This is a genomic window from Mesorhizobium australicum WSM2073, assembly GCF_000230995.2.
GTDB classification, from domain to species: domain Bacteria; phylum Pseudomonadota; class Alphaproteobacteria; order Rhizobiales; family Rhizobiaceae; genus Mesorhizobium; species Mesorhizobium australicum.
On the sequence record NC_019973.1, the window covers coordinates 3667306 to 3894333 of the forward strand.

The 227028-nt window shown below is 63.0% G+C and carries 216 protein-coding genes and 7 tRNA genes (2 of these 223 cut by a window edge); 130 read left to right on the top strand and 93 right to left on the bottom strand.

The annotated features are described in order from the left end of the window. Positions 1-801, bottom strand: partial view of a GcvT family protein gene (locus MESAU_RS17595; protein ID WP_015317392.1) — the beginning only. Its footprint begins 1653 nt before the window's first position; only the first 801 of its 2454 coding nucleotides appear in the window; it begins with the start codon at positions 799-801; its stop codon lies off the left edge, out of view. Between the two features lie 70 nt (positions 802-871). Then, a complete protein-coding gene (locus tag MESAU_RS17600; protein WP_015317393.1) occupies positions 872-1468 on the bottom strand; it encodes a helix-turn-helix domain-containing protein in 597 nt (198 codons plus the stop codon). Positions 1469-1639: 171 nt separating this feature from the next. Between MESAU_RS17600 and MESAU_RS17605 the strand changes: the two genes are divergently transcribed. Next, the gene (locus tag MESAU_RS17605) at positions 1640-2344 is read left to right on the top strand and encodes a nitroreductase (RefSeq protein WP_041163815.1); all 705 of its coding nucleotides are present in this window, start codon (positions 1640-1642) and stop codon (positions 2342-2344) included. A gap of 21 nt (positions 2345-2365) precedes the next feature. Here the strand turns inward: MESAU_RS17605 and MESAU_RS17610 are convergent, their stop codons facing one another. From MESAU_RS17610 to MESAU_RS17630, 5 genes are all read right to left on the bottom strand, one after another. Next, positions 2366-3808, bottom strand: a complete 1443-nt coding sequence (locus tag MESAU_RS17610; RefSeq protein WP_015317395.1) for an MFS transporter — start codon at positions 3806-3808, stop codon at positions 2366-2368. Positions 3809-3968: 160 nt separating this feature from the next. Further along, positions 3969-4556: a sarcosine oxidase subunit gamma family protein gene (gene soxG, locus MESAU_RS17615; protein ID WP_015317396.1), complete on the bottom strand. Its 588-nt coding sequence runs from the start codon at positions 4554-4556 to the stop codon at positions 3969-3971. Further along, positions 4549-7542 carry a sarcosine oxidase subunit alpha gene (locus tag MESAU_RS17620; protein ID WP_015317397.1) on the bottom strand — a complete coding sequence of 998 codons (2994 nt, stop codon included), beginning with the start codon at positions 7540-7542 and terminating at the stop codon, positions 4549-4551. Before MESAU_RS17620 ends, soxG begins: the two co-directional genes overlap by 8 nt. Further along, a complete protein-coding gene (locus MESAU_RS17625; protein WP_015317398.1) occupies positions 7539-7835 on the bottom strand; it encodes a sarcosine oxidase subunit delta in 297 nt (98 codons plus the stop codon). The genes MESAU_RS17620 and MESAU_RS17625 overlap by 4 nt, the downstream gene beginning before the upstream one ends. 24 nt (positions 7836-7859) lie before the next feature. Beyond that, a complete protein-coding gene (locus MESAU_RS17630) occupies positions 7860-9119 on the bottom strand; it encodes a sarcosine oxidase subunit beta (protein ID WP_015317399.1) in 1260 nt (419 codons plus the stop codon). A gap of 199 nt (positions 9120-9318) precedes the next feature. On the opposite strand from MESAU_RS17630, the gene MESAU_RS17635 reads away from it, so the two are divergent. The 14 genes from MESAU_RS17635 to MESAU_RS17700 all read left to right on the top strand — a co-directional run bounded on the left by MESAU_RS17635 (position 9319) and on the right by MESAU_RS17700 (position 26690). Then, a complete protein-coding gene (locus MESAU_RS17635; protein ID WP_041163428.1) occupies positions 9319-11808 on the top strand; it encodes a mechanosensitive ion channel family protein in 2490 nt (829 codons plus the stop codon). A gap of 146 nt (positions 11809-11954) precedes the next feature. Next, a complete protein-coding gene (locus MESAU_RS17640) occupies positions 11955-12218 on the top strand; it encodes a hypothetical protein (RefSeq protein WP_015317401.1) in 264 nt (87 codons plus the stop codon). Between the two features lie 224 nt (positions 12219-12442). Then, on the top strand, positions 12443-13876 hold the full coding sequence (locus MESAU_RS17645) for a UbiA family prenyltransferase (RefSeq protein WP_015317402.1): 1434 nt from the start codon (positions 12443-12445) through the stop codon (positions 13874-13876). A 2-nt stretch (positions 13877-13878) separates the two neighbouring features. Beyond that, positions 13879-15228 carry an FAD-binding oxidoreductase gene (locus tag MESAU_RS17650; protein WP_015317403.1) on the top strand — a complete coding sequence of 450 codons (1350 nt, stop codon included), beginning with the start codon at positions 13879-13881 and terminating at the stop codon, positions 15226-15228. Between the two features lie 123 nt (positions 15229-15351). Then, entirely contained in the window at positions 15352-15786 is a 435-nt protein-coding gene (locus MESAU_RS17655) for an EamA family transporter (RefSeq protein WP_015317404.1), read from the top strand. After that, positions 15783-16790: an NAD-dependent epimerase/dehydratase family protein gene (locus MESAU_RS17660; RefSeq protein ID WP_015317405.1), complete on the top strand. Its 1008-nt coding sequence runs from the start codon at positions 15783-15785 to the stop codon at positions 16788-16790. Before MESAU_RS17655 ends, MESAU_RS17660 begins: the two co-directional genes overlap by 4 nt. 60 nt (positions 16791-16850) lie before the next feature. Further along, positions 16851-18323, top strand: a complete 1473-nt coding sequence (locus MESAU_RS17665) for an aspartate aminotransferase family protein (protein WP_015317406.1) — start codon at positions 16851-16853, stop codon at positions 18321-18323. Between the two features lie 22 nt (positions 18324-18345). Continuing rightward, positions 18346-19575 carry a hypothetical protein gene (locus MESAU_RS17670; RefSeq protein WP_015317407.1) on the top strand — a complete coding sequence of 410 codons (1230 nt, stop codon included), beginning with the start codon at positions 18346-18348 and terminating at the stop codon, positions 19573-19575. Further along, entirely contained in the window at positions 19572-20330 is a 759-nt protein-coding gene (locus MESAU_RS17675; RefSeq protein WP_015317408.1) for an FkbM family methyltransferase, read from the top strand. Before MESAU_RS17670 ends, MESAU_RS17675 begins: the two co-directional genes overlap by 4 nt. Before the next feature lie 152 nt (positions 20331-20482). After that, positions 20483-23044, top strand: a complete 2562-nt coding sequence (locus tag MESAU_RS17680; RefSeq protein ID WP_015317409.1) for a GcvT family protein — start codon at positions 20483-20485, stop codon at positions 23042-23044. A gap of 95 nt (positions 23045-23139) precedes the next feature. Beyond that, a complete protein-coding gene (locus MESAU_RS17685; RefSeq protein ID WP_015317410.1) occupies positions 23140-23988 on the top strand; it encodes a DUF1194 domain-containing protein in 849 nt (282 codons plus the stop codon). A 115-nt stretch (positions 23989-24103) separates the two neighbouring features. Continuing rightward, positions 24104-25054: an ABC transporter substrate-binding protein gene (locus tag MESAU_RS17690; RefSeq protein ID WP_015317411.1), complete on the top strand. Its 951-nt coding sequence runs from the start codon at positions 24104-24106 to the stop codon at positions 25052-25054. A 68-nt stretch (positions 25055-25122) separates the two neighbouring features. Continuing rightward, entirely contained in the window at positions 25123-25896 is a 774-nt protein-coding gene (locus tag MESAU_RS17695; RefSeq protein WP_015317412.1) for an ABC transporter permease, read from the top strand. Then, positions 25893-26690: an ABC transporter ATP-binding protein gene (locus MESAU_RS17700; RefSeq protein WP_015317413.1), complete on the top strand. Its 798-nt coding sequence runs from the start codon at positions 25893-25895 to the stop codon at positions 26688-26690. The genes MESAU_RS17695 and MESAU_RS17700 overlap by 4 nt, the downstream gene beginning before the upstream one ends. Before the next feature lie 6 nt (positions 26691-26696). Here MESAU_RS17700 and MESAU_RS17705 read toward each other — a convergent pair whose 3' ends face one another. The 3 genes from MESAU_RS17705 to MESAU_RS17710 all read right to left on the bottom strand — a co-directional run bounded on the left by MESAU_RS17705 (position 26697) and on the right by MESAU_RS17710 (position 28810). Further along, a complete protein-coding gene (locus tag MESAU_RS17705) occupies positions 26697-27635 on the bottom strand; it encodes a GlxA family transcriptional regulator (RefSeq protein ID WP_263485819.1) in 939 nt (312 codons plus the stop codon). A 403-nt stretch (positions 27636-28038) separates the two neighbouring features. After that, entirely contained in the window at positions 28039-28173 is a 135-nt protein-coding gene (locus MESAU_RS32250) for a hypothetical protein (protein WP_013894968.1), read from the bottom strand. 451 nt (positions 28174-28624) lie between these two features. Next, positions 28625-28810 carry a hypothetical protein gene (locus MESAU_RS17710; RefSeq protein WP_015317415.1) on the bottom strand — a complete coding sequence of 62 codons (186 nt, stop codon included), beginning with the start codon at positions 28808-28810 and terminating at the stop codon, positions 28625-28627. 218 nt (positions 28811-29028) lie between these two features. Between MESAU_RS17710 and MESAU_RS17715 the strand changes: the two genes are divergently transcribed. Beyond that, positions 29029-29928, top strand: coding sequence for a LysR substrate-binding domain-containing protein (locus tag MESAU_RS17715; protein ID WP_015317416.1), 900 nt, complete (start codon positions 29029-29031; stop codon positions 29926-29928). A gap of 21 nt (positions 29929-29949) precedes the next feature. Here MESAU_RS17715 and MESAU_RS17720 read toward each other — a convergent pair whose 3' ends face one another. From MESAU_RS17720 to MESAU_RS17760, 9 genes are all read right to left on the bottom strand, one after another. Continuing rightward, the gene (locus tag MESAU_RS17720) at positions 29950-30960 is read right to left on the bottom strand and encodes an alpha/beta hydrolase (protein ID WP_015317417.1); all 1011 of its coding nucleotides are present in this window, start codon (positions 30958-30960) and stop codon (positions 29950-29952) included. Positions 30961-31189: 229 nt separating this feature from the next. Beyond that, the gene (locus MESAU_RS31945) at positions 31190-31375 is read right to left on the bottom strand and encodes a hypothetical protein (RefSeq protein ID WP_015317418.1); all 186 of its coding nucleotides are present in this window, start codon (positions 31373-31375) and stop codon (positions 31190-31192) included. A gap of 177 nt (positions 31376-31552) precedes the next feature. Continuing rightward, positions 31553-33682, bottom strand: a complete 2130-nt coding sequence (locus tag MESAU_RS17730) for an ASKHA domain-containing protein (protein ID WP_015317419.1) — start codon at positions 33680-33682, stop codon at positions 31553-31555. Then, on the bottom strand, positions 33633-34607 hold the full coding sequence (locus MESAU_RS17735; RefSeq protein ID WP_015317420.1) for a methyltetrahydrofolate cobalamin methyltransferase: 975 nt from the start codon (positions 34605-34607) through the stop codon (positions 33633-33635). Before MESAU_RS17735 ends, MESAU_RS17730 begins: the two co-directional genes overlap by 50 nt. 81 nt (positions 34608-34688) lie before the next feature. Next, positions 34689-35780, bottom strand: coding sequence for a methylenetetrahydrofolate reductase (locus tag MESAU_RS17740; RefSeq protein ID WP_015317421.1), 1092 nt, complete (start codon positions 35778-35780; stop codon positions 34689-34691). Continuing rightward, positions 35777-36391: a methylenetetrahydrofolate reductase C-terminal domain-containing protein gene (locus MESAU_RS17745; RefSeq protein WP_015317422.1), complete on the bottom strand. Its 615-nt coding sequence runs from the start codon at positions 36389-36391 to the stop codon at positions 35777-35779. Before MESAU_RS17745 ends, MESAU_RS17740 begins: the two co-directional genes overlap by 4 nt. Beyond that, complete coding sequence (locus tag MESAU_RS17750; RefSeq protein ID WP_015317423.1) at positions 36384-36686, bottom strand: virulence factor; 303 nt, start codon at positions 36684-36686, stop codon at positions 36384-36386. The genes MESAU_RS17745 and MESAU_RS17750 overlap by 8 nt, the downstream gene beginning before the upstream one ends. A 202-nt stretch (positions 36687-36888) precedes the next feature. Continuing rightward, positions 36889-37671 carry a formyl transferase gene (locus MESAU_RS17755; RefSeq protein ID WP_015317424.1) on the bottom strand — a complete coding sequence of 261 codons (783 nt, stop codon included), beginning with the start codon at positions 37669-37671 and terminating at the stop codon, positions 36889-36891. 123 nt (positions 37672-37794) lie between these two features. Further along, entirely contained in the window at positions 37795-38370 is a 576-nt protein-coding gene (locus MESAU_RS17760; RefSeq protein WP_015317425.1) for a DUF4893 domain-containing protein, read from the bottom strand. Positions 38371-38490: 120 nt separating this feature from the next. Here MESAU_RS17760 and MESAU_RS17765 point away from each other — a divergent pair, with 120 nt between their 5' ends. Then, positions 38491-39411, top strand: a complete 921-nt coding sequence (locus tag MESAU_RS17765; RefSeq protein ID WP_015317426.1) for an NAD-dependent epimerase/dehydratase family protein — start codon at positions 38491-38493, stop codon at positions 39409-39411. 5 nt (positions 39412-39416) lie between these two features. Here the strand turns inward: MESAU_RS17765 and MESAU_RS17770 are convergent, their stop codons facing one another. After that, positions 39417-40046 carry a DUF1638 domain-containing protein gene (locus tag MESAU_RS17770; RefSeq protein WP_015317427.1) on the bottom strand — a complete coding sequence of 210 codons (630 nt, stop codon included), beginning with the start codon at positions 40044-40046 and terminating at the stop codon, positions 39417-39419. A gap of 55 nt (positions 40047-40101) precedes the next feature. On the opposite strand from MESAU_RS17770, the gene MESAU_RS17775 reads away from it, so the two are divergent. Continuing rightward, the gene (locus tag MESAU_RS17775; RefSeq protein ID WP_015317428.1) at positions 40102-40239 is read left to right on the top strand and encodes an entericidin A/B family lipoprotein; all 138 of its coding nucleotides are present in this window, start codon (positions 40102-40104) and stop codon (positions 40237-40239) included. 80 nt (positions 40240-40319) lie between these two features. Here the strand turns inward: MESAU_RS17775 and MESAU_RS17780 are convergent, their stop codons facing one another. Beyond that, on the bottom strand, positions 40320-41018 hold the full coding sequence (locus MESAU_RS17780) for a corrinoid protein (RefSeq protein WP_015317429.1): 699 nt from the start codon (positions 41016-41018) through the stop codon (positions 40320-40322). Between the two features lie 288 nt (positions 41019-41306). On the opposite strand from MESAU_RS17780, the gene MESAU_RS17785 reads away from it, so the two are divergent. The 7 genes from MESAU_RS17785 to MESAU_RS31515 all read left to right on the top strand — a co-directional run bounded on the left by MESAU_RS17785 (position 41307) and on the right by MESAU_RS31515 (position 49272). Further along, on the top strand, positions 41307-42884 hold the full coding sequence (locus MESAU_RS17785; RefSeq protein WP_015317430.1) for a trimethylamine methyltransferase family protein: 1578 nt from the start codon (positions 41307-41309) through the stop codon (positions 42882-42884). A 97-nt stretch (positions 42885-42981) separates the two neighbouring features. After that, positions 42982-43662: a 4Fe-4S dicluster domain-containing protein gene (locus MESAU_RS17790; protein ID WP_015317431.1), complete on the top strand. Its 681-nt coding sequence runs from the start codon at positions 42982-42984 to the stop codon at positions 43660-43662. A 106-nt stretch (positions 43663-43768) separates the two neighbouring features. Then, positions 43769-44506 carry a dienelactone hydrolase family protein gene (locus MESAU_RS17795; RefSeq protein WP_083883026.1) on the top strand — a complete coding sequence of 246 codons (738 nt, stop codon included), beginning with the start codon at positions 43769-43771 and terminating at the stop codon, positions 44504-44506. A gap of 98 nt (positions 44507-44604) precedes the next feature. Further along, positions 44605-45783 (top strand): BaiN/RdsA family NAD(P)/FAD-dependent oxidoreductase, encoded by a 1179-nt coding sequence (locus MESAU_RS17800; RefSeq protein ID WP_041163817.1) that lies wholly within the window; start codon positions 44605-44607, stop codon positions 45781-45783. A 120-nt stretch (positions 45784-45903) separates the two neighbouring features. Next, positions 45904-46464 carry an RNA polymerase sigma factor gene (locus tag MESAU_RS17805; RefSeq protein WP_015317434.1) on the top strand — a complete coding sequence of 187 codons (561 nt, stop codon included), beginning with the start codon at positions 45904-45906 and terminating at the stop codon, positions 46462-46464. A 2-nt stretch (positions 46465-46466) separates the two neighbouring features. Continuing rightward, positions 46467-48653, top strand: coding sequence for a VWA domain-containing protein (locus MESAU_RS17810; protein WP_015317435.1), 2187 nt, complete (start codon positions 46467-46469; stop codon positions 48651-48653). 349 nt (positions 48654-49002) lie between these two features. Further along, the gene (locus MESAU_RS31515; protein ID WP_015317436.1) at positions 49003-49272 is read left to right on the top strand and encodes a hypothetical protein; all 270 of its coding nucleotides are present in this window, start codon (positions 49003-49005) and stop codon (positions 49270-49272) included. Between the two features lie 18 nt (positions 49273-49290). Here the strand turns inward: MESAU_RS31515 and bmt are convergent, their stop codons facing one another. Both bmt and MESAU_RS17825 read right to left on the bottom strand, forming a co-directional pair. Beyond that, positions 49291-50313, bottom strand: coding sequence for a betaine--homocysteine S-methyltransferase (bmt, locus tag MESAU_RS17820; protein ID WP_015317437.1), 1023 nt, complete (start codon positions 50311-50313; stop codon positions 49291-49293). Positions 50314-50452: 139 nt separating this feature from the next. Further along, positions 50453-51310, bottom strand: a complete 858-nt coding sequence (locus tag MESAU_RS17825) for a helix-turn-helix domain-containing protein (RefSeq protein WP_015317438.1) — start codon at positions 51308-51310, stop codon at positions 50453-50455. Between the two features lie 228 nt (positions 51311-51538). Between MESAU_RS17825 and MESAU_RS17830 the strand changes: the two genes are divergently transcribed. After that, on the top strand, positions 51539-52549 hold the full coding sequence (locus tag MESAU_RS17830; RefSeq protein WP_041163429.1) for a fatty acid desaturase: 1011 nt from the start codon (positions 51539-51541) through the stop codon (positions 52547-52549). Positions 52550-52643: 94 nt separating this feature from the next. Further along, a complete protein-coding gene (locus MESAU_RS17835) occupies positions 52644-53471 on the top strand; it encodes a phosphate/phosphite/phosphonate ABC transporter substrate-binding protein (RefSeq protein WP_015317440.1) in 828 nt (275 codons plus the stop codon). Here MESAU_RS17835 and MESAU_RS17840 read toward each other — a convergent pair. From MESAU_RS17840 to MESAU_RS17855, 4 genes are all read right to left on the bottom strand, one after another. Next, complete coding sequence (locus tag MESAU_RS17840) at positions 53436-54791, bottom strand: M24 family metallopeptidase (protein ID WP_015317441.1); 1356 nt, start codon at positions 54789-54791, stop codon at positions 53436-53438. The genes MESAU_RS17835 and MESAU_RS17840 overlap by 36 nt on opposite strands. A 7-nt stretch (positions 54792-54798) precedes the next feature. Further along, entirely contained in the window at positions 54799-57369 is a 2571-nt protein-coding gene (locus tag MESAU_RS17845; RefSeq protein ID WP_015317442.1) for a GcvT family protein, read from the bottom strand. Further along, positions 57366-57851 carry an endonuclease domain-containing protein gene (locus MESAU_RS30295; RefSeq protein ID WP_015317443.1) on the bottom strand — a complete coding sequence of 162 codons (486 nt, stop codon included), beginning with the start codon at positions 57849-57851 and terminating at the stop codon, positions 57366-57368. Before MESAU_RS30295 ends, MESAU_RS17845 begins: the two co-directional genes overlap by 4 nt. 167 nt (positions 57852-58018) lie before the next feature. Beyond that, positions 58019-59596: a trimethylamine methyltransferase family protein gene (locus tag MESAU_RS17855; protein ID WP_015317444.1), complete on the bottom strand. Its 1578-nt coding sequence runs from the start codon at positions 59594-59596 to the stop codon at positions 58019-58021. Positions 59597-59856: 260 nt separating this feature from the next. On the opposite strand from MESAU_RS17855, the gene MESAU_RS17860 reads away from it, so the two are divergent. The 7 genes from MESAU_RS17860 to MESAU_RS17890 all read left to right on the top strand — a co-directional run bounded on the left by MESAU_RS17860 (position 59857) and on the right by MESAU_RS17890 (position 69379). Further along, positions 59857-61764: a phospholipase D-like domain-containing protein gene (locus MESAU_RS17860; protein ID WP_015317445.1), complete on the top strand. Its 1908-nt coding sequence runs from the start codon at positions 59857-59859 to the stop codon at positions 61762-61764. Between the two features lie 164 nt (positions 61765-61928). Next, positions 61929-63104 carry an MFS transporter gene (locus tag MESAU_RS17865; RefSeq protein WP_015317446.1) on the top strand — a complete coding sequence of 392 codons (1176 nt, stop codon included), beginning with the start codon at positions 61929-61931 and terminating at the stop codon, positions 63102-63104. A gap of 96 nt (positions 63105-63200) precedes the next feature. After that, positions 63201-64361 carry an MFS transporter gene (locus MESAU_RS17870; protein ID WP_015317447.1) on the top strand — a complete coding sequence of 387 codons (1161 nt, stop codon included), beginning with the start codon at positions 63201-63203 and terminating at the stop codon, positions 64359-64361. Between the two features lie 98 nt (positions 64362-64459). Beyond that, on the top strand, positions 64460-66529 hold the full coding sequence (locus MESAU_RS17875; RefSeq protein WP_015317448.1) for a prolyl oligopeptidase family serine peptidase: 2070 nt from the start codon (positions 64460-64462) through the stop codon (positions 66527-66529). A gap of 244 nt (positions 66530-66773) precedes the next feature. Continuing rightward, the gene (locus MESAU_RS17880; protein WP_015317449.1) at positions 66774-68153 is read left to right on the top strand and encodes an aspartate aminotransferase family protein; all 1380 of its coding nucleotides are present in this window, start codon (positions 66774-66776) and stop codon (positions 68151-68153) included. A 134-nt stretch (positions 68154-68287) separates the two neighbouring features. After that, positions 68288-68653, top strand: a complete 366-nt coding sequence (locus MESAU_RS17885; RefSeq protein WP_015317450.1) for a hypothetical protein — start codon at positions 68288-68290, stop codon at positions 68651-68653. 81 nt (positions 68654-68734) lie between these two features. Beyond that, positions 68735-69379, top strand: a complete 645-nt coding sequence (locus MESAU_RS17890; RefSeq protein ID WP_015317451.1) for a cytochrome c oxidase assembly factor Coa1 family protein — start codon at positions 68735-68737, stop codon at positions 69377-69379. A 282-nt stretch (positions 69380-69661) separates the two neighbouring features. Here the strand turns inward: MESAU_RS17890 and mmsB are convergent, their stop codons facing one another. Together mmsB and MESAU_RS17900 are read right to left on the bottom strand one after the other, a co-directional pair. Further along, a complete protein-coding gene (gene mmsB / locus MESAU_RS17895; protein WP_015317452.1) occupies positions 69662-70546 on the bottom strand; it encodes a 3-hydroxyisobutyrate dehydrogenase in 885 nt (294 codons plus the stop codon). A 26-nt stretch (positions 70547-70572) separates the two neighbouring features. Further along, positions 70573-71739: an isobutyryl-CoA dehydrogenase gene (locus MESAU_RS17900; RefSeq protein ID WP_015317453.1), complete on the bottom strand. Its 1167-nt coding sequence runs from the start codon at positions 71737-71739 to the stop codon at positions 70573-70575. Positions 71740-71875: 136 nt separating this feature from the next. On the opposite strand from MESAU_RS17900, the gene MESAU_RS17905 reads away from it, so the two are divergent. Both MESAU_RS17905 and MESAU_RS17910 read left to right on the top strand, forming a co-directional pair. Next, on the top strand, positions 71876-72490 hold the full coding sequence (locus MESAU_RS17905; RefSeq protein ID WP_015317454.1) for a dimethylsulfonioproprionate lyase family protein: 615 nt from the start codon (positions 71876-71878) through the stop codon (positions 72488-72490). After that, positions 72490-73965 carry a cobyric acid synthase gene (locus MESAU_RS17910; RefSeq protein ID WP_015317455.1) on the top strand — a complete coding sequence of 492 codons (1476 nt, stop codon included), beginning with the start codon at positions 72490-72492 and terminating at the stop codon, positions 73963-73965. The genes MESAU_RS17905 and MESAU_RS17910 overlap by 1 nt, the downstream gene beginning before the upstream one ends. A 167-nt stretch (positions 73966-74132) precedes the next feature. Here MESAU_RS17910 and MESAU_RS30305 read toward each other — a convergent pair whose 3' ends face one another. Further along, the gene (locus MESAU_RS30305; RefSeq protein ID WP_015317456.1) at positions 74133-74303 is read right to left on the bottom strand and encodes a hypothetical protein; all 171 of its coding nucleotides are present in this window, start codon (positions 74301-74303) and stop codon (positions 74133-74135) included. A 51-nt stretch (positions 74304-74354) separates the two neighbouring features. Beyond that, entirely contained in the window at positions 74355-75140 is a 786-nt protein-coding gene (locus tag MESAU_RS17915) for a TSUP family transporter (protein WP_015317457.1), read from the bottom strand. 114 nt (positions 75141-75254) lie between these two features. On the opposite strand from MESAU_RS17915, the gene MESAU_RS17920 reads away from it, so the two are divergent. After that, complete coding sequence (locus tag MESAU_RS17920) at positions 75255-75686, top strand: TerB family tellurite resistance protein (RefSeq protein WP_015317458.1); 432 nt, start codon at positions 75255-75257, stop codon at positions 75684-75686. 14 nt (positions 75687-75700) lie between these two features. Here the strand turns inward: MESAU_RS17920 and MESAU_RS17925 are convergent, their stop codons facing one another. From MESAU_RS17925 to MESAU_RS17945, 5 genes are all read right to left on the bottom strand, one after another. Then, positions 75701-77323 carry an ABC transporter ATP-binding protein gene (locus MESAU_RS17925; RefSeq protein ID WP_015317459.1) on the bottom strand — a complete coding sequence of 541 codons (1623 nt, stop codon included), beginning with the start codon at positions 77321-77323 and terminating at the stop codon, positions 75701-75703. After that, entirely contained in the window at positions 77320-78189 is an 870-nt protein-coding gene (locus MESAU_RS17930) for an ABC transporter permease (protein WP_015317460.1), read from the bottom strand. The genes MESAU_RS17925 and MESAU_RS17930 overlap by 4 nt, the downstream gene beginning before the upstream one ends. Next, the gene (locus tag MESAU_RS17935; protein WP_015317461.1) at positions 78186-79133 is read right to left on the bottom strand and encodes an ABC transporter permease; all 948 of its coding nucleotides are present in this window, start codon (positions 79131-79133) and stop codon (positions 78186-78188) included. The genes MESAU_RS17930 and MESAU_RS17935 overlap by 4 nt, the downstream gene beginning before the upstream one ends. A gap of 34 nt (positions 79134-79167) precedes the next feature. Continuing rightward, a complete protein-coding gene (locus MESAU_RS17940; protein WP_015317462.1) occupies positions 79168-80646 on the bottom strand; it encodes an ABC transporter substrate-binding protein in 1479 nt (492 codons plus the stop codon). A gap of 162 nt (positions 80647-80808) precedes the next feature. Then, positions 80809-82089, bottom strand: a complete 1281-nt coding sequence (locus MESAU_RS17945; protein WP_015317463.1) for an acetylornithine deacetylase/succinyl-diaminopimelate desuccinylase family protein — start codon at positions 82087-82089, stop codon at positions 80809-80811. Positions 82090-82305: 216 nt separating this feature from the next. Between MESAU_RS17945 and MESAU_RS17950 the strand changes: the two genes are divergently transcribed. Continuing rightward, positions 82306-82734, top strand: a complete 429-nt coding sequence (locus MESAU_RS17950; protein ID WP_015317464.1) for a L,D-transpeptidase — start codon at positions 82306-82308, stop codon at positions 82732-82734. Positions 82735-82804: 70 nt separating this feature from the next. Here the strand turns inward: MESAU_RS17950 and MESAU_RS17955 are convergent, their stop codons facing one another. From MESAU_RS17955 to MESAU_RS17995, 9 genes are all read right to left on the bottom strand, one after another. Further along, positions 82805-83788, bottom strand: coding sequence for a lipid A biosynthesis lauroyl acyltransferase (locus MESAU_RS17955; protein WP_015317465.1), 984 nt, complete (start codon positions 83786-83788; stop codon positions 82805-82807). A 126-nt stretch (positions 83789-83914) separates the two neighbouring features. Continuing rightward, positions 83915-84943, bottom strand: coding sequence for a zinc-binding dehydrogenase (locus MESAU_RS17960; protein ID WP_015317466.1), 1029 nt, complete (start codon positions 84941-84943; stop codon positions 83915-83917). Positions 84944-84979: 36 nt separating this feature from the next. After that, positions 84980-86251 (bottom strand): beta-ketoacyl-ACP synthase, encoded by a 1272-nt coding sequence (locus tag MESAU_RS17965; RefSeq protein ID WP_015317467.1) that lies wholly within the window; start codon positions 86249-86251, stop codon positions 84980-84982. Between the two features lie 44 nt (positions 86252-86295). Then, entirely contained in the window at positions 86296-87486 is a 1191-nt protein-coding gene (locus tag MESAU_RS17970; RefSeq protein WP_015317468.1) for a beta-ketoacyl-ACP synthase, read from the bottom strand. A gap of 55 nt (positions 87487-87541) precedes the next feature. Further along, complete coding sequence (locus MESAU_RS17975) at positions 87542-87823, bottom strand: acyl carrier protein (protein WP_010909964.1); 282 nt, start codon at positions 87821-87823, stop codon at positions 87542-87544. 175 nt (positions 87824-87998) lie between these two features. Then, positions 87999-89141, bottom strand: a complete 1143-nt coding sequence (locus MESAU_RS17980; protein WP_015317469.1) for a slipin family protein — start codon at positions 89139-89141, stop codon at positions 87999-88001. Positions 89142-89498: 357 nt separating this feature from the next. Next, positions 89499-89563: transfer RNA gene (locus MESAU_RS17985), tRNA-Met, on the bottom strand. A 1-nt stretch (position 89564) separates the two neighbouring features. After that, a tRNA-Tyr gene (locus MESAU_RS17990) sits at positions 89565-89638 on the bottom strand. Positions 89639-89867: 229 nt separating this feature from the next. After that, on the bottom strand, positions 89868-90416 hold the full coding sequence (locus MESAU_RS17995) for a histidine phosphatase family protein (RefSeq protein ID WP_015317470.1): 549 nt from the start codon (positions 90414-90416) through the stop codon (positions 89868-89870). 463 nt (positions 90417-90879) lie between these two features. Here MESAU_RS17995 and MESAU_RS18000 point away from each other — a divergent pair, with 463 nt between their 5' ends. From MESAU_RS18000 to MESAU_RS18010, 3 genes are all read left to right on the top strand, one after another. Continuing rightward, positions 90880-91830 (top strand): AEC family transporter, encoded by a 951-nt coding sequence (locus MESAU_RS18000; protein WP_015317471.1) that lies wholly within the window; start codon positions 90880-90882, stop codon positions 91828-91830. Between the two features lie 183 nt (positions 91831-92013). After that, the gene (locus tag MESAU_RS18005) at positions 92014-93471 is read left to right on the top strand and encodes an NAD-dependent succinate-semialdehyde dehydrogenase (protein ID WP_015317472.1); all 1458 of its coding nucleotides are present in this window, start codon (positions 92014-92016) and stop codon (positions 93469-93471) included. Between the two features lie 86 nt (positions 93472-93557). Next, a complete protein-coding gene (locus MESAU_RS18010) occupies positions 93558-94580 on the top strand; it encodes an aldose epimerase family protein (RefSeq protein WP_015317473.1) in 1023 nt (340 codons plus the stop codon). Positions 94581-94585: 5 nt separating this feature from the next. Here MESAU_RS18010 and MESAU_RS18015 read toward each other — a convergent pair whose 3' ends face one another. Continuing rightward, positions 94586-95509 carry a sugar kinase gene (locus tag MESAU_RS18015; protein ID WP_015317474.1) on the bottom strand — a complete coding sequence of 308 codons (924 nt, stop codon included), beginning with the start codon at positions 95507-95509 and terminating at the stop codon, positions 94586-94588. Positions 95510-95660: 151 nt separating this feature from the next. Between MESAU_RS18015 and MESAU_RS18020 the strand changes: the two genes are divergently transcribed. Both MESAU_RS18020 and MESAU_RS18025 read left to right on the top strand, forming a co-directional pair. After that, positions 95661-96110: a FixH family protein gene (locus MESAU_RS18020; protein ID WP_041163818.1), complete on the top strand. Its 450-nt coding sequence runs from the start codon at positions 95661-95663 to the stop codon at positions 96108-96110. Between the two features lie 7 nt (positions 96111-96117). Then, positions 96118-97317 (top strand): cytochrome-c peroxidase, encoded by a 1200-nt coding sequence (locus MESAU_RS18025; RefSeq protein ID WP_015317476.1) that lies wholly within the window; start codon positions 96118-96120, stop codon positions 97315-97317. Between the two features lies 1 nt (position 97318). Here the strand turns inward: MESAU_RS18025 and MESAU_RS18030 are convergent, their stop codons facing one another. After that, positions 97319-97771, bottom strand: a complete 453-nt coding sequence (locus MESAU_RS18030; protein ID WP_015317477.1) for an Lrp/AsnC family transcriptional regulator — start codon at positions 97769-97771, stop codon at positions 97319-97321. Positions 97772-97933: 162 nt separating this feature from the next. On the opposite strand from MESAU_RS18030, the gene putA reads away from it, so the two are divergent. Next, a complete protein-coding gene (gene putA, locus MESAU_RS18035) occupies positions 97934-101542 on the top strand; it encodes a bifunctional proline dehydrogenase/L-glutamate gamma-semialdehyde dehydrogenase PutA (protein ID WP_015317478.1) in 3609 nt (1202 codons plus the stop codon). Positions 101543-101550: 8 nt separating this feature from the next. Here the strand turns inward: putA and hmuQ are convergent, their stop codons facing one another. The 4 genes from hmuQ to MESAU_RS18055 form a co-directional block, all read right to left on the bottom strand. Continuing rightward, on the bottom strand, positions 101551-101865 hold the full coding sequence (gene hmuQ / locus MESAU_RS18040; protein ID WP_015317479.1) for a heme-degrading protein HmuQ: 315 nt from the start codon (positions 101863-101865) through the stop codon (positions 101551-101553). Positions 101866-101922: 57 nt separating this feature from the next. Next, on the bottom strand, positions 101923-102975 hold the full coding sequence (locus MESAU_RS18045) for an energy transducer TonB (RefSeq protein ID WP_224595117.1): 1053 nt from the start codon (positions 102973-102975) through the stop codon (positions 101923-101925). 81 nt (positions 102976-103056) lie between these two features. Next, positions 103057-103494, bottom strand: a complete 438-nt coding sequence (locus MESAU_RS18050; protein WP_015317481.1) for a hypothetical protein — start codon at positions 103492-103494, stop codon at positions 103057-103059. A gap of 2 nt (positions 103495-103496) precedes the next feature. Then, the gene (locus MESAU_RS18055) at positions 103497-105686 is read right to left on the bottom strand and encodes a TonB-dependent hemoglobin/transferrin/lactoferrin family receptor (protein WP_015317482.1); all 2190 of its coding nucleotides are present in this window, start codon (positions 105684-105686) and stop codon (positions 103497-103499) included. A 197-nt stretch (positions 105687-105883) separates the two neighbouring features. Between MESAU_RS18055 and hemP the strand changes: the two genes are divergently transcribed. Genes hemP through MESAU_RS18080 form a run of 5 tightly spaced genes read left to right on the top strand, consistent with a single transcriptional unit; the run spans position 105884 to position 109999 of the window. Further along, a complete protein-coding gene (gene hemP / locus MESAU_RS18060; RefSeq protein ID WP_015317483.1) occupies positions 105884-106090 on the top strand; it encodes a hemin uptake protein HemP in 207 nt (68 codons plus the stop codon). Positions 106091-106113: 23 nt separating this feature from the next. Next, the gene (locus MESAU_RS18065; protein WP_015317484.1) at positions 106114-107175 is read left to right on the top strand and encodes a hemin-degrading factor; all 1062 of its coding nucleotides are present in this window, start codon (positions 106114-106116) and stop codon (positions 107173-107175) included. A 10-nt stretch (positions 107176-107185) separates the two neighbouring features. After that, positions 107186-108094 (top strand): heme/hemin ABC transporter substrate-binding protein, encoded by a 909-nt coding sequence (locus MESAU_RS18070; protein WP_015317485.1) that lies wholly within the window; start codon positions 107186-107188, stop codon positions 108092-108094. A 5-nt stretch (positions 108095-108099) separates the two neighbouring features. Beyond that, a complete protein-coding gene (locus MESAU_RS18075; protein WP_015317486.1) occupies positions 108100-109200 on the top strand; it encodes a FecCD family ABC transporter permease in 1101 nt (366 codons plus the stop codon). 7 nt (positions 109201-109207) lie between these two features. Beyond that, positions 109208-109999, top strand: coding sequence for a heme ABC transporter ATP-binding protein (locus tag MESAU_RS18080; RefSeq protein WP_015317487.1), 792 nt, complete (start codon positions 109208-109210; stop codon positions 109997-109999). Between the two features lie 32 nt (positions 110000-110031). On the opposite strand, the gene rirA is transcribed toward MESAU_RS18080, so the two are convergent. Beyond that, complete coding sequence (gene rirA, locus MESAU_RS18085; RefSeq protein ID WP_015317488.1) at positions 110032-110496, bottom strand: iron-responsive transcriptional regulator RirA; 465 nt, start codon at positions 110494-110496, stop codon at positions 110032-110034. Positions 110497-110764: 268 nt separating this feature from the next. On the opposite strand from rirA, the gene MESAU_RS18090 reads away from it, so the two are divergent. The 3 genes from MESAU_RS18090 (at position 110765) to MESAU_RS18100 (ending at position 113352) form a co-directional block, all read left to right on the top strand. Next, positions 110765-112060: a DUF445 domain-containing protein gene (locus MESAU_RS18090; RefSeq protein WP_015317489.1), complete on the top strand. Its 1296-nt coding sequence runs from the start codon at positions 110765-110767 to the stop codon at positions 112058-112060. Between the two features lie 106 nt (positions 112061-112166). Further along, complete coding sequence (locus MESAU_RS18095) at positions 112167-112595, top strand: phasin family protein (RefSeq protein WP_041163820.1); 429 nt, start codon at positions 112167-112169, stop codon at positions 112593-112595. 259 nt (positions 112596-112854) lie between these two features. Further along, the gene (locus tag MESAU_RS18100) at positions 112855-113352 is read left to right on the top strand and encodes a MaoC family dehydratase (protein ID WP_015317491.1); all 498 of its coding nucleotides are present in this window, start codon (positions 112855-112857) and stop codon (positions 113350-113352) included. 232 nt (positions 113353-113584) lie between these two features. Here the strand turns inward: MESAU_RS18100 and MESAU_RS18105 are convergent, their stop codons facing one another. After that, entirely contained in the window at positions 113585-114985 is a 1401-nt protein-coding gene (locus tag MESAU_RS18105) for an aminotransferase-like domain-containing protein (RefSeq protein ID WP_015317492.1), read from the bottom strand. 107 nt (positions 114986-115092) lie between these two features. On the opposite strand from MESAU_RS18105, the gene MESAU_RS18110 reads away from it, so the two are divergent. Next, positions 115093-115983 carry a DMT family transporter gene (locus MESAU_RS18110; RefSeq protein ID WP_015317493.1) on the top strand — a complete coding sequence of 297 codons (891 nt, stop codon included), beginning with the start codon at positions 115093-115095 and terminating at the stop codon, positions 115981-115983. Positions 115984-115995: 12 nt separating this feature from the next. Here the strand turns inward: MESAU_RS18110 and MESAU_RS18115 are convergent, their stop codons facing one another. Both MESAU_RS18115 and MESAU_RS18120 read right to left on the bottom strand, forming a co-directional pair. Continuing rightward, positions 115996-117039, bottom strand: coding sequence for a zinc-dependent alcohol dehydrogenase family protein (locus MESAU_RS18115; RefSeq protein WP_015317494.1), 1044 nt, complete (start codon positions 117037-117039; stop codon positions 115996-115998). 110 nt (positions 117040-117149) lie between these two features. After that, positions 117150-117611 carry a winged helix-turn-helix transcriptional regulator gene (locus MESAU_RS18120; protein ID WP_015317495.1) on the bottom strand — a complete coding sequence of 154 codons (462 nt, stop codon included), beginning with the start codon at positions 117609-117611 and terminating at the stop codon, positions 117150-117152. Positions 117612-117710: 99 nt separating this feature from the next. Here MESAU_RS18120 and MESAU_RS18125 point away from each other — a divergent pair, with 99 nt between their 5' ends. Then, on the top strand, positions 117711-118943 hold the full coding sequence (locus MESAU_RS18125; RefSeq protein WP_015317496.1) for an MFS transporter: 1233 nt from the start codon (positions 117711-117713) through the stop codon (positions 118941-118943). A gap of 4 nt (positions 118944-118947) precedes the next feature. On the opposite strand, the gene maiA is transcribed toward MESAU_RS18125, so the two are convergent. Together maiA and MESAU_RS18135 are read right to left on the bottom strand one after the other, a co-directional pair. Next, the gene (maiA, locus tag MESAU_RS18130) at positions 118948-119598 is read right to left on the bottom strand and encodes a maleylacetoacetate isomerase (protein WP_015317497.1); all 651 of its coding nucleotides are present in this window, start codon (positions 119596-119598) and stop codon (positions 118948-118950) included. A gap of 3 nt (positions 119599-119601) precedes the next feature. After that, positions 119602-120297: a fumarylacetoacetate hydrolase family protein gene (locus MESAU_RS18135; protein WP_015317498.1), complete on the bottom strand. Its 696-nt coding sequence runs from the start codon at positions 120295-120297 to the stop codon at positions 119602-119604. Between the two features lie 230 nt (positions 120298-120527). Here MESAU_RS18135 and MESAU_RS18140 point away from each other — a divergent pair, with 230 nt between their 5' ends. Further along, on the top strand, positions 120528-121211 hold the full coding sequence (locus tag MESAU_RS18140) for a response regulator (RefSeq protein WP_015317499.1): 684 nt from the start codon (positions 120528-120530) through the stop codon (positions 121209-121211). A gap of 13 nt (positions 121212-121224) precedes the next feature. On the opposite strand, the gene MESAU_RS18145 is transcribed toward MESAU_RS18140, so the two are convergent. Continuing rightward, on the bottom strand, positions 121225-122565 hold the full coding sequence (locus MESAU_RS18145) for a hybrid sensor histidine kinase/response regulator (RefSeq protein WP_015317500.1): 1341 nt from the start codon (positions 122563-122565) through the stop codon (positions 121225-121227). A 14-nt stretch (positions 122566-122579) separates the two neighbouring features. Beyond that, a complete protein-coding gene (locus MESAU_RS18150) occupies positions 122580-123716 on the bottom strand; it encodes an FIST signal transduction protein (RefSeq protein WP_041163431.1) in 1137 nt (378 codons plus the stop codon). 312 nt (positions 123717-124028) lie between these two features. Between MESAU_RS18150 and MESAU_RS18155 the strand changes: the two genes are divergently transcribed. The 4 genes from MESAU_RS18155 (at position 124029) to MESAU_RS18170 (ending at position 129176) form a co-directional block, all read left to right on the top strand. Further along, positions 124029-124529 carry a (2Fe-2S)-binding protein gene (locus MESAU_RS18155; protein ID WP_015317502.1) on the top strand — a complete coding sequence of 167 codons (501 nt, stop codon included), beginning with the start codon at positions 124029-124031 and terminating at the stop codon, positions 124527-124529. 111 nt (positions 124530-124640) lie between these two features. Further along, positions 124641-126986, top strand: coding sequence for a xanthine dehydrogenase family protein molybdopterin-binding subunit (locus MESAU_RS18160; protein WP_015317503.1), 2346 nt, complete (start codon positions 124641-124643; stop codon positions 126984-126986). 114 nt (positions 126987-127100) lie between these two features. Next, the gene (locus tag MESAU_RS18165; protein ID WP_015317504.1) at positions 127101-127898 is read left to right on the top strand and encodes an FAD binding domain-containing protein; all 798 of its coding nucleotides are present in this window, start codon (positions 127101-127103) and stop codon (positions 127896-127898) included. Positions 127899-128153: 255 nt separating this feature from the next. Next, positions 128154-129176 carry an acyltransferase family protein gene (locus tag MESAU_RS18170; RefSeq protein ID WP_015317505.1) on the top strand — a complete coding sequence of 341 codons (1023 nt, stop codon included), beginning with the start codon at positions 128154-128156 and terminating at the stop codon, positions 129174-129176. Between the two features lie 127 nt (positions 129177-129303). Here MESAU_RS18170 and MESAU_RS18175 read toward each other — a convergent pair whose 3' ends face one another. Together MESAU_RS18175 and MESAU_RS18180 are read right to left on the bottom strand one after the other, a co-directional pair. Next, complete coding sequence (locus MESAU_RS18175) at positions 129304-129792, bottom strand: GNAT family N-acetyltransferase (RefSeq protein WP_015317506.1); 489 nt, start codon at positions 129790-129792, stop codon at positions 129304-129306. Beyond that, positions 129789-130547: a copper homeostasis protein CutC gene (locus MESAU_RS18180; protein ID WP_015317507.1), complete on the bottom strand. Its 759-nt coding sequence runs from the start codon at positions 130545-130547 to the stop codon at positions 129789-129791. Before MESAU_RS18180 ends, MESAU_RS18175 begins: the two co-directional genes overlap by 4 nt. A 200-nt stretch (positions 130548-130747) precedes the next feature. Here MESAU_RS18180 and MESAU_RS18185 point away from each other — a divergent pair, with 200 nt between their 5' ends. Then, complete coding sequence (locus MESAU_RS18185; protein ID WP_015317508.1) at positions 130748-131176, top strand: SRPBCC family protein; 429 nt, start codon at positions 130748-130750, stop codon at positions 131174-131176. A gap of 102 nt (positions 131177-131278) precedes the next feature. Beyond that, on the top strand, positions 131279-131734 hold the full coding sequence (locus tag MESAU_RS18190) for a carboxymuconolactone decarboxylase family protein (RefSeq protein ID WP_015317509.1): 456 nt from the start codon (positions 131279-131281) through the stop codon (positions 131732-131734). A 95-nt stretch (positions 131735-131829) separates the two neighbouring features. On the opposite strand, the gene MESAU_RS18195 is transcribed toward MESAU_RS18190, so the two are convergent. After that, on the bottom strand, positions 131830-132261 hold the full coding sequence (locus tag MESAU_RS18195) for a cupin domain-containing protein (RefSeq protein WP_015317510.1): 432 nt from the start codon (positions 132259-132261) through the stop codon (positions 131830-131832). Positions 132262-132600: 339 nt separating this feature from the next. Between MESAU_RS18195 and MESAU_RS18200 the strand changes: the two genes are divergently transcribed. The 3 genes from MESAU_RS18200 to MESAU_RS18210 all read left to right on the top strand — a co-directional run bounded on the left by MESAU_RS18200 (position 132601) and on the right by MESAU_RS18210 (position 133953). Continuing rightward, complete coding sequence (locus MESAU_RS18200; protein ID WP_015317511.1) at positions 132601-133089, top strand: Hsp20 family protein; 489 nt, start codon at positions 132601-132603, stop codon at positions 133087-133089. Positions 133090-133157: 68 nt separating this feature from the next. Further along, on the top strand, positions 133158-133610 hold the full coding sequence (locus tag MESAU_RS18205) for a hypothetical protein (protein ID WP_015317512.1): 453 nt from the start codon (positions 133158-133160) through the stop codon (positions 133608-133610). A gap of 43 nt (positions 133611-133653) precedes the next feature. Next, positions 133654-133953, top strand: a complete 300-nt coding sequence (locus MESAU_RS18210; RefSeq protein ID WP_023791605.1) for a DUF982 domain-containing protein — start codon at positions 133654-133656, stop codon at positions 133951-133953. A gap of 131 nt (positions 133954-134084) precedes the next feature. Here the strand turns inward: MESAU_RS18210 and MESAU_RS18215 are convergent. Next, positions 134085-134159 (bottom strand) — tRNA-Asn (locus MESAU_RS18215). Between the two features lie 222 nt (positions 134160-134381). Between MESAU_RS18215 and MESAU_RS18220 the strand changes: the two genes are divergently transcribed. Continuing rightward, on the top strand, positions 134382-134642 hold the full coding sequence (locus MESAU_RS18220; RefSeq protein WP_015317514.1) for a hypothetical protein: 261 nt from the start codon (positions 134382-134384) through the stop codon (positions 134640-134642). 44 nt (positions 134643-134686) lie between these two features. Here MESAU_RS18220 and MESAU_RS18225 read toward each other — a convergent pair whose 3' ends face one another. Further along, positions 134687-134938 (bottom strand): hypothetical protein, encoded by a 252-nt coding sequence (locus MESAU_RS18225; RefSeq protein ID WP_015317515.1) that lies wholly within the window; start codon positions 134936-134938, stop codon positions 134687-134689. Positions 134939-135156: 218 nt separating this feature from the next. Here MESAU_RS18225 and MESAU_RS18230 point away from each other — a divergent pair. From MESAU_RS18230 to MESAU_RS18265, 8 genes are all read left to right on the top strand, one after another. Then, positions 135157-135230 (top strand) — tRNA-Cys (locus MESAU_RS18230). Positions 135231-135320: 90 nt separating this feature from the next. Then, entirely contained in the window at positions 135321-135989 is a 669-nt protein-coding gene (locus tag MESAU_RS18235) for a protein-L-isoaspartate O-methyltransferase family protein (RefSeq protein ID WP_015317516.1), read from the top strand. 180 nt (positions 135990-136169) lie between these two features. Further along, positions 136170-137555: a TolC family outer membrane protein gene (locus MESAU_RS18240; RefSeq protein WP_015317517.1), complete on the top strand. Its 1386-nt coding sequence runs from the start codon at positions 136170-136172 to the stop codon at positions 137553-137555. 253 nt (positions 137556-137808) lie between these two features. Next, positions 137809-138633 (top strand): PopZ family protein, encoded by an 825-nt coding sequence (locus MESAU_RS18245; protein ID WP_015317518.1) that lies wholly within the window; start codon positions 137809-137811, stop codon positions 138631-138633. A 315-nt stretch (positions 138634-138948) separates the two neighbouring features. Further along, positions 138949-141732 (top strand): valine--tRNA ligase, encoded by a 2784-nt coding sequence (locus MESAU_RS18250; RefSeq protein ID WP_015317519.1) that lies wholly within the window; start codon positions 138949-138951, stop codon positions 141730-141732. A gap of 359 nt (positions 141733-142091) precedes the next feature. Next, positions 142092-143315 (top strand): OmpP1/FadL family transporter, encoded by a 1224-nt coding sequence (locus MESAU_RS18255; protein WP_015317520.1) that lies wholly within the window; start codon positions 142092-142094, stop codon positions 143313-143315. Positions 143316-143604: 289 nt separating this feature from the next. After that, complete coding sequence (ilvD, locus tag MESAU_RS18260) at positions 143605-145329, top strand: dihydroxy-acid dehydratase (protein WP_015317521.1); 1725 nt, start codon at positions 143605-143607, stop codon at positions 145327-145329. Beyond that, entirely contained in the window at positions 145316-146164 is an 849-nt protein-coding gene (locus MESAU_RS18265; protein ID WP_041163432.1) for a tetratricopeptide repeat protein, read from the top strand. Before ilvD ends, MESAU_RS18265 begins: the two co-directional genes overlap by 14 nt. A gap of 23 nt (positions 146165-146187) precedes the next feature. On the opposite strand, the gene MESAU_RS18270 is transcribed toward MESAU_RS18265, so the two are convergent. From MESAU_RS18270 to erpA, 4 genes are read right to left on the bottom strand one after another with little or no spacing between them, the layout of a single operon-like run. Continuing rightward, positions 146188-146505 (bottom strand): hypothetical protein, encoded by a 318-nt coding sequence (locus MESAU_RS18270; protein WP_015317523.1) that lies wholly within the window; start codon positions 146503-146505, stop codon positions 146188-146190. A gap of 50 nt (positions 146506-146555) precedes the next feature. Next, positions 146556-147353, bottom strand: a complete 798-nt coding sequence (gene xth, locus MESAU_RS18275; RefSeq protein ID WP_015317524.1) for an exodeoxyribonuclease III — start codon at positions 147351-147353, stop codon at positions 146556-146558. A gap of 7 nt (positions 147354-147360) precedes the next feature. Further along, positions 147361-147753 carry a VOC family protein gene (locus MESAU_RS18280; RefSeq protein WP_015317525.1) on the bottom strand — a complete coding sequence of 131 codons (393 nt, stop codon included), beginning with the start codon at positions 147751-147753 and terminating at the stop codon, positions 147361-147363. Between the two features lie 7 nt (positions 147754-147760). Continuing rightward, the gene (erpA, locus tag MESAU_RS18285) at positions 147761-148108 is read right to left on the bottom strand and encodes an iron-sulfur cluster insertion protein ErpA (RefSeq protein WP_015317526.1); all 348 of its coding nucleotides are present in this window, start codon (positions 148106-148108) and stop codon (positions 147761-147763) included. Positions 148109-148184: 76 nt separating this feature from the next. Here erpA and MESAU_RS18290 point away from each other — a divergent pair, with 76 nt between their 5' ends. The 13 genes from MESAU_RS18290 to MESAU_RS18350 all read left to right on the top strand — a co-directional run bounded on the left by MESAU_RS18290 (position 148185) and on the right by MESAU_RS18350 (position 164211). After that, positions 148185-149399 carry a deoxyguanosinetriphosphate triphosphohydrolase gene (locus tag MESAU_RS18290; protein ID WP_015317527.1) on the top strand — a complete coding sequence of 405 codons (1215 nt, stop codon included), beginning with the start codon at positions 148185-148187 and terminating at the stop codon, positions 149397-149399. A gap of 60 nt (positions 149400-149459) precedes the next feature. Beyond that, the gene (gene argS, locus MESAU_RS18295; protein ID WP_015317528.1) at positions 149460-151217 is read left to right on the top strand and encodes an arginine--tRNA ligase; all 1758 of its coding nucleotides are present in this window, start codon (positions 149460-149462) and stop codon (positions 151215-151217) included. 103 nt (positions 151218-151320) lie between these two features. Further along, positions 151321-154734, top strand: coding sequence for an SPOR domain-containing protein (locus MESAU_RS18300; RefSeq protein WP_015317529.1), 3414 nt, complete (start codon positions 151321-151323; stop codon positions 154732-154734). A 242-nt stretch (positions 154735-154976) separates the two neighbouring features. Further along, entirely contained in the window at positions 154977-155996 is a 1020-nt protein-coding gene (gene nagZ / locus MESAU_RS18305) for a beta-N-acetylhexosaminidase (protein WP_015317530.1), read from the top strand. A gap of 62 nt (positions 155997-156058) precedes the next feature. After that, positions 156059-156859, top strand: a complete 801-nt coding sequence (locus tag MESAU_RS18310; RefSeq protein ID WP_015317531.1) for a segregation and condensation protein A — start codon at positions 156059-156061, stop codon at positions 156857-156859. Then, positions 156856-157620: an SMC-Scp complex subunit ScpB gene (gene scpB, locus MESAU_RS18315; RefSeq protein ID WP_015317532.1), complete on the top strand. Its 765-nt coding sequence runs from the start codon at positions 156856-156858 to the stop codon at positions 157618-157620. The genes MESAU_RS18310 and scpB overlap by 4 nt, the downstream gene beginning before the upstream one ends. 180 nt (positions 157621-157800) lie before the next feature. Then, complete coding sequence (locus MESAU_RS18320; RefSeq protein ID WP_015317533.1) at positions 157801-158022, top strand: twin-arginine translocase TatA/TatE family subunit; 222 nt, start codon at positions 157801-157803, stop codon at positions 158020-158022. Positions 158023-158051: 29 nt separating this feature from the next. Next, positions 158052-158822: a Sec-independent protein translocase protein TatB gene (tatB, locus tag MESAU_RS18325; RefSeq protein WP_015317534.1), complete on the top strand. Its 771-nt coding sequence runs from the start codon at positions 158052-158054 to the stop codon at positions 158820-158822. Then, positions 158819-159694 (top strand): twin-arginine translocase subunit TatC, encoded by an 876-nt coding sequence (tatC, locus tag MESAU_RS18330; RefSeq protein WP_015317535.1) that lies wholly within the window; start codon positions 158819-158821, stop codon positions 159692-159694. The genes tatB and tatC overlap by 4 nt, the downstream gene beginning before the upstream one ends. Positions 159695-159795: 101 nt before the next feature. Further along, complete coding sequence (serS, locus tag MESAU_RS18335) at positions 159796-161100, top strand: serine--tRNA ligase (RefSeq protein WP_015317536.1); 1305 nt, start codon at positions 159796-159798, stop codon at positions 161098-161100. Then, the gene (gene surE / locus MESAU_RS18340; RefSeq protein ID WP_015317537.1) at positions 161100-161858 is read left to right on the top strand and encodes a 5'/3'-nucleotidase SurE; all 759 of its coding nucleotides are present in this window, start codon (positions 161100-161102) and stop codon (positions 161856-161858) included. The genes serS and surE overlap by 1 nt, the downstream gene beginning before the upstream one ends. Next, positions 161855-162514, top strand: coding sequence for a protein-L-isoaspartate(D-aspartate) O-methyltransferase (locus MESAU_RS18345; protein ID WP_015317538.1), 660 nt, complete (start codon positions 161855-161857; stop codon positions 162512-162514). Before surE ends, MESAU_RS18345 begins: the two co-directional genes overlap by 4 nt. A 164-nt stretch (positions 162515-162678) precedes the next feature. Further along, complete coding sequence (locus MESAU_RS18350) at positions 162679-164211, top strand: peptidoglycan DD-metalloendopeptidase family protein (protein ID WP_015317539.1); 1533 nt, start codon at positions 162679-162681, stop codon at positions 164209-164211. 103 nt (positions 164212-164314) lie between these two features. Here MESAU_RS18350 and MESAU_RS18355 read toward each other — a convergent pair whose 3' ends face one another. After that, positions 164315-165211 carry an NAD-dependent epimerase/dehydratase family protein gene (locus tag MESAU_RS18355; protein ID WP_015317540.1) on the bottom strand — a complete coding sequence of 299 codons (897 nt, stop codon included), beginning with the start codon at positions 165209-165211 and terminating at the stop codon, positions 164315-164317. Between the two features lie 115 nt (positions 165212-165326). Between MESAU_RS18355 and MESAU_RS18360 the strand changes: the two genes are divergently transcribed. Beyond that, positions 165327-166145 (top strand): AraC family transcriptional regulator, encoded by an 819-nt coding sequence (locus MESAU_RS18360; RefSeq protein ID WP_015317541.1) that lies wholly within the window; start codon positions 165327-165329, stop codon positions 166143-166145. Positions 166146-166184: 39 nt separating this feature from the next. Here the strand turns inward: MESAU_RS18360 and MESAU_RS18365 are convergent, their stop codons facing one another. Next, positions 166185-167060, bottom strand: a complete 876-nt coding sequence (locus tag MESAU_RS18365) for an ATP-binding protein (protein WP_015317542.1) — start codon at positions 167058-167060, stop codon at positions 166185-166187. A gap of 291 nt (positions 167061-167351) precedes the next feature. On the opposite strand from MESAU_RS18365, the gene yajC reads away from it, so the two are divergent. The 6 genes from yajC (at position 167352) to MESAU_RS18395 (ending at position 173033) form a co-directional block, all read left to right on the top strand. After that, a complete protein-coding gene (gene yajC / locus MESAU_RS18370) occupies positions 167352-167693 on the top strand; it encodes a preprotein translocase subunit YajC (protein ID WP_010909882.1) in 342 nt (113 codons plus the stop codon). A 51-nt stretch (positions 167694-167744) separates the two neighbouring features. Then, positions 167745-170294 (top strand): protein translocase subunit SecDF, encoded by a 2550-nt coding sequence (gene secDF, locus MESAU_RS18375; RefSeq protein ID WP_015317543.1) that lies wholly within the window; start codon positions 167745-167747, stop codon positions 170292-170294. Positions 170295-170321: 27 nt separating this feature from the next. Continuing rightward, complete coding sequence (locus MESAU_RS18380; RefSeq protein ID WP_015317544.1) at positions 170322-170714, top strand: Mth938-like domain-containing protein; 393 nt, start codon at positions 170322-170324, stop codon at positions 170712-170714. 1 nt (position 170715) lies between these two features. Further along, positions 170716-171564 (top strand): phytoene/squalene synthase family protein, encoded by an 849-nt coding sequence (locus MESAU_RS18385; protein ID WP_015317545.1) that lies wholly within the window; start codon positions 170716-170718, stop codon positions 171562-171564. Positions 171565-171660: 96 nt separating this feature from the next. Beyond that, positions 171661-172083, top strand: coding sequence for a hypothetical protein (locus MESAU_RS18390; protein ID WP_224528052.1), 423 nt, complete (start codon positions 171661-171663; stop codon positions 172081-172083). Further along, on the top strand, positions 172083-173033 hold the full coding sequence (locus MESAU_RS18395) for a sterol desaturase family protein (protein ID WP_015317547.1): 951 nt from the start codon (positions 172083-172085) through the stop codon (positions 173031-173033). Before MESAU_RS18390 ends, MESAU_RS18395 begins: the two co-directional genes overlap by 1 nt. A gap of 8 nt (positions 173034-173041) precedes the next feature. On the opposite strand, the gene MESAU_RS18400 is transcribed toward MESAU_RS18395, so the two are convergent. From MESAU_RS18400 to trmFO, 3 genes are all read right to left on the bottom strand, one after another. Further along, positions 173042-173368 carry a type II toxin-antitoxin system RelE/ParE family toxin gene (locus tag MESAU_RS18400; protein ID WP_015317548.1) on the bottom strand — a complete coding sequence of 109 codons (327 nt, stop codon included), beginning with the start codon at positions 173366-173368 and terminating at the stop codon, positions 173042-173044. Beyond that, positions 173340-173642 (bottom strand): type II toxin-antitoxin system ParD family antitoxin, encoded by a 303-nt coding sequence (locus MESAU_RS18405; protein WP_015317549.1) that lies wholly within the window; start codon positions 173640-173642, stop codon positions 173340-173342. The genes MESAU_RS18400 and MESAU_RS18405 overlap by 29 nt, the downstream gene beginning before the upstream one ends. Before the next feature lie 71 nt (positions 173643-173713). Next, positions 173714-175126, bottom strand: coding sequence for a methylenetetrahydrofolate--tRNA-(uracil(54)-C(5))-methyltransferase (FADH(2)-oxidizing) TrmFO (gene trmFO, locus MESAU_RS18410; RefSeq protein ID WP_041163435.1), 1413 nt, complete (start codon positions 175124-175126; stop codon positions 173714-173716). A gap of 341 nt (positions 175127-175467) precedes the next feature. Here trmFO and MESAU_RS31260 point away from each other — a divergent pair, with 341 nt between their 5' ends. Further along, positions 175468-175617, top strand: a complete 150-nt coding sequence (locus MESAU_RS31260; RefSeq protein WP_157163657.1) for a hypothetical protein — start codon at positions 175468-175470, stop codon at positions 175615-175617. A gap of 82 nt (positions 175618-175699) precedes the next feature. Here MESAU_RS31260 and MESAU_RS30320 read toward each other — a convergent pair whose 3' ends face one another. Continuing rightward, entirely contained in the window at positions 175700-175840 is a 141-nt protein-coding gene (locus MESAU_RS30320; RefSeq protein ID WP_015317551.1) for a DUF1127 domain-containing protein, read from the bottom strand. A gap of 48 nt (positions 175841-175888) precedes the next feature. Then, a complete protein-coding gene (locus tag MESAU_RS30325; protein ID WP_013531315.1) occupies positions 175889-176029 on the bottom strand; it encodes a DUF1127 domain-containing protein in 141 nt (46 codons plus the stop codon). Positions 176030-176263: 234 nt separating this feature from the next. Between MESAU_RS30325 and MESAU_RS18415 the strand changes: the two genes are divergently transcribed. Together MESAU_RS18415 and MESAU_RS18420 are read left to right on the top strand one after the other, a co-directional pair. Beyond that, positions 176264-177382 carry a DUF2157 domain-containing protein gene (locus tag MESAU_RS18415; RefSeq protein ID WP_015317552.1) on the top strand — a complete coding sequence of 373 codons (1119 nt, stop codon included), beginning with the start codon at positions 176264-176266 and terminating at the stop codon, positions 177380-177382. Beyond that, positions 177379-177963 carry a GDYXXLXY domain-containing protein gene (locus MESAU_RS18420; RefSeq protein ID WP_015317553.1) on the top strand — a complete coding sequence of 195 codons (585 nt, stop codon included), beginning with the start codon at positions 177379-177381 and terminating at the stop codon, positions 177961-177963. Before MESAU_RS18415 ends, MESAU_RS18420 begins: the two co-directional genes overlap by 4 nt. Positions 177964-178075: 112 nt before the next feature. On the opposite strand, the gene MESAU_RS18425 is transcribed toward MESAU_RS18420, so the two are convergent. Further along, positions 178076-178158: transfer RNA gene (locus tag MESAU_RS18425), tRNA-Leu, on the bottom strand. 360 nt (positions 178159-178518) lie between these two features. On the opposite strand from MESAU_RS18425, the gene tig reads away from it, so the two are divergent. Then, on the top strand, positions 178519-180003 hold the full coding sequence (gene tig / locus MESAU_RS18430) for a trigger factor (RefSeq protein ID WP_015317554.1): 1485 nt from the start codon (positions 178519-178521) through the stop codon (positions 180001-180003). A gap of 176 nt (positions 180004-180179) precedes the next feature. Then, complete coding sequence (locus MESAU_RS18435) at positions 180180-180680, top strand: hypothetical protein (protein ID WP_224682526.1); 501 nt, start codon at positions 180180-180182, stop codon at positions 180678-180680. Positions 180681-180835: 155 nt separating this feature from the next. Here MESAU_RS18435 and radC read toward each other — a convergent pair whose 3' ends face one another. Beyond that, positions 180836-181597 carry a RadC family protein gene (gene radC, locus MESAU_RS18440; RefSeq protein WP_015317556.1) on the bottom strand — a complete coding sequence of 254 codons (762 nt, stop codon included), beginning with the start codon at positions 181595-181597 and terminating at the stop codon, positions 180836-180838. A 188-nt stretch (positions 181598-181785) separates the two neighbouring features. On the opposite strand from radC, the gene MESAU_RS18445 reads away from it, so the two are divergent. Then, positions 181786-182022: a hypothetical protein gene (locus MESAU_RS18445; protein WP_015317557.1), complete on the top strand. Its 237-nt coding sequence runs from the start codon at positions 181786-181788 to the stop codon at positions 182020-182022. Positions 182023-182106: 84 nt separating this feature from the next. Here the strand turns inward: MESAU_RS18445 and map are convergent, their stop codons facing one another. Next, entirely contained in the window at positions 182107-182934 is an 828-nt protein-coding gene (gene map / locus MESAU_RS18450) for a type I methionyl aminopeptidase (RefSeq protein ID WP_015317558.1), read from the bottom strand. A gap of 327 nt (positions 182935-183261) precedes the next feature. Between map and MESAU_RS18455 the strand changes: the two genes are divergently transcribed. From MESAU_RS18455 to MESAU_RS18480, 6 genes are all read left to right on the top strand, one after another. Beyond that, positions 183262-183558, top strand: coding sequence for a DUF982 domain-containing protein (locus MESAU_RS18455; RefSeq protein WP_015317559.1), 297 nt, complete (start codon positions 183262-183264; stop codon positions 183556-183558). A gap of 158 nt (positions 183559-183716) precedes the next feature. Continuing rightward, on the top strand, positions 183717-183980 hold the full coding sequence (locus tag MESAU_RS18460; RefSeq protein ID WP_015317560.1) for a DUF6074 family protein: 264 nt from the start codon (positions 183717-183719) through the stop codon (positions 183978-183980). 113 nt (positions 183981-184093) lie between these two features. After that, positions 184094-185335: a pilus assembly protein TadG-related protein gene (locus MESAU_RS18465; protein ID WP_015317561.1), complete on the top strand. Its 1242-nt coding sequence runs from the start codon at positions 184094-184096 to the stop codon at positions 185333-185335. A 6-nt stretch (positions 185336-185341) separates the two neighbouring features. Continuing rightward, positions 185342-185782 carry a TadE/TadG family type IV pilus assembly protein gene (locus MESAU_RS18470; protein WP_041163437.1) on the top strand — a complete coding sequence of 147 codons (441 nt, stop codon included), beginning with the start codon at positions 185342-185344 and terminating at the stop codon, positions 185780-185782. Continuing rightward, positions 185772-186176 carry a TadE/TadG family type IV pilus assembly protein gene (locus MESAU_RS18475; protein WP_015317563.1) on the top strand — a complete coding sequence of 135 codons (405 nt, stop codon included), beginning with the start codon at positions 185772-185774 and terminating at the stop codon, positions 186174-186176. The genes MESAU_RS18470 and MESAU_RS18475 overlap by 11 nt, the downstream gene beginning before the upstream one ends. 150 nt (positions 186177-186326) lie before the next feature. Beyond that, positions 186327-186402: transfer RNA gene (locus MESAU_RS18480), tRNA-Cys, on the top strand. Positions 186403-186502: 100 nt separating this feature from the next. Here MESAU_RS18480 and MESAU_RS18485 read toward each other — a convergent pair. From MESAU_RS18485 to phaC, 4 genes are all read right to left on the bottom strand, one after another. Continuing rightward, the gene (locus tag MESAU_RS18485; RefSeq protein WP_015317564.1) at positions 186503-187642 is read right to left on the bottom strand and encodes a hypothetical protein; all 1140 of its coding nucleotides are present in this window, start codon (positions 187640-187642) and stop codon (positions 186503-186505) included. A 202-nt stretch (positions 187643-187844) separates the two neighbouring features. Continuing rightward, positions 187845-187919: transfer RNA gene (locus MESAU_RS18490), tRNA-Glu, on the bottom strand. A 245-nt stretch (positions 187920-188164) separates the two neighbouring features. Further along, positions 188165-189412 carry a YcbK family protein gene (locus MESAU_RS18495; protein ID WP_015317565.1) on the bottom strand — a complete coding sequence of 416 codons (1248 nt, stop codon included), beginning with the start codon at positions 189410-189412 and terminating at the stop codon, positions 188165-188167. Positions 189413-189627: 215 nt separating this feature from the next. Next, positions 189628-191463, bottom strand: coding sequence for a class I poly(R)-hydroxyalkanoic acid synthase (phaC, locus tag MESAU_RS18500; RefSeq protein ID WP_015317566.1), 1836 nt, complete (start codon positions 191461-191463; stop codon positions 189628-189630). A gap of 98 nt (positions 191464-191561) precedes the next feature. Here phaC and MESAU_RS18505 point away from each other — a divergent pair, with 98 nt between their 5' ends. From MESAU_RS18505 to recJ, 7 genes are all read left to right on the top strand, one after another. Beyond that, positions 191562-191954 (top strand): hypothetical protein, encoded by a 393-nt coding sequence (locus tag MESAU_RS18505; protein WP_015317567.1) that lies wholly within the window; start codon positions 191562-191564, stop codon positions 191952-191954. Positions 191955-191998: 44 nt separating this feature from the next. Continuing rightward, positions 191999-193216, top strand: a complete 1218-nt coding sequence (locus MESAU_RS18510; RefSeq protein ID WP_015317568.1) for an LL-diaminopimelate aminotransferase — start codon at positions 191999-192001, stop codon at positions 193214-193216. A 37-nt stretch (positions 193217-193253) separates the two neighbouring features. After that, positions 193254-194567: a homoserine dehydrogenase gene (locus MESAU_RS18515; protein ID WP_015317569.1), complete on the top strand. Its 1314-nt coding sequence runs from the start codon at positions 193254-193256 to the stop codon at positions 194565-194567. A 128-nt stretch (positions 194568-194695) separates the two neighbouring features. Continuing rightward, complete coding sequence (locus tag MESAU_RS18520) at positions 194696-195052, top strand: hypothetical protein (RefSeq protein WP_015317570.1); 357 nt, start codon at positions 194696-194698, stop codon at positions 195050-195052. Positions 195053-195121: 69 nt separating this feature from the next. Then, positions 195122-195289, top strand: a complete 168-nt coding sequence (locus MESAU_RS30330; protein ID WP_015317571.1) for a Thivi_2564 family membrane protein — start codon at positions 195122-195124, stop codon at positions 195287-195289. 201 nt (positions 195290-195490) lie between these two features. After that, a complete protein-coding gene (glpX, locus tag MESAU_RS18525) occupies positions 195491-196474 on the top strand; it encodes a class II fructose-bisphosphatase (RefSeq protein WP_015317572.1) in 984 nt (327 codons plus the stop codon). Between the two features lie 219 nt (positions 196475-196693). Continuing rightward, positions 196694-198475 carry a single-stranded-DNA-specific exonuclease RecJ gene (gene recJ, locus MESAU_RS18530; protein ID WP_015317573.1) on the top strand — a complete coding sequence of 594 codons (1782 nt, stop codon included), beginning with the start codon at positions 196694-196696 and terminating at the stop codon, positions 198473-198475. 23 nt (positions 198476-198498) lie between these two features. Here recJ and MESAU_RS18535 read toward each other — a convergent pair whose 3' ends face one another. From MESAU_RS18535 to folE, 4 genes are all read right to left on the bottom strand, one after another. Beyond that, a complete protein-coding gene (locus tag MESAU_RS18535; protein ID WP_015317574.1) occupies positions 198499-199056 on the bottom strand; it encodes a dihydrofolate reductase family protein in 558 nt (185 codons plus the stop codon). Between the two features lie 90 nt (positions 199057-199146). After that, complete coding sequence (locus MESAU_RS18540; RefSeq protein ID WP_411908811.1) at positions 199147-200121, bottom strand: patatin family protein; 975 nt, start codon at positions 200119-200121, stop codon at positions 199147-199149. 80 nt (positions 200122-200201) lie between these two features. After that, complete coding sequence (hisI, locus tag MESAU_RS18545) at positions 200202-200663, bottom strand: phosphoribosyl-AMP cyclohydrolase (RefSeq protein ID WP_015317576.1); 462 nt, start codon at positions 200661-200663, stop codon at positions 200202-200204. Positions 200664-200705: 42 nt separating this feature from the next. Then, positions 200706-201341 carry a GTP cyclohydrolase I FolE gene (folE, locus tag MESAU_RS18550; protein WP_015317577.1) on the bottom strand — a complete coding sequence of 212 codons (636 nt, stop codon included), beginning with the start codon at positions 201339-201341 and terminating at the stop codon, positions 200706-200708. A 240-nt stretch (positions 201342-201581) separates the two neighbouring features. Here folE and MESAU_RS18555 point away from each other — a divergent pair, with 240 nt between their 5' ends. Both MESAU_RS18555 and MESAU_RS18560 read left to right on the top strand, forming a co-directional pair. Continuing rightward, complete coding sequence (locus MESAU_RS18555; RefSeq protein ID WP_015317578.1) at positions 201582-202028, top strand: iron-sulfur cluster assembly scaffold protein; 447 nt, start codon at positions 201582-201584, stop codon at positions 202026-202028. 20 nt (positions 202029-202048) lie between these two features. Next, the gene (locus MESAU_RS18560) at positions 202049-202516 is read left to right on the top strand and encodes a cell envelope integrity TolA family protein (RefSeq protein WP_157163658.1); all 468 of its coding nucleotides are present in this window, start codon (positions 202049-202051) and stop codon (positions 202514-202516) included. 22 nt (positions 202517-202538) lie between these two features. Here the strand turns inward: MESAU_RS18560 and MESAU_RS18565 are convergent, their stop codons facing one another. After that, positions 202539-203456: a LysR substrate-binding domain-containing protein gene (locus MESAU_RS18565; protein WP_015317579.1), complete on the bottom strand. Its 918-nt coding sequence runs from the start codon at positions 203454-203456 to the stop codon at positions 202539-202541. 322 nt (positions 203457-203778) lie between these two features. Between MESAU_RS18565 and yidD the strand changes: the two genes are divergently transcribed. The 4 genes from yidD (at position 203779) to MESAU_RS18585 (ending at position 208256) form a co-directional block, all read left to right on the top strand. Continuing rightward, positions 203779-204153: a membrane protein insertion efficiency factor YidD gene (gene yidD, locus MESAU_RS18570; protein ID WP_041163824.1), complete on the top strand. Its 375-nt coding sequence runs from the start codon at positions 203779-203781 to the stop codon at positions 204151-204153. Positions 204154-204291: 138 nt separating this feature from the next. After that, positions 204292-205110, top strand: a complete 819-nt coding sequence (gene blaOXA / locus MESAU_RS18575) for a class D beta-lactamase (RefSeq protein ID WP_015317581.1) — start codon at positions 204292-204294, stop codon at positions 205108-205110. 144 nt (positions 205111-205254) lie between these two features. Continuing rightward, positions 205255-207231 (top strand): threonine--tRNA ligase, encoded by a 1977-nt coding sequence (thrS, locus tag MESAU_RS18580; RefSeq protein WP_015317582.1) that lies wholly within the window; start codon positions 205255-205257, stop codon positions 207229-207231. Between the two features lie 86 nt (positions 207232-207317). Next, entirely contained in the window at positions 207318-208256 is a 939-nt protein-coding gene (locus MESAU_RS18585) for a lysophospholipid acyltransferase family protein (RefSeq protein WP_015317583.1), read from the top strand. 3 nt (positions 208257-208259) lie between these two features. Here MESAU_RS18585 and MESAU_RS18590 read toward each other — a convergent pair whose 3' ends face one another. Beyond that, on the bottom strand, positions 208260-209222 hold the full coding sequence (locus MESAU_RS18590) for a hypothetical protein (protein ID WP_015317584.1): 963 nt from the start codon (positions 209220-209222) through the stop codon (positions 208260-208262). Between the two features lie 155 nt (positions 209223-209377). Between MESAU_RS18590 and MESAU_RS18595 the strand changes: the two genes are divergently transcribed. Together MESAU_RS18595 and MESAU_RS18600 are read left to right on the top strand one after the other, a co-directional pair. Further along, positions 209378-209962, top strand: a complete 585-nt coding sequence (locus tag MESAU_RS18595) for a nitroreductase family protein (protein WP_015317585.1) — start codon at positions 209378-209380, stop codon at positions 209960-209962. Further along, positions 209963-210571, top strand: coding sequence for a flavin reductase family protein (locus MESAU_RS18600; protein WP_015317586.1), 609 nt, complete (start codon positions 209963-209965; stop codon positions 210569-210571). A 3-nt stretch (positions 210572-210574) separates the two neighbouring features. Here the strand turns inward: MESAU_RS18600 and MESAU_RS18605 are convergent, their stop codons facing one another. Continuing rightward, entirely contained in the window at positions 210575-211456 is an 882-nt protein-coding gene (locus MESAU_RS18605; protein ID WP_015317587.1) for an HpcH/HpaI aldolase/citrate lyase family protein, read from the bottom strand. Continuing rightward, the gene (locus tag MESAU_RS18610) at positions 211456-211953 is read right to left on the bottom strand and encodes a MaoC family dehydratase (protein WP_483414063.1); all 498 of its coding nucleotides are present in this window, start codon (positions 211951-211953) and stop codon (positions 211456-211458) included. Before MESAU_RS18610 ends, MESAU_RS18605 begins: the two co-directional genes overlap by 1 nt. A 107-nt stretch (positions 211954-212060) precedes the next feature. Between MESAU_RS18610 and MESAU_RS18615 the strand changes: the two genes are divergently transcribed. Then, positions 212061-213185: a DUF2336 domain-containing protein gene (locus MESAU_RS18615; RefSeq protein ID WP_041163439.1), complete on the top strand. Its 1125-nt coding sequence runs from the start codon at positions 212061-212063 to the stop codon at positions 213183-213185. Here the strand turns inward: MESAU_RS18615 and MESAU_RS18620 are convergent. Further along, positions 213182-215251, bottom strand: a complete 2070-nt coding sequence (locus tag MESAU_RS18620; RefSeq protein WP_015317590.1) for an FUSC family protein — start codon at positions 215249-215251, stop codon at positions 213182-213184. The genes MESAU_RS18615 and MESAU_RS18620 overlap by 4 nt on opposite strands. 44 nt (positions 215252-215295) lie before the next feature. Then, positions 215296-217353 carry a DNA topoisomerase IV subunit B gene (parE, locus tag MESAU_RS18625; RefSeq protein ID WP_015317591.1) on the bottom strand — a complete coding sequence of 686 codons (2058 nt, stop codon included), beginning with the start codon at positions 217351-217353 and terminating at the stop codon, positions 215296-215298. A gap of 237 nt (positions 217354-217590) precedes the next feature. On the opposite strand from parE, the gene cpaB reads away from it, so the two are divergent. The 9 genes from cpaB to MESAU_RS18670 all read left to right on the top strand — a co-directional run bounded on the left by cpaB (position 217591) and on the right by MESAU_RS18670 (position 226831). Beyond that, a complete protein-coding gene (cpaB, locus tag MESAU_RS18630) occupies positions 217591-218517 on the top strand; it encodes a Flp pilus assembly protein CpaB (RefSeq protein WP_245262879.1) in 927 nt (308 codons plus the stop codon). 30 nt (positions 218518-218547) lie between these two features. Then, positions 218548-219993: a type II and III secretion system protein family protein gene (locus MESAU_RS18635; RefSeq protein ID WP_015317593.1), complete on the top strand. Its 1446-nt coding sequence runs from the start codon at positions 218548-218550 to the stop codon at positions 219991-219993. Positions 219994-219996: 3 nt separating this feature from the next. Continuing rightward, positions 219997-220266, top strand: coding sequence for a hypothetical protein (locus tag MESAU_RS18640; RefSeq protein WP_015317594.1), 270 nt, complete (start codon positions 219997-219999; stop codon positions 220264-220266). A gap of 33 nt (positions 220267-220299) precedes the next feature. Continuing rightward, positions 220300-221508, top strand: a complete 1209-nt coding sequence (locus MESAU_RS18645) for a CpaE/TadZ family protein (protein WP_015317595.1) — start codon at positions 220300-220302, stop codon at positions 221506-221508. Further along, on the top strand, positions 221505-222923 hold the full coding sequence (locus MESAU_RS18650) for a TadA family conjugal transfer-associated ATPase (RefSeq protein WP_015317596.1): 1419 nt from the start codon (positions 221505-221507) through the stop codon (positions 222921-222923). The genes MESAU_RS18645 and MESAU_RS18650 overlap by 4 nt, the downstream gene beginning before the upstream one ends. 5 nt (positions 222924-222928) lie before the next feature. After that, positions 222929-223894, top strand: a complete 966-nt coding sequence (locus MESAU_RS18655) for a type II secretion system F family protein (protein ID WP_015317597.1) — start codon at positions 222929-222931, stop codon at positions 223892-223894. Position 223895: 1 nt separating this feature from the next. Further along, the gene (locus tag MESAU_RS18660; RefSeq protein WP_015317598.1) at positions 223896-224858 is read left to right on the top strand and encodes a type II secretion system F family protein; all 963 of its coding nucleotides are present in this window, start codon (positions 223896-223898) and stop codon (positions 224856-224858) included. A gap of 150 nt (positions 224859-225008) precedes the next feature. Next, complete coding sequence (locus MESAU_RS18665) at positions 225009-225482, top strand: tetratricopeptide repeat protein (RefSeq protein ID WP_015317599.1); 474 nt, start codon at positions 225009-225011, stop codon at positions 225480-225482. A 173-nt stretch (positions 225483-225655) separates the two neighbouring features. Continuing rightward, complete coding sequence (locus MESAU_RS18670; RefSeq protein WP_015317600.1) at positions 225656-226831, top strand: GGDEF domain-containing protein; 1176 nt, start codon at positions 225656-225658, stop codon at positions 226829-226831. Here MESAU_RS18670 and gcvP read toward each other — a convergent pair whose 3' ends face one another. Further along, positions 226832-227028, bottom strand: partial view of an aminomethyl-transferring glycine dehydrogenase gene (gene gcvP / locus MESAU_RS18675; protein ID WP_015317601.1) — the final stretch only. 2614 nt of this gene lie beyond the right edge of the window; only the last 197 of its 2811 coding nucleotides appear in the window; the start codon falls outside the window, past its right edge; the stop codon is at positions 226832-226834.

A 227028-nucleotide genomic window follows, 5' to 3' on the forward strand; every position in this document is an offset into this window, starting at 1 on the left:
GCCCGCCTTTTCCTGGCGCAGATAATAGGAAGTATCGACGTCGCGCAGCAGCGGCAGCTTCTTGCCCTGTTCCTTCGACCAGGCGGCGAGTTCGGGGATTTCCTCGAACAAAATGTACTGGTGGCTCATCACCATCATCGGCACTTCGCGGCCGAACATCCTGCCGACTTCGGCGGCACGGTAGCCGGCTGCATTGACGACGATCTCGCAGCGGATCTCGCCTTGCGGTGTCTCGACCACCCACTCGTCCTTTTCGCGGCGCACGCCTGTCACGGGGCAGAACCGGATGATTTTCGCACCCATGTCGCGCGCGCCCTTGGCCAGCGCCTGCGTCAGCTGTGCCGGGTCGATGTCGCCGTCGCTCGGATCGTACAGCGCGCCCTTCAACTCATGCGTTTCGAGGAAGGGGTAGCGGCGCTTGATCTCGTCGAGCCCGATCACGTCTATGTCCATGCCTTGGTAACGGCCCATGCCCTTGGCGCGCTGGAATTCCTGGATGCGTTCCTTTGTGTGGGCGAGCCTGAGCGAGCCGGTGACATGGTAGTTCATGGGATAGTCGACGGCGTCGGCCAAGCCGCGATAGAGCTCGGTCGAATAGCGCTGCATGTTCATCAGCGACCAGGAGGAGGAGAAGGTGGGCACATTGCCGGCCGCATGCCAGGTCGAGCCGGAGGTCAGCTCGTTCTTTTCCAGGAGCACGCAGTCGGTCCAGCCGGCCTTGGCCAGGTGATAGAGCGACGAGGTGCCGACAACGCCACCTCCGATGATCACCACGCGCGCCGTGCTCGGCAAACCCGCCATGTTCTTCTCCCAATCTTCAAGCGCGCCGCGCTTCTTTTGCTTTATGGATGCATGTCGTCGGCGACATGCATCAATAGACCGGTGGCGACACCACCCAGATGACAACCGCCGGTTCGCTGCCTGGATTGCGCCAGCGGTAAGGCTTGCCTTCGAAGCGGAAGGAGTCGCCTTCGCCAAGCCGGTGCCAGACGCCCGCAATCTCGATGTCGAACTGCCCGGACGCGATGTATCCGGCCTCCTCGGTCGGCCGGCGGGCCTCGTTCTTCAACTCCGCGCCCGGCGCGAAGACAGACCGCACCATTTCGAAGGTACCACCGAGGTCCGGTGACAGAAGCTCCTCCACGAGGCCGGATTCGCTGGTGCCAAGCGTGCGGCGCTTGCCGGCGCGTACCACGACGCCGCGCTCGCTTTCCACGGGCACGTCATGGCTGAAGAAGAGGCTGATCGGCACGCCGAACAACTCGGCGAAGGCCCTGAGATCGCTGAGCGACGGCGTCGACAGACCGCGCTCGACCTGGCTGACCCAGCCGACCGAACGGCCCAGCTTCAGCGCGATCTCGGCCAGCGTAAGCCCGCGCACCCGGCGCAACGCCCTGATGTCGCCGGCCAGCACTCGTTCGCCAGGTCCCTGCAATGTTCGTGCGGTAGGGGAGGCCAAATCGCTCACTTCATGAAAATTTTCAGGCGAATTTCATGAGAAATGAAGCTCATGAAAAAATCAAGTAGATTTTCACCAATGCTCAAGATTTGCTTGCAGGATTTTGACGGTTCATGCAAAGCCTCCGCCGCGAGCGGCGAGTGGGGACGTCCGATCGAGAACACGGCTAAGGGACGGCCCATGCTGGAAAAGAAGGCTCGAATCGCGGTTGACGCCGAAATCGTCGACGATGCGATCATGTCGCGCCGTTCGGTGCGCGCATTTCTGCCCGACATGATCGACGACGAGACGATCCGTGACATACTGACTGTTGCGGCGCGCGCTCCTTCCGGCACCAACATGCAGCCGTGGCGCGTCTACGTTACCAAGGGCGGGAGCAAGCAGCGGATCACGGATGCCATCATGAATTCCGGCATCCGCGCGGAAAAAGCCGACTGGGACGAATATCGCTATTATCCCACCCAGTTCTTCGAGCCTTATCTCACCCGCCGCCGGGCCAACGGGTTCGGCCTCTATGGCGCGCTCGGCATAGGCCGTAGGGAAGTCGACAAGATGCGCGCCCAGCACGACCGCAACTTCGTTTTTTTCGACGCTCCGGTCGGCATGATCTTCACCATCGACCGCCGGCTCAACCAGGGTTCGTGGATCGATTACGGCATGTTCCTGCAAAACATCATGGTCGCGGCGCGGGGCAGGGGTCTGCATACCTGTCCGCAAGCGGCCTTCGCGCCCTATCACCGGCAGATCCGGCCGGTGCTCGGCATTCCCGACGAGGAGATCGTCGTCTGCGGCATGGCGCTCGGCTATGAAGACACTTCCAAGCCCGAGAACGCCTTCCGCACAGAACGTGAGCCGCTCGAGGAATGGGTGACGTTCAGCGAATAGGCTCCCGTCCGGCGCTGGCCGCTATTCCGTATTCATGTGCGCGCCGTGGCCACTGACATGGGCGCCGTCCTGCGGCGTCAGCTTGAGATAGGCGGATAGCGCGCAGAGCGTGATGACGCCTTCGATCACGAACAGGATCCGGAAGTCGCTGGCAACGGCCGGCCCGCCGCCGGCGAGAAACGACAGCATCGCAGCCGCCAGCCCGACGCTGATGGCGACCGCCAGTTGCCACAGGATATAATAGAGCGCGCTGAAGCGGGCTAGCTGTTCGGGCGCGATGTCGGAATAGGCGAGGTTGCCGGTTGAGGCCCATTGCACCGAGCGGAAGACGCCGAAGACGAAGATATAGGTGAGCGTGATCCAGACCGGGGTCGTTGCCTGCACCAAGGCGAAGCCCGCGACCATGGCTGCAACGACGGGCGTGTTGAAGACCAGCACGCGGCGAAAACCGAAACGGTTGAGGAGGCGTGGCATGAAGATACGCATACCCACCGAACCGACCGCCGCCACGAAGGTCAGCGATCCCGCCTGCACCGCGCTCATGCCGAAGCCGAGCTGGAACATCAGCGGCAGCAGGAAGACGACGGAGCTGAGACCGATCGTGTCAAGGCCGCCGCCGGTAAGAAACGAGATGCGGAAGGTGCGGATGCGCAGGAGCTTGAGATCGAGCAGCGGATTGCGCACGCGAAGGCAGTAGAAGGAGGCGGTCGTCAGGATGATGAGCGCCAGCGCAAGCTCGACCGCGATCATGCCGCCGGCGGCGTCCTTCGCCGCCAGCGAGTCCATGCCAAAGACCAGCAGGACCATGCCGCTGCCGACCAGCAAAAAGCCTGGAAAATCGAACCGCGTGCGCACCGGCTTGGTCATTGTCGGGAACAGAGAGGCGGCAAGGATTGCGGCCGCGAGCGCGAACGGCACGTTGATGAAGAAGATCCAGCGCCAGGAGATGTAGGTGGTCAGCGCGCCGCCGACGAGCGGACCGACCAGCGGTCCGGACTGGCCGGCCAGCGAGATGTACATGTTGATCTTCAAGGTCCGGCTGCGCGGGAAGGTCGACAGGATGACGACCTGGCCGAGCGTTCCCATCAGCGCGCCGCCGAAGCCCTGCAGCGCGCGGGCGCTAACCAGCATCCAGAGGTCGTTCGAGAGCCCGCACATGGCCGAAGAAGCGGCAAACACCAGCAAGGCAAAGCAATAGACGTTGCGCAGGCCGAAACGGTCGGCCGCCCAGCCGCCGAGCGGCATCGAGATGATCAGGCTGGCGACGTAGACGGTGATCAGCAGGCCGAGCTGGCTTGGCGGACGGCCAAGGCTTTCGCTGATGCCCGGCAGCGCCGTCACCACGACATTCTGGTCGAGGCTGGTCATGAACACGCCGCAGGCGACCGTCAGCGGCAGCAGGAGCACGGCTCTGGCCGGCACATCGGCGCGATCGGTAGCGCCGGTGGATAGTTCAGCGGTCATGGGGATGTTCGAACCAAATATGCCGACTCTAAACCGGGATTTTCACCCCTCGGGCCGGTTGGACGACCACGTTTTCCACCTTGGGCGCCTTCGGCAGGATTCTCTAGCGGCAGAACCAGCCGGCATTGAGGCCAGAGGCCGCGGCTCTAAGACCGCATGCCTACTGCACCTCGTAACCGACTTCCTCGCTGGCGTGGCAGAGCGCCTTCCAGAACGAGCGCGCGAAGGAGCGAAAGACATAGATGTCGAACTGGTCGGTGCCGGTGCGCTGGATCTGGGCGAAGACATCGTGATGCGTTGTCGAGCGGCCGGCGCCGACCGGAAAGGCAAGCAGGCCGAAGTCGATGGCGAAGAATTTCGACAGCACCCATTCGGCTTTCGGCCCGGCAATGCGGATCGCGGTGCGGCCATGCGACAGGTCCGTCACCGTGCCGATGGCCGGCGTCACCGCCTTGGTCAATGCCAGGGCCAGTCCTTCGGCTTCATCGGTCACCGTGAATTTTCCCGGCGCGAAGCCGAATACCGCTTTCACGCCGTCGCTCGAGCCGCCGCCTGCGCCATCGGGCAGAGCAAGCCCGGTGACGGTGCGGATGGCCTCCATCAGTTTCTTCTCCTCGCCTGGCCATGCCGCGAGTTGCACGATCGAGCCCGGCCTGGTTTCGGTGAGCAGGATCTCGACGCCATGTTCGAAATTGCCGTGCGAGCCGACATGGAACTCCGGCTCGAGGGGCGATTGACGCTCAGCCATGCATGCGGGTCCCTTCCGGATCGTAGAAGTGGTTGGAGACGATCTCCACGGGCCCGAAGCGGTTGCGCAAGGGATCGGAGACATGCGCACGCGTGCCGTGCCTGGCCTTGCCGCCCTTGACCAGCGCCAGCGCGATATGCTTGCCGAGCGCCGGCGAATAGCAGCAGGCGGTGATGTGCCCGATCGAGCCGTGCGGATTGGCTTCGTCGACGTCCTCGACAATGTGCGCGCCGCCATTGAGCGGCCGGTTGTCGAGCGCGATCAGGCCGACCAGTTCCAGCCGCTCGGACGCGACGAGACCTTCCCGATCCATCATCGCGGAGCCGATGAACGGCTTCTTCTTCGACAGCATCCAGTCGAGATGCAGGTCGCGCGCCGTGGTGCGGCCATCAATCTCGGCGCCGGTGACATGGCCTTTCTCGATGCGCATCGTGCCCAGCGCCTCGAGGCCGTAGGTAACCAGCCCGAACGGCTTACCGGCCTCGACCAGTGCTTCCCAGACATGGGTGCCATGGCCGGCGCCGGAATAGACTTCGAAGGCCATTTCGCCGGAGAAGGAAAGCCGGCAAATCATCACCGGAACGCCTGCGATCTCTCCGTGCACGATGCCCATGAAGGGCAAGGTGGCGTTGTCCACGGCAGTGCCGGTGACGCAGGCTGCCAAAATCTGCCGCGCTTTCGGGCCGCCGATGGCGGCTCCCGCCCATTCGTCGGTCACCGAGGTGACGTGGACCTTGAGTTCCGGCCAGATCACGTCGAGGAAATATTCCAGATGCTGCATCACCTTGCCAGCATTGGCCGTGGTGGTGGTCATCAGGAAATCCTGTTCGCCCAGGCGCCATGTGGTGCCGTCGTCGAAGGCAAAGCCGTCCTCGCGCAGCATCAGCCCGTAGCGCGCCTTGCCGACGGCGAGCGTCGAAAACATGTTGGTGTAGACACGGTCGAGGAATGCCGCGGCGTCGGGACCCTGTACCGCGATCTTGCCCAGCGTCGAGACATCGACGATGCCCGCGCTTTCGCGCGTCGCCTTGGCTTCGCGCACATAGGCCTGTTCGACGGTTTCGCCCGAAAGCCCGTAGATCATCGGCCGGTACCAGAGGCCGGCGGAGTACATGGTCGCGCCATTGTCGACATGCCAGTCATGCATCGGGGTCAGCCGCTCGGGCTTGAGATCGCCGAAGCGCTCCGCTGCCAGCGAGCCGATCGACACCGGCGCGAAAGGTGGCCGGAAACGGGTGGTGCCGACTTCCGGGATCGGTTTGCCGAGCGCTTCCGCCATGATGGCGAGGCCGGGAACGTTGGAGCTCTTGCCCTGGTCGGTGGCCATGCCGAGTGTGGTGTAGCGCTTCAGGTGCTCGACAGAGACGAAGCCTTCGCGATGCGCCAGGCGGACATCTTCCGCCGTGACGTCGTGCTGGAAGTCGACGAAGCTCTTGCCGCTGCCCTTGATTTCGAACACAGGCGCGGGATCTGGATCTCCGGGAGCTGCCTCGACAGTGGGCAGCGCCGCCGGCGTGGCGGTGCCGCCACTCGCGGCAAGGCCTGCGGCGCGCCCCTCGGCGATTGCCTCTCCCGTCGAAAAGCTGCCGGTGAACGCGCCGGCGCCGATCCAGCCTTGCGTCGGCTTGGGCGGCAGGAAGGCCTGCCGGGCCGCGTTCCATTCAGCCTTGGCGCCGGCCTGGCTGGCCAGATGGATGGTCGGCGACCAGCCGCCGGACATCAGCAGGCAATCGGCATGGATGCTGCGCGCATCACCGCTCAGCGTACCCGCGACCATGTCGAAGCGCTGAACCTTGAGGCCGGACAAGGCTTTGCCGCCTTCCGTGGCGACCACCGCATGGCCGGAAAGCAGTTCCGCCTCGGCTTCGCCGGCCAGGGCGCTCACCTCGGCGGATGGTTGCGGGCGCACGTCGATGATGGCAACGACCGCCGCACCGGCCTGCTTCAGCGCCAGCGCCGAGCGGTAGGCGCTGTCATTGTTGGTGAACAGCACGACCCGTTGGCCCGGCAGCACGCCGAATTCGTTGGCGTAGCGCTCCGCCGCATGCGCCAACATCACGCCGGGCCGGTCATTGCCGGGAAACACCAGCGGCCTTTCGAAGGCGCCGGTGGCCAGCACGACGGATCCGGCGCGGATCGCCCAGTAGCGATGGCGCGGCTCCCCCTTGGCGGGCTGCGCCTTGTGGTCGCTGACCCGCTCGAGCGCGGCAAGCGTATTGTTGTCGTAGTAGCCCCAGACAGTGGTGCGCGGCAGAAGCCGGACATTGTCTCGCGCCTCAAGCTGGGCCACGGTGCGCCGCACCCAATCAGCGGCGGGTGCGCCATCGATGGTTTCACCGGACCAGTTGGCCGATCCGCCGAAACGCGGCTCGAGATCGGCCAGGATGACGCGGGCGCCCTGGTCGGCGGCTGCCTTGGCGGCCATCAGGCCGGCCGGTCCGGAGCCGACCACAAGCACGTCGCAAAAAGCGTTCATGCGCTCGTAGCGGGCCGGGTCCTTTGCCGATCCGGCGCTGCCGAGGCCGGCGGCGCGGCGGATGAAATGCTCGCAGAACATCCAGAAGCGCGTGCCTTTCAGCGGGCCGACAACCGGTCCCATGAAGGTCTTGTAGTAAAACCCGGCCGACAGCAGTTTTCCGCCGAGCTGGTTGACGGCATGGATGTCGAAGGCAAGCGAGGGGAAACGGTTCTGGCTGACGGCGACCAGCCCGTCATGGATCTCGACCATGGTTGCCGGAATGTTGGGTTCGCGCACTTCGCCCTTCAGCACCGTGACCAGCGCGTTGGGCTCCTCGACGCCCGCGCTCAGCAGGCCGCGCGGCCGATGGTATTTGAAAGAACGCCCGAACAAGGTGACGCCATTGGCCAGCAGCGCGGACGCCAGCGTGTCGCCGCCATGCCCGGCATAGGCAACGCCGTCGAAGGTGAAGCGGATCGTCTTCAGCCGGTCTATGCGGCCGCCGGTGTCGGTGCGGCGCGGGCTCATGGCTTGTCCTCCGCCTTGCGGCGCGCGGCCGAGCTGTGATCGCCGCGCGCGAAGGCGACACTGGAAATCTCATGCGTCAGCGTGTTGCGCACCACCCTCAGGTGAGCCCGGCAGCCGCCGGAATGCTGCCAGATCTCGTTGTGGTCGCCGGCCGGGTTCAGCCGGTCGTAGACATAGGCATTCCAGGCCTCGAAATTCTGCGAGGCGGGGTCGGGACGTTCGCGGTTGCCGTCACCCTGATAGGTGAACTCAATGACATCGCGCGGGCCGCAATAGGGGCAAGTGATCAGCACGGAATGTTCCTAATGAAGCCTTGTCTAGTGGAGCCTCGGGTTTGCACCCTGGCCCTTGTCGTCGATCACCAGCCCGCGATGAAAGCGGTCCAGCGTGAAGGGGGCGTTGAAATCGTGAGGCTGATCCTTGGCGATGGTCCAGGCAAAGCACCAGCCGGAAGCGGGCGTCGCCTTGAAGCCGCCATAGCACCAGCCGCAATTGAGATACATGCCGGGCAGGGGGCCCATGGTGATGATCGGCGAGCCGTCCATCGACATGTCGCAGACGCCGCCCCAGGAGCGCAGCATGCGCACACGTGCAAGGCCCGGGAAAAGGGCCAGCATCTCGCTCATCACCTCGTCGACGATGGGCAGGTTGCCGCGCTGGGCGTAGCTGTTGTAGCCGTCGATGTCGCCGCCATAGACAAGGCCGCCCTTGTCGGACTGCGACATGTAGAAATGGCCCATGCCGAAGGTCACGACCGTGTCGATGAAGGGTTTCAGCGATTCGGTCACGAAGGCCTGCAGCACATGGCTTTCGATTGGCATCGTCTCGACGCCGGCCAGTTGCATGACCCGTCCGGTGCTGCCAGCCACCGCGACCGCGACCTTCTTGGCCCTGATATCGCCGCGCGAGGTGGCAACGCCGGTAACCCGGTCGCCGTCGCGCAGGAAGCCGGTGACCTCGCAATTCTCGATGATGTCGACGCCGCGCCGGTCGGCGCCGCGCGCATAGCCCCACGCGACGGCGTCGTGCCGGGCGGTGCCGGCCCGCCGCTGCATCAGGCCGCCGACCACGGGAAAGCGTGCACCGTCGGAGATGTCGAGCGCCGGGATCAAGCGCTTGATCTCGGCAGGTGTCATCAATTCCGCATCGACGCCGAGATGGCGCATCGCGTTGCCGCGTCTAGAGTAGTCGTCGAACTGAGCCGGCGTGTGCGCCAGGTTCAGGCAGCCGCGCTGCGAGAACATGACGTTGTAATTGAGCTCGTGCGACAGGTTTTCCCACAGCTTCATCGAATGTTCGTAGAAGCGGGTGTTGGCGGGCAGCAGGTAATTCGAACGAACGGCCGTGGTGTTGCGGCCGACATTGCCGGAGCCCAGCCAGCCTTTCTCCAGCACCGCGACATTGGTGATGCCGTGTTCCTTGGCTAGATAGTAGGCGGTCGCCAGTCCATGCCCGCCGCCGCCGATGATGATGACGTCGTAGGATGCCTTCGGATCCGGCTTGCGCCAGGCCGGCTTCCAGTCCTTGTTTCCCTTGAGCGCGTTCGCGAGCAGCGAAAGGGCCGAGTACTCTGCCATGTGTATGATGTCCGTTGCGGGTGATGCGGCAGACTATAGACGCAGGAGGCTGATACAAAGCCAATATTGCGCCATCGCCTTTCGACTGGCCGACGCTTGATGAGCGCGACCGTCGCGGTGACTTGCCCCATGATATGGCCGTCTTTATCAAGGACAGGCTTTTTGAATGCCTTTGCCGTCCGCGAGTCGCCAATCCATCATGTTTTTTCGATTGCTTCGCCTCATCCTGGTCCTGGCGCTTGTCGTTTCGGCGCCGCTGTCGTTCGAGGCGGCGGCGCAAGGCGTTAGCCAGGCGCCCGCCGGACTGGTCGCCGACCAGCAGAAGATCATCCAGGGCCTGACGACCAAGGCCGACAATTTCGAGAAGCAGATACAGCAGGATGGCGAGGACGACAGCAACCTCGTCGACATCCGCCTGCAACTCGAGGAATTGTCACGGCAATCGCTGACCAGCGCGCTGGCGTTTCGCACACGCCTGGGCGAAATCAACAGCAGGCTCGAACAGCTCGGGCCGCCGCCCGCCGCCGGCCAACCGGCTGAGCCCGACATCGTCAGCGCCGAACGCGAGGGGCTGACGTCCGAAAAGGCCGAGATCAACGCGGTCATCGCGCAAGCTCAATCCTTGTCGATCCGCATCAGCGGGCTGATCGACAAGATCGGCAACATGCGCAGCGCGCTGTTCCGCAATCTCCTCACCAAGCGCTACGTGCTCTCGGACGCGTTGAGCCCGCAGGTGTTTTCCGATGCGCGCGACGAGTTCGGCAATTTCTACAAGGCGGTGTCGTCCTGGCTGAGCTTCGCCATCAAGTTCAAGTTCCAGGCTATCCTGGCGGCGACCTTCGTGGCGCTCGGCCTGGCGCTGGTGCTGCTGGTCGGCGGGAGGCGCCTGTTCGGACGGGTGTTCGAGGCCGATCCGACCAATGAGGACCCATCCTATCTCAGCCGCCTGTCGGTGGCCTTCTGGTCGACCTTGCTGCCGACGCTGGCGGTCGCCGCCTTTCTCGGCTCGACGATCTTCTTTTTCAATTATTACAACGTGTTGCGCGGCGATATCGGCCTCTTCCTCAATGCGTTGGCCACCGTCATCGGCGTGGTGTTCTGTGTCAATCGGCTGACCAACGCGGCACTCGAGCCGCGTTTGCCCAACTGGCGGCTCATCCCCGTCGAAACCGGGCCGGCGCGCTGGCTGGTCCGCCTGACCACCGCCATGGCCGTGGTCATCAGCTTCAACACCTTCCTGTCGGTCGTCAACGACAAGATGGGGTCGCCGCTGTCGCTGACCATCGCGCGCAGTTTCGTGGCCACCATCATCGTCGGCGTCATCCTGATCCTGATGGCGATGCTGAGGCCGTTCAGGGCGCGTGACGGAAGCTGGCGCCCGTGGCCGGCCTGGCTGCGCTACACCTCGCTCGGGCTGGGGCTTTTCACCATCATAGCGGCGCTGCTCGGTTATATCGGCCTTGCCCTGTTCGTCTCGCTGCAGGTTGTGGTCACCGGCACCGCGCTGATAACGGCCTATATCGGCTTCCTGTCGGCGCAGGCGATCGGCGAGGAGGGCGCTTTCGCCAACACCTCGGTCGGGCGTTGGCTGTCGGCCAATTCCAGCTATGAAGATACCGCACTCGACCAGCTCGGCCTTGTCGTCAGCATCGCCATCAACGTGATGATCGTGCTGGTGTTTCTGCCGTTGATCCTTTTGATGTGGGGCTTCCAGCTCGGCGATATCGAGGCGTGGGCGTACAAGCTCGCAACCGGAATCAATATCGGTTCGGTGACCATTTCGGTCACCGGCATCCTGTCGGGCATCGTCGTCTTCGTCATCGGCTATTTCCTGACGCGCTGGTTCCAGGGCTGGCTCGACGGCTCGGTCATGGCGCGCGGCAAGGTCGACACCGGTGTGCGCAACTCGATCCGGCTGGCGGTCGGCTATGCCGGCGTTGCGCTCGCCGCGCTGGTCGGCATCTCTGCGGCCGGCATCGATCTTTCCAGCCTGGCGCTGGTCGCGGGTGCGCTTTCCCTCGGTATCGGCTTTGGCCTGCAGAATGTGGTGTCGAATTTCGTCTCCGGCCTGATCCTTCTGGCCGAGCGGCCGTTCAAGGTCGGCGACTGGATCGTGGCCGGCGAGGTCAGCGGCACGGTCAAGAAGATCAGCGTGCGTGCCACGGAGATCGAGACGTTCCAGCGGCAGTCGGTGATCCTGCCCAATTCGAACCTGATCAACAACGCCGTCGGCAACTGGACGCACCGCAACAAGCTCGGCCGCATCGACATCAAGGTGGGCGTCGCCTATGGCAGCGACGTCAAGCAGGTCCACGCGGTACTGCTGGATATCGCGCGCAGCCATCCGCTGGTGCTGAAGAACCCCGAGCCTTTCGTCTTGTTTTCCAATTTTGGACCCGCCGCGCTCGAATTCGAGATCCGCGTGTTCCTGGCCGATGTGATGAACGGCAACATCGTGCAGAACGACGTCCGCTTCACCGTGCTGGAAAGATTCGACGACCAGCACATCGAAATCCCGTCCACGCCGCGCGCGGTTGTCGAGGCCAAGAAGCACGTGGCATGGCCGACCGACGACGACAAGATCGAGGCCGATTTCGCCGAACGGGAAGAGGCCAAGGCGCAAGCCGAGGCAGACGCAAAGCGTCAGGCCAAATCAAGCCGCAAGACACGCAAGCCAGATCCGGATTAGATTGGAGATTGCATGTCGGCATGCCAATTGCGGCATGAATGCGGCATTCAGTTGCGGTTCAGCTTCCATCTCATATAAGCTCCCATGCAAAGGCGAGAATGCCTTGTGGAAATGCAACAGAGGCGGTGGGAACACCGATATTGCAAATGTGGAAGTCTCTCGTCGCTGCCGTGGCCTTGCTCGCCGTGAGCGGCTCGGCCCATGCCGCCAGCGCGGTCAACAAGGACGCCGAGACGCGCACGCTGGTCGTGACCGAGGGCGGCAGCAAGACCGAGCTTGCGCTGGCCGGCGGTGAAACCGTCGAGTTCTGCCAGAGCGGCTGTTTTGTCACCTTGCCTAATGGCGACCTTGAAGCCCTGACCGGTTCGGAAACCGTCGAGATTTCAGGCGGCGTCGCCCGCATCAAGTAATCTCGGTGTGATGATTGGAAAGGCCGGGCGTTTGCTCGGCCTTTTATTGTTTCCGGTAGCTGTTGTTTAACAATGACGATGGAAATACCGCGGCGGCAGCCCTTTGCAACCGTACGTTTTAATGTTCGCTAGGCGATCCCCCGCTATACCAGCATCAAGACGCCGAAACACGGCGCTCAACGGGTTCCGGTTTCCGGATCAGACGCTGGCAGGGCAGGACGGGCATGGACGCGCGGTCGGACAGGAACGCAATACCGCTTGCGGTCGATCTCGACGGCACGCTGATCGCGACGGACCTTTTGTGGGAAGGATTGTTCATCCTCCTCAAGAAGAACCCGTTCTATGTCTTCCTGGTGCCTTTCTGGGCGGCCGGCGGACCGGCGCGGCTGAAGCAGGCGATCGCCCAACGCATCGACATCGACCCCGCCACGCTGCCCTATCGGGCGCCCCTGCTCGACCGGCTCCGCACCGAGCACGCCGAAGGCCGCAAACTCGTGCTGGCCACCGGCACGCCGCGCAAGTTCGCCGACGCCATTGCTGTCCATCTCGGCATTTTCGACCGGGTACTGGCCACCGAGGGTCTCGACAATCTCACTTCGGGAAAGAAGCGAGCCTCCCTCCTTGCGGCCTATGGCGATGCCGGTTTCGACTATGCCGGCAACAGCCGCCATGACCTCCAGGTGTTCGACGCGGCACGCAGCGCGATCGTAGTGGCCCCGGACCGTCATGCCGCGCGCTGGCAGGCGGCGCATGGCGCCGAAACGATGCCGGCGCCCAAGCCGACGGTGCGGACCATCGTCAAGATGCTGCGCGTCCATCAGTGGCTGAAGAATTCGCTGATCGCCGTGCCGATGATGCTGTCGCACGAATATTTCAATTCCAACATGATCTGGGAATGCCTGCTGGCGTTCATCTCGTTCAGCGCGGTGGCGTCGGCGATCTATATCCTCAATGATTTCTTCGACCTTGCGCTCGATCGCAAGCATCTGACCAAGCGCAACAGGCCGTTCGCCAGCGGTGCGCTGTCTATTCCGTTCGGCCTTGGCGCAATCGCGGTGCTGCTGGCGATCGGCATCGGCACCGGGCTGTTCCTGTCGCTTGAATTCCTGGCTGTGCTCGGCGGCTACATGGTCGTTACCACGGCCTATTCGCTGTCGTTCAAGCGCATGCTTCTGGTCGACGTGCTGACGCTTGCCGGCCTCTACACCATTCGTGTGCTGGCCGGCGCGGCCGCCACGGGCGTCGACGTCTCGTTCTGGCTGCTCGCCTTCTCGATCTTCTTCTTCCTGTCGCTGGCACTGGTGAAGCGCTTTGTCGAATTGCGCACCACAGCCATTCCGCCCGGCGAACGCATTGCCGGCCGCGGCTATCGCACCGAAGACCAGGAGATTGTCGCCCAGGCCGGCATGGCTTCGGCGTTCTCCTCGGCGCTGGTGCTGGCGCTCTACATGGACAGCGTCGCGGTGCGCGAACTCTATCCGCATCCCTGGCTGATCTGGCCGCTGGCGCCGATCGTGCTTTATCTCACCATGCGTGTCTGGATCCTGGCGCGCCGCGACGAAATGCACGATGACCCGGTCGTCTTCATCATTCGCGACTGGCGCAGCCAGATCGTGGTGGCGATCGGCGCGGTGCTGCTGGTCATCGGGGGCTGGTAGGCATGGCGGAACGCTTCCAGAGCTTTGGCCTTGCCACGCCGCCAGCGGCAAGGGCGATGCTCGCCGATGACGCCATTGCGCTGCTGAAGGGCGGCCAGGCCAGGCAAGCGTCGCTGCTTGCCTATGGCAACGGCCGATCCTACGGCGATTCCTGCCAGAACCAGCTCGGCACCGTCATCGACATGCGGCCCCTGAACCGCATTCGCGGCTTCAACGCCGAGAGCGGTCTGCTCGAAGCGGATGCCGGGGTGCTGCTCGCGGATGTCATTGCACATGCCGCGCCTCACGGCTTCTTCCCGGCGGTGGTGCCCGGCACACAATTCGTCACGCTCGGCGGCGCCATTGCCAACGATGTCCATGGCAAGAACCATCACCGGCGCGGTACGTTCGGTTGCCATGTGGAAAGTTTCACGCTCCTTCGGTCGGATGGACACAGCTATCGCTGCTCTGCGACCGACAATCCGCGCCTGTTTCGGGCGACCATCGGTGGCATGGGGCTCACCGGCCTGATCCTGTCGGCTTCGATCCGGCTGATGCGGATTCCGTCGCTCGATATCGTGGAAGAGACGACGCGGTTTCGCGACCTCCGCGAATATTTCGACCTTGCCGAAGCGGCGGACCAGGCCAATGAATATGCCGTCGCCTGGATCGACCAGCTCGCCGGTGGCCGCAACAGCGGACGGGGGCTGCTGTTTACCGGCAACCACGCCGAGCACGGTTCGCACGCGGCCGCGCCTGCGAGCGCGAAATTCTCCGTTCCGCTCCAGCCGCCTTTCAACGTGCTCAGCCGGCCGTTCCTGACTGCTTTCAACGCCGCCTACAGGTGGAAAAAGGGGCAGGCCAAGGCGCCGCGCAAGGTCGAATACCAGGGCTTCTTCTTCCCGCTCGACGGTGTGCGCGACTGGAACAGGCTCTATGGACCGAAGGGGCTGTTCCAGCATCAGAGCGTGGTCCCGGAAGAGGCCGCGCGCACAATCGTGCCGGCACTGCTCACGGCGGCCAGGCAGGCAGGGCAGGGGTCGTTCCTCACCGTCTTGAAGCGCTTCGGTTCGATCCGCTCGCCGGCGCTGCTGTCGTTCCCTCGTACGGGTTACACGCTGACGCTGGACTTCCCCAACAGGGGAGCGGCGACGCTTGCCCTGCTCGGCGAACTCGACCGCATGACGATCGCGGCCGGGGGGGCGGTCAATCCTTACAAGGATGCGCGCATGAGTGCTGCAACCTTCGTCGCTTCGTTTCCGGAGTGGCCGAGGCTGGAGGCGCTGCGCGATCCCGCCTTCATGTCCGACTTCTGGGCGCGCACGGCCGGGATTGTCGACCCGCGGCGGCGCGATGCAGAGGCAGCCGAATAGGTAAACTTTGAATGAATCGTGGTTTACGAACGTTTAACATCCAGATTTACCCAAAAATGTCTTGTGGGTTCACGAAATCTTTTCAGATTTGTATTACCTAATATCAAAGGGTTGCGGGGCTACATGAAATATATCGTCTTCATCTTGTTTACGGTCATGACAAATGCTGCTGCGCAGCTGATGCTTAAGCAAGGCATGATGTCGCTCGGACCGATTTCATTCGAGGGCACCAATCCGCTGATCAAGCTGTTGCAGATCGTCTTCAGCCCCTGGGTCTTCCTTGGCCTGTGCACCTTCGTCATTTCGATGGCCTCGCACCTTTACGTGCTTTCCAAGGTCGAGCTTTCCTTCGCCTATCCGTTTCTGAGCCTGGCTTATGTCGCGGTCGCGATCTTCGCCTATTTCGTCTTCCGAGAAGACCTGAATGGCTGGCGCATCGCCGGCATTGCCTGCATCTGCGTCGGTACGGTGCTGATCGCGCAAAGTGGGCGAGGGCATGAAGACCAGAGCGCTTCCATCACGCCCGACAAGATACAAGCAAACGAGATCGTTCGATGAGACATGTGATTTTCGGGGGTGACGGCTTTGTTGGCCGTCACCTGGCGCCGAAGCTTGTGGCCGACGGTGAAGAGGTTGTCGTCGCCGACATCGTCAGGAGCGACCTTGCGCATTACCGCACCGTCCGCTTCATCAAGTGCGACGTTACCGACCAAGGCTCGGTTGCCGCGGTCGGGCTGAAGGCCGACGACATGGTCTACAATTTGTCGGCCAAGATGCTGTCACCGATCCAGGTGCGGGCGAAGCGGCACGACTTCTTCTTTCCGGTCAATTTCCACGGCACCGAGCACATCCTGCAGGCCATGGACAAGGCTGGTGTCCGCAGGCTCGTCCACTATACGACCGACATGATCTATGGTCACACCGTCACCCAGCCGATGACCGAGGAGCACCCGGTCGCGCCGCTCGGCGAATATGGCTGGTCGAAGCAGAAGACCGAGGAACTGGCCGGCGAATGGCGCAAGCGCGGCATGTCGATTTCGCTGTTTCGCCCGCGCCTGATCATCGGCCCCGGTCGGCTCGGCATCCTCGAAAAGCTGTTCAAGCTGATCGACTGGAACTTTCCCGTGCCGATGATCGGTTCGGGCCGCAACCCTTATCAGTTCATCTCGGTGTTCGACTGCGCGGAGGCGGCGCGCGCCGCGTGGAAGGCCGGTGTGCCCAACGAGGCCTATAATCTCGGGTCGCTCAATCCGCCGCCGGTGAAGAAATTGCTTGGCGACCTGATCCGGCATGCCGGCTCGAAGTCGATCCTGCTGCCTACCCCGGGCTGGGCGGTCAAGCGGACGCTCGACCTGCTCGACCTCTTCAACCTGCCGATCATGGATCCGGAGCAATATCTGATCGCCGACGAGGACTGTGTGCTCGACGTGTCCAAGGCCGAGCGGCAGCTCGGCTGGGTGCCGCAATACCGCGACGAGGACATGCTGATCGCCGCCTACAGCGAATACCGCGCCAAGAAGGCCGGGCCCGCCGTCGCCACCAAACATGTCCCCGCCGAATAGGGGCGCGCCGAACAGTTTATTGCGCTCGACGCCAGCCGCGGGCGCGAACAGGAGATTGAAATGACCGTCATGGCCAAGCCGGAACAGACGAATACGCGCACCCTGGTCAGCGCGCCGACACTGTCGCCCGCCACCACCGCCAAGCCCGACCTGATCAGCGTCGAGCAGGCCAAGGCGATGGATGTCGCGGGGATGACCGACCTGTTCAAGGCGCATCTCAACCCCGGCCAGCTGCATTTCATGAAGCTGCTCGGCTTCCACAAGATCAAGATCGAACGTGCAGAGGGCATGTTCTACATCGACCAGAACGGCCGCAAGATCCTCGATTTCTTCGGCGGCTTCGGGTCGCTGGCCTTTGGCCACAATCATCCGCGCATTCTGGAAGTGCGCAAGAAATTCCAGGAGGAGAAGCGGCAGGAAATCGCCATCGCGTTCATGTCGCAATATGCCGCCGCGTTGGCGCACAACATCGCCAAATGTTCGCCTGGCGATCTCGACATGGTGTTTTTGGGCTCGTCGGGCTCGGAAGCGATGGAGGCGGCGGTGAAGCTTGCCGAGCGTGCCGCCGGCTCTAAGCGGTCGAAAATCGTCTATGCCGAGAATTCATTCCACGGCAAGACCAAGGGTGTGCTGGGCATCACCGACGGCCAGCTCTACCGCGCCGACTTCAGGATGGCCGACAATACCGTCCGCATTCCCTTTTCCGATATCAAGGCCGTCGAGCGCCTGTTCCGCTCCGATCCGGAGATCGGCGTCATCGTGCTGGAAACCATCCAGGGCGGCGGTGGCATCATCCAGGCGCCGACTGAATACTGGCAGAAGCTGCGGGCGCTGTGCGACCAGTATGGCGTGCTGTGGGTCGCCGACGAGGTGCAGTGCGGCTATGGCCGCTCGGGCCGCTTCTATGCCTTCGAGCATCATGGCGTCGTGCCCGATGTGACGGCACTGGCCAAATCGCTGGGTGCCGGCAAGGCCGCTGTCGGCGCGATGATTGCGCGCCGCGAAATCTACATGAAGGCCTACGGCACGCCGAAGACGGCGATGATCCATGCAATGGCCACTTTCGGCGGCATGGGCGAGGCGTGTGCCACGGCGATCGAGGGCATCAACGTGCTTTACGACGAGGGGCTGATCGACAACGCCGCCGTCACCGGCGAGTACCTGCTGCAGCGGCTGCAGGCACTCAGGGAAAAATACCCGAAGATCATCAAGGACGTGCGCGGCAAGGGTTTCATGGTCGGGCTGGAGTTTCACGACTTCTCGCAGACCTTGCCGATGGTGCTGCGCCCCATCGTCAGCGTGCTCGACGAGAAGCTGAAGGGTTCGCTGTCCGGTTTCGTCGGCGCGCTGCTGCTGCGCGACTACGATGTGCTCGTCGCCTTCACCGAATACAACCGCAACGTCATCCGGCTCGAGCCGCCGCTGATCTGCCAGCGCGAGCATGTCGATCGCTTCGTCGATGCCTTCGACAGTCTCTTGTCGCGCGGCATCGTGGCGATCGTGAAGGATTTCGTCAAAAGCCAAGTCCGTTGAAACGAACGTTCGCCGAGAAGACATGCTGACCAAGTCGCCCGCTCCGCAAAGTCCACTCGACCGGCTCGCCGAGGCCGGTCTGGCGTGGGGCGAGGGGACCTACGCGTGGCTGGCGGCTCCGATCGGTGCGGCTGCCTTCGCCCTCTATATGCTTTTGACGGCGTTCACGGCCTGGGTGATGCCCGACGCCAACTGGGACATGCTGCCCTATCTCGCCATGTCGGAGGAGAGCACCTACCCCGATGCGCAGGCACTGCATGACTATGCCTACAGCACCGTCAAATCGAGTGTCTCGGCGGCCGACTACAAGGCGCTGACCGACGATGGCGGCGGCTTCCGCAGCCACATGGCGCAGAACGCCGCCGATTTCCATTCGTTGCTCGGCATGTACCGGATCAAGTTCCTCTATGCCGAAATCCTGTCGACGCTGAGTTCCGTCATGTCGCCAGTCGAAGCGATGCGGCTGGTGCAGGTGTTTTCGGTCCTGCTGTTCGGCGCGATCACGCTGCTCTGGCTGCGCGCGGAAAAGGCACTGGCGTTGGCACCGGTGGTCGGCGCGGTGCTGATCATGGCCGATTTCGGCGACGCCGCGCGCGCTTCGACACCGGACCTGCTTACCTCGGCGCTGTTGCTAGGCGGTCTCTTCGCTTATGTCCGAGGCCGCGAGGTGGCGACGGCGATCCTGCTCTTCCTCGCCTTCATGGTGCGGCCGGACAACATAGTTTTCCTTGCCGTTTTCGCTGTGCTGCTGGTCCTGTACCGGCAGAAGGCCTGGGGCGTGCTGGTCGGTTTTGCTGCTTCGCTCGCCGCGTATTTCGCCATTTCGCACTGGGCCCATCATCCCGGCTGGTGGCCGCATCTGTGGTTTTCCAGCATCGGGCAGCACTACAATATGGACGGGTTCGAGCCGGCTTTTTCCGTCATCGCCTATCTCCGGGCGTTTGCCGCCTCGCTGCTGCGCGCCATCAACCTGAACAGCTGGGTCGGGGTCTCGGTTCTGGCGCTGGCCGGGTGGTTTGCGGCCGACCGCGCCGGCTTCAGGCTCGGCCGCCGCGCGGGCATTCTGTTTGCTGCGCTGGTGCTCGGTGCGCTGGCCAAATTCAGCGTCTTCCCGATCCACGACACGCGCATCTATTTCCCGCATCTGATCCCGCCATTCCTGCTGCTGGCACCGCCCTTCATGGCGTTGTGGGCGGCGGTCACCGGCCAGCACCGCGCCGCCCTGCACGTCATACCAGGAGACAAATCATGAGTTCAGTTTCCAACCTGGCGCGCATTGCCCTGTCGCTCGGCCTTCCCGCCGGCCTGCTCGATCGCGGGCCGTCGCTGCGCGGCACCAAGTTCCTCGCCAAGGCGGCGCTGAAGGCACGCTTCAGTGATAGCGGCCGGCCATTCCAGATGGTCAATGTCGGCGCCTGCGATGGCGCGCTGTTCGATGACGTGACGCCTTGGCTGCACCGCATTCCAAAGGCCCGCGCCATGCTGGTCGAGCCGATCCCGTACAACCAGAAACGGCTGCGCGCCAATTACCCTGACACGGACCGCTTCGTCATAGAACCCGTCGCGGTGACGAGAACTAAAGGCACGATCACGGTCCACACCTTTGACGCTGCCGCACTCGAAGCCGGCACGCTGCCGATCGAGTTCATCGGCTGCTCGTCGGTGACCGACACCAACCTGATGTCGGGCAAGAATGCCTGGGGCGAGGCCGACGCCAATTTCAACAAGTTCGCACCGCATCTGAAAGACATCGAGGTGCCGTCGGAGACCTTGCAGACATTGCTCGACCGCAACGGCATCACCCATATCGACGCCTTCCTCGTCGATTGTGAAGGCGCCGACTGGATCGTGTTCGAGCAGCTCGACCTCAAGCGCTATCGTCCCGGCATGATCAAGGTCGAGGTTGGTGCGCTGCCCGCGCCGGAGATCGGACAGGTCGTGGTCAAGCTGAAGACGGCGGGCTATCAGGTCGGCTTCCAGGCCGAGGACGTCTGGGCTTTCGCCTGACGGGTAGATGTTTTTCCTGATTTGGGGAGGGGTCGCGCGGCATCCGAGGCGTGTCGCAAACAGGCGGTAGCGCCGTCCCCGTCGCCTGCATATTGTGCGCCGATCAGACGGGCGCCGACGCCGCCCGCAACAGCATTCTGGAGTCGCGGGCAATGGCAGAGTTTCCGAAAAAGGCGAAGGTCGTCATCATTGGCCTCGGCGGCATTGTCGGCGCATCGATCGCCCATCATCTGATCGAGCGCGGCTGGGACGACATTGTCGGCATCGACAAGTCGGGCATCCCGACCGATATCGGCTCGACCGCGCACGCTTCCGACTTTTGCTACACCACCAGCCACGATTTCCTGTCGTGCTGGACGACGCTCTATTCCATCGATTTCTACGAGAAGATGGGCCATTACGCGCGCGTCGGCGGCCTCGAGGTCGCCCGTATCGGCGACAACGGACGCATGGACGAGATCAAACGCAAGATCGCCTCGGCCAAGGCGTTCGGCACACGCGCCCGTTTGATCGATCCCGCCGAGATCAAGGAAAAATTCCCGCTCATCGAACAGGATCTGGTGCAGGGCGGCCTATGGGATCCGGATGCCGGCCTCGTTATTCCGCGCTCGCAGACCGTTGCCGGCAAGCTGGTCGACCAGGCGGAAGCGTCAGGCAAGCTCAAATCCTTCGCCAACACGCCGGCGAAGTCGCTCGTCGTCAAGGACGGCCGCATCAGTGCCGTGGTGACCGACCGCGGCACGATCGAGGCCGACTATGTCATCGTCTGCGCCGGCATCTGGGGCCGGCTGATCGCCGAGATGGTCGGCGAGGACCTGCCGGTCATGCCGATCGACCATCCGCTGACCTTCTTCGGCCCTTATACCGAGTTCGCCGGCACCGGCAAGGAGATCGGTTGGCCTCTGCTGCGCGACCAGGGCAACTCGGCTTATATGCGCGACACCGGCGACCCCAAGACCGCCGAGGGCGGCCAGATCGAATGGGGTTACTACGAAGAGACCAATCCGCGCCTCTGCCATCCGCGCGACCTGCTGGAGAAGGACCAGGCACGACTGTCGCCGTCGCAGCGCGATCTCGACATGGAGCAGATCCTGGCGCCGCTCGAGCGCGCCATGGAACTGACGCCGATCCTGGGCGAGCTCGGCTATAACGAAAGCCATTCCTTCAACGGCCTGCTGCAGGTGACGGCCGATGGCGGCCCGTCCATGGGCGAGAGCCAGAAGGTGAGGGGCCTGTGGTACGCCGTCGCCATCTGGGTCAAGGACGGCCCCGGCATGGGCAAGCTGATCGCCGACTGGATGACGGATGGCCGCACCGCGATCGACCACCACGCCATCGACTATGCGCGCTTCTATCCGCACCAGACCAAGGAACAATTCATCTGGGATCGCTGCACCGAGACGGCGATGAAGGTCTACAATCCGGCGGTGCATCCGCGCGAACCCTTCTCCAAGGCCCGCAACATCAGGCGCTCGCCGTTCTGGGAGCGTGAAAAGGAACTCGGCGGTTATTTCATGGAGCTGGGCGGCTGGGAGCGTGCGCACGGCTATGCCGCCAACGAGCATCTGCTTGAGAAGTATGGAAACCGCGTGCCGGTGCGCGAGAACGAATGGGACAACCGCCATTTCTGGCGCGTCTCGAACGCCGAGCATCTGGCGATGAGCGAGGATTGCGGCATCGTCAACCTCTCGCATTTCTCGATGTATGACATCGAAGGACCCGACCATGTCGCGCTGCTGGAATGGCTGTGCGCGGCCAAGATCGGCGGCGACAACAACATCGGCAAGGGCATCTACACCCACTTCCTCGATGAGCAAGGCATGGTGCGCGCCGACTTCACGGTGATCCGCATGGCCGACCGCTGCCGGCTGATCGATGGCGCCGACGCTGGGCCGCGCGACTACCAATACATGCGCCGCACGGCCCAGGACAAAGGGTTCGACGTCACCATCACCGACGTGACCGAGAAGTACGTCACCATCGGCATCTGGGGGCCGAATGCCCGCACGACGTTGCAAAAGGTGGTCGAGAACCCGGATGGGCTTTCGTCGGAGAATTTTCCGTTCGCGGCGATCAAGCCGGTCCGGATCGGCGGCAAGGACGTTACGGCGTTCCGTATTTCCTATGTCGGCGAGCAGGGCTGGGAACTGCATATGCGCTACGAGGATGGTCTCGCCGTCTGGGACGCGCTGCGCTCGACCGGTGTCATGCCATTCGGCGTCGAGACCTACGCCAATACGCGCCGCATGGAGAAGAGCCTGCGGCTGCAGAACGCCGACCTCTTGACCGAGTATAATCTGCTGGAAGCCGATCTCGCCCGCCCGAAGGTCAAGGAGAACGATTTCTGCGGCAAGGCCAAGCACTTGGAGTATCGTGAGCGCGCGCACCAGCCGGCGATGCTATGCACGCTGGTGATGACCGAGAACAAGGATTCCAGAGGTGTCGCCCGTTATCCGGTCGGCATCATGCCGGTGATGGACCCCGAGAGCGGGGAAACACTGGTCGACGAACTCGGCCGCCGCTCCTTCACGACATCGGTCGCCTATGGCCCGACGATCGGCAAGAACATCGCGCTCGCCTATCTGCCCTGGGCCTATGCCCAGGAAGGCCGCAAGCTCAAGGTCGAGTATTTCGGCGAGACCTATCCGGTCGAGGTCGCCAGCGTCGGCTACAAGCCGCTTTACGACGCGGAGAATCTCAAGCCGCGGAGCTGAGCCTTCGCCAAGAATCTCGCGCGTGTTTTGGATGAGCCCGGCCCAGGTCGGGCTTTTCTCTTTTTCAGCTGTCGATTCTGGCTTACCCTCGCGGCATGTCTGGTTTTGGCACTGCAAGACATCTGCTTTCGAGCGTCGTCGCGCTGGCGCTGACGCTCTGGCCGACGACAATGTCTCGCGCAGACGAGCCGGTCGATGTCGAACTGGTGCTGGCGGTGGACGTGTCGCTGTCGATGTCGGCCGACGAGCTCGAGATCCAGCGTCATGGCTACGCGGCGGCGCTGACGCACGACAATGTGCTGCAGGCGATTACCGATGGCGCCTATGGCAAGATCGCCGTCACCTACGTCGAATGGGCCGGCACCAACTGGCAAAGCGTCATCGTGCCGTGGACAGCGATCGCGACCCGGGCCGATGCGGAGCGGGTGGTGGCGCAATTGTCGGCTCAGCCGCCCAACAGCGCGCGGCGCACCTCGATCTCCGGCGCGCTGGAGTTCGGCAGCGACCTTTTCGCCGAAAGCGGCTACCAGGGAACCAAGCGCGTCATCGACATTTCGGGCGACGGGCCAAACAACCAGGGCGCGCCGGTCAATCTCGCCCGCGACGGGGTGGTCAGGCAAGGCATAGTCATCAACGGCCTGCCGCTGATGACCCGAGGCGGCTTTTCCGGCGTCTATGACGTCAACGATCTCGATCGCTACTACAGCGACTGCGTCATCGGCGGTCCCGGCGCCTTCATGATTCCGGTTAACGACTGGACGCAATTTCCCGAAGCCATCCGCCGCAAGCTGGTGCTGGAGCTTGCCGGCCCGGCGTCACTGCAATGGGCGGCGGAGGAGGCGGATCACCCGCCAGTGGTGCTGGCGCAGGACAAGCCCATCGCCGACTGCCAGGTCGGCGAGAAAATGTGGCGCAACCGCAACTGGATGCCCGACGCCAGATAGCGCAATTCCAAAACCGGATTGCCGGCTGCTTTGCGCGCAAACACGGTCCTGTTGATTGACAAGCCCATCGGCCTCTGTGAACAATTTCCCGCAGAAAAACAAAAGGGGAACCGATATGAACAGAATAACCGTCCTTGCCGCGACATTGACACTTGCCACAGGCTTGTCCGCGCCGGCGATGGCCGCCACATCGCTCACCATCGGCATCAGCGGATGGACCGGATTCGCGCCGCTGACACTCGCCAAGCAGGCAGGGCTGTTCGAGAAGCATGGGCTCGATGTGACCTTGAAGAAGGTGCCGCAGGCCAGCCGTCCGCTCGCCATCGCCAGCGGCGACCTGCAATGCGCCGCCACCACGGTCGAGACGTGGCTGGTCTGGAACGCCAGCGGGGTGACCACCAAGCAGATTTTCCAGCTCGACAAATCCTATGGCGCCGACGGCATTGTGGTGCGCAACGACATCAAGACGGTCGCCGATCTCAAGGGCAAGACCGTCGCTTCCTCGGCGCCTGGAACGTCGCCCTACTTCCTGCTGGCCTGGGTGCTGAACAAGAACGGCATGTCGACCAAGGATGTCACGGTCGTCAATCTCGAACCCGACGCGGCGGCGCAAGCCTTCCTCGCCGGCCAGAACGATGCGGCCGTCACCTACGAGCCCTTCATCTCGGCCGTGCGCGACAAGGCCGACCAGGGGCATATCCTGGCGACCACGCTCGACTATCCGATGGTTCTCGACACGGTCGGCTGCACGCCCGAATTCCTCAAGGCCAATCCCGACGCCGCCAAGGCGCTTGCCGACAGCTATTTCGACGCCCTCGACATGATCAAGAAGGAGCCGCAGAAATCCTATGAGATCATGGGCGCTGACGTGAAACAGTCGGCCAATGAATTCGAGGATTCGGCAAAGTACCTGAAATGGGCCGACAAGGCCGAGAACAAGCAGTTCTTCACCAAGGAATTCCAGGACTTTTCCAAGACCGCCGGCGATCTGCTGCTGCAAATGGGGCTGATCAAGGAGGCACCCGACGTCGCCACTCTGGCCGACACCAGCGCCGTGGCGAATTGACGGTTCAACCCTTGGGCACCGTGCGGTGGCGCAGAGCGCCGCCGCCTTGCCGCTGACAAAGGACGAAGATGCGCCCCTTGCATCCTGTCTCTCCGAGCCTGCGAACAGTGCTCGGTATCTCCTTCTTCGTGCTGTTCGTGGCCTTCTGGGCCTGGATCACGCTTGGCGGCCACGTCAACCGCATCTTCCTCGCCGATCCGCTGTCGATGCTGCGGGATGGCTGGCGGCTGCTGGTCGAGGATCGTTTCTGGCTCGACATACTGATCACCATCTGGCGGGTCTTCGGCGGCTTTGTACTGGCCTCGGTCGTCGCGGTGCCGCTCGGCATCGCCATGGGCGCCTGGAAGCCGGTGGAAGCGTTTCTGGAGCCCTTCGTCTCCTTCGCCCGCTATCTGCCGGCGTCGGCCTTCATTCCGCTGCTCATCCTTTGGGCCGGCATTGGCGAGCTGGAAAAACTGCTCGTCATCTTCGTCGGCTCGGTGTTCCAGATCATCCTGATCATTGCCGTCAAGGTTGGGGCCACGCGGCGCGACCTGGTCGAGGCCGCTTATACGCTGGGCTCGACCAACAATGGCATCGTCAGGCGGGTCATCATGCCGGCCAATGCGCCCGAGATCGCCGAGACGCTACGGCTGGTGCTCGGCTGGGCATGGACCTATGTCATCGTGGCCGAATTGATCGGCTCATCGTCGGGCATCGGTTACATGATCATCAACAGCCAGTCGCGGCTGGCGACCGGGCAGATCATCTTCGGCATCATCGTCATCGGCCTGATCGGGCTGTTGTCCGATTTTGCGTTCAAGGCGTTCAACCGCTGGCTCTTTCCATGGAGCCTGGCGTGAGCAAGCTTCTTATCGAGGGTGTCTCGCGAACCTTTGCCGGCGTGCGGGGTGGAGAACCCGTCAAGGCGCTGATGCCAATCGACCTGGCGGTGGCGGCCAACGACTTCATCACCGTTTTGGGACCGTCAGGTTGCGGAAAGTCGACACTGTTGAGGATCGTCGCCGGGTTGGAGGCGCCAAGCGAAGGCCGCGTTCGGCTAGACGGCAAGACGGTGACGCGGCCCGGGCCGGACCGCGGTATGGTCTTCCAGTCCTACACGCTGTTTCCATGGCTGACGGTCGCCGAAAACATCGGCTTCGGCCTGCGCGAACGGGGGATGGCCGAAAAGGAGCGGGACGACATTGTCGCCTCCTATGTCGATCTCGTCGGGCTGAAGGGGTTCGAGAACCATTGGCCGAAACAGCTTTCAGGGGGCATGCAGCAGCGCACGGCGATTGCCCGGGCGCTAGCCAACGATCCCGAAATCCTGTTGCTGGACGAGCCGTTCGGGGCGCTGGACAACCAGACACGCGGGCTGATGCAGGAATTGCTGCTCGGCATATGGGAACAGCGCAAGAAAACGGTGCTGTTCGTCACCCACGACATTGAGGAGGCGATCTTCATGGCCTCGCGCGTGATCGTGATGACGGCGCGGCCCGGCCGCATCAAGTCGGATGTCTCCATCGACCTGCCGCATCCCAGGCACTATACGCTGAAGACCAGTGCCGAATTCTCGGCGTTGAAGGCGCGGCTGACCGAGGACATCCGCGTCGAGGCGATGCGGACGGCGCAAGTGCGGTCGGCCGAGACCTGATCGGGATCAGGCCGCCAGCAATTGCTTGCGGTCGACGCGTTCCTGCTGCGGCGAGCGGGCGTAGAGCTCGCGGTAACATTTCGAGAAATGCGAGGCCGAGACGAAGCCGCAGGCGACCGCCACCTCGACCACCGGCAGCGACGATTGGATCAAGAGATGCCGGGCGCGGTCGAGGCGGATTTCGAGGTAGTAACGGGCAGGCGACCGTCCCATCTCGGTGCGGAACAGGCGCTCGATCTGGCGGCGCGACAGGTCGACATGGTCGGCGATCTCGATCAGCGACAGCGGCTCGGACAGATTGGCCTCCATCAGCTCGATGATGGTCAGCACTTTCGAGTTCTGCACGCCGAGGCGGGCGCGCAGCGGCAGGCGCTGGCGGTCGGTCGGACTGCGCACACGATCGGTCAGCACCTGCTCGCACACGCGGTTGACGAGGTTCTCGTCGAAATCGTCGCCGATCAGCTTCAGCATCATGTCGAGCGCGGCGGTGCCGCCGGCGCAGGTGTAGATGTTCTGGTCGATCTCGAACAGGTCGGCAAAGACATTGGCCTTCGGGAACGCTTCGGAAAAACCGGGCAGGTTTTCCCAATGGATGGCACAGCGCTTGTTGGACAGGAGCCCGGCGGCGGCGAGGATATGCGCACCGGTGCACAGGCCGCCGACGGCGACGCCGCGATTGTATTCCTCGCGCAGCCAGGCAAAGGCGGACTTGTTCTGGTAGCGCTCGACATTGGTGCCGCTGCAGACGATGGCCATATTGGGGCGATCCGGCCCCGCCATCTTCTTGCGTTCCTCCTCCAGCGAGGTGTTGACCGCACACTCGACGCCGTTCGAGGCGCGCACCGGCTTGCCGTCGATGCTGGCGAGGCGCCAGCGATAGGCCTCGTAGCCGAGCATCCGATTGGCCGAGCGCAGCGGGTCGAGCGCTGTCGCAAAAGCGATCATGGTGAAATCGGGGATAAGGAAGAACACAAACGATCGCTTGATCGGATGCTTGACGGCGTTCACGGGGAACCTCATCTGGCCATGACGCGAACAGGATGTCGCGAATAGCATAGCGTCATCAGGAAAAACCATTCCTGTCAATCGTCTAGACGGCTTTGGGAAGATTAAATTTGCGACATGGGTCGCAAATGGGCAATCGCCACGCGGTGCTGCTCGAACCAGGCCACCGTCAGGTTGTGAAGGGCGATGGAAGCGCAACAAAATAAACGCCGCCTCGGCGGACCGAGGCGGCGGCAGTCAACCCTGAAGCCGCGGCAGGGGCGCGGCTCTGGAGGTGTCTTGTATTTTCGATTTCTACGCAGTTCCGGCCGGGAAAATACGGTTTTCCTGGAACCGCGCTCGTTCAGGCGACGAAGCCGAGACGTGCCGCGGCCATGGCGCCGGTCTGGCCGGGCATGGTGTTGGCAAGACGCTGACGCTCGAGAGCGGTGGTCAGGTTCATTTCGCGGCGGGCGAAGAGGCGGGCAAAAAGCTTCATGATCATCTCCAATCGGTTGCTCGCGCGTCGGCCCGAAAATCGAATTGATTTTCGGAAAGCACGATGCGCAGACTCAAAGTGTTAGAGCGTACTTTGTGCGTCCAATAGGACGCACGTCGCTCTAAACGGGTCGCCTTCGCTTGATGGAGTGGGGCAGCTCGTTTGCTGACGGTGATATAGGCTTGTGTGAGCAGGAACTAAATCGCAAAAGCGAAGCGCTTGATATGAAAAGCGACACCAGATGCGACAAATTTTGGCAAGCTACGAGCAAGATGCCTAGGATTCATGAATATTTACAGCGGGTTAATCTAAAAATCGAGCTGCTATGCGGCTTGCTCATATGCGCCATGCGGCGGCGGCATGGCTCGTGAATTCGTTTGAATACAAATTAAATAGAGAAGGCCTGCCGGGCGGGCTGCGCGGCAGGCCTTCAGCACGGGGTACACACGATTTACTTTGCTCCAGCCCAGGATCCGACGCCGTTGCGAATGCCGGTCTTGGCGTCGGAAGCTTCCGGCCAGCCGATATCCTTCTGCAGCTCGATCGGCAGTGAACGGATGGCGCGTTCGGTCTGGTAGCGGGTGCGGGCCGCGTTGAATTCGGTCGCGATGCGGCCGAGGGACGATAGGATAGACATTTCGATCTCCTTTGCTACGGCACGGCAAGCGCCGGCAATGCGTTACGTCAGGTCTGTTTCAGCTTCATTTCACGTCGATGCAGGTCTGCGCCGTGGTCGTTTCGTGGCCGCTTTTGGCAGCATGCTGCTTCGATGGAGTTGACTATGCTCCCGGTCTGATGTTCAATCAAACGAAATGGAATGATGTTTTGTATCAGAAAAATTGAAGGTCGATCGTCATGAACGCCCCACTCAATCACCCGCTGCCGCTGCTCGACCTCGACGTTTTGCGCACCTTCGTGGCGATTGCCGAGACCGGCAGCTTCACCACCGCGGCCAATGCGGTGTTTCGGACGCCGTCGGCCGTCTCCATGCAGATCAAGAAGCTGGAGGATATTCTCGGCCGCTCGGTGTTCGCGCGCGACGCGCGTTCGGTGACGCTGACCACGGACGGCGAAATGCTGCTCGGCTATGCCCGGCGGCTTTTGTCGATCAACCGCGAGGTGGTATCGAAGTTCATCATCCCCGATATTGTCGGGGTGGTGCGGCTCGGCTCACCTGACGACTATGGCGAGCGCGTGCTGCCGCATGTGTTGAAGCGTTTCGCGCAGTCGCATCCCTCGATCGCCGTCGACGTCACCATCGACCAGAGCAGCAATCTGCGCCGGCGCATGGATGACCGGGCGCTCGACATCACGCTGTTGACCAATTCGTACAAGACCAGCGCGCTCGGTGCCGAGGTGCTGTTGACCGAGCCGATCGTGTGGGCCGGCGCCAAGGGCGGCTGCGCGCATCTGCGCGAACCGCTGCCGGTTTCGCTTTGGGAAGAGGGCTGTGCCTGGCGGGCCGGCGCGCTCGAGGCATTGGGCCGCGAGGGCCGCAACTATCGCGTCGCTTATATGAGTGCCCATACCGCAGGCCAGCGCGCCGCGATCATGGCCGACCTCGCGGTCGCGCCGCTGCCGAGATCGTTCCTGGGCAACGACATGGTCGAACTCTGCCCTAAGGACGGAATGCCCGATATCGGCACTTACAATCTTGCCATGGTGGTGGCGCCGGACGCCAGCGCGCCGGTCAAGGCCGTCGCCGACCACATCCGCGCGACCTTCGAAGTGTTCAGGGAAACCGGCAAGTTCTGATCGATGTCGTGGGGCCGAGTTTCAGTGCTCGGCGATCTCGTCACGTTCGCCGAGCCGATTGATCGTCTGGCCGAAATGGTTGGTGTGCTGGGATGAAGCTTTGGTCGACGACTTGACCGTTTCCCTTTCAGCCCGAGTGTAGGCGTCGTCGGTGAGAAACGCGACGATGTGCTGACGCGCGCGCCGCGCTTCCGGCATGTCAATCAGCGGCCAGACGTGGAACATGCCTTCCTCGTAGATCAGCTCCACCTCGACACCGGCGGCGCTGGCTTTTTGTGCAAAGATGAGATTGTCGGGCGTGAGAAGATCGCGGGAGCCCGTCAGGAGCAGTGTCTTCGGCAATACCGACAGATCGCCATAGACCGGGCTGATACGCCAGTCTGTCGGATCCAATCCGGCACTATAGAGCCGGATTGCCTCACGCCCGCCGGCGATGCCCAACCATGGATCATTCCGCTCCGCCTCAAACACTTCGGGGTTCGCGAGCGAGACGTCGAGGCCGGGTGAAATCAGCACATGGCGCGACGGCACCGGCAAACCCTCGTCCGCCGCCATCATGGTCAGCACCACGGCCATGTTGCCGCCGGCGGAATCGCCCATGAAGACGATATCTTCCGCCTCTGTCTCATCGAGCATCTGGCGGTAGACAGCGCCGACCATGCCGAACATGGCGTGGAAATCGTGTTCCGGGGCGATAGGGTAGATCGGCACGGTGATGCCGTAGCCCAGCCGGTCGGCCATGTCGGCGATCAGATACCAGTGATAGGGCGTGATTTCAAAGACATAAGCGCCGCCATGCAGGTAGAGTATCCGCTTGTGCTCTCCGGCCTTGGGGGCGATTTCGTAGACCGGAAAACCGTCCACGCTGCGCGTCTGGATTTCGAAACGCTGATGCAGCGCGGCCGGCGGATGGTGATCCTCTGTCTTGCGCGCGGCGGCGATCCAGCGCTGCAGGTTTTCCGGGCTGGAAAAGGCTTGCTTGCGGCTGTGCCTGAGCACGAAGGACACAACGTGGCTTTTCAAACTTGGCATGCGAATACACGAACTTCGGCTGCAGCCGACTAAGAGAACTCCCCCTTGCAACGAAGATCGTGCCTTGGCCGAGAATGTCAAGATTTACGGCGTGCCCACACGCTGGTGTGATCCGCGCGTCGTCGGCGCCGCGGCAAAAGTGCCGTGCGCAATCGGTTGCTGGTGGCCATCGGGGATGTGTGGGATCCCCGGTGGACGCCGAGCAATTTGTATTTGTCGGCGAACGTCGTCACCGCGTAGAGCCTAGCAGCAGCGAGGCGAGTGTGGCCTGCGGATCGTTCGGCGGCGATGCCGGCCAGCCGATGTCCTTCTGGACATGCGCCGGCAAGCTGTTCAGCGCGCGGATCGATTTGTTCCTGGCGTGGGCTTGCCTGATGGCCACACCCAAGCGGCCGAAATTTTCGAACATCGTCATTGTCATCTCCCCTGAAGAACGGCGATGGCCAAGGACTGTCCTCAGCCGCCGTTCGATGTGCGGGTAAATGCGCTGTGCATGTATCTGCTGGATTTCGCGAAAACAGCGTTTCGGTTTCCGGATCGGACGATCCGGAAACATTTGCATACAAATAAATCGAGGGAGTGGCCGGCGCGTCTATTCGCGGCTGCGCCGAGCAGCATGGCCTTCGCGGGAGCGCCGGCGCGGTGCTGCATCTCCGGCGATGCCATCCTCGCTCACCGTCTTGCGCGGCGGCAGCTTCACCGCCGCCGCCAGTTTCGGGAACGGGTCGACCTTGTTGGGCAGCGCCATGGCGTAGACGAAGTGCTCCTGGAATTTCGGCTCGAGCGCCGTCTCGATCTTTTCGATCTGGCTCACCGTCTCCTCGATCTCGCGGCGATAGCCGCGATTGAGCAGCGCCATGCGAGCACCCGCGCCGGCGGCGTTGCCCACGGCCGAGACCTTGTCGAGGTCGCAATCGGGGATGAGACCTAGCACCATGGCGTATTTCGGATCGATGAAGGAGCCGAAGGCACCGGCGAAGTGGATGCGGTCGACATGCTCGGTGTTCTGTTTTTCCATCAACAGCTTGGTGCCGGCATAGAGCGCCGCCTTGGCCAACTGAATGGCACGCACGTCTGTCTGGGTGATGGTGATCTTGGGTTCGCCTTCCTTCAGCACGTAGGAGAAGGTGCGGCCGTTGGCAACGACGCGCGGCGAGCGCGCGGCAAGCGATCCGTCGACGACGCCATCCTCGGAGATGACGCCGGCGAGATACATTTCGGCGACGATCTCGATGATGCCGGAGCCGCAAATGCCGGTGACGCCGGTCGCCTGCACGCTGTCGAGGAAGCCGGGCTCGTCGGACCACAGTTCCGAGCCGATGACGCGGTATTTCGGCTCCAGCGTGTCTGGATCGATGCGCACGCGCTCGATGGCGCCGGGCGCAGCCCGCTGGCCACCGGAGATTTCGGCGCCTTCGAAAGCCGGACCGGTAGGCGAGGAAGCAGCGACTACCCGTGTACGGTTTCCGAGTACGATCTCGGCATTGGTGCCGACGTCCACGATCAGCATCATCTCGTCCTGGCGGTGCGGGCCTTCGGACAGGGTCACGGCCGCCGCGTCGGCGCCGACATGACCGGCGATGCAAGGCAACATATAGAGCCGTGCGCCCTGGTTGAGCTTCAGCCCGATGTCGGAGGCCTTGATGCGAACGGCGCCCGAGACGGCAAGCGCGAAGGGCGCGCCACCGAGTTCGGTCGGATCGATGCCGAGGAACAGGTGATGCATGATCGGATTGCCGACGAAGACGGAATCCAGGATGTCGTTGCGCTGGACATTGCCTTCCGCGCAAACCTTATCGACGAGGCCGGAGATTGCCTCGCGGACAGCAACCGTCATGCCTTCGCGGCCATCCGGGTTCATCATCACATAGGAGACGCGGCTCATCAGATCCTCGCCGAAGCGGATCTGCGGGTTCGACGTTCCGGACGAGGCGGCGACGCGGCCCGACAGCAGCGACACCAGATGCATGGCGATGGTGGTCGAGCCGATGTCGCAGGCCAGGCCATAGGCCTCGTTCTTGAGGCCCGGCCACAGCGCGATGACGCGCGCTGTCTCGGTGTCCGTATCCTTGTAGATGGCGGCGGTCGCCGTCCAGTTGCCCTTGCGCAAAATACCTTGCACTTGCGGCAGCAGATAAAAATCGAAGTCCAGGCTTTTGAGGTTCCAGTCCTTCATCAGGGCGATCTTCAGGCGGTCGAGATCGCCAAGCGGCTTGTGCATGTCTGGTTCTTCGATCTCGACGTAGCACATGCGGATCGCGGAATCGCGGGCGATGACCCTGGTGTCGGCATCCTTGCGGATGGTCTGGGCGTTGATGACCGTGTCCTGCGGCACGTCAATGACGAGATCGCCGAGAATCTGGGCGGAGCAGGAGAGGCGGCGCCGTTCGGGCAGGCCGCGCACACGTTCATAGCGCTCTTCCTTAGGGCCTTTGGGTGATATGTGGTCGTTTGAGGAGGTGATCTTGTGCTTGGCGAAATTGCCTTCCTGCACCTCGATCTGGCAGCGTCCGCAAGTGGCGCGTCCGCCGCACACGCTCTCGACATAGACGCCGAGCTGGCGCGCGGCGTCGAGCACGGGCGTGCCGACAGGGAACCGCCCGCGCTTGCCTGACGGCATGAACAGCACGAGCGGATCGGTTATGTTTGCAGGCGAGTTCACGATTGCGCGCTTATCCCCGGCCCATGCGGGCTTCACGGCCACCGCGTCGGCGGCCGCCATTGCCGCCGCCTTCGCCCGGCGCGTTGACCGCTGTCGGCGCTGCCACCGCCTGGCCGCCTTCGGCCGGCTTGTAATCCTTGTAGGTCTTGATCCATTTGGTGCAGTTCTCGTCGGTGCCGTTCAGCACGTTGGCGCCGCGCACCGCTTCCATTTCCTGCTGGCGCACCGGGTTCATGATCGCCGAGGTCATGCCAGCGCCGATCACCATCGGGATGAAGGCGGCGTTGATGCCGTGGCGGTGCGGCAGGCCGAAGGAGATGTTGGACAGGCCGCAGGTGGTGTTGACCTTGAGCTCTTCGCGGAGCCGACGCAGCAGGGCGAACACCTGACGGCCGGCATCGCCCAGCGCGCCGATCGGCATCACCAGCGGATCGACGACGACGTCATGCGCCGGGATGCCGAAATCGGCGCAGCGCTGCACGATCTTCTTGGCGACGGCAAAGCGCACGTCCGGATCCATCGAAATGCCGGTCTCGTCGTTGGAGATGGCGACGACCGGCACATTGTATTTCTTGATCAGCGGCAGGATGGCCTCGAGCTTTTCCTCCTCGCCGGTGACGGAATTGACCAACGGGCGGCCCTTGGCGACTTTCAGCGCGGCTTCGATCGCGGCGGTGACGGAACTGTCGATCGACAGCGGCAGATCGACCAGGCCCTGGACGATCTCCAGCGTCTGCACCAGAAGGCCAGGTTCGGTTTCGTTCGGGTTGACCGAGGTGACGCCGGCATTGACGTCGAGCATGGTGGCGCCGCAGGCGGCCTGCTCCAGCGCGTCCTTGATGACGGTCTCGAAATTGCCAACCACCATTTCGGCGGCGAGCTTCTTGCGGCCGGTCGGGTTGATGCGTTCGCCAATCACGCAGAAAGGCTGGTCGAAGCCGATGATGATTTCTCGTGTCGCCGAGGCGACGATGGTCCGGGTCATGAAATCTCTCCGTCGTGATATAAAGAGTTCTTTATATCGTTATCTCTTGTCGATCAAGCGAATGGTCGCTCTCCGCGCAAGTCAATGCGCGGTCTTCACCATGTCCACCTGGGTTTCGGTAATGTCGTCGTGCAGGATGCGGTCCAGCCGGTCGGCGACCATCTGGTCGTCGCGGCGGATCTCGCGCTTCCACGGCTGGCGGCCCTTCAGCACGCCCGATTCATCGACGATCTCGGCGACATATTCCTCCTGGCGATAGGCCATCACATGGATGCCGGAGACACCGGGAATTTCCTTCACCTCGTTGATGATGTCGGTGCAGAGCTGCTTGCCTTCCTTCTTCTGGTCCTGGGCGCCTTCCAGCCGCTTGATGATAGCGTCAGGGATATGGATGCCCGGCACGTTGGAGCGGATCCATTTTGCCGTCTTGGCGGAAGCGAGAGGGCCGACGCCACACAGGATGAACACTTTCTCGGTGTGGCCGAGATCACGTGCCTTCTGCATGAAGGTCTTGAACATCGGCACGTCGAAGCAATACTGCGTCTGCACGAACTGCGCGCCGGCGGCGATCTTCTTGCCGAGATGGATCGGGCGAAAGTCGAAAGGCGGCGCGAACGGATTGACGGCAGCGCCCAGGAACAGCTGCGGCGGCGTCGTCAGCTTGCGGCCGGACAGAAACTTGCCGTTGTCTCGCATGATGCGGCAGGTCTCCAACAGCGACATGGAATCGAGGTCGAACACCGGCTTGGCGCCCGGCTGGTCCCCGGCCTGCACGCCGTCGCCGGTCAGGCACAGCATGTTGGCGACGCCCATCGCGGCGCCGCCCAGCACGTCGCCCTGGATGGCGATGCGGTTCTTGTCGCGGCAGGCGATCTGCATGATCGGGGCGTAGCCCATGCGGGTCAGAAGTGCACAGATGCCGACCGACGACATATGGCAATTGGCGCCGGACGCATCGACGGCGTTGATGGCGTCGACCCAGCCGTCGAAGATCTTCGCACGGTTGTAGACATCCTCCGGATCGGCGCTGTCGGGCGGGTTCAGTTCGGTCGTCACCGCAAACTCGCCGCGCCTGAGCACGCGCTCCAGCCGGCCGCGCGAGGTGTGGCCGGGCAGGGGATCGAGCGGCAAATGGATGCCGGCCGGATTTTCGTCGAGCTGGCGGCCGGTCACGCGGAGGCTCCGGTCTTCGCGGCAGCGGCGGCTTCACGGGCTGCCGCAGCCTGCGCGGTCACCCGCAGCCAGGCAGAGGTTTCGCGCAACGACTGGTCGACCGGCTTCTGCACGGTGAGGATCCTGTCGGAGTTGACCATGTTCTGCGAACCTTCCCAGGCCTTGACCCAGACGCAGGGCATATCGGGTTCGACCTCGCAATTGCCGTTGGCGCGCACGCCGCCGCAAGGGCCGTTGCGCAACTGCTTGGGGCAGTTCATCGGGCAAGACATGCCGGTCGAGGACAGGATGCACTGACCGCACATGCGGCAGTCGAACATGAAGCCTTTTACGCGCTTTTCGACGAACTTGATTGGAGCCTCGACGCGGCCATAGCCGATACCCTTCCACAACGGGTGCAGCAGCAAGAAGGTGTCGGCGAAGCGGGCGTAAAACCATTCGAGCAAGCGCGAATGCCTGATCGACCACAGCCGTATCGCGAAGGAGCGCTGTACGCGCCGCTGCGGCGAGACATCGGCCGGCTTGTAGTCGGACTTCGGCGCCGCCTTCTTGACCTGAGTGGCCTGCGTAATGGCCACGCCTTCCTTGCTGACGGGAGTGGTTTCAGACATTTTCTTTGCCGCCGGCCTTGACCAGAGCGACCAGCCGCTCGCGGTCATATTTCGCGTCGATCTCGTTGAAGGCCTTTTCGACCTCGGCTTCGAGATCGTCACCGACCGGAACTGGATCAGCCTTGCGCCATTCGGCCAGATAGTCGTCCGTGCCGCCGGCGCCGGTGCGCATGGCGCACATGTCGATCGCCTCGGTGAAGCGCAACGGCAGTTCGCGCTTGGCGTTCTGCCGGCCCTTCTTGACGATGACCTGGGCAGGAATGTCGCGCCAGTAGACGACGATAAGATCGGCCATGAATTCTCGCTCCTCGATCCCCGAGCATTGCCGCAAGCGCAGTGGGCCCGCTTGTTATGGGACGACGCGCGCGCATTCAAAAGCGACGCATTTGGATGTCGTAAAATGAAAGGTGCGTTTATTCGTTTGCGACCCATGCCGCGACGGGGTCACTGCAGCGGTAATGGCGACGGAATTTGCGCTGTTCCGGACACTGGATGCGTTACCAAATGCCGGTTCTCAGCCCTGTCCAGACGTAGAACCAGATCGTCGGGTGGTACCACAGCTTCGACGGCAGCCCTGGATCGAACGTTGCGAGTTTACCGGCCAGCGCGTCGCTGACCGCCTCGACGCAGATGTCGCGCGAAAACGCCGCCTGGCGCAGCGCATAGCTTGAGATGGTGTCACCTTGTTTCGGCTCGCCGCGCACCTGCTTCAGCACGCCACCAGTGTCGACGCCCGCATCGACCAGATGGACGGTGGTGCCGAAATTCTGCGGATCGCCTGACGTCAACGCCCAATAGCCGCCATTCATGCCGCGATATTTCGGGGTGATGCCGGCATGATAGTTGAGCACCGGACACGGCATTTTGGCCAGCATCTCCCTGGAAATCAGCCGGCAGCCGTTCAGCAGCACGACGCCGGGCTTGATCGTCTCGATTGCCTGCAGACATTCCGGCCCGTTGGCGGATGCCACATGGATGATGACCTGGCCTTGCCGCGGTTCCGTTTCAAGCTTCTCCTCGGCAATCAACCGGGCGGCGTGTTTGACATTAAGCCGTTTGCCGAGCCTGCTCAGCACCATAGTGCCGAGCTGGCCGATGGCAGAGATCCAGCCCTGGCGTCGGGCGCGGCCGCGCAGCAATTGCTTTTTAGATTCAGGGATTTCGAGGACGACGCTGACAGGGCCGACGCGGTCGGCGAGGTCGTTGATCATGGCCCAGACATGCGCGCCGCCACCGGTGACGACCACAATAGGTCGCGGATTTGGTTGCGACGCTGCCATTGATCTTTCCGTGCTCCAAGGACCGGCTGATATGGCCGGACCTTAGGGCGGGCGGGTTAATCCTTGGTATGCCGGAAGCCTTACCAACCCATGAAGCCCCCCGGTCAGCGCATGAAGACTTGGTCAGCGCTTGAACTCCATGATGTCGAGCTTCGATTCATAGTAGGGCGCGGGGAACTCGATGCGCCATTCCTTGGCGCTGTTTCGGAAGGCGTAACCAACCTGGTCGGTCTGCGGGCCGCTGCCATAGGGCTTTGCCCGATCGTCGTTGACGGAGCCGGAGCCAAGATAGATCGAGCGCTTGTCGCCGTCGTCGAAGAAGCGGCCCTGGGTGCGCTGAGAACCGCTGATCTTTTCCAGCCGCCAGCCGGAGCCATCATCGGTGACCCTGCATTTGAACCAGCCATAGACAACGAGCGGGCTCAGTCCGCCGACCTTGATCGTGCGGCACCGCCAGTTGCCGGTGAGATCCTTGTCGGAGAAGGCGACCAGCGGCTTGGCCAACAGCGTGTCGAGCTGCTTGAGCTCGGCGGGGTTGGCCGCCTTTGCTTCGGCGAGCGCCGCCTTGCGGGTGTCGCCATATTTGTCGAGCCGCGCCTTATCGGCAGGCGTGATCAGTTTTTGCACTTGTCCGTCGGCAAGGGCGGGCAAAGTACAGCAGAGGAGACCAAGGGCGGCGATCAATGAGCGAAGGATCATCAAAGAATTCCCTGTTTTGTCTGGAACGGCGCTGCCGCCGCCTGGCGCATAACTTACCGGGTCGCTGGCGCCTGTCATCCGTGCTTAACAGCGTCTCGGTCAAAACTCATGGTGTGACGCATGCGAATCTTGCTTACGGGATCGTCGGGTTGGCTGGGCAGCGCGCTGGCGCCACTCCTGCGTGAGCTTGGACATGACGTGACCGGCCTCGATCCCGTTCCATCGGTCGAAACGCGGATCGTCGGTTCGATTGCCGACCGTGACCTCGTCATGCGTGCCGTCGGAGAAAACCGGATAGAGGCCATTATTCACAGAGGCGCGCTGCACAAGCCCAACATAGACAGCCACGCCAACAGCGATTTCATCGCGGCCAACGTGCAAGGCACGCTAAACCTGCTCGACGCGGCGGTGGCGGCCAATGTGCAACGCTTCGTCTTCACGTCAACGACCTCGCTGATGATCTCGCAGGCGATACGCGACGGCTTCAAGGGCGGTGCGCGCAAGGCGGCGTGGCTGACGGAAGCGATGTCGCCCGAGCCGCGCAACATCTATGGCGTCACCAAGCTATCCGCCGAGCATCTCTGCCGTCTCTACCACCTCCAGCACGGCCTGCCGGTGGTGGTGCTGCGCACGGCACGTTTCTTCCCCGAGGCCGACGACATGGCGCATGCCATCGAGCAGTCGGACGCCAACACCAAGGCGAACGAACTGCTGTTTCGGCGGCTGATGGTGGAGGACGCGGCGCAGGCGCATGTCGCCGCCTTGGAGAAGGCACCGGAGCTCGGCTTCGACACCTTCATCATCTGTGCGCCGACGCCGTTCCAACCCGAAGATTGCGAGGCGTTGATCAAGGACGCGCCGTCCGTGGTGGCGCGGTATTTTCCTGAATTTCCCGCTCTCTACGCGAGGAAGGGCTGGACGATGTTTTCCTCGATCGACCGGATCTATGACGCGTCGCGGGCGAGGGACAGGCTGGGTTTTGCCTGCAGGACGAGCTTTGCCGACGTGCTGGCGGCGCTGGCAGCCGAAGACCCGGCCTGAAGCCGTCAGGCGTTCGCGGCCGCCCGCGCCAGGCCTGGCGTCAGGTCGCCAAAATCGGTGGAGCGGCGCTCATAGGCGAGGCCGAGCAGGGCGGCGGCCTTTTCCGCGACCTTGTCGAGCTCCGGATCATCGGTCTGCGCCAGATAGATCAGCTTCTCGTAATTGCCGAAATAGTCCTTGATCAGCTCCGGGTGCTTATCCAGCCCGAGCGGCTTCATGAAGAAGGCATCGAACTGGCGGCACAGGAAGTCCGTCATGTAGAAGGACATCATGTCGTCGTCGGCGACCTTCGCATAGGCGTCCATGCCTTGATAGAACGCGAAGCAATGCGGGCCGGCCATGCGTTCGACGCCATGCTTCTCCAACACGCGGTCAAGCAGGCCGCCAGTGCCGCAATCGGCATAGCCGACGAAGATATGTTCATAGCCTTCCGCCCTGGCCTTTTCGATCGCCTTGTCCATGGCCGGCGCGATGCGGTCGGGATGGAAATGAAACTCCGCCGGCAAACACGTCAATTCGAGGTGATCCAGCCCGAGCTGTTCCTTGACGGCCAACACCTCGCGCGCAATCATCCCGCAGGCGATGACGAGCAGCCTGTCTGTCTGATTCGGTTTTGTTTTTTTCGTCTTGACCAAGTCGAGCCGGCTTTTCGCTGCGGGGCTAATTTATCTGTCGAGGGAGACACCGTCCATGAAACTGCTACGCATAGCGCCGATGGCTATCCTTGCCTGCGCTCTTGCACTTACGGCCTGCGCCAACACCGTTCGGGGTGTCGGCAAGGATGTCAAATCGACGGCGAGGGCGGTCAAAGACACCGTCGCCAATTGATCGGCGGCCGTCTCTCATCTGGGGACAAAAAAGCCGCGCTGCAAGGCGCGGCTTCTTTTTCGTCGCCCTGATGCCTTGGGTCAGGCCGAAGCACGCACGTTGTGCTTGCGCTTCATGAAATCCTTGGCGGTCTCGACCGCTACCGCCGCGTCGCGGCAATAAGCGTCGGCGCCGACGGCCTTGCCGAATTCCTCGTTGAGCGGCGCGCCGCCAACCAGCACGACGTAGTCGTCGCGAATGCCCTTTTCCTTCATCGTGTCGATGACGACCTTCATGTAGGGCATGGTGGTGGTGAGCAGTGCCGACATGCCGATGATGTCGGGCTGGTGCTTTTCGATCGCGTCGAGATACTTCTCGACCGCGTTGTTGATGCCGAGATCGATGACGTCGAAGCCAGCACCCTCCATCATCATGCCGACGAGGTTCTTGCCGATGTCGTGGATATCGCCCTTGACGGTGCCGATCACCATCTTGCCCTGTTTCGGCGCGCCGGTGGCGGCGAGCAGCGGACGCAGGATGAACATGCCGGCCTTCATGGCGTTGGCGGACAAAAGCACTTCCGGCACGAACAGGATGCCGTCGCGAAAATCCTCGCCGACGATACGCATGCCTTCGACCAGCGCCTCGGTAAGCACCTTGTAGGGCGCCCAGCCGCGCTCGAGGAGGATGTTGGTGCCTTCCTCGATCTCTTCCTTCAGCCCGTCATAGAGATCGTCGTGCATCTGCTGCACCAGCTCGTCGTCGGAAAGCTCGGAAAGGATGATCTCGTCGTCGGACATTTTTATCCAGCTCCTCACGGCATCGCGACTGTGTCGCAAGGCACAAAATAATGGTGTTCATACCTAACCCGCAACGGGCGGGTATCCATAGCTGATTTGCGACTTCCCGCAAAAGGAAAGCGACTGGAAAATCTATCGGTTTTCTTGTCGATTTTGCGACAGGCGTTGGCGCGGACGGGCCGTTTCGAATAGGGTGCATGGCTACGATCCGGGCAAAGCCGCGTCATGCGGCCGCAACGGTTACCGACCAGCCATAGTCAGGCGGGCCATATTCAGGGAAGAGCGATCATGAGCGAACACGCGGCAGTCGACCAGGAAGCGTCAAACGCGCGGCGTGGGCGTGGCGCCAGTGGCGGAGGAGCGGCGGCCAGGCGTGCGGCGCGCTCAGGCGGCGGCCCCGGCACCCAGCTCACCTATATCAAGCGCAAGATCAACGTCTACGAGGTGCTGAACGAGGAAGGCCTGGCGCTGATCGAGAAGAACACCGACACGGTGCTGGAAGAGATCGGCATCATTTTTCGCGATGACGCCGAAGCACTGCAGCTCTGGAAAGAGGCCGGCGCCGACGTCAAGGGCGAGCGCGTGCATTTTCCCAAGGGGCTCTGCCGTTCGCTCTTGAAGACCGCGCCGCCCATCTACACCCAGCATGCCCGCAATTCAGAACGCTCGGTGCAGATCGGCGGCAATGCGACGGTGTTCGCGCCGGTCTATGGTCCGCCCTTCGTGCGCGATCTCGACGGCGTCAGGCGCTACGCGACGATCGAGGATTTCCAGAATTTCGTGAAGCTTGCCTATATGGCGCCGTCGATCCACCATTCGGGCGGCACGGTGTGCGAGCCGGTCGACGTGCCGGTCAACAAGCGCCATCTCGACATGGTCTACGCGCACATCAAATACTCCGACAAGCCGTTCATGGGTTCGGTGACCGCACCGGAGCGCGCCGAGGACACGGTGGCGATGGCCAAGCTGGTGTTCGGCGACGACTTCGTCGAGAACAACACGGTGCTGACCAGCCTGATCAACGCCAACTCGCCGATGGTGTTCGACGAGACCATGCTTGGCGCCCTGAAGGTCTATTCGCGTCATAACCAGGCCTGCATCGTCACGCCGTTCATCCTGGCCGGCGCGATGAGCCCGGTGACGGTCGCCGGCACGCTGACGCAGGTCCTGGCCGAAGTGCTGGCCGGCGCCTCGTTCACGCAGCTGATCCGTCCGGGCGCGCCGGTGCTGTTCGGCACCTTCGCCTCGTCGATCTCGATGCAGTCGGGCGCGCCGACCTTCGGCACGCCGGAGCCGTCGCTGGTCTCCTATGGCGCTGCACAACTGGCCCGCCGGCTCGGCCTGCCGTTCCGTACCGGCGGCTCGCTTTGCGCTTCGAAAGTTCCGGACGCACAGGCAGCCTATGAGAGCGCCAACACGCTGAACTCGACCATTCTCGCCGGCACCAATTTCGTCCTGCATTCGGCAGGCTGGCTCGAAGGCGGGCTGGCCTCCTGCTACGAAAAATTCATGATGGATATCGACCAGCTCGGCATGACCCAGAAATTCTCCGAGGGCGTCGACCTGTCGGAGAACGGCCAGGCGATGGACGCCATCCGCCAGGTCGGCCCAGGCAGCCACTATCTCGGCTGCGACCATACCCAGGCCAATTTCCAGACCGCCTTCTACCGCTCGTCGATCGCCGACAACAACTCCTACGAGCAGTGGCTGGCCGAGGGCCAGAAGACCGCACCGCAGCGCGCCAACGATCTGGCGCGGCGCTGGCTGGAGGCTTACGAAGCGCCGCACCTTGATGAAGGCATTGATGAAGCCCTGAAGGATTTCATCGCCAAGAAGAAGGGGTCGATGCCCGACGCCTTCACCTGAAAGGAGCCCGAGTCAGGCGGGGCTAAAGTCGCCAACATCATCCACAAGGAAGTCTGGCGGAGTGCCTTCTCCGATCCGGACAAGAAGGGATGATTGCGTGCGCGGCATGATCGACGAGATCACGGCCGCGCTTGGCGCCAACGGCCTCATCCTGCGTGGCGGCTTTCTCTTTCCCGATGACGAGGGTGGCCCTGATGGCGCCTCGGGTGAGCCGGCAAAGTCTGTCCTGCTGGTAGGGCAGGCGGGCGCCGCGCCTTGGCCGCATTTCCTGCGCTGGCGGGGCCAGCAGCCACAGGCGATCGCCGATCCGCTCGACACCTGGTCGCGGGAGGTCATCGGCGAGGTGGCGCAAGAGTTTGGTGCCCGCGTCGTTTCGCCGTCGGACAAGCCTTACCTGCCGTTCCAGCAATGGGCTGTTCGGGCGGAAGGGCTGAGGCCGTCGCCGCTCGGGATCCTCATGCATCCGCAATACGGGCTTTGGCATGCTTATCGCGGCGCGCTGCTGTTCGAGGACGAGATAACGCTTCCGGAATTTCGGGAGACGATCCATCTTTGCGACACCTGCGTCGACAAACCTTGTCTGAAATCCTGTCCGGTCGCCGCTTATTCGACGGATGGTTTCGCCTACCAGGCCTGCCTCGCGCATGTGCGGGGGGCGAATGGCGAGCCGTGCCGGGCCGGTGGTTGTCTTGACCGCAATGCCTGCCCCTATGGCGCGCAGTATCGCTATCCGCCGGAGGTCCAGGCCTTCCACATGGCTGCGTTCGCTGGTCCTTAGCGCATCACGCGATCCCGCACGAAATGTTGACCGCCGGGCTCAGGGAACGCCTTGCCGTGGCGGCTTGCGCGGATATGTATCGCGCATCTGGCAAACGGAGCACGCAATGATGAAGCAGGACCTTCACATCAAGACCCGTGACGGTGTGGCGAAGGCAGGCCTGTTCCGCTCGGCCAAGGTTTCTTCAGCCAAGGCTGGCGTCATTCTCTACCAGGACGCCTTCGGTCCGCGCCCGGCGCTTGACCTGATGGCGGAACGGCTGGCGGGCGAGGGCTATGCGGTGCTGGTGCCCGATCTCTTCTATCGCAATGCTCCTTATGGGCCGTTCGACCCCAAGACCGCTTTTGTCGAAGAAAGGACCAGGGCGCCGCTGATGGCGCTGGTCACCGGCACGACGCAGGAAATGACCATCAGCGACAGCGCCGCCTTTGTCGACGCGCTCGCCGGCGAAGGCGTCACGGGACCGATCGGCACTGTCGGCTATTGCATGGGCGGGGCGCGGGCGCTCAACGCCGCTGCAACCTACCCCGACAGGGTCAAGGCCGCCGCCAGTTTCCATGGCGGCAACCTCGCCAGCGATGCCGCCGACAGCCCGCACCGCAAGGCGGCCTCCATCAAGGCGCGTGTGTATGTCGGCATGGCGGGCGTCGACCGGAGTTTCCCACCGGAGCAGTCGACCAAGCTGGCCGAGGCGCTGAGAACGGCGGAAGTCGACCATCTGCTGGAGAACTATGTCGGCATGGCGCATGGCTGGTGCGTGCCCGACCACAGTGTCTACGACGAAGCTGGAGCCGAGCGTCACTGGAAACGGCTGACGGCGCTGTTTGCCGAGACACTGACCTGAGTCTCGCGGCTATTCCCGCCTGTTGGCTGCCCGATCCGTTCGCGGTATCAGGGCGGTCTCGCTGAATGAGCGGGAGCCGCGCGGGAACGATCAACCTGATGCAATCCTATGATGTCGTGATCATCGGCGCCGGCGCCGCCGGAATGATGTGCGCCGTGGAGACCGCCAAGCGCGGCCGTTCGGTGCTGATCCTCGATCACGCGGCGGCGCCTGGCGAAAAGATCCGCATCTCCGGCGGCGGCCGGTGCAATTTCACCAACATCCATGCGAGCCCGAAGAATTTCATCTCGAGGAATCCGCATTTCTGCATCTCGGCGCTCAGCCGCTATACGCAGCGCGACTTCATTGCGCTGGTCGAACGCCACGGCATTGCCTATCACGAGAAGACATTGGGGCAGCTGTTTTGCGACGGCTCGGCGCGCCAGATCATCGATATGCTGGTCTCGGAAATGCGGGGCAGGGGCGCCGAGCTGGTATTGTCGACCCGCGTCGAGGCTATCGGCAGAACCGAGGAAGGGTTTGAACTCGCCCTCTCCACGGGCTCGGTTTCCTGCCAGTCCCTGGTCGTGGCCTGTGGCGGCAAGTCGATCCCCAAGATGGGCGCGACGGGCTTCGGCTACGAGCTTGCCGAACGGTTTGGCCTTGCCGTCGTCGAAACACGGCCTGCCCTGGTGCCGCTGACCTTCGACGCAAAAACGCTTGAGCGGCTTTCGCCCCTGGCCGGAAACGCGGTCGACGCCGAGATTGCCTGCGGCAAGACGCGGTTTTCCGAGGCGATGCTGTTCACGCATCGCGGCGTCAGCGGGCCATCCATCCTGCAGATCTCCTCCTATTGGCGCGAGGGCGATGAGATCCGCATCGCCATGCTGCCGGGCACGGATGTGGCTGAGCTCATCCGCGCCGCCAGGCGTGGCAATGGCCGGCAAGGGGTGCAGACCGTGCTGGCAAATCATTTGCCGAAACGGCTGGCACAAGCGATAGCCGAGCGAACCGGGCTGGACGGCAACCTCGCCGATCTTTCCGAGGCCCAGATCAAAGCCGTCGAGGCCGCGGTCAACGACTGGCGCATCAAGCCAGCCGGTTCGGAGGGCTACCGGACGGCCGAAGTGACGCTCGGCGGGGTAGACACCAACGGCCTCGACCAGAAGACGATGCAGGCGAAGCTGGTGCCGGGCCTGTTCTTCATCGGCGAGGTCGTCGACGTCACCGGCTGGCTCGGCGGCTATAATTTCCAATGGGCGTGGTCGTCGGGCTGGGCGGCGGGCCAGGCGTGTTGACGTTCAGGTGAGACCGGCCTGACCTCACTCGCCACGCCCTACACGCGAACGTCCAAATTCGAGAAAAATCTTTCCATCACCCCAAGGATTAGCCATTAGCCTTCGTCCAACAGGCAAATGATGGCGATGATGCTGGATGAGAGCGAAGCCTCCGACGCCGAACTGATCGGGCGGGCGAAGGGCGGAGACAGGGGGGCCTTCGGCAAATTGCTGGAGCGTCACTATGACTTCGTCTATCGCGTCGCCTATCGCTGGTGCGGCAGGAAGGCCGATGCCGAAGACATCGCCCAGGAAGTCTGTGTCAGGCTGGGCAAGGCGATCCGCGATTATCGCGGCAGCGGCGCGTTCACGACATGGCTCTACACCATGACGATGAACGCCGCGCGCGACACGATGCGCAAGACCCAGCGCGAGACGGTCAAGACCGAGGCCTATGGCGTCCATGCGCTGATTTCGGGCGAAGGCCCGGCCGAGGGTGAAGACCCGACCGAGGCGTTGTGGGCGGCGGTGCGGCAATTGCCGGACAAGCAGCGCGATGCCGTGATGCTTGTCCATGGCGAAGGCTTGAGCCACGCGGCCGCCGCCGAAGCGATGGCGATCTCGGAGACGACGGTTTCCTGGCACATCCATGAAGCGAAGAAACGGCTGAAGACGTTGATGCGTTCAGCCGGGGAAGTGTGACCATGGTCGACGACAACGAACTCAGAAAGCTGCGCAATGCAGCGGTACCGGCGCCGGGCGAGAGTGCGAAGGCACGCGCCTTCGAAGCTGCCCTGCGCGCCTACGATCAGGAAAATATTTCCGCCGTCACCCAAGGATCGGTCGGCGGCCTTCGTCTCACGGAGCGAGCACAAAAGCTCTGGAGCGAGATCATGCAAAAGAAACTCATTGCCATGCCGGCCCTTGCCGGGCTCGTCGCCCTGCCGATCGCCGGATACGCCACCTTCCATATGCTGAGGGAACAGCCGTCGCCGTTCGGCGGCGACGAGAAGATCACCGAGACGCTGGCCGACAAGCCGGCGACGCTGAAGCCAACCGCCGCCGAGCCGAAACAGGCTCCGACGGCGCTGGAGAAGGACAAGAAAGCAGACTTGGACGTGGAAAGCCGTGATGCCAGCGATGCGCTTGCGCCGGCCGCGCCGCCGAACTCCGAATCGGATGCCGCCGGTGGCGCAGCACAATCGAGCGCGCCGGTGAGCCCCACTGTATCGTCGAGGTTTGACCTAAAGACCTACAGCGGCAAGGAGGTGGAGTATGGGACTTTGCCGACCTCCAGGCCGGCCCCCGCACCCAGCGGTGAGGTTTCACGGGAGAGTGCCGGCCTCACGCCAAACGCGCCTAATGCCGCGCGGGACAGTCGCGTCCAGGGAGCCGAGCCCAAGCTTGTGGCCCCGCAGCAGCCGGCGGCCATCCCGGCCGACCAGATCGCGCCGCAGGAGGAAAACCGCGATCGCGTCCAGGATTTCAAGACCAATCCCGTGCATGCGGCACTGCAAGACCCGGTCTCGACCTTCTCGATCGATGTCGACACCGCGTCCTATTCCTTCGTGCGCGGCTCGCTGAAGCAGGGCTACCTGCCGCAAGCCGACGCGGTCCGCGTCGAGGAGATGATCAATTACTTCCCTTATGACTGGAAGGGGCCGGAATCGGCCTCAACGCCGTTCAACTCGACCGTCAGCGTCATGCCGACGCCGTGGAACGCGCACACCAAGCTGATGCACGTCGCCATCAAGGGTTTCGACATCAAGCCGACCGAGCAGCCGAAGGCCAATCTGGTCTTCCTGATCGACGTGTCGGGCTCGATGGACGAACCGGACAAGCTGCCGCTGCTCAAGTCGGCGTTCCGGCTGCTGGTCAGCAAGCTGAAGGCCGACGACACCATCTCGATCGTCACCTATGCGGGCGATGCCGGCACCGTGCTGATGCCGACAAAGGTTGCCGAGAAGGACAAGATCCTCAATGCCATCGACAATCTGCAGCCCGGTGGCTCGACGGCAGGCGAGGCCGGCATCAGGGAAGCCTACAAGCTTGCCCAGCAGTCCTTCATCAAGGATGGCGTCAACCGAGTGATGCTTGCCACTGACGGCGACTTCAATGTCGGCCAGACCGATGATGACGACCTGAAGCGGCTGATCGAGAGCGAACGCAAGACCGGCGTGTTCCTGTCGGTGTTCGGCTTCGGCCGCGGCAATCTGAACGATGAAATGATGCAGACCATTGCCCAGAACGGCAACGGCACCGCCGCCTATATCGACACGCTGGCCGAGGCCGAGAAGGTGCTGGTCGAAGATGCCTCCTCGACGCTGTTCACCATCGCCAAGGACGTCAAGATCCAGGTCGAGTTCAACCCGGACAAGGTGTCGGAATACCGGCTGATCGGCTACGAGACCCGGGCGCTCAACCGCGAGGATTTCAACAATGACCGCGTCGATGCCGGCGATATCGGCTCGGGCCATTCGGTCACCGCGATCTACGAGGTCACGCCCAAAGGCGGTGGCGGCGAGCAGATCGATCCGCTGCGCTACGGCCAGGCGACAGTCAACAATGGCGGCGTCGCCAATGCGGACGAATATGCCTTCGTCAAGATCCGCTACAAGCTGCCCAACGAGGACGTCTCGAAGCTGATCACCACGCCGGTGACCTCGGCCAACGAGATCGGGTCCTTCGATCAGGCGAGTACCGACCAGCGTTTCTCCGTCGCCGTCGCGGCCTTCGGCCAGAAGCTGCGCGACGAGGATGCGACCGCGAAGTTCGGCTACGACAAGATCGTGGAGATTGCCACTGCCGCCCGAGGAGCCGACCCGTTTGGGTACAGGTCCGAGTTCCTTTCGCTTGTGCGCCTTGCCTCGGCGCTGGGCGGCAACCGGTAGGGCGATGACGGCCGGTTTCTTTCAGATGATGGGATCGTTCTGATAACCGGCCGACGGGCGGTGAGGCAGGCCGGCGAGGGATCTTTGCCCTTGCCGGCCTTTTTTCGGATCTGTCGATATTCAGGTGAGACCGGCCTGCAAACAGTGGCTCCCTGCGCTTCCGGTGCTCACGTACTTAAGTACGCTCCGCTCCGGTTCTCGGAAGTCACTGTTTTCGGCTCGGCCTGACCTGAATCTCAACCGATCCAGGAGCAGCGCGCAGGATCGTTAAATTGCTCGGCATTTCCGGTACCGGATCGCAATTTCCTCTCGCTACACCGGTCATGTCTAAGGCTTGAGGGAGCCGGAATTGAAAATCACAACCATCGCCAACCCGACTCCGCCGGCCCGTGATGCTTCGGCGGGTTTATCAGCCCCGTCAGCCGAATCCAGACGCATCAGCGACGATGTCGCGCAGGCGCGCCACACCGCCATGTCGGCGCTGACCAATGACCGCTTCCGCGCCATGCTGGAGCAGATTTCTGATCCGATCGCTTCCGGTGCGCTGGCAACAATGCGCGGCGACAACGTGGTCGATTTCCAGTCGGCGCAGTCAAGCTACGCCGACAACAGCGAATAACCGCAAAAAGAAATCGCCTCAGGCGCGGCTGCGCCGCCGCTCGCGGCGGGCTTCGCTGGTCTCGGCGGTGTTTGCCGTCGCCACCTTGTTGCGCATCGGGCCAATGCGCTCGACGATTTTTTCGACGGTCGGGCGATCCGCCCTGGTGTGGGCGTCGAGCGCCTTGCGCATCGCGGCCAGATGCTGGAACGAGGTGCCGCAGCAGCCACCGATGATCTTGGCTCCGCCATCCACGGCGAGCCGGACATAATCGGCCATCAGTTCCGGCGTGCCGGAATAGTGGATCTCGGTGCCACGGAATTCGGGAATGCCGCAATTGCCCTTGACGATGACAGTCGCCTCCGGCTTGGCCTCGGTCATGTCGAGCAGCGAGGCCAGGATGTCGGAAGCGCCGACGCCGCAATTGGCGCCAACCCCGAGCGGCGCTTGCGACAGGCCGTCGGCGACGCCGTGGATGTCTTTCGGCAGCAGGCCCATCATGGTGCGGCCGGCGGTGTCGAACGAGCCGGTATAGGTGTAGGGCAGGCCGACGCGGATGGCGGCTTCGGCCGCCGCGCGGATCTCGTCGGGCGCCGACATCGTCTCGATCCAGGCGACTTCGGCGCCACCTTCCTTGAGACCTTCGATCTGCTCGGCAAAGGCGTCGACCGCTTCGTCATAGGTCATGGCACCAAGCGGCACCAGCAGTTCCCCTGTCGGACCGACCGAGCCGGCGACGATCACCTTGCGGCCGGCCTTGTCGGCGACAGCGCGGGCGATCTCGGCCGCGCGCTTGTTCAGCGCATGCACGCGGTCCTGCGCATGGTGCAGTTTCAGCCGGTGGCGGGTGCCGCCGAACGAGTTGGTCAGGATGATGTCGGCGCCGGCGTCGACGAAATTCTGGTGCAGGCTGGTGATGGTGTCGGGCGCGGTTTCGTTCAGCAGTTCCGGCGCCTCGCCGGCCTCCAGACCCATGGCGAACAAATTGGTGCCCGTGGCGCCATCGGCCAGCAGCACACCCTTTTCAGCCAGCAGCGCATCGATCGGATTGCTCGTCGTCATCGGATTGGCTTTCGTGTCCTGGAATTCGAACCGTGTCTTGGAATTCGAACATGTCTGGGAATTCGAACATGTCTGGGAATTCGAATAAGGATATAAAGAAGTCTTTATGTCCAGTCAATGAAAATGCGGTGCTGAGCGCTCAGGCAGAGCCTGATGCGAACGACATGCCGGCCAGGTTGCGCGCGAAGGCGGCCGCTTCGTGCGGATTGATGTCGGCGGCGCGGATCAGATTGTCGAAATGTTGGGTCAGGGCCTGGACCGGCTGGGTGGCGTTCAGCACCACATACATGTCGCCGACATAGATCGCCGCGCGATAGGGGCCGAATATGGTCAGCGGGATTGAATAGCGCATGCGGCCATCATAAAGGAACAGGCGGAAGGTCGGGTAGAGGTCGTCGAGCAGCGTCGCCATATGGGCAAGCTGCTGCTGGCGGTCGGCCGCCGGGAAACGGTCCCACACACCGAGGCCGCGGGCGAAGATCTCCAGCGTGTGGCGCGGCATGCAGACTTCCATGTCGGTTTCCGGCCGCCGGTTGTACTCGATGCGGTATTGCGTTTCGCTGGCCTGCGCCAGTCGGCTCCTGTTGGTGATGTTGGCTTCGTAGTCGACGAGCGCGTGGGTGCGCAGGAGATCGGGAATGCCGGCCGGCACATAGCGGATCTTGGTGCCCGCCGCTTCCGCGAACCATTTTGCGAGCAGCGTGCGGTCGAAACCGTCGGGCGCTTCCTCGATCTCCAGGCTCTCGCGGATTTCGCCGGTCACGCCCTCGTCCTGGCTAAGACCAAGCAGCCAGTCTAGCGACACTTTGAATTCGGCGGCGATGTTGAGCAAGGTTTCGGCGCGCGGCAGGCGGGTCGAGGCACTCGACAGCAGTTGCGACAGCGCCGACCTGTCGATGCCGACTGCTGACGCGAAAGCCGATTGGTTGAGGTCGGAGCGCGTCAGGAGGAGCTTCAGACGCTCCCGGAAGATTGCCGACAGGTCGCGCTTGTCCATCATCTCACTCCTTGGATCGGGAGGAAAATTTTTCGCCGAAGCGGCCGAAGAAGCGCTTCAGACGTAAACGAATCCCTAATACTGTTTACAATGTATAACATATGCAGCCAAGAATGCGCAGACGCAACATTTTGTGCACTTTGTCGCGTTGAGTGGAATCATATCTCCTGACACAATTCTGTCAGGAACCGGTTGGGGTTCCGGCGACTGAGGACAGTGGTCGATAGCATGACTGGCAAGAGCATCCGTCGAAGCAGCAGACCGGCCATCGAATGGCCGACCGTGGTTCTCGCTTTCTTCTGCTACGGCACATGGTTGGCCGCCGGCTTCTTCCTCTGGCCATCGTATCCCATAGCAGCGCTGATCGTCATGGCCGTCACGCTGGCTCTGCAGTCCTCAATCATGCATGAAGTGCTGCATGGTCACCCGACCCGCAACGGCCTCGTCAACGAAGCCTTCGTCTTCCTGCCGGTCGGCCTCGCCTGGCCGTTCCGCCGTTTCAAGACCATTCACCTGCGCCACCACGCGGACGAGCGGCTGACCGATCCGCTCGACGATCCCGAGAGCTATTACCAGGCGCTCTGGATGCACGAAGAAATGCCGCCGCTGATGAAATTCGTGCTGAAGGTCAACAATACCATGGCCGGTCGCCTCGTCCTGGGGCCATGGCTGTCCTGCATCGGCTTCTTCATCGATGACGCCAAGCACATGATTGCCGGGGACAAGGCGATCCGCAAGGCCTGGCTGCTGCACGCCATCGGCCTTGCCGTCGTGCTGCCGGTCGTGCAGTTCGGCTTCGGCATGCCGGTTTGGCTCTATGTGCTGGTGCCGGTCTGGCTCGGCCAGTCGCTGATCTCGATCCGCACCTATGCCGAGCACCAGTGGTCGGAGCATCCGGAAGGCCGCACGGTGATTGTCGAGCGCTCGCCGCTATCGTTCCTGTTCCTCAACAACAATCTGCACTTCGTCCATCACAAGAGCCCGACCATCGCCTGGTACCGGCTGCCGAAGCTGTTTCGTGACCGGCGTGAGGAATGGCTGCGGATGAACAATGGCTATGTCTATCCGAACTATTTCGCGCTGCTCAGATCCTATGCCTTCAAGGCCAAGGAGCCGATCGTGCATCCGGTTCTGCGGCGCGCGCCCGAGCCGGGCAGGGCGTTCAAGCCGCGCGTCAGGGCGCGCAGCATCAGTGGGCTTGGCAGCGCGCCGGTTCCCGCCGAGCCGCCCAAGGAATAGTATCCGCGTGTAGAGTGGATAGCGTGTCGGCCAATTCTGATTGGGCGCCGCGTTTTTGCGATCCTTTATCCCGGCATGGTGGTTTGATATCGGTATGAGCGAATTGATTGCGGCGTTGCCGATGTATGACTGGCCGGAGGCGCGCGACGAGGTCGACGCCCAATGGGCGTCGTTGCGCGATTCATTCCGGCGAAGGGGTATCGATGCGCCGCAATCCATCGTGCGCCGCAATGGCGACCTGCCGCCGGTGCCGGGCGGCATTCGGGACGGTGAAGGTAAACTCGTCGCGCCCGATCCGGCGACGCTGCCGCCGGACGAACTCGATTTCCACAAGCTCTGGATGCATCCGGCGCTGCTGTTCGCGCAGACCTGCTGGGGGCCGATGGAACTCGGTCTGTCCCGGCATGTGCAGGTGGTCGGTCAGCCAAGCTATGAAGCCTATGAAGGCGGGCAGGGCGAACTTTATTCGAGCGCGCTGGTGATGCGTTCGGGCGAGGGGCCGGAGGTTCGGTCGCCCGCCGATGGCAGGGCCTTGCTGCCGCTCGATCTCATCCGGGGCAGGCGCTTCACCTTCAACAGCCTCGATTCCATGTCGGGCATCATCGCGCTGACGCGTGACCTGAAAGCGGCCGGCGAAAACCTGGACATATTTTCATCGCGCAGCGAAAGCGGCGGCCATCGCGACTCGATCGTGGCGGTCGCGGAAGGCAAAGCGGATGTTGCCGCGATCGATTGCGAAAGCTGGGCGCTGGCACAGCGTTTCGAGCCGGCGGCGCGCAAGATCGTGATCGTCGGCTGGACGGGAAGGCGCAAAGGCTTGCCGTTCATCACCGCGATGACGACGCCGGAAAAGACCGTGCGGGCGATGCGTGAAGCCCTTGCCGGGCTAGCCGAGCAGCCTCGAATCCAACGGGTAGGTTGAAAGCTTTTCGTTGCCGGTGTCGGTGATCAGGATCTGTTCCTCGATCTTGACACCCTCGCGACCGCCAAGCCGGCCGATATAGCTCTCCACACACAGCACCATGCCCGGTTCCAGCACGCCGTCGGGTGTATCGGATGTCCAGTCGCTGGCATGCGGCAAGGTCGGATATTCGTCGGCCAGTCCGACGCCGTGGTAGAGCACGCCGTAGCGGGTTGGGAAGCAGTCTCCAGGCGGTACAGCCGAGCGTTCGACCAGTTCGCGAAACGAGACGCCGGGCTGCATCAAAGCGGTGTTGTACTCGATCTGGTCGGCGGCGATGCGGAACAGGTCGCGCTGTTCGTTGGTCGGCTTTGTATCGCCACAGAGCCAGGTGCGCGAGAGATCGGCGCAGAAGCCGTAGGGGCCGATCAAATCGGTATCGAAGGCGACGAGATCGCCGGCCTCTATGATCCGCGACGAGCATTCCTGGAACCACGGATTGGTGCGCGGCCCCGACGTCAGCAGCCGCGTCTCGATCCATTCGCCGCCGCGCGCGATGTTGCCGCGATGGAGTTGCGCCCACAATTCGTTTTCGGAGATACCAGGCTTGAGCGCCTGTTCCATCTCGCCCATCGCCGCCTCGCAAGCGATGATGGCGCGGCGCATGGCAAGGATTTCATCCGGCGACTTGATCAGCCGCGCGTTTTCCATCACCGCCTCGCCATTGCCGATGGAAATGCCGAGGCGGTGGAGTTCTTCAACGCCTTCCGGGTTGATGTGATCGACCGCGATGCGGTTGTTGCCGCCGCCATGCTCCCTGATCAAATCGGCGATACCGGCGGCCCAACGGCGGACTTTCTGCTCGGTCAGCTCGCCGCCATAAAGATACATCCACGACACGGCCGGCCGAACTTCGTCGACGATGCCGGAATGATCGGACAGGTGCTCGCAGGAAAAGTAGTCGAACAGCACCACCGGACCCTCGGTGGCGACGAAGCAATGCCGCGTCGGATTGTGCGCGACCCAGAGCTGCATGTTGGTCGAGTCGGTCGCATAGCGGATGTTGACGGGATCATAGAGCAAGGCGCCGGCGTAGCCGCGGCGCTTCAGCTCGGCGCGGATGCGCTCGAGCCGGTATTTTCGCATTGTCGGCAGGTCGGGCGCGCTAACACCCGCCGCCGCCCATTCCGCTTCGGCTTGCGCGCCATAGCCCAGCACATGCTGGTTGAGCGAAGCCGCCTTCTCGCGGGAGGCGTCGCGCAGCGCCTCGATCGAGCCTGATACAAACGGCATGATCTTGCGGTGTCGGCCGAAGCTTCCCTTTGGCGCCCCGCTGTCCATCCCGTCCTCAGGTCCGCATCTTCTCGCCGCTTGGGTCGAAGGGTGCCTCGACATTGATGCGGGCCGGACGCCGAGACCCAAGAATCTCGATCTCGAACAGCCCCGCGCTTTCATCCTCGGCAAGGGCGGCCGGCACATAGCCTTGCGCCATCGACTTTTGCACGTAGTGCGCATAGCCGCCCGATGTCACCCAGCCGACCACGCGCCAGTCGCCGTCGACGATGCCGCGCACGGCCGACGCGCCTTCGGCGGCCTTCGAGCCACGTATTTCCTTGCCCGACGTGTCGAAGCGCGGCGCGCCGTAGCCATGCGGCTTTTCAACCGTGCCGTGATCCTTGCCGACCTTGGCCCAGATCGGCTCGTCCCCCATCACGTCGGCATCGGCGGCATCGACGATGAAGGAGACGCGGCGCAGTTTCGGCCCTTGCGCCTGTTCCTTGGCGGCGGCTTCACGGCCGATGAAGTCGTTCTTCTCGAGCTTGATGAAGCGGTCCATGGAGCCTTCGAACGGCCCGTAGATCGGCCGCAACTCACGGAACCAGGTCGGGAAATTCTTTTCCAGGCGCATCGACAGCAAGGCGCGCATGCCGAAATCGACGATTCCGAATTCCTCGCCGGCGTCCTTGATCGCCTTGTAGACAAGGCGCTCATAGGCTGGCGCCATCCAGATCTCGTAGCCGAGGTCGCCGGTATAGGTGATGCGGTTGACCAGGCAGGGCGCGCCGCCGACCGCCATCTCGCGGAAATCCATGAAGCGGAAAGCCTTGGTCGAGATGTCGACATCGACCAGCTTCTGCAGGAGGTCGCGCGATTTCGGGCCGGCGATCGACAGGCCGACCAGTGTCTGGTCGAAACGGTGGATGCGGACCGATCCATCCTTGGGCAGGTGCTTTTCGAACCAGCGCATATGGTATTTCTGCGCTGCCGACGAGCCCCAGATCATGAAGCGGTCTTCACCGGCCTTGGCGATGGTGAAGTCGCCGATCAGCTTGCCGAACTCGTTGATCATCGGTGTCAGCACGATGCGGCCGGTCTTCGGCATGCGGTTGGTCATCAGCCGGTTGAGGAACTCTTCCGCGCCCGCCCCCGACACTTCGTACTTGGCGAAGTTGGCGATCTCGGTGACGCCGACACGCTCGCGCGTGGCGCGCACTTCCTCGCCGATCGGTCCAAAGTCGTTGGAGCGGTGGAAGGAGACGACGTCTTTCGGCTCGCTGCCCTTCGGCGCGAACCAGAGCGGGGTTTCGAGACCCCAGGAGTCGCCCATCACGGCATTGTTGGCGAGCATGGTGTCGTAGAGCGGCGTCGTCTGCGCCGGGCGGGCGGCCGGCAGTTCCTCGTTGGGGAAGCGGATCGAGAAGCGGCGCGAATAGTTTTCGCGCACCTTGGCGTTGGTGTAGCGCAGCCCAGCCCATTCGCCGAAGCGGGCGACATCCATGCCCCAGACGTCGAAGCCCGGATCGCCATGCACCATCCAGTTGGACAACGCCAGGCCGACGCCGCCGCCCTGGCTGAAGCCGGCCATGACGGCGCAGGCGCACCAGAAATTGGTCAGGCCCTGCACCGGGCCGACCAGCGGATTGCCGTCGAGCGCGAAGGTGAAGGGGCCGTTGATGATCTGCTTGATGCCGGCCTTTTCGATGCCGGGGAAATGCTTGAAGCCGATTTCCAGCGACGGCGCGATGCGGTCGAGATCGGGCGGCAGCAGTTCATGGCCGAAGTCCCACGGCGTGTTGACCGGCGACCACGGCTTGCAGGCCTTTTCATAGGTGCCGAGCAGGATGCCGTTGCGCTCCTGGCGGGTGTAGATCTCGCCCTTGAAGTCGAGCACACCGATCATTTCGCGGCCGGTCGACTTGTTGAACTCCTCGACCTCCGGCATCGGCTCGGTCAAGAGATACATGTGCTCCATGGCCAGCACCGGCAGCTCGACGCCGACCATGCGGCCGATCTCGCGCGCCCACAGGCCGCCGCAGTTGACGACATGTTCGGCGTGAACCGTGCCTTGTTCGGTGACGACGTTCCAGGTGCCGTCCGGCTGCTGTGTCAGGTCGACGACGCGGTTGCGCAGCACGATTTCGGCGCCGAGTTTTTTGGCCGCCTTGGAATAGGCAATGGTGGTGCCGGAGGGGTCGAGATGGCCTTCGACCGGATCCCACATGGCGCCGACGAAATTGGTCTCGTCCATCAGCGGGAACATCGCCTTGGCCTCGGACGGCGTGATCAGTTCGGTGTCCATGCCGAGATAGCGGCCCTTGGCGTGGGCAAGGCGCAGGAAGTCCATGCGCTCGGGCGTATCGGCCAACATCACGCCGCCGGTCAGGTGCAGCGAGCAGGACTGGCCCGAAATCTCCTCGATCTCCTTATAAAGCTGGACCGTATAGGCCTGCAGCTTGGCGACGTTCGGATCGCCGTTCAGCGTATGGAAGCCGCCGGCCGCATGCCAGGACGAGCCGGAGGTGAGCTCCGAGCGCTCGATCAGCATGATGTCGGTCCAGCCGGCTTTGGCCAGGTGGTAGAGCACCGAGCAGCCGACGACACCGCCGCCAATGACAACCGCTTTTGCATGGGATTTCATGAGGATAGTTCCGTTTTTGAAGAGATTGAATCGGAGGAATGGGACACGAAGACAAAGCGGAGGTCGGATACAGCGATGTTTTCGATCAGCTTGCCGTCAAGCGCGGCAAGGATGGTTTCACAGACGGAAGTGCGATGTTTCACGACGTCATGGCTCCAAAGGCGCAGGATCGAATAGCCCTGAGCGCGCATGAAGTCGTCGCGGCGGCGGTCATAGGGACTGTCCGCATGCTGGTGTCCGTCGACTTCGACAACAAGCCATTTTTCGCGGCAGGCGAAGTCAGCGTAGTAGGGTTCGATAGAGAACTGTCGCGTGAACTTGTAGCCGCCAAGCTTGCGGGCTTTTAGTTCGAGCCAAAGCAGTGCTTCCGCTTGATTGTCGCCTTGCCTGAGTTTTCTGGCTCTCTGGGTTGTGCCTGTTTTTCGGCGACTGCGCGTTTGAGGAGCGCCTTCCCCCACTCCGTCGCTGCTTCGCAGCGCCACCTCTCCCCCCTCCGGAGGGAGAGGAAGGGAGCCAACTGGGCTAGGCTCGCGCTTTTCCTCTCCCCCGTCGATCGGGGGAGAGGTGTCGAGCGAAGCTCGACGGAGTGGGGGTCGACTATTCATCGAATCCATACGAATGATCGGCTCATCAAAACGAACACTGCCGCTCAAAAATCGGTCGGCGCGCCGCCTTCGGCTGTGCGCTTCGCAACAAAGGCGTTGAGCTCCTCGCGGATGGCGGGATCCATGTAGGGCTCGTCATAGGAGGCCAGCCGCTCCTTCCACACCTTGTTGGCCTTTTCCATTGCCGTTGGCGAGCCGGCTTCCGCCCAGGTCTCGAAATTGCGCCAGTCCGAAAGGATGGGCGAATAAAACGCGGTCTTGTAGCGGTCCTGCGTGTGCTGGGTGCCGAAGAAGTGGCCGCCGGGGCCGACCGACTGGATGGCGTCGAAGCCGAGCGCTTCATCGGAAAGGTCAAGCGGGGTCAGGAATTCGGCCACCATCTGCAACAGGTCGATATCCAGAATAGTCTTCTCGTAGGAGCAGCGCAGGCCGCCTTCCAGCCAGCCGGCCGCATGCATCATCAGGTTGCCGCCGCCCTGCACCGCGCCCCACAGAGAGAACACGCTTTCATAGGCTGCCTGCGCATCGACGGTGTTGGCGGCGCAGGTGTTGGAGGTGCGGTAGGGGATGTTGTAGCGGCGGGCGAGCTGGCCCCCGACGAGCTGTGCCTTCATGTATTCGGGCGTGCCGAAGGCCGGCGAACCGGACTTCATGTCGACATTGGAGGTGAAGCCGCCATAGCCGACCGGCGCCCCCTTCCTGACCATCTGGGCGAAGGCAATGCCGGACAGCGCCTCGGCATTCTGCTGCACCAGCGCGCCGGCGATGGTGACGGGCGCCATGGCGCCCGAGAGGGTGAAGGGCGTGACGATAACGACCTGGCCCTTGCTCGACATCTGGATGATGCCTTCCATCATCGGCACGTCGAGCTTGAGCGGCGAATTGGTGTTGATGATGGTGAAGACGGACGGTTCCGCGAGCAATTGCTCATGGCTAATGCCGCGCGCGATGCGGGTGATCTCGATGCCGTCGACATTGCGCTCCTTGCCGAGCGAATAGATGTGGAACACCTTGTCGGTCAGCGTGGCGAGGTCGCGGATGCATTCGAGATGGCGCACCGACGGGTGGATGTCAGTCGGCTCGACCGGATAGCCGCCCGTGCAATTCAGGATGTTGTGCATCTGCGCCAGCCGCAGGAAATTGCGATAATCCTGCTGGTTGCCGGGCCGGCGGCCACGATCGATGTCGGAGCAATTGGGCGCCGAGGCCATCATCGAGATGATCAGATTGTCACCGCCAAAGCGGACATTGTGCTCGGGGTTGCGGGCATGGATGGTGAATTCGGACGGGCAGTTCGACACCAGCTCCAGGATCATGTCGCTGTCGAAGCGCACGCGCTCCGAACCCTCGCGTACGTCGGCGCCGTGAGCCTTCATGATGCTGCGGGCTTCGTCATGCAGGACGTCTACGCCAATCTCGCGCAACACCCGCAAGGAGGCGAGGTGGATCGATTCCAGCTCGTCCTCGGACACCAGCTTGGTCGGCGTCAGCGGATTTTTCAGTTGGCGGAAAGCCGGCTGCTCGAACGCGGCCGAGCCACCGGCGCGCTTGCCGGCGCGACCGCCGCGGCGGGCACGGTCGGGCGCCAATGCCGGTTCTGAGGGTTGTAGGGCGGCGGTCATGATGGTCCTCGTAGGATGCGATAACGGGCGGCATAATGGACCGGCGCCCCTCCGGCCATTGCGGAGGCGGCGACCACTAGAGCGAGGGAAGCGACATGCCGGAACGGCAGCCAGGTGGGCGCGACATCCGCCCTGGCCACGCCGGCGCGCCGGCAGGCGTCTGAGTGAGGCCGTCGGATGGTGCAGATTTAAAGAGGCGTTACAGTACCGTCTTTTACTTCTGACATACTTGCGCGTTGAACTGTTTTTGGAGGGACGCCATGCCTGACGTCGTCAAAGTGCGTGCCGCGACAAACAACGAAGTCGCGTTCCTTTCCTGGGATCTTGACGGGATGATCCCAGGCTGCCTCGGTTTCGAGATCGTGCGCCTCTATCCCGATACAGGCGAGGAGCGTTGCCTTGCGTCCTGGGTGCCCTTCAAGGGTCAGCGCAATCCCCGATGGATTCCTCAGGATACCGGTGTCTGGCCGGTGCAGAAGACATTCTGGCGCGATCTGACTGTCAGGCGCCGCCGCGACAGCATAGACGTCAGGCCGGACGGCGAGATGATCGCCTACCGCGTGCGTCCCGTTGGCGACATGAAGCCGGGTCTCGATCCCGTGCCGGTGCGCCCCGATCAGGTCGTCGACGGCAAACCCGCCTATACCGGACCGGCGCGACCCCTTGGCTATCTTGGGCAGGGCGCGGTCAGTTCGCCAATCTTCCTGGGCCAAATGTTCGGCAAGGCACGCGTTGCCTTCACCAACGGCGTGCTTTCGACGCAATGGATGTCGCATGCGCTGGCGGAAGCCGGTATCAAAGTCGGCCAGCGCGACAAGATCAGGGCGGTGCTGCATGACCCGACCAGCAAGATCCGGGCCTATCTGCATGGCGACGTGCCTGACGTGCTGACCAGCCTGTTGAAAAGGGCCAAGGCCGAAGGCGGCACCGTCAGGCTTGCGCTCTATGAGCTCGGCGACGACGAATTGTGCGATGCCATCATCGCAGCCAGGGATGTAGTCGAAGTCATCCTCTCCAATTCGGGCAGGGATGACCAGACCAAGGCCTGGGATACCGGCAGCGCACCCTACAGGAAGCGTTTGCACGATGCGGGCGTCGTGGTGACGGACCGCCTGTTCAACAACAACCATATCGGCCACAACAAGTTCGCCGTCTACCGCGACACCCAGGGCAATCCGCAAGCGGTTATGGCCGGCAGTACCAACTGGACGTCGACCGGCATATGCGGCCAGTCCAACAACGCTTTTGTCCGCGACGATCCGGCGATGGCGAAGGTGTTCGACGCCTATTGGGAACGCATGAAAGCCGATGTGTTTCCGCCACCGGCTTCGGAAAGTGCTGCCGGCCACGTCGCGCAGACGCAGGGCGTGCCGTTCCGCAAGGAGAACCACATGCCAAACCCGCTCAACGGCGCCTCGGCGGTGTTGGACGGCATGACGGTGTGGTTTTCGCCCAACGACCCGAACCGCAACAAGAAGGACATTTCGGTACGTCCGGTCGACCTCCAGGACGTCTTTGCCCGCATCAAAGCGGCGAAGCGGGCCGTACTGTTCCTGGTGTTCAACCCTTCGCTGCTCGGCGAAAATTCGATCGTAGACCAAGCGGTTGCGGCGGCGAAAGCCGATCCGAACCTCATCGTGCAGGGCGCGATCAGCGACGAAACGGCCATGCCCAACTATGTCGCTCCCACCAAGGATCCGGTCACCCACAAGTCGAACAAGGACGGCAAGTCGCCCTTTGTTTATCCGGAGAAGGTCTGGGAGGCCCCGAATGTCTCCATTGTACGGGCGGCGAACCTGACCGGGACCACGATCGCGACGGATTTCCAGGCCGAAGTGCTCACCGTCGGCCACGCGATCGTGCACGACAAGATTGTTATCATCGATCCGATGGAGGACAACGCCACCGTCATTACCGGCAGCCATAACCTCGGTTACAAGGCGTCCTACGAAAACGACGAGAATTTGGTCATCGTGGAAGGCGACAAGACCTTTGCCGCGGCCTATGCCGTGCACATGCTCGACGTCTTCGACCACTACAAGTTCCGGGCCTGGCGCAGGACGATCGGCAAGGGGCCTTCCGACGCTGACGGGATTGCCATCGACGACAAGTGGCTGAAGCCCTATGCGGACGGCAAGAAAGGCGCAATCGCCCGCTACTTCCCGTAGCCGTCGCGTTCTGCATCCAAGTTCATTCGGGACCGATTGGCGTCGGCCGGTCGGTCGATTTCCTTGGTGCAAGCGGATCTTCGGTTCGGCTCTTCCTTTCCTCTGGTCGAACCAGTAGCTAGTCGTGCTTGCTGGCCGATGGCCGCATTGACATGGATGACGGCATGGTCGCGACCGGCTCGAGCGAAGGCGAAGCGGGAACGCAATGGGCGGCGCTCGCGGGCGTCACCGCCGCATTAGCCATGTTCGGAGCGGCGCAAGGGTTGAGCTCGCCGCTGTTCACGCTCCTGATGCAGAAGCAAGGCATGTCGCCCGCCCTGATCGGCTTGTCGGCGGCGATGATGCCGGTTGGCCTGATTCTTTCGGCCTCTTTCGTGCCGGCTGCCGTGCGGCTGGTCGGGGCGCGAAACCTGGCGGTTGGCTGCTCGCTGATTGGGGCGATGTGCTTCCTGGCCATCTTCTGTCTGCAAGACTGGGTTGCCTGGTACGTCATCCGATTCATCATCGGCATCGTCATCAACCCGCTCTATGTGCTGGGCGAAGTCTGGGCGCTGTCGCTGGCGCCGCCGTCTCGGCGCGGGCGAGTGATGGGCGTGTTCAACACACTGATGGGCGCCGGCTATGCCGCCGGCCCCTTTACGCTCACTCTGGTCGGTATCGAGGGCTGGGCACCTTTCAGTGTCGGCATTGGCGGGTTTGTGCTTTGCGCCGTCATTTTGCGCCTTGTCTCCTCGAAGCTCGCCGGTTTCGAAGATGACGGCCAGCCTGCCGGCAGCTTTGTCGGTTTTGCCCGGTTGGCGCCGGCGCTGCTGCTGGCGGTGCTGGTCTCGGCCGCCGTCCAGCAAAGCACCTATGCCCTGGTTCCTGTGTTTGGGGCCGGCTATGGCTTGCCGGAGGCGGTGCTCGCCGCGCTGGTGATGTCGCTGTCGCTGGGCAACATCCTTCTGCAGATCCCGCTCGGCCTGCTCGCCGAACGCTTCGGTGGCCGACCGATGATCCTGGCCTGCGCGGTGGCGACGACCGTTTGCGCTGTTCTGCTCCCGCTGCTGATTACCACACCGCTGATCTGGGGCGTGCTTCTGGTGATGGGCGCGGTGGGCTACGGTGTCTATACGATGGCGCTGGTCGAACTCGGCAGCCGCTTCAGGGGTTCGCTGCTGGTCACCGGCAATGCGGCGTTCGCCTTGCTATGGGGTGTCGGCGGTATCGTTGGTCCGCCGGGCGCGGGCCTGCTGATGCAGGCGATCGGGCCGGTGGGTTTGCCAACCGTGATCATTGGCCTCGACGCTTTGCTGGTCGCGTTCGCGCTTTATAGATCGGCCAACCGCGGAGGGTCCTGACAGGGTCTGGCTGGAGCCGGGCATCCGTCCGGGCCGCGGGGCTTACCGCCGCCGGGCCGAACCGCTAAGTCTGCAACCGCGACAGCGTTATGGATCATGGACCTGGTGGATACGAGAAGCGACGAGACGATGCAATGGGCAGCGATCACCGGTGTGATCGCGACCGTGTCCGTTTTCGCCATCGCGCAGGGCCTGTCCTATCCGCTGCTGAGCTTCATCCTGCAGCGCCAGGGTGTCTCGCCCGCGATGATCGGCCTGTCGGCGGCGATGACGCCGATCGGGTTCATCGTCTCGTCGCCAATTATTCCAGCGCTGGCGAGGCGGTTCGGAGCAGGGCGCACGGCTCTGACTTGCGCGGCGCTTTCGGCTGTCGTGCTGGCGCTGATCGGCTGGACGCAGAACGTCTATCTCTGGTTTCCGCTGCGCTTGCTGATCGGCGTCGTGACCAACCCGCTCTATGTGCTCAGCGAAATCTGGGTAATCGCGCTGGCGCCGCCGGCCCGGCGCGGCCGCATCATGGGCCTCTATTCGACGATCATTTCCGCCGGCTTCGCGACCGGTCCGCTTTGTCTGCTCGCCGTTGGCACAGAAGGCTGGCCGCCGTTCCTTGTCGGCATTGGCGCCTTCGTGCTCTGCGGCATCTGCCTGGCGTCGGTTCTGCCACGGCTGCCCAGAGTAGACGAGGCCGGGCATCAGGTTTCGGTGATGGGTTTCATGCCGCTCGCCTGGCTGCTTCTGTCGGCGGTGGTCGTAGCCGCGGGCTTCGAGCAGGCGGTGCTGGCGCTGCTGCCCGTCTACGGCACGCATTATGGCATCGCGGAGGCTCGCATGTCGGCGCTGCTATCGGTCATGATCGCCGGCAACATCGCCATGCAGGTTCCGCTTGGCCTGCTGGCCGAGCGGCTGACGGCCCGTTTCGTGCGCTTCATCTGCGTCCTGCTGACGCTGTTTGGCTGCGTGCTTTTGCCGATGCTGATCGAAACGCCGCTGATCTGGCCTTGCGTCTTCGTCTGGGGAGCTGTGTCCTACGGCATCTACACGATGTCCATCATCGAACTTGGCGAGCGCTTCACCGGTTCGGCGCTGGTTGCCGGCAACGCGGCATTCTCCCTGATGTGGGGTGTCGGCGGCATTGTCGTCCCGCCGCTAGCGGGCGGCATAATGGATGTGACCGGTGCGAGCGGCCTGCCGCTGACGCTCGGCGCGATCTGCGCCGCGCTTGCGTTGGCGACGATTATCCGTCGGCGGGTGCGGTGAAGCAACGCCGCAAGGGCCGCGAAAGGCCGTATCGCACCTTGAATGTCAGCGCCGCCAACGCAATGTAGGCGAAGCCGTTCAAAATCCCGGAGACCTGCATGACCGCTTCGACAACCAGAGCCCAGCCCTTTCAGAAGACCGGCGATCCGTTCCTCTGGCTGGAGGACAGGACAAGCAAGGAATCGCTCGACTGGGTGCATCGCCAGAACGAGGTCACGGTGGCGGAATTGCAGGGCGATCCATCCTACCAGGCGTCGTTCCAGACGGCGCTCGACCTGATGACGGCCGAGGACAATATCGCGGTTGGCGCGGCGATCGCCGGTCATGTCTACAATTTCTGGCAGGACAAGACCAATGCGCTCGGCCTGTGGCGCCGCACGACAGTCGCTTCCTACAAGACCGACAAGCCCGACTGGGAGACAATCATCGACTTCGACCAGCTGGCTGCGAGGGAGGGGATAAAATGGGTGTTCGGCGGCGCCGTCAGGCTCTACCCCGATTTCAACCGCTGCCTGGTCTCGATGTCGCCCGATGGCGGTGACGCCAGCGCGATGCGCGAGTTCGACATCGCGGCCAAGTCCTTCGTGGAAGGCGGTTTTCAGGCGCCGGCGTCGAAATCGGGCTTCGGCTGGCTGGACGAGGATACGGTCATCATCTCGGCCGCTTTCGAAGAGGCCGACAAGACAGAATCCGGCTATCCGCGCGTGGTCAAGCTCTGGAAGCGCGGCACCAGGCTGGAAGAGGCGACCCCGATCTTCGAGGCAGAGATCGAGGATCTTGCCGTTGGCGCCGGTGTCGAGTTCGACGGCGAGAAGCGTCACCTGTTTCTGGCGCGGACACTCAACTTCTTCGCATCGCACAGTTTCCTGCGCCTGCCTTCGGGCGAGAACCGCCGCATCCCGCTGCCCGACGACGTCACCGACACCTCGCTCTTTAGGGATCAACTGGTGTTCGGGGTGCGCACGCCATGGACGGCGCCGGACGGCACCGCATGCCAGCCGGACGGGCTTTACTCCTTCGACTTCGCGCATTGGATCGAAACCGGCGGTTTTGGCGCCATCGAAACCTTGTTGGCGCCGGCGCATCGGGTTTCCATTGCCGGGCTCGCAAGAACGCAGGACCGCCTGTTCATCAGCTTGATGGACAATGTGCGCGGCAAGGTTCTCGTCTGCGAGCGCGAGCGCGGCGCCTGGTCGCTGAAACCCATCGCGCTGCCTGAAAACGGCACTGTCGGCATCAGCCATGCCGAGCATTTCGGCTCCACCGTCTCCTTTTCCTTCACCGATTTCCTGACGCCAAGCTCGATCATCTGGTCCGATGACAATGGCGAGACGCTGGCGACCGTGAAATCGCAGCCGGCCCGCTTCGATGCCTCGCCGCTGATCTCGGAGCAGTTCGAGGCGCGCTCGAAGGACGGCACGATGATCCCTTATTTCGTCGTCAGGCGGCGCGACCAGAACGGTCCGGTGCCGACGCTACTCTACGGCTATGGCGGTTTCGAAGTGCCGCTGTTGCCCGGCTATGCCGGCGTGCGCGGCAAGCTATGGCTGGAGAAAGGCAATGCCTATGTGCAGGCCTGCATTCGCGGCGGCGGCGAGTTCGGACCGGCCTGGCACCAGGCGGCGCTGAAAGGCAAACGCCAGAACGGGTTTGATGATTTCGCGGCAGTGGCGCAGGACGTCGTCAGGCGCGGTATCGCCACGGCTCAATCGCTCGGCATCCAGGGCGGCTCCAATGGCGGCCTGCTGACCGGCGCTTCCCTGACGCAGCATCCCGAGCTTTTCGGCGCCGTCATCATCGAGGTGCCACTGCTCGACATGCTGCGCTACACCGAATTGCCGCCGGGCGCTTCGTGGATGGCCGAATATGGCGATCCGTCGAAGCCGGAAGACGCCAAGTGGCTTTCCGCCTATTCGCCCTATCAACATGTCAAGGCCGATGCCGCCTATCCGCCGGTGCTCTTGACGACCTCGACCGCCGACGACCGGGTCCATCCCGGCCATGCGCGCAAGATGGCGGCCCGCCTGCAGGAGGCAGGACACGGCAAGACGCTGTTCTTCGAGGAGACCGAAGGCGGACATGGCGGGCGCGGCGACCGCCGGCCGCAGGCGGCGCAGACGGCGATGAAGTATGTCTTCCTGCAGCGCGCACTGGGCGGAAAAGCCTGACCTCATTCCATGGCACCCCTGAGCAAAGGGTGGTTCACCTCGACCGCCCTTTGCTCTAAGGTACCTTCATGGCTCTCGCTACACTATCAGCTCGCGCATTCCGGGTCGCGGTGACACCGTCGTCACGCACGCTGCGCGCCGAGCTTTTGCGGCTGTGCGCCCGCATCGGCTATTCGCCGCCTGCCGTCCTCTGACGAATTCGCCCCGGCACCGCCGGAATGATTTCAGAGGAAAGACCAGATCAATGACCTATCAGAATTATTCGCTGAAGCAGCTTCAGCAGATCGACGCCGCGCATCACCTGCATCCCTTCACCGACCATAAGGAGCTGCGTGAGGCAGGCGCCCGCGTCATCACCCGCGCCAATGGCCCGTTCATCTACGATTCCGAAGGGACGGAACTGCTGGACGGCATGGCCGGCCTGTGGTGCGTCAATATCGGCTATGGCCGCGACGAGCTGGCCGAGGCCGCCTATGCACAGATGAAGGAACTGCCTTACTACAATTCCTTCTTCAAATGCTCGACGCCGACGCCGGTGCTGTTGTCGAAGAAGCTGGCCGAGATCGCACCACGCAACGTGAATCAGGTGTTTTACGGCTCGTCCGGATCGGAGGCCAACGACACCGCCTTGCGCCTGGTGCGCCATTACTGGGTGCTTGAGGGTAAGCCGGAGAAGAACCGCGTCATTTCGCGCAAGATGGCCTATCACGGCTCGACCATTGCCGGCACTTCGCTCGGCGGCATGGATGCCATGCACAAGCAGCTCAACGGTGCGGTGCCCAACATCGTCCATGTGATGATGCCCTATGCCTACGAGCTGGCTCTGCCGGGCGAAAGCGACCACGATTTCGGCCTGCGCGCGGCAAAGTCCGTCGAGGATGCCATCCTCGAGGCCGGTGCCGACAAGGTCGCGGCCTTCATCGGCGAGCCGGTGATGGGCGCGGGCGGCGTCAAGATACCGCCGGCGAGCTACTGGCCCGAAGTGCAGCGCATCTGCCGCAAATACGATGTGCTTTTGATGCTGGACGAGGTCATTACCGGCTATGGCCGCACAGGTGAGTGGTTCGCGGCGCAGACCTTCGGCATCGAAGCGGACACCATCACCACGGCCAAGGCGCTGACCTCGGGCTATCAGCCTCTTTCGGCGCTGCTGGTTGGCGACCGCATTGCCTCGACGCTGGTCGAGAAGGGCGGCGAGTTCAACCATGGCTACACCTATTCGGGGCATCCAGTGGCTTGCGCCGTGGCCTTGAAGAACCTGGAGATCATCGAGAGGGAAGGGCTGGTCGACCGTGTCAGGAACGACACCGGACCTTATTTCGCTAGCGCGTTGCAGGAGCGTATTGCCGGGCATGACCTGGTCGGCGAGGTGCGCTCGATCGGCCTGATGGGCGCGATCGAGATCGTCAAGGACAAGGCGACGAAGGAGCGCTTCCTGCCGTCGGGGAGTGCCGCGGTGACGGTGCGCGACCACGCGATCGCCAACGGCATGATGCTGCGCGCCACCGGCGACACGATGATCCTGTCGCCGCCGCTGATCTGGACCCGCGATACGATCGACATGGCTTGCGAGCGCATCGGCAAGGCGCTCGACCTGGCACAGGCGGACCTGCGCAAGCGATAGGAGCAAACCTCGATTGGGCGTTTTTGCGAAGAAACGCCCAATCCCGGAAATATGCGCTATGAGCGGGAACGAATTTCGCCTTCGGCGCGTAATGTAAGGGGCGGCCGATCCGGCCGCGACAGGGGATTGCCCACATGAGAAAGACCGGCAAAAGCCGACGCGTGCAAGAGGCGGCCAGCCTTGGCGCGGACCTGATGCTGGCGCCGCTGGTGGTGATGATGCGGCTGCCGCTGATGGCCATGGAGGCGCGAAGCGGCGAGCCCTGGAGCGCGGAGACGGCAATGGCTGTCAGCGAGAAGACCGTCGCCATGGCCGAGGGCGCGCTTGCGGCGCAAATGTCTTTCCTGCAATCGGCGTCACGTTTCTGGCCGGAGGTTCTCTCGGGTCGAACGCCGTCGCTGTTCAACGGCGTCGCGGCCGAACGGTCGATCAGCGCAGCGCTGAAGCCGGCCGGCCGCGCGGTGAGGGCAAATTTTCGCCGCCTTTCCACAAAGGGTTGAGGCGGAAGCCCCGGAACTTTTTTGCGCATCGTCGAAGTCTTGCGCTAGAACCAATCGGCATACACGCCGATGGGGAACAACATGGCCGGACAACCGCTCAACCAACCGGCTGAAATTCCAGCCGAACTCGATCGCTGGAACTGGGGCGCCTTCTTCCTCAACTGGATTTGGGGCATCGGCAACAGCACCTTCATCGCGCTGCTGGCGCTGATCCCCGTCGTCAACCTCATCATGATCTTCGTGCTCGGCGCGCGCGGCAGCCGCTGGGCTTGGCAAAACCGGGCTTGGCGCGACGCCGAGCAGTTCCGCAAGACGCAGCGCAATTGGGCGATTGCCGGCCTTGCCGTATGGGTGGTCAGTATCGGCGGTTGTGCGACGATGGTCGGCAGCATCCCTTTCGTGCTCAAAGGCAGCGACGCCTACCGCATGACCATGGACGCCGTCCGCACCGATGTTCGGGTCAAGGCCGCCATCGGCGACGATTTGGCCGACAATTTCTGGGTCGGCGGTCATCTCAACGTCAATGCAAATGGCGCGGGCGACGCCCAGTTCAGCATTCCCGTCCACGGCGCCAAGGGCAAGGGCACCGTATATTCCCATCTGGTTCGCAATGCCGGCACATGGAGCACGCGCCTGCTCGTGGTCCGCGTCGACGGCGTCGATGCACCGATCGTGCTGACCAATGAAGACCATGTGCCGATCCCGGGTGCGGCGATCGGAATATAGACGGATCGTCGGTAATAAAGGGGCCGGAAATGCAAAAACCGCGCCCCATCGGGAACGCGGCTTTGCCAGATACGCATGGCGTTTCGCTACCAAGACACTTGCGAAACTTACGGGCTCCGGTACGCGAGACCTGATCCGGAGCGCCGGGCGGATGCGATATGTCCGCCTCGCAATCTGTTTTATAGGGACATCGTTACCGCGGAGTTATCGAGAGCTTAAGCAAATCTAAATTTGCGGCCCTTGGTCCGAAGAACCCGAAAAAAACTAAACCAAATCCGCTGCTTACGCCGAGTTGCCGCGCAGAAAATTTATTATGCCGGAGAAATCGGCGCCGCCATGGCCCTGGGCGTTGAAAAGGGCATAGAGCTGCGCCGCTTCTGCGCCAAGCGGTGTCACCGCGCCCGCGCCAAGCGCTGCTTCCTGCGACAATTTCAGGTCTTTCAGCATAAGAGCCGCCGCAAATCCGGGCTTGTAATCCCTGTTGGCGGGCGAAGTGGGAACCGGGCCAGGCACGGGGCAATAGGTGGTCAGCGACCAGCACTGGCCCGACGAGGTCGAGGCGACGTCGAACAGCGCCTGATGCGACAGGCCGAGTTTTTCCGCCAGCACGAACGCCTCGGCGACGCCGATCATCGAAATGCCGAGGATCATGTTGTTGCAGATCTTCGCCGCCTGTCCGGCGCCGTCACCGCCGCAATGGACGATGCGGCCGGCCATCGGCTTCAGGATCGGCTCGGCGGCCGAGAAAGCATCGTCGGCTCCCCCAGCCATGAAGGTCAATGTACCGGCCGTGGCACCACCGGTGCCGCCCGAAACCGGCGCGTCGATGGACAGCAGGCCGTGCTTTGCTGCAATCGTATGCGCCTTGCGCGCCGATTCGACGTCGATCGTCGAGGAATCGATGAACAGCGCGCCGTTCCTGGCCTTGGGAGCAATGTCCCCATAGACCGACAGCACGTGCTTGCCGGCCGGCAGCATGGTGATGACCACGTCGGCATCCTTCACCGCCGCGAGCGCATTGGCCATAACGACGACGCCATGTTCGCGCGCGACCGCGAGGTTTTCCGGCATCAGGTCGAAACCGTGCACGGCATGCCCAGCCTTGACCAGGTTTGCGGCCATCGGATTGCCCATATTGCCGAGGCCGATGAAGGCGATCGTCGTCATAGTCTCTCTCCCGGAGTTTGCTGGCGTCAGCGGCCGATCAGGGCGCGCGCGATGATGACGCGCATGATTTCGTTGGTGCCTTCGAGGATCTGGTGCACCCTGAGATCGCGCACCAGCTTCTCGATGCCGTAATCATGCAGGTAGCCGTAGCCGCCCAGCAGTTGCAGCGCGTCGTTGGCGACGTTGAAGCCGGTGTCGGTGACGAAGCGCTTGGCCATTGCCGACCATTTGCCGGCGTCCGGCGCCTTGCGGTCGAGTTTGGAGGCCGCCGCATAGAGAAAGATGCGCGCCGCCTGCAACTCTGTCTCCATGTCGGCCAGCCTGAACTGCAGCGCCTGGAACTGGTTGATCTTCGAGCCGAATGCCTTGCGCTCGGCGGTATAGGACAGCGCCTTGTCGAGCGCCGACTGGGCGCCGCCCAGCGAACAGGCGGCGATGTTCAGCCGGCCGCCGTCGAGCCCGGCCATGGCGATGCCGAAGCCGGCGCCTTCGCCCGACAAGAGGTTCTCCGCCGGCACCTTGCAGTTCTCGAAGATAACCTGGCGGGTCGATTGCATGTGCCAGCCCATCTTGTGCTCATTGGCGCCGAAGGAGAGGCCGGGCGCATCCTTGGGCACGACGATGGTGGAGATGCCTTTCGGGCCGTCGGCGCCGGTGCGCACCATGACGGCATAGACATCGCTGTCGCCGGCGCCGGAGATGAACTGCTTGGCGCCGTTGAGGATGTAATCGCCGCCGCTTTTCACCGCGCGCGTCTTCAGCGCCGCCGCATCCGAACCCGAGCCAGGCTCGGTCAGGCAATAGCTCGCCAGCCATTCCATGGAGGCGAGCTTCGGCAGGAAACGCTGGCGCTGTTCTTCATTGCCGAAGCGGTCGATCATCGAGGCCACCATGTTGTGGATCGAGATGAAGGACGAAAAGGCCGGGTCGGCATGCGACAGCGCCTCGAAGATCAGTACGGCGTCGAGCCGGCCGAGCGCGGAACCGCCGACATCGTCCCTGACATAGATGCCGCCGAGGCCGAGCGGCCCCGTCTCGCGGATCACATCGGCGGGGAAATGTCGCCTGCGGTCCCAGTCGAGCGCATTGGGCGCGACGCGATCGGCGGCGAAGGCCCGCGCCATCTCCTGGATGGCACGCTGTTCCTCGTTGAGTTCGAACTGGCTGGTGCTCGCATCGACCGCGGCGTCCATGGCGTGCTCCCTGATGTCTGACCTGCTGGCCCGTCGTTTTTGGCTTTGCGCGCGGACCAATCTAGACCAATGATGCCGCCGCGCAACCCGACCCGCCGCGGAGCGGCTGTGCACCAATGCATGCCCGGAGCAAGATGTGACGACAAAATTCGATAAGCTGCTGGAAAAGTTCCACGCCTATCTCGCTTCCGTCGATGACGCTCTGGTGCGCGAGGCGGTGGCGCGTATCGGCTGGGATATGCCAGCCCGAAATTTGGAGCCGCACCGGCTTGGTTGCCTGCGCCATCTCGATCGCGCGGCCGAACTGGCGCCGCCGGATGCGAGGCCGCTGGTGCGATTGCTGGCCGAGCAGCGCAACGAACTGCATTGGGGGCAGACCTACACCGAGGCTGATTTCGGCAGGGCCTTCACCGACAATTACGGCTGGCTGGAAATCTTCGGCACGCGCGGGCACTTCGTCAACGAAGAGGTCGCCGCCGGGCTGCTGATTCTCGGACCCGGGATCGTCTACCCCGACCATCATCATGTCGCCGAGGAAATCTATATTCCGCTGACCGGCGGTACGGAATGGCGCATGGGCGAAAGCGGTTTTCGCAGGCGGGAGGCCAGCGAGGTCGTCCACCATGCCTCCAATGTCAACCACGCCATGCGGACCGGCAAGGACCCGCTGCTGGCGCTCTATATCTGGCGCGGCGGGCCGTTGGCGCAAAAATCCACGATCACCGGCACCGCGACGCAGGTCAGAGGCTGATGGCCAGGGCAATCATGCTGCAAGGCACAGGGTCGGATGTCGGCAAGACGGTGCTGGTCGCAGGCCTTTGCCGCGCCGCGAAAAAGCGTGGCCTGAAGGTGCGGCCATTCAAGCCGCAGAACATGTCGAACAACGCCGCCGTCGCCGATATCCCCGGCGACAACAACCATGGTGGCGGCGAGATCGGCCGCGCGCAATGGCTGCAGGCGATCGCCTGCGGCGTGCCGCCATCGGTGCATATGAACCCGGTGCTGCTCAAGCCGCAGACCGATGTCGGCGCGCAGGTCATCGTCCAGGGCAAGGTGTTCGGCGAGGCGCGGGCGCGCGACTACCAGGCGCTGAAGGGCCGGCTGATGGATGCAGTGCTGGAGTCCTGGGGCAAGGTCGGCGAGGGCGCCGACCTCGTCATCGTGGAGGGCGCCGGCTCGCCGGCCGAAATCAACCTCCGCAGCCGCGATATCGCCAATATGGGCTTTGCCACGCGCGCCGATGTGCCGGTGGTGCTGGTCGGCGACATCGATCGCGGTGGCGTCATCGCCTCGGTCGCGGGCACGCATCTGATCCTGCCGGAAGAAGACCGGCGCATGATCGTCGGCTATCTCATCAACAAGTTCCGGGGCGATGTCTCGCTGTTCGATGACGGCATCAAGGCGATCGAGAAGTTCACCGACTGGCGCTGTTTCGGCGTCGTGCCGTGGCTGAAGGCCGCGGCACGGCTACCCTCGGAAGATTCCGTGGTGCTGGAGCGGCTGGCATCCGGCGAGGCGCGCGCGCTCAAAGTGGCGGTGCCGATGCTTGGCCGCATTGCGAATTTCGACGATCTCGACCCGCTCAAGGCCGAACCGCAGGTCGAAGTGGTGTTCGTGCCGCCGGGAAAGAAGCTGCCGGCCGATGCCGGGCTGGTGGTCATTCCCGGCTCCAAGTCGACGATCGGCGATCTCCTGAAGTTGCGCGAGAATGGTTGGGATCGGGATCTTGCGGCGCACCGCAAGCGCGGCGGCCATGTCGTCGGCATCTGCGGCGGGTTCCAGATGCTCGGCCGCATGGTACGCGATCCCGACGGCATCGAAGGCTCCGTCATGGAAGCCGAGGGGCTCGGCCTGCTCGATGTCGAGACGGTGATGGAGCCGGAAAAGACGGTGCGAAATGTCAGCGCCCGGTCAGTGCCGTTCGGCCTGCCGCTCGAAGGCTACGAGATCCACCTCGGCCGCACCACGGGTCCGGACACCAGGCGCCCGTCGGCGATCATCAATGGTGCCGAGGATGGCGCGATCTCGGCGGACGGCAAGGTGATCGGCACTTACATGCATGGCCTGTTCGGCGCCGACGGCTTTCGCGGGAAATTTCTCGAAAGCCTCGGCATCAAGGGCGGTGGCCTCGACTATCGTGCCGAAGTCGAGCGGGCGCTGGACGAAGTCGCCGCCGAGTTGGAGACCCATCTGGACTGCGACGCGATTTTTTCGCTGGCGCGTTGAAGGTCAGGCCTTCTCGCTGGCCTTCGGCCAGTAGGTGCCGAACGACCAGACATCTCGATTGGCATTGCCCATCCTTCCGCCAAGCGAATCTAGCAGAGCCCGCATTAGAATCAAAAACGCCCGGCTTGGCCGGGCGCTCTCAGTCCCCGCTTGTCGAGGGAAACTTGTCAGGCGCCGCGCATCAGGCAGCCGGCGGCCAGCACGATGTAGGCGATAAGAACAATCCACACCGATGCGATTGGAATGAACGCGAGGACGCCAAGCGCGGCAAGAATGCCGATGATGGCGATGACAACGGAGATGATGAAAATAATCTGGGTAGGCGCGCTGAGATTCATGTCTGACTCCTCCAACATGATTCGAACATCAGCACTGTAACAGGCGCGTGATCACAGACCAATCATGACACGCAACGGGTTGGCCGGATCGGCCAGCAGCTTCACCGCCAGAGCCACGCAGACGATGACCAGCAGCGGCTTGATCAGCTTGGCGCCGATACGCATGGCCAAGCTCGCGCCAACGCGGGCGCCGAGGAACTGGGCGACGCCCATCATCAGGCCAATCTTCCATGAGATGACGCCGACAGCGGCAAAGATGATGAAGCCGCCGATGTTGGAGGCGAAATTGAGCAGTTTGGTGTGCGCCGTTGCCTTGAGCACGCCGTAGCCGGCGAGCGTCACGAAGGCCAGCATGTAGAAGGAACCGGCGCCCGGCCCGAATACGCCATCATAGAAGCCGATGGCCGGCACCACGGTCACGCCGAACAGGAAGGGCGACAGGCGCTCGGCCCGGTCGACATCGTTCATGTTGGGCTTGAGCGCGAAGTAGAGCGCAATGGCAATCAGCACCAGCGGCAGGGCCGCGCGTAACAGGTCGCCGGGCACGATCGTGGCCAGCAGTGCGCCGATGGCGCCGCCAGCGAGGGCAAGCAGCGCCGATGGCAACTGCCGGCGCAGGTCGACATGGCCTTTCGAGGCATAGTGGATCGTCGCCGACCCGGAGCCGAACATGCCTTGCAGCTTGTTGGTTCCAAGCGCCTCGACCGGCGAAAAACCGGCGAGCAGCAGCGCCGGAATGGTGATCAGCCCGCCGCCGCCGGCTATCGAATCGACAAAGCCCGCGGCAAAGGCGGCGAAAGCGAGCATGGCGATGGTCTGGGCGGTGAGGTCGATCATCTGATATATCGAGATGTCCGTCGGCTTTGGCGCGCGTTCGACCACGGCCACCCCGTTTGCGCAAGGCCGATTCCGCGCTAATTCTGTTGAAGAGGAATCGGAAAGGGGCCGTTCATGGCATTCGCATTGCTGGACCAGATACGCTCGATCTTCGACGGCGACCCGGGCGTGCGCAAGGTCGCGGACGATCCCGTCCTGTCGGCGGAACTGCTGATGCTGTTCCGGATGATCCTGGCCGATGGCACGGTGAGCGAGAGCGAGATGATCGCCTTCCGGCGCATCTGCAAGGATGCTTTCGGCATTCCGGAAACCAGCATCGACGCGGTCATCGAATATCTCAACGAATTCGGCTACGAGACCAACGGCTCGCAGGCGATCGCGCTGTTTCGCGACCTCGACGTCGGGCGGCGCAAGCAATTGGCGCAGCACATGGCGGAAATCGCCAAGGCGGATTCGCAACTGGCCGAGACCGAGGTGCGCCTGTTGCGCCGCACGCTCGATTTGCTCGACATCAGCCCGGTCGACGTGGTGAAGCCGGAAGAGTAGCGGGCGGCGGCAACTCACCCTTGTTCCTGCATCCGTTTCGCGATCGCCCGGCGCAGATCCGGCGCCGCAGCGACAAGCGCCCTGGCCGCCTCTGATTGTGGGTGATCGAGCAGTTCGCTCGTCCTGCCGCGCTCGACGATCTTGCCGTCATGCATGACAAGCACCTCATCCGTGATGGCGCGGGCGACGGCCAGGTCATGAGTGATGAAGAGATAGGCGATGCCGAGTTTCCGGTTGAGTCCGGCGAAGAGGTCCAGGATCTGTGCACGAATCGAAACATCGAGCGCCGAGACCGGCTCGTCGGCGACGACAAGCTTGGGGCGCGTGATGATGGCGCGGGCGATCGACAGGCGTTGGCGCTGGCCGCCGGAAAATTCGTGCGGATATTTGTGCATGTCGCGTTCGTCGAGGCCGACCTCGTGCAGCGCATGCGCCACCATCTCGCGGCGCTCGGCGCGCGTCGGTTTTTTCTCCAGGACATGCAGGGGTTCGGCGACCAGTTTTTCGACCTTCTGGCGCGGATCGAAGGAGCCGTAGGGGTCCTGGAAGACAACCTGCATATCGCGCCTGGCCGGCTTCAGCTCGGCCTCGCTCCTGCCGGTGATGGGTTCGCCGCGAAAGCGGATCACGCCCGAACTCGGCCGGTCCAACGCCAGGATCATGCGGGCAAGGGTCGACTTGCCGCAGCCGGAGCGGCCGACCAGCGCCACCGACTGGCCCGGCGCCATCGACAGGGAGACATCGTCGACCGCACGTATGTCGGGCGCGCGCCTGAACAGCGCGATGCGGCGGCCGGGGTAGTCGCGGCTGACGCCCTCAACCTGCAGCAAGGGTTGGTCCATCCCGACACGATGAGGCTTGGCGCGCGCCGGAACATGCATCGAGGCCTGCGCCAGCTGGCGCGTATAGGGATGGAACTGTTCCGAGAGCGTACGCGCCGTGTCGCCGGCGTCCATCACCTCGCCATGGCGCAGGATGGTGATGCGGTCGGCCATCTCTGTTACGACAGCGAGATCATGCGAGACCAGCAGCAGACCCATGCGGTTCTCCGCCACGAGATCGCGCAGGAGGTCGAGGATCTGTGCCTGCAGCACCACGTCGAGCGCCGTCGTCGGCTCGTCGGCGATCAGCAGCTTCGGCTTCAGCGCGCAGGCGATGGCGATGACGACGCGCTGGCGCTGGCCGCCCGACAATTCGTGCGGATAGCGCGACAGCGGGAATTTCGCTTCGGGCAGGCCGACGCGGTCGAGCATTTTTCGCGCCCGCTCCTCGGCGTCGGCACGGCTTGCCCTGGTGTGCCAGCGTATGCCTTCGGCGACTTGTTCGCCGATCGTCTTGACCGGATTGAGCGCCGTCATCGGCTCCTGGAAAACCATGCCGATGTCGTCGCCGCGCAAGGCACACATCTGGTCCTCGGTCGCGCCGAGAATATCGATGCCGTCGAATGTAATGCGCCCGGTGGCGCGTGCGGCATGGGGCAGGAGCCGCATCACCGTCAGCGCTGTCATCGATTTGCCGGAGCCGGATTCGCCGACCAGCCCCATCACTTCGCCGGGCGCGACGGAGAGCTCCATGTCTTTCAAGATCTGTGTGTCGCCGATGACCAGCGACAGATTATCGACTTCGAGCAGGCTCATCGCTGCCGCCGCGATTTCGGGTCGAGAATGTCGGCGATGCCGTCGCCCAGAAGATTCAGGCCGAGCACGGTGACGACGATCGCCATGCCGGGGAAGATCGCCATCCACGGCGCCACCACCATGCGCGTCTGGGCGTCGAACAGCATGCGGCCCCAGCTCGGCATTGGCGGCTGAGCGCCGAGGCCGAGATAGGAAAGCCCGGCTTCGGCCAGGATGCCCAGCGCGAACTGGATTGTGCCTTGCACTAGGAGCAGCGTGGCGATGTTGGGCAGCACGTGTTCGATCGATATCTGCGTGCTGCTCTTGCCGGCGGCGCGCGCGGCAAGGATGAATTCACGCGGCCAGACGGCCAGCGCGCCGGCGCGGGCGACGCGGGCGAACACCGGAATGTTGAAGATACCGATGGCTATGATCGCGTTGACGGCGCCCGGCCCGAAGATGGCTGTTATCATGATGGCCGACAGCAGCGCGGGGAACGCGAAGACGAGGTCGTTGATGCGCATCAGCGCCTCGTCGACGAGGCCGCCGCGCGCGGCGGCGAAGGCGCCAAGCGGCACGCCGACACCCATGCCGATCCCGACGGCGACCAGCGCCACGGCGATCGAGTTGCGGGCGCCAACCATGATCATCGACAGGATATCGCGGCCGAAATGGTCGGTGCCGAACCAGTGCGCCAGCGAGGGACCTTGCGTCTTGTCCGCTATGACGAGCCTCGTCACATCGAAGGGTGTCCAGACATAGGAGACGACAGCCATCGCCAGGATCAGCACGGTGATGACGAAACCGGTAACGAAAGCGGTGTTCCCAAACGCCTTGACCAGGATGCCGCGGAACGTCTCGTCGGGGATGTCGATGCGCAGCGTCATTGCCGGGTCCTCAGGCGGGGATCGACCACCGCATAGGAAAGGTCGACGACGAGGTTGACGGCAACGACGGCGGCGACCAGCAGCATGACGACGCTCTCGACGACGATCAGGTCGCGCTGGGTGATCGCCTGGAACACCAGCCGGCCGAGCCCGGGCAAATAGAAGACATTTTCGATGATGATGGTGCCGGCGAGCAGGAAGGCGAACTGCAGGCCAAGGATGGTCAGCACCGGGATCATGGCATTGCGTAGCGCGTGCCGCCACAGCACGGCTCGATAGGGCAGGCCCTTGGCGCGGGCGGTGCGGATGTAATCCTCGTTGAGCACCTCGATCAGCGCCGAGCGGGTGACGCGCGCCAGGATCGCCGCTTGCGGCAAGGCAAGCGCCACCGCCGGCAACAGCAGCGATTTCAGTGCCGGCCAGGCGCCGGCGCCCCAACCAGGAAAACCACCGGCCGGGACCAGACGCAGCCAGACGGCGAAGACATAGATCAGCATCAGCGCGAACCAGAAATTGGGCACGGCAACGCCAAGCTGCGCGACGCCCATTGAAATCGTATCGCCGGCCCGTCCGCGTCGGCTGGCGGAAAACAGGCCGACCGGAGTGGCGATCAAGGTGGAGAGCGCGAGCGCGATCAGCGCCAGCGGCAGCGAGACGGCCAGCCGTTCACGCACGAGATCGATGACCGGGACCGAGTAGGTATAGGAGCGGCCGAAATCGAGGGTGAGCAAGCCGCCGGCCCAGTGCAGATAGCGCAGTACGATCGGCGCGTTGAGGCCCATCTGGTTGCGCAAGAGTTCCACTTGGTCGGCACTGGCGTTCATGCCCAGCATCAGCCGCGCCGGATCGCCGGGGAGGATCTCCAGCACGGCGAACACCACCATCGAGGCAAGCACCAGCGTGGCTAAAGCGACGGCGAGGCGCTTGAGGAGGTAGGCGCTCATGGAAGGCGAGGGAGTGGCGCGCGCACCACGAGCCTCACTCGCTCCACTTCACCTTGGTCAGGTCATTGGCCTGGATCGGCGCATTTTCCCACAGGCCTTGCAGCTTGGCGTCCCAGACACCGACCTTGGGCAATTCGTAGAGGAAGCCGACCACGGCGTCGTCGGCCAGGATCTTCTGCGCCTCGCCAAGCAGTTCCTTGCGCTTGGCCTCGTCGGAGGTGAGGTTGAGGTCGGCGATCACCTTGTCGAAGGTCGGATTGTCGTAGTTGAAGTAATAGTCCTTGCGCGCATAGATATCGATGTCGTTGGGCTCGGTGTGGGAGACGATGGTCAGGTCGTAATCCTTCTTGGTGAACACCTGGTCCAGCCACTGCGCCCATTCGACCGGGATGATCTCCAGGTTGATGCCGACATCGCGAAGTTGCGAGGCGATGATCTCGCCACCGAGCCGTGCATAGCTGGGCGGCGGCAGTTTCAGCGTTGCCTTGAAGCCGTTCTCCAGCCCGGCCTCCTTCAGCAGTTCCTTGGCCTTGTCGACATTATGCGGATAGAGGCCGGTGAGGTCGACATAGTCCTTGTTCGCCGGCGACATATGCGAGCCGATCGGCAGGCCAAGGCCGGCTGAGGCGCCGTCGATGATCGCCTTGCGGTCGAGCGCGTAGGAGATCGCCTGCCTGACCTGCAGCTTGTCGAAAGGTGGCTTCTTGTTGTTGATCGAGAGGATGGTCTCGCCTTCGGTCGAACCGATCACCACCTTGAAACGCGGATCGTCCTTGACCTGTGCGAGGCTGTCGGGATCGAAGAAGGGGAAGGCCTGGATGTCGCCGGACAAAAGGGCCGGCACATAGGCCGCGGCATCGGGCACGATGCGGAACTCGACCTTGTCGAGGAACACCGGAGCGCCCCAGTAATGGCCAGATTTGACCAGCGTGATCGATGATCCCTTGGCCCAGTTCTGGAACTTGAACGGGCCGGTGCCAACCGGGTTTTCCTTGTTGGTGGCGGCGGATTTCGGCGACACCATCACCGCGTCGCCCCAGCCCATATTGTAAAGGAAGGATCCTTGCGGGTTTTTCAGCGTGACGTTCACCGTCGCCGGATCGATGACATCGACCTTGTCGATGGCCGCGAACAGGCCCTTCTGCGCGTTGACCGAATTGTCGGCGCGGGCACGGTCGAGCGAGAATTTCACGTCATCGGCGCTGAAATCGGCGCCGTCGTGGAATTTGACGCCGGTGTGCAGCTTGAAGGTGTAGACCTTGCCGTCATCGGAAATGGTCCAGCTTTCCGCCAGATCCGGCAGCACTTCGCCATTGGGTCCGATCCGGGTCAGGCCCTCGAAGACATTGGCGTAGAGCACTTCCTTGATCGCCGCAGCGGCACCAGCGGTTGGGTCGAGATGCGGCGGTTCGAGCGGAATGCCGATGACCAGGTCGGTTCGGGCCGCAAAGGCGGAGGTTCCAGCGGCCAATGCGAGAACCGCGGCGGCCAGAATGGTTTTCCACAATCTCATCGTGCAACTCCCCATGCGTTCAGGACACGTGCTCAAGCCGGGCGATAGAAGCGTGATTTCGCGTGGGAGTAAATTGCGTTTCGTGCTGCCAGGCGGGATGGCCGGGAATGTTTTTGCCGTGCCAGCCCTGTCGGCGGGCCGAAGCTTATCGCGATGCAGGGGTTATCCCGTGGCCGTGCCGCGCAGCAGCACGTTGAGCCCGATCGCCATCACCTTGGCCGATTCCACCATGTCCGATATGCCGACCCACTCGTCCGGCCGATGGGCGAGGTCGAGAATGCCCGGGCCATAGGCGATGCAGTCGTGGATATGTCCGATGCGGGCGATGTGCTTCTGGTCGTAGGTGCCGGGCGAAATGACGTAGTCGGGCTCGCGGTCGAAGATCGCATGAATGCCTTGCGCCACCGCCTTGACGACGGGCGCGTCGCGCTCGGTCATCAGCGGCAGTACTTCCATCAGATCGCGGATCTCGTAGTCGAATTTTTTGCGCTCGCGCTTCAGCCGGTCGAGAATGCCGGTCACTTCGGCTTTGACCGTGGCCAGATCCTCCTCGAGAAGGAAGCGGCGGTCGATGGTCAGACGGCAGGAATCGGGCACGTTGGGGGAGGGCAGGCCGGGGCGGAAATCCTCGGTCTGGCCGCCATGAACGGAATTGATGTTCATGGTCGAGCGCCTGGCGCCTTCCGGCACCACCGGCATGCGCGTGATCTTGCGGTCGAGTGCCGGGAACAGTTCGTTCTCGAATGCCTGCAGCACCGCGCCCATATGGCGCACCGCATTGTCGCCGAGAAACGGCATCGAGCCGTGCGCGATCTCACCCTTGGTCTCGATCTCCGCCCACCAGACGCCGCGATGGCCGAGGCAGATGCGGTCCTTGTTGAGAGGCTCGGGAATGATGACGTGATCGACCCTGGGTTTCGAGAAATAGCCGAGGCCGGCCAGGTGGGCGACGCCGCCGAAGCCGCCGGATTCCTCATCGACCGTTCCCGAGATCTCGATGGCGCCCGGAAAGTCCGGGAAGACTTCCAAAAAGGCTTCGACAGCGATGATGGAGGCGGCGAGGCCGCCCTTCATGTCGCAGGCGCCGCGTCCATAGACCTTGCCATCCCTGACGATGCCGGCGAACGGATCGACGGTCCAGCCGTCGCCGGCTTCGACAACGTCGATATGCGAATTGAAATGGACGCAGGCACCAGGTGACCGTCCATCAAACCGCGCAACGACATTGATGCGCGGGTAGCGATCGGTGTCCCCGGGCGTGCCGTCGGCGCGGATGAACTCGGTCTCGAAGCCGCTCTTCCTTAGCCGCGCACCGATATAGTTGGCGCATGGTCCGTAGGCTTCGCCGGGTGGATTTATGGTCGGAAAGCGGATCAGGTCGGCGGTCAGCGCCACCAACTCGTCGCGCCTGATGTCGATTGCCTTGAGGAGTCGCCCGTTCATGCCGCGAGTTGAGCAGCGATCCCAGTGGTTTTGCAAGCCCGTCGATCAAATCCGTGCAACGTGTCGTTGTGGCAACTATCGCGGGAAATCGTTCAAATTCACTGCTTTGGATTGGCGAATTGGTCAAAGACTGTGTGTTATCTGTTCACCGCCATTAAAAACGTGAAAAACAACGTGATGGCGAGCAGGCAAGGGCAATCAAAGGGGTTTGATCGCATGAAAATGTCATTTCTCAAGGCAGCAGTATTGGTCGTTGCGCTGTTTGGCGCATCGGCCGCAAGTCAGTCGGCGACATTGGTGGCGAACATCGACGTGTCGTCGCAGACAATGACGGTTCGTTATGGCGATTCTGTCTATAGGTGGGCCGTCTCGACCGCCCGTCCGGGCTATTTCACGCCGCGCGGCACCTACCGGCCGCAGCGCACGGCGCGGATGTGGTATTCGCGCAAATACGACATGTCGCCGATGCCGTACTCGGTGTTCTTCCGTGGCGGCTATGCCATCCATGGAACGGGCGCCGTCAGGCAGCTCGGCCGTCCGGCTTCGCATGGCTGCGTAAGGCTGCATACAGCCAATGCCGCGGCCTTCTATTCAATGGTCCGCGAAGTGGGCTTCGGCAATACGCGCATTGTCGTCACCAATTAGGCAATTGGCGATTTGTTGATACTGGCTTTGCTTGCTGGCGGAGGAACACACGTTCCCGCCAGCGGCTTGCTCATGTGTTTGAGACGGGAGCCGGCTTGGTGCGGTTTTTTCGCCGCCACTTGCTGATCTCCCACCTTTTGTGGAACCACATCCATTGGCCTGGATCCTCTCGGACCCAGCGCTCGACGACGTCATTCAGCATCTGGGTGGTGGCGTGGACATCGACGCTGCCGTCGGCGGTGCGCGGCAGGACCAACTTGTCCTCGATCTCGAGCCGGAAGCGGTTGCCCGGCAACCTGATACAACGCGCCGGATAGACGTCGCAGTCATAGTGGCGGGCAAGGGTGCCGAGCACGCGGTTGCTCTGGCAGGGACGGCCGAAGAAGGTCGTGTCCAGGCCGTTGGAGAATTTCTGGTCGACGAGAACGCCGATATTGCCGCCATTCTCCAACACCCCCGCCAGCGCGAACGAGGCACCGGCCATCGAAGGCAGCAAGCCTCCCATGGTCGATCGCCTTGTCGAAAGGATGTAGTCGGCGAGGTAGGGGTTGTTGGGCGGCCGAAACAGCGCCGTGATGTTCATGCCGAAGGTCGCGGCCGCCACCGGCAGCAGCTCGAAATTGCCGAGATGGCCGGTGAAGACGATGTGCGGCTGCTTCTCGGCCGCGATCTCGACGAAATGCTCTGTTCCCTTGACCTCGATGCGGCCGGGCTTGCCGGCGGCTGGGTCATAGTCGAACAGGGCGTCGAGGAAGATGTATTCGGCGGCAAGGCGGGCCATGTTGCCCCACATGTCGGAGGCGATGGCCCGGATTTCGTCCTCGCTCTTTTCCGGATAGGCCTTGCGCAGATTGTCGAGGGCGACCTGGTGGCGTCCGACCCTTGGACCGATGAGGCGTGCGGTGCGGTCGGCAAAATTCAGCGCGCTGTCGACCGGCAGCAGGCGCAGCAGCGACATGATGACCATCGCGAGACGCGCAACAAACCAGTAATTCACCTGGCGCAATTGTCTGCCAAAGCGAAATTTCAGATCGCGGCGAAGCTTCTTGAGCACGGAAATCGAGGCTCTAGAGCATGATGCCGAAAAGTGTGAAGCGGTTTTCGGATGACATCATGCTCTATTCCTTGATTTAGAGGCGGATTCAGATTTCAGGTCGAATCGACCTGAAATCATCCGACTCTAGGCGACGCGCAGGACGATCTTGCCGAAGACGTCGCGGCCTTCCATGCGTTTCAGCGCGGCATCGATATCGTCGAAGCCGACCTCGGTGTCGATCACCGGAGCGACCTGTCCAGCGGCCATCTTCTGCATGGCGTTGGCCATGTTCTCCATCCGGCAACCGAAGGATCCGAGCAGTTTCAACTGCTGCTGGAAGAGCTGCATCAGGTTGATCTGAGTCGACACGCCGGAGGTCGAACCGCAGGTCACCAAGCGACCGCCGCGCTTCAGGCACAGCATCGAGCCGGCAAAGGTGTCGGTGCCGACATGCTCGAACACCACGTCGACGCCTTTCTTCTTCGTCAGCTTGCGCACGACACCCTCGAATCGATCGTCGCGGTAGTTGATGACATGGTCGGCGCCGAGCGCCTTGGCCTTGTCGATCTTGTCGTTCGAGCCGACCGTGGTGATGATCGTGCAGCCCATCCGCTTGGCCAGCTGGATGGCCGCCGAGCCGATGCCGGATCCGCCGGCATGGACGAGGATCGTCTCACCGGGCTGCAGCCTGGCATTGTCGAACAGCATGTGCTCGACGGTGCCGAAGGTAACCGGCGCCACCGCGGCCCCGATGTCGGTCACACCGGGCGGGGCGGGGACCAGCAGGCGCGCCGGCAGGTTGATCTTCTCCTGCGCGAAACCGTCGAGATGGAAGCCGTGAACGCCCGAAACATGCTCGCACAGATTGTCGCGGCCTTCGCGGCAGGCACGACAGAGGCCGCAGGTGTGTGCGCCGTAGATCGATACCAATTGTCCGGGCAGCAGGCTGGAAACGCCGGGACCGACCGCCTCTACCTCGCCGGAGGCCTCGGCGCCGACGACCAGCGGCAGCTTGCGCTTCGCGAAGGCCATGCCGCGCCAGCCCCAGACGTCGATGTGGTTCAGCGCCACCGCCTTGATGCGCAGCGTCACTTCGCCAAGCGCGGGAGGCGGTGGGGGTGGCAGGTCCACCGTTTCAAGGCGGCGGTCCTCGATAAGTTGCAGTGCGCGCATGGAGCCTGTCGGTTCTGTTAAGCGGAAAGGGCTCGCTTAGACCGGTTCCCGCGCCATGACAAGGCAGGTGTTCTGGCCGCCAAAGCCGAAGGAGTTCGACAGAACGGAGCGAACCTGCGCATCGCGCTTCTTGTTCGGCACGACGTCGAGCACGATCGCCGGGTCGGGATTGTCATAGTTGATGGTCGGAGGAATGACGCTTTCGCGCATCGTCATCAGCGAAAACGCCGCTTCCACAGCGCCCGCCGCCGACAGCGTGTGGCCGATCATCGACTTGTTGGACGAGATCGGCATCGAGCCGATGCGCTCGCCAAACACCGTCGACAGCGACAGGTGTTCCATCTTGTCGTTTTCCGGCGTCGAGGTGCCGTGTGCGTTGACATAGTCGATCTCGTCTTCGCCGAGACCCGCATCCGCAAGTGCGGCCCGGACAGCGGCAATCGCCGGCGATCCATCCGGCTTGGAGCGTGTGCGGTGGAAATCGTCGGCCTTTTCGCCACAGCCGCTGAGGATGCCGAGAACGGCGGCCCCGCGGGCAAGCGCCGCCTCCAGCGATTCCAGCACCAGAGCGCCGGATCCCTCGGCCAAAACGAAGCCGTCACGGTCCTTGGAAAACGGCTTGGAAGCCTTTTCCGGATTGTCGTTGTGGGTGGAGAGCGCCGACAGCAGCGAGAAGCGGATCAGCGCCTCGGCGGTCGCCGAGCCGTCGGCGCCGATCGACAGCGCGCGGTCGCATTCGCCACGGCGGATCGCCTCGACGCCGAGCTGGATGGCGGTGGCGCCGGAGGCGCAAGCCGTCGAGAGCGTGATCGGCAGGCCACGCGTGCCGAACCGGTCGGCGAGCCGGTCGGCGATCGAGCCGAACTGGGTGGTTTCGAAGAGATCGAGTTCCTTCAGGCCGCGCGCCACGCGCAGCAGCCTTTCGGCGCCGGAATCCTGCTTGTCGGAATTATAGAGCGAAAAGCGGCCGTGCCAGTCGAGTTCGACCGGCGGCGAGGCAAGGAAGAGAGGGCCTCCGAAATCGCCGGAATTCAGGCCGGCTTCGCCAACAGCCTCCTGAGCCGCGGTTTCCGCCAGTTCATAGGTGAGAAGGCTTGCCCCCCTGGAACTCGACGGCAGAAAATCGACCATGCCGGAGATCCGTGTGTTGAGGTGATCGACCGGGAAGCGGGTGATCGGGTGGATGCCCGACTTGCCCGAGGTCAGCGCGCCCCAATTGTCTGATTTGCCGACGCCGAGCGAGGTCACCACCCCGATACCGGTAACGGCAACGACGGGCCTGCCCATGTGATCTCTGAAATTGGCCATCCGGGAGCCCTCTTATCTCTGCAGTGCGTTCGCCAGACGCCGCCTCAAGCGGCGTTGACCAGCGCCACGCCCTCGAATTGGTGATAGCCGATCGCCGTTGCAAGGACGCTCGCGGGAATGCCTTCAAACGGCTTTTCGGCCGTGGCGTCAAAGACAGGGTAGGCGGCCTTGCGGTCGACCGCGAGTGCCGCCAGCGCTACGGCGAAGGGAAACTGCGCTTCCTTCATGTGCCCGGTCAACGTTGTAAAACCGCGCGCCGATATCGCCGGATTGGCGTCGAGCGCCGCCTTTTCGGCCGATGTTGCCGCATGCGCGCCCGATGCTCCCGACATGGCGAGCAGCTTGCCGTTCGGCAGCAGCGCCTGTTTGAGCAGGAGAGCGATCTCGGCGTCGAGTTCTCCGCGCGCGCGCCTGGCGCGGCCGGAGACGACGGGGCCGAGTTCAGCGTAGATCTTGCGTCCGCGGCTTGCCGCGTGTTCGCGCTGCTCAAGCACCAGGAAGGCACCGCCGGAACCTGAGACCACGCCGCCGCCCTCGGCGCCCTGCCTTTGCCAGACGGGCTTCCACGGGCCGCGATGCAGGTAACCGGCCAGCTCGTAGCCGAGCAGCATGTCGGAATGTTCCGTCTGGAAGGCGCCGCCGACCAGGATGTGCGTCGACTGGCCGGAGCGAATGCGCGCGGCTGCCGTCTCGACGGCGGCGACGCCAGCGCCTTCCTCGCCCATGAAGGTCCTGGACGAGCCGGTCACCTTGTGGACGATGGAGATGTTGCCGGCGAGCAGATTGGAAAGCTGCGCCAGGAAAAGCGTCGGTCGCAATTCGGTGGTCAGCTTCTCGTTGAGCAGCACGCCGCGGTCGTTGCGGTTTTCCGAAGCGGCTAGAATGTCGGCGTCGACCGCTTCGTCGCGCTCGCCGCCGCCGGCCGCCACAACCATGTCCATGGTGGTGCAGAGTTCGTCATTGCCCTTGATGCCGGCGTCGTCGAGCGCGAGGCCCGCCGCATAGGTGCCGAGCCTCTGCCATGTCTCCATCTGCCGCTGATCGCCGCGCTTGGCGATCTGCAGGTTCCAGTCGATCTCGGGCAGTGGATGAACCGTGTAGGGCGCGAAGCGCCCGGCCTCGAGCACCGGCTCCCGGCCCGGTTGCGCCAGCTTTTGCCAATGGGCGTCAGGACCTTCCCCCAGCGAGGAAACAAGGCCGATACCTGTGATGACGACGTCGTGGGGGCTGCTCATGAGCGGCTTTGTGGGTCAGGTGACGGAGCGCGTCAAGTCACGCGCCCTGATGACCTCAGGCGGTCTTGGCGGCAACCAGCGCGTCGATCTTGGCGCACAGGTTCTTCATGACGAAGTAATCGTCGGTCGAAGCCTTGCCGTCATTGACTTCCTGGGTCCACTTTTCCAGCGGCACCTTGATGCCGAATTCCTTGTCGATGGCGAACACGATGTCCAGGAAGTCGAGGCTGTCGATGCCGAGATCGTCAATGGTGTGGCTCTCGGGCGTGATGGTGTCGATATCGATCTCGCTGGTGTCGGCAATGATCTTGGCGACTTTGTCGAACGTTGTAGACAAGGGGCTTTTCCTTCTTTGCGGGCGGAATCTGTCCGCATTCGTTTGGGCGCTGTCTAATCGGTTTTTCCCGGCAGGAAAAGGCCTGTTAAGCCGGGCGCAGATGGGTAGGATGCCCAGGAAACGCAAGAAGGGCCGCCGGTCGACCCGGTGGCCCTTCCGTTGACGCTACGTAAGCTCAGCTGTCGCGGAGCTTGACCAGGTCGTTCAGCAGCCCGCCCGTTCCGTTGTGGACGGTCAGCCGCTCGACCTTGCCGGCGATGGTTTCCAGAGCCTCGAGCTCCTTCAGCCGCAGCATCACCGGGTTCTCCGCCATCACCTTGGCCGTGTTGAGAAGGGAACGCGTGGCGTTCGTCTCCTCGCGGCGGCGGATGACATTGGCCTCGGCCTGCTTTTCGGCCGAAACCACCTGGTTGAGGATCTCACGCATCTCACCCGGCAGGATGACATCCTTGAGCGCGATATCGCTGACCTCGACCCCGATCTCGGCCATGTCGGCACGGACCTTGGCCGCCGCTTCCTCGTCGACCGTCACCTTCTTTTCGAGGATCTGGTCGAGCGTGAGCGCGCCCAGCGTCTTGCGGAACGCGTACTGCAGGGCGCGGTAGAGGGCCTCGGAGAAGTCCTTCACCGCGCTCACCGCCTTGACCGGATCGATGACCCGGTATTCGGCCGCGATATTGACGCGGATCGTGACGCGGTCCCTGGTCAGCACTTCCTGCCCGGCGACATCGAGCGACTGGCGCTTGAGGTCGACGACCTTGATCTGCACCATCCGTCCGACGTTCCAGAAGCCGTGCACGCCAGCGGCAAGCGTCCGCACAAGGACACCGTCGATAAACAGCAACCCGGCCTGGCCGTCGACAACCGGGTGAACGGACATCAATTCCGCCTTCCGGGCCTGGCCGAGCCGGCGCATGACAGCCGGATCGATGGCAAGATCGGCCGAGGTGTCGATCACCGTCACCTTCCACGGTCCGGCATCGGTCCACAGTACCAGCTTACGGTCGGGGGCCTGCACGGAATGCAGGTTGCCGTCACGCTCGATGACGGCAACTTCCGTGCGCCCCGTGCGCACGACGGTGAAATGACGCGCGGCCACGTCCGGGAGCTTGTCGAACAACGCCTTCTCGTACGCCGAAACGAATTCCGGGCTCTTCAGATCGTGCCGGGACACCTCAAGGCTCTGGTTCCGGTTGGCGAGCCAGTGCTCACCCGGCAGCAGGACAGCCTTGATCTCTCCCTTGTAGAGAGTGAGGGCACGTTCGTTTTCCCTAACGAGGACGCGCTCGCGCCCAAGAACTGTATCGAGAATAGTCATTGTCTTACTCCTGTCGGGCATGGCCCCATGCGAGGCGTCACGTCATGCGTCGATCTTCCCTTCGTTTCTCGTTTCACTTCCAATTCCGGACACGAATGATCCGGGGACTGGTGGCATCGATGCGCGGCGGGCCTGCGGGAGCGGATCACGGGGCAGCGAAGCGGGCGCCGGAGGCGAGCCTCCCTTGCCGGCGACACTGCGCCTTGACCATCACCGCGAGCCTGGCCGCGAGCCGATGGCATCGGACCTTTCGATACGTCCTGGCCCGAAGGCCTCGGCCGTCCGTCACGTCTTCAGCATTCCAGTCCCCGGACCGTTTCAGATAACACCTGGCAGGGTGCTGGCTTATCGAGCCAATGGAGAAGGAATCGAACCTTCGACAATCAGATTATGAGTCTGATGCTCTACCAACTGAGCTATCCGTGGTGCAGACGACGGGACTCGAACCCACAACCTCCGGATTATGTCCGGCGCTCTCCCAGTTGAGCTACATCCGCGATCCCAATCCCCAAAGCGGCGCCGTATACAGGGCGGCAAAGCCGTCTGCACGGGCGGAGACGAAAGCTCCAACCGTTGTGCTCGCTTCGGTTTTCGTGACCGGGAGCGCGCCTATAGCCCCTGCGACGGGTTGTCGCAAGCGACATTGTCGTGCCGAATTCGCGGCTTCTTTCGGCGGTGGCATTTCGGCAACACTCATTGCCGCGCCCGCGTTCGGGAGCAGTTGTCTCAGAAGGTGACGCGGCCGAGTACGCGCAAGCCGTCGCCTTGCGGCTCGACCACCACTGCTTCGCCTTCGCGCGGCGACACGCCGGTCAGCGCCACGATGTTTTCGAGATGGGTGACCAGGACCAGATTGTCGGAGCCGGAATAGGCGCGGATTTCCTTCATGATGGCGGCGATCTGCGCTGCTTTCTGCGCATCGTCACCCTTCAGGAGATCGAGCGGTGCGAACAGCTCCGGCTCGGCCTCGAAGGCGGTGCGCGCGGTGTCGAGGCAGCGGCAATAGCGGCTGGACAAAATGCGCTCGATGGGAGCCGCGCGGGCGGCAAACAGGGCGCCGATCTTGCTTGCCTGCTGCTTGCCGCGCGCCGACAGATTGACCTGGGTGGCGCAATTGCCGATGTCGAAATTGGCCGGGTCGGTGGTGCCGGTGACCATAGCGTGGCGCAGCAGCACGACATGGCCGCCATCCCGCAGCAGCGCCCAGCCGGCGTCCGTCGCGTGCGCGGCGGCGGGGACGACAAGCAGGAACAACGCCAAGGCTAACCGGATCATCGCCACCCTTCCATGCTCCCGTGTCGGGCTCCAACCATTCGCATATAAGGATTGGAAAGCAGGCACAAAGACAAGCCGGGCGTCAGCCGTGTCTCACGCCTCACATTTGGCGAGCTGCTGCTTCACCAGATCGATCACCGAGCGGAACTCGGTACCTTTCATCGCCGCGAGATGATGCGGCAGAGCCGCCGCGTAGGGCTGTTTTCACCAGCGGCGCCATACATCGCCGAACGGTCGGTTCCGCGGCGAAGCCGATCACAATGCCGAGGCTCGCATCGGCCTTTGCGCGTTGCCGAGGGCCTTGGCGCCGCGCACCGGTTCCAGCCCGCCAGCTCCGATCGGCTCGGCCGAGGCGGTTTGGCGCGCGCCGCACGATGGCATCGGCACGGATTGGTGCGGCAGGCATCGAGCAGCATGATCGGGCGCGATTGCGCCGCGACCGTGGCTCGCCTATCCCTGAAAAATGTCTCCGCTTACCGAAACCGTCCTGTTCGTCTTCAGTCTTGTCGCGCTCGGCTATCTCGCCGGGCTGACGGGCTATTTGAGACCGGCGAGCGGCGAGGGGATATCCGACTTTGCCGTCAGCGTGGCCATGCCGCTGCTTCTCTTCCAGACCATGGTGACGGCGGATTTCCATGGCGTGGCGCCCTGGCCGCTGTGGGGTGCTTATTTCACGGCGGCGGCGATCACCTGGGCCGCCGGCCATCTCGTCATCACGCGGATATTCGGGCGGGATGCCCGCGCCGGCGTTGTCGGAGGCGTCTCGTCGGCCTTCTCCAACATCGTGCTGCTCGGCGCCCCCTTCATCCTCGGCATATTCGGCCCGAGCGGCTTCGAAGTGCTGTCGCTGCTGGTTTGCGTGCACCTGCCGATCATGATGATGGCCTCTATCGTGCTGTTCGAAATGTTCGGCCGCGGCAGTGGCGAGCATGTGCATCCGCTGCGGGTCCTGCACAGTTTCCTCAAGCGGCTGTTCATCAACCCTTTGATCATCGGCATTCTGCTGGGTCTCGCATGGCGGCTCGGCGGCGTGCCGTTGCCGGCTCTTGTGATGCGGCTGGTCGAGGCCATGGCAAACACCGCCGGGCCGGTGGCGCTGTTTGCCATGGGGCTCAGCCTGCGCCGCTTCGGGATATCAGGCAATGTGCGGCCGGCGTTGGCGCTTTCGGCGCTCAAACTGTTCCTGATGCCGGCACTGGTTCTTGCCTTCGTCTGGCTGCTCGGCCTGCCGCCCCTGACCGCCAAGGTGGCGGTCGTGGTGGCGGCGCTGCCCTCCGGTATCAATTCCTATCTCATCGCGGTGCAGTTCAACACCGGCCAGGCGCTGGCATCGAACCAGATGACCATCGCCACGGCCTGCGCGGCGATCACCACCGCTTTCTGGCTGACGGTTGTCCTGCATGTTTTCGGGTAAGGTTGGCGACGCCGTACGCCAAGGCGCGCTCGTCTTGTGCTGGTCCAACCCCTATATGCCATCTTGCGATTGCTTGCGGGGCTTTCCCTAGGTTAAGAGCAATGGCTCCAGCGCGCGGCCCTGCCTGCGCTTTACCGAAGACATCCAGATAGCGGCCCGTGAGCGCCGAACGGAGGCTAGACCATGCTTCAGAAAACCAGCCATTTCATGCGGCAGGCCAATCTCATCAACGGCGAATGGGTGCAGGCCGACAGCGGCCAGACGGTCGACGTGAACAATCCGGCTACAGGCCTCAAGATCGGCACCGTACCGAAGTCGGGCAAGGCAGAGACTCGCCGCGCCATCGAGGCCGCCGATGAAGCTTTCAAAACCTGGCGCAAGACGACCGCGCTCGAGCGCTCGAAGCTGCTGCGCAAGCTGCATGATGCGATGATGGACAATCAGGACGTGCTGGCCGAACTGCTCACCATCGAGCAGGGCAAGTCGCTGTTCGAATCCAAGGGCGAGATCGGTTCGGCTGCCGCCTACATCCTGTGGTTCGCCGAAGAAGGCCGCCGCACTTATGGCGATGTCGTGCCCTCGCCATGGGCGGACCGCCGCATCCTGGTGACGAAAGAACCGGTCGGTGTCATCGCCGCCATCACGCCGTGGAATTTCCCGTCCTCGATGCTGGCCCGCAAGCTCGGTCCCGCACTTGCCGCAGGCTGCACCGCCGTCGTCAAGCCGGCCTCGCAGACGCCGTATTCCGGCCTTGCCTGGGGGGCGCTTGCCGAGGAAGTCGGCTTTCCCAAGGGCGTCATCAACATCCTGACCGGCGCCGCCGGCGAGATCGGCGACGAGATTTGCGCCAATCCGCTGGTCAAGAAGATCACCTTCACCGGCTCGACCGAAGTCGGCAAGATCCTGATCCAGAAATCGTCGGTGACCGTCAAGAAGGTATCGATGGAACTCGGCGGCAACGCGCCGTTCATCGTTTTCGACGACGCCGATATCGAGCGTGCGGTGGCCGGCGCGATCACCGCCAAATATCGCAATTCCGGCCAGACCTGCGTCTGCACCAACCGCTTCCTGGTCCAGGCTGGCGTCTATGACAAGTTCGTCGAGAAACTCGCCGCGGCCAGCAACGGGCTGAAGGTTGGTTCCGGCCTGGAAGAGGGCGTCCAGCAGGGGCCGCTAATCGACGAGAAGGCGGTCGAGAAGGTCGAGGAGCTGATCGCCGACGCCACGGCCAAGGGCGGCAAGGTCGTCGCCGGGGGCAAGCGCCACGCGCTCGGCGGTTCGTTCTTCCAGCCGACGGTCATCGCCAACGCGACGCCGAAAATGCGCTTTATGAAGGAAGAGATTTTTGGGCCGGTCGCACCCGTGTTCAAGTTCGAGACCGAGGAAGAGGCCGTGGCGCTCGCCAACGACACGGAGTTCGGCCTTGCCTGCTACTTCTACACCGGCGATCTCGGCCGCGCCTTCCGGGTCATGGAAGGCCTGAAATACGGCATGGTTGGCGTCAATGAAGGGCTGATCACCACACCTGAAGCACCGTTCGGCGGCGTCAAGGAATCCGGACTTGGCAAGGAAGGCGGACATCAGGGCATCGAGGATTACCTCGATACCAAATATGTGTGCATCGGCGGCCTCGGCCTCTGATAGGCTAGTCCGGAGGCAGGCTCGTACACCTGCCTCGAGGCTGAAGAACCAGCCGAAGTCCTTTGGATCCACTGACGTTTGCGGGCATGATGATGAAGGACGGCGAGGTTTTCGGCACGACGCAGGCAGGCGAACCGGTCCGCCGCTTCACGATCAGGGGCGGCGGCCTCACCGCCAACATCATCGGGCTCGGCGCCATCGTCCAGGACCTGCGCCTGGCCGGGCATGACGCGCCGCTGGTTCTCGGCTACAGCACTCTGGAAGCGTATGAGACAGATACTGCCTTCTTCGGGGCGGTGGTTGGGCGCTACGCCAACCGCATCGGCGACGCTCGTTTCACAATTGGCGGCAACCGCTATCAGACCGAGCGCAACTTCCTGGACAAGCATACGCTGCATGGCGGCTCGCAAGGCTATTCCCACCGGCCATGGACGGTTTCGCTGCATGGCAGGGACTTCGTCACGCTGACGCTGCATGATCCCGATGGCGCGATGGGCTTTCCCGGAGCGCTCGACGTTACCTGCACCTACCGGCTGAAAATTCCCGGCACGCTCAGCGTCGAATTGACGGCGACCTGCGAGGAGCCGACGCCGTGCAATCTCACCCAGCATTCCTATTTCAACCTCGACGATGGCGGTGCCGGCGACATTCTCGACCATAGGATGATGCTGAACGCCGGCGCCTATCTGCCTGTCGACGGCGACATGATCCCGACCGGCGTGGTCAAGCCGGTCGACGGCACGCCCTTCGATTTTCGCCAGGCGCGGCCGCTGCGCATGGAGACCGAGGGCGAACAGTTACCCTACGACCAGAATTTCTGCCTGGCCGCGGCGCGCGGTCCGCTCAAGCAGGCAGCTTGGGTGCAAGGGGCGAGTTCCGGCGTCGAGATGGAAGTCTGGACCACCGAGCCCGGCGTCCAGCTTTATACCGGGCAATATGTGACGCCACGCACCGGCCTGGAAGGGCGGGGTTACAAGGCCTTCAGCGGCTTCTGTCTGGAGCCGCAGATATGGCCCGACGCGCCGAACCGGCCGTATTTCCCGCAGGCGACGCTATGGCCTGGCGCGATCTACCACCACGTGACGGAATATCGGTTCCGGCAGGGCTGACTTTTTCAGGACTGGCCGAACGCCGCCCGTAGCGTCTCGAACGGCGCCAATGCGCCGCGGACCTGCACGACGGCGGCGGCGACGCGGTGCGCACGCTGGACAGCGTCCGCCGGGGCAATCCCGCCAAGCCGTGCGGCGAGATAGCCGCCGTTGAAGGAATCGCCGGCACCGGTCGTGTCCACGGGCGCAGGCACGTGGATTGCGGCGACCTCCCGCAGCGCTCCACCCTTGCCAATCAACGCCGGTGCCTCGCCGTTCTTGACCACGACCTCCTTGACCAATTGCCCGAGGCGCTCGGCGGTCGCCTGCGGTGTGTCATCGCCGAACAGCATCTGCTCGTCCGGGAACGTCGGCAGCGCGATGTCGGTAACCGCAAGCGCCCGGGCAATCGCTGCTTGCGCGTCCTCGCGGTTACGCCAGAGCCGCGGCCGATAGTTGGGATCGAAGGCAATCAGCGAGCCCGCCGCGCGCGCCTTTGCCACTGCGGCCAGCAGCGTCTGGCGCGCGGCCTCATCGAGAATTGCCAAAGTGATTCCGGAGAAGTACACAAGCGCCTGATTTTCCAGGTTTTTCGCCAGTGCCGCCGGGTCCGAGGCGAGCTGCCTGGCGGCGGCGTCGCCGCGCCAGTAGGTGAAGGAGCGCTCGGCGCCGGTCAGCGTGATGGCATAGAGGCCGGGGCGCGCGCCCGGTATGACCGGACTGGAGCCGATGCCGATGCCGTTTTCGGCTAAGAAGTCGATCTGGCCCTGCGAGAAAGGGTCGTCGCCGAAGGCCGAGACATAGGTTGCCGGCCGGTCAGCGCTTAGGGCATGCAGCGCCCACAGCGTGTTGAACGTGTCGCCGGCAAAGCCCATGCGCCAGTTCGGCCCGGTCTGGCCCGACAGTTCCAGCATGCATTCGCCGATCGAGGCGACGCCGTTTCCCACCATCTGCAATCCTCCAGTGCTTTCGGTGCTGTAGCTTTTTGCCGAACGCAGCGCCATGCTTGGCAAGCAGGCTTTTTTCCGCCACAGCGTTTTCCCACAGGCTGGCGGGATGCGATCCGCCCGGCAGGACGTTATCTGCGAAAGAGGAACCGGTTTGGCATCGTTATGGCGTTATCTCCTGGCAGGTCTTGGTCTGGCTGCTTTGCTGGTCGGCGTTCTCGCGGCCGTTTATCTGACCGCGCCGCATTCGGCACAGCCCGCCGGCCCGGATGTCTCGCGGACGAAAAAAACCGACAACGGGTTGTACGTAGCGAGTTTCGTGCCGGAACGGGGCGTCGTGCGGCAGGGCGAACTGGAATCCTGGCTTCTGACGCTGAAGACAAAGACGGGGGCCTCGGTGGAGCGAGCCGCGATTGCCATCTCCGGTGGCATGCCGCAACACAATCACGGTCTGCCGACCAGCCCGCAGGCGACCGACTATCTAGGCGAGGGACGCTACCGCATCGAAGGGGTGAAATTCACCATGAGCGGCTGGTGGCAACTGCGTTTCGCCATATCGTCCGGCGCGGGCTCCGACACTGTGCTGTTCAACGTGGTGCTGTGAGCGGTCGATGAGGCGCTTTTTCTGCTTTTTGGCACTGACGGTGGCAGCCATCCTTGCCGGTTGCGGCAAGCCGGATTTTTCCGATGCCGAGAAGAAGACGATTGCATCGCTCGCGCTGAATACGCTGCCGGCGCTGAAGCCTGATACCACCAACCGCTTCGCCGATGAGCCGGCCGCGGCGGCGCTCGGCTCGACGCTGTTCTTCGACGTCGGGATGAGCCGCGACGGTACGGTGTCCTGCTCGACCTGCCACAAGATCGACCGGCAGTTCCAGGACGACCTGCCGCAGGCGGTCGGAGTCGGCCACACCAACCGGCGCACCATGCCGCTGGCCGGCGTGGCGCGCGACCCCTGGTTTTTCTGGGACGGGCGACGCGACAGCCTGTGGGCGCAGGCGCTGACACCGCTCGAAAACCCGTTGGAACAGGCGGGAAACCGTGCTGCCTACGCGCATTACATGAAGGCGCGTTTCGGCGAACGCTACGAGCGCATCTTCGGGCCATTGCCTGATTTGTCCAGCATTCCGCCAAATGCCAGCCCGCTTGGAAGCGATGCCGAAAAAACCGCCTGGAACGCGATGAGCGATGCGCAGCGCGACGCAATCAACGGCGTCTATGCCAATATCGGCAAGGCGATCGCCGCTTTCGAACGCTCAATCGAGCCGGCACCGACACGCTTCGACCGCTTTGCGCTGGACCTTGCGACAGGCGCCGAGCCGAAAGGCGATGCCGTCTTTTCCGCGGAGGAAATCCTTGGGTTGAAACTGTTCGTCGGCAAGGCCAATTGCGTGAGCTGCCACAACGGCCCGCGCTTCAGCGACAACGGTTTTCACAACACGGGTGTACCGCCTGCTGCCGGCCTGCCGGCGGATCGTGGGCGCGTCGATGCGGTGGCCCAGGTCGAGGCCGACCCGTTCAACTGCTTCGGAGCCTATCGCGATGGCGAGGCCAGTGCCTGCGGAGAGCTGCGCTTCATGGTCAAGGATGCGCCGGAACTTGTGCGCGCCTACAAGACGCCGTCGCTGCGCGGTGCGGCGACGCGGCCGCCTTACATGCACGCCGGGCAGTTTTCATCGCTCGACGAGGTCGTCGCTCACTATGCCAAGGCTGCGCCAAGCGTCGAGGGCAGTTCTGAAATTCACCCGCTGGAGCTCTCGGGCCGCGAGCGCGCCGCGCTGGTGGCGTTCCTGAAGACGCTATCGGAATAGGTTACCTGTCCTTGACCGTCTCCATCGCCACGAAGGTCGAGGTCTGGGCGACGTGGGGCAGGGCGGAGATGCGCTCACCGAGCACGCGGCGATAGGCGGCGATGTCCTTCGTGCGGACCTTAAGGAGATAGTCGAAGCTCGACGCCATCATGTGGCACTGCTCGATTTCCGGCACGGCTTGTACGGAGCGGTTGAAGGCATCGAGCGCGGCGGATCGGGTGTCCGATAATTTCACCTGCACGAAGGCGACATGGCCTTCGCCCATGCGTTCGCGGTCGATGATCGCCTGGTATCCCCTGATATAGCCGTCCTTCTCCAGCCGCTTCACCCGCGCCTGCACCGGTGTCTTCGACAGGCCGACCTTGACCGCCAGTTCCGACATGGAAAGCCGGCCATTGCCGGCCAGTGCCGACAGGATGTTCCTGTCGATGCGGTCCAATTGATCTTCTGTCATTGAAACTGCAGCCCGAATGAGCAATTTTCGGCGACATGATACGTCAATCGAGCTGCCCTGTCGATTTTTTCAGACCGCCTGAAATCTGGCACTTGTGCTAGCTTGCGCCATTCGGTCCGGTGACCGCCGGCCCGTTCCCTTGTGCTTGCTCATAGGACCGCCATGCCGCTCGACGCCATCCGCCAGCAGATCCGCGCTAATTATTTGCCCGACGAAGACGCAGCGGTTAAGCGATTAGCCGAGGCGGCCGGGCTTTCGGCCGGAGACCGTAAGGCGATCTCGGCGCGTGCGGCCGACCTGGTGCGGGCGGTGCGCGGTTCGTCCGATCCCCGGCTGATGGAAGTCTTCCTCTCGGCCTACGGCCTCTCCACCAAGGAAGGCGTGGCGCTGATGTGCCTGGCCGAGGCGCTGCTGCGCGTGCCCGACACAGAGACGATGGACGATCTCATCGCCGACAAGATCGCGCCGCACGACTGGTCGGCGCATTCGGGCGGTTCGAGTTCGATCTTCGTCAACGCCTCAACCTGGGCGCTGATGCTGACCGGCCGCGTGCTCGAGGAAGGTGAGGGCGGTATCGAAGGCACGCTGCGTTCGATGGTGCGCCGGCTGGGCGAACCGGTCATCCGCAAGGCAGTGGCCGCAGCCATGCGCGAGATGGGCGAGCAGTTCGTGCTTGGCCGCACGATCGCGGAAGCCGTCAAGCGCGGCCGGCCAATGACGCAGAAGGGTTACCTCTACTCCTTCGACATGCTGGGCGAGGCGGCCCGCACCGAGGCGGACGCGCTGCGCTATCACAAGGCCTATGCCGACGCCATTTCCTCGCTCGATGCTGGCTCGAACGGGCCAGATATCCGCCAGAACCATGGCATCTCCGTCAAGCTTTCGGCACTGCATCCACGCTACGAAGAAGCGCAAAAGGAAGAGATGCTGCCTGTGATGGCCGAGCGGCTGTTGTCGCTGGCCCTGGCCGCACGGCATTCGCGGATGGGGCTCAACATCGACGCCGAGGAGGCGGATCGTCTCGACCTGTCGCTCGACGTGATCGAGCGGGTGCTGGCCGAGCCGGAACTCGCCGGCTGGAACGGCTTTGGCGTCGTCGTGCAGGCCTATGGTCCGCGCGCGGCTTTCACCATCGATTGGCTCTATGCCCTGGCCAACAAGCATAATCGCAACATCATGGTCCGGCTGGTCAAGGGTGCCTATTGGGACACGGAGATCAAGCGGGCGCAGACACTCGGGCTTGCCGGTTATCCCGTGTTCACGCGCAAGGCCAACACCGACGTCTCCTACATGGCTTGCGCGAAAAAGCTGCTTGGCATGACCGACCGCATCTATCCGCAGTTCGCCACCCATAACGCGCACACCGTCGCCGCCATCCTGTCGATGGCTGACAGTCGCGACACCTTCGAATTCCAGCGCCTGCATGGCATGGGCGAGGCTTTGCACGAAACGGTGCGCAAGGCCGAAGGCACGCGTTGCCGTATCTATGCGCCGGTCGGCGCGCATTCGGACCTGCTGGCCTATCTGGTCCGCCGGCTCCTGGAAAACGGCGCCAACTCCTCCTTCGTGCACCAATTGACCGACGAGGAGGTCGAGCCGGAGGATATCGCACGCGATCCGCTGGAAACGGTTGAAAGCCAGGGTCCCGCCGCCAATCCGGCGATTGCCCGGCCTTCCCAGATCTTTGGGATCGGGCGCCGCAACTCGAAGGGATTCGACATCACCGACACGGTGACGCTGGCGGCGATCGAGCAGTCCAGAGCGGCATTTGCGGGTCCCGATCGCTGGCACGCCAAGCCGATCACGCGCGCCGCCGGCTACGGCAAGCAGCGCCCGATCCTCAATCCGGCAAAGCCTTCCGAGGTGGTCGGCACGGTTCACGAGGCCGCCGCCAAGCAGGTCGCAACCGCCGTGCGCATCGCTGTCGAGGCGCAGCCGGCGTGGGCAAAACGCCCGGTCGCCGAGCGTGCCGCTATCCTCAACCGTGCCGCCGATCTTTACGAGGCCAATGCCGTCGAGTTCTTCGCGCTCGCCACGCGCGAGGCCGGCAAATCGCTGGCCGACGGCGTCGCCGAAGTGCGCGAGGCGGTCGACTTCCTGCGCTATTACGCCACCGAGGCGGCGAACGCCGAAACGGGCACGCAAGCGCGCGGCGCCATCGTCTGCATCTCGCCGTGGAATTTCCCGCTCGCCATCTTCACCGGCCAGATCGCGGCAGCACTTGTCACTGGCAATTCAGTGATCGCCAAGCCAGCCGAGCAGACCCCGCTGATCGCCTTCCGCGCCGTCGAGATGCTGCGCGAGGCCGGCGTGCCGGAAGACGTCATCCAACTCCTGCCCGGGGACGGCCCGTCGGTCGGTGGTCCGCTGACAGCGGACCCGCGTATTGCCGGCGTCTGCTTCACCGGCTCGACCGAGGTCGCCAAGCTGATCGAAAAGCAATTGGCCGAGACCGCGGCGCCGGACGCCATGCTGATCGCCGAGACCGGCGGCCTCAATGCCATGATCGTCGATTCCACGGCACTTCCTGAGCAGGCGGTGCGTGACATCCTCGCGTCGGCCTTCCAGAGTGCCGGCCAGCGCTGCTCGGCGTTGCGCGTGCTCTATGTCCAGAAAGACGTCGAGAAGAAGATGCTGGAGATGCTGAAAGGCGCCATGGAGGCGCTCAATGTCGGCGATCCCTGGCGGATTTCGACCGATGTCGGTCCGGTGATCGACGATGACGCGCAAAGTTCGATCCGCGATTATTGCACGACGATGGGCCTGCAGGGCCGGCTGATCGCTAAACTTGAGGCGCCCAAGGATGGCCGCTTCGTCGCGCCGCATGTCTTCCGGGTCAAGGGCATCGAGGAGATGGAGCGCGAAGTGTTCGGTCCGGTGCTGCACGTCGCGACCTTCGACGCCGACCAGATCGACAGCGTCATCGCCGCCATCAACCGCAAGGGCTACGGCCTGACCTTCGGCCTGCACACCCGCATCGAAGGCCGGGTGCAGCATTTCGTCGACGGCATCCATGCCGGCAACATCTATGTCAACCGCAACCAGATCGGCGCTGTCGTCGGTTCGCAGCCATTTGGGGGCGAGGGCCTGTCCGGCACCGGGCCAAAGGCCGGCGGGCCGCACTATCTCAGGCGTTTCCGCAAAGGGCCTGAAGCGGGCACGGAAGTCGGCGAAGGCCATAAGGTGACGGCGACCGAACTGGCCGACAATCTGCCCGATCCCGCTCTCGGCGGCTGGTCGACGCGGCCGGACCGGGTCGCCATCCTCAGGAAGCATCTTCGCGGCAAGGGCGCGGCCGCGATCGGTGCCGCCGCCAGCATTGATTTCGGCCAGGTCGATCTGCCCGGGCCGACCGGCGAGGCCAACACGCTGTCGCTGTCGCCGCGCGGCCGGGTGCTGTGCTTGGGGCCGGACGGCGACACGCTGCTGGCGCAGACCATCCAGGCGCTCGCCGCCGGCAATGCGGTGCTGGCTGTTGCGCCGGGTGCACCGGCGGCGCTCTCGGCATTGACCGGCAAAGGCCTGCCGCTGGCGGCCATCGACGGCCGCCCCGATCCTGTCGAGGCGCGCTCGCTGCGCGTCGATGTGGTTGCTTTTTCAGGCACGCCCGCGGCGGCGCGCATCGTGCGCAAGGTCATCGCCGAGCGCAGCGGGCCGATCGTCCCGCTGGTCAGCGAGGTGCTTTATCCGGCGGCTTATGCGCATGAGCGGGCGGTCTGCGTCGACACGACCGCCGCGGGTGGCAATGCCAGCCTCTTGGCCGCCGCATAGGTCGGCATCTACGCGCCCTCGACGACGGAAAAGCCCTCGAATTGCGGGTGGCCGAGATAGTGGACTTTCGTCGTGCCGACATTCCGGTGGGCGGCGCGGAAGTTCTCCGACTTGGTCCAGGCGACGAAATCATCGTGACTTGCCCACGCCGTGTGCGACGCGAACAGCGTGTAGCCCTCGGTCTCGTTGACCGGGCCGCGCAGCAGGTGAAATTCGCGAAAACCCTTCATCTCGGCCAGGCTGGAGTCGCGGTTCTTCCACATGGCTTCGAAGTTGCCCTCCGAGCCGGTCTGGACCTTGAAGCGGTTCATGGCGATGTACATGGGGTCCCTTTCACGCGGATGTTGATGGTTGCGCCGCAACGTTTGTCCCGGGCCTAGTCAAAACGGGCCGATGCCGACCTCGAACTCCAAGCTCGGGTTCGATGCCTGTGACGGAATTGGAGGGAAGGGAGCGGCCTTGCGCACGATGCCAAGCGCGGCCTCGTCGAAAGTCGGCGATCCTGAGCTTTCCAGAATGCGCAACTGGTCTATGTCGCCCTTCCTGCCTATGGCGAATGCCACAACCGCATTGTTACGCGCGGCCAGTTGCAGCGAAGGCGGGAGAGTACGATTGACGCTGCCGAGTTTTCGAAAGACGTTGCCGCGGTAGCTGTCTTCCGCGGCGCTGCCTTGGTCTTTTTGCCTTTTGCCCTTGCTGGCCGCTTCCGCCAGCCGGTCCTGGCCATCGGCCGTGCCGCTCCGTTCATTCGCTGCTCCAGCAGTGGCAGGGGCAGCCGCCGGAGTTGGCCTTGCAACGGGGATCGGCGGTTGGTCCGGAACGGTGACAGGAATTTCGGTGGTTCCGGCCTGGGCGTTCGGCTGTGCCGGCGTTTCTGTCCTGGCAGCCACGCTCTGGTCATCCGGGCGCGGGGTTGCCGCCACCAGTATGTCCGGCGTGGCCACGGGCTGTTTGACCGGTTCCGCCGAGGGCTCCGAAGCCTGCTTCGCGGCGTCACGGGCAGGCTCGGGAGCGTGTGTCACCGGTTCCTGCGCGGGCTGTGAAGGTGCGGTCGGCGCCGGTCTGGCCGCCTTTGCCGGATGAGGCTTGGCCGTCGGCGGGGGCGGCACCAGCGTGACATTCATTGCCGCCGGGTCCTTGTCCAATGCACTGCCGGCGACCTTGTCACCTTTGTGATCGCCGCCTTCCGACTGCTCTGCCTCCCTGGAATCGAACTTGCCGGCGGACGAGATCAGAAAAGCCGCCGCCACGCCGGCATGGAGCAGGCAGGAGATGGCGATCGCAGCCTGCCACTTGCCGTTGCTGGCTTGCGGTCGTGCCTGGGCAAGTCGCTCTGCCGGCGCTATTGCCAACTCGCTGCCAGCGTCGGGGAGTGGATTGATTTCCTGCATGTCGCGGGCGCGAAATTGCAGCGATACGCGCAGACTTGTCAAATCAAGATCGGCTGCCTCAACCGGTAAGCAATCGAAGCCGGCCAGCGGCCCTGCCACGGTCTTTTCTTATGCGGTCCCACTTCAGACGCCGAAAGCGATGCCGGTCCTGGTGTCCGTCTTCAGCTTGCGCATGCAGGCAGTTGGTTCGACGCCCGTGCCAGCGCAATCCGTTCCGCTGTTGACCAGCACGCGGCTGACCTTGGTGCAGTCGGTGCCGGCCAGGTCAAAGCGTGTCACCTTGGTCTTGCCGTGCGGCAGGTCCTTGAAGTCGAGCACGGTCAGCCGGTCGACGATGCCGGCCTTGTTGAACAGAGCGATCTCGAACGCCGCCTTGGTCAGGTCGGCGCCGAGATTGTTGCTGACCAGGAAGGTCAGCCGGCAGCCCTTGCCGGAAGGCTGCGCGGCATTGAGTTCGAGGGTCAGGACCGGCGCGGACTGCTCAGCCCACGCCGGAATTGTCGTCAGCGACATCGCCAGCGTCGAGGTCAGCAAACGAAGGGATGCCGTCAAGGGCGTCATGGTCAGCCTCCAAAGCGCATGGTTGCCGCTAGCTTCAGCGTGATACCGGGTTCGTAGACCGCAACCGTGGTGCTGCCGTTCAGCGGATTGGCGTATTTGACGTCGAACAGATTGTCGGCGCGGAAATCGACTTTCAGATTGTCGGTCGCCTGATAGCTCGCGAAGGCATTGACCAGTGTGTAGTCCGTCGCAACGGCATTGCCCTTCGGCTTGCCGTTATACTGCACCTCACCGCCGACGGTCAGCTTGTCCTCAAGGAAACGCAGGCCAAGCTGAGCGGTGACCTGAGAGGAGGGAATAGTGGCGAGGTCGGCTTCCACACCCTTGTAGGAAACGGTGTGGCCATCCGTGATCGAGGCCGAGAAGCCGGCATAGCCCCATGCCGCGTCATAGACGCCTTCCAGCTCGAAACCGTTGATCTTGGCCTTGGCGAAATTTTGGTACTGGAAGCAGATCGGGATTCCGGGGCCGAAGGGGCAGCCGCTGCCTGGAGCGAACGGCGACAGCGTTACGCCGTCGATATAGTCGTCGACATCGTTGTTGAAATAGGCTGCTTTCAGGCGCAAGGCGTCGCCCGGTTCGAAGATGTCGTTCTGCTTGTAGTTGACGCCGAACTCGGTCGTCTTGCCGGTTTCAGGCCGCAGATTTGGATTGGGCAGGAACGGGAAGCTGACGCCGGCTGGATGATTGCCGCTGATCAGCGTTTCCGTGATCGAGGGCGAGCGGTAGCCTTCCGCATAAGTGCCGTAGAATTGCAGGCCGGCAAGCCCGGCGCTCTCGAACGGCGAGACACCGACCGTGACGCGCGGGGATAGCCTGTGTCCGGAAATATCGTGCGTGTCATCCTTCAGGCTGTAGCTGTCGTAGCGCAGGCCAGCGATGACTTCGAGCCAGTCCCAGGTGAGCTTGTCCTGGACATAGGCGCCGGACACGTTGCGCTTGCCCGACGGCGTGTAGAAACTGTCGCCCCCGGCCGCGCCACCCGTCTTGACGTTGTCGCCGACCCAATCGCCGCCATAGGTCAGTTCATGCGCGATGCCGTTCGTTTCGAACCGCGACGTGTTCCAGATATCGATGCCGGTCGTGCCGACATCGAATGTCGACAGTGATCCTGCCGGCAGCACCACGGGAAGACCGGTCACCGGATCGAAGCGGTTCTGCGGCGCGAGACTGGTCAGGTCGAGATTGGTCTTGTTGTAGGACGTGTTGATGTGGAGATCGAGCCAGCTCTTGTCTTCGTCCGTGATGTTGTAGCGGGCCGTGAAGGTGTTCGACTTCAGGTCGACATCGTTGACCGGCACGCCGCCGCTGGTCTCGTCCCAGCCGTCGCTCGAACCGACCCAGCCGAGCTTGAGCTCACTGTTCTCGGTTGGCCGGATGGTCGTCTTGAACAGGCCGCTCTGCACGTCGAAGCCGGTGCCGTTGACGGTGTCGCCGTCGCCGTCCTTGTAGTTGTCGTAGTCGCGGTAAACGATGTTGCCCAACACGTCCCAGTTCTCATTGATGCGATAGGCACCGGTGGCGCTGGTGGTCCAGCCCTTGCCGTTGCTCTCGTAGCGTCCGGTGACGGAACCGGCCCAGGTCTCGTCGGGCATAAGGACATCGACCGCATCCTTGGTATCGAAGAAGACGACGCCGCCAATAGCGCCCGAGCCATAGGTGTTGGCGACGGGACCACGGATCACGTCGACGGATTTGACGAGCTCGGGATCGATGTAGAAGGTCGACTGGGTGCCGTGGTCGGAACGCTGGAAATTCTGGCGCGCGCCATCGACGATCACCGCGACGCGGCCGAAATCCTGCAGGCCGCGGATGTTGATGCTGGTGCTGACGCGCCTGGCGTCGGCCTGCGCAGCGACGCCAGGCACACCGAAAAGCATCTCGTTCGGCGTTGTCGCCATGCGGCGATCGAGCTGTTCCTGGTCGACATGGCTGGCCGAGGCCAGCGACTGTATCGCCGTTTCGCCGGTGCGGCTGAGCACCAGGATCCTGTCGAGCAACGTAGCGCCCGCGGGGGCTGCCTTTTGCTGGTCAGTCTTCTTCGATTGATCCGTCTGCTCGCTCGCCGCCTGCGTCGCAGGTTGCGCGTGCGCCGATGGCGCGGATAGAGCGATCGCCGCCACGCTTGCGAGCAAAGCCGCCGCACCGTTCGCCGCCCACCGACGGCGCCGTTCCCAACTTATCAACCCCATGCCCCAACTCCAAATCCCAGGTTCCATGCTGGCTGGCCCGGGGCTTGCTGGCATTTTGATCGTATCCGGCATCTTAAATGTTGACTTATTTAGTCCGGTATTGCACTGACTAGTAAACATGATTATTCAAGTCAAGAATGAATCGGCAATTCGCAACGCCTAGCCAGATGCCCGGCACAGGAAAGGGATCGACCCAGATGAACACGCACAATCCCAACGAGTTTCGCTATCGCGTCCGCCGTTCCGACGATACCTCCACCCGTTTCGATCGGGTCTCGCTGGCGGTGCGGACGCTGTCCAGCAACACGCTGTTCCAGGGCGAGCACGAAATCGGAATCGAGCATCATGGCGCGCTCTACCGGCTGAAGATCACCCGCCAGGGCAAGCTCATTCTCAACAAGTAAGGCAAGGCATCAGGGGTAAAGACATGGACCAGCGCGTAAAACCCGCTCCGCATGAAATCCGGCGGGCCCGGACCGACAATCCGAAAGCGCGCGAGCGTGACCTCGCCGCCCAGCTCGGCATTTCGGAGGCCGAGCTGGTGGCCGCGCATTGCGGCGACGGCGTCGTCCGCGTCGAACCGCGCGTCAACGACCTTCTGACCGGTCTCGAGGCCGTTGGCGAGGTGATGGCGCTGACCCGCAACGAAAGCGCCGTGCACGAGAAGATCGGCGTCTATGACAAGGTCGTCACCGGCAATCACAATGCCATGGTGCTCGGCGAGAACATCGACCTGCGCATTTTTCCGAAAATCTGGGCGCATGGCTTTGCCGTGGAGAAGCGCGACGGCGACGACATCCGCCGCAGCCTGCAGTTCTTCGATGCGGCCGGCGACGCGGTGCACAAGGTGCATCTGCGCCCGGCCTCCAGCCTCCATGCCTACCAGAAACTGGTCGCCTCGCTGGAATCGCCGAACCAGGAGCCGACGATCGACATTTCAGGGACGGTTCTCGATGAGGAAAGCGAGGCCGGGGCATCGACGGCGAGCCTGGACGACCTGCGTGATCGCTGGAGCCGGCTGACGGACGTGCACCAGTTCTTCGGCATGCTGAAAACGCTGAAGCTCAGCCGCCGCCAGGCAGTGCGCATGGTTGGCCAGGACTACGCCTGGCTGCTCGACAATGACGCGGTGCGCGCCATGTTCCATCACGCCGCCGAAAGCGAGATGCCGATCATGTGCTTCGTGGGCAACCGCGGCTGCATCCAGATCCACTCCGGGCCGATCAAATCGATCAAGCCCATGGGGCCGTGGATCAACGTGCTCGACGAGACCTTCCACCTGCACCTGCGCACCGACCACATCCATGAAGTCTGGGCGGTGCGCAAGCCGACCAAGGACGGCCATGTCACATCGCTCGAGGTCTATGCCGCCAATGGCGACATGATCATCCAGTTCTTCGGCAAGCGCCATGAAGGCGAAAGCGAGCGCGAGGACTGGCGTTTTCTGGCCGAGCACCTGCCGCGCATTCCGAACCCGACGGCAGCCTGAGGAGAGTGCGATGCGGTTTGTTTCGAGGCCGTCCGCCCTGCGCGGATCGAGGGTCGGTTATGCAATCGGCCTTTCCATGGCTTTCGCCGCGCTGCAACCAGCCGGCGCCACCGAAGGCGTTTCGGTGTTCGCCGATCCTTCGAAGATCGCCGCTATTGGCGGCTCCATCACCGAGATCGTCTATGCGCTGGGCGAGGAGAGGCATCTGGTGGCGCGCGATTCCACCAGCCTCTATCCAAAGGCCGCGCTCGACCTGCCTGATGTCGGTTACATGCGCCAGCTGTCGCCGGAAGGCGTCTTGTCGGTCAATCCGACGGGCATACTGGCATTGCACGGCAGCGGTCCCAAGGAAGCCGTCGACGTGCTGAAGAAGACGAGCATTCCGTTGATAGAAGTGCCCGAGCAGTACAACCGCGAAGGCATCCTCCAGAAGGTCCGCATTGTCGGCAAGGCGATCGGGGTCGAGGCCAAGGCCGAGGTGCTGGCCAGGGCGCTCGATGCGAAACTCACAGCCGCCGAAAAGCGGACAGCCTCGATCAAGGAGCGCAGGCGCGTGCTGTTCATTCTCTCGACGCAGGGTGGCAAGATCCTGGCGGCCGGCAGCGAAACCGCGGCCGACGGCATGGTCAAGCTGGCGGGCGGGGTCAATGCGGTGGAAGGCTTTTCCGGCTACAAGCAAATGTCGGACGAAGCGATCATCACCGCAAGGCCGGACGTGATCCTGATGATGAGCAATGCCGGGCCGCCGGTCTCGGACGACGAAGTGTTCGGCAATCCATCCATCGCCTCAACGCCGGCCGGAACGGCGCGCAAGCTGATCCGCATCGATGGCGCCTATCTACTCGGCTTCGGGCCGCGCACGGCCGACGCGATCCATGATCTCGCCGTTTCGCTTTATGGCGCACAGGTCACGGACTGAGCATCATGGCCGACCAGTCGATCGCCGGTCCGGCGAAGCCGATTAGGGCATCCGAAGGGGATCGTTCCGGCCGCGCCCGTGCCGTCATCCTTCTGCTGTGCCTGGGCTTGGCGATCGCCATCTTGCTTTCGCTCACATCCGGCGCATCGGATGCATCCGCCGTGACCGTCTTCAGGGATTGGCTCTTTGGCTCCGTCCCCGGCGATGCGGCGCTCAACGCCCGCGACAGCTTGATCGTCCATGACATCCGCATGCCACGCGTCATCCTCGGCATGTTGGTGGGTGCGGCGCTCGCGGTTTGTGGCGCCGTCATGCAAGGACTGTTCCGCAATCCGCTCGCCGAACCCGGTCTGATCGGCGTTTCCGCAGGATCCAGCCTTGGCGCGGTGGTCATCATCGTTCTTGGCGGGACCGTGCTGGCGCCGGTGACCGCCTTGCTCGGAACGCTGGCGCTGCCGCTTGCGGCGTTCGTCGGCGGTCTCGTCACCACATTGGCGCTCTATCAGGTCGCCACGCGACGTGGGCAAACCTCGGTCGCCACCATGCTGCTCGCGGGCATAGCCCTGGCGGCACTTGCCATGGCGCTGACCGGAATCCTCATATTCATGGCCGACGATCGCCAGCTGCGCGACCTGACCTTCTGGTCACTGGGATCGCTCGGCGGTGCGACATGGGCCAAGATAGCTTCCGTAGGACCCATAATCGTCCTGGCACTGGCGGCGATGCCGTTCCTGGCCCGCGGCCTTAACGCGCTGGCGCTGGGCGAAGCGACCGCCGGCCATCTCGGCATTCCGGTGCAGCGGCTGAAATACACCGCCATTATCGGCGTTTCGGCGGCGGTCGGCGCCTCCGTCGCCGTCAGCGGCGGCATCGGCTTCGTCGGCATCGTCGTGCCGCATCTGCTGCGACTGCTGATCGGACCCGACAATCGTTACCTGCTGCCGGCCTCGGCGCTGCTCGGCGCCTCGTTGTTGCTGCTCGCCGATGCGGTCGCCCGCACCATCGTGGCGCCGGCCGAGCTGCCGATCGGCATCGTCACCGCGATATCAGGCGCGCCGTTCTTCCTGTGGATATTGCTGCGCAGGCGCGGCGTGATCGATTTGTGAGGCTGGAATGATCGAGGCGAGGGATGTTTCGGTCGATATTGCCGGCAAGAGAATTGTTGCCGGTGTCGATTTCGATGCGCGGCCGGGCGAGGTGGCCGCAATCGTCGGCCCCAATGGTTCGGGCAAGACGACCTTCCTGAGGGCATTGTCGGGGGACCTCGGCTATACCGGGAGCGTCGTCCTCAACGGCCGCGACCTCGCAGCGATGAAGCCGGTGGAGGTCGCCGTCCAGCGGGCTGTGTTGCCGCAGGCGACGACGCTGTCGTTTCCTTTCACTGTGCGGGAGGTCGTCAGGCTTGGCCTGGTCGGTGGCCGTTCGGGCGTGCTGCCGGGCGAGGACGGACGCCTGCCGGAACGGGCGCTGGCGCGGGTCGATCTCGACGGCTTTGCCGGCCGCTTCTACCAGGAGCTTTCCGGTGGCGAGCAGCAGCGTGTCCAGCTTGCGCGCGTGCTGTGCCAGGTCTGGGCGCCGGTGCTCGACGGCAAGCCGCGCTATCTGTTCCTTGACGAGCCGGTGTCCAGCCTCGACATCAAGCACCAGCTGATCATCATGAACATCGCCCGCGACTTCGCCAGAAGGGGCGGGGGCGTGGTAGCGATCCTGCACGACCTCAATCTGACGGCCATGTACGCTGACCGCATCTTCGTGATACATCGCGGCCGGCTGGCCGCCAGCGGCTTGCCCCGCGACGTGCTGAGTGACGACCTGATCGAGAAGGTGTTCGATTGCCGGCTCAAGGTCGGCGTGCTGCCGGCCGGCAACATGCCGTTCGTGCTCCCGCAATCGTCGGTCAGCTGATATTCAGCCGACACTGCACGATGCGGCAGGGATCAGGCCGCTGGGGCGCGGCGCTCCATCAGCATGTCGATGCCGAGCAGGGCGCGCACATTCGGCCGTGCCGCCACGAGGTCGGCGATCGTGTAACGGGCAAGCACGGCGAAGAAGGCGTTGAGCGCTTCGCGCAATGCGGAGTTCAGCGCGCAGCTGTCGACCAGGGGACATTCGGCGGCATCGTTCTCGAAGCACTCCGCCATGGCAAAACTTTCCTCGGTCACGCGCACAACGTCGAACAGGCTTATCGATTCGGCGGCACGGCCGAGCCGTACCCCTCCGTTCCGGCCGCGCACAGTCTCGACCATGCCATTCTCGACCAGAGGCTGCAGGATTTTGAACAGGAACAGTTCCGACACCGAATAGGCGGCCGCGATCTCCGGTATGCGGCTCAACCGGTCATTGTTGGCGGCGCAATACATCAGAATGCGCATGGCATAGTTGGTTTGGCGCGTAAGCCGCATCTTGTCCTCACTCGGCGCTGATATGATGCAACCACGCCAGATTCTAAACTTTGCTGGCGCGGCCCTCGTCCGGAATCCGGATCGCTGCACTGGTCTCGGCGGAATATGGCCTATACCTTGGAATAATTCCAGACTAGCCGGGCATCATAGATGAATAAACTCGTCAACTTTATGTGCGCCGCCGGGCAAAAGCCGGGACAGACAAACCGGCTGCCACGGGCATTCCGGCGGCCGCGGCACTAGATAGGCCTAATAGACGAGGAGCGGCATGGCTCAATCGGACCAATCCCTGGCGCCAGTGCGGTTCGATGCCGACGCGGGCGCCAAGCTTTCCGCGTTGCGGCGGACAAAGTTCGTCGCCACGGCGGCATTGGCACTCTGCGTGGTGGTCTTTGCCTTGGCCAAGTCCTTCCAGAGCAGCTATCCATGGCTCGGCTTCGTCGCCGCCTTCGCCGAGGCGGCAACGATCGGCGGCCTTGCCGACTGGTACGCGGTGGTGGCGCTGTTCAAACGGCCGCTCGGGTTGCCCATCCCGCACACCGCCATCATCCCGAAAAACCAGGACCGTATCGCCGACAATCTCGGCCGTTTCATCGAGGCCAATTTCCTGGCGCCGGAACCGGTGCGTGAAAAACTCGCCGAGGTCGATTTTTCGGCGCTCGTGGCCGACTGGCTGGCCGATGCCGAACGCGCCGCCGGCCTGTCGCGCTTCGTCGTGCGGCTGGTGCCGCAGACGCTTGCCGCCGTCGAACAATCCGGTCTGCGCGGCTTCGTCACCAGCCGCATGCTCGAACAGATCGAAAAGGTGCCGCTGGCGCCACTTGCGGCCGAACTTCTGTCCGCGCTCACCGACGACCGCCGCCACCAGAAGCTGTTCGACGAGTTCATCAAGGTCATCGGCCGGTTCCTCAACGACGAACAGGCGCTGGCGACGATGCGCGACAAGATCCGCGAGGAACTCCCGTCGCTATTCAACCTGTTCCGGGCCGACGCCTATCTCCTGAAGAAGATCGTCGCTTCGGCTGGCTCCTTGCTGGACGAGGTGCGTGCCGATCCAGATCACCCGATGCGCGCCGAATTCGACCGTTTCGCGCAAAGTTTCGTCGAGCGGCTGCGCACGTCCAAGCAATATGCCAGGCGAGCGGAGAAAATGAAGCGCGACTTCCTCGCCAGACCGGAAATCAGGGCGCTGGCCGGCGACATGTGGGAGAGCCTCAGCCTGTTCATCGAGCAGGACGCCAAGGCGCCGAATTCGTTGATCAGGGAGCATCTGGCCAACATGTTTGTCGAAGTCGGCCGCCATCTTGCCGGAGACGCGCAGATCCGGGCCGACATGAACCAAGGCTTCGTGGTGGCGCTGGCCTCCTTCGTCGAAAGCCAGAAGAGCGGTGTGTCGAAATTCATCGCCGACCAGGTCAAGCGCTGGGACCTGGCCCAACTGACACGCCTGATCGAGATGAACATTGGCAGGGACCTGCAATATATCCGCTTCAACGGCATGATCATCGGTGGGCTGGCGGGCATCATACTTTACACGATCGAGTTGCTGCTCCCGGTCAATTGATCCCTAGCGATCGCCTAGGCCCGTGTTCGAAATGGACACGAGGCGTTCGAGTGCTATTCTCCTCGATGAGGGCGTCCGCGACCGCGGCAAAGGGGAGATGACAATCATGGCCAGACAATCGGAATCCGATTCCTTCATGGAAATGTTCGGCAGGTTCGGCCGTGACCTGAAGGTGCCGAATGTGGATGTCGAAGCGATTCTTGCGCATCACCGCAAGAATCTCGAAGCCTTGGAGAAATCCGCGCGTGCCGGGGCGGCTGGGACGTCCTCGCTGTTGTCTAGGCAACGCGAAATGCTGCAGGACACGCTGCGCGAAATCGCCGACATGGCGCAGAGCTACCGCGCACCGGGCAATCCGCAGGAGTTGATGGCCAAGCAGACCGAGTTTGCCAGAAAATCCTTCGAGGTGGCGCTCAAGAACGCCGGTGAAGTGGCTGAGCTAGCCAGGAAATCAGGCACCGAATCGATCGACATCCTGCGCGCACGCATCAAGGAGGCGATGGAGGAGGTCCGCGCCGGTTACGGGCAGAAGTAGGTTCTCATGGGCTGTCGTTCCGCTCTCGGCCGGGCACACCCCGTTCCCGATACCGTAACCCTTCGCACAGTTGCATTAGCGCCACGCCATAAGCTCCCGGCAGTCTGAAAGGTCGGAAAAGTCCCAATTCGCCTGCCATCGCATGGCAAGACATGGCACGAGTGAGCGCGAATGCGCCGGAACGGATTTGCGAGGGACGAATTGACAGAGGCCGCCGGTTCGTGGTCCGGAAGCTTTGGAAGCGATCGGGAAAGCAGGCATGACGGAAGTACGGCCTAAAACGCCGCCAACCTACGAGCAGCTGAGAACGATGTCCGGGCAGGAGCTCGGCGTCTCGGAATGGACCACGGTCGACCAGAACCGTATCAACCAGTTCGCCGAATGCACGGGCGACCATCAATGGATCCACGTCGATCCTGAACGGGCGCGGCGGCAAAGCCCGTTCCGCACCACGATCGCGCATGGCTATCTGACACTGTCGATCATCGGCGCGCTGGCCCTCGAAATGGGGATCGTGCCCGAGAATACGCAGGCCGCCTTCAACTATGGTTTCGACAAGGTGCGTTTCCTGGCGCCGGTCAAGGTCGGCGCACGCATTCGCTTGCGCACGAAGCTGCTTTCCATGGAAGACAAAGGCCCGGGCCAGTATCTGATGAAGGCAGCCAACACGGTCGAGATCGAAGGCGAGGAAAAGCCGGCGCTGATGGCTGAAACACTCGTCATGCTCTACGAGCGCCGCAAACGGGCAGGGGCCTGAACGGCGCCCGCTAGGCTCCTTGCGTCAATTCCTTCAGCTGTTCTTGTGCGGCAAGGAATAGGCCCAGATCTGGGTATGGCATTTCGGAAAAGGCATGATTGAGCATCCGCGCAAATGGTGAGATTTGGCGGCGTTCTGCCGTTTCATGGATGGTCTGATTTGATGGGGCAGAAGGCCGCAACAACGAGGTGTTGTCGCGGCTTATTTGTCTGCTGACTTGGTGGTTCCCATATCAGCGAGTCATCGCCGTTTCGAGCGCCTTGAAAATCCGCTCGTCCGCGCACTGGGCGACGTTGAAGCGCAGGAAGCGGCTGGCGGACTGCGACAGGCTGAACGCATTGCCGGGCGCCAGCACGATGTTGTCGGCGAGCGCACTGCGGGCGATTTCGGCCGCGTCCACGCCTTCCGGCAGGGTGCACCACAGGAACAGCCCAGCCGGCTGCTCGATCCAGGGCGTGATGCCGATCGCCTTCAGCCGGGCGCTGGTCTCGCCCATGGCCCGCGAAAGGCGGGCGCGCAGCAAATCCATGTGCTTTCGGTAGCTGCCGTCCTTCAGCAGCGTCAGCACAAGTTCGGCCGCCAGCCGTCCGCCGCCGAAAGTCGTGGCGATCTTGAGGTCGGTCAGCCCCTCGATCCAGTCACGGGGCGCGGCGATGAAACCGCAGCGGACCGACGCCGACAGCGTCTTGGAGAAACTGCCGATCTGGACGACGCGACTAAGGCCGTCGAACGCCGCTAGCCTTGGGGCGGGAATGTGCTCGAAATCGGCGAAGATATCATCCTCGACGATGGTCAGATCCGACTGGTCGGCCAGTTTGAGCAAACGATGGGCCGTCACCGGAGACAGGATCGCGCCGGTCGGGTTATGGATGGCCGAGTTGGTGATGTAGAGGCGCGGCCGGTGTTCGGCCAGCGCCTGGGCGAACAGCTCGATGTCCGGCCCCGATGGCGTGTAGGGCACGCTGACGACCTTGGCGCGGTGGGCGCGCAGCAGAGCATGGAAATTGAAGTAGCAGGGATCGTCGACCAACACGGTGTCGCCCGGCTCGATCAGGAACCGGCAGAGCAGGTCGATGGCCTGGGTGCACGATTCCGTCAGCATGATCTGGTCGGGGAAGGCTTCGATGCCGTGCCCGGCCATGCGCCGCGCCAGCAATTGCCGCAGCGGCGGCAGCCCGAGCGGCGTGCCGTAATCTGCGAGCGCGACATCGTCGGCACGCGCGACAGTGCGCAATGCCCGGCGCAGCCCGGCCTGTGGCATCCATGAAGCCGGCAGCCAGCCGCAGCCGGGTTTCAGGACCTCGTCGCCAGCCTCCAGGGACTGGCGCGAGACCCAGAGCGGATCGACGGCACGGTCGAGCCGGGGACCGATCTCGGCGAGCGACAGCGGTGCCAGCGACCCGGCGGCATAAAAACCGGAACCGGGCCGCGAACGGATCGCGCCTTCGGCGGCAAGCCGTTCGTAGGCCTCGACCACGGTGGATTTCGACACCTGCATGGATTTGGCGAAAGCGCGGATCGAGGGCAACCTTGCTCCAGGCGTCAGGCTGCGCGCGGCAATCCGCTGCCGGATGGCGGCCATGACCCCTTCGACGAGAGTTCCGCCTCTGTCGAGCCTCACTGCTTCGTCCATCTGTACCTTCCAGAAAACCATGACAGTTTTATCGAATTGTACTGCATTGTCTCTGGTGGCGCCATAGCCGCGGGCCCCATAGAGGGGCGAAACAAACGGAGCCTGCGATGGACAAGACGGCGAGCGGCTGGGTGAGCGGATTTATCGGCGTGCTGATTTTCAGCGGTTCGTTGCCGGCGACGCGCGTGGCGGTGATGGATCTCGACCCGATATTCCTGACGTCGGCCCGCGCGGTCATTGCCGGCCTGCTCGGTCTCGCGCTGCTGCTTATGTCCCGCGAGAAGCGCCCCGGGCGTCATGACTTGCTGTCGCTCGTCATCGTTGCGCTTGGCGTGGTCGTCGGCTTTCCCTTGCTGACGGCATTGGCGCTGAAGCATGTCACCTCGGCCCACTCCATCATCTTCGTCGGCCTGCTGCCGCTGGCGACCGCGATCTTCGGCGTGCTGCGCGGCGGTGAACGGCCTCGTCCGGCCTTCTGGCTATTCTCATGCCTGGGCAGTGCGCTGGTGGCGGGCTTCGCGCTTGCGCAAGGCGTGACGGCTTCGCCGGTCGGCGATGGGCTGATGCTTGCGGCCATCGTCGCCTGCGGCCTTGGCTACGCCGAGGGTGCCGCGCTGTCGCGCAAGCTCGGGGGCTGGCAAGTGATCTGCTGGGCGCTGGTGCTGTCCCTGCCGGTCATGCTGGTGCTGACTTTTGCGACCCTGCCGCCATCCTTCGCCAGCGTAGGCTCCAATGCCTGGATTGGCCTTGGCTATGTCTCGCTGTTCAGCATGCTGATCGGCTTCGTGTTCTGGTATCGAGGCCTGGCGCAAGGCGGCATTGCGGCGGTGGGGCAGTTGCAGCTTCTGCAACCGTTCTTCGGGCTCGCACTGGCGGCGACGCTGCTGCATGAACAGGTCAGCCCGATGATGATCGTCGTCACGCTCGGCGTGGTGCTTTGCGTTTTCGGCGCGAAGAAGTTTGCCAAGCAGGATTTGCCGCGTCGTGCGGCTGCATAGCGGTGCCGACCCTCACGAGAACTTCGTTACCACCCCAATGCCGATACCCTCGAAGCCGCCCATCGCCATCAAGGCCGCTGGCGCTTCGTCGAGGCTGATCTTCTTGCCGACCAGCAGTTCGGGTTTGAGCTTGCCGTGGCGGATCATCTCCATCATCGCGGGGTAGCGATAGGCCTGCATGCCGTGACTGCCGAGGATTTCGAGTTCGAAGGCGATCACCTTGTCCATCGGCACCTGCGGGCGGGCGTGTTCGCCCAGCATCAAGCCGACCTGCACGTGACGGCCGCGCCGGCGCAGGTTGGCGATCGAGTTGAAGGACGTCGTCGGATGGCCGAGCGCGTCCATCGACATGTGAGCGCCACCATTGGTGATCTGCTTGACGGCCTTGACGACGTTCGGCGTCGTCGAAGCGTTGATGGTCGCCACGGCGCCGATCTGTTTGGCGAAGTCCAGCTTTTCCTCGGTGAGGTCGATGGCGATGACGTTGGCGCCCATCGAACTGGCGATCATGATTGCCGACAGGCCGACGCCGCCGCAGCCATGCACCGCCACCCATTCGCCGGGCTTTACCCGGCCCTGATCGACAATGGCGCGGAACGATGTGACGAAGCGGCAGCCGAGGCTGGCGGCGGTGGCGAATTCCATTTCGTCGGGCAGGCGCACGAGATTGGTATCGGCGTGTTCGATAGCGACATATTCGGCGAATGAGCCCCAGGTGTTGAAGCCAGGCTGGGACTGGTGTTCGCAGACCTGGTGATTGCCTGATGTGCATTCGAAGCAGTGGCCGCAGCCGACGGCAAACGGCACGGTGACGCGTTCGCCCGCCTTCCAGCGGGTGACGTGCTTGCCGGCGGCAACCACGACGCCGGCCAGTTCGTGGCCCGGCACATGCGGCAGGCGGATATCGGCGTCATGGCCCATCCAGCCGTGCCAGTCGCTGCGGCAGAGCCCGGTCGCCTCGACCTTGATGACGACGCCATCGGCCGCCGGCTTGGGGTCTGGCACGGTCTGGATCGTCGGCGCTTCGCCGAATTTCTCGAAGACGACGGCTTTCATCGTTCATTCCACCCTAGAGACGACACTCACTGTGGGAAACGATAGCCGATTCCCTGTTCGGTCAAGCGGAAATCGACTCCGCCAGGCTGGCCAGCCTGCGGACCCTGCGGTCAGCTGTTTTCCTGGTTGCGGAAATCGGCAAGCCGGGTGTCACCGGGGGCAAGCAGGCGGCCGTCTTCTGCGTGCACTTCAAGACGCCTTATCGGCCGGCCACTCTCCGTGTCGACCATGAAGGTGTAGGGCTCGCCCGGACCGGAGAAATAGGTCTCGCCCCATTGCCGCAAGGCGATCAGCACGTAGAACAGGCCGCGTCCTTTTTGCGTCAGCACATATTCATGATGCGCGCTGCCGTCGGGGGCCGGGACGGTTTCGAGGATGCCGTGCGTAACCAGATTTCGGAGCCGCGCCGACAGGATGTTCTTGGCAACGCCCAGGCTCTTTTGGAACTCGCCGAAGCGTCGCAACCCGTCGAACGCGTCGCGCACGATGAGCAGCGACCACCAGTCGCCGATCGCATCCAGCGGTCGCGCGATCAGGCAATCCGCACTCTGGTGGCTCGTTCGTTTCACCATGGCTTTCGTTGGTCCAGATTGTTCATTTTGGTTGCAAGATAAAACTGTTTTGTTTATCCCACAAGTGGTTTCAAATTGAAACCTTTTCTGGAGAGCCTCATGAATATACAGGTGGTGAACGGCGCGGCAGCGAAGGCGGCGCAGCCCGAAGAGCCGAGGCAAGTCACACCGGGATTGTCCGGAATGACAGCGCTGGTCTTCGCCATCGCCTGTGGCCTGAGCGTCGCCAATGTCTATTTCGCCCATCCGCTGCTCGACGCCATGGCGCATGATTTTGCCATTGCGCCGGCCTCGATCGGCATCGTGGTGACGGTCACGCAGGTCGGCTATGCGCTTGGCCTGTTCTTCATCGTGCCGCTGGGCGACCTGTTCGATCGCCGCAAGCTGATTGCCGGCCAGGCGATCCTTTCGGCCGTGGCGCTGATAGCCGTTGGACTTGCACCGAACGCGGCGATGCTGCTGGCGAGCCTCGCGGCGGTCGGGCTGCTTGCCGTGATGGTGCAGGTACTGGTTGCCTACGCGGCCGATCTCGCCGCGCCGTCGCAGCGGGGGCGGGCGGTCGGCACCGTCACCAGCGGCGTCATAACAGGCATCCTGCTTGCCCGCTTCGTCGCCGGCATCGTCGCCGATCTCGCCGGCTGGCGCTGGGTCTATCTTGTCTCGGCCGGCCTTACACTTGTCATGGCGGTTGTTCTCCACACCATCCTGCCGCGCCACGAGGCAGAGCGGCCGCGCACCTCCTATGTCAGGCTGTTGGGCTCGATGGTGCTGCTGTTCGTGCGGGAACCGCTGCTGCGCGTGCGCGCGGTGCTCGCCTTGCTGATCTTCGCCAGCTTCAACGTGCTGTGGGCACCGCTGGTGCTGCCGCTCAGCACGCCGCCATTTTCACTGTCGCACACCGCGATCGGGCTGTTCGGCCTTGCCGGTGTCGCCGGCGCGCTGGGAGCGCGATGGACAGGCGGCCTTGTCGATCGCGGGCATGGTCAACTGGTCACTGGCCTCAGCCTGCTTATGATGGCGGCGGCCTGGCTGCCTATCGCCTTCATGGGCATGTCACTATGGTTGCTTGTCGCCGGCATCGTCATGCTGGATCTGGCAATCCAGGCCGTCCACGTCACCAATCAGAGCCTGATTTTCTCCCGTCGGCCGGATGCACGCAGCCGGCTGGTCGGCGGCTACATGATCTTCTACTCGGTCGGCAGTGCGCTCGGCTCGATCGCCTCGACCATGGCCTTTGCCGCGGCCGGCTGGAGCGGGGTCTCGTTGCTCGGCGCCGGCATCGGCTTGACGGCGCTATTGTTCTGGGCGCTGACGCTGCGCGTTGGCCGGTGAGCCCTTACTCGGCGTCGATCTGGTTCTGTGGCGCGGCTTTCTGGAAAGCGGGTAGCGCCACGCAGGCGGCGTTGATGCGCGCGATTGTCGGATAGGGCGTCATGTCGACGCCGAAGCGGGCGTTGCTGGTGACTTGCGCGGCAAGGCAGATGTCGGCCAGCCCCGCCGCCTCGCCATGGCAGAATGTGCCGGTTTCGGGCGACGCGGTGAGCAATTTTTCGAGCGGTCCAAATCCTTCATTGACCCAATGCCGGAACCAGTTGGCGACATCCTGGTCGCCGGCGCCGAACAGGGTGCGCAGCGAAGCCAGCACGCGCAGATTGTTCACCGGGTGGATGTCGCAGGCGATCATCTGCGCCAGCATTCTCACTCGTGCCCGGCTCGGCGGATCCTTCGGCAATAGCGGGGGTTCAGGTATGGTCTCGTCGAGAAACTCGATGATCGCCAGCGATTGCGTCAGGAGCATCCCGTCGCTCCAGATCAGTGCCGGCACCAGCCCTTGCGGATTGACCGCGAGATAGGCCGCCTCCAGATGCTCGCCATGGCGCAGGTGATGCGGGATGTAGTGATAGCCCACCCCTTTCATCTCCAGGGCAATCCGCACCCGGTGCGAGGTGGAGGAGCGGAAGTAGTTGTGCAGGACAATGTCGCTCATGCGTCACTTCCGCTGGCCGATGGTCAGTTCGATCGTGCCGATGCCGTCGACACCGCCTGATATCGTTTCACCCGGCTTGATCGCGCCGACACCGGCGGGCGTGCCGGTGAAGATCAGGTCGCCAGCCTGCAATTCCACGCCTTCGCTGCAGATCGAGACGATGTCCGATACCGGCCAGATCAGTTCGGCGAGGTCGGCATCCTGTTTCACCGCGCCGTCGACGGCGAGCCAGATGCGTCCCTTGGCCGGGTGCCCGGATTTCCGTGCGGCAACCAGCGGGCCGCAGGGCGCGGAACGGTCGAAGGCCTTCGACCAGTCCCAGGGCCGCGCCGCCTTCTTGGCGGCATCCTGGAGATCGCGGCGGGTGAGATCGATGCCGACGCCATAGCCCCAGACATGGTCCAGCGCTTTGTCGCGGGAAATGCGAAAGCCTGAGGTGCCGATCGCCACCACCAGTTCGATCTCGAAGTGGAGGTTTTCCGTCAGCGGCGGGTAGGGGATATCAGTGCCGGAATCGACCACCGCGTCGGCCGGCTTGGTGAAGAAGAAGGGCGGATCGCGATCGTCATTGCCGAACTCGCGCGCATGTGCCGCATAGTTGCGGCCGACGCAGAAAATGCGCCGCACGGCAAAGCGTTCGCCGGAACCCGCAGTGGCGACGGAAGGCGTTGGCGGGGCGGGAAGGACAAAGGCGGTCATGGCGGTCTCTGCGTTTGGCGGGGAGTCGGCGGCACATTCGGCCGATTTCCAGGGGCGGGCAAGGCGTCGCTTTTGATAAAGCATGGGCTTCGGCTAGGCTGTATAAGGAATTCAGGCTTCCGATCATTTTTTTGCAGCGATGAAACCTGTTCGACGGCGATAGACTATTTGCCAATAATCCGGCCATGGTCAGGAGACTATGGTGTGCCCGGTAAACCGGAACGAGCCCTATGACAGCCCCTACCGATCGCGTCCGGTTCCTTATCATCGACGATCATCCGCTGTTTCGCGAGGCGCTGCACAGCGCCGTTCAAATGGCTTATCCCGAGGTCGACACAGTCGAAGCGCGCTCGATCGCCGAGGCGCTGGACTTGCTGGCCGACGCAAAGCCTTTCGACCTTGCGCTTCTGGACCTCAGCATGCCCGACGTGCACGGCTTCGAGGGGTTGTTGCAGCTCAGGACCCGCTATCCGCGCCTGCCAGTGGTGATCGTGTCGGGTTATGAGGAGCCTCGCATCATTTCCGAGGCCTTGTCCTACGGCGCTGCCGGCTTCATTCCGAAATCGGCGCGCAAGAGCGATCTCGCCGCCGCCATTCGCTCGGTGATGGACGGCGCGATCTATGTGCCTGAAACCTATGAGGGCCTGCCGCCGGGCGCCGACAGCACCGATCGCGCCGATATGGTGCAGCGGCTTTCCAAGCTGACGCCGCAGCAATTGCGCGTGCTGCAGATGCTGCGCCAGGGCCTGCTCAACAAGCAGATCGCCTACGAGCTGCAGGTCGGCGAGACCACGGTGAAGGCGCATGTGTCGGAGATCCTGCGCAAGCTCAATGTGTATAGCCGCACGCAAGCGGTGATCGAGGTGTCGAAGCTGGACAGCGCCGAGCTGTTCCGGGATCAGGTAGGGTTTTGAGCCAACCCTCCCGCTATGCCAGCAGATGCGCCAGCAGGGCGCGCAGTTGCGCCGGCTTCACCGGCTTGCGCATCAGTTCGATGCCGCCGGCCCGTGCTGCCTTGGCCACGGCTTCGGAGCTGTCGGCGGTGACAATCAGCGCCGGCACGGCGCGGCCGAGATAGTCGCGGACCTCCGATATGGTGGTGGTGCCGAGATCGCCGCCGTCGAGATGCTGGTCGGCAATGACGATGTCGGGCAGCCAGTCGGTGTCGCCAAGCATGTCCAGCGCATCGGCGGTGGAGGTCGCCGCGCGTACCAGGCACTGCCAGCGTTCGAGCAGGAAGGTCATGGCTTCCAGCACTTCGGCGTCGTTTTCGACCAGCAGCACCTTGGTGCCGAACAGGCCGTAGCCGCGCGGCCGCTCCATGCTGGCGGCGCTGGCGATGGCGTCGGCCGGCGCGCCGAGGCCGACGGGGACATCGATGTGGAAGATGGTACCGCGGCCGACCCTGGATGAAAACGTGACGGGATGGCCGAGCGCGCCGGCCATGCGGCGCACGATGGCGAGCCCCAGCCCAAGACCGCCGCCGTCGAGTTCGGCGGTAGCCGGCAAGGTGCCGCGATGGAACTCCTCGAACACCGCTTCGCGCTGATCCTCGGGGATGCCGCAGCCCGTGTCGGCGACATCGATGCGGATGGTGTCGCCGCGATGGCGTGTGCCGACAAGGACGCCGCCCGAGCGCGTATAGCCCAGCGCGTTGGAAAGGATGTTCTGCAGGATGCGGCGCAGCAGCGTCCTGTCCGAGCGGACCACGGCATTGACCGGCCGGAATTTCAGCGACAGCGCCTTCAATTCCGCCACAGGCTGGAAATCCGAGCGCAGGGACGAGAACAGCGCCTCCAGGCTGACGTCGCCAATGTCGGGCTGAACCACGCCGGCGTCGAGCTTGGAGATGTCGAGCAAGGTGCGCAGCAGGTCTTCCATCGTTTCCAGCGAGCGCTCGACCTGCCGCACGAGCTTCTTTCCCTCTTCGCTGGTCTGCACCTCGGCAAGGGCTGAGACGGAGAGATGGGCGGCGTTCAGCGGCTGCAGCACGTCGTGGCTGGCCGCAGCCAGAAACCGTGTCTTGGACAGGTTCGCCTGTTCGGCGTTTTCCTTGGCGGCGCTGAGATCGATGTTCGACTGCTCCAGCCGCCGCAACGTCGAATGCAGTTCCTCGGTGCGCGTACGCACCCGGCTTTCCAACGAGATCGCCGTCTGGAACAGCGAAAAGGCATTGCCTTGCTGGTCCATCGAGCGCTCGACGCGGCTGACCAGGGCGGCGTTGATCTTCTTCAGCCTGTCGAGATCGTTTATGTTCCTGAGCGGCATGCTGTTGCGCCGCCCTATTCAGCCGCCTGGCGGTCGCCGAAAGCGATGCCGGTGAAAGTCTGGTTGAGGTGCATCGACCGGTATTGTTCGCCATAGGTGCCGAAGCCGATGACATTGTTGATCCGGTAGAGTTCCGAAATGTCACGAAAGACCTGGCGGTTGCGCGCATCCAGCCGGCGCAGCACGCAGTCGAAGCCAAGGATCATATCGATGCCGCCCAGCCTTTCCTCGACCTCGCGCAATGCCGCTCGTGTCGCGTCCACCATGTCCTTGGGCTGGGCGATCGACAGCACGACACCGTCGTCGATGGCGCAGAAGAACGACAGCGAGCCATCCGCGTGCATCTTCTGGATCGAGCGGCAGTAATATTCTCCGCCCACCTTCACCACCACTGGATGCGAGGCGAAGCTCAACGGTGTCAAGGTCTGTGGGAGGATCCCGACCGAAGCGGCATATTCCTCCGCCGCATTGGTGGCGTTGAATTCCCGCACGACGCGGTGATCCGGGTCGGACGCGGTCACCACCAGCTTTTCGTCGGTGGGAACGAAATTGTCGGTCTTGAAGACGTGGAACGGAATTTCCGTGGCGACCAGCACGATGATGGCGCTGTCGGAGGTGACCCTGCCGTTCGAGATCAGACGCGTCGTCTCGAATTTCAAATCGTCGCCAGCCGAGCCGCCGAGGAGCGGTATGTCGTCGAGACCCCAGTGGATGGCCGAACTCACCGCTTCCTCGGCATAGGACAGCCCGTCGATGAAGCAGAGCGCGAAGGTGTTGCTGGTCTGCTCGCCGCCGAGCCGGGCGCGCAGCGTGCGCCGCAGGGCCTCGACCTCTTCGGTGATCCTGTCCATGCCCGATGTCGACAGATTGTCGATCATCGTGCTGACCGCCGTGAAGGATGCCGAGGGCAGCAGCATCGCCAGCATATGGCCTTCCTCGAGCCCCTGCGGCGTGATCTCGCCGGCGGTGGAACAGCCAGCATGGTGGAGACACGGCGCGTGGGCCGAGAGTGCCCGTGACAGGGCGCCGGCCTCGATCAGGCTCTGGGAAAAGAACACGAGGGCAAAGCCGGCATTGATGGCGGCGGCCTCGGCGGCTACCGCTCGTGCGAAGACATCCGGGTCGGGCTGGTCCGTGGTCAGCGCCGACAAGCCGCATGCGTAGCGCGTCCGTGAACTTGTCAGCGGCGGTCCTCCCGCATTTCCTCCGACGCCTTCTTGTGCGCGGCTTTTCAAGTGCTTCTGGCGCGCGGGCGACGAGGGCATTGTTGCCGCCAGAAGGCGTTTTGGCAATGGGGCCGGAGGAATGCACTTTGGTGCCCTGGCCATGACCGAAAGTACAATGATCCGCCTTTTCCGTCGTGCTGTTTTTTGTGCGTTGTGCGGTGTACGACTAGCACGTGGCCGAAGTGCCAGCGGCGCGTCGGCAGCGTGATGACCAAGGTTGACACCCAGGGAGGGGCTATGTCGGACGTTTCGTTGATGGTGAACGGCAAGCGGGTCGGCGGTGCCGTCGAGGATCGAACGCTGCTCGTCCATTTCCTGCGGGAGAACCTCGGCCTGACCGGCACTCATGTCGGTTGCGACACATCGCAATGCGGCGCCTGCGTCGTGCATGTCGATGGCAAGGCGGTGAAGTCCTGCACCATGCTCGCGGTCCAGGCCTCGGGGTCGAGCGTGATTACGATCGAAGGCCTGGCCAGTGGCGCCGACTTGCATCCCGTCCAGGTAGCCTTCAAGGAACATCATGGTCTGCAATGCGGCTTTTGCACGCCGGGCATGATCATGGCCGCGACCGACATGATCAACCGCCACCCCGAAGGCCTCGACGAGGCCACGGTGCGGGCAGAACTCGAAGGCAATATCTGCCGCTGCACAGGTTACCACAACATCGTGAAAGCCATCCTCGCCGCATCGACGACGATGTCGAAGGGGGCCAAGGGCAAGGCGAAGCAAGCGGCATGAGGGAAAGAGGAGTGGAGTAGTCGATAGTCAGTAATCGGTCTGAACCGGCGGCTGTCCTCACTACTACTTCCTATTCACACTTCCTATTCACTTTTCGGGAGGAATCTCTGCATGGGTATCGAAGGTGTCGGCGCTCGGGTCGCGCGCAAGGAAGACAAAAGGTTCATCACCGGCGCCGGCCGCTATGTCGACGACATGGTGGTGCCCGGCATGAAGCATGCGGTCTTCGTGCGCAGCCCGCACGCCCATGCGCAGATCAAGAAGATCGACGTGAAAGCGGCTCAAGGCATGCCGGGCGTCATCGGCGTCTTGACCGGCAAGGAACTCAAGGCCGACGGCATCGGAAACCTCATCTGCGGCTGGATGATCCATTCCAAGGACGGCACGCCCATGAAGATGGGCGCATGGTCGCCGCTGGCAGTCGACAAGGTCCGTTATGTCGGCGATGCGGTCGTGGTGGTGGTGGCGGAAACCAAGGGCCAGGCACGCGATGCGGCCGAGGCGGTCGAGATCACCTACAAGGAATTGAAGGCGGTCGTCGATGCGACAAAGGCACTCGAAAAGGGCGCGCCGCAGGTCCATGCCGAGGCCGAGAACAACCTGATCTTCGATTGGGAAATCGGCGATGCCATGGCCACCGACGCCGCCATCAAGGCGGCGGCGCATGTCACGCGCATGAAGATCGTCAACAACCGGCTGGTGCCGAACGCCATGGAGCCGCGCGCCGCACTTGGCCATTACGACAAGGCCGAGGATCATTATACCTGCTGGACGACATCGCAAAACCCGCATGTCGCGCGGCTGGTGATGAGCGCCTTCTACAATGTCGCGCCCGAAAACAAGCTGCGCGTGATCGCGCCGGATGTCGGCGGCGGCTTTGGTTCCAAGATCTATATCTACCCGGAAGAGATCGTCTGCCTGTGGGCCTCGAAGAAGACCGGAGTGCCGGTCAAATGGGTCGCCGATCGCACCGAGAGCTTCCTCACCGACGCGCATGGCCGCGACCACGTCTCGACGGTGGAAATGGCATTCGACAAGAACAACAGGATTACCGGCTTCAAGGTCGATACGATCGCCAATCTCGGCGCCTACATGTCGCTGTTCTCGTCCTGCGTGCCAACCTATCTCTACGCAACGCTGCTGTCGGGCCAATATGACATCCCGGCCATCCACGCCAATGTGCGCACTGTCTATACCAACACGGCACCCGTCGATGCCTATCGCGGGGCAGGGCGGCCGGAAGCCACTTATCTTCTGGAACGCACCATGGAAGCGGCGGCACGCGAGCTCGGCGTCTCGCCGGCAGACCTTAGGCGCAAGAATTTCATCACCACGTTTCCGCACCAGACACCGGTGATCATGAACTATGACGCCGGGGACTATGGCGCTTCGCTCGATGCGGCGATGAAGACCGCCGACTATACCGGCTTTGCCAGGCGCAAGGCGGATTCGGTCAGGAATGGCAAGCTGCGCGGCATCGGCATGAGCTGCTACATCGAGGCCTGCGGCATCGCGCCGTCGGCGGCGGTCGGCTCGCTTGGCGCCGGCGTCGGCCTGTGGGAATCGGCTGAGGTAAGGGTCAACGCCGTCGGCACGATCGAGGTGCTGACCGGCTCGCACAGCCATGGGCAGGGGCACGAGACGACCTTCGCGCAACTGGTCAACCAGCGTTTCGGGGTGCCAATCGATTCGGTGTCGATCGTCCACGGTGACACCGACAAGGTGCAGATGGGCATGGGCACCTACGGCTCGCGCTCGGGCGCGGTCGGAATGTCGGCGATTGCCAAGGCGCTCGACAAGGTCGAGGCCAAGGCCAAGAAGATCGCCGCCCACCTGCTCGAAGCCGACGAGGGCGACATCGTCATCGAGAACGGCGAGGTCAAGGTCGCCGGCACCGACAAGAGCCTGCCGTGGTTCCAGGTGGCTTTGGCCGCCTATACCGCGCACAATTTGCCGGCCGGCATGGAGCCAGGCCTGAAGGAAACGGCGTTCTACGATCCCGCGAACTTCACCTTCCCGGCGGGCTGCTATATCTGCGAGGTCGAGATCGATCCGGAAACCGGAACGACCGAGATCGTCCAGTTCGTGGCTGCGGACGATTTCGGCAACATCATCAATCCGATGATCGTCGAAGGACAGGTGCATGGCGGCATCGCCCAGGGCATCGGCCAGGCGCTGCTGGAAGGCGCTCACTACGACGCCAGCGGGCAACTGCTGACGGCAAGCTACATGGACTACACCATGCCACGTGCCGGCGACCTGCCGTCGTTCAAGGTCTCGACGTCGAACACGCCATGTCCGAGCAACCCGCTCGGGATCAAGGGCTGCGGCGAGGCCGGTGCCATCGGCTCGCCGCCAGCAGTGATCAATGCCATCACCGACGCCATCGGCATCGTCGATATAGCCATGCCGGCCACACCGTCCACCGTGTGGGCCGCGATCCGCGCCGCGAAATGAGTGACTAGGGAAGTAGTGAGTTGCGGATAGGGCAGCGTGCCATCTCCGGCAGCGGCCATTCCCTGCTCCCTACTGACTACTCACTGCTGACTAACCACTTAGGGGGAGGATCCCATGTACGCAGTCAACTATCACCGTGCCGCCTCGGTCACTGAAGCCGCCAAGCTCGTGAAGAGCGGCGACGCCAAGCTGCTCTCGGGCGGCATGACCTTGATCCCCGCCATGAAGACGCGGCTGGCGGCGCCGTCCGATCTGGTCGACCTGTCCCGCATCAAGGAACTGCAGGGGGTCAAGGTGTCGGGCAAGACGGTCACGATCGGCGCTGCCACCACGCATTTCGACGTCGCCAATGACGAGAAGCTGCGCAAGGCCTGCCCGGCACTTGCCCAGCTGGCGTCGCTGATCGGCGATCCGGCGGTACGCCACAAGGGCACGATCGGCGGTTCGATCGCCAATAACGATCCGGCGGCGGACTATCCGGCCGCACTTCTGGCGCTCGGCGCCACCATCATCACCAACAAGCGCGAGATGTCAGCCGACAAGTTCTTCAAGGGGCTGTTCGAAACCTCCTTGAAGGACGGCGAGATCGTCAGGGCGGTCTCCTTTACGGCACCGGCGAAGGCTGCGTACGAAAAATTCCGCAATCCGGCCTCGCGCTACGCGATCGTCGGCGTGTTCGTGGCCAAGGGCAAGGACGGCGTCAGTGTTGCCGTCACCGGCGCCGGCGACGACGGCGTCTTCCGCTCGAAGGAGATCGAGGCAGCACTTGCCAAGAGCTTCGATGCCGCTTCGCTCAATGGTGTGAAAGTTCCGGCGAAGAACCTGATGAGCGACATTCACGCTTCATCAGACTACCGTGCCAATCTGATCACAGTCATGGCCAAGCGCGCGGTGGCGGCAGCCAACGCCTGACGCAAGATCGATTACGGACGGGGGAACGGGCTGTCACGGCCCGTTTTCATTCCCGGCGACCGTAGGCCTAGTTCCCGTCGGCCACGCCCCCATCCTTGCTTGAAGCAATTCCGGCCCATGCTGCGGGGGACATGCATCGGCGGCAATCTCGCACTTGCACAAACTTATATTGCGCTGCAGTATAGATCAGGGCGGGAATGCGAGCCGGGTTCGGGAATAGCCGTGCCTTTCGCATTACAATGCGAAGGGATCGGCATGTCCGAAATTTCCGCGACCCATCTGGCTTCGCCCCGAGCGATCGTCGAGCGACCGGCCAGGACAAGACTGGCCTATCTCGATGGCTGGCGCGGTCTGTCGATCGCGCTCGTGCTGATCGGGCATTTTTTTCCCGTTCCCGGGATCAATCTGGGCGTGCTGGGCGTCGAATTCTTCTTCGTGCTGAGCGGCCGGCTGATGGCCGAAATCCTGTTCATCGAACGCTATCCGCTGAAGAAATTTTTCAAACGCCGGTTCTCGCGCATCTATCCGGCGCTTCTGGTCTTTGTCATCGTCGCCATGATCGCGCTCTCAGGCACGTTCATCGCCTTCAAATGGAAGGCGGCCCTGACGGCGCTGACCTTCACCTACAACTATGCCGGAATTCTCCTGAATCGGGCCGGCGCGCTCGACCACATCTGGTCGCTCTGCATCGAAGAACATGCCTATATCATCCTGGCGGCGATCAGCGCGGTCGTTGCCAGCCGCAGCCGTGTCATCCCGCTGCTGCTGGTCCTGGCTCTGGTGGCCATGGTCAATGGCGCGGTTTCCTACTGGTTCCTGCACATGGATTATGAGATCACGTACTGGCGCACCGACGTGCACATCGCCTCGATCCTGCTGTCGGCCGCGATCTGCCTGCTCAAAGCGGACGGCAAGCTGCCGACCTTGCTGAAGGGGCCTTATGTCGCCGTTTCGGCGGCCGTCGGCGCGGTTTGCCTGTTCATGGACTCGGTACCGACACCGATCCACTACCTGGCCGCGGTGCCATTGCTGGCGATTGCCGTCAACGCGCTGGATTTCAGCACGCGGTTCTTGTCCGGATGGCTGTCGTCCCTGCCGATGACGACGCTGGGTCTATGGTCATATTCGCTTTATCTGTGGCAGCAGCCCTTCTACAAATTCGTCTACGAGCAGGGCAGCAATCCATGGCCGATGCTGGCCGGGGTTTTTGCCTGCGCGCTCTGCAGCTACTACCTGATCGAGCGCCCAGCACGCGAATGGCTCAACCGCAATTGGTGAGCCGCCCGATTGTTTTGATGGTGGCCAGACGATAGCCGTACGACCGCGAGGTCCCTTTTCGTCAGATAGCGCTTAGCTGTTTTCCGGGGTGGCGCAACGTCCAGGTGAGTCGGCGGGTGCCACCCGATCAGGTGGCGATCTGCCTGACGTAATAGCGCACCGCTTTCTTGCCGCCATGGATCACCGCGTCGCCGACTTCGACGAAGCCGAGTGCGGCGTGGAAGGCATCCGAGGCGGGGTTGGGCGGGTCGGTGTTGACCTCGCAGGTGACCAGCGCGTGACCGGCGCTCCGCGCATGGTCGAACAGGTTCCGATAGAGCCGGCGAGCATGGCCGCGGCCTCTTGCGTGCGCCGCCACGACGACGCGGTCGACATAGATGAAGCTGATGTAACGCTCGCGAAACCAGACGAAGTTCGGGCTGTCGTAGTTGGCATCCTGGTCGAAGGTCATGATGAAGGCTTCGAGATCGCCGATGCGGCGCGCGTAAAAGGCCTCGGCGAGCAGGAACGACAGCCGTTCGGCTTCAAGCCACGACAATTCGGCGGCGTGCTCGTTGTTGAGCGCCAGTATTGCCGCTTCGTCGGCCTGCGCAATGCGGTCAATGGGCGAGGTCATGCCTTGGCCGCCGCGATTGTCGCCGCCACCAGCGCTGTATCGGTCAGCGTGTTGCGATATTCGCGGTCGAGATCGGAGCCGCCCATGCCGACCTTCGGATTGCGGTAGCGCATGGCGCTCGACACGTCCTTGAGGGCGGCGAAGTGCATTTCGGCCAGGCCAGTCCTTGCGCGCACCTCGGCGATATTGCCGAGATCGAGCCCGCCGCAACCGAGGATGATGATGCGCTCGCCGGCCAGCCGGACCAGCTCTTGCAGCAATGCCAGGCCTTCGATCGCCGTGTCGCGCTGGCCGCTGGTCAGCACGCGGCCAACCCTGCAGCGGATCAGCGCTTCCAGGGCTTCGGCCGGATCGCGAGTCATATCGAAGGCGCGGTGGCAGGTTACGTTCAAGGGGCCGGCGGCCTCTGTCAATTCGCGCATGCGCTGCTCGTCGATGGTCCCGTCGGGGTTCAGGCAGCCGAACACCACGCCGGGCACGCCGAGTTCGCGGAGCGCGGCGACGTCGGCAAGCATCGAGCGGTATTCGGTCTCGCTGTAGAGAAAATCCCCGCCGCGCGGCCGCACCATGACATGAAAGGGCACGGTCGCCTGGTCGAGAGCGGCGCGCACGGTGCCGAGGCTCGGCGTGGTGCCGCCTTCGACAAGGCTGGCGCAGAGTTCGATCCGGTCGGCGCCGGCGGCCTGCGCGGCGAGCAGGCCATCAATGCCTTCGACACAGATTTCTATAAGCGGCGGGCGAATTTTTGGGGTCAAGGGGCGATCCAATCCATGGTGTTGCGCAAGCCCTAGCACCCGGGCGCCTGGCGCGGAAGCGTGAACGCTACGCCGCCACTTGGACCAGACGGCAGATTCCATTCTTGACAGTCACATAACTGCAGGGTTATGGGTTTATACATAGCTGATGGGTTATGATTTTGCGCGTGGCACCACTACAGCAACGAGAGGAGCAAGGCATGACGGAAACCAAATCGATCGTCGTCGAAAGGCTGATTCCATATTCGGCGGAAAAGATATGGCGAGCACTGACCGTGCCGGCACTCGTCGGCGAATGGCTCATGCAGAATGATTTCGCTGCCCAAGAGGGGCATCGCTTCACATTCCGTGCGACACCAGTTCCCGGGTGGTCCGGGGTGACGAACTGCATGGTGCTGAAAGTCGAGGCGCCGCGGCTGCTGGCTTATAGCTGGGGCGATGGGACGGAATCGGACAGCGGGTTGAAAACCGTGGTGACGTGGTTACTGACACCCGAGGGGATGGCGACCCGGGTGCGAATGGAGCAGTCGGGATTTCGGCCCGCCGACGAGCGTGGCTATATCGGCATGGGAAGCGGCTGGCCGCGCATTCTCGAACGGCTCGAACAGGTTACCTCAAAACAGACCTGACACCCGGCAGGCAGCTAACAGTTCCATCAAGTCGAAACCCTGGATGCGAGGCGTCCGGGCCGGGAAAACACGCCCGGAGAACAGTTCAAAAGGAGAAGACACATGCAAGCGAGAATCAAGAGCCCGGTGATGCTCATCCCAGGCGCCCTGCAGGCGTTTCTGGCGCTGGACAAGTCGACCGAGGCAGCGGACCTGCCCTATGTGACACGCAAGCTCGTGCATCTGCGCGCCAGTCAGATCAACAGCTGCAGCGTCTGCGTCGACATGCACGCGCGCGAGCTCAAGAAAGCCGGCGAGAAGGAAGAGCGCATCTTTGCCCTCGCTGCCTGGAGGGAAACGCCTTATTTCACCGACGCCGAACGCGCGGCATTGGCGCTGGCAGAAGCCGGCACAAGGCTCGCCGACCGACCGGACGCGGTGCCGGACGATATCTGGGAGGAGGCGGCCCGGCATTATGACGAGAAGGCCCTTGCCGCACTGGTCATCCAGATCGCCCTGATCAACGCCTTCAACAGGCTGAACGCGACGACCCGGCAGCCGGTTGGCGCCTGGGGCTGAGCGCCGGGTTCACATGGGGGCTGGGTCCACGAGGCGAGGGGGCGGGCGGCGCATTGCCTTCCCGCCCCGCCGGGAGCACCTATGTAACCTGGTGGCTACTGTCGCAATTCGGTATTCTTGGCGCCTTCCTCGACCTGATCGATCACCAGGAGCTTGACCGGCCCGTCGCCAATGTTGGTGGCCTGGTGCCACTGCCCGATCATTTCAATGATGAAATCGCCAGTCTTGTAGGTGTTGCTGTTGCCGGTTTCGACATTCGTGACCTTCAGCGTTCCGGCCTGGACATAGGCGTAGCGCGGGAAGGGATGGCGATGGACCGGCAAGGTCGCGCCGGGCGCGATGTCATAGGTCGAGACCAGCACCTGCACGTTCTTCCGCGGCAGCGTGATCGGCTGCCCGGATGCAGTGGTGGTACGTGATGCGAGTGGCGTCACGACGACTGGGGTTCCGCTGCTGTCCAGCGCATGAGCGCCGGTCGCGAACGATGCTGCCGTGAGCAGCAATACCGATGCCAGGATTTTCCGCATGATGTCCTCCCTTGACCGACGCATCTATCGCGCGGCGGCGGCGGCGTGCAAGCCGCTCGTGACCAGAGGCCGAACCTGCGTGCATTTGCACGGGCGGTTGATCCACGACCCGGGCCATATTCCTCACCCGCTTCCAACCGGAGGTATGTCGCCGCAAGGCCTGATGCATGCCCGGTCAGGAATGGCCGTAGTGCCGCTTCAAAAAAATTTCGGGCGACCTCTTGAATAAAAAAATCGTGATTCCCAGATCGTTTTCCGTCGAGGCTTCGGCTCGACATACCGCGTCGCGGCGACGCTGCGGCGACCCGTAAACCATGTTGCTTCACGGAGGATATGGCTATGAGAAGCTTTGATTATTCGCCTCTTTACCGCACCACGGTCGGCTTCGACCGGCTCTTCGACATGCTCGAAAACAGTGTGCGCTCCGACTGGCCGCCCTACAACATCGAGAAGAATGGCGACAACGACTATCGTATCACGATGGCCGTCGCCGGCTTCGGTCTCGACGAAGTGGAACTTGTGCAGAACGGCCCTGAATTGTCCGTCATCGGACAGAGAAAGCCCGATCAGCAACATCGGGAGATCCTCCACCGGGGCCTGGCGATAGGTAACTTCAAGCAGGTGTTCAAACTTGCAGACCACGTCAAGGTCAAGGCGGCCAATATTCATAATGGCCTGCTGTCGGTGGACCTGGTCCGCGAAGTGCCCGAGGAACTCAAGCCCCGGCGCATCGAGATCGGTTCCAACGCCGCAGCGGTTCCGCTTCAGGATGGCGGCAACAAGCAGTCCATGGATGTGGATGCCGAGCCGCAACGCAAGGTGGCCTGATACAAGAAACCTCAGTCTGTGGTCCGCCTCCCGGCTCGGCCGGGAGGCACAGATCGCGGAGAACGGAGATGAGATTCCAAGCTTACAGTTTTCATGAATCCAAACCGACGGATTACGCAGCGGAATTCGCTGCGCTGCGTACGCCCGAGGACGTCCTGAACGAGAACATGACGATCGGCGAGAAGAGGGCTCTGCTCGCCTTCTGGGCCTCGGACGCCCATGCGGTTCCTGACAATCCAACCCTGCGTCAATTGGACAACGGTGCGATGGCGCAGGTCAGCGAGATTCTTCGTGCGCTCCACACCCTGGACGAGATTGCGCGCAAGCCGACGGCCAGGGCACCGTTTGATCGCAGTCCGTCCTCAGACCAGCGTCGCAACAAAACCAGGCGCAACTGGCTGCGGTACCCCTGGCGAGATGACGATGACGATGATCCGCCGCCGGTTCCGGCATATGCCGGTGTCCCACCCAGGTGTGGGGATGGCGGCATGTTCGCGGAGCCTGAGCATGCCGTCGCGTAAAAAGCTGAAGCAGACCAACTCGCTCGACCGAATGGAGGACTATATGAGCGACAGGACGTTCGATCGACCAGTGCTGGTCAAGGATGGCCAGTTCATCCAAGAAATAGGAAGCCTTGAGGATGCATTCGATTTCCTGGATGAGTGGCCGCGGGAGCGTCGAGGCCCGATTTTCGAAACGGCCTTCCGGGCTTGCCAGCGTGCTTACGATGGCCAGATACCACTCTCGGTCGCGCGCGATGCCGTCGCTGGGTTCGCGAGATCCGTCAAGATGCTGCAGGAGCCGCTTGCTCCGCTGCCTTGGATGAGCGGCACCAAATCTGGCCGCGGTGGGGTGGCCGCCTAGCTGCGACACCGGCAGCGGCACTGCCCAGAGGTGTCGCTGCCCGCAGTCCCTACGGGTTAGCACGTCACGTCGAATCCCACCACGTCGCGTGTGGCGCCGGCGATGGCAGGCAGAGAGGTCTTTAGAGAAATTGGCTCCCCGGGCCGGATTCGAACCAGCGACCAACCGGTTAACAGCCGGTTGCTCTACCACTGAGCTACCGGGGAACGGAGGCTCTTTGAGCAAGTGGCGCAGCCTATAGCAAACCCGTTTCGGCTTTGCAAAGAAGCATTTCGCATTTTTCCGAGACTTTTTCGCTCAGGCGTTTCTCGCAATCGGCCTTGCCCACCCTCATATTAGCCGTCTTGGCGACGAGCGCGGAACCGAAAGGGCGGTCGCGGCTTTCGTAAAATGAGATTGTCGAGCCCTAACACAGGCAGTTCTTCACGATGACGGCAGCGGACGAAAACCCGATACCCGCAAGAAAGATCTCGGTGTTCGGGCGTGAATTCACCATGCCGCAGTCGCGCGGCCTCAGAATCACGATCGGCGTGCTATTGACCCTTGGCGGCATCCTCGGGTTCTTGCCGATCCTCGGCTTCTGGATGGTGCCGCTCGGATTGCTGGTGCTCTCCTACGAAATTGCCATGGTGCGCCGCCACCGGCGCCGCCTGGTCGTCTGGTGGGAGCGGCGACGCCGGCCGAATTGAGCGGCCGATACCGATGCATGTCGCATGGCGGCCTTCGACGAGAATCAATCGTCGCGCTGTTTCTCCGTGCTGGTGCCGGATTCCTCCGAATTCGGTTGCTGGCCTGCCTTCAGATCTTCGCTGATCTCCTTCAGGACGGCTGAAGCCGAGGCCAGGCGCGCCCGGTCGCGGGGTGAAAGCCTGCCAGTGCCTTCTATTCTCAGGCACTCGATGGCATAGCGCACCAATTCCTCGCATCCCAGCAGCGGCACGCTTTCGGTTTCGTGCGTTTCGTCCTTCGGTTTGGCCAGGGCCATGATGCAGTCCCTCCCTGTTTCTCAACGCAAGCCGGTGCGCGGAGTTTCGCTCGATCATTTGCCATGCTTAACGGATTGCCAATATGAGTGGGCGGCTCCGACGGCGATCTAACAGGGCGCGGAGCCGGCGCAAGGAAACCGTTTTGGAATGCGTGTGGCCGCTTGACGGCATTTTCGCCGCAACCTATTGGAACCGGGTGGAACGCCGGGAGCAATGAGGCCTCGTGGCGGAGTGGTTACGCAGAGGACTGCAAATCCTTGCACCCCGGTTCGATTCCGGGCGAGGCCTCCAATACCCGGGCTCCAGCGCGTCAGCGCCGGAGCCTGAAGTTCCGGTCGAAATGAACCGCGATTCTGGCGCGGCAAGCAGATTGGTTGGAGCATGAGCGCTGATTTTTCCGAACTTCGCGTCAAGATGGTCGATGGTCAGGTTCGCACCACCGACGTGACCAGCGCGCCGCTGCTCGACGCGATGCTTTCGGTGCCGCGCGAGGTCTTCGTCGGCGATCGCCAGCGCGATCTGGCCTATATCGACGAGGACATCCGCATCGCCGACAGCGCCGATGGCCCGCGTTACCTGATGGAAGCTTCGCCACTGGCCAAGCTGATGCAACTGGCCGAGATCAACCCGACCGACTCGGCGCTCGATGTCGGTTGCGGCACCGGTTATGCCTCGGCCATCCTGTCGCGCCTGGCGAGATCCGTCGTGGCGCTCGAAAGCGATTCGGCACTGGCGCAAACCGCCGCGTCGACCCTGTCCGGGCTTGGCTGCGGCAATGTGACCGTGGTTCAGGGCGCCCTGGCGCAAGGCCATGCCGCGAAGGCGCCTTACGAGGTCATCTTCATCGGCGGCAGTGTCAGTAAAGTGCCGTCGGCGCTGCTCGACCAGCTCGCCGAAGGCGGCCGCCTGGTGGCGGTCGAGGGCCAGGGCAATTCAGGCGTGGCGCGACTTTTTGTCAAAGCCGGGGGGGTTGTAACCGGGAGAAGGGCGTTTAATGCGGCAATTAAGCCACTACCCGGGTTCGAACGTGAGCATGCTTTCGAATTCTGAATGATTTGCCTTGCAGCAAAGACCTTGTCATGGTCGCTTGCATTTGAACGATCGTTGCTGATCCCAGACTGGGGGCACTTTGGGCTGAGCGACAGGGAACATAAACACGCCACGCCGCCTGCTCTGGAAGGAGAAGCCGGCGCGGCGCGGTTCCCATGGAAAACGAATGAGGGATACACCGTGCCGTCAGTACGCAAGTCACTTTTCACCGCCGTCCTTGTTTCGGCGACCGCGCTATCCCCACTGGCTGCTTCGGCTGAAACCATCACCGGCGCGCTTTCAAAAGCCTATCAGTACAATTCCACGCTGAATGCATCGCGCGCCGGCGTGCGTGTCACCGACGAGAGTGTGGCCATCGCCAAGTCGGGCTGGCGGCCGACGGTTACAGGTTCAGCCAACATCGATTATACGAACACGCGCCGGGCAAATGGCGGCGGCAGTTCGAAACTGACAAGCGGCAGCTACGGCATTCAGATCAATCAATCGCTGTTCGACGGGTTTCAGACGAGGAACAATGTCGCGGCCGCCGAATCCCAGGTCAAGGCGTCGGTGGAAAGCCTGCGCAATACCGAGGAAAACACGCTGTTCAACGCGGCCATGGCCTATATGGACGTGATTCGCGACCGGCAGATCGCGGTGCTGACCGAGCAGAACCTGCAGTTCCTGAGCGAGCAGGCGCGCGCCGCGCGCTCGCGCTTCGAAGTCGGCGAAGGCACGCGCACCGATGTCGCGCAGGCCGATGCCTCACGAGCTTCCGCGGTGGCATCGCTGAGCGCGGCCCGCGCACAGGCGCTGGCCAGCGCTGCGACCTATCACCAGGTCGTCGGTGACGAGCCTGGCAAGCTCAGGCCCGCTTCGCCATTGGGCCGGTTGCTGCCGTCGAGCCTCGACGCGGCGATCGCCGTCGGCTCGGCCGAACACCCGGCCATCCTTGCCACTCAGCATCTGGTCGACGCCGCAGCGTTTTCAGTCAAATCGGCTGAAGGCGCGCTGTTGCCGCAGCTGTCGGCTTCGGCCGGCGTTTCGGAAGATTACCGCAAGTCCATTCCCGACATCACCGGTTCCAACGGCAATTCGACCTCGGCCAATATCGGCGCGACGCTGACCATTCCAATCTACTCCGGCGGCCGGACGTCGGCGGTCGTGCGGCAGAACAAGGAATCGCTGGGGCAAGCACGCATCCAGGTCGACGTTACCCGCGACCAGGTGCGCCAGGCCATCGCCACGGCATGGTCGCAATACACCGCCGCGCAGCAAAGCGTATCCGCCAACAGGCAGGTTATCGACGCCGCACAATTGGCGCTGAACGGCGTCATCGAGGAACGCAATGTCGGCCAGCGCACGACGCTTGACGTACTCAATGCGCAGGCCACCGTGATTACCGCCAAGATCAACCAGGCCAATTCCGAACACGACGTGGTCGTGGCGAGCTATGCCATCCTTCAGGCGATTGGCCGCCTGTCTGTCGACCGGCTTGCGCTGCAGGTGACGAAGTACAGGCCCGAAGAGCACTATAATGCCGTCAAGGACAAGTGGATCGGCCTGCGCACGCCGGACGGCCGCTAGGCCGTTCGCTCGATCGGCGTTTTCTGGCTAGGATTCGATCGACACCGTTGGACCATCGTTCTCCCTTGGTCGGTAGCTGACGGGACCGTCACACGGCTTTGGCGGATTTGCTCTAATCTGTTGAAATCCCACATGTCCCCAGATTGGGGATTCTCGTGCGGCGATCCGTCGGTTACGCTGTCGCCATGATTCGAATCCGGCTTTTGCCGGAGCGGAAAATCTGCAACGGGTCACAAGGGCGGCGGATGTGACGATGGCAACGGCAAGCAGCGCACAGCGCGAACCTTCCATGGAAGAGATACTGGCTTCCATCAGGAGGATCATCGAAGACAGCGACAATGGCCGCAAGCAGCCCGGCGAGGCCGACGAATTGCAGCAGGACCTGGAGCCGCCACCGAGCGCTGTGGCAGCCGCCGACATCGATGCGTTTCGCGCCGAATTGCATGCCGCTCCCGAGGTCAGGAAGCCGGTCGCTGTGACCGAAACAATCCAGGCGCAGCCGGCGATTGCGCGCATGGATGCGCCGCCGCGTGCCGATCCGGCTCCGGGCAGGACGCCGATGACCCTGGCCGAGGTCAGCGCCCGGGTTGCCGCCGAGCCTGCCGCCGACGCGCCAGCGGCTCCCGCGGAGGTTGCGACAAGTGAAGCCATCGTCGCCGATTGGCGGCGCGAGATCGCGGCGGTTGGCGAGCAAGCCAAGGCGATGCCGGACCGGAGCGTCCGCAAGCCAGCGGCAGAGCCGGAGGTTTCGGCAAGCAAACCAGTGGTGGCGGAACCTGCGATCGACCGGGCTCCTTCAAGCGATGCTCCAACGGGTACGGCTGAGGCGCGCGCGGCGGCGAACGAAACGCCGGCGGTGCGTCCCGCGATTCTTTCCGAACATACCGGCCGCCAGGTCGCGGCCGCCTTCGGCGAACTGTCCGACGCCTTTGCCAGCCGCAGCAAGAAGACATTCGACGAGATGGCCGAAGAAATGCTGCGTCCGATGCTGCAGGATTGGCTGGACAACAATCTGCCGACGCTGGTCGAAAGGCTGGTGCGCGAAGAGATCGAGCGCGTGGCACGCGGAGCGCAATAACGTCCAGGCTAGCATCCCGAGAAACGCCGCCGCCGAGGCGGCGTTTCTCGTTGTGGTTGGATCAGTCACTGGTTGCCGAACTGGCGAAGGCGAGCAGGTTGCCGTCGGAGTCGCTGACAATGAAGGTGCGCGAGCCCCGGGGTCTGGGTCCAGCGATCCATTGGCGTCAAGACGCCCACGGCCCGTCCGTTGAAATGAATAGGCCGACGCCTATCTGCTTGTGAAGCCTCAGGACATCCCTCGCGGTTGACTTGGCCAAGACCTTCCGATTTACACCGAACCAGCAAAATTCCCGACAGCGCGGACCGTTTTCCCATGCTTGAAAAGACCTACGACGCAAAAACCGTCGAGCCGAAGATCGCCAAGGTGTGGGAGGAAGCCGACGCGTTTCGCGCCGGCGCTGGGGCGGAGGAGGGGGCCGAGGCCTTCACCATCGTCATTCCGCCGCCCAACGTCACCGGCTCGCTGCATATGGGCCATGCGCTCAACAACACGCTGCAGGACATTCTGGTCCGCTTCGAGCGCATGCGTGGCAAGAACGTCTTGTGGCAGCCCGGCATGGACCATGCCGGCATCGCCACGCAGATGGTGGTCGAGCGGCAGCTGATGGAAAAGCAGATCCACCGCCGCGATCTCACCCGCGAGGAATTCATCGAGAAAGTGTGGGAGTGGAAGGCCGAATCGGGCGGCGCGATCTTCAACCAGCTGAAACGTCTCGGCGCTTCCGCCGACTGGTCGCGCGAACGCTTCACCATGGACGAGGGCCTCTCCAAGGCCGTGCTCGAAGTCTTCGTCACGCTCTACAAGGAAGGGCTGATCTACAAGGACAAGCGCCTTGTGAACTGGGACCCGAAACTGTTGACCGCGATCTCCGATCTCGAGGTCGAGCAGCAGGAGGTCAACGGCAACCTCTGGCATTTCCGCTATCCGGTCGAAGGCGTGACGTTCGATCCCGAGAATCCAAAAACCTTCGTTATCGTGGCGACGACTCGTCCCGAGACAATGCTGGGCGACACGGCTGTCGCGGTGAATCCAGAGGACGACCGGTTCCGGCATCTCGTCGGCAAGAATGTCGTCCTGCCGATCGTCGGGCGCAAGATCCCTGTCGTGGCCGACGAGTATTCCGATCCGGAAAAGGGGTCCGGAGCGGTCAAGATCACGCCGGCGCATGATTTCAACGACTTCGAGGTCGGCAAGCGCCACAAGCTGCCGGCGATCAACATCCTGACCGTCGAAGCGGCCATCAAGCTCAGGGATAATGAGGACTTCCTCGCCGGCGTCGAGGTGACGCCGGAGCGCCAGGCCGTCTGGGACGAGCTCGACGGCCTCGACCGTTTCGTTGCGCGCAAGAAGATCGTCGAGCTGATGGAGGCCGGCGGCTTCCTCGACAAGGTCGAGCCGCACCGCCATGCGGTGCCGCATGGCGACCGCGGCGGCGTGCCGATCGAACCGTTCCTGACCGAGCAGTGGTACGCCAACGCGGCGGAACTCGCCAAGCCGGCGATCGCCTCGGTGCGCGAGGGGCGCACCAAAATAATCCCCAACAGCTGGGACAAGACCTACTTCCAGTGGATGGAGAATATCGAACCCTGGTGTATTTCGCGCCAGCTCTGGTGGGGTCACCAGATTCCGGCCTGGTACGGGCCAGATGGGCGTGTCTTCGTCGAGAAGACCGAGGAAGAGGCGCTGAGCGCCGCCATCGAATATTATCTGGCGCTGGAAGGGCCATGGAAGGCCTGGGTCGAGGACAAGCTCGAGAACTTCAAGCCGGGCGAGATCCTGACCCGCGACGAGGATGTGCTCGACACCTGGTTCTCGTCGGCGCTGTGGCCTTTCTCGACGCTGGGCTGGCCGGAGCAGACGCCGGAGCTGAAGACTTATTATCAGACCGACGTGCTGGTGACCGGCTTCGATCTTATCTTCTTCTGGGTCGCCCGCATGATGATGATGGGCCTCCACTTCATGGGCGAGGAGCCGTTCCACACCGTTTATATGCATGCGCTGGTGCGCGACAAGAACGGCGCCAAGATGTCGAAGTCGAAAGGCAACGTCATCGATCCGCTCGACCTGATCGACGAATATGGCGCCGATGCGCTGCGTTTCACCCTAACGGTGATGGCTGCCCAAGGGCGCGATGTTAAGCTCGATCCGGCGCGTATCGCCGGCTACCGCAATTTCGGCACCAAGCTGTGGAACGCGACGCGTTTCGCCGAGATGAACGAAGTCGCGCGCAATGACGATTTCTGGCTGAACGACGCCAAGCTGGCGGTCAACCGCTGGATCCTGACCGAACTGACACGCGCCGCGCGCGAGGTCACCGACGGCATCACCTCGTATCGCTTCAACGAGGCGGCTGGAGCCGCCTACCGCTTCGTCTGGAACCTGTTCTGCGACTGGTATCTGGAACTGTTGAAGCCGGTGTTCATGGGCTCGGACGAGGCCGCCAAGGCCGAAAGCCGCGCCTGCGTCGCCTTCGTGCTCGACGAGATCTACAAGCTCCTGCATCCGATGATGCCGTTCATGACCGAGGAGCTCTGGGCGCAGACGGCGGGCGAGGGCAGGGAGCGGGGCTCGCTGCTGTGCCATGCCGCATGGCCGTCGCCGGATTTCGAGGACCATGAAGCGGCTGGCGACATCAACTGGCTGGTCGATCTCGTCTCCGGCATCCGCTCGGTGCGCTCGGAGATGAACGTGCCGCCGGCAGCCATTGCGCCGCTGGTGGTGGTCGGCGCCAACGATGTGACGCGCGAGCGGCTGGTTCGCGAGGAGTCGGCGATCAAGCGGCTGGCGCGTGTCGGCGACATCTCGCTTGCCGATGCGGCACCCAAGGGGTCGGCACAGATCGTGCTCAACGAGGCGACGATCTGCCTGCCCCTTGGCAGCCTAATCGACCTCACCGCGGAGGCCGGGCGGCTGCAGAAGGAACTGGTCAAGGTCACCGAGGAAATCGCGCGCCTGCACAAGAAGCTGTCGAATGAGAAATTCGTCGCCAGCGCGCCGGCCGAGATCGTCGAAGGCGAGCGGGAAAAGCTCGCCGAATATCGCGCCGCGCAGGACAAGCTTTCGGTGGCGTTGACCAGGGTTCGTGACGCCGGCTGAAAGGCAGATTCGCGAGACTTTAGCATCCTCTAAAATGGGTAGTCTTTTGCCTCGAAAATCGGCATTCCGTTGCGTTAATGTTGACGTAAACGGAAGTTTTTGCCCCATTGTTGCCATAATGTAACAATGGGGCCGAAGACCCCTTAAATCGGCTTTTTTTGGGCCTTTCTGGCCGTTTTTTTCCTTTTTTGGGAAAGGCAAACCTTGCCAAAGGCCCTTTTTTGGCGCCGCGGCATCCGCTCGCATTTTGTCCAAAATACGTTGCGGGAACATGTACATGTACGCCAATCAATTCGTTGTTGCACCGTTAACCTGAATTGGTTCTAGCTTGATGCACTAGTTATTCGGGGAGGACATCCATGAACAATTTGCGTCTGAAAGCACTGCTGGGAGCAGGATGCTTTTCGCTGGCTTTGGCGGGCTCGGTTATCCATCCGGCGCATGCGGGCGGCCTGGAGCGCGGCGGCTACGACATCGACCTGTTGTTCGATCCGGCGCCGTTCGCGACTGAAGCCGAAGCGACCTATGTGATGCCGGATCGCAAGTACAAAAATGCGACGGGTCCGGGTGGCTTCAATTTTCTCGGTTCGACGGCGGATGGCGCCGAGGGCTATTGGGTACCCCGTATCGGGGCGAAGGTGCAGGTCGTGCAGGGAGTCGACTGCATGGTCGACTATTCACAGCCGTGGGGTGCCCACACAGCGCCTGGTACGTCTTGGAATGGCGCGTTTTCCAACGTCGAAACGGATATCAAGAGCAATAACTACGCTGGTACCTGCTCCTACAAGTTCGATGTCGGCAAGGGCCAACTCCGTTTTATCGGCGGCGTGTTCTACCAGGATATTTCAGGCTTCAAGGAGAGCCTGGTTGGTTTCAATCCAATTGGGCCGTCACCGATTGGCCGCGTCGACCTGGAGGCCAATGGATGGGGCTGGCGAGCCGGCGTTGCATACGAAATCCCCGATATCGCTCTTCGCGCGAGCTTGGTCTACAATTCCCAGGTCAAACTTGACAACATCACCGGCACACTCACGACGCCACTTGGGTCTGAGCCGATTTATGGCTCGACGCAATACATGCCAGACTCGTTGGAGTTGAAACTTCAGTCTGGCATCGCACCCGGCTGGCTTGCCTTCGGCTCGATCAAGTGGGTCAATTGGAGTGTGCTGCAAAGCGTTCCGATCTGCCCGACTCGTTTTGTTCCATCCGCGTCTTGCTTTACCGGTTCCCCGGGTGCAGTCACCTCACTCGACCTGATGTATCGCGACGGCTGGACCGTCACCGGCGGTATCGGTCACAAGTTTAACGATCAGTGGAGCGCTGCCGGTCAGCTTTCCTGGGACCGTGGCACCTCGCATGGTTACGGCGCGCAGACCGATACTTGGACGCTGGGCGGCGGCGTTGCTTATACGCCTCGGCCTAATATCGAAGTACGTCTGGCGGGTGCGGTTGGCGTCCTGACCAGCGGCCATTCCGGCACGTTGGCCGGAGAAAACGGCTACGTGGCTGGCGAAGACGCCAGCTACGACTTCGGCAACGATCTGGTAACGGCCCTATCGGGTGGAATCAAGATCAAGTTCTAAATCTCTGAAAACTATAATAAAAGGCTGGGCATTGCCCGGCCTTTTCGTTTGAGCCGGGTTTATCGGCGGCGCCGTCATCCAAGCTGCGTTGTATATAAGCCGCACTGTGGCCGCCTCGTGCGATTGTGACGTTTTGGCAACACTTTCTGAACAACCCCTGCGCTGGAAGTCAGGTCGAGGAAATTGCCCATTTCCCGCCATAAACCCGGCGCACCTCGATCTTGTCTCGGGACACGCGCCAAAAGGCTCGGCGATGGGACAGGCCGCACCGCCCGCGGCAAGGAAGAGAATGGACGCCAAGGTCATCTCAAAGGCTAAGCTCCCTAGCCGCCATGTGACTGTCGGTCCGGCGCGTGCGCCGCACCGGTCCTATCTCTATGCCATGGGCCTCTCGGCGGCCGAGATCGCGCAGCCGCTGGTCGGCGTCGCCTCCTGCTGGAACGAAGCGGCACCCTGCAACATTTCGCTGATGCGGCAGGCGCAGGTGGTCAAGAAAGGGGTGGCCGCCGCCAACGGCACGCCGCGCGAATTCTGCACCATCACCGTCACCGACGGCATCGCGATGGGCCACCAGGGCATGAAGTCGTCGCTGGTGTCGCGCGAGGTCATCGCCGATTCGGTCGAGCTCACCATGCGCGGCCATTGCTACGATGCGCTGGTCGGTCTCGCCGGCTGCGACAAGTCGCTGCCCGGCATGATGATGGCCATGGTGCGGCTCAACGTGCCGTCGATATTCATCTATGGCGGCTCGATCCTGCCCGGCAGCTATCGCGGCCGCCAGATCACCGTACAGGATGTGTTCGAGGCTGTCGGGCAGCACTCGGTCGGCACGATCGGCGATGCCGAGCTGCTCGAAATCGAGCAGGCCGCCTGTCCCTCGGCCGGCTCCTGCGGTGCCCAGTTCACCGCCAACACGATGGCCACCGTCGCGGAGGCGATCGGTCTCGCGCTGCCCTATTCCTGCGGCGCGCCCGCGCCCTACGAAATGCGCGACCGCTTCAATTTCGCTTCCGGCGAAAAAATCATGGAGCTGATCGCCAAAAACATCCGGCCGCGCGACATCGTCACGCTGAAGGCGCTGGAAAACGCGGCGACCGTGGTTTCGGCCACCGGCGGCTCGACCAATGCGGCACTGCACCTGCCGGCGATCGCTCATGAGGCGGGGCTGAAATTCGACCTGTTCGACGTGGCAAAAATCTTCGAGAAGACGCCTTACATCGCCGACCTCAAGCCGGGCGGCAAATATGTAGCCAAGGACATGTTCGAGGCCGGCGGCATTCCGCTGCTGATGAAGACGCTGCTCGACCATGGCTATCTGCATGGCGATTGCCTGACGGTCACTGGCCGCACTTTGGCCGAAAATATGGAGCACGTTGCCTGGAATGAACACCAGGATGTGGTCCGCCCGGCCGACAGACCTATTACCCAAACCGGCGGTGTCGTGGGTTTGAAGGGAAACCTTGCTCCCGAAGGCGCGATCGTGAAGGTCGCGGGCATGGCGGAGTTAAAGTTCTCCGGTCCGGCGCGCTGCTTCGATTCGGAAGAGGAATGTTTCGAAGCGGTGACGCATCGCAACTACCGGGAAGGCGAGGTTCTGGTCATCCGCTATGAGGGACCGCGCGGCGGCCCTGGCATGCGCGAGATGCTGTCGACGACGGCGGCACTCTACGGCCAGGGCATGGGCGGCAAGGTGGCACTGATCACGGACGGTCGCTTCTCGGGCGCGACACGCGGCTTCTGCATCGGCCATGTCGGGCCAGAAGCGGCCGTTGGCGGTCCGATCGGTCTCGTCAAGGATGGCGACGTGATCACGATCGACGCGGTGAACGGCACGATAGAGGTGGCGCTGTCCGATAGCGAGCTGGCGGCTCGGGCGAAGACATGGAAGGCGCGTACGACCGACTATCAGTCGGGCGCGATATGGAAATACGCACAGACGGTAGGGTCCGCCCGGGATGGCGCGGTCACCCATCCGGGCGGTGCGAAAGAAACACACTGCTATGCGGATATCTGAGTTGTTGAAGTCAACACCAGAGTTGCTGAGGTCATCTGTCCTTCCGGCACTGGTCGCGGTTGCGATCTTTGGCGCCGTGGGCCAGGCCGTGGCTTTCGACGACAAGGTGTTCGACGACAAGACCGGAGTGAAGCCGCAGTCGAGCCCCTGGGCGGTGTTCCAGTTCGGCTTCTCCGCCTACAAGAACGGCCACAAGGAACAGGCGGCCGAGGCCTATAAATACGCCGCCGAAAACGGCCAGATCGGCGCCACCTGGAAGCTTGCCCGCATGTATGCCGAAGGCGACGGCGTGGCCCGCGACGATTATGAGGCGTTCAAGTTCTTCTCGGAGATCGTAGACCAGGACGTCGAGCCCGGCTCTCCGGAAGAAAGCTACGTCTCCGACGCGCTGGTGGCGCTGGGCGACTATCTGCGCAAGGGCATTCCCGGCAGCCCGGTCAGCGAGAACGAGGTGGCGGCGCAGGAATACTACATGCGCGCCGCCGCCAATTACCGCAATCCGAACGCCCAGTTCGAGATGGGGCAGATGTTCCTGAAGGGTGAAGGCGGCGTGAAGGCCAGCGTCAAGCAGGCCGGGCGCTGGTTCCAGCTCGCCGCCGAGAAGGGCCATGCCGGCGCGCAGGCGACGCTTGGCCATCTGTTGTTCCAGAGCGGCAAGGTCGTGCGCGGCCTGGCGATGATGACAGCGGCCCTCGAGCGTGCTTCCCCGGCCGATCAGCCCTGGATTCGCGGCATGCAGGAAGAGGCCTTCGCCGCTGCCGGCGAAGCCGACCGTCGCACCGCGATCTCACTGGCCGACGATATCCTGACCAAGGGCAGCAACGTCGATCAGTAAGGTTCTTTCGAGGAACCAGAAAATCAGTTTTCGGTTGGCTCCGTCGGCACCATGCTTGGCGCGGGTGTGGAGATCGGCGTGACGTGCAGGTGCGGCGCCATCGTGTTTGCGGGGCAGCTATCGCCGACCTTTGTCCACGACGTGTTGTTGAGCACCATGTCGCAGCGAGCCAAATGACTCTGATCGGCGACCGTCAGGCAGGCGACCTGGCCGACCGGATAGGATTTTCCATTGGCAAGACATTCCTGCGCGGCGAAGGCCGGCACGATCGCGGCCGTGGCGAGTGCCAAGCCGATCGGACAAAGAGCAAATCGAATGGTCATGGGAACCCCCGCCGCCATGATGATCTCCCATCATGCGTCGGAATGTGGCGATATGAGGGTTTCTCTGGTTATCCGGCCGGCTGCAGCGCGAGGTTGATCGCTACCGGGACGTGATCGGACGGTTTTTCCCAGGCGCGCACATGTTTTTCGATCGAAGCCGATGAGAACCGGTTTGCGGCTTCCGGCGACAACAGCAGATGGTCGATGCGGATGCCGTTGTTCTTCTGCCAGGCGCCGGCCTGATAATCCCAGAACGTGTAGGTATCAGGCGCATCGGTGACCGCGCGCACCGCTTCGGTGAAGCCGAGGTTCAGCAGCCGGCGGAAGGCCTGCCGCGTCCGCGGCTGGAACAGCGCGTCGCCCAGCCAGTTCTCCGGAAACCGCGCGTCGATGGGCTCGGGGATGACATTGTAGTCGCCGGCCAGCACCAGCGCCTCTTCCAGCCTCAGGCGCTCCTGCGCCCACCGCTCCAGCCGCGCCATCCACGACAGCTTGTAGGGGAACTTCTTCTCGTCATCGATCGGGTTGCCGTTGGGCAGATAGAGCGAGGCGACACGAAGTGCGCCCTTGTCGGTGGAAAAAACACCCTCGATGAAACGGGCCTGCTCGTCGATGTCGTCGCCCGGCAGGCCCCTGATGACCTCGTCGAAAGGAAGCTTCGACAGCAGGGCGACACCGTTGAAGCCCTTCTGGCCATGGGTTTCGACATTATAGCCAAGCGCCTCGATCTCGGCACGCGGGAACTGCTCGTCGACCGTCTTGATCTCCTGCAGGCAGACGATGTCGGGCGCGCTCTCGGTCAGCCAATGGGTCAGGTTGCCGATGCGGGCGCGCACGCCGTTGATGTTCCAGGTGACGATTTTCATGACGGTCTCATTGTTCCTGCGGCGGGCGGCGTTCAACGAGTCCGATCGTATTGCCTGCCGGGTCCTTTATAAAGGCCATCCATTCGCTTTCCCCCGCCGGGCCGAACTGGCCCTCGGTGTCGCGATGGACGAGCGCCGGCGGCGCGGTGAAGGGAATGCCGGCTGCCTTGGCCTCGGCATAAAAGGCTTCGAGGCCTGACATGTCGAGATAGAGAGTGCCGGCCGGGATGCCGTCGGTGAACAACAGCCTGACATTGCCGGCCATGATGAAGGCAATGCCGGGCGGATCGTAGCGGGCATGAATGCTCATGCCGAGGACGTCGCGCCAAAAGACCAGCGTCGCGTCGAGGTCGCGACCGGCGGAGAGCGCAACCTGACGAACCGCGCCAGTAGCGGGCATCTCGGTCCTAGATGGAGAAGCTGGTGCCGCAGCCGCAGGAGGCGACCGCATTCGGGTTCCTGATCTGGAACGACTGTCCCATCAGATCGTCGACGAAATCGATCACCGAGCCACCCATATAGACCAGCGACAGATCGTCGATCAGCACCGTGGCGCCATTCTTCTCGATGGCGACGTCGTCGTCATTGCGTGTGTCGACCAGATCGAATTTGTAGGAAAAGCCGGAGCAGCCGCCACCTTCGACGGACACACGCAGCGCCGTCTTGCCGGCTTCGGCCGAAACAATCCTGGCGATCCGCTTGGCCGCGGCCTCGGTCATATCGACTTTCATGGCAGTCTTGGCATCCGCGCCCATGGGCGTCACCTTGCTTTCGGTTTCACATGATAGGTATGAAGCGCGACGGGGCAAGTCAACTGCGGCAGCATCAGCCATGACAAATGAGCTTGGCGACATCGGTTTTGGCTATCGGCCACGCGCGGCCTACGCCACGGATCCCGCACGTTCGCGCGGCCGGCTGTTCGACGAGGTGGAGAGTCCGACCCGCACACCGTTCCAGCGTGACCGCGACCGGATCATCCATTCGACGGCGTTTCGGCGGCTCAAGCACAAGACGCAGGTCTTCATCGCGCACGAAGGCGACCACTACCGCACAAGGCTGACCCATTCGATCGAGGTGGCGCAGATCGCACGTGCCCTGGCGCGGGCGCTGCGTGGCGACGAGGATCTCGCCGAAGCGGTGGCGCTGGTGCATGATTTCGGCCACACGCCTTTTGGCCACACAGGCGAGGACGCGCTGAACGAAAAGATGGCGGCGTGGGGCGGCTTCGACCACAACGCACAATCGCTGCGCATCGTGACCAGGCTGGAGGCGCGCTACGCTGAATTCGACGGGCTCAACCTGAGCTGGGAAACGCTGGAAGGCCTGGTCAAGCACAATGGTCCGCTCACCGACAGTAGCGGCCAAGGCCTGAAAGGGCCGGTACCGCAGGCGATCCGCGACTACTCGCAACTGCAGGATCTCGAGCTCGACCGGTTCGCCGGCATCGAAGCGCAGTGCGCGGCGATTGCCGACGACATTGCCTACAACACGCATGATATCGATGATGGGCTGAGGTCAGGGCTGCTGACGCTTGACATGCTGAAGGCCGTTTCGCTGCCTGGAACGATCCTGAAAGCTGTGCGCGAGCGCTATCCCAGGCTTGATGACGTGCGCACCGGCCACGAATTGATGCGGCGCCAGATCACGGCCATGGTCGAGGATGTGATCAAGTCGACCACCGCCAATCTGGAGCGGATCAGGCCGCTGAGCGCTGACGCGGTCAGGGCGGCGGGCGAAACGATGGTAACATTTTCGATCGAGATGGCGGAAGCCGAGAAGGAACTGAAGGCCTTCCTCTACAAGCACCTCTACCGGCACGAGGAGGTCATGCGGGTGCGTGCGGACGCCGAGCAGATCGTCCGGGACCTGTTCGACGTCTATTTCGCCAACCCGCGCGCCATGCCGGACGGCTGGCGCGAAGGGCTGGACCGCGCCGAGGATCGCATCAAAGCGCGCAGCGTCGCCGATTTCCTGGCCGGCATGACCGACACCTACGCGCTCAAGGAACACAGGCGTTTGTTTGACCGCACCCCGGATTTGAGCTAGGGCGGGCTCGATTTGCCGGCCAAAGGGCCGGATTCGTGATAAAGCCACCGAGCATACACCATGAACATCTTCGCCGATTTCACCGCGCGAGTCACAAAGGCTGTCGAAGCGCTAGACCTGAAGGACCAGGACGGCGTTTCGCCTGATCTGTCGCGCATCGCCGTCGAGCCGCCGCGCGACGCCAGCCATGGCGATCTCGCGACCAATGCGGCGATGGTGCTGGCCAAGCCAACCGGACAGAACCCGCGCGCGCTGGCCGAGAGATTGGCGGACGCCCTGCGGGCCGACCAGGATGTCGCCGCCGCCGAGGTCGCCGGTCCCGGCTTCGTCAATCTCAGGCTCCAGGACGGTTTCTGGCAGGCGCATCTATCGGCGCTTTTGGGCGAGGGTCCCAACTACGGCCGCTCGACGATCGGCGCCGGCCGCAAAACCAATGTCGAATATGTCTCGGCCAATCCGACCGGGCCGATGCATGTCGGCCATTGCCGGGGCGCCGTCGTCGGGGATGCGCTCGCCAACCTGATGGCGTTCGCCGGTTACGACGTGACCAAGGAATATGTCATCAACGACGCCGGCTCGCAGATCGACGTGCTAGGGCGCTCGGCGATGTTGCGCTATCGCGAGGCGCTTGGCGACGATGTTGGTGAGATTCCGGCAGGACTTTATCCCGGCGACTATCTGGTCTCCGTCGGCGAGGCTCTGGTCAGGGAGTTTGGCCGTTCCTTGCTGCAGATGCCTGATGACGAGGCATTGGCCATCGTCAAGGATCGCACCATAGATGCGATGATGGTGATGATCCGCGAGGACCTTGCACTGCTCAACGTGCATCACGACGTGTTCTTCTCCGAACGCACGCTGCATGCCGACAATGCCAGGAAGATCCGCTCGGCGATCAACGACCTGACGCTGAAGGGCCATATCTACAAGGGCAAGCTGCCGCCGCCCAAGGGCGAGAAGCCGGACGACTGGGAAGACCGCGAACAGACGCTGTTCCGTTCGACCGCCGTCGGCGACGACATGGATCGGGCGCTGGTCAAGTCCGACGGCTCGTTCACCTATTTCGCGGCCGACGTGGCTTATCTCAAGGACAAGGTCGACCGCGGCTTCGTCGACCTGATCTATGTTCTCGGCGCCGACCATGGCGGCTACGTCAAGCGCCTGGAAGCCCTGGCACGGGCCATTGCCGGCGACGACGTCAAGCTCACCGTTCTGCTGTGCAATCTCGTGAAGCTGTTTCGCGATGGCGAGCCGGTGCGGATGTCGAAGCGGTCCGGTGACTTCGTGACGCTGCGCGAGGTGGTGGAAGAAGTCGGACGCGATCCGATCCGCTTCATGATGCTTTATCGCAAGAACGATGCGCCGCTCGATTTCGATTTCGCCAAGGTGACCGAACAGTCCAAGGACAATCCGGTGTTTTACGTGCAGTACGCCTCGGCGCGCTGCCATTCGGTGTTCCGGCAGGCGAGCGAACAATTGGGCGAGGCGAATTTCGACCGCAACAGCCTGGCGGCAGCGTCAACGTCGTTGACCGACGAAGGTGAAATCGGCTTGATCAGGAAGCTTGCGGAATATCCGCGCCTGATCGAGTCCGCCGCTCTTGCGCTCGAGCCGCATCGGCTGGCATTTTATCTTTATGATCTGGCTTCCAGTTTCCATGGACACTGGAACCGGGGTACGGATAATCCGGACTTACGTTTTGTTAAGGTTAACGACCGACAATTGACGCATGCCAGACTAGGGCTGGTGCAGGCTGTTTCGGATGTTCTGACGTCCGGCCTGACGTTGATCGGGGCCGCCGCGCCCACCGAAATGCGTTAGGTTTGACTAAAAAACCTGTCACCTTTTGCCCACATTGCGCTGGTAAGGGCCAACCCTGCGCGACGTCCATGGCGTCCGAATGAGTGCGAGTTCGGGAACAATAATGGCAGACAGAACCCAGCTGAGAGTAGCCGACAACAACGACATCGCCGCCGATGATCCGTTCGCGGAACTGACCAGGATCATGGGATTCGACCCCCGCCAGCCGGTCAAGCCGCAGGCGCCGGCCGAGCCGAAAGCCATGGTCGCCGATCAGGCTGCGGGAGAGGGCGATTTCGACATCGATCTCGAGAAGGAACTTATGGGCGAATTCGACGCTGCCGACAGCGTCGTCGCTCCGCTTGTCGAGGCTCATGAGCCGGCATTCGAGCCGGTGGCAATCGATGTGTCGGATGACGATCTCGCGCTGTCGCTTGATGACGATTTTCACCTGGACATGGCTGAGGTCGATGACCGGACGGTGGCCGCCAGCCATGCCGGCGCCGCGGAAGCTGTGCCGTCCGTCGAGCCTGCCGTCGACATCGATTTCGACAATACCGTGGCCAGCTCGCTCGCAGACGTTTCGGCCTTCTACGACGATCTGCCGATGGAAGACGAGCTTGCCGCTTCCCTCGACCGGGATTTCCATATCGAGGACGAGGCCGCCGAGCCCCGGTATGCCGTTGAATCGCCGGTTGCAGAAGTGGCGGCAGCGGCCGAGCCGGCTTCCGATCAAGAATTCGACGATGCCGTTGCGATCTCGCTCGAGGACGAGCTGATGCTCGACGACCATTCGGCGGATCAGCGCCAAGTGGCTGCTGCCGAATATCCAGAGCCGGCGCCGGCCACCGCGGATGAGACCCAGTCGATCTCCGGCGAGGATTTCGTTGGTCAGTTCGACGATGCCATGGCCGATGTCGACGTGGATTTTGACGTTCAGGCCGACGAGCCAGAAGCTTTTGAGGAGCCGCGAGCACATGAGTTGCTTGCCGATGTCATCGGCACGAAGGACGAGGTTCCAGGCGCTGAAGCCATTTCGGATGACGCTTTCGACCTGGATTTGGACGAGGCGTTTGCCGAGCCCGCCGAAGAGCCAGCCGCCGAAATTGCCGCGGCTCCCGCGCAGCCGATGGCGGCAGCCATCGCGCCCCCAGTGCAGGCGCCCATCACGGACGAACGAAGCCTCGAAGACGAGTTGAACGCGCTTCTTGGCGCCATGACCGCGCGCACGCTGCCGTCGGCCAGGGAGCCGGCCATGGCTCAGCCGGTCGTGCCCCAGCCGGCCGCCGCGCCTGTTCAGCCGCCACTCGTCTCGACTGCAAAGGCCGCGGAGGAACCTGTCGATCTTGTTGGTGATCTCGACTGGGATCTCGATGAAGCAGCGTCCCAGGATGTGCATCAGTCCGGTTCCGACCAGGCCGCCGACGTTGACCTCGACGACCTGCTGCTCGACGAGCTTCAGGACCATGATTTCGGCTCGGAGACCGCTGAACAGGGCGAGGTCAATTTCGACAATGGCGCCATCGACGCCATCCGGGCCGAGGGCGTTGACCCGCATGAGGAAACAGCTTCCCTGCAGGATCAAGCCGATTCGCTCGATTGGCTGGCGGAACGCTCCGCGCCGTCGGAGCCGGCCCGTTCGTGGAGCCGCGTGACACCGGTTCCCCAACAGCCGGCATTTGCCGCGCAGCCTGCCGCCTCGATGGCGGCCTGGACGGCAGCACCGGAAACGGCCGCCGTGCCGTCCTACCGGCCGGCCGAGCCGGTTGCAGCCGCTCCCTACGTGGCTCCATCGGCACCGCAGGCGCAGCAGTCCTCGCGTTATGAAGAGATGCCCGATGTCGAGACGGTCGATGTGCCGGAGCGCGTCGTGGCGCTGGCCGACGATCTCGACATTCCAGAGTTGCATTTCGAAGACGATGAGCCGGTAGCATCCGGTTATGACGATCTCGACGCCGAATTCGCCAGCCTTCTGACTGAAATGAATTCGGTGGAGGTCGCGCCTGCTTCTGCCACTAGCGCCGCCTATGCGGACGAATCCTACAATGCCGGGTTCAATCCGGGATACGGCGCGGCCAATCCGGGATATGGCGACGCCAATCCGGGATATGACGCGGTCAATCCGGAATATGAAGAATCCAGGCCGACCTATCAGCCGGAAGCGCGGACCTATGCGGCACGGCCGGCGGAAATGCCTGCCCGCGCGGCGGCGGCCTCGACCTATGCCGATGCTGCTGAAGGCTTCGATGATCTGCCCGGCAGCCAGCCGATCTCGCAGGCGGACGATTTCACCGTCGATGAACTCGACTACGATCCCGAACTGGACGAAGCGATGTCGGTTCCGGGTCTCGGCGAGCGGGAAGCCGCCCGGTCGTCCGGCCGGCGCGGCCTCTTCATCGCGGCGATAGTCGGTGCCGTGGCGGTCGCGGGCGGTCTTGGCGCCTTTGCGCTGTCTTTCGGCGGCAAGGGCGGCAGTGAGGCTCCGGTGATCGTCAAGGCCGATAATTCACCGATCAAGATCAAGCCGGAAAATCCGGGCGGCACCGTGGTGCCGAACCAGGACAACAAGGTCTATGACGCGGTGGTCAAGGGCGCGAAGCCGGCCGAGCCGGTCCAGCAGAAGCTCGTCACCAACGCCGAGGAGCCGGTGGACGTGCAGGCGAAGGACCCGGCCCGCGCCGTCGATCTTTCTCCCGACCAGAACGCCGCCGCCGGCACGGATGGCGCAGGTGACGTCTCGACCGCTGGTGCGGCCCCCGCCAACATTGCGGCGCCCACGCCGAAGTCGGAGGATCGCATCGCGCAGGTCCTGCAGGAAGCCGACAAGGGCACCAGCAACGATGTCGTTGCCGTTGCGCCGCGCAAGGTTAGGACCATGGTGGTCAAGTCCGACGGCTCGCTGGTGGCGCGTGAGGATCCGGCACCGGCCGCACCCCAGGTCGCCGCGGCGGAGCCGACCGATCCGGCACCACAGCATGTGGCGCCTGCCGCGCAGGCCAATGCCGACCAGACTGGGGCCGACCAGACCGGTACCGCCCAGACTGGCACCGCCCAGACTGGCACCGCCCAGACTGGCACCGACCAGACTGGCACCGTGGCGCCCGCCGCCGCGCAGGCCGACGATGAGCCGGCTCTGAAGCCCGCGGCCAAGCCTGCCAAGGCGCAGTCGGCCAATACGCCAGCCAAGGTTGCAATCGCGCCGCAGCGTCCGTCCGACCAGCCGGTCGACGTGGTCGGCGAGGTCAAGCCAGATCAGGTCGCTTCCATCGATCCCGCCTCGACCGCGACCGGCAGCGGTTCGTGGTCGATGCAGATCGCTTCTCAGCCGACGGTAGAGAGTGCCCAGTCGACCTACCAGGACCTGCAGCGCCGCTACGGCAGCGTGCTCTCCGGCCGCACGGCCAACATCGTCAAGGCCGAGATCGCCGGCAAGGGCACGTTCTACCGCGTGCGCGTTCCGGCTCAGTCGCGCAACGATGCGATCAATTTGTGCACCAGCTACAAGACCGCGGGCGGCAACTGCTTCGTATCGCGCTAGAGCCGGATGATTTCAGGTCGAGTCGACCTGAAATCTGAATCCGTCTCTAAATCAAGAGATAGAGCATGTCGTCCGAAAACCGTTTCACACTTTTCGGCATCATGCTCTAGGCGTCGATCCAATCTCTCAAAGTCGGCGCGGCCGAAGGCCGCGCCGACTTTTTCATGTGGAAGCCTGTTTTGCAGCCGGCCATGCGGTCAGGGATGATTCCCTTTGACCGCGCGAAGCCCTAGACTCCTGAAATGACCGAATCAAAATCCATGATCCTCGGCTGTGCCGGGAAAACGCTCACCCGCGAAGAGATCCGTTTCTATCGCAATGAGTGCCCGTGGGCCTTCATCCTGTTTGCCCGCAACATCGGCGAGGCCGAGCAGATCCGCGATCTCGTCGCCGAGATGCGCGACTGCATCGGGCGCCCGGACGCGCTGGTGTTCATCGACCAGGAAGGCGGCAGGGTGCAGCGCCTGCGACCGCCGCTGGCGCCGAACTATCCGGCCGGTGGCGCGCTGGGGGCGCTTTGGCGCGACGATCACGACGCAGGCGCGCGGGCCGCCTGGTTGATGGCGCGGCTGCATGCCTTCGACCTCCTGCGCTACGGCATATCGGCGGATTGCCTGCCGGTGCTCGACGTCCCGATCGAAGGGGCCAGCGATGTCATCGGCGCGCGCGCCTATGGCAAGGATCCGCGTCCGGTCATCGAACTCGGCCGCGCCGCGGCCGAAGGCCTGATGGCGGGCGGCGTGCTGCCCGTGATGAAGCATGTTCCGGGGCACGGCCGGGCGTTTGCCGACACGCATTTCGAGCTGCCTGTCGTCGACGCCTCGCTCAGCGATCTGCAACGGCACGACTTTGCCCCGTTCCGCGAACTCAACCATCTGCCGATGGCGATGACCGCGCATGTCGTCTACAGCGCCATCGATCCCAAGAATCCGGCGACGACTTCCGGCAAGGTCATCGACGAGATCATCCGCCGCGAGATCGGCTTCGACGGGCTCTTGATGAGCGACGACACCTCGATGAAGGCACTTTCTGGGGATTTCCCGACAAAGGCCGCCTCGATCCTTGCGGCCGGCTGTGATCTGGTCCTTCACTGCAACGGCGTTTTCGAGGAGATGGCGGGGATCGCATCGCGCACCAAAGGGCTTGAAGGCAAGTCGCTGGAGCGCGCCAAGCGAGCAATGGCCTATATAAAGAAAAGCGACACGGTAGAAGAAACCGAGATACGCGCTGAATTCGCCACCTATTTCGACGCGGTGGCATAGCCAAGGGAAGTGACAGGGCAGTGGCGGAAGCATTGGAAAGCAAGGCTCCGAAGGCCGCACCGATGGATCGCCTGTGGGCCGAGAATGACGATTCACGCGTCACCGGCGATCCGTCGCTGGTCGTCGACGTGGCCGGCTTCGAGGGCCCGCTCGACCTTCTCCTGCATCTTGCCCGTACCCAGAAGGTCGATCTGGCGCGCATTTCGATCCTGGCACTGGTCGAGCAATATCTGACCTTTGTCGAGACGGCGAGGGCGCTGCGGCTCGAACTTGCCGCCGACTATCTGGTGATGGCGGCTTGGCTGGCCTTCCTCAAGTCGAAGCTGCTGATTCCCAAGCAGCCGGGCGAGGAGGGCGAAAGCGGTGAGGAACTGGCGGCGGTGCTGCAGTTCCGGCTGAAGCGGCTCGAAGCCATGCGCGACGCGTCTGCGCGTCTGGTCAACCGCAACCGGCTCGGTCGCGACGTGTTCGCGCGCGGCATGCCGGAAATGGTGATCATCGAGAAGCGCAACGCCTATTCGGCGTCGCTCTACGACTTGCTGACGGCCTATGCCCAGCAGCGGCAGAAGCAGGCGATCAACAACGTGACGATCGCCAGGCGCGGTGTCTGGTCGCTCAAGGACGCGCGCGACATCCTGACCCGCCTTGTCGGGGCTGTAAGCGACTGGACGACACTGGAAAGTTTCCTGATCGTGTACATGACAAGCCCCGAGGAAAGGCGCACGGCGATCGCCAGTTCCTTCGCGGCAACATTGGAACTGGTGCGCGACGGCACGATGGACGTGCGGCAGGATCAGACATTTGCCCCGATCTATTTGCGCGGCCGCACGCAAGCAATCAAGGCAGTCGAGGTGGCATCATGAGCGAACGCGCCAACGCTTCGGTTATCCCGTTCAAGGTCGAGGACGAGCCTGGGCAGGAGTGGTTCTCCGAGGATGTGGCCGAGCAGGTGCAGAACCCGGCCGAGCGTCTGCATATGGCGGAAGCCGTGCGCATGGCGGAGGCGATCGTGTTCGCCAGCGCCGAACCCGTCAGCGAAAAGCAGCTTGCCGCACGCCTTCCCGATGGCATCAATGTCGCGCTAGCCATGAGGGAGCTGCAGCAGATCTACGCCCGGCGCGGCGTCAATCTGGTGCGGGTTGGCGATGCCTGGGCCTTCCGAACCGCTGGCGACCTGGCTTTCCTGATGAGCCGCGATACGGTGCAGCAGCGCAAGCTGTCACGGGCGGCGCTCGAGGTGCTGGCGATCATAGCCTACCACCAGCCGGTGACGCGCGCCGAGATCGAGGACATCAGAGGTGTCGAAACCTCGAAGGGCACGCTCGACACGCTGCTCGAAACGGAATGGGTGCGCATGCGCGGCCGCCGCAAAACGCCCGGCCGCCCCGTCACCTATGGCACCACCGAAACCTTCCTCGACCATTTCGCACTCGAGGAAATCCGTGATCTTCCAGGCATGGAGGAACTGAAAGGCGCCGGCCTGCTTTCGGGCCGCATGCCGTCGAATTTCTCCATCCCGCAACCGCCGGCCGATCCCGACGCGCTGACCGAGGACGAGGATCCGCTGACCGACATCGACCTCGAGGAGCTCGGTCTGCTGACGCCGCGCGTCACGGAAGATTGACCACGAGCGCCTTTCAAAAGCTGCTTTCCGGCTTTACATGCGCCGTTTGGTAGCGGGCCGCATCGCCGAAAATGCGTGACATCCGTCGGCCTTTCATAAACTCTGTCGCGGTTGTGTTTGAATCCCAAAGCGAAAACGCATAGATCATCGCCAGGGAAAACATTCGAGAGAGATTTGGCTATGGGTTCATTTTCGATTTGGCACTGGATGATCGTGCTGGTGATCGTGCTGCTGGTGTTCGGCCGCGGCAAGATTCCCGAGCTGATGGGTGACATGGCCAAGGGCATCAAGAGCTTCAAGAAAGGCATGGCCGACGACGACGTTGCCGACGACAAGCGCACCGTCGAACACCGTGCCGATGAGACCGTTTCGGCCGCGAAGGAAAAGGCCAGCAAGAGCTGAGCCAAAAGTTCTAGTCGGAACAGATTGCCATGTTTGAAGTCGGCTGGACCGAAATGCTGGTGATCGCGATCGTCATGATCGTGGTCGTCGGGCCCAAGGATTTGCCCAACATGCTGCGCACATTCGGCCGCACGACGGCGAAGTTGCGCGCCATGGCCGCCGATTTCCAGAAGCAATTCAACGAGGCCTTGAAGGAAGCCGAGCTCGACGACGTCAAGAAGTCGGTCGACGAACTCCGGGGTCTCAGCCCAGTCGCCGAGATCAAGAAGCAGCTCAATCCGTTCGAGCAGGCGGCAGCCGATGTGCGCGCCGGCGTCGACGCGGCGATGAAGCCGAAGCCGGCCGCCGCCGATCCATCGGCCCCTGCCGCGGCGACGCCACAGGCGGCCGAGCCGTTGAAGAACGGTGCAACGACCATGCCTGGCGTCAATGGCCCGGAAGTCACGACCCCAGCATCGATGTTCCCGGCGATGACCGATGAATCGGTGGTGGCGGCTTCCACGGAACCGAAGGCATCCAAGAAAACCGCCAAGGCGGTGCCGGCTTCAAAAGCGCCATCCATTAAGGTGGTGGCGGCAAAAGCCTCACCCGCGGGGGCGGCAAAAACCGCACCCACGCCCAAGGCGTCGACAAAGGCCACGACAGCGGCAGTTCCTGAAACCGCGGCTGTGACGAAGCCTGCCGTCGCCAAGGCGCCTGCAGCCAAGGCGCCTGCTGCCAAGGCGCCTGCGAAAACCGAACCGAAACCTGCTGGGGCCAAGAAGCCGGTAGCCAAAAAGACGGCTGGAGCCGCCAAGTGAGCGTTTCGGACAAGGAAAAGGACGAGATCGAAAAATCGTCGGCGCCTCTGATGGAGCATCTGATCGAGCTGCGCAGGCGGTTGATCTGGTCTCTCGGTGGCTTCTTCGTTGCCTTCCTGGTTTGCTTCTTCTTTGCCAAGAGGCTGTTCAACCTTCTGGTTGTCCCCTTCAAGTGGGCGACGAAATGGGCAGGGCTGGACCCGCACAAGGTCGAGCTGATCTATACCGCGCCGCAGGAATTCTTCTTCACGCAGGTCAAGCTCGCCATGTTCGGCGGCATGGTCATCGCCTTTCCGCTGATCGCCACGCAGATCTACAAATTCATTGCGCCTGGGCTCTACAAGAACGAGCGCAATGCCTTCCTGCCGTTCCTGATCGCATCGCCCATCCTGTTCCTGATGGGCGCCTCGCTGGTCTATTTCTTCTTCACGCCGATGGTGATGTGGTTCTTCCTCGCCATGCAGCAGGTCGGCACCGATGACCAGGTACAGATTTCGCTGCTGCCGAAAGTGTCGGAATATCTCAGCCTGATCATGACGTTGATCTTCTCCTTCGGCCTGGTGTTCCAGCTGCCGGTGGTAACCAGCCTGATGACGCGCGTCGGCATGCTGTCGTCCAAGGCGCTGGCCGAAAAACGCAAATGGGCGATCGTCATCGCCTTCATCGTTGCCGCGGTGCTGACACCTCCGGATCCGATGAGCCAGATCGGCTTGGCCATTCCGACCATCCTTCTCTACGAGGTTTCCATCTGGGCCGCGCGGTGGATCGAGCGCGACCAGGAGAAACAGCGGCTTGCGCGCGAGAAGCAGGAAGCCGGCGAGACCGTGGCCGGCAAGGCGCCGGACGAGCCGCCAGCGCCGGCGGCCTCGTAGGGCATCGGCGGCGGCGGAAAACGACAACCGCCGCCCGGCCCATCTTGCATCGATCAAGGATGCGGTTTACGCCCCTCAAACCTAGCTTGAGGACGGACACCATGCTTGACATCAAATGGATTCGCGACAACCCGAAGGCCCTTGTCGAGGCGCTCACCAAGCGCTCGTGGTCGGCGGATGAGGCGCAGTCCACGGTCGACGGGCTGATCGCCAAGGACGAGGCGCGGCGCGAACATGTCACCGAGCTGCAGACCAGGCAGGAGCGCCGCAACGCCGCCTCGAAGGAGATCGGCAACGCCATGCGTTCGGGCGATGCCGCCCTTGCCGAGAAACTCAAGGCCGAAGTCGGCGAGATCAAGACCTTCATCCAGAACGGCGAGGCGCGCGAGCGCGAGCTTGACAAGGCGCTGAACGATGCGCTGGCGGTGCTGCCGAATGTGCCGTTCGGCGACGTGCCGGTCGGCAAGGACGAGCACGACAATGTCGTCAAGCATGTCGTCGGCAAGGTGCCGACACGGCCGAACTGGGTGAAGGAGCATTTCGAGATCGGCGAAGCGCTCGGCATGATGGATTTCGAGCGCGCGGCGAAACTGTCGGGATCGCGCTTCACCGTGCTCAGGAGTGGTCTGGCGCGGATGGAACGCGCCATCGGCCAGTTCATGCTCGACCTGCACACGACGGAGCATGGCTATGAGGAAGTGATCCCGCCGCTGATGGTGAAGGACGACGTTCTGTTCGGCACCAACCAGTTGCCGAAGTTCGAGGAGGATCTGTTCTTCACGCCACATGGAGAGGGCAGGCTTGGCCTGATCCCGACCGCCGAAGTGCCGCTCACCAACCTCGTGCGCGAAGAAATCACGGCGCATGAAAAGCTGCCGCTGCGCTTCACGGCGCTGACGCCCTGCTTTCGTTCCGAGGCAGGCTCGGCGGGACGCGATACGCGCGGCATGCTGCGCCAGCATCAATTCTACAAGGTCGAGCTGGTCTCGATCACCGACCAGGAATCCTCACTCGCCGAGCATGAGCGGATGACACAATGCGCCGAGGAAGTCTTGAAGCGGCTTGAGCTGCCGTTCCGGACTATGGTGCTCTGCACCGGCGACATGGGTTTTGGCGCGCGCAAGACCTATGACATCGAGGTCTGGTTGCCCGGCCAGAACGCCTATCGCGAAATCTCGTCCTGCTCTGTCTGCGGCGATTTCCAGGCGCGCCGTATGGATGCCCGTTACAAGGACAAGGATGGTAAGGGCAACCGCTTCGTCCATACGCTGAACGGTTCGGGCACCGCTGTCGGCCGCGCGCTCATAGCTGTCATCGAAAACTATCAGAATGAGGATGGCAGCGTAACCATTCCTGAAGTGCTGCGGCCTTACATGGGTGGGCTGGAAAAGATCGAATCGAAATAATGCGCATTCTTCTGACCAATGACGACGGCATTCATGCCGAGGGCCTGGCGTCGCTCGAGCGCGTCGCCCGCACCCTGTCCGACGATGTCTGGGTGGTGGCGCCGGAACAGGACCAGTCGGGCTATGCGCATTCGCTGTCGATTTCGGAGCCGCTGCGGTTGCGGAAAATCGGCGAAAGGCATTTTGCCGTGCGCGGCACGCCAACCGATTGCGTCATCATGGGCGTCAAGAAGATCCTGCCCGGTGCGCCCGACCTGATCCTGTCCGGTATCAATTCGGGCGCCAACATCGCCGACGACGTCACCTATTCCGGTACCGTCGCCGGCGCCATGGAAGGCGCGCTGCTCGGCATCCGGTCGATAGCGCTCAGCCAGGGCTACAGCACTGTCGGCGAGGATCGCGTCGTCCCCTATGAGACCACCGAAGCGCTGGCGCCGGCACTGCTGAAGAAGCTCGTCGCGACGCCGCTGCCGGACGGCGTCCTGCTCAACGTCAATTTTCCCAACTGCCTTCCCGAGGAAGTGGCCGGCACGGTGGTCACCACGCAGGGCAAGCTGGTGCACAGCCTGTGGGTCGACGAGCGCCGCGACGGGCGCGGCCTGCCTTATTACTGGCTGCGCTTCGGCCGCGAGCCGGTCGAGGGCAAGCAGGGCACCGATCTCTTTGCCCTGCGCAACAGGCTGGTGTCGGTGACGCCGCTGCAGCTTGACCTTACCGCGCATGAGATCCGTGACCAGCTGAGCAAGGCGCTTGCATGAATCAGGGCTTTCCAATCGATGATCGCGAAGGATTTGCCGCTTTCCTGCTGCGCCTGCGCGGCAGGGGAACGGTGCCGAAGGCGCTGATCGCGGCTTTCGAGGCAACGCCGCGACGCGGCTTCCTGGCAGCGCAATACCACCAGATCGCCTGGTCGGACCGCATGCTGCCGATCGAATGCGGCGAAGCGATCGAAGGGGCGGATCTGCAGGCGGCGGTGATCGCCGCATTGGCCATTGAAACGGGAAACCGCGTGCTCGAGATCGGCACCGGTTCCGGCTACACATCGGCTGTCATGTCGCGGCTGGCGGCGCGGATCGTGACCGTGGATCGGTACAAGACGCTGGTCGAGCAAGCCAGGCAGCGTTTCGAGGCACTCGGCATAGGCAATGCCATCGTGCGGCAGGCCGATGGTTCCAACGGATTGCCCAATGAAGGGCCGTTTGACCGCATCGTCGCCTGGGCTGCATTCGACAGTTTGCCGCGCTTCCTGCTCGACCAATTGTCGAGCGGCGGCATCGTCATCGCGCCGATCGGGCCGGAGGAGGGCGAGCAGGTGCTGGCCAAGCTCACCAAGGTCGGCAGCCGTTTCGAGCGCGAGGATATCGGCCTCGTGCGGCTGCAGCCGATCCTGCGAAGCATTGCAGCGGTTATCTAGTTTCCGGCCGGCCGCCGGATCTCTTTCGGGCTCGCCATCGTGCCGCTGATCATCCCCAAATGTTTTAAGAAAATTTTCGTCGGATTCTAATGGGTTAACCGGCCAGTAACATTAACGCGCTTTAATCCTGTCCAGTTGGTGCAGCGTTTGTGCGGGTTAGTGCGATGCAACTCAGTGTTTTGAAGACAAATAGTCGCAATCTGGCGCGGGGCTGCGCTGTTCTGATGATTGCAGGCGCGGCGGCCGGGTGCAGTTCCCAGGCTTCGCGGTTCAACAGTGTCGACGACGTCTTCACGTCCTCGACCAACAATCAACGTGCCATCATCAACAAGCAGGATGCGGTGCAGCCTTATCCGGGCGATGTCTCGGCTGCTCCGCTTGATGGCAGCCACACGCAGTCGGTGAGCCGTTCCAGCCTCGATCCGGTTTCGAGCCGGCCTTTGCCGCCGCCGGCTTCCGCGCAGGCGCAGCCGGCTCCAGCGCTCGCGCCTGCCGCCAATCCGGTGCGTGTCGCATCGGCGCCGGCCTTGGTTCGGCCCGCTCCTCATGTCGACAGGACGACGACCGGCACTGTCGCGCCGGCCGCCAAGCCTTTCAAGAATGCCCAGCCCGACGAGCCGAGGATGGCCCAGGCAGGCACGCCGCACGCGACCGAAATCACCGTCAGGGACGGCGAGACCATTTCCGGCCTGGCGGCGCATTACAAGGTGCCGGCCGATGTCATCATGAAGGTGAATGGCCTGAGCCCGACCAAGGGGCTGAAGACCGGCCAGAAGATCGTCATCCCGGCCTATGCCTATTCGAGCAAGGCCGAGCCGAAGGTCGCCGACGCAAAGCCGGCAAAGGACAGCAAGCATGACCTGCCGGCCAGCGCGCCGGACAAGGTGGCGGTGCTGCCGCAGCAGCCTAAGCTGAAGGAGGGCAAGTCCGCCGCCCAGGTCGATGCGTCGGCCACGGCGAACCAGCCCAAGGAACCCAAGCCGGCGCAGATGGCCAAGGCAACCGGCGCCGCCGGTACGTATACGGTCCAGTCGGGTGACACGATGTCCTCGATTGCCAGAAAGACCGGCGTCGGCGTGGTCGCGCTGAAGCAGGCCAACGGCATGAAGGACGGCATATTGAAAATCGGCCAGACCTTGAAGGTGCCGGGCGGCGGAACGGCGACGGTTGCCAGCGCCAAGCCGGCCAAGGTCGATCCGGTGACCACCGCGACAACGCAAGTCCCGGCAAAGGCCACGCCTTCGGAAACGCTGGCCTCCTACACGCCGCCGAAGAAGGACGCCAAGGTCATCCAGCAGGCCGAGGACGACGACGCGGTGGCACCCGATGCCACCGGCATCGGCAAGATGCGCTGGCCGGTGCGCGGCCGGGTGATCTCCGGTTTCGGATCCGGCAAGGACGGCGTCGATATCGCCGTGCCCACGGGCACGCCGGTCAAGGCGGCCGAGAACGGTGTTGTCATCTATGCCGGCGACGGCCTCAAGGAATTCGGCAACACGGTGCTAGTGCGCCATGAGAACGGCCTGGTCACCGTGTATGGCCATGCCAGCTCGATCGAGGTCCAGCGCGGCCAGAAGGTCAAGCGCGGCCAGGAAATCGCGCTCTCGGGCATGAGCGGCACGACGGATTCGCCGAAGCTGCACTTCGAAGTGCGCAAGAACTCCGCCCCGGTCGATCCGTCAGGCTATCTCGAATAGAAGAAAAAAAGCGATATGCGGGCCGCCTGACCTCCAGTCCAGCCCGCCGGCTGAGCCCGTTCCGCAAGGAGCGGGCTTTTTCAGTTCTGTCGAAGGCCGGCCCTCAAGCGCGGAGATGATCACGCAGCGTGTCGGCGATCATGACCTCAAGGCTGCTGGCCTTGATACCGAGAAGCACCTCGGCGTCGGAAGAATCCACCAGCAAGGGGTTCTCGAAAAGATAGCTCATCTCGATGAGCTCATGCATACCCAATGCTTCCATCTCGGCAATCGAATAAGAACGGATTTCTGAAACCTCCTGTCGAAGCATCGCAGCGGTTTTCTGGATGAGCTCCCGGGGTGAGGCGTATTGCGAGGGGACGTGAAACGCCCGTCCCCATTCGCCCGTGAAGCGGGAAGCCGCGACCAGCGTCTTGGCGACGTCCTTGGTGAAGGCCCAGGCATGCGTCGCATCGAGGTTTCCAATGAAAGCGGTAGGCTTCCCTTCGATGATGGAGGGCAGGGCGACCAGCGAGAAGTAGCTGATCGCGCTGTGGCCGAGATAGTCGCTGGACCGCACTTCGATTGCCGGCACGTCGGCACGGGCGGCTCGCTGCCACATGATCGTCCTGGCCGTTCCCTTCTTCGAAGTAGGATCCAGGGACAGGTCGGAACGAAGCGGGCTATCGGCATTTTCCCCATAGCCATAGAGGTTGCCCAACACGATGAGTTTCGCGCCGACCGCTTCGGCCGCGCGCACGGTGCCGTCGATGATGGGGAAAAAATCGGTTGGCCACCTGTGATAGGTGGCCATGGCGCACATGAAGATGGCATCGGCGCCTTGGCAGACACGCGCGAGTTCCGACGCATCGGTAGCATCGGCCTGCATGGGCCGCACGTTCCGCAATGCGTTGGAGCCGACGCTTCGGCTGGTGAGAACGACATCATGTCCTTCCTCGCCAAGAAGGCGAGCGGTTTCGCGACCGACCGGGCCCGCTCCGACAACAACATAGAAACTCATGGTGTAACCTCTCGTCCAAGTTTGATGGAGAGGCGTGAGTACAGGTCGACGGCATTGAAAATCGCGCGGGAATTGCCAAATCTCGGACAGGTTTTGCCATGAATCGAGAGAGAGCATGCAGTCGCAATACGCTCCGGCTCAAGCCGTGTCCGATGTAACAATGGCCTCCCGGCATATCGAAGCCGGAGTCCACCGCCTGTCCCGGGCTCCACACCATCGCATCATGGTGCATGCCAGCGCGGCGACACGCTCCTACTGCGATCAGGTTGGGCGATATTTCGTCAGGCGCGCCGGGGATATCGACCTGGTGCCAGCCGGCCAGGAGGGCGGCTTCGAGGCCGAAACCCCGTTCGACACGATCGAGATTGCGTTGCAGCCAGCGCTGATGGAAAGGGTGGTGGCGGAGCTTGGCGGCAAGGGGCAAGCATTGCGGCTCGACACGCGCCACCTGCTTCGCGACCAGCGCATCGAACATCTCGCCCGGGCGCTCGGGAGCGAACTGAATGCAGATTCGCCGAGCGGCCCTTTGTTTGCCGACAGCATTGGCGCCGCACTGGCGGTGAGGCTGCTTGGCCTTGGTGAACCTGATATCCGCCGAACGAACCGGTTGTCGGATACCCAGCTCAAACGCGTGCTGGAGCACATCGAGGCGGCTCTTCACGAGCCGCTTTCGATTCATCGACTGAGCCGCGTTGCCGGCGCGAGCAGCTCGCATTTGCGGACATGGTTCAAAGTGGCGACGGGCGTCACCTTGCACCGCTATGTGTTACGGCGTCGCGTTGAACGCGCACGCGTTCTGCTGCAGCGAGGCGACCTCAGCACAAGCGAAGTAGCTGAAATGACGGGCTTCGCGCACCAGTCACACCTGGCGCATTGGATGCGCCGCGAGATCGGTCAAACGCCGCGCGATTTGCGACGGACGCCGCCCAAATGACGCTGTCGGTTGATCGGGTTGGCGGCGCGATCCATCGCCTCAATCCTTCAATGGCTTGCCGAGCCTGCCGGCCAGATCCTGGGTGAATTGCCAGGCGACGCGGCCTGAGCGGCTGCCGCGTGTGGTGGCCCATTCCAGCGCTTCGGCGCGCAACTGCTCGGGGTCGATGTCGAGGCCATGATGGCTGGCATAGCCGTTGACCATGTCGAGATATTCGTCCTGCGAGCATTTATGGAAGCCGAGCCACAGCCCGAAACGGTCGGATAGCGAGACCTTTTCCTCGACCGCTTCCGATGGGTTGATGGCGGTCGAGCGCTCATTGTCGATCATGTCGCGCGGCAACAGGTGGCGGCGGTTCGAGGTCGCGTAGAAGATGACGTTGGCCGGACGGCCCTCGACGCCGCCTTCGAGTGCTGCCTTGAGCGACTTGTAGGACGTATCGTCATGGTCAAAGGACAGATCGTCGCAAAACAGGATGACGCGGAAGGGGGCCGCCTTCAGCAGGCCCATCAGCTTCGGCAGCGTGTCGATGTCCTCGCGGTGGATTTCTATCAGCTTGAGTGGCAGGCCGGGCTTCGCCTTGGCATTGATCCGCGCGTGTACGGCTTTGACCAGCGACGATTTGCCCATGCCGCGGGCACCCCACAACAGGACGTTGTTGGCGGCGAAACCGGCGGCGAAGCGCTCAGTGTTGTCGACGAGGATGTCGCGGACGCGGTCGACACCGCGGATCAGGCCGATATCCACGCGGTTGACCTTGCGCACCGGCTCCAGATATCCGGGATCGGCCTGCCAGACGAAGCAGTCGGCCACGTTGAGGTCGGTTTCAGGCGCCGGCGGCGGCGCGAGGCGGCTGACCGCCTCGATCAGGCGGTCGAGTTTCTGGTTCAGGGCGTCGATGCTGGTATCGGTCATGTCGGGTCTTTTTTGCTTCGGTTTTTGCGGTGGCAGGTAGGTCCGGTTCGATTCCGGCGGTTTCGAAACCGGTTGCAACCATTTGTTCGAGCGTGATCTTTTCCGAAAACCGGCTCGCGGTTTTCGCGATCCTGCTCTAACACGGCTAAACAGGCCGGAAAAGCAGCCGATTTGCCCGGCCGCGCAGTTGCATTGACAACTTTACCGACTATATTCCGGCCAAATTTCTAGGGGCCGCCAAATCCCGCTTGATCGTTTGGTGGCTGTTTTTCAAAATTCAGGAGTACCTCGATGTTCGTGACACCGGCATACGCCCAAGGCATCGGCGGCGCCTCTCCCGATATGTTCATCAGCATTTTGCCGTTTGTCCTGATTTTCGTGATCATGTATTTTCTGATCATCCGCCCGCAGCGCACGCAGCTGAAGAAGCGCGGCGAGATGCTGGCGGCGGTTCGTCGCGGCGACACTGTCGTCACCGGCGGCGGCTTTGTCGGCAAGGTGACGAAAGTGATCGACGACAACGAGCTGGAGATCGATCTTGGCGGCGGCACCAAGGTGACGGCGCTGCGCTCGACGATCGCCGATGTGCGCGTCAAGGGCGAACCGGTGGCCAACCAGAACGCCAAGAAATAACCAGATTCAAGGCGGAGCGATCCGCGGACACGCTCTGACGGACGACGCCCTATGCTTTATTTCTCGCGCTTCAAGATGATCCTGATCTGGCTGGCCGTGGCCGCCACAGTGATCCTCGCCGCGCCCAACCTGTTCCCCGCCAGCACGCTGGCTCAGCTGCCCAGTTGGGTGCCGAAGCGGCAGATGACGCTCGGCCTCGACCTGCAGGGCGGTTCGCACATCCTGCTGGAGATGAACCAGAACGATCTGATCAAGGATCGGTTGGAGACGACGCGCGACGAAATCCGCACACTGCTGCGCGATGCCAAGATCGGCTATACCGGTCTTGCCGGCACCGGCAAGACCCTGCAGGTCCGCATCACCGATCCCGCCCAGCTCGATGCCGCCAAGAAGGCATTGAAGACTTTGACCGATCCTGTCGCCGCCGGCTTGTTCACGGGCGGTTCCATCCAGGAAATGGCGCTCGATGATTCCGAGCCGGGCCTGCTCAAGTTCACCGTCACCGACGCCGGCATCAAATACCGCACGTCGACCGCGTTGGCACAATCGATCGAGGTGGTCGAGCGCCGCGTCAACGAACTCGGCACGACCGAGCCTATCGTGCAGCGGCAAGGCGAGGACCGCATCCTCGTCCAGGTGCCTGGCCTGCAGGATCCGCAGCGGCTGAAGGAAATTCTCGGCCAGACCGCGAAGCTGACCTTCCAGATGGTCGACCAGTCGATGCCGGTGCAGGACGCGCTCAAGGGGCGCCCGCCAGCCGGTTCGTCGGTGCTCTATTCCCAGGACGATCCGCCAGTTCCATACCTGATCGAGAACCGCGTTATCGTGTCGGGTGAAAACCTCGTCGACGCACAGGCGACGTACAATTCGCAGAACAACGAGCCGGTGGTTTCGTTCCGCTTCGATTCCAAGGGTGCCGCCCGCTTCGGCCAGGCCACCGCGCAGAACGTCGGCAAGCTGTTCGCCATCATCCTCGACAACCAGGTGATTTCGGCGCCGCAGATCCGTGAACCGATCCTTGGCGGCACCGGCCAGATCTCCGGCAATTTCACAGCCCAAAGCGCCAACGACCTCGCCGTGCTGCTGCGCGCCGGCGCGCTGCCCGCGACATTGACGGTCATCGAGGAGCGTACCGTGGGTCCGGGCCTCGGCCAGGATTCGATCCACGCCGGCAAGGTCGCCGGCATCATCGGTTCGATTCTCGTCGTGGCATTCATGTTCGTCGCCTACGGTTTCCTCGGTTTCCTCGCCAATATCGCGCTGGCGGTGCACGTGGCGATGATCGTCGGACTGCTGTCGCTGCTCGGCGCGACGCTGACCTTGCCGGGTATTGCCGGTATCGTACTGACCATCGGCATGGCGGTCGATTCCAACGTGCTGATCTACGAGCGTATCCGCGAGGAGCGACGCGCCGGTCGCTCGGTGATCCAGGCGATCGACACCGGCTTCTCGAAGGCGCTGGCGACCATCGTCGATTCCAACGTCACCTCGCTGATTGCGACAGTGGTGCTGTTCTATCTCGGTACCGGACCCGTGAAGGGCTTTGCCATCACCTATGCCATCGGCATCCTGACCACGGTCTTCACCGCTTTCACCTTCACCCGCCTGCTGGTGTCGATCTGGCTGCGCCGCGCACGTCCGAAGGAACTGCCGCGCGCACCGGTGACTTTCGTTCCGCCCGGCACGAAAATTCCGTTCATGGGTATCCGCCGGTGGACGTTCGCGCTGTCCAGCACATTGTCGATATTGTCCGTCGTGTTGTTCATGAGCGTCGGCATCAATTACGGCATCGACTTCAAGGGCGGTTCCCTGATCGAGGTGCAGTCGAAGAGCGGCGATGCCAATATTGGTGACATCCGCAGCCGATTGACGGAACTGAACATCGGCGAAGTGCAGGTGCAGCAGTTCGGTGCACCCAACGACGTGTTGATCCGCGTCGGCACGCAGGATGCCGGTGAAAATGCCGAGCAGACCGTAATCGACAAGGTGCGCGGCGAGCTGCAGGATCAGTATAATTTCCGTCGCGTCGAAGTGGTGGGCCCGACGGTTTCCGGCGAGTTGGCCAAGCAAGGCACGATCGCCATGATCGTCGCGCTGGCCGGCATCCTGATCTATGTCTGGTTCCGCTTCGAATGGCAGTTCGCGGTCGGCGCCATTGTCGCGACAGTGCACGATGTGGTCATGACGCTCGGTTTCTTCGTCATCACCGGGCTCGAGTTCAACCAGTCGTCACTGGCGGCGATCCTGACCATTATCGGGTATTCGCTGAACGACACGATCGTGGTCTATGACCGCGTCCGCGAGGATCTGCGAAAATACAAGCGAATGCCGTTGCCGCAGCTGTTGAACAACGCCATCAACGAGACGTTGTCGAGAACGACGCTGACGTCCGTGACGACCAGCTTGGCGCTGCTGGCGCTGGTGCTGTTCGGCGGCGAAGTGATCCGCTCGTTTACGCTGGCGATGCTGTTCGGCGTCGTGTTCGGCACGTATTCGTCGATCTTCATCGCGGCGCCGTTGCTGATCCTGTTCAAGCTGCGGCCGCAGGCTTCGGCCGACGAGGAAAAGCCGGTCAGCGGCGGCAAGGCCGTCGCGACCTGACGCGCGGCCCCGAGGGGTGATAGAGTGATGGCCGGCAAAGGCATCATTATCCGCGAGGCGCATTTCCCCGGCCGCGCGCCAATCGAGGCCTATGGCAATGGCGGCTTCCGCTTTGCCGACATGTCGCATCGCGGCTCTCTCATGTGCCTGCCCACAGGCATCCATGGTTGGGAGCCGGCAAATCCCCAAGCGTTGACCGTGGCGGATTTCGACAGGCTGCTCGCCGAGGCCGACAAGGTCGAGATCCTGCTGGTTGGCATGGGTCGGGATCTCAGGCCGTTGCCGGCGGCGCTGCGGGCCGCGCTGAAGGATGCCGGCATAGCGTCCGACCCGATGTCGACTGGGGCAGCAGTGCGGACCTACAATGTCCTTCTGGCTGAAAACCGCGCCGTGGCGGCCGCGCTCATCGCCGTCGATTGATATGTCGCAGAATACTGAAATCGTCATGGATGCGGTGCGCGTCGCCGACCATGATCGGTATCTCACCGCGCTCTACGCGCCGGCCGACAAGCGCAAGCCGCTGTTTTCGCTGTACGCATTCAATGCCGAGATATCAGGCATTCGTGACCGCATCCATGAGCCTTTGCCCGGGGAGGTCCGGCTGCAATGGTGGCGCGATGTCATCGCCGCCGGCGGCGAGGCGGCCGCGGGCCATCCTGTTGCCGAAGCCTTGAACGCCACCATTGCGGCGTTCAAGCTGCCGAAACTGGCCTTTGAGAACATGCTCGAAGCACGCATCTTCGATCTCTACGACGATCCGATGCCGTCGCGCACCGATCTGGAAGGCTATTGCGGCGAGACGGCAGCCGCGCTGATCCAGCTTGCGGCAATGGTGCTCGATCCTGTCGAGGCGCCAAGGTTCGCCGAACTGGCCGGCAGGGCGGGCTGCGCGCAGGCAATGACGGGCCTTTTGCTTCTGTTGCCGCTGCACCGCGGGCGCGGGCAGTGTTTTGTCCCGGCTGACATCCTGGCGGCGGCGGGCTCGTCGCCGGAAGAATTTATTGCCGGCGATGGCGGTCCTGGTGCCCAGCGCGCCGTGGCCGCGATGATCTCGCTGGCGCGCGAACATCTTTCCGCCTTCGAACGCGGTGCTGCCGCGCTGCCGGGGTCGTTGCGTCCGGCATTTCTGCCGCTGGCGCTGTCACGCGCTTATCTCGACAAGATGGAAGGCTCGCGCCAGGCCCCGCTCGGGGGCGTGGCACGGCTGTCGGCGTTGCGCCGACACTGGCTGCTGCTGCGCCATGCGGGCAAGGGCTGGCCGACACATTGACGTAAACGTCAATCGTGTTAAGAAGTCCGCCTGCCGAGAACTGTCGCCTAAGACGACAGGCTGGCCCGGAGGAGATTCCCGTTCATGAGCTTGCCCGTGCTGGTCGTGATCGTCGTTCTGGGCATCGCGCTGTCGGTAGCCGCCGTGCATTTCACCGGCGGCAGCAATATGGTCACTCTGACCGGCGCGGATCAAGCCACGGGCCGTTTCGCAGAGGACTTTCCCGACGAGATTGTGACCGCGGTTCGACTAACCGCGGACAGCCGATCCGCTTTTCTCGATCTTGCCCATGGCCGCACGGGCATCGTCCACGGTATCGGCGACTGCTTTCTGACCCGCGTCGTGACGCCTCGGGACGTCGTTGTGTCCAAAACTGACGAGACGGACACGATCCAGCTGCGGCTGACGGACTTCACCTGGAAGGGCGGCCGCTTCCGCTTCGCCAATGCCGCCGACGTGCAGGCCTTGCGGAACGCTCTTGGGCCGCGAGACACGAGTTCCGGGAAGGAGGCAGCGTGATGGACAGCTACGACTTTCCGCAGGTCACCCAACTGGCCATTCCGTTTTTCGTCGCCGCGATCCTGATCGAGCTCTGGCTGGTGCGGACCGGTCGCGCCAAGGGCTCGTTCGAGACCCGCGACACGCTGACCAGCCTGATGATGGGCACCGGCAACGTCGTCGCCGGGCTGCTGCTCGGCGTCGTGTCCTACTGGGCGCTGTTGTGGCTGTGGCAGTTCCGAGTCTCCAATCTCGGCCTGTCGGTTTGGGTGTTCCTGGCGGCCTTCCTGCTCGATGATCTGCGCTACTACGTCTACCACCGCATCGCGCACCGGGTGCGCTGGGTGTGGGCGGAGCACGTCAACCATCATTCCAGCCAGCACTACAATTTGTCGACGGCGCTCAGGCAAAGCTGGACCGGCCTGTTCACCTTCATGTTCGTGCTGCAGGCGCCGCTGGTGCTGCTCGGCTTCCATCCGGCGGTGATTGCCTTCACCTTCGGTTTCAACCTGGTCTGGCAGTTCTGGATCCACACCGAGACGATCGGCAAGATGTGGAACTGGTTCGAGTTCATCTTCAACACGCCCTCGCACCACCGCGTCCATCACGCCACCAACCCGCGCTATCTCGACGCCAACTATGCGGGCACGCTGATCATATGGGACCGCATGTTCGGCACCTTCGTCGAGGAGTTGGAAGAGGACCGGCCGCGCTACGGCATCGTGAAAAATCTCGGCACTTTCAATCCGCTGAAAGTGGCGTTCCACGAATGGATCGGCATGTTCAGGGATGCCTTCGCGCCGGGGCTGACAGTGAGCGAGCGACTGAACTACCTGATTAAGCCACCAGGCTGGAGCCATGACGGCTCACGCGAAACTTCGGAGACGCTGAAGGCTGCTTATGTCAGGCGAAATCCTGCGGAGGCGGGCAAGCCAGGCTTGCCGTTAGCGACCGCCGAGCCGGCCGAGTAGCTGTCCGGTCAAGAGGGTTTGTCGCTATCGCCTATCAGCGCTTCGTAGTCGCGGCCGCCGTGGAAGATGTTGACGATGTGAACGACATCGCTTTCGACCACGTAGGCTATAACAGCGGAGTGTTCGAAAGGAACCGTCCTCAGTCCCGGCGCGATGTCATCACGCGGGCGACCGCCACGAGGGACGTTTCCAACGCCCAGGCAGCGTTCCTTGATCCGGTCGACGAAACCGTTGGTGATGCTTTCGCTTCCGCTGCTCTCAAGCACATAGGCGGCGATAGCCTCAAGGTCGGATATAGCTCCTTCGCTAAGAACGACGGCGAGACGCTGAATCATCATTGTCTCGCGCCAGTTGCGAAATGCGGTTCTTTACTCTGTCGATTGCCTCATTGAGCGGAACGGCGGGTCTCGTATCCTCGATCGACGCCTTCACACGCGCCCTGATCGAGGCCATGCGCTCCGCGTGTTCCTCTTCTTCGCGTTGGAAAGCGCGAAGAGCTGCGCGGATAACCTCGCTGGCCGAGCCGAACGAACCGTCCTCGACTCTTTCGCGGATCATGCGTGCCATCGCGGGTGTGACGGTGACGGATAGTTTCTCGGCTGCTTCCATGGAACGGCTCCGCTCGGCGTAAAGTAGGATAGTATCCTACTTTACGCCGAGCGTCCAATCAGGCCGCGAGCTTATTCGGCAGCCTCAGCCGTCTGCGCCGGCACACCCAGCCATTCACGGCAGTCTTGCAGGGCACGCGAGGTGATGGCGTGGCGCTTGGCGACGGTCTTGTCCTTGCCGCGCATGCGCTTGCCCTCGCTCTTCGGCGCCTCGACCGGCGGGAACAGGCCGAAATTGACGTTCATCGGCTGGAAAGAGCGTTTGCCCGGCTCGTCGTCGGAAACGATGTGGCCACCGGTGATGTGGTTGAGCAGCGCGCCGAAGGCGGTGGTAAGCGGCGGTAGCGATGGTGCATGGCCGAGCCGCTCGGCCGCGGCGAAGCGCCCGGCGAGCAGGCCGATGGCGGCGCTCTCGACATAGCCTTCGCAGCCGGTGATCTGGCCGGCGAAGCGCAGGCCGGGTCGCGACTTCAGCTGCAGCGAGGCGTCCAGCAAGGTCGGCGAGTTGATGTAGGTGTTGCGGTGCAGGCCGCCAAGGCGGGCGAAGTCGGCGTTTTCGAGGCCCGGAATGGTGCGGAACACGCGCACCTGTTCGGCGTGCTTCAGCTTGGTCTGAAAGCCGACCATGTTGTAGAGCGTGCCCAGCGCATTGTCCTGCCGCAACTGGACGACCGCATAGGCCTTCACCGTCGGATTGTGCGCATTGGTGAGGCCCATCGGCTTCATCGGTCCGTAGCGCAGCGTCTCGACGCCGCGTTCGGCCATGATCTCGATCGGCAGGCACCCGTCGAAATAGGGCGTGCCTTCCCATTGCTTGAACTCGGTCTTCTGACCGTCGACCAGCGCCTGCACGAAGGCGAGGTACTGATCCTTGTCCATGGGACAGTTGATATAGTCCTTGCCGGTGCCGCCAGGCCCGACCTTGTCGTAGCGCGACTGGAACCAGCAGGTATCCATGTCGATCGTGTCGAAATGGATGATCGGCGCGATGGCATCGAAGAAAGCGAGCGCATCGGCGCCGGTCGCTTCGGCGATCGACTGGGCAAGCGACGGCGCGGTCAGCGGCCCGGTGGCGATGATCGTCTGGTCCCACTCCGCCGGCGGCAGGCCGGGAACTTCCTCGCGCTCGATGGTGATCAGCGGATGTGCCTCGAGCTTTTTCGTCACTGCGTCGGAAAAACCATCGCGGTCGACGGCCAGCGCGCCGCCTGCCGGCACCTGGTTGGCGTCGCCGGCGCTCATGATCAGCGAGCCGGCCAGCCGCATTTCGGCATGCAGCAGGCCGACGGCGTTGTTTTCGGCGTCGTCGGAGCGGAAGGAATTGGAACAGACGAGTTCGGCCAGGCCATCGGTCTTGTGGGCATCGGTGCCGCGAACCGGGCGCATTTCATGCAGGATGACGGGAACACCGGCCTCGGCCGCCTGCCATGCCGCTTCGGAACCGGCGAGGCCGCCGCCGATGATATGGATTGGATTTTTGCTCATGGCCGCCGGAATAATCGCTTGCCGCGGCGATTGCAATTGTCGCGTGGCGGTAACGCGAAACGCCTGGGTCGGGAACACCTGTCCCTGAATACAACAACACCCGCCGGGGGAGGAGGTCCAGCGGGTGTCGTTTTGGGGGTCGACCCTCGGGAGGAGGTGAAGGCCGACCGTATTCGTCATCGCCGGGGAGGAGGTCGGCTCAGACGAAATTCTCTTCGCATTTTTTGGAGAGGGCGAAACCTCTGGGGCAAAATTCGTTTGTCCCGGGGAAACAGCGCCCGCCGCGGGAGGAGGTGCGGCGGGCGCCGTTTGGGTGGCCAACCTTCGGGAGGAGGTGAAGGTTGGGCCTATTCGTCATCGCCGGGGAGGAGGTCGGCTTTGACGAAATTCTCTTCGCATTTTTAGAGAGGGCGAAGCCTCTGGGCAAAATCCGTTTTGCCCTGGGGAAACAACGCCCGCCGCGGGAGGAGGTGCAGCGGGCGCCGTTTTGATGGTCAGCCCTTGGGAGGAGGGTAAGGGCGGACCGTATTCGCTTGGGTCGGGGAGGAGGTCGACCCCAGCGAAATTCCTTGGTTACATCGCCTGGCGGGCGATGATCTTGATTTCGTCGCGGACGATACCGAGATCATGCAGCTGGCGGTTCGAAAGGCGACCCAGCTCGGTAACCGTTTCGCGATAAACGCGCCAGTTACGATAGTTGCGGATCAGGTTCATGTCGTTCTCTTTTTCAAAACTGGTTCGGACCATTCGCGGCCCGAAGGATTAGACCGCCTTGCGAGCGACGTAAGGGATGTCGCTGCGGCTGATGCCGAGGTCGGTCAGTTCACGGTTGCTCAGGCGGCTCAGCTCGGAGACGGTGTCCCGGTAGCGGCGCCAGTTGCGGTAGTTGCGGATCAGGTTCATGGTAGTTCTCGTTTCGTCTTTCTTGCGGATCATTCCGTTTGTGTACGAACCATAAGTAGGGGGACCCATATCGATTTAAAAGCGCTATGGCTGCATGGCAGCAATGCAAATTGTGCAATGCAACATTAACGCGGCTTCACCGACCCGACACAAAGAAGCCAGATCAGAAAGTGCCGCGACGTCAACGGTTTGGGGCTGATCGGCTGAAAAAAGACCAACTGGGGGAGAAGGGGAATGGCGGGCTATTCATCACGATTAAGGTCCGATATCGCGCGGTGGCGGCAGGCAGGCCTGATCGACGCCGCCACAGCCGATTCCCTGGTCCGTGACGTCGACGCCAACGCCCGCCAGTCGCTCAGCTTCGGCTCGACCCTCGCGATGATGGCGGCCCTGCTCTTTGGAGCGGCCATCCTGATCTTCGTCGCCGCCAATTGGGAAGCGATCCCGCGGCTGGCGCGGGTGGCCGCGCTGTTCGCCGTTATCCTTGGCGGCTATGTCGGCGGGGCGGTGCTGAAGACGCGCGACCATGCGGCGATCGGCGAAGCCCTGTGGATCGTGGCGGCGGCCGCGTTCGGCGCTTCGATCGCGCTGATCGGGCAGATGTACCATTTGTCCGGCGACGAGGCTTCCGCCCTGGTCACCTGGGGCGCCGGCACGGCATTGGCGGCGGTTGCGCTGCGCTCCAACGCGCTGACCGTGGCAGCGATCGGCATCGCCGACGCCTGGCTGTTCCTGAAAGGGTTCGACTATTACAGCCGTAGCGAGTTTCCGCACGCCTTCGTCGTCATGGCGGTGGTGCTGTTTGCTGTTTCGTTCTGGACCCGCAGCCAGCCGGCGCGGCATCTGATCATCCTGTCGCTGCTTTTCTATCTGGTGCTCCTGGCCATGGATCACGCGACGCTGCCGGTAGCGATCCCTCTGGTCATCGTCTCTGTCGCGCTTTTTGCTGCTGCCGCCCTTGCGCCGGAACCGGTCGACAGGATCGTGCAACTCGGCGGTCGTTTGCCCCTGCACGCGCTGCTTGGCTTCCTCACCGGCCTGGCCATCATCCAGTTCGAACTGGCTGGCGAGAGCACCTACAACAGCGGTTTCGCCATCGCTTCGGTCGTCGCATTGGCGGGGATCGTCGCGGCAGTCGTGTTCGCAGGCCGTGAGAGCCGTGGCCTGCGCTGGCTGGCCTATCTCGGCTTCGCCTTCGAACTCGCCATCATTTATGTCGTGACGCTTCAGTCGATGCTCGACACCGCCGGCTTCTTCCTTGCCGCCGCGCTGCTGCTGGGCGTGCTTGCGATCGTCATCATCCGCGTCGAAAAACGCATGAAGGGTCCGGCCATTGGGGGAGCCACGGCATGATGACCGGGAAGAGGCTTGTCATCTCGGCGCTGGTGCTGGCGCTCGTCCAACTCGGTTTTCTCAGTTGGATCATCGCCAGCCGGGCGGCGATCCTGCGTAACGGCAAGGAAGTGCTGCTGAAGATCGAACCAGTCGATCCGCGCGACTTGCTGCGCGGCGACTATATCGTCCTCGGCTATGACATCTCGCGCATACCGGTGAAAATGATCGCCAACATTGCGTCCGACAAACAGTCCAGCGACGACACCTCGATCGTGGTCCGGCTGAAGAAGGGCGCCGACGGCTACTGGACGCCGACCGCCGCCTGGTTCGGCACGGCGCCGACGCCGGCCGCCGCGGACGAAGCCGACATTTCGGGCCATGTCGCCGCAGGTTGGGATCTTCGCGGCGAAGGCATGACGATCGCGCCGGATTACGGCATCGAGCGCTTCTATCTGCCCGAAGGCGAGGGGATGGCGATCCAGAGCGATATGCGGGTGCGCCCGTTCGGGATCAAGCTGGCGCTCGCCGCCGACGGCACGGCGCAGATCAAGGCGCTGATGGATGGCGACAAGACGCTTTTCGAGGAGCCGCTCTATTAGGTCGTGGGACGCGCGATAACGACGCCGGTCCTCTTCGCCAGGTCTCGCAGGACGCTCCTTCGTCTAGCGAGCTCGGGGTGACCTGCCACCCGAAGCTCGAAGAGCGAAAAAGTGGTGCGGGTAGAGGGACTCGAACCCCCACGATCTCTCGCCAGAACCTAAATCTGGTGCGTCTACCAGTTCCGCCATACCCGCGTGGCCCGGCAATCCCATGTAGCCATCATTCTGTCAATGTCGGAGACAAGATGTCGGCTCAGGGCCGGAATGTTGGTTATTCGCCTAAACGCGAAGACTGTTGAAAATTAGGCTCGCCTGTGACAAAAGGCGTGTCAAATGTGACGGAACGCGACGATCCGCTTCTACAAGATGTGATAAGAAGTAGGAAAAACAAGAACTTATTCACATTTTGGAACGCAGTTTGGGAGAGTTTGAGCCGTATTTCCGGTCAAATCGCCAGGTTCCGTACCAAAAGCCATTCCCGGCAAGAATTACCGGCAGGCTGTGAACGGCAGGGAGCCGTTTGGCAGCCTCATTGGTGAAAACAAAGGTTTTACGATGCAGGTCACCGAAACTCTCAATTCCGGTCTCAAGCGCGAGATCAAGATCACCGTGCCGGCCGGTGATATGGAAGCCAAGCTGATGGCGCGGCTGTCGGACGCCCGCAACAAGGTCCGCATCAACGGCTTCCGTCCGGGCAAGGTGCCGGTGCAGCACCTGCGCAAGGTCTATGGCAAGTCGTTCATGGCCGAAGTGGTCAACGAGATCCTCAACGACTCGACCCGCTCGATCATCACCGGGCGCGGCGAAAAGGCCGCCATGCAGCCTGAGGTCATCATGACCGAGGACGAGAAAGAAGCCGAGAAGATCCTGGCCGGAGGCGCCGACTTCGAGTTCCGCCTCAACTATGAGGTCATTCCGGCGATCGAGATCAAGGATTTCTCCGACATCAAGGTGACGCGCCAGGTGTTCGACGTTCCGGATTCGGAAATCGACGACCAGGTCAAGCGCGTCGCCGAATCGGCGCGCAGCTACGAGCCGAAGACCGGCAAGGCCGTTGAAGGCGACCGCGTCACGATCGACTATGTCGGCAAGATCGACGGCGAGGCTTTCGCTGGCGGCGCCGGCAACGACCAGCCGCTGGTGCTGGGCTCCAAGGAGTTCATTCCGGGCTTCGAGGATCAACTGATCGGCGCCAAGGCCGGTGACGAGAAGCAGATCACCGTGACCTTCCCGGAAAACTACCAGGCGGCGCATCTGGCCGGCAAGGAAGCGACCTTCGAGGTCACCGTCAAGGAAGTGTCGAAGCCCGGCGAGCTCGAAATCAACGACGAGACCGCCAAGAACCTTGGCCTGGAATCGCTCGAGCGCCTGCGTGACATCGTGCGCGGCCAGATCGAGAACCAGTTCGGTTCGATGACGCGCCAGAAGGTCAAGCGCCAGCTGCTCGATCAGCTCGATGCGGCCTATTCCTTCGAAGCGCCGTCGAAGCTCGTCGAAGCCGAGTTCAACAACATCTGGGCGCAGGTCAACCGCGACCTGGAAGCCGCCGGCCGCACCTTCGCCGACGAAGAGACGACCGAGGAAGAAGCGCGCGCCGAATACATGCGCCTTGCCGAGCGCCGCGTGCGCCTTGGCCTGGTGCTGGCCGAGATCGGCGAGAAGGCCGGCGTCACGGTTTCGGACGAGGAACTGCAGCGCGTCCTGTTCGAGCAGGTTCGCCGCTTCCCGGCCAACCAGCAGCAGGAAGCCTTCGAGTTTTATCGCAGCAATCCCGAGGCGCTCAACGCGCTGAGGGCGCCGATGTTCGAGGAGAAGGTTGTCGACCACCTGCTCGAACAGATCTCGGTCACCGACGTCAAGGTCAGCAAGGAAGAGCTGATGGCCGACGACGAGGAAGACGAGACCAAGGCCAAGGCGAAGCCGGCCAAAAAAGCCGCGTCGAAGAAGGCCGAAGCCAAGGCAAGCGATGCCGCTGACGAGACGGAAGAGCCGAAGAAAAAGGCCGCGCCGAAAAAGAAGGCCGCCAAGGACGCCGAATAGGCCGCTCATGGCAGCGAATTCCGAAAGGCCGCCTCCGGGCGGCCTTTTTTCGTTGCCAAACTGCAACATCGGATTCGTTCCTGATGGGCACCGGTGGCGATACGAAGCCTTGATCATTATCTGGTTGGTTGGAAGGCCAGAGGTAATTGGTGATGTCGTTGGGGGTGTTCGTGGGAATGAGGCGCGCTGCCGCCACGGTGCTTTTCCTTGCCTTGGCCTGCGGCGCTGCCGGGGCCGGTACGGACAATTGGCGTTTTGACACGGCCAATGACGGCCTCGTCACGGCGTCGGTCTATGCCACCAACAAGCTGATCACCGGAGGCGGCGCGCTGAGCTACAGCCCGGTGCTGACCATCGCTTGCCGGGCTGACGGCGAGCCGGCCTGGACCGAATGGCTGCAATTGAACGACGCGGTCTCCGCAAGCCGGAAGATCACCATGTCGGTCACCATCGACGGCGCCGGCAAATTCGACGAGAGCTGGTCGGTCGGCACGCGCGGCAGGCAGCTGATGCACGACGGCGCCGATGGCATCAAGCGCCTCGTTCCGGCAAACCGCCTGCTGCTGTCATGGCGCTTCGGATTGTTGTCGGGGCGTGGCCAAGCCGATTTCGACCTCGCCGGCTTCGACGAGGCGGTCAGCCAGATTGCCGGCAGCTGCAAGACCGATCGGCCTTGATTTTAGAAGAGTGGCGATCTTTTGGGCTGTCGCCACTGGAAGATTGATCCGCGAGTGCGCGGCATCAGCATCGTTCTTTCCACAATTGAATGATTTCAAATTCCGGCCAGGATAATCGCCAGCGCCGTGACGTTGCCGTCTCACGAATACAAGACCTAGATCAGCAACAGGCCCTTCATGCTGGCGTATCCTTTGCGCCCGATGATGATGTGGTCGTGCACGGAAATGCCCAGCCGCTTGGCGGCTTCGATGATCTCTTTCGTCATCTCGATATCGGCACGCGACGGCGTCGGGTCGCCGGAGGGATGATTGTGGACCAGGATGATCGCGGTGGCCGACAGTTCGAGCGCGCGCTTGACCACTTCCCTTGGATAGACGGGTGTGTGGTCGACCGTGCCTGTCTGCTGCACCTCGTCTGATATCAGCGCGTTCTTCTTGTCGAGGAAAAGGATGCGGAACTGCTCGCGCGCCTCGAACGCCATGGCCGAGCGGCAATAGTCGAGGAGCTGCTGCCATGACGAGAGGATTTCGCGGCCCTGAACCTCGCCGCGCGCCATGCGCTGGGCGGTCGCCGCGACGACCTTCAGCTCGAGCGCCACGGTCGGGCCGATGCCCGTGACCTCCTGCAACAGGCCGACGGGCGCGCCGAGCACTTCGGCCAACGTGCCGAAGCGGGCCAGCAGCGCCTTCGCGACCGGCTTGGTGTCGGCGCGCGGGATCCGGCGGAAAAGCAGGAGTTCCAGCAGTTCATAGTCGGGCAAGGCATCCGGGCCGGCCGAGGCAAAGCGCTCGCGCAGACGATCACGGTGGCCGAGATAGTGAGGCTTTTCGGCGGGAGCCTGTCTGGCCTTCGTGGCTTGCCGCACTGGCACCACGGAGAAGAAACTCCGCTCGTCGTCATCGCCCTGTGTCGCCATGTGCCGCCCATCCAGCCCGAGCAATGATCGCTGATCCCCGCGAAACACTAGGACGGCGGGCGGGGGCGGTCGAGGTCTTTTCGGCGGCAAGGAATAAGTAAGCCACCGACCTCAACGCAATGTTGCGGCAATGGGGGTCGCGCAAGCTCATGGCATCGCCATTGATGGCCCCGCATTGGAGAACCAAGATGCCCAGCCTCCTTCGTATCCTGCTGTCCGTCGGGCTGTTTCTGAGCTTCAGCCCTGCAATGGCTGCCCTGGTGATCGATGCCGTACCCGCCGGTAGCCGCTCTGATCAGAACCTCCCGATCCATTTCATCCAATACGATGATCCTTGCACGGACGGCCGTTACCCGCGCGAACGCTATGATCCTGCACCGATGGCAGGATCAGCGATGGCCGTCTGCGCAGTTGCCGGGAAATAATGCGCTGGCTACGAGATCAGGACGAGACTGGCGGCCGCGCAAACACTGGAAACAGGCCGCTATTCAAGACCTCGCCACGGTGTCCTAAACCGGCAGGCCGGGGCGGTCGAGCTTTTTGGGCGACAGCGTGAAAATCTCGCAGCCGGTGTCGGTCACGCCGATCGTGTGCTCATACTGCGCCGACAGCGAGCGATCGCGCGTCACCGCCGTCCAGCCGTCCGACAGGACTTTCACATGCGGCCGGCCAAGATTGATCATCGGTTCGATGGTGAAGATCATGCCGGCGCGCATTTCCACGCCTTCATTGGCGCTGCCATAATGCAGGATGTTGGGGGCATCATGGAACAGCTGGCCGACACCGTGGCCGCAGAAATCGCGCACCACGGAGCAGCGCTCCGCTTCGGCGTAGGTCTGGATGGCGGCGCCGATGGCGCCGGTGCGCGCGCCCGGCCTGACCGCGGCGATGCCGCGCATCAGACACTCATGGGTGACCTCGAGCAGGCGTTCGGCGGCGCGCTTGATCGTGCCGACCGGATACATGCGCGAGGAATCGCCGTGCCAGCCATCGAGGATGTAGGTCACGTCGATGTTGACGATATCGCCATCCTTCAGCGGCTTGTTGTCGGGAATGCCGTGACAGACGACATGGTTGATCGAGGTGCAGGACGATTTCGTGTAACCGCGATAGTTGAGTGTGGCCGGCAGCGCGCCGTTGTCCATGCCGAACTCGAAGACGAAACGGTCGATCGTGTCCGTGGTGACGCCGGGACCGACCATTGGCACCAGCTCGTCCAGGCAGCGCGCGGTGAGGTCGCATGCCTTGCGCATGCCGGCAAAGCCTTCCTCGCCATAGAGGCGGATCTGGCCGGTGTTTCTGAGCGGTGCAGTGGCGGCGTCGAGATAGGTGACCATTTTATCCATATAGAAGGTGGCGCGCGGCAGGAGTGAGGCGCGTAAGTGGCACCAGATTTGGCACTTGGGGGCGAAAGGTTCAAGGAAGAACTGCCTGATGCGGTCTCAGCCGCCCGGATATTCGCTTGCCGAGGCAATGCCTTTCCGGTTTTTCGCGGCGTTGCTTTCCACTGCCGGGCCGCCTGGTGCCGGCAGGCTTTGCCTTTGCCGCTGCAGCAAAGCGGCGACTTTCCGCAGTGACGACACATTTCCGTGGCACAAAACGAACGAAGCAACTTTTGACGACGAACGGCGTTGCTTGGGCGATGCCGGTTCGGGAGATGTCGAATGGACAGATTGCAATTCGAGGTGCCGGTGCGCATCGCACCAGGCCCCGGCTTGCCCGTCGAGGAAATCTACAGCGTCGAGCAGGCGCTCGATTTTCTGCAGGATTGGCCGGCACGCCGGCAGGGGCCGGTGTATCAGAAAGCCTTCAATGCCTGTTTCGGTGCCACGGTGGATGTGGTCGAGACCGAAGACGCCTGCCGGGCGTTCATGGCGTTCTGCCGTGTCACCGGACTGATGGCCGGCGACATGATGGTGCCGCGCAAGCGCGGCGGCGAGGCGAGAGCACTGCCGGCCTGAGGGCCGCCGGGTGAACCAGTTCGGGTTCGAAAGTACATGACAATTCGCGTGCGCGACGCATCGGCCGGTCACCGTTAAGCTTCCGTTTCCACCTTCGCTGTTAGCCATTGCTTGTTCGGCAATGGTTGATTCGTTGCGTCAGTTTCATGGTTCGGAAGATGTACCCAGAAAAAGTCCGTGCGTTCCCGATCGATCGTCAGGTATTCTTGGTCAGGGAAGTTGCCGCCAAGCTCGGCAATCTGCATGGCGAGACCGCCACCTCGTTCTGGAAGGCAAAAGCGACGGAGTTGCTCGATCTCGTTGTCGGGACGGGCAGGGACAGAACGGCAGCCAGCGACGAAGTGCGCAGGTTCTTCCTGGCCGTGCAAAGAGAATTGTTGGCTGAGTCGAACGGTGAGTCCGCGCCAGTTCTTTCTGCCTGAAGCGGCGGACGCCGATCAGGCAATGGGACCCCCGATCAAACAATGGCACCCCTGATCGAAAATGAGCCTAAGTTTTAGCCTTTCGTTCATATATGCGTGCTTTCTAATTGACCATGGTGTTCAACTGCTTCACCCGGATACGGCTGACGGCGGCCGGCATAGGCCGCAGCAGAGCCGCGAACGTCGCCACCATCTTTGCCCTCACCCTGCCGATCGTTGTCGGTGCGGCGGGTTTTGGCGTGGAAACCTCCTATTGGTACTATAACAGCTTGAGACTGCAGGCCACGGCGGATGCCGCGGCCTATGCCGGCGCGCTGGAGCAGATCTCGGGTTCCGATACGCCGACTATCGTCGCGGCGGCGACCCAGTCGGCCGCGACGAATGGGCTTGGCGCAGGCACGATCGTCGTCAATACGCCGCCCGCGTCCGGACCGAACACGGCCAAGAAAGCGGTTGAGGTGATCGTCGGCCAAAAGCTCGATCGGATGTTCACCCTGATCTTCACTCAGACCCAGGTTCCAGAACAGGCGAGGGCCGTGGCCCTCATCACCAATGCTTCGAAGGCCTGCATACTCGCGCTCGATCCGACCGCCTCGCAGGCTGCCCTGTTTTCAGGCAACACCGGCGTGAAGTTCACCGGCTGCTCGGTGATGGCCAATTCGATCGCCTCGGATGCCATCAAGCTTCAGGGATCGGCGGGTCTCCAGGCCGATTGTCTGATAACGGCGGGCGGCGTCTCTCTCAGCAATCCCGTCACCACCGTTTGCGCGGCCCCGATCACCCAGGCGCTGCCTGCCGCGGATCCATTTGCCGGCCTGCCGGCCCCGGCGGCCTCGAACCCCTGCAAGAATATCAATGGCAACAAGACGACGCAAACGATCCAGCCGGGGACCTACTGCAGTGGACTCAGCCTCAGCGGCGATGTCACCCTTTCGCCTGGGGTCTACGTCGTCCAGGGGGGCGATTTCAAAGTGAATGCGAACGCCAACGTCTTCGGTGACGGCGTCACCATCTACCTCGCCGGCGCCTCGCGTGTGTCGATGAACGGCAACGCCACGGTCAATCTGAGCGCGCCGACGTCCGGCAGTTACTCGGGCGTGCTGATGTATGGCGACAGAACGGCCACCGGCGGACAGAGTACCTTTAACGGCACGGCAACCTCGCTGCTGACCGGCGCGCTCTACTTCCCCAGGCAGCAGGTAAACTATCTCGGGAATTTCTCCGGCAAAAGCGGGTGCACGCAGGTTGTCGCCGACATGATCCAATGGTCCGGCAACGCGACCATCAATCAGGATTGCACGAGCCTTGGAATGGGCGATATTTTCGCCGCCCAGTCCGTGATGCTGGTCGAGTAACCTTCCGTGGATCGCCGATCGTACTCAATTCTTAAAGATGAGGTAGGCGCTGCGGCCGTTGAGTTCGCGATGGTGCTGCCCTTCCTGTGCCTGGCGCTGCTCGGCATCGTCGACGGCTGGTCATACGTCACGAACTCACTGTCGATGCGCGCCGGCGTCAAGACAGCGGCAAACCTGGTGCTGGCTGGGTCGACTGACGATGCGGCAACGCAGGCCGTTGCCCTTTCGAGCTGGGAGAAGCGGCCGGACGACGGACAGGTCACGCTGAGCCGGATCCACAAATGCGGGACGACGGTGGTCGACGCCTCGACGCTGTGCAGCGGACCGAAGTTGTCGGCGGTCTTTGTTCAGATCCAGGCATCGGCCACCTGGACCCCGCCCTTCACCTTCGGCGTCTTTTCCGCCCCCAGCACGATCGGCCACCAGGAGTTGATCCGTGTTCGGTAATGCGAGGGGCTTCAGGGCCGATCGATCGGGCGGAGCCGCGCTCGAATTCGCGCTGATCGCACCGTTCCTCATCATGCTGCTATTCGGAATCTTCGCCTTCGGCTGGTCGATGAATTCGGCCTCAAGCGTTCGGTACACGCTGGAGGCGTCCGCACGGTCCCTGCAGCTTAACAACACGCTGACTCAGGCCGACATCCAGGCGATCGCGACGCAGAAACTGCTTGCGCTGGGTCTGAAGGATGTCAACGTCACGATCGCCATCGATCCCGTGAGCGGCGGCTTTCGCATAGCGCACCTGACCGCTGCCTATGCGTTCGTCATAGACTTCCCGTACTTCAGTGCCTTTCCGATCAATTATGCGACGACCGTTACCGTGCCGCTGGTCGGCAGCTAGACGTGGGCTGTCCCTGCCATGTCGGCGAAGGACGTTTGGAACGGTTCCATTCCGCCCAGTAACAGGCTCTTTTGCCAGCGCGGGATTGTCGAAATTTTTATCCAAGACATCAAGAATCTTTAAACGTGTGCCCTTTACGAAAGCACGTATGGCCTCGTGGCGGAGCGGCTACGCTAGAGACTGCAAATCTCGGAAGCCTCGGTTCGATTCCGAGGCGAGGCCTCCAAAATCCCGATGCGGCTGGATCGTCGGTCCGGGACGGGATTGGAGCCATCCCTGGTCCATTCCGCATTACGCCAAGCGGTTCCGCTTGGGTGCAAAAAGCTCTAACGGAACAGATATCTCGACACCTCGGGGTTGCCGCGGCGCCACATCACGTTATCGAGGAAGTAGTGGTGTACGTTGATGAAAATCAACACGATGAAGAAGAACAGCGACGATCCAAGGACCTCCCGGTCATAGGGGACAATGGCGGTCAGCGCGGTCGGAATCAGCCAGAAACCCAGACCGCCAAGGAGGAGGCCAGCACTGATGAACTCCAGGAGCCGCACTCTGTAGGCCGGACCAAGAATCGACAGGATTCTGGATTGCGGAATTTTTTCGGCATCGCGCGCATCACGCTCGACATTGCTCTGATAGCGCCAGACCACCGCCAGGTACTGCAAGGAATGGAGCGCCGGCACCACGAGCAGCCAGAGCGGATTCATCCTTACGATCAGAATCCAAAGATATAGCGACGCGCTGTAGGCGACGATGCCGTTATATGGCAGGCCGCCGCCATTCCTGGTCCAACGATTGATCAGCATCACAAGGGTGGCAGCCGTGGAAGCGGCCGCGGCCGAGAGTGCAATCGCATTGAGCCATGCAGGGGTGGCAAACGTATAATATTCCAGCCCCAGATATTTTCCCTGGCTGACCGCCGTGTTCGTCTGAAGCCATGCGAACAGCCAAACGGCATAGCTGTTGACCAGCAGGATTTTCTTGTCCGGATCGGTGAAGAACCGGCGCTTCAGGACGGCATCCACCATCAACATGCCGTAGCCTTGCTTGACGTAGTGCCAACCCACGAAAAAGAACATCGCGTTGGTTGCATTCCCCAAGAGCCGGGCGTTAGCCGTTATCGAGCCATAAGCGAAAAATGCGCCCATGAGCAGGGGAACGACGATGCCGGCGAAGATGTAGCGGATCTGCAGGTTCCTGTCGTATCCGTCGCCACGCAGCTTCCGCCCAAAATTGCGGTAGAAGAGTTGGTAGGAGTGGGCGAAGTGCGGATAGTTGATCAGATAAGCCAGGAAAAGCATCGTCGCCGCAACGAGCCCTTCGTATCTCAGCGGCACGAAATACAGCACCGGCAAAATCAGGAATGCGCTGCCGCCAAGCATCAGAAAGTCGGCGAGCTGACCAAAGAGATATTTTGGAGGCGTTGCCGCAGGAGCGCGTGTATCCGCCGAAAGGTGAACTGCCATATGAGCGCTCCCTTGCGGTCCATTTAACCACCGGCCCGTTTGCTCGACAAGAACGAGAATCCGAGCGGTCACCGCAACAGGCTTGAGCATCGGCCGAAACGGACGCCGTGATCCTCAAATTGTCGATGCGGTGCCGCCCTGCCAAATCTGCCGGGCACTCGCTGTGTAGAATCGGGAAGGAGAGACCGAGGTCTGAAAAACCTGGTACGCCCAAGGGGAATCGAACCCCTGTTACCGCCGTGAAAGGGCGGTGTCCTAACCGCTAGACGATGGGCGCGCTCAGACGAAGCGGCTTATACTGGCGTTGTGCGCAACCGGCAACCCGTTAGGTGCCGCCTTGGACAACTTTTTTCCGACCTGCCAAATCAGCGTTTTCGCGGGGCGGAAGAGCTTGCAATTTGCGGTGACGTCAGGCGCCTCGGCATCCTCGGGTGTTCGCGACGGAGCTTCGCTCCTGCTCTGCCCGTGGATGACGAAGTCGCGGCCTTCGCCGCTGACAGGCTCCGGCCCGACAAATCGCCGCTAGCCGTCGTCACCGCCGCTGCGCCGGCGGCAGCGCCAGTTCCAGTCGCGCTCGGGGCCGACGTCGACATGAACCGATTCGGTGTGGCAGTAGGTGCCGACGCCACCGCGGCCGGGCATGGTCCTGATGTAATTCGCAAGCTCCCACTTGGAGACGCCGGGCACCTGGATGTCGGCGGCGGCGCAATACATGTGCAGCGAATTCTTGGCGCCGTTGGCGCGACGGTTGCGGGCCGGATCGCGATAGCCCGAGGTCACCATCATCTTGCGGCCGTAATGGCCTTCGATCGTCTTCAGCACGCGCACAAGGGACGGCTTCAGGCAAGCCACGTCGACGCTCTCATTCTGCTTCAAGAGACCGTTGGGCGCGAGCCGAGCCATGCCGGCGGCGGAGGCAACCTGATAGGAGCCGCCCGAGCCTTCGTCCTCGTTGAGGTCGACGTCGCTTTCATCGTCGAGGCCGGATTTGCGCTTGATCTCGAACAGGGCCGTCTGGCGCACGCCGGGCAAGGCGTCACTGCCGGTGATGTGACCGGCATCGCCGCCGAGTGAAGCCAGTTGCAGTGGCTTCTGCGTGGAATCAGCAGAGGCCAAAGTGATGATCGGTTTTGCCGCAGGCGGAGCAGGCTTGGGCTGCACGGCAGGCTGTTCGCCCGATCGGGTGTTGACCAGCGGAGCAGGCGTCGCCGAAGCCGGGGTGGCGCCGAACATCGAGGCCAGGAAGCCTTTTTTCTTCGGCGCGTCGGCTTGCGGTGCCTCGCCGGCGGTCACGTATACCGGATTGTTCATCACCGGTGCCGCGGCTGGCGTCGGCGCGGTGGCTGCGGCATCGGCGGCGGCGATCTTCTGGGCGACCGCGTCGGTCTGCCGCGCCGTCTGTACCGGCTGCTGCAAGGACTGCGGCGTCTGTCCCGCGATCGTTTCCGCGCCGGCCGGTATGGTGAGCGGGAAAGTGGCCCCAGGCTTGGCAATCGGTACGTAAGCAACCTTTTCGGGGAGTGCCGTGTCGCTTTCGCTCATCACGGTCGTCTGCTCTGTCGCCACTTGCGACGACGAATCAGCGGCGAGAGGCTTGCCCGCGGAGGCGGCGTGGAGGTCCGATGCGGAAGCATTATAGCCGGGCATTCCAACCGACATTGTCGGATCGCCAGCCGATGTGCAGGAGGCCAGAAGCATGGAGCAGAGCGCTGCCACAATGGCGCGGCGTTCTCCCTTTGCGAGGCTCCATCCTGCTGATTTCAAAGTCAAATTCCCCCTCGGTGTCCGATCGGTATATACCTGGCGCCGACTGGTATGTCCGCGTCAGGTGGACCTTTGTCTCCGATCCGGAAACGAGACCTGTGTCAAATCAGCAAGCCTGTAAGTATTTTTGCAGCGATTGCCGAATTGCGGCCGCTTGATGGTTGACGACACCATTTCGCCCGCTTTTGCGGGGGCGTCAACTCACCAGACATTACAGTCCGTTACACACGCACCTTGACATAGGTCCCGGGAGCATCGCCCAAGGTTTTCATATGCTTGCCGGGTTTGCGGGCAGGCACACGGGTGTTGTCCTTGGCCTCTATCCAGCCTTGCCAGTGCGGCCACCAGGATCCCGGATGGCCGGTGGCGGAGGCTATCCACTGGTCGAAGTCGCCCTTCGGCGGACCGCCGGTCCAGTACTGATATTTGTTGGATGCGGGCGGATTGACGACGCCAGCTATATGGCCCGATCCCGCCATCACGTACTCGACCGGGCCGCCGAAATATTTCGAGCCGAGGAAGACGGACAGAGCCGGCGCGATGTGATCTTCCCGGGAGGCGAGATTGTAGACCGGAATGGTGACATCGCCGAGCGAGATCGTGTGGCCCGCCAGTTGCATCGTGCCGCGCGAGAGGTTGTTCTCGAGATAGCAGTTGCGCAGGTAAAAGGAGTGGTTGGCCGCCGCCATGCGGGTCGAATCGGCGTTCCAGTAGAGCAGGTCGAAGGGCAGGGGGTCCTTGCCGCGCATGTAGTTGTTGACAACATAGGGCCAGATCAGGTCACCCGAGCGCAGCATGTTGAAGGCGGTCGCCATCTTGGTGCCGTCGAGATAGCCCTTTTCGTTCATCGACTTTTCCACCGCCGCGACCTGTTCCTCGTCGACGAACACTTTCAGATCGCCGGCATGGGTGAAGTCGACCTGTGTGGTGAAGAAGGTCGCCGACTTGATGCGGTCGTCGCCTTCCCCAGCCATCAGCGCCAAGGCCGCCGCCAGCAACGTGCCGCCGACGCAGTAGCCTATAGCATTGACGTCGCGCTCGCCGGTCGCCTTCTCGATCGTGTCGAGGCCGTATTGCAGGCCTTCCCTGATATAGGCTTCCCAGTTCTTGGCGCCGTGGCGTTCATCCGGATTGATCCAGGAGATGACGAAAACGGTGTGGCCTTGCTCGATCGCCCAGCGGATGAAGGATTTCTGCGGGTTGAGGTCGAGTATGTAGAACTTGTTGATCCAAGGCGGGCAGATCAGCAGCGGGCGCTTCAGCACCGTCTCGGTCGCCGCATCATACTGGATGATCTCGGCGACATCGCTGCGGCCGACCACCTTGCCGGGCGTGGTGGCGATGTTCCTGCCGATCTCGAAGGGTGAATAGTCAGCCTGACGCAGTTTGAGGTCGCCTTTGCCGGCGGCGATGTCCTCAGCCAGCATCTTCATGCCGCGCACCAGGTTTTCGCCGTTGGAGGCGACGGTTTCGCGAAACAGTTCGGGATTGGTCAGGATGAAATTGGACGGCGAGATGGCGTTGGATACTTGCTTGACGTAGAAGCTCGCCTTGTGGCGGGTATGCTCGTCCAGGCCTTCGGCATGGTCGACCAGTTCGGACGCCCAGCGCGAGGTGACCAGATAGGCCTGTTTCAAGAAGTCGAAGAAGGCGTTGCGGCCCCATTCCGGGTCCTGGAACCGCTTGTCGCCGCGCTCCGGCTTGACGGCATCGTCGGCGCCTTCGGCATTGGGGCTGACGCGCTGGATGGCGTTCGCCCAAACCGTCATGTAGCCAGCGAACAGCCGCGTCTGCGCTTCGAGCGCCCGCTGCGGATCGGCGAGCCAGTATTCGCTGAGCTTGGAGAAGGTCTTGACCATGTCGACGACCGGCTCGGCGACCTGGTCGCGCACCTCACCTTTTTCGCGCGGTTCGGCCCATGCGGAAGCCGCCTTGCCAGCCTGCTCGATCATCCGCGCCATGTTCAGCGCGAAGCGTTCCGGGTCCTTCACCAGATATTGCTCGACCGTCGAAGGTCCGCCATCTTCCGCTTTGCCCGAATCGGGTGTTTTGGACATGGTTCGCGGGGTTCCTCCGGAAGCGTTTTCTTGACATATTAACATGGGACATCCGACAGGGTCCAATCTCGCTCTACCCCGGCTGCCAAGGAAACAATATGACGATTAAGTTTGGCGAGACTGTTTTTTTCGGTGCCGGCCACTTTTGCCGCATCAGCGCGGCCCTCATGCTCCTGGCCGTTGCCGGATGCTCGAGCACGAATACCAGCGGTCCGGTGCCGATGGCCACCGACGCGGGCCCGAAGGACACCGGCACCTTTCCGAACCTCAACATCCCGCCGCAGGTGGCGGCGAAACAATTCACCGAGGCCGAGAAGAAAGCCAAGCTCGCCCAGTTGAAGGCCGACGAGAACGGGCAGGGCGCCAAGGGCGGCGGCGCGGCCGTCACCAACCAGGCGGCGCTGACCGATCTCGCCAAGAAACATGGTCCGCAGACCCTGAAGCAGATCGAAGGCAAATGCGACCCCGCCCTCGACCCTACCTGCAAATGAGTATATAGCGCGCGCCCAACGCTCCCTTGCTGTCTGGAACTGCCATGGAAGAATTTCACAAGGTCCGCCGGCTTCCGCCTTACGTGTTCGAGCAGGTCAACCGGCTCAAGGCGAGCGCCCGTTCGCGGGGCGCCGACATCGTCGACCTCGGCATGGGCAACCCGGACCTGCCGACGCCCAAGGCCATCGTCGACAAATTGTGCGAGGTCGTGCGCGATCCGCGCACGCACCGCTATTCCTCGTCGCGCGGGATTCCCGGTTTGCGCCGCGCCCAGGCAAACTACTATGCCCGCCGCTTCGGCGTGAAGCTCAACCCCGACACCCAGGTGGTGGCCACGCTCGGTTCGAAGGAAGGCTTCGCTAACATGGCGCAGGCGATCACCGCGCCCGGCGACGTGATTCTGTGCCCCAACCCGACCTATCCGATCCATGCCTTCGGCTTCATCATGTCGGGCGGGGTCATCCGCTCGCTGCAAGTCGAGCCCGATGACGGCTTCATTCCGGCGCTCGAGCGCGGCGTCCGCCATTCGATCCCGAAGCCGCTAGCGCTGATCCTCAACTATCCATCGAACCCGACGGCACTGGTCGCCTCGCTCGATTTCTACAAGGACGTGGTGGCCTTCGCCAAGAAGAACGACATCATCATCCTGTCCGACCTCGCCTATTCGGAAATCTACTTCGACGGCAATCCGCCGCCTTCCGTGCTGCAGGTGCCGGGCGCCATCGACGTCTGCGTCGAGTTCACCTCGATGTCGAAGACCTTCTCCATGCCCGGCTGGCGCATGGGCTTCGCCGTCGGAAACGAACGGCTGATCTCGGCGCTGACCCGGGTCAAATCCTATCTCGACTACGGTGCCTTCACGCCGATCCAGGTGGCGGCGGCGCACGCGCTCAATGGCGACGGCGCCGATATCGCCGAGGTGCGCGACATCTATCACAAACGCCGCGACGTGATGGTCGATGCGTTCGGCCGCGCGGGATGGACCATTCCGGCCCCCGCGGCCTCGATGTTTGCCTGGGCGCCGATCCCTGAGCCGTTCCGTCATCTGGGCTCGCTCGAATTCTCCAAGCTGCTCATCGAGCACGCCGATGTGGCGGTGGCGCCCGGTGTCGGCTTCGGCGAACATGGCGACGATTTCGTGCGCGTAGCACTGGTCGAGAACGAACACCGGATTCGCCAGGCGGCACGCAACATCAAGCGCTTCCTGTCGGCCAGCGCCAAGCAGCCCAACAATGTGGTGCCGCTGTCCGCCCACCGGTAAATACAAATTCGATCTTATTTGAGGGGCGTCGCCTTCCATGGCTGAAGCACTGCGTGTTGGAATTGCTGGACTTGGCACGGTCGGTGCATCGGTGGCGCGCGTGTTGCGCGACAAGGCGGCGGAACTGACCCGCCAATGCGGGCGCGACATCATCGTGTCGGCGATTTCCGCACGCGACCGGAAACGCGAGCGTGGCATCGATCTGAGCTCCGCGAATTGGTTCGACGATCCGGTCAAGATGGCGCAGACCGCCGAGATCGACGTGTTCGTCGAGCTGATCGGCGGCGATGAGGGGTCGGCGCGCGCCTCTGTGAAGGCCGCGCTCGAAGCCGGCCGCCATGTCGTCACCGCCAACAAGGCGCTGCTTGCCAAGCATGGCGTGGCGCTTGCCGAAATCGCTGAAAAGAAGGGCGTGCTGCTCAATTACGAGGCCGCGGTGGCAGGCGGCATCCCGGTCATCAAGACGATGCGCGAGGCGATGGCCGGCAATTCCGTCACTCGTGTCTTCGGCATCCTCAACGGCACCTGCAACTATATCCTGACCCGCATGGAGGCCGAGGGCGTCTCCTTCGACGTCGTGCTGAAGGACGCGCAGCGGCTGGGTTATGCCGAAGCCGACCCGACCTTCGACATCGAGGGCCATGACACCGCGCACAAGCTGTCGATCCTGACCAGCCTTGCCTTCGGCACCAAAATCGCCGCCAACGACATCTACATGGAAGGCATTTCTAACATTACCCAGGCCGACATCCGTGCCGCCGGCGATCTCGGCTACCGGATCAAGCTGCTCGGTGTCGCCCAGCGCACCGAAAGCGGCATCGAGCAGCGTGTGCACCCAACCATGGTGCCGACTGCTTCGGTCATCGCGCAGGTGCATGGTGTCACCAACGCGGTGGCGATCGAGACCGATATCCTGGGCGAGTTGCTGCTCTCGGGCCCCGGCGCCGGCGGCAATGCCACCGCCTCGGCGGTCATCGGCGACATCGCCGACATCGCCAAGAGCCGGCCCGGCTTCCAGCATGGTCCCGTCTTCGGCCGGCCGGCGAAGGAGCTGAGACCGTATAAGAAGGCGCAGATGCGCAGCCATGCCGGCGGCTACTTCATCCGGCTGACCGTGCACGACCGCATCGGCGTGTTCGCGGCGATCGCCAAGCGCATGGCCGACAACGATATTTCGCTGGAATCGATCGTCCAGCATGCGGTCAGCGGCGAGGCGGCGGCGCAGAAGACGGTGATCCTCGTCACCCACGAGACTACCGAGGCCGCCGTGCGCAAGGCTGTCGACGGCATTACCAAGGACGGCCATCTGACCGACAAGCCACAGGTCATCCGCATCGAGCGGGCAGGGTAGCAGGCAGCCTCGTTGCCGTGGGCATAACCACCGGCGGTGTATCTCGGTTCGGTGAGGACGTCCCGCTGCCGCCGGAACGAATTGGCGTCGGTACCGTTCTCTTGGTCAGCAACCAAGGGAGCCGCTTCATGGCCGATACCAACAAATCCGACGCCCCTGACATCGGCGACATCCAGAAGACGCTGGAAAAGCAGATCGCCGACCTGCGCAAGGAGATCACCAAGATCAACAAGAGCATTTCGCAGCGCAGCGCGGAAATGCTCGATGATGCCAGTGAGCAAGCATCGGATTTCTACGATACTGCCGCTTCCCGCGCCTCGCGGACAGCGCAGCAGTTGCGCAGCCAGGCCCAGTCCGTTTCGGAAGTCGCGCGTGAAAATCCGGGCACGACGACCGCCGTGGTTGGCGTGATCGGCCTGCTCGGGTTTCTGGCCGGGATTGCCGTCGGCCAGTCGATGAACGACACCTCGCGCCGCTGGTATTGACCGCGCCGATATTGAGCCGGCAATGCCGGCTCATTTCTCCGTTTCAGCAAGTCATTTAAGGAGGGCATTGTGGCTTCGTCCGTGTTAATCGGCATCCTGATTACATTTCTGGTCATCATTCTCGTTCTCTACCTGGTGCAGCGGCTGCCGCTCGACGCCAGGATGAGGCAGATCGTCCAAGTCATCGTCATCATCATCGGCATTATTTCGCTGCTCAAATACCTCGCGGTTTTCTAGGACCACGAAGACGGCAATTTCTGTTTCGTGCCGGCCCGGTTGATCCCAAGCCGGGCCGGCATTGTTTTCAAAAATTCGGTTCAATCGATTGATATTGCTATCCTTTCGATAAACCATCCGGCAGGTCTTGCCGTTGTCATGGTCGTTTGACAAAACAAGCACGCCTCTGGCGGGAGGCGGCATCAAACGAGGATTTGCCGAATGAATGTGGCCCAGAACATCGTCGCCGGCCTTGACCGGATACTCACCATGGAACTGGTGCGCGTCACCGAACGGGCCGCGGTCGCGGCCGCCAGGCTGCGCGGCCGCGGCGACGAAAAGGCTGCCGACCAGGTCGCCGTCGATGCCATGCGTGAGGAGCTCAACCGCCTCGCGATCAAGGGCACGGTGGTGATCGGCGAGGGCGAGCGGGACGAGGCGCCGATGCTCTATATCGGCGAGGAGGTCGGGACCGGCAAAGGGCCCGCGGTCGATATCGCGCTTGATCCGCTCGAAGGCACGACGATCTGCGCCAAGAACCTGCCGAACGCGCTCGCCGTGATCGCGATCGCCGAGAAGGGCAGCCTGCTGTTCGCGCCCGACGTCTACATGGACAAGATCGCGGTCGGTCCCGGTTACGCCGACGGGGTCATCGATATCGACGCCTCGCCGGCCGAAAACGTCGCCAGCCTTGCGCGAGCGAAGGGCGTTGCTGTGTCCGACATCACGGCCTGCATCCTCGACCGTCCGCGCCACGCCAAGCTGATCGATGCCGTGCGCGCCACGGGCGCCGCGATCCGGCTGATCGGCGACGGCGACGTCGCCGGCGTCATCCACACCACGGACGCGGAAGAAACCGGCATCGATATCTATCTCGGCACCGGCGGCGCGCCGGAAGGCGTGCTGGCCGCGGCGGCGTTGCGCTGTACCGGCGGCCAGATGCAAGGCAGGCTGATCCTCGATACGCCGGAAAAGGTCGCACGTGCCGCAAAGATGGGCATTTCCAATCCGAAGCGGATCTATCAAGCGGAAGACATGGCGCGCGGCGACGTGCTGTTCGCGGCCACCGGTGTCACCGATGGCAACATGCTGGCTGGCGTCAAGTTCGGCCGCACATACATCACCACCCACACGATCGTGCTGCGATCGTCATCGCGGACCGTGCGCGAGATCAAGGCCAGGCACCAGGATATGGATAAGTTCTAGACCCGCTTGCGAAGCCGGGCCGCAGTTGTTAGCCATCTGGCTGCCTCCGATGGCGGCAAGGGTTTAACGATGACACCGCCCGATCGGCATGCGGCCTCTGATGTCTCGGGCGGCCAGCGAACGGTGGGTGCACGGCTGAAAGGCGGAAAGCGTAGTTTTTCTTGAAGTCTCCCGCGGCCTTTGGCTTATCCTGCCGCCAACCATGAGTTGGCAAAGCGCATGATGGGCGAAAGGCGCCTCTTCCTCGATGTCAGGCAGTCGGCAACCGGTCTCTCCTGGGAGCACCGGCTGACCGAACGGCAGGACATGATCGCGCTCGCCATCGCACAGGGTCATGGCGTGCCCGACATCGTCGCGCGCGTTCTTGCCGGACGCGGCGTGGCCGCCGATGAGACCGAGCGGTTTCTGGACCCGACGATCCGCGACCTGTTGCCGAACCCGGCCTCGCTGACCGATATGGACAAGGCCGCTATCCGCATCGCCGCCGCCGTCATGGCGCGGGAGAAAATTGCGATCTTCGGCGATTACGACGTAGATGGCGCGGCCTCGTCGGCCTTGCTGAAGCGGTTTCTCACGCATTTCTCGGTGCCGTCCGAAATCTATATCCCGGATCGTATTTTCGAGGGCTACGGTCCCAATCCCGATGCCATGCGCGAACTGGTATCGCGCGGCGCGACGCTGATCGTCACAGTCGATTGCGGCACCAACAGCGCCGTTTCGATCGACGCGGCCAATGCCGCCGGCGCCGATGTCGTGGTGCTCGACCACCACCAGGTCGGCGGCGTCTTGCCTGCGGCAATTGCCGTCGTCAATCCAAACCGCGACGACGACCTTTCCGGACAGGGCCATCTCTGTGCCGCCGGTGTCGTGTTCCTCGCCTTGGTACAGACCGCAAAGGTGCTGCGTGGCCTGAGCGATGTCACGCCGCCCGACCTGCTTTCCCTGCTCGATCTCGTGGCGCTTGCCACCGTCTGCGACGTGGTGCCGCTCACGGGCGTCAATCGCGCCTTCGTCGTCAAGGGTTTGCAAGTGGCGCGGCAGCAGAAGAATGAAGGAATGGCCGCGCTGGCACGAGTGTCGCGCGTTGGCGAGCCGATCAGCACCTTCCATCTCGCCTATCTGATCGGTCCGCGCATCAATGCGGGCGGGCGAATTGGCGATGCGGCACTCGGTAGTCGGCTGCTTGCAACGGACGATCCCGTCGAGGCGCAGACCATCGCCGAGACGCTAGACCGGCTGAACCAGGAGCGGCAGCTGATGGAGCAGGAGATGCTCGCCGCCGCGCGCGCCGAAGCCGATGCCGAGCTCGCGGGCGGCAGCGGGCCGGCGATCGTCGTCACCGCCAGCAACAGCTGGCACCCCGGCATCGTAGGCCTGCTTGCCTCACGACTGAAGGATCACGCACGGCGGCCGGCCTTTGCTATCGCCTTCAACGCCAACGGCACCGGCACGGGCTCGGGCCGTTCGGTGTCGGGTTTCGACCTTGGCCGGCTGGTGCGCGAAGCCGCCAATGCCGGGCTCATCGTCAAGGGCGGCGGCCATGGCATGGCTGCCGGCATCACCGTCGAGCGGGCAAGACTGGGTGAGCTCAGGGCCTTCTTCGAGGAGCGGGCAGCCGCCGACGTTTTCAGGTTGCAGGATGAGGAAAGTCTGGCGATAGACGGCGCGCTTGCCGCCGAAGGCGCGACGCTCGGCCTGCTCGATGCGTTGGAAAAGGCGGGGCCCTTCGGTGCCGGGCATGTCGCGCCTGTTTTCGTGCTGCCGCGCCATCGGCTGGCCGACATCAGGCCGGTCGGCACCAACCATATTCGCGCCGATTTACAGTCGGAGAGCGGCGGCCGCATCCAGGCGATCGCCTTTCGCGCCGTCGATACGGTGCTTGGCGAGTTCCTTTCCAAGAACCGCGGCAAGACGGTGCATGTCGCCGGCTCGCTGTCGGGCAATTACTGGAACGGCAACCGTACGGTGCAGTTTCGCATCATCGACGCCGCGCGGGCGTAGGGCGCGCCGGAAACCCGCGCAATTCAGCCGGCCGGCGCATAACGCAGCAACGTCACGCCCTGGGGGAGACTTTGCGTGCCGAGCGGGGTCAGCGCCAGCGACAGGCCGGATTCAAAATATGGCTTGCCGCCACCCAGCACCACGGGATGCATATAGAGCCGGTATTCGTCGATGAGGCCGGCTCGTGCCAGAGAGGCGGCAAGGTCGGCGCCGCCAAGGATGACAAGGCCATCGGCCTGCGCCTTGAGAGATCGTACCGCATCCTCCGCATCGCCATCCACCAGCCGGGCATTGAGCCCGACTTGCCGAAGCGTGGTCGAGAAGACGATCTTCGGCGTTTCGCGCCATGCATGGGCAAAATCCCGCTCGACCTCGGTGGCGCCGGTTTCGCGTTCAGGGCTGTCCCAGAAGCGCATGGTTTCGTACATGCGCCGTCCGGCGAGCACGGCGGAAGCCTGCCTCATCATGTCGTTGAAGTGCTGGTGCAGTTCCGCCTCGGGCACTGGCAAGCCGATGTCCCCGTTCGATCGGGCGATATAGCCGTCCAACGACGTCAGCATGGAATAGACAATCCTGGCCATCGGCACCTCCGCCTCAAGCGACGCAGACACCATAACCAATTGCGTTTGGCAATCAGTTTGCCCTGAGGCCAATACAACTTGAGGAACGGTCTAGGCGAGAACCGTCTGCAGCCGCGTCAGTTCGCCGATCTGCGCCATCGTCGCCTGGTAGCCGAGCTGGATCGCCTCGTCGGCCCGGTGAAATTCGGTGAGGCCGATATGGCTGAGCTTGGGCTGCAGCGACATGTCGGGCGGATCGCCGGCAAGTCTCGCCCGCGAAATACGGTCCTGGATGATGTTGAAGGCTTCGACCATCACGCCGGTGATGCCCAAACGCGTCTGGTGCGATTGGTGTTGGGCGTCGACCTGGCCGGGCCTTGGCGCATCCTTTTCGATAACCAGCTCGCCAGCGCTGTGCTTGATCACGGCGGCGCGGCCGAACAGGTCGTAGTGGAGGTTGACCGCCACGACGAGCGGCTGCTCGTAGGCGCGGCAGACCGAAACGGGCACCGGGTTGACCAGCGCTCCGTCGACCAGCACGCGGCCGTTGCAATCGACAGGCTCGAACACGCCAGGCAGCGCGTAGGACGCGCGCATGGCGGTGATCAGCGATCCGCTCGACAGCCAGATCTCGTGGCCGGTGCGGATTTCCGACGCGACGCAGACAAATGGCTTGGGCAGATCGTCGAAGCGGATGCCGGCCACGTGCTCGCGCAGGCGCGCGTCCAGCTTCATGCCGCCGAAGAGGCCGCTGCCGCGCAGGTTGAGATCGAGCAGGCCGAAGATACGTCGTCTGGTGAGGCTGCGGGCGAACTCTTCCAGCTCATCCAGTTTGCCGGCGAGATAACAGCCTCCGACCAGGGCGCCGATCGAGGTGCCGGCGATCATCGAGACTTCGATGCCGGCTTCATCGAGCGCGCGCAGCACGCCGATATGAGCCCAGCCTCTGGCGCAACCGCCGCCAAGCGCGAGCGAAATACCTGTTTTCTTGGGGGAGGTTGTTTCGGATGCGCCGCCTGCCGAGGACAGGCCGTTGGCCTCCCTGACATCTGGTCTGTTACGCAATGACGCCCATTCGAGCATCATGATCTCCCTTGTCCCAGGCTAGTATACGGACGGGCCGTATCGAAATGATGAATCTATGTGGTCGGTGTCAGGCAGAAGGTTCAAGCTGATGGCTTCCGATACGTGTTTTCCGCATCGAACAGCGGCTTGCTGCCGTCGTCGGCAAGCGTCCCCTTGCCGTCGATCAGCCCCACCGTCCGATAAAAGCATGAACGCCGGCCGGTGTGACAGGTTGCGTCGTGGCCCAACACTTTCACGCGAAGCCACACCGCATCCTGGTCACAATCCGTGAGCATCTCGACGACATGCTGGAAATTGCCCGAGGTTTCGCCCTTCTTCCAGAGCGTGTTGCGCGAGCGCGACCAGTAATGGGCAATGCCTGTTTCCAGCGTCAGAGCCAGCGCCCGTGCATTCATATGCGCGACCATCAGCAGCATGCCGTCGGCGGCATCGGTGACGACGACGGTGACAAGACCGGCGGCATCGAAGCGCGGCGAAAACACCGCGCCTTCCTCCAAGGCTTTCTTGTCCGAGGGAGCTTCCGGAAATTCCAGTGCCGACATTGCCGGTCTATCTTCCTATTGACCGCGACGTCGGCAAAGGGCTTACGCCCTGCCGCCGCGCACCATGGTGACAAAACGAACCTGCTCTTCGGGCGTATCCTTGAAGACGCCTGTGAAGGTGGAGGTCAGCGTGGTGGAACCTTGCTTGCGGATGCCGCGCATGGCCATGCACATGTGCTCCGCCTCGATCATGACGGCAACGCCGCGCGGGTTGAGCACATCCTGGATGACGCCGGCAATCTGGGCGGTCAGGGCTTCCTGCGTCTGCAGCCGATGGGCAAAGATATCGACGACGCGCGCGATCTTGGACAGGCCGACGACCTTGCCGTCGGGCAGGTAGCCGACATGCGCCTTGCCGATGATCGGCACCATGTGATGTTCGCAATGCGAATGGAACTGGATGTCCTTGACGATGACCAGGTCATCGTAGCCGGCGACCTCCTCGAAAGTACGGCCAAGCTCCTCGGCCGGGCACATGTCGTAGCCGCCGAACATTTCGCGATAGGCCTTGGTCACGCGCTTGGGCGTGTCGATCAAACCCTCGCGATCCGGATTGTCGCCGGTCCAGCGCAGCAAGGTGCGTACGGCGGCCTCGACTTCGGCCTCGCTCGGGCGGTCGGTGACCGGCTTTTCCATATAGGCGGACTGGGGCATTAGTTTCTTGATGACGGCATCCATAAAAGGCGTCTCCCGTAGTTCCTCTCTGAGGAGGAACGAGTTGAACGGACCACGACCTTTCGGTGTCGGAAACTCGCCCCGTTTCCAGCCCCGTAAGCGGCGTGAACTTCCCGGCAAGGACAGTGGCGTTCGCCGCCTTGTCGATACCGGACTGCCAGCATTATATATGGTCGTGCCGAGCGAATGAAAGACGCAACAACGGCAATCGCTGTTCGCTTGGCGGCGACGGATTGGAAAATAATGATCAACGACGTCTACAACGCGAAAATTCTCGGTTTTGCCGGAAATATCGCCCGCATCGGCCGGCTCGATCATCCCGACGCGACCGCGAAGGCGCATTCCAAGCTGTGCGGGTCGACCGTTACCGTCGACCTCAAGATGGAGGACGGCGTGGTCACCGACTTCGCCCACGACGTGAAGGCCTGCGCGCTCGGCCAGGCATCGTCCTCGATCATGGCGCAACATGTCGTCGGCGCCAGCGCCGAGGAATTGCGCGCGGTGCGCGAGACCATGCTGAAGATGCTGAAGGAGAACGGCGCGCCGCCGGAAGGCCGCTTCGCCGACCTCGGCTATCTGGAGCCGGTGCGCGACTACAAGGCGCGTCATGCGTCGACCATGCTGACTTTCGACGCCGTGGTCGACGCCATCGGCCAGATCGAGAAGAAGCGCGCCGACGAAGCGGCCTGAGAGTGGTCTTCGAGCTTACGGTGAGCGGATCCCGCCAGAGCGGTCGTTCATGCCATGGCTTTGTGTTCGCCGGTACTCTTGCCGCTTCACTTGTGTCGGCCGGTGGCTCAAGCGGGGCGGAACCAGCAGTCCAGCGCGATATCGGCGACTATCTCATGAGGGCCGTCCAGCCCTGTTGGAACGTGCCCGCAAATGCCACAAATACTGCACGCGTCCGGATCAGCCTGAACAAGGACGGATCGCTCGCCGGGCCGCCAAAAATCGTCGGCCCCGTGACATCGGCAAGGCATAAGGTTGCCGAAGCCGCCATTCGCGCGATCACGCGTTGCGCGCCGTTTCCCGGGCTGGCGTCCTACGGCGCCGACTATGATTTGTGGCGCGACATCGTCGTCACATTCTACCCAGCAGTCGACCCGGCGGCGGGACATCCGTCCATGGACATCAACGACCTCGATAAACTTCTCGGAAAATACAAGAAGGTAAAGTAGCCGGCTCCGGCCAGCGCACGGCTCAGGCCGGAGCTTTCAGCGCTCGCCTGCTTTCGATGAATTCGCTTCTTAGCCAGTCGGCGAAGGCCGCGGCCGGTTCGGAGAGACTATGCAAACTCCTGGCCACCAGCCAATAGGCCCCGGATGCGACATCGATGTCGAACGGTTTGACCAGTGCCCCGGTCTCCAATTCTTCTCCAATCTGCAGGAGATCGCCCAGCGCCACGCCGTGGCCGAGCAGCGCGGCCTGCTTGGAGAGTGAGGCGTCCGCAAGCATCGGCCCGCGCGTGGGCATGGCGTTGGCGGGTACGCCCGCCGCCTCGAACCAGCGCGTCCAACCCTGGCGGTTTTCCTCGTGCAAAAGCGTGAAGCGAGCAAGATCGGCCGGCTTCTCGAGGGCTGGGCCTGATGAAAGCAGCGCCGGCGACAGAACTGGCGAATCGACTGTCGAGGCCAGCCGCTCGGCTTCGCTGCGGGGCCATGACGTCGCGTTCGAGCTGAAACGCAAGGCAAGTTCGGGCTGGTCGCTGCGGAACTCGATCAGCCTTGGGTCCACTTCGAGGGAGACGTCGATATCGGGCCGCAACTGGCGAAACCGGTTGAGCCGGGGTACCAGCCAGACGGATGCAATCGACGGCTCGACGCTGACACGAACCACGGCCTGCGCGGGAACCGCGACCAGTTCCGAGAGTAGTTTGTCGATGTCGTCGAAACTTCTGACCAGTTGAGCAAGCAGCCGACGGCCTGCATCCGTCAGTTCGACGCGGCGATGGTGCCGTTCGAAAAGCGGTTGGCGCAGGAAGGTTTCGAGTTCGCGGATCTGCCGGCTGATCGCCGCCTGTGAGACGAAAAGCTCCTCGGCGGCGTTGCTGAAGCTCAAATGCCGCCCCGCCGCCTCGAAGCTCCTCAACGCCGTCAGGGGCAAGCGTCCACGCTTCATTTCGCATAACCCAGGATTATCCGAAGCGGAAATTATACTCGTTTGAAGGCGAAGGCCAGCGGCGGTCTAATCGTCTTCAAGGAGATGCCGCCATGATGCAGTTGCTTGAGATCCTTGGCGACGTCATACGGATCGCGACGTTCCAATGGCGCCACGAAAGACGCGCTACAAGGCATCACGAAAAATAGCCTCATCCTGGCCGGTGGGCGCCGCCAGCCGACCGACGGCCATTTCGCCGTTCCCGCCCGTGACCGCACGGCGATCGGGATTGCGTTCTCCGGTGCAAGCGCACATCTATCAGCTGGAAAACGCGGAGATCGCAGTGGGCGACCAGCACAGGCATGCGCATACAGCCGGAGCGTCGAGGCGCGGCCGCAACTGGCCCGGCCCCTGGCGCAAGACGCCGGGCCGCTTGCTCGGCACCTCGCTCGTGCGGTTTTACCAGCTGACGCTGTCCGGCTTTGTCGGCAATTCCTGCCGCCATCTGCCGACCTGTTCGGAATACGCGCATGAGGCGATCGCCCGCCATGGCCTTTGGGCCGGCGGCTGGATGGGGTTGTTCCGCGTGCTGCGCTGCGGTCCGTTCGGCACGCACGGCGTCGATCTCGTGCCGCAGGCGCTGGCATCCCGCTACGTCTGGTTCATGCCATGGCGGTACTGGCGGATTGGTCGCAAGCGCGGCGAAGCGCAGAGCTAGGGTGGCTGGTCGCGCCGCGCTGTTTACGCTCCGGTAGGGTTAACGCAAGCTTGCACAACAACTGCGCATTTGAGACAAAATCGAGACAAGAGACCTCGCTAAGCCCGCTCGCGAACCCCCTTCTGGAGCGAGCAGAAAATGCGCAATGTCGATCGTCTTCCCTTTATCATGGCTGGTGTCCTGTTCCTGCTCGCCTGGCTGCTGGGATTTCCGATGCGCGCGCAGTCCGCGCCGCTAGCGGATGTGCAGTGCACGCTGATCGCCGATGCCCAGAGCGGCAAGACGCTTTACCAGGACGGTACCTGCGACCAGCGCTTCAGCCCGGCCTCGACGTTCAAGGTGCCGCTTGCGCTGATCGGCTACGACGCAGGCATCCTTGCCGATGAACATACCCCGGCATGGGACTACAAGCCTGAGTTCAACGCGGTGAAACGCGACCAGAAAATCGTCGATCCGACGATCTGGGAACGCGATTCCATCATCTGGTTCTCGCGCGAGATCACCCGCAAGCTCGGAACTCAGAAATTTGCCGGCTACGTATCGAAGTTCAACTATGGCAATGGTGACGTTTCCGGCAATCCTGGCAAGGATGACGGGCTCACCCATTCCTGGGTCAACTCCTCGCTTAAGATCACGCCAGTCGAACAGGTTGCCTTCCTGCGGCAACTGCTCGCCGGCACAATGCCGGTGTCGGCCAGGGCGCATGAAATGACACGCGCCATCATGCCGAACTTCAAGGCTGGGGACTGGGCCGTTCAGGGCAAGACCGGCACGACCAGGCTGGGCGCGGGCGGCAAGGACAAGCGCTCGCTCGGATGGTTTGTCGGCTGGGCTGGGAAAGACGGCCGCCAGATCGTGTTCGCCCGGCTCGTCGTCGATACGAAACGCACCGACATGCCGAAGGGGTTGGCGACACGGGCCGCGTTCCTGAAGGACCTGCCAGAGCTGATTAAGTGAGCCGGGCTTTACGGCGGCGGCATCTGCTCATAAAAGACTGCCGCCGCCGGACGCATCCGGCACCCTGGCAGGTCGCAGCCCCGAACCGCTGATGATCTGCATTTACCACCCGCGCTCGTTTGCGGGACTGGATAGGAGATACATATGCTGAATTCCGTTTCCCTGACATTTCCCGATGGCTCCGTCCGCGACTACGATGCGGCGATGACCGGTGCGGGTCTCGCCGAATCGATCTCGAAGTCGCTGGCCAAGAAGGCCGTCGCCTACGCCATTGACGGCACCGTGCGCGACCTCAGCGACCCGCTCGGCAAGTCCGGCAAGGTCGAGGTCATCACCCGCGACGATGCGCGCGCTCTTGAGCTTATCCGCCACGACACCGCGCACGTGCTGGCGGAGGCCGTGCAGGAGCTGTGGCCGGGAACGCAGGTGACCATCGGACCAGTGATCGAGAACGGATTCTATTACGACTTTGCCCGCAACGAGCCGTTCACCCCAGACGATTTCCCGGTGATCGAGAAGAAAATGCGCGAGATCATCGCGCGCAACAAGCCGTTCACCAAGGAGGTCTGGTCGCGCGACAAGGCAAAAAAGGTCTTTGCCGACAAGGGCGAGCGCTACAAGCTCGAACTGATCGATGCCATTCCCGAGGACCAGGATCTCAAGATCTATGCGCAGGGCGACTGGTTCGATCTCTGCCGCGGTCCGCACATGGCCTCGACCGGCCAGATCGGCAACGCCTTCAAGCTGATGAAGGTGGCCGGCGCCTATTGGCGCGGCGATTCCAACAATCCGATGCTGACGCGCATCTACGGCACGGCCTGGGCCGACCAGGCGCAGCTCGAAGCCTACCAAACGATGCTGGAAGAGGCCGAGAAGCGCGACCACCGCAAGCTCGGCCGCGAAATGGACCTTTTCCATTTCCAGGAAGAGGGGCCGGGCGTGGTCTTCTGGCACGCCAAGGGCTGGAAGATGTTCCAGAACCTGGTCAACTACATGCGGCGCCGGCTCGACGAGCAGGGCTACCAGGAGGTCAACGCCCCGCAGGTGCTCGACAAGAGCCTGTGGGAGACGTCAGGCCACTGGGGCTGGTATCGCGACGCCATGTTCAAGGTGACGGTCGCCGGCGATGAAACCGACGATGACCGCATCTTTGCGCTGAAGCCGATGAACTGCCCGGGCCACGTGCAGATTTTCAAGCATGGGCTGAAATCCTATCGCGATCTGCCGGTGAAGCTGGCGGAGTTCGGTAATGTGCATCGTTACGAGCCGTCGGGCGCGCTGCACGGGCTGATGCGCGTGCGCGGCTTCACGCAAGACGATGCGCACATCTTCTGCACCGAGGAACAGCTGGCTTCCGAGTGCCTGCGCATCAACGACCTGATCCTGTCGACCTATGCCGATTTCGGTTTCGACGAAATCAGCGTCAAACTGTCGACACGGCCCGAAAAGCGTGTCGGCACGGACGAGGCCTGGGATCATGCCGAGGCGATCATGGGCGGCGTGCTGGAGACGATCAGGACAAGGTCCGGCAACCGCATCAAGACCTCGATCAATCCGGGTGAGGGCGCCTTCTACGGGCCGAAGTTCGAATATGTGTTGAAGGATGCCATCGGCCGCGAATGGCAATGCGGGACGACGCAGGTCGACTTCAACCTGCCGGAGCGTTTTGGCGCCTTCTACATCGGCTCGGATTCGGAGAAGAAGCAGCCGGTCATGGTGCACCGCGCCATCTGCGGTTCGATGGAGCGTTTCCTCGGCATCCTGATCGAGAACTATTCCGGCCACTTCCCGCTATGGTTCGCGCCGCTGCAGGTGGTGGTGGCGACGATCACGTCAGACGCCGACAGCTATGCGACCGAGGTCGTGGCAAAGCTGAAGGCCGCCGGGCTGTTGGCGGAAGCCGATCTGCGCAACGAGAAGATCAACTACAAGGTCCGTGAGCACAGCCTGGCCAAGGTGCCGGTCATCCTCGTCTGCGGCAAGCGCGAGGCGGAGGAGCAGACGGTCAACATCCGCCGGCTCGGCTCGCGCGATCAGGAATCGCTTGGTCTTGCCGAAGCAATCGAACGGCTGACCGAAGAATCGATCACGCCTGATCGCCGACGCAAGCGCGCTGCTTGAATCGGAGTGTTTTTCGATCGAATGGCGGTGGAGCGATCCACCGCCATTTTCATATCCCTGTCACGGCAACGTTGTAACGAGCCCCTATGCTCAAGCTGAAATCGCGCGAACGACCGTTCCCAGAGCTTTCCTACGCCAATCCGCACCAGCCGGCGCTGGCGCGCTGGTTCATCCATTCGGTCGAAGGCCTGTCGGGCCGCGATCGCTTTGCCGCGCTTTATGATTTCTGGCGCCGCCAGGTGGTGCCGACGGGCGAGCGTGTGTTCAGCCGCATGCTGGACCTCATCGACGTGGGCGTGCGAATTCCCGACCAATGGCCGCCCGCGCAATTGCCCGACACGCCACTGGTGATCGTCGCCAACCATCCCTTCGGCATCGGCGACGGCATTGCCGTTCTGTCGCTGGCAGAGCAACTCGGCCGGCCTTTCCGGGTGATGATCCACAAGGACCTGCTCAGGATCCGCGAGATGGAGCCCTATTCGCTGCCGATCGACTTTTCCGAGACCAAGGACGCGGTGAAGAACAACATGGCGGTGCGCCATGAGGCGGTCCGGCTGCTCAGGGAAGGTGTCACCATCGTGGTGTTTCCGGCCGGCGGCGTGGCCACTGCGCCCAAGGGTTTTGGCCGCGCGCGCGACCTGCCGTGGAAGATGTTTCCGGCCCGTCTCGTCCAGGAGGCCAAGGCATCGGTCATCCCGATGCATTTCTCCGGCCAGAACGGCAGGCTTTTCCATCTGGTCAGTGGGCCGATGAACATGGCCGAGCGCGACGGGCGGGTGGCCAAATTCGTCGGCAAGGCCTCGCTGACCTTGCGCACCTCGCTGCTCATTCGTGAATTCGCGCGGCTGTCCGGCAGGGCGATCGACGTGCGCGTCGGCAACGTGCTGAGCTGGAGCGAACTGGAGCCGCTGCGCGACCGCAAAACGTTGCTCGACCGTCTCTATCGCGGTGTATTCGATCTGGCGCCGAGCCTGCCGCGCCGTCGCATTCCGTTCCTCCCGGCGCGAACCAAGCTCGCCGCCTGAAGGCTAATCGGCGCCTTCCTCGGGATCCATCGCCGCTGCTTCGGTGGCGAGAACCTCGATTTCCTGGTTCTGCCCGCCAACGACCGTGAAATCCTTCTGGTAGATGCGGTCGCGGTTCTTGGCGATGATGGTGTAGTCGCCTTCGGCCAGCACCATCGAGGCGAAGGCGCCGACGGTTTCCTTGATCGGATCGCCGGATTCGTTGAGCAGCGACCACGAGGTGTCGGCAATCGCTTCGCCGCCCGTCTCGCGTACCAGCTTCATGGTGATTTCAGCGGCGTGATGCTCGACGGTGGCTTCCGTCAGCTTGCCCGCCTCGACGCGGATGTCGGATCGGATGACGGCGTTGACCGCGCCGTAAGTCGAGACGACATGATAGATGCCGGCATTGAGCCGCACGACGCTGTTGGGTTCGACATCGGGAATGATCAGCGCGCGGTCGCCATTGGCCTCGGCGGTGCCCTCATAGATCGAAAAGCGCAGTTTCTTCGGCGGTATGCGCACGCCGCCGGACAGAACCGCGTCCAGCTTCAGGCCGCCGGCATCGAGCACGAGGCTTTCTCGCTTGGCTTCCTTGCCGACGGTGATGCGCTTGGTGGCGCCGGCGCGGCCATAGGAAGCGTGGACCAGGTAACTGCCGGGCTCGAGCTGGAAGACGGCGCTGCCGCCATGGGAGGAGGCGACCATCGGCAATTTGCCGTTCACCGCTTCGGGCTTGAAGACACGCCAGACGAGTCCACGGGTGATGTCGGTGCCCTTGTCGGTCAACTGGGCCGAGAGCGTGATGGCGCCACCGCCGCCAAGCGCCAGCGGGGTCTCGCTCTTCGGCGTTGCATAGCTCGAAATTCCGGGAAGTTTCAGGTCGCCGACGCCGTCCTTTTCCTGCGCGACAGCCATGGAGACCGGCAGCAGGAATAGCGTGGCGCAGAGCCGAACCAGGAAAAGACGCAGTCGCCCCTCAAACATGCCTTGCGTTGAAGCCCATGGCGGTGGCAATTTCAAGGCTTAAGAGTCCGATCCGGGACTCTTCAGCCCGGCGTTTGCGCGCCTTTGCCCGAGCCGCCCGAATTCCCGATGGTGCGCTTCAGCTCAAAACAGAGTGTTTCAGGAGACTTGCGCCCATGGCGTCGCCGATCATCGACTTTCTATTGACCCGAAATTCAGCACCGATACCCGACCTCAGGGAACCGGCGCCCAGCGACGCCGATATCGCCACGATGATCACCGCCGCCACACGCGTGCCCGACCATGGACGGCTCGAACCCTGGCGCTTCATCCTTTATCGCGGCGAAGCCCGCATCGAGATCGGCAAAAAACTAGCGGCCTTGGCCGAACAGCGCGAGGGGCCGTTGCCGGAAGGCCGTCGCAACCAGGAACTGGCGCGGTTCTCGCGCGCGCCGCTGGTGATCGGTGTCGTATCTATTCCGAGGGAGAACCCAAAAATCCCGCAATGGGAGATGTTCCTGTCCGGAGGCATGGCGGCGATGAACCTGATGATCGCGGCCACTGCGCTGGGCTATGGCACGAACATGATCAGCAACTGGTATTCCGACGTGCCGGAGGGCAGGGCGATTCTCGGACTGGCGCCGCAGGAGCGCGTCGTCGGGTTCATCCATATCGGCTCCTACGCCGGTCCGGCGCCGGAGCGGCCACGGCCTGATCCGGCCAAGCTCTACACCGATTATGCCGGACCTTGGGCGGGCTGAATGTTCTACGAGCCGTCCAAGGGGCATGGCCTGCCGCACGATCCTTCGAAGGCGATCGTCGCGCCGCGCCCGATCGGCTGGATATCGACGCTGAACCAGGCCGGCGAGGTCAATCTGGCGCCATACTCCTTCTTCAACGCCTTTTCGACGCGACCTTTCATTGTCTGGTTTTCCTCGGAGGGTGAGAAGGACAGCGCCTCGTTTGCCCAGGAAACCGGCGAGTTCGTCGCCAATCTGGTCAGCCGCGATCTTGCGGACAAGATGAACTACACATCCGTCGACGCACCGCGTGGCGTCAACGAGTTCATCTATGCCGATCTCGCCATGGCGCCCTCGCGTCTCGTCAAGCCGCCGCGCGTGGCGGCTGCACCAGCGGCGCTCGAATGCCGGGTGACGGAAGTGTTTCGCCCGAAGGCGCTGGACGGATCACCGACGAGTGCCTTTGTCGTCGCCGGTGAGGTGATCGGCGTTCACATCGACGATGCTTTCCTGAAAGACGGCCTGTTCGACATCACCAAGGCCGGCAATGTCGCGCGTCTCGGTTATATGGATTACGCCAGCGTCGACGACGTCTTTTCGATGCGGCGGCCACGCTGGGGCAAGGAGTAGCCGTCAGGCGGATATCCCGGCCGCTTTCGCGCGGGCCAGAAGGCGTTCGGCCAGCCGCAGATGCGGACGGTCGAACATCTTGCCGTCGATGCCGACGACGCCCGGATTTCCGGCCGCCTCGAAGGCCGCCACGATAGCCGCCGATTGTCTCACCGCCTCGGCAGAGGGCGTGAAGGCGGTGTTGATGACGGGCACCTGATCGGGGTGGATCGCCATTTTGCCGATGAAACCGTCACGCTCGGCGTCGGCACATTCCGCGGCGAAGGCCACCATGTCGCGAAAGCCAGGAAATACGGTGTCGATCGCGGCGACTTCCGCGGCTCCGGCCGCGAGAATGGTCGTCAGGCGGGCGTGACGGAAGAGATCGGTGTAGCGGCCGTGCTCGTCGCGGGCAGAGCGTGCACCGATCGCGGCCGAAAGGTCTTCCGCGCCCCAGGTGAGACCGGCGAGCCGTGCGCTTGTCCCCGCATAGGTGGCGGCGGCGAGCACGCCCGCCGGAGTTTCGGTGATGATCGGCAGGATTTTTATCGACCCGTCGGGCAGGCCGTTTTCGGCTTCCCAAACCCTGAGCTTGGCCGCGAGCTGCTGCACATCCTGGCCGCTGTTCGATTTAGGCAGCATGATGCCGTCCGGTCTTGCCGGAACGAGCTTGGCAAGATCATCGTCCGTCATTCCGGTCGAGAGGTCGTTGACCCTGACATAAAGCGCCGAGTTGGTTTGCCCCCTGCGTTCGAGGATAAAGCGCGCCGCGATCTCGCGCGCCCGCGCCTTGTTCTGCGGCGCCACGGAGTCCTCGAGATCGACGATAACCACGTCGGCGCCGGCGCCAAATCCCTTTTCCAGCTTCCGTTCGGAATCGCCTGGAACGAATAGCAGCGAGCGCATCAGTCTGCCTTCTTCAGCATCATCGCTTGCCTGATGCATTTGGCGACCAGATCGCCATGCTGGTTGTAGGCGCGGTGCTCGAATTCGACGATGCCGCGGTCGGGCTTCGACCTGGATTCGCGCACCGAGACGACAGATGTTTCGACGCGGATGGTGTCGCCATGGAAGACCGGGTGAGGAAACACGGTTTCCTTCATGCCGAGATTGGCAACCGTCGTGCCGACCGTGATGTCGTTGACCGAAATGCCGATCATCAGGCCGAGCGTGAACAGCGAGTTGACCAGCGGCTTGCCCCATTCGCTCCTAGCGGCGAAATCGAAGTCGATATGCAGCGGCTGCGGGTTCAGCGTCATCACCGAAAACAGCATGTTGTCGCTCTCGGTGACAGTCTTGCGCAGCGTGTGCCGGAAGACATGGCCGACAACAAACTCCTCCAGATATAGCCCGGCCATCTTCCGCCTCCTGCGCTGTCTGACGGTTGATAGGCGCTGCTTCAGGCGCTCGCAAGCCAGTTAATGAACATGGTGAACCGTTCGTAAACCATTTCTGCCTACCCTTCTCACGGGGCCGGAAACCTTCCGGCATGGGGCGTAAGCAGACGGGCATGGTAGTTGTTTCGCATTTCCTGAAATGGATCTACACGGCCAGGGTTTCGGAGCGCGCCGCCGCCGCTCATGCGCTGGCCCGAGCCTATGTGAATTGCGAATTGCCGTTCGAGGATCGCTGCGCCGCCGAGGCCGCGCTGACGCTGCTGCTCGACGACGCCTCGTCGAAAGTGCGGCTGGCGATGGCGGAAGCGTTCTCGATGAGCCATCACGCACCGTTGCAGATCATCAGTGCGCTTGCCGCTGACCAGCCGGAGGTCGCCGGGGTCGTGCTGGCGCGCTCGCCGCTGCTCACCGACGCCGACCTGATCAATCGCGTGGCGGCGAGCCAGAAGGCAACGCAGAAGCTGATCGCCGACCGGCCTTCCGTCTCGATGGCGCTTTCGGCGGCCATCGCCGAGGTCGGGGAGGCGGAGGCATGCGCCGTGCTTTTGGCCAATAGCGGCGCCGACATCGCGTCACTCAGCTTCCGGCGCATGGCGGAACGCCACGGGCATCTGCCTCTGGTGCGCGAGGCGCTGATATCGGATATCAGGCTGCCTGCCGATTGCCGGCATATGCTGCTCGTCAAGCTCGGCGAGACATTGAAGACATCGCCGCTGGTCATGGCATTGATGGGAGCCGCGCGTGCCGACCGGGTCATGCGCGATGCTTGCGTCAAGGCCTCGGTGACGCTGATCGAGGGCACGCGCCAAGAAGAGCACGCCGCGCTGATCGAGCATCTCAGGCTGCGCGGCGATCTGACCGCGAGCTTCCTGATCCGCACCATCGCGCACGGCAAGGTCGATTTCTTCGGCTCGGCGCTGGTGGCGCTCAGCCAGCAATCCGAACCACGGGTGAGGGCGCTGCTGGCCGGCGGGCACGACGTGGCCCTGCAGGCGCTGTTCCGCAGTGCCGGCATGGCTGCCGCCACGCATGCCGTCATCCTGCGCGCCCTGAAGATCTGGCGCGAGGTCGCCAACGGCAAGCGCGTCGCCGGCGTGCAGGAAGTCAGTTGGCTGATGCTCAAGGAATTGGGCGGGCAATCCGCCGAAGGCGATCTTGCCGCATTGATCAAATCGATCCACCTAGACGCCCTGCGTGAGAACGCACGCGGCCATGCACTGGCGATCGCCGCTGCCTAGGTTTTCTCCCTCGCGAAGAAATCCGGGAAATCTTCCATCGCCGCGGCGATGATGCGCAGGGACGCCGCGATCTGCAGCATGTCGCCGGTGGCGTTTCGCTGGGCGATGCCTGCCGCATACTGCCGGGCGACGGCAATGGTCGCTGTTTGCGGATCCCCAGGGGCTCGGAAAAGCAGCTCGCGCGCCAGTCCCCTCAGGAAGGTGGCGATTGAAAGCGTCGTTTCCGATGGGAGGGCATGGTTTTGGCTGGCCGTGCGCAGCCGCAGGATTTCCAGGCCGACCGTGACGGAAGCGACGCCGCCGCCCAGCACCGCCTCGCCCTTCCTGCCGGAATTCTGCACCAGCGGCATCAACTGATTGACCCGGTCGTAAGCGAGGCTCTCGAAGGCTGAGCGCCTCGGCACGCGCTCATGCAGGCAAAGCCGCGCCAGATCCTCCCGCATGGCCCGCACGATGCGGTCGGCCGCGAGCCATGGATCGGCCGGCAATACCACGATGAAGACGCCGATGGCCAAGAGGATGCCGACCAGGATGGATGCCGAGCCGGCGAAGAAGGGGCCGGGATCGTAGGTCATCGCCTGATGTGGGCTGAGAAAGGCCAGAAAATTGATGGCGAAGGCCGTCGCCACGCCGACATGGCGCGGATTGGCCATGGCGAGTGCCGCCGGCACCATGATCGGCACGACGAACAGCATGAACCAGCCGAAGCCGGGCAGAGCAGGGAGCGCAACCTGCCCGACGAGAAAGGCAAAAGGCAAAGCGAGCAGCGTTCCCTTGAAGAATCCCCAGGATACTTGCACGGGGTCGGGGCGAGCGGCAAACAGGCTCGACACGACGGCAACGAGGATGACGGTGCCGGCCGCCTCCGACCACTTCGTCGTCAGCCAGAAAGCCGCCACCAGCAGCGTGGCAACGGCCGCGCGGATGGCGTTGCGCGCAGCACCGGGATAGTCGCGATGCACCACCAGGGCCGGCTGCTGGCTGCCGGGACCTGGACGGCGCGTGACCGGCGCGCGCAAGGCATCGAGGCCACGCAGCACCTGTTTCAGCGCCTCGGCGAAATCGGCCGCTATGGTAAGGCGGGTAATGGTGCCGACCCTGTCCTCACCCGGCTCGATCGAGGCGTCGGGCATTTGCCTGGCCCTGATCGAGATCGCGTCGAGCCGCGCCACCCAGGATGAGGTATCGTCCAGCGCTCCCGGCTTGGCTGCCAGTTCGCTGACAAGGGCCTGCAGTTCCGAGCGCACCGGGATGAGGGCGGCGTTTTTGGGAGCGGCATGCGAATAGAGCGCGCGCGCCGCCGAAAGTGCCGAAAGCAGTTGTCCGATGGTGCGCCGCACCGGATGCGCGCGCGGCGCGAAGCTCGGCGCTTCGAGCCTGGCATAGGCGCGCATCTCGCCAAGCGTCTGGGTATCGGCGACAAGCTTCCGGTGCAGGCCGATCAGCGTTGCCCGGTCGCCGCCTGAAAACGCACCGCCGGCATAGGTGGCGAGGTCGAGAATGCAGCGTTTCAGCCGCGAGACGATGGCGTCGCTGGCCAGTTTTGGCAGGATCAGTCGGCTGGTCAGGCCGGCGCAGACGATGCCGAGCACGATCTCGGCACAACGCGCGACCGCGAGGTCTACGACCAGATGCGGTTGTCCGAAAGCGGGCAGGCCGATGATCATTGCGGTGTAGCCTGCAAGAGCCGCGCCATAGGCTTCGGGATTGCGCAGCAGCGACGAGACGAAGGTGCAAATGCCAATCCAGACAGCAAGCACCGTCACCAGAATCCAGGGGCCGGTGCCGAATGCCGTGGTGATGCCGATTGCCGCGACACCGCCGGCCAGCGTGCCGAGCAGGCGGTAGAAGCCTTTCGCCAGCACCATGCCGGCAACCGGCTGGGCGACGATGAACACCGTCATCATCGCCCATTGCGGATGGTCGAGCTTCAGCGCGTAAGCGGCCAGCAATGCGATCATGCCGGCCGAAACGGTGCGCAGCGCGAAAATCCAGTCCGAGCGTGTCGGTTGCGTCAGCCCGGCCAGGCTCGTCTCGAAATAGGTTTTCAGCCGCGCCCAGGTCACATGCTGGTCTCCATGTCAGGAACGCAAGCTAAACGCGCCAGCGGCTAGATATCCAGCACTTCCGTCTCGGCGAATTCGGCGCGTTCCTGGATGAAGCGGAAGCGGGCTTCGGGTTTGGTGCCCATCAGCTCGTCGACCCTGTCCTTGGTGGCGGAATCGACTTCGTTCACATCGACCCTGAGCAAGGTGCGCTTCCTTGGATCCATGGTGGTTTCCTTGAGCTGCGCGGCCATCATTTCGCCCAGGCCCTTGAAGCGGCCAAGCTCGACCTTGCCGCGCCCGGTGAATTCGGTGCGCAGAAGCTCGTCCTTGTGGGCGTCGTCGCGGGCATAGGCGACCTTGCCGCCTTGCCTGATCGAGTAAAGCGGCGGCACCGCCAGATAGAGATGGCCGCCGCGCACCAGCGCCGGCATCTCCTGGTAGAAGAAGGTGATCAGCAGCGAAGCGATGTGTGCGCCGTCGACGTCGGCGTCGGTCATGATGATGACGCGGTCGTAGCGCAAATCCTCGTCACGGTATTTTGACCGTGTGCCGCAGCCGAGCGCCTGGATCAGGTCCGATATCTGCTGGTTGGCGGCCAGCTTGTCATTGCCGGCGCTGGCGACGTTGAGGATTTTTCCGCGCAGCGGCAAGACGGCCTGGCTGGCACGATCGCGCGCCTGCTTGGCCGAGCCGCCGGCGGAATCGCCTTCGACGATGAAGAGTTCGGCACCCGCCGCCGCGTTCTGCGTGCAGTCGGCGAGCTTGCCCGGCAAGCGCAGCTTGCGCACCGCGCTCTTGCGCGACACTTCCTTTTCCTGGCGGCGGCGCACCCGTTCGTCGGCGCGCGCGATCACCCAGTCGAGCAGCTTCGAGGCTTCCTGCGGATTGTCGGCCAGCCAATGGTCGAATGGGTCGCGGATCGCGGTCTCGACGATGCGTATCGCTTCGATCGTCGCCAGCCTGTCCTTGGTCTGGCCGACGAATTCCGGCTCGCGGATGAACACCGACAGCATGCCGGCGGCCGAAATCATGACGTCTTCCGAGGTGACGATCGAGGCGCGCTTGTTGCCGACGAGGTCGGCATAGGCGCGCAGACCGCGCGTCAGCACGTTTCGGAAGCCGGCTTCGTGGGTGCCGCCTTCACCGGTCGGGATGGTGTTGCAGTAGGAATTGATGAAGCCGTCGCCACCGAACCAGGTGACCGCCCATTCGAGCGAGCCATGGCCGCCTTGCTTGTCGCTCTTGCCGGCGAAGATTTCGCGCGTCACCTGGAAATCGTCGCCGAGCGACGCCTTCAGATAATCCTTGAGGCCGCCTGGGAAATGGAATTCCGCCTTGGCCGGTGTCTGATCCTTTTCCTTGATGAGGGAGGGATCGCAGGTCCAGCGGATCTCGACGCCGCCAAACAGGTACGCCTTCGAACGCGTCATGCGGTAGAGACGCGCCGGCTCGAAGGCCGCGCCCTTGCCGAAAATCTGCTCGTCGGGATGGAAGCGGATTTTTGTGCCGCGCCGGTTGTGGACTTCGCCGAGCTGCTCCAGTCCGGTCACCGGGACGCCGCGCGAAAAGCGCTGGCGATAGAGCTGGCGCCCACGTGCCACCTCGACCTCAAGATGATCCGACAGGGCGTTGACGACGGAGACGCCAACGCCGTGCAGGCCGCCTGATGTCTCGTAGACCTTGGAGTCGAACTTGCCGCCCGAATGCAGCGTCGTCATGATGACTTCGAGCGCCGGCTTCTTGAATTTTGGGTGCATGTCGACCGGAATGCCGCGGCCATTGTCGGTGACCGTGAGATGGCCGTCGGCGGAGAGTTCGACATCGATGAAGGTGGCGTGGCCGGCAACCGCTTCGTCCATCGAATTGTCGATGACCTCGGCGAACAGATGGTGCATCGCCTTGTCGTCGGTGCCGCCAATATACATGCCTGGCCGGCGGCGCACCGGCTCAAGGCCCTCAAGCACCTCGATGTCGGCGGCGCTGTAGCCCTCGCTGCCATCCTTGGTTGCGGCTGGACGCCTGGCGGCCGCCTGTACCAGCGGATCCGCCGGGCGCGCCGGCGTGCGAACCGGCTGCGGCTGTTTTTCCAGATTGCCGAAAAGATCGTTGTTGTCGTCCATGCCTGCCATAGAGTCCAAGCTGCGAATCACCCGTCGATACTGCCACGCTTTTCAGCGCCAAGCGACGGAGGTTCCTGTTACGTTCGGGGATTTAACTGCTCTTACCCTAAAACCATTCGATAACCAAGCGGGCGGAAATAGGTCAAATGCCGCCGCGCAATATTCCTGATTCTTTAACAATGCCGCCTAGCGTGAGCCCAACATAACAAGAAACGGCGGGCATCAGGGGTTTTCGGCGTGAGGGGCAAGGCCATAACGATGATCGGCATCGCCGCCGTTTTCGGCGCGATCTCGATCTTTGCCGCGGATTTCTGGGTCAAGAGCCAAGCGAAGGCCGATGCCCAGGAGAAAACGGCCTCGATCGCCGCTCCGGCCGCGCCCAGGATCGAGTTCAAGACCATCGTGGTGGCGAACGCGCCGTTGCGCTACGGCATGGAGCTCGACCGCGCCAAGCTCAGCGAAATCCCGTGGCCGCAGGATTCCCTTCCGCAGGGCGCCTTTGCCACCATCGATGGATTGCTCGGCGAAGGCGGCCGGGTCGCGCTGTCGCCGATCGAGATCAACGAGCCGGTGCTGCTCGCCAAGCTGTCGGGACCGAACGGCCGCGCGACGCTGTCCAACATGCTGACGCCCGGAATGCGGGCGGTCACCATCCGCACCGACGAGATCGCCGGCGTCGGTGGCTTCGTGACGCCGGGCGACCGGGTCGATGTCGTGCTGACGCGCGATGCCGGCGAAATCCAGGAAGTCGCCAAGAACGCGCAAGGGGCTGCCGGTTCGACCATCACCTCGGAGATCGTCGTTGCCGACGCCAAGGTGCTCAGCGTCGGGCAGGGCGCCGACGAGCGCCAGACGACGCCGCAGGTGGCCAATTCCGTGACCCTCGAGGTGACGAGCGACGGCGCGCAGAAAGTGGCGCTTGCCCGCACCGTCGGAACGCTGTCGCTGTCGCTTCGCTCCGCCAGCGAAGGCGGCGATGGCAAGAACGGCGTCACCACCATCTCTTCCTTCGGCGGATCCGTCGCTTCCAAGACGCAGGCCGTGGCCGGCTCCTTGTTCGATGCCATAGCGAAGGAGCCGGAGAAGCCTAAATTCAAGACGATCATCGTGACGCGCGGCACGCAGGCCGAGGAATATCAGGTTCCAACGCGGGACCAGAAGTAAAGACCGGTGGGGACCGGGCGGGACGGGACAATGTTGATGCGTACCCTATATCGAATGAAGGCTCGGTCGCGCTTGGTGCGCGCCCTGGCGATGGCGTTTACCCTGGCTGCGAGCGGCGTGCTTGCCTTGCCCGGAGCGGCGAAGGCGGACAACGACATCGTCTATGTCTCGTCGACCAAGAATGCGTCGATCAAGGTTGCCAAGGGCAAGCCCAAGACGATCATGACGAGCGCGGCCTTCTACCAGATCGTCATCGGTGATCCGGAGATCGCCAACGTCAACCCGCTGACCGACAAATCCTTCTATGTGCTGGGCAACAATCTCGGCACCACCGGCATTGCGCTGTTCGACCAGAACAAGCAGCTCGTCGGCACCGTGGACATCGAGGTGACGCTCGACACCGACCAATTGGCGAACACTATCCGTGCCAGTGTGCCGGACGCCAAGATCAAGGTCGGCTCGGCCAACGGCCGTGTCGTGCTGTCGGGTGAGGCGGATGACGCGGTTGCAGCGGATAAGGCAAGCAAGATCGCCAGCCGCTTTTCCGGCAATGAGGAAGTGATCAACTCGGTCAATATCTCTTCGTCGCAGCAGGTTCAGCTCAATGTCCGGTTCGTCGAGATCAACCGCCAGGCAGGGCAGGACCTGGGCGCGAAATACAGCGCCAATTTCGCCTACGGCTTCGGCGGTCGCGACATTTCACTGGATCCGGGCACGGTCCCAGCGGCGGGGACCGGCGAGATCATCGGCCGACTGCTGTCGAACGGCGTCTCGATCGACATTGCCATTAAGGCGCTGGAAGAGCGCGGCCTTGCCCGTCGGCTGGCTGAGCCGAACCTGATCGCGCGTTCAGGGGAGACAGCGAGCTTCCTGGCCGGCGGCGAATTTCCGATCCCGGTTTCGGAGGACAACGGCAAGATTTCGGTCAGCTACAAGAAATATGGCGTTAGCCTGGATTTCAAGCCGACCGTACTCAAGGACGGGTTGGTCAGCCTCGACATCGCGCCGGAAGTCTCCTCGATCGATGCGTCGGCGTCCTACAATATCGGCAACATTTCCGTGCCCGGCTTCATCGTGCGCCGCGCCAAGACCTCGGTCGACCTGAAGAACGGCCAGAGCTTCATGATCGCCGGGCTTTTGCAGTCCCAGAACGACATCACCACGTCTCGCATTCCCGGCCTTGGCAAGATGCCGGTGCTTGGAGCGCTGTTTTCGTCGAAATCCTATCAGCGGCGCGAGACCGACCTGGTCATCATCGTCACGCCCTATCTGGTCAAGCCGGTCGATCCGTCGAAGAAAATGGCTGAGCCGACCGATGGCACGCAGCCAGCCAGCAATGTCGACTATTTCCTCAACAACACCGAGGAGGTGAAGGCGCCGGATACGGGCCGCGCGCTGGCGCTGGCCGACGGCAGTGCCGCACGGGCCGCTCCTGCCACCAAAGTCGGTCATTTCCTCGACCTGCCGAAGGACTGAGCCATGCGTCTGATCCTGAGATCGTGCATCGGCCTGCTTCTTGCCGGCCTGGCAAGCGGCTGCACCAGCGACGACTACGTGCGCAGCGAAGGGGTGACGTCCGGCGCCGGCGAGGCGCAGGCCGCCAACACCGTCATGCAGATGGTCGACCCGTGGAAGTACGGCGTACAGAACACGAGACTTCTCGTGCCTGCCAAGCGCGGCAGTGCCGGACCCGTCACGCCCGATCAGGCGGCCGGTGCCAAGGCAGCGCAAACGACCACCGACAACTGATCCAGACGGCGATCGACCTCACAGGCGGCGAGAATGGCAAACAGCACCAAGAAAATCCTGCTCGTATCGACAGACCGGACCTTCGCGCAGGACACGAAGACGGCCTTCGCCGCCTCCGAGATCATCCAGCTCATGACGGTGGAGAAGAACGTCACCGAGCTGCGCGGCGAGGTCCAGGAGGCCGAGTTCGGCGTTGTCATCGTCGACATGGATGCAGCGAAACTCGAGGAGATCGAGTCCCTGCAGCGCGTCATGCGCCGGCTCGAGGGCAAGGCACCGGTGGTCGTGGTCACCCAGGAGTTCAACGCCGCGGCCGTGCGCATCCTGGTGCAGCTCAAGGTCGCCGATTTCCTGGTCAAGCCGATCACCACCGCAGACCTCGTGCGTTCGGTCGTGCGGGCTCTGCAGGGACCCGGGCGCGAGGAAAACACCGAGTCGCAGATCTATACCTTCATGCCCGCCGCCGGCGGCGTCGGAACCACGACACTGGCACTGCAGACCGCGTTCCAGCTGCATCATTCGGTGACGCGCGGCGCCTCGACCTGCGTGGTCGACCTCAATTTCCAGCAAGGTGCCTGCGCCGAATATCTCGATCTCGAGCCGCGTTTCGACATCACCGAAATCGAGAACCAGCCTGAGCGCCTCGACCGGCAACTGCTCGATGTGATGCTGTCCAAGCACGCCAGCGGACTGTGTGTGCTGGCGGCGCCGACACATCCGTCCGAAATGCGGTCATTCAAGACCGATGTCGTGGTGCGCATGCTGGACCTCGTTTCGGCCTATTTCGACAATGTCGTCATCGACATGCCGCGCACCTGGTTTCCGTGGACGGAAACTGTGCTGCTCGGTTCCAACAAGCTTTACATCGTGGCCGAAATGACGGTGCCGTGCCTGCGCCATACGCAGCGGCTGATCCAGGCCGTCTACGAGACCGCCGGCAAGGAAGTGAAGCCGAACGTGATCGTCAACCGTTTCGAGCAGAAGATGTTCGACAACGGCATCAAGCAGGCGGACGTCCAGGAAATCCTTGGCGAGCATTTTGTCGGCGGCATCGCCAACAACTACCGGCTGGTGCGCGAGGCGGTCGACCGCGGCGTGCCGCTGCACGAGATCGATCCCAACGCCAATGTCGTCAACGACCTGAAGAAGATCATTCTTCCGGAAGAGGCGGTGGCAACCGCGAGCAAGTCGAAGTCGCTGTTCGGCTTCGGCAGGGGCCTCTTGAAAAGGAAAGCTGGATGACCAGCCGTTTTTCCACCCTGCAGAACCGTGACGCGCGTCCGCGCCCGGCTGAATCGACGCCGGTCGCGCATCATGCAGTCGTCATCCCGACCAGCCGGAAGGCTTTGCCGACGAAGGCGGAGGCGGCGCCGGCAAAGAATGCCAACAAGGTGCTCGATGCCCGCGTGCGCATCCACCGGATGCTGCTCGAGGAGATCAATCTCGTCGCGTTGGAGCGCTTGCCCAAGGAGGAGATGCGCCGGCAAGTGCACGATTTCGTATCGGAAAAGACCCGCCAGGAGCGGATGGCGATCAACACCGCCGAACTCGACGCGCTGGTTGACGACATCGTCGACGAGATGGTCGGCCTCGGCCCGCTCGAGCCGCTGCTCAAGGATCCCGAAATCAACGATATCCTGATCAACGGCCATCAGAACTGCTTCGTCGAAAAGAAAGGCAAGCTGCAGCAGGTCCATATCCCGTTCAAGGACGAGGCGCATCTGCTCAGAATCGTCAACAAGATCGTGGCCGCCGTCGGCCGCCGCGTCGATGAATCGCAACCGATGGTCGACGCTCGCATGCTGGACGGCTCGCGGTTCAACGCAGCCATCCGCCCGGTGGCCGTCGACGGCCCGCTGGTGTCGATCCGCAAGTTCTCCAAGAACAAGCTTGGCCTGCACAGGCTCGTCGAATTCGGCGCCATCACACAGAACATGGCCGAAGTGCTGGCCGCGGCCGTCCACGCCCGCAAGACGACGATCATTTCGGGCGGCACCGGCACAGGCAAGACGACGATGCTCAACGCGCTGTCGGCGTTCATTCCCGAAGACGAGCGACTGATCACCATCGAGGACGCAGCGGAACTTCAATTGCAGCAGCCGCATGTCGCACGCATGGAGACGCGTCCCGCCAACATCGAAGGCCATGGCGAGCTCAAACAGCGCGACCTGGTCAAGAACGCGCTGCGCATGCGTCCCGACCGCGTCATCCTCGGCGAGTGCCGCGGCGAGGAAGCCTTCGACATGCTGCAGGCCATGAACACCGGCCACGAAGGCTCGATGGCGACCATTCACGCCAATACGCCGCGCGACTGCATTTCGCGCCTCGAGCAGATGCTGGGCATGACCGGCATGCCGATGACGGTGCAGTCGATCCGCAGCCAGATCGCCAGCGCCATCGACATCATCGTCCAGCTGACCCGACTTTCCGACGGCAAGCGCAAGGTGACGAGCGTCGCCGAGGTGACCGGCATGGAAGGCGATGTCATCCAGATGCAGGAGATCTTCCGCTTCGTGCGTACCGGCATGGAGGCCGATGGCAAGATCCTTGGCTACTACGAGGCGACCGGCATTCGGCCGCGTTTCCTGGAAGACCTGCGCGCCATGGGCATCGACTTTCCCGGACGTTATTTCGAACCCGGCCGGCCGCAGGAGTAGCCGGCGTGTTCGACGGGTTCAGCGCGATATATGTCGTCTATGCCGGAGCCGCACTGACCGGCATCATGGTGGCCGAGGCGATCTACCTGCTCTATGCCGGACGCAGCGACAAGCGCACCGCCATCAACCGGCGCATGAAACTGCAGGAAAACAAGATCAGCCAGGAGCAGGTGCTGATCCAGCTGCGCAAGGAGCGCGGTCTCGACGCGGGAACGTCGCTGTTTTCGCCCGACCGGTTCCGTGCCCTGCGCACGCAGTCGGGCATGGTGATGCCGCTTTCGAAATTCCTGACGATCACCTGCGGTGTGGCGACGGCCGTTGCCCTGGCCGCGATCTGGCGCGGGCTGCCGCTGCTGATGGGGCTCATCCTGTTCGTCGTGCTGGTGCCGTTGCTGCCGGTCATTACGATGCGCTCCATGCGCAAGCGCCGGCTGAAGCGTTTCGGCATGCAGCTGCCGGAAGCGCTGGAGCTGATCACGCGCGGTCTCAAGGCCGGTCATCCGGTGCCGGTGGCCATCGCCATGGTGTCGCGCGAGATGCCCGATCCGATCGGCACGGAATTCGGCGTCATTGCCGACGAAGTCACTTATGGTTCCGACCTAGTCACGGCGCTGAATGCACTGTTCGACCGGGTCGGCCACGAGGATCTGCCGCTGTTCATCACCGCCGTGTCGATCCAGACCAGTTCGGGCGGCAATCTGCGCGAGATCCTTGATGGGTTGTCGACGACGATCCGCGAACGCGGCAAGCTGCGACGCAAGGTGCGCGCCATTTCGACGGAAGGGCGCCTCTCGGCCTACATTTTGACGGCCGTACCGGCGCTGCTGTTCACCGCCATCATGGCCATGATGCCGGGATATTACAGCGACGTCTGGGGCGTGCCGAAGACATGGTACATGATCGGCGGCTCGGTCAGCTGGCTGATGCTGGGCAATCTGATCATGTTCAAAATGTCGAATTTCAAGTTCTGACATGCAAAGCGTCATTGAATTCCTCGCTTCCCTCGCGCCGACCTCGCTGATGCCGGTGGCCGTCCTCCTGCTTGCCGCGGGAGCGGCCGCTGTCGCCTGGCCGATGGTGGTGGCGAAGGGCGACCGCAACGACGTCAAGCGCCGGCTCAAGGTCGACCAGGGTCCGGTGGCCGCCAGACCCGAACCTGTGCAGAAGAAGAATAGCGGCGTCGTGCGCGAGCAAGCGGTGAAGAGGGCGCAGGAATTCTATGCCAAGAGCGACCCGGAAAATGTCGCTCGCCTGCGCCTGAAGCTCATCCAGGCGGGCTACATGGAGCCGCGCGCCGTCGGCATGTTCTTCCTCATCCGGTTCACGGCAATGATCGGCACGACGTTCGCGGTCTTCGTGCTCAACCGGTGGATGGCCAGTCCCGACGCGACCATGACCAGCCGGTGGACCTTCATCATCCTGTCGGGGGCCGCCGGCTATTTTTTGCCGGGTCTCGTGCTGACCCAGAAGGTGCGCGAGAAGATGCGCGAATACCGCAACGGCTTCCCCGATTTCATGGACCTGATGATCGTCTGTTCGGACGCCGGCATGAGTATGGAAGCCGGCGTCGAGCGCGTTTCGAAAGAACTCGCCAAGAGCTATCCGTCGCTCAGCCAGAACCTGCAGCTCGTGTGCTTGGAACTTCGGGCGGGGCGCAGCCTGGACGACGCGCTGAAGGCGCTCGCCGATCGTCTCAGCCTGGACGAGGTACGCTCCTTCGCCACGCTCCTGCAGCAGTCGAAGGAACTCGGCACCAGCCTGTCGGGCGCGCTCAGGGTGTTTTCAGACGAAATGCGCCACAAGCGCATGTCGCTGGCCGAGGAGAAGGCCCATGCCTTGCCGGCCAAGATGTCCGTGCCGGTCGTGGTCTGCATCCTGCCGGTGGTGCTGATGATCGCGGTCATTCCCATCATCGTCAAAATGACGGCCCATTAGCTCTACATTGGAGTGAGATGGCGCGCCGGTGGTTAATGATCGGTATTCCGGAAACTGAAAGTTAGCTGCATTTCGGCACCGAAGCTTAATCGCTCTTCTGTAGTCTCTTTCCCGAAGAACGACCCGGCAAATCGGGCGACGGGGCAGGGCATGCGTCAGATAAAATTTGCGGCGATGGCCATGATGGCAGCCGTCCTAATGATCAGCGGGTGTACGACGAACAATAACGTCGACACGACCAAGACCACTGCGATCCAGCCTGAAGGGAAGGATGTCGCCACATCCGACCTGGCGGAAGGCAAGGCACAGTTTCGCGATGCCAATTATGGTCTTGCCGAAGCGCATTTCCGCAAGGCCGTCGAGCTGAAGGCCGACAATGCCGAGGCCTGGATGGGGCTCGCGGCTTCCTATGACGAACTTGGCCGCTTCGACTTCGCCGACCGCGCCTACGGCCAGCTCCTGAAGGTTGCCGGCCGCAAGCCGCAGATCGTCAACAATATGGGTTATTCGCAACTGTTGCGCGGCAACAAGAAGAAGGCCCGGGCGCTGCTGCTCGAGGCGAAGGCCGGCATGACCGATCCCACCGTTGTCGACGCCAACCTCGCCTTGCTGAACAAGGGCTGATGCCGGTTGATGGTCGCGCCGTCCAGGGGGGCGATTTTGGCACAGGTGGCATCGACGCTTTGTAAACCCTATTCGCAGCTTGGGCCGAGAGATCGCCCGAAAATCATATCCGAGGGCTGCCGCTGACCTAGAATGCGGCGCAACCGCCGACGCTCGAGAGGCCTCCGCCCGATATGCTGGATTTCAGTTCGCTCCTGCTCGCAGCCGCGCTGTCGGGTACCTGTCTAGCCGCTACCATGGTTGCGATCTGGCTCACGGCGCCGCGGGCGGGCTTCGTGCTGACAGTGGCGTGCGGCATTATCGTGCTCGTCGCGCATGTGATCCTGTTCTGGCGCTATACCAGGGAGCCCGATCCGCTGCTTTGCCAGATCGCGCTGGCGCTACTCAGCCTGGGTTTTCTCATCATCTGCATTTCGGCCATGCAGTATCTCGGCGTGCGCGAGCACAGGCGTGCGATCGCGCCGACATTTGCCGCCATGGCTGTCTGCGCGGCCGTGACTTTCATGGGCCTTGACGGGGTCGGCTTCGTGATCACCTACGCGACGGTTACCGCGCTGCTCTCGACGATCGGGGCCATGTTCTGGATCAATGGCAGTCACGATCGCCGTATTCTCCTGGTGGTATCGTTCCTGAGCGGCACCTGTGCGCTGTCGTTTGCCCTTTGCGGCGTGGTTCTGATGGCCAAAGGCCAGTGGACGCTCGGCGTCGCGCCCGACAATTGGGCCGAACGCCTTAACTCGGTCGTGGCGGTGGCCTGTATGACAGGCCTTGGCGCGTTGACGCTTTCGCTCCACCATCTGCAGGCGCAGATCGAGCTCAAGGCCGAGACCATGACCGACCCGTTGACCGGACTGATGAACCGTCGGGGGCTGGCGTCGCTTTATGGCGAGCGCACCTTCGGCCCGTTCATGGCGATCGTCATGTTCGATCTCGATCATTTCAAGCGGACGAACGACATCTATGGACACCCGGTCGGGGACCAGGTCCTGTGCCGCTTCGCCGCCGTCATCAGGAGATATGCCAGAACCGGGGTCGACGCCTTTCGCCTGGGCGGCGAGGAGTTCGCAATCGTCATGTCGCGCGTGACGGAAGAGCGGGCCTATGACCTCGCCAGCAAGATCGGCGTCGCTTTCGGCACGGAAGTCGTGCCCACCGCGCTCGGGCCCTTGCGCAGCACGGTCAGCGGCGGGATTGGCTTCGGCGAGGCCGACGGCAGCACCCTCGATGAGGTGCTGGCCAGGGCCGACGCCACGCTCTATGCCGCCAAGCGTGCGGGGCGAAATTGCGTCATCGGCCGCAAAAAGACGGGCAGGGCCGACGTGGTCGAGCCGGCCTTGCGTTCCGCGTAGCTATTCGGCCGCGCCGAGGTAATCCGACAGCGGCGGGCAGGAGCAGACCAGATTACGGTCGCCGGCGACATTGTCGATGCGCGACACCGGCGGCCAGTACTTCGTCGCCGTGTCGGCATCGCCGGCGGGATAGGCCGCCTCCAGACGCGAATACGGATGGGTCCATTGACCGGCCAGCGCCTCGGCCGATGTGTGCG

Excerpts from the sequence above, each read along its gene's own strand:
- MESAU_RS17705 (WP_263485819.1), bottom strand. The coding sequence starts at position 27,635 with ATGATCGCTTTTGCGACAGCGCTCGACCCGCTGCGCTCGGCCAATCGG.
- xth (WP_015317524.1), bottom strand. The coding sequence starts at position 147,353 with ATGAAAATCGTCACCTGGAACATCAACGGCGTGCGCGCCCGCATCGGC.
- MESAU_RS18555 (WP_015317578.1), top strand. The coding sequence starts at position 201,582 with ATGATCAACGACGTCTACAACGCGAAAATTCTCGGTTTTGCCGGAAAT.
- MESAU_RS17780 (WP_015317429.1), bottom strand. The coding sequence starts at position 41,018 with ATGTCCGACGACGAGATCATCCTTTCCGAGCTTTCCGACGACGAGCTG.
- MESAU_RS17765 (WP_015317426.1), top strand. The coding sequence starts at position 38,491 with ATGCGAATCTTGCTTACGGGATCGTCGGGTTGGCTGGGCAGCGCGCTG.
- MESAU_RS18415 (WP_015317552.1), top strand. The coding sequence starts at position 176,264 with ATGGCGGGCTATTCATCACGATTAAGGTCCGATATCGCGCGGTGGCGG.
- MESAU_RS17890 (WP_015317451.1), top strand. The coding sequence starts at position 68,735 with ATGGCCGGACAACCGCTCAACCAACCGGCTGAAATTCCAGCCGAACTC.
- MESAU_RS18400 (WP_015317548.1), bottom strand. The coding sequence starts at position 173,368 with ATGATTCAGCGTCTCGCCGTCGTTCTTAGCGAAGGAGCTATATCCGAC.
- MESAU_RS18190 (WP_015317509.1), top strand. The coding sequence starts at position 131,279 with ATGCAAGCGAGAATCAAGAGCCCGGTGATGCTCATCCCAGGCGCCCTG.
- MESAU_RS17655 (WP_015317404.1), top strand. The coding sequence starts at position 15,352 with ATGAAATATATCGTCTTCATCTTGTTTACGGTCATGACAAATGCTGCT.
- MESAU_RS18010 (WP_015317473.1), top strand. The coding sequence starts at position 93,558 with ATGATGATGAAGGACGGCGAGGTTTTCGGCACGACGCAGGCAGGCGAA.
- tatB (WP_015317534.1), top strand. The coding sequence starts at position 158,052 with ATGTTTGAAGTCGGCTGGACCGAAATGCTGGTGATCGCGATCGTCATG.
- MESAU_RS18070 (WP_015317485.1), top strand. The coding sequence starts at position 107,186 with ATGCGGTTTGTTTCGAGGCCGTCCGCCCTGCGCGGATCGAGGGTCGGT.
- MESAU_RS18165 (WP_015317504.1), top strand. The coding sequence starts at position 127,101 with ATGTACGCAGTCAACTATCACCGTGCCGCCTCGGTCACTGAAGCCGCC.
- MESAU_RS18510 (WP_015317568.1), top strand. The coding sequence starts at position 191,999 with ATGGAAGAATTTCACAAGGTCCGCCGGCTTCCGCCTTACGTGTTCGAG.
- MESAU_RS18280 (WP_015317525.1), bottom strand. The coding sequence starts at position 147,753 with ATGCCCGCTACTGGCGCGGTTCGTCAGGTTGCGCTCTCCGCCGGTCGC.
- MESAU_RS17755 (WP_015317424.1), bottom strand. The coding sequence starts at position 37,671 with ATGGCAGCGTCGCAACCAAATCCGCGACCTATTGTGGTCGTCACCGGT.
- MESAU_RS18640 (WP_015317594.1), top strand. The coding sequence starts at position 219,997 with ATGCGTCTGATCCTGAGATCGTGCATCGGCCTGCTTCTTGCCGGCCTG.
- MESAU_RS17760 (WP_015317425.1), bottom strand. The coding sequence starts at position 38,370 with ATGATCCTTCGCTCATTGATCGCCGCCCTTGGTCTCCTCTGCTGTACT.
- MESAU_RS18050 (WP_015317481.1), bottom strand. The coding sequence starts at position 103,494 with ATGACGCCCTTGACGGCATCCCTTCGTTTGCTGACCTCGACGCTGGCG.
- MESAU_RS18365 (WP_015317542.1), bottom strand. The coding sequence starts at position 167,060 with ATGACCGATACCAGCATCGACGCCCTGAACCAGAAACTCGACCGCCTG.
- MESAU_RS18200 (WP_015317511.1), top strand. The coding sequence starts at position 132,601 with ATGAGAAGCTTTGATTATTCGCCTCTTTACCGCACCACGGTCGGCTTC.
- thrS (WP_015317582.1), top strand. The coding sequence starts at position 205,255 with ATGCTGAATTCCGTTTCCCTGACATTTCCCGATGGCTCCGTCCGCGAC.
- MESAU_RS18350 (WP_015317539.1), top strand. The coding sequence starts at position 162,679 with ATGCAACTCAGTGTTTTGAAGACAAATAGTCGCAATCTGGCGCGGGGC.
- MESAU_RS18185 (WP_015317508.1), top strand. The coding sequence starts at position 130,748 with ATGACGGAAACCAAATCGATCGTCGTCGAAAGGCTGATTCCATATTCG.
- trmFO (WP_041163435.1), bottom strand. The coding sequence starts at position 175,126 with ATGAGCAAAAATCCAATCCATATCATCGGCGGCGGCCTCGCCGGTTCC.
- hmuQ (WP_015317479.1), bottom strand. The coding sequence starts at position 101,865 with ATGTACATCGCCATGAACCGCTTCAAGGTCCAGACCGGCTCGGAGGGC.
- MESAU_RS18585 (WP_015317583.1), top strand. The coding sequence starts at position 207,318 with ATGCTCAAGCTGAAATCGCGCGAACGACCGTTCCCAGAGCTTTCCTAC.
- MESAU_RS18485 (WP_015317564.1), bottom strand. The coding sequence starts at position 187,642 with ATGGCAGTTCACCTTTCGGCGGATACACGCGCTCCTGCGGCAACGCCT.
- MESAU_RS18110 (WP_015317493.1), top strand. The coding sequence starts at position 115,093 with ATGGACAAGACGGCGAGCGGCTGGGTGAGCGGATTTATCGGCGTGCTG.
- MESAU_RS31945 (WP_015317418.1), bottom strand. The coding sequence starts at position 31,375 with ATGACGATGTTCGAAAATTTCGGCCGCTTGGGTGTGGCCATCAGGCAA.
- MESAU_RS18115 (WP_015317494.1), bottom strand. The coding sequence starts at position 117,039 with ATGAAAGCCGTCGTCTTCGAGAAATTCGGCGAAGCGCCGACGATCCAG.
- nagZ (WP_015317530.1), top strand. The coding sequence starts at position 154,977 with ATGACCGAATCAAAATCCATGATCCTCGGCTGTGCCGGGAAAACGCTC.
- MESAU_RS18140 (WP_015317499.1), top strand. The coding sequence starts at position 120,528 with ATGACAGCCCCTACCGATCGCGTCCGGTTCCTTATCATCGACGATCAT.
- MESAU_RS18255 (WP_015317520.1), top strand. The coding sequence starts at position 142,092 with ATGAACAATTTGCGTCTGAAAGCACTGCTGGGAGCAGGATGCTTTTCG.
- MESAU_RS18320 (WP_015317533.1), top strand. The coding sequence starts at position 157,801 with ATGGGTTCATTTTCGATTTGGCACTGGATGATCGTGCTGGTGATCGTG.
- MESAU_RS17730 (WP_015317419.1), bottom strand. The coding sequence starts at position 33,682 with ATGGCGGCCGCCGACGCGGTGGCCGTGAAGCCCGCATGGGCCGGGGAT.
- MESAU_RS17925 (WP_015317459.1), bottom strand. The coding sequence starts at position 77,323 with ATGAGCCTGCTCGAAGTCGATAATCTGTCGCTGGTCATCGGCGACACA.
- MESAU_RS17720 (WP_015317417.1), bottom strand. The coding sequence starts at position 30,960 with ATGCCAAGTTTGAAAAGCCACGTTGTGTCCTTCGTGCTCAGGCACAGC.
- scpB (WP_015317532.1), top strand. The coding sequence starts at position 156,856 with ATGAGCGAACGCGCCAACGCTTCGGTTATCCCGTTCAAGGTCGAGGAC.
- MESAU_RS18205 (WP_015317512.1), top strand. The coding sequence starts at position 133,158 with ATGAGATTCCAAGCTTACAGTTTTCATGAATCCAAACCGACGGATTAC.
- MESAU_RS18420 (WP_015317553.1), top strand. The coding sequence starts at position 177,379 with ATGATGACCGGGAAGAGGCTTGTCATCTCGGCGCTGGTGCTGGCGCTC.
- MESAU_RS18300 (WP_015317529.1), top strand. The coding sequence starts at position 151,321 with ATGGCAGACAGAACCCAGCTGAGAGTAGCCGACAACAACGACATCGCC.
- MESAU_RS18465 (WP_015317561.1), top strand. The coding sequence starts at position 184,094 with ATGGTGTTCAACTGCTTCACCCGGATACGGCTGACGGCGGCCGGCATA.
- MESAU_RS18120 (WP_015317495.1), bottom strand. The coding sequence starts at position 117,611 with ATGGTGAAACGAACGAGCCACCAGAGTGCGGATTGCCTGATCGCGCGA.
- MESAU_RS17735 (WP_015317420.1), bottom strand. The coding sequence starts at position 34,607 with ATGACCCGGACCATCGTCGCCTCGGCGACACGAGAAATCATCATCGGC.
- serS (WP_015317536.1), top strand. The coding sequence starts at position 159,796 with ATGCTTGACATCAAATGGATTCGCGACAACCCGAAGGCCCTTGTCGAG.
- hemP (WP_015317483.1), top strand. The coding sequence starts at position 105,884 with ATGAACACGCACAATCCCAACGAGTTTCGCTATCGCGTCCGCCGTTCC.
- MESAU_RS18105 (WP_015317492.1), bottom strand. The coding sequence starts at position 114,985 with ATGGACGAAGCAGTGAGGCTCGACAGAGGCGGAACTCTCGTCGAAGGG.
- MESAU_RS17900 (WP_015317453.1), bottom strand. The coding sequence starts at position 71,739 with ATGGACGCCGCGGTCGATGCGAGCACCAGCCAGTTCGAACTCAACGAG.
- MESAU_RS17710 (WP_015317415.1), bottom strand. The coding sequence starts at position 28,810 with ATGTCTATCCTATCGTCCCTCGGCCGCATCGCGACCGAATTCAACGCG.
- MESAU_RS17840 (WP_015317441.1), bottom strand. The coding sequence starts at position 54,791 with ATGGACAGCGGGGCGCCAAAGGGAAGCTTCGGCCGACACCGCAAGATC.
- MESAU_RS18520 (WP_015317570.1), top strand. The coding sequence starts at position 194,696 with ATGGCCGATACCAACAAATCCGACGCCCCTGACATCGGCGACATCCAG.
- MESAU_RS17745 (WP_015317422.1), bottom strand. The coding sequence starts at position 36,391 with ATGTCTGAAACCACTCCCGTCAGCAAGGAAGGCGTGGCCATTACGCAG.
- MESAU_RS18645 (WP_015317595.1), top strand. The coding sequence starts at position 220,300 with ATGGCAAACAGCACCAAGAAAATCCTGCTCGTATCGACAGACCGGACC.
- MESAU_RS18650 (WP_015317596.1), top strand. The coding sequence starts at position 221,505 with ATGACCAGCCGTTTTTCCACCCTGCAGAACCGTGACGCGCGTCCGCGC.
- MESAU_RS18095 (WP_041163820.1), top strand. The coding sequence starts at position 112,167 with ATGGCCAGACAATCGGAATCCGATTCCTTCATGGAAATGTTCGGCAGG.
- MESAU_RS17845 (WP_015317442.1), bottom strand. The coding sequence starts at position 57,369 with ATGAAATCCCATGCAAAAGCGGTTGTCATTGGCGGCGGTGTCGTCGGC.
- MESAU_RS18075 (WP_015317486.1), top strand. The coding sequence starts at position 108,100 with ATGGCCGACCAGTCGATCGCCGGTCCGGCGAAGCCGATTAGGGCATCC.
- MESAU_RS18195 (WP_015317510.1), bottom strand. The coding sequence starts at position 132,261 with ATGCGGAAAATCCTGGCATCGGTATTGCTGCTCACGGCAGCATCGTTC.
- phaC (WP_015317566.1), bottom strand. The coding sequence starts at position 191,463 with ATGTCCAAAACACCCGATTCGGGCAAAGCGGAAGATGGCGGACCTTCG.
- MESAU_RS18290 (WP_015317527.1), top strand. The coding sequence starts at position 148,185 with ATGACAAATGAGCTTGGCGACATCGGTTTTGGCTATCGGCCACGCGCG.
- MESAU_RS17830 (WP_041163429.1), top strand. The coding sequence starts at position 51,539 with ATGACTGGCAAGAGCATCCGTCGAAGCAGCAGACCGGCCATCGAATGG.
- MESAU_RS18360 (WP_015317541.1), top strand. The coding sequence starts at position 165,327 with ATGCAGTCGCAATACGCTCCGGCTCAAGCCGTGTCCGATGTAACAATG.
- MESAU_RS18080 (WP_015317487.1), top strand. The coding sequence starts at position 109,208 with ATGATCGAGGCGAGGGATGTTTCGGTCGATATTGCCGGCAAGAGAATT.
- MESAU_RS18590 (WP_015317584.1), bottom strand. The coding sequence starts at position 209,222 with ATGTTTGAGGGGCGACTGCGTCTTTTCCTGGTTCGGCTCTGCGCCACG.
- MESAU_RS17805 (WP_015317434.1), top strand. The coding sequence starts at position 45,904 with ATGGCGATGATGCTGGATGAGAGCGAAGCCTCCGACGCCGAACTGATC.
- MESAU_RS18235 (WP_015317516.1), top strand. The coding sequence starts at position 135,321 with ATGAGCGCTGATTTTTCCGAACTTCGCGTCAAGATGGTCGATGGTCAG.
- MESAU_RS17870 (WP_015317447.1), top strand. The coding sequence starts at position 63,201 with ATGGACCTGGTGGATACGAGAAGCGACGAGACGATGCAATGGGCAGCG.
- MESAU_RS18170 (WP_015317505.1), top strand. The coding sequence starts at position 128,154 with ATGTCCGAAATTTCCGCGACCCATCTGGCTTCGCCCCGAGCGATCGTC.
- MESAU_RS18250 (WP_015317519.1), top strand. The coding sequence starts at position 138,949 with ATGCTTGAAAAGACCTACGACGCAAAAACCGTCGAGCCGAAGATCGCC.
- MESAU_RS17935 (WP_015317461.1), bottom strand. The coding sequence starts at position 79,133 with ATGAGCGCCTACCTCCTCAAGCGCCTCGCCGTCGCTTTAGCCACGCTG.
- MESAU_RS17680 (WP_015317409.1), top strand. The coding sequence starts at position 20,483 with ATGGCAGAGTTTCCGAAAAAGGCGAAGGTCGTCATCATTGGCCTCGGC.
- MESAU_RS18270 (WP_015317523.1), bottom strand. The coding sequence starts at position 146,505 with ATGGCGGCGGGGGTTCCCATGACCATTCGATTTGCTCTTTGTCCGATC.
- MESAU_RS18005 (WP_015317472.1), top strand. The coding sequence starts at position 92,014 with ATGCTTCAGAAAACCAGCCATTTCATGCGGCAGGCCAATCTCATCAAC.
- MESAU_RS17980 (WP_015317469.1), bottom strand. The coding sequence starts at position 89,141 with ATGACTATTCTCGATACAGTTCTTGGGCGCGAGCGCGTCCTCGTTAGG.
- MESAU_RS18245 (WP_015317518.1), top strand. The coding sequence starts at position 137,809 with ATGGCAACGGCAAGCAGCGCACAGCGCGAACCTTCCATGGAAGAGATA.
- secDF (WP_015317543.1), top strand. The coding sequence starts at position 167,745 with ATGCTTTATTTCTCGCGCTTCAAGATGATCCTGATCTGGCTGGCCGTG.
- MESAU_RS18055 (WP_015317482.1), bottom strand. The coding sequence starts at position 105,686 with ATGGGGTTGATAAGTTGGGAACGGCGCCGTCGGTGGGCGGCGAACGGT.
- MESAU_RS18665 (WP_015317599.1), top strand. The coding sequence starts at position 225,009 with ATGCGTCAGATAAAATTTGCGGCGATGGCCATGATGGCAGCCGTCCTA.
- MESAU_RS17835 (WP_015317440.1), top strand. The coding sequence starts at position 52,644 with ATGAGCGAATTGATTGCGGCGTTGCCGATGTATGACTGGCCGGAGGCG.
- MESAU_RS18445 (WP_015317557.1), top strand. The coding sequence starts at position 181,786 with ATGCCCAGCCTCCTTCGTATCCTGCTGTCCGTCGGGCTGTTTCTGAGC.
- soxG (WP_015317396.1), bottom strand. The coding sequence starts at position 4,556 with ATGGCTGAGCGTCAATCGCCCCTCGAGCCGGAGTTCCATGTCGGCTCG.
- MESAU_RS18615 (WP_041163439.1), top strand. The coding sequence starts at position 212,061 with ATGGTAGTTGTTTCGCATTTCCTGAAATGGATCTACACGGCCAGGGTT.
- blaOXA (WP_015317581.1), top strand. The coding sequence starts at position 204,292 with ATGCGCAATGTCGATCGTCTTCCCTTTATCATGGCTGGTGTCCTGTTC.
- MESAU_RS18540 (WP_411908811.1), bottom strand. The coding sequence starts at position 200,121 with ATGATGCTCGAATGGGCGTCATTGCGTAACAGACCAGATGTCAGGGAG.
- MESAU_RS30320 (WP_015317551.1), bottom strand. The coding sequence starts at position 175,840 with ATGAACCTGATCCGCAACTATCGTAACTGGCGCGTTTATCGCGAAACG.
- MESAU_RS18505 (WP_015317567.1), top strand. The coding sequence starts at position 191,562 with ATGACGATTAAGTTTGGCGAGACTGTTTTTTTCGGTGCCGGCCACTTT.
- MESAU_RS17675 (WP_015317408.1), top strand. The coding sequence starts at position 19,572 with ATGAGTTCAGTTTCCAACCTGGCGCGCATTGCCCTGTCGCTCGGCCTT.
- MESAU_RS17630 (WP_015317399.1), bottom strand. The coding sequence starts at position 9,119 with ATGGCAGAGTACTCGGCCCTTTCGCTGCTCGCGAACGCGCTCAAGGGA.
- MESAU_RS18000 (WP_015317471.1), top strand. The coding sequence starts at position 90,880 with ATGTCTCCGCTTACCGAAACCGTCCTGTTCGTCTTCAGTCTTGTCGCG.
- MESAU_RS18210 (WP_023791605.1), top strand. The coding sequence starts at position 133,654 with ATGAGCGACAGGACGTTCGATCGACCAGTGCTGGTCAAGGATGGCCAG.
- bmt (WP_015317437.1), bottom strand. The coding sequence starts at position 50,313 with ATGACGACGAGCAATCCGATCGATGCGCTGCTGGCTGAAAAGGGTGTG.
- MESAU_RS17785 (WP_015317430.1), top strand. The coding sequence starts at position 41,307 with ATGAGCGAACACGCGGCAGTCGACCAGGAAGCGTCAAACGCGCGGCGT.
- MESAU_RS17670 (WP_015317407.1), top strand. The coding sequence starts at position 18,346 with ATGCTGACCAAGTCGCCCGCTCCGCAAAGTCCACTCGACCGGCTCGCC.
- MESAU_RS18565 (WP_015317579.1), bottom strand. The coding sequence starts at position 203,456 with ATGAAGCGTGGACGCTTGCCCCTGACGGCGTTGAGGAGCTTCGAGGCG.
- radC (WP_015317556.1), bottom strand. The coding sequence starts at position 181,597 with ATGGCGACACAGGGCGATGACGACGAGCGGAGTTTCTTCTCCGTGGTG.
- MESAU_RS18135 (WP_015317498.1), bottom strand. The coding sequence starts at position 120,297 with ATGACCGCCTTTGTCCTTCCCGCCCCGCCAACGCCTTCCGTCGCCACT.
- recJ (WP_015317573.1), top strand. The coding sequence starts at position 196,694 with ATGATGGGCGAAAGGCGCCTCTTCCTCGATGTCAGGCAGTCGGCAACC.
- MESAU_RS18435 (WP_224682526.1), top strand. The coding sequence starts at position 180,180 with ATGAGGCGCGCTGCCGCCACGGTGCTTTTCCTTGCCTTGGCCTGCGGC.
- MESAU_RS17940 (WP_015317462.1), bottom strand. The coding sequence starts at position 80,646 with ATGAGATTGTGGAAAACCATTCTGGCCGCCGCGGTTCTCGCATTGGCC.
- putA (WP_015317478.1), top strand. The coding sequence starts at position 97,934 with ATGCCGCTCGACGCCATCCGCCAGCAGATCCGCGCTAATTATTTGCCC.
- MESAU_RS17865 (WP_015317446.1), top strand. The coding sequence starts at position 61,929 with ATGGTCGCGACCGGCTCGAGCGAAGGCGAAGCGGGAACGCAATGGGCG.
- MESAU_RS17795 (WP_083883026.1), top strand. The coding sequence starts at position 43,769 with ATGATGAAGCAGGACCTTCACATCAAGACCCGTGACGGTGTGGCGAAG.
- MESAU_RS30325 (WP_013531315.1), bottom strand. The coding sequence starts at position 176,029 with ATGAACCTGATCCGCAACTACCGCAACTGGCGCCGCTACCGGGACACC.
- MESAU_RS18385 (WP_015317545.1), top strand. The coding sequence starts at position 170,716 with ATGTCGCAGAATACTGAAATCGTCATGGATGCGGTGCGCGTCGCCGAC.
- MESAU_RS18160 (WP_015317503.1), top strand. The coding sequence starts at position 124,641 with ATGGGTATCGAAGGTGTCGGCGCTCGGGTCGCGCGCAAGGAAGACAAA.
- MESAU_RS30305 (WP_015317456.1), bottom strand. The coding sequence starts at position 74,303 with ATGAATCTCAGCGCGCCTACCCAGATTATTTTCATCATCTCCGTTGTC.
- MESAU_RS17950 (WP_015317464.1), top strand. The coding sequence starts at position 82,306 with ATGAAAATGTCATTTCTCAAGGCAGCAGTATTGGTCGTTGCGCTGTTT.
- surE (WP_015317537.1), top strand. The coding sequence starts at position 161,100 with ATGCGCATTCTTCTGACCAATGACGACGGCATTCATGCCGAGGGCCTG.
- folE (WP_015317577.1), bottom strand. The coding sequence starts at position 201,341 with ATGGATGCCGTCATCAAGAAACTAATGCCCCAGTCCGCCTATATGGAA.
- MESAU_RS17945 (WP_015317463.1), bottom strand. The coding sequence starts at position 82,089 with ATGAACGGGCGACTCCTCAAGGCAATCGACATCAGGCGCGACGAGTTG.
- MESAU_RS17800 (WP_041163817.1), top strand. The coding sequence starts at position 44,605 with ATGCAATCCTATGATGTCGTGATCATCGGCGCCGGCGCCGCCGGAATG.
- glpX (WP_015317572.1), top strand. The coding sequence starts at position 195,491 with ATGAATGTGGCCCAGAACATCGTCGCCGGCCTTGACCGGATACTCACC.
- MESAU_RS18155 (WP_015317502.1), top strand. The coding sequence starts at position 124,029 with ATGTCGGACGTTTCGTTGATGGTGAACGGCAAGCGGGTCGGCGGTGCC.
- MESAU_RS17645 (WP_015317402.1), top strand. The coding sequence starts at position 12,443 with ATGGACGCGCGGTCGGACAGGAACGCAATACCGCTTGCGGTCGATCTC.
- parE (WP_015317591.1), bottom strand. The coding sequence starts at position 217,353 with ATGGACGACAACAACGATCTTTTCGGCAATCTGGAAAAACAGCCGCAG.
- map (WP_015317558.1), bottom strand. The coding sequence starts at position 182,934 with ATGGTCACCTATCTCGACGCCGCCACTGCACCGCTCAGAAACACCGGC.
- MESAU_RS17635 (WP_041163428.1), top strand. The coding sequence starts at position 9,319 with ATGTTTTTTCGATTGCTTCGCCTCATCCTGGTCCTGGCGCTTGTCGTT.
- MESAU_RS17620 (WP_015317397.1), bottom strand. The coding sequence starts at position 7,542 with ATGAGCCCGCGCCGCACCGACACCGGCGGCCGCATAGACCGGCTGAAG.
- yajC (WP_010909882.1), top strand. The coding sequence starts at position 167,352 with ATGTTCGTGACACCGGCATACGCCCAAGGCATCGGCGGCGCCTCTCCC.
- MESAU_RS18175 (WP_015317506.1), bottom strand. The coding sequence starts at position 129,792 with ATGACCTCGCCCATTGACCGCATTGCGCAGGCCGACGAAGCGGCAATA.
- rirA (WP_015317488.1), bottom strand. The coding sequence starts at position 110,496 with ATGCGGCTTACGCGCCAAACCAACTATGCCATGCGCATTCTGATGTAT.
- MESAU_RS17910 (WP_015317455.1), top strand. The coding sequence starts at position 72,490 with ATGGCCAGGGCAATCATGCTGCAAGGCACAGGGTCGGATGTCGGCAAG.
- MESAU_RS17915 (WP_015317457.1), bottom strand. The coding sequence starts at position 75,140 with ATGATCGACCTCACCGCCCAGACCATCGCCATGCTCGCTTTCGCCGCC.
- MESAU_RS17685 (WP_015317410.1), top strand. The coding sequence starts at position 23,140 with ATGTCTGGTTTTGGCACTGCAAGACATCTGCTTTCGAGCGTCGTCGCG.
- MESAU_RS17715 (WP_015317416.1), top strand. The coding sequence starts at position 29,029 with ATGAACGCCCCACTCAATCACCCGCTGCCGCTGCTCGACCTCGACGTT.
- tig (WP_015317554.1), top strand. The coding sequence starts at position 178,519 with ATGCAGGTCACCGAAACTCTCAATTCCGGTCTCAAGCGCGAGATCAAG.
- MESAU_RS17650 (WP_015317403.1), top strand. The coding sequence starts at position 13,879 with ATGGCGGAACGCTTCCAGAGCTTTGGCCTTGCCACGCCGCCAGCGGCA.
- argS (WP_015317528.1), top strand. The coding sequence starts at position 149,460 with ATGAACATCTTCGCCGATTTCACCGCGCGAGTCACAAAGGCTGTCGAA.
- MESAU_RS18065 (WP_015317484.1), top strand. The coding sequence starts at position 106,114 with ATGGACCAGCGCGTAAAACCCGCTCCGCATGAAATCCGGCGGGCCCGG.
- MESAU_RS18100 (WP_015317491.1), top strand. The coding sequence starts at position 112,855 with ATGACGGAAGTACGGCCTAAAACGCCGCCAACCTACGAGCAGCTGAGA.
- MESAU_RS18015 (WP_015317474.1), bottom strand. The coding sequence starts at position 95,509 with ATGGTGGGAAACGGCGTCGCCTCGATCGGCGAATGCATGCTGGAACTG.
- MESAU_RS17930 (WP_015317460.1), bottom strand. The coding sequence starts at position 78,189 with ATGACGCTGCGCATCGACATCCCCGACGAGACGTTCCGCGGCATCCTG.
- MESAU_RS18025 (WP_015317476.1), top strand. The coding sequence starts at position 96,118 with ATGAGGCGCTTTTTCTGCTTTTTGGCACTGACGGTGGCAGCCATCCTT.
- ilvD (WP_015317521.1), top strand. The coding sequence starts at position 143,605 with ATGGACGCCAAGGTCATCTCAAAGGCTAAGCTCCCTAGCCGCCATGTG.
- MESAU_RS18345 (WP_015317538.1), top strand. The coding sequence starts at position 161,855 with ATGAATCAGGGCTTTCCAATCGATGATCGCGAAGGATTTGCCGCTTTC.
- MESAU_RS17995 (WP_015317470.1), bottom strand. The coding sequence starts at position 90,416 with ATGATCCGGTTAGCCTTGGCGTTGTTCCTGCTTGTCGTCCCCGCCGCC.
- maiA (WP_015317497.1), bottom strand. The coding sequence starts at position 119,598 with ATGAGCGACATTGTCCTGCACAACTACTTCCGCTCCTCCACCTCGCAC.
- MESAU_RS18670 (WP_015317600.1), top strand. The coding sequence starts at position 225,656 with ATGCTGGATTTCAGTTCGCTCCTGCTCGCAGCCGCGCTGTCGGGTACC.
- MESAU_RS17880 (WP_015317449.1), top strand. The coding sequence starts at position 66,774 with ATGACCTATCAGAATTATTCGCTGAAGCAGCTTCAGCAGATCGACGCC.
- hisI (WP_015317576.1), bottom strand. The coding sequence starts at position 200,663 with ATGTCGGCACTGGAATTTCCGGAAGCTCCCTCGGACAAGAAAGCCTTG.
- MESAU_RS18635 (WP_015317593.1), top strand. The coding sequence starts at position 218,548 with ATGTTGATGCGTACCCTATATCGAATGAAGGCTCGGTCGCGCTTGGTG.
- MESAU_RS17750 (WP_015317423.1), bottom strand. The coding sequence starts at position 36,686 with ATGGCCGATCTTATCGTCGTCTACTGGCGCGACATTCCTGCCCAGGTC.
- MESAU_RS18455 (WP_015317559.1), top strand. The coding sequence starts at position 183,262 with ATGGACAGATTGCAATTCGAGGTGCCGGTGCGCATCGCACCAGGCCCC.
- MESAU_RS18515 (WP_015317569.1), top strand. The coding sequence starts at position 193,254 with ATGGCTGAAGCACTGCGTGTTGGAATTGCTGGACTTGGCACGGTCGGT.
- MESAU_RS17605 (WP_041163815.1), top strand. The coding sequence starts at position 1,640 with ATGCTGGAAAAGAAGGCTCGAATCGCGGTTGACGCCGAAATCGTCGAC.
- MESAU_RS18355 (WP_015317540.1), bottom strand. The coding sequence starts at position 165,211 with ATGAGTTTCTATGTTGTTGTCGGAGCGGGCCCGGTCGGTCGCGAAACC.
- MESAU_RS18220 (WP_015317514.1), top strand. The coding sequence starts at position 134,382 with ATGACGGCAGCGGACGAAAACCCGATACCCGCAAGAAAGATCTCGGTG.
- mmsB (WP_015317452.1), bottom strand. The coding sequence starts at position 70,546 with ATGACGACGATCGCCTTCATCGGCCTCGGCAATATGGGCAATCCGATG.
- MESAU_RS17860 (WP_015317445.1), top strand. The coding sequence starts at position 59,857 with ATGCCTGACGTCGTCAAAGTGCGTGCCGCGACAAACAACGAAGTCGCG.
- erpA (WP_015317526.1), bottom strand. The coding sequence starts at position 148,108 with ATGGGCGCGGATGCCAAGACTGCCATGAAAGTCGATATGACCGAGGCC.
- MESAU_RS18535 (WP_015317574.1), bottom strand. The coding sequence starts at position 199,056 with ATGGCCAGGATTGTCTATTCCATGCTGACGTCGTTGGACGGCTATATC.
- MESAU_RS17970 (WP_015317468.1), bottom strand. The coding sequence starts at position 87,486 with ATGAGCAGCCCCCACGACGTCGTCATCACAGGTATCGGCCTTGTTTCC.
- MESAU_RS17665 (WP_015317406.1), top strand. The coding sequence starts at position 16,851 with ATGACCGTCATGGCCAAGCCGGAACAGACGAATACGCGCACCCTGGTC.
- MESAU_RS17695 (WP_015317412.1), top strand. The coding sequence starts at position 25,123 with ATGCGCCCCTTGCATCCTGTCTCTCCGAGCCTGCGAACAGTGCTCGGT.
- MESAU_RS18090 (WP_015317489.1), top strand. The coding sequence starts at position 110,765 with ATGGCTCAATCGGACCAATCCCTGGCGCCAGTGCGGTTCGATGCCGAC.
- MESAU_RS18030 (WP_015317477.1), bottom strand. The coding sequence starts at position 97,771 with ATGACAGAAGATCAATTGGACCGCATCGACAGGAACATCCTGTCGGCA.
- MESAU_RS18380 (WP_015317544.1), top strand. The coding sequence starts at position 170,322 with ATGGCCGGCAAAGGCATCATTATCCGCGAGGCGCATTTCCCCGGCCGC.
- MESAU_RS18600 (WP_015317586.1), top strand. The coding sequence starts at position 209,963 with ATGTTCTACGAGCCGTCCAAGGGGCATGGCCTGCCGCACGATCCTTCG.
- MESAU_RS18460 (WP_015317560.1), top strand. The coding sequence starts at position 183,717 with ATGTACCCAGAAAAAGTCCGTGCGTTCCCGATCGATCGTCAGGTATTC.
- MESAU_RS18595 (WP_015317585.1), top strand. The coding sequence starts at position 209,378 with ATGGCGTCGCCGATCATCGACTTTCTATTGACCCGAAATTCAGCACCG.
- MESAU_RS17855 (WP_015317444.1), bottom strand. The coding sequence starts at position 59,596 with ATGACCGCCGCCCTACAACCCTCAGAACCGGCATTGGCGCCCGACCGT.
- MESAU_RS18265 (WP_041163432.1), top strand. The coding sequence starts at position 145,316 with ATGCGGATATCTGAGTTGTTGAAGTCAACACCAGAGTTGCTGAGGTCA.
- MESAU_RS17640 (WP_015317401.1), top strand. The coding sequence starts at position 11,955 with ATGTGGAAGTCTCTCGTCGCTGCCGTGGCCTTGCTCGCCGTGAGCGGC.
- MESAU_RS17825 (WP_015317438.1), bottom strand. The coding sequence starts at position 51,310 with ATGGACAAGCGCGACCTGTCGGCAATCTTCCGGGAGCGTCTGAAGCTC.
- MESAU_RS18405 (WP_015317549.1), bottom strand. The coding sequence starts at position 173,642 with ATGGAAGCAGCCGAGAAACTATCCGTCACCGTCACACCCGCGATGGCA.
- MESAU_RS18125 (WP_015317496.1), top strand. The coding sequence starts at position 117,711 with ATGAATATACAGGTGGTGAACGGCGCGGCAGCGAAGGCGGCGCAGCCC.
- MESAU_RS17960 (WP_015317466.1), bottom strand. The coding sequence starts at position 84,943 with ATGCGCGCACTGCAACTTATCGAGGACCGCCGCCTTGAAACGGTGGAC.
- MESAU_RS18310 (WP_015317531.1), top strand. The coding sequence starts at position 156,059 with ATGGATCGCCTGTGGGCCGAGAATGACGATTCACGCGTCACCGGCGAT.
- MESAU_RS17920 (WP_015317458.1), top strand. The coding sequence starts at position 75,255 with ATGGCATTCGCATTGCTGGACCAGATACGCTCGATCTTCGACGGCGAC.
- MESAU_RS18605 (WP_015317587.1), bottom strand. The coding sequence starts at position 211,456 with ATGCGCTCGCTGCTATTCGTTCCAGGCGATTCCGAACGGAAGCTGGAA.
- MESAU_RS18660 (WP_015317598.1), top strand. The coding sequence starts at position 223,896 with ATGCAAAGCGTCATTGAATTCCTCGCTTCCCTCGCGCCGACCTCGCTG.
- MESAU_RS17810 (WP_015317435.1), top strand. The coding sequence starts at position 46,467 with ATGGTCGACGACAACGAACTCAGAAAGCTGCGCAATGCAGCGGTACCG.
- MESAU_RS17690 (WP_015317411.1), top strand. The coding sequence starts at position 24,104 with ATGAACAGAATAACCGTCCTTGCCGCGACATTGACACTTGCCACAGGC.
- MESAU_RS18395 (WP_015317547.1), top strand. The coding sequence starts at position 172,083 with ATGGACAGCTACGACTTTCCGCAGGTCACCCAACTGGCCATTCCGTTT.
- MESAU_RS17660 (WP_015317405.1), top strand. The coding sequence starts at position 15,783 with ATGAGACATGTGATTTTCGGGGGTGACGGCTTTGTTGGCCGTCACCTG.
- MESAU_RS17875 (WP_015317448.1), top strand. The coding sequence starts at position 64,460 with ATGACCGCTTCGACAACCAGAGCCCAGCCCTTTCAGAAGACCGGCGAT.
- MESAU_RS17775 (WP_015317428.1), top strand. The coding sequence starts at position 40,102 with ATGAAACTGCTACGCATAGCGCCGATGGCTATCCTTGCCTGCGCTCTT.
- MESAU_RS17965 (WP_015317467.1), bottom strand. The coding sequence starts at position 86,251 with ATGGCCAATTTCAGAGATCACATGGGCAGGCCCGTCGTTGCCGTTACC.
- MESAU_RS18145 (WP_015317500.1), bottom strand. The coding sequence starts at position 122,565 with ATGCCGCTCAGGAACATAAACGATCTCGACAGGCTGAAGAAGATCAAC.
- MESAU_RS32250 (WP_013894968.1), bottom strand. The coding sequence starts at position 28,173 with ATGAAGCTTTTTGCCCGCCTCTTCGCCCGCCGCGAAATGAACCTGACC.
- MESAU_RS17885 (WP_015317450.1), top strand. The coding sequence starts at position 68,288 with ATGAGAAAGACCGGCAAAAGCCGACGCGTGCAAGAGGCGGCCAGCCTT.
- MESAU_RS18225 (WP_015317515.1), bottom strand. The coding sequence starts at position 134,938 with ATGGCCCTGGCCAAACCGAAGGACGAAACGCACGAAACCGAAAGCGTG.
- MESAU_RS17610 (WP_015317395.1), bottom strand. The coding sequence starts at position 3,808 with ATGACCGCTGAACTATCCACCGGCGCTACCGATCGCGCCGATGTGCCG.